At 37.1% G+C, this 230686-nt stretch carries 222 protein-coding genes, 2 tRNA genes, 4 pseudogenes and 1 other annotated feature (2 of these 229 only partly in view); of the genes and pseudogenes, 63 read left to right on the top strand and 165 right to left on the bottom strand.

Features of this window, described 5'->3' with window-relative positions; genetic code table 11:
• The 4 genes from F7731_RS06970 to F7731_RS06955 form a co-directional block, all read right to left on the bottom strand.
• Positions 1–1308, bottom strand: the 5' portion of a protein-coding gene (locus F7731_RS06970; protein WP_151534040.1) for a dihydrolipoamide acetyltransferase family protein. Its footprint begins 3 nt before the window's first position; 1308 of the gene's 1311 nt are visible here — the first part of the coding sequence; its start codon is at positions 1306–1308; the stop codon falls past the left edge of the window.
• Between the two features lie 116 nt (positions 1309–1424).
• Positions 1425–2402 (bottom strand): alpha-ketoacid dehydrogenase subunit beta, encoded by a 978-nt coding sequence (locus F7731_RS06965; protein WP_151534039.1) that lies wholly within the window; start codon positions 2400–2402, stop codon positions 1425–1427.
• A gap of 3 nt (positions 2403–2405) precedes the next feature.
• A complete protein-coding gene (gene pdhA / locus F7731_RS06960; protein WP_151534038.1) occupies positions 2406–3527 on the bottom strand; it encodes a pyruvate dehydrogenase (acetyl-transferring) E1 component subunit alpha in 1122 nt (373 codons plus the stop codon).
• 421 nt (positions 3528–3948) lie between these two features.
• Positions 3949–4611 carry a YkyA family protein gene (locus F7731_RS06955; RefSeq protein WP_151534422.1) on the bottom strand — a complete coding sequence of 221 codons (663 nt, stop codon included), beginning with the start codon at positions 4609–4611 and terminating at the stop codon, positions 3949–3951.
• A gap of 231 nt (positions 4612–4842) precedes the next feature.
• Between F7731_RS06955 and F7731_RS06950 the strand changes: the two genes are divergently transcribed.
• The gene (locus F7731_RS06950) at positions 4843–4971 is read left to right on the top strand and encodes a YjcZ family sporulation protein (RefSeq protein ID WP_151534037.1); all 129 of its coding nucleotides are present in this window, start codon (positions 4843–4845) and stop codon (positions 4969–4971) included.
• 140 nt (positions 4972–5111) lie between these two features.
• Positions 5112–5666, top strand: a complete 555-nt coding sequence (def, locus tag F7731_RS06945; RefSeq protein WP_151534036.1) for a peptide deformylase — start codon at positions 5112–5114, stop codon at positions 5664–5666.
• A gap of 44 nt (positions 5667–5710) precedes the next feature.
• On the opposite strand, the gene F7731_RS06940 is transcribed toward def, so the two are convergent.
• The gene (locus F7731_RS06940; protein WP_151534035.1) at positions 5711–6481 is read right to left on the bottom strand and encodes a Cof-type HAD-IIB family hydrolase; all 771 of its coding nucleotides are present in this window, start codon (positions 6479–6481) and stop codon (positions 5711–5713) included.
• A gap of 395 nt (positions 6482–6876) precedes the next feature.
• Here F7731_RS06940 and F7731_RS06935 point away from each other — a divergent pair, with 395 nt between their 5' ends.
• Positions 6877–7089, top strand: a complete 213-nt coding sequence (locus F7731_RS06935) for a DNA-dependent RNA polymerase subunit epsilon (RefSeq protein WP_151534034.1) — start codon at positions 6877–6879, stop codon at positions 7087–7089.
• Between the two features lie 3 nt (positions 7090–7092).
• On the top strand, positions 7093–8760 hold the full coding sequence (rnjA, locus tag F7731_RS06930; RefSeq protein ID WP_151534033.1) for a ribonuclease J1: 1668 nt from the start codon (positions 7093–7095) through the stop codon (positions 8758–8760).
• A gap of 135 nt (positions 8761–8895) precedes the next feature.
• Here the strand turns inward: rnjA and F7731_RS06925 are convergent, their stop codons facing one another.
• From F7731_RS06925 to F7731_RS06895, 8 genes are all read right to left on the bottom strand, one after another.
• A complete protein-coding gene (locus F7731_RS06925; RefSeq protein WP_151534032.1) occupies positions 8896–9555 on the bottom strand; it encodes a potassium channel family protein in 660 nt (219 codons plus the stop codon).
• Between the two features lie 148 nt (positions 9556–9703).
• The gene (locus F7731_RS06920; RefSeq protein WP_151534031.1) at positions 9704–11524 is read right to left on the bottom strand and encodes an ABC transporter ATP-binding protein; all 1821 of its coding nucleotides are present in this window, start codon (positions 11522–11524) and stop codon (positions 9704–9706) included.
• 12 nt (positions 11525–11536) lie between these two features.
• Positions 11537–13291, bottom strand: coding sequence for an ABC transporter ATP-binding protein (locus tag F7731_RS06915; protein WP_151534030.1), 1755 nt, complete (start codon positions 13289–13291; stop codon positions 11537–11539).
• A 181-nt stretch (positions 13292–13472) separates the two neighbouring features.
• Positions 13473–14384, bottom strand: a complete 912-nt coding sequence (ccpC, locus tag F7731_RS06910; RefSeq protein WP_151534029.1) for a transcriptional regulator CcpC — start codon at positions 14382–14384, stop codon at positions 13473–13475.
• Positions 14385–14466: 82 nt separating this feature from the next.
• Entirely contained in the window at positions 14467–15990 is a 1524-nt protein-coding gene (locus F7731_RS06905) for an MDR family MFS transporter (protein ID WP_281352233.1), read from the bottom strand.
• A 79-nt stretch (positions 15991–16069) separates the two neighbouring features.
• Positions 16070–16516: a cyclic-di-AMP-binding protein CbpB gene (gene cbpB, locus F7731_RS06900; protein WP_151534028.1), complete on the bottom strand. Its 447-nt coding sequence runs from the start codon at positions 16514–16516 to the stop codon at positions 16070–16072.
• Positions 16517–16620: 104 nt separating this feature from the next.
• Entirely contained in the window at positions 16621–16764 is a 144-nt protein-coding gene (locus F7731_RS26385; protein WP_170289649.1) for a hypothetical protein, read from the bottom strand.
• Positions 16765–16849: 85 nt separating this feature from the next.
• A complete protein-coding gene (locus F7731_RS06895; RefSeq protein WP_151534027.1) occupies positions 16850–17086 on the bottom strand; it encodes a YkuJ family protein in 237 nt (78 codons plus the stop codon).
• Between the two features lie 313 nt (positions 17087–17399).
• On the opposite strand from F7731_RS06895, the gene F7731_RS06890 reads away from it, so the two are divergent.
• On the top strand, positions 17400–17639 hold the full coding sequence (locus F7731_RS06890) for a glutaredoxin family protein (protein WP_151534026.1): 240 nt from the start codon (positions 17400–17402) through the stop codon (positions 17637–17639).
• Here the strand turns inward: F7731_RS06890 and F7731_RS06885 are convergent.
• The 8 genes and pseudogenes from F7731_RS06885 to aspA form a co-directional block, all read right to left on the bottom strand.
• On the bottom strand, positions 17622–18290 hold the full coding sequence (locus F7731_RS06885; RefSeq protein ID WP_151534025.1) for a DUF3993 domain-containing protein: 669 nt from the start codon (positions 18288–18290) through the stop codon (positions 17622–17624). The two genes, F7731_RS06890 and F7731_RS06885, sit on opposite strands and share 18 nt — an antisense overlap.
• Positions 18291–18507: 217 nt before the next feature.
• The gene (locus F7731_RS06880) at positions 18508–19065 is read right to left on the bottom strand and encodes a hypothetical protein (protein WP_151534024.1); all 558 of its coding nucleotides are present in this window, start codon (positions 19063–19065) and stop codon (positions 18508–18510) included.
• A 65-nt stretch (positions 19066–19130) separates the two neighbouring features.
• Positions 19131–19376: pseudogene (locus tag F7731_RS06875) on the bottom strand (SCO family protein); the annotation flags it as partial.
• A 75-nt stretch (positions 19377–19451) separates the two neighbouring features.
• Positions 19452–21148, bottom strand: a pseudogene (locus tag F7731_RS06870) (cbb3-type cytochrome c oxidase subunit I).
• Positions 21149–21162: 14 nt separating this feature from the next.
• Positions 21163–21624 (bottom strand): cytochrome c oxidase subunit II, encoded by a 462-nt coding sequence (locus tag F7731_RS06865; RefSeq protein ID WP_212031155.1) that lies wholly within the window; start codon positions 21622–21624, stop codon positions 21163–21165.
• 11 nt (positions 21625–21635) lie between these two features.
• On the bottom strand, positions 21636–21773 hold the full coding sequence (locus tag F7731_RS26380; RefSeq protein WP_170289648.1) for a hypothetical protein: 138 nt from the start codon (positions 21771–21773) through the stop codon (positions 21636–21638).
• Between the two features lie 176 nt (positions 21774–21949).
• Positions 21950–23167: an EAL domain-containing protein gene (locus F7731_RS06860; RefSeq protein WP_151534021.1), complete on the bottom strand. Its 1218-nt coding sequence runs from the start codon at positions 23165–23167 to the stop codon at positions 21950–21952.
• Between the two features lie 105 nt (positions 23168–23272).
• On the bottom strand, positions 23273–24688 hold the full coding sequence (gene aspA / locus F7731_RS06855) for an aspartate ammonia-lyase (protein WP_151534020.1): 1416 nt from the start codon (positions 24686–24688) through the stop codon (positions 23273–23275).
• Positions 24689–24933: 245 nt separating this feature from the next.
• Between aspA and F7731_RS06850 the strand changes: the two genes are divergently transcribed.
• Entirely contained in the window at positions 24934–25800 is an 867-nt protein-coding gene (locus F7731_RS06850) for a metallophosphoesterase (protein ID WP_151534420.1), read from the top strand.
• A 59-nt stretch (positions 25801–25859) separates the two neighbouring features.
• Here the strand turns inward: F7731_RS06850 and F7731_RS06845 are convergent, their stop codons facing one another.
• Entirely contained in the window at positions 25860–27962 is a 2103-nt protein-coding gene (locus tag F7731_RS06845) for an EAL domain-containing protein (RefSeq protein ID WP_246197150.1), read from the bottom strand.
• 399 nt (positions 27963–28361) lie between these two features.
• Here F7731_RS06845 and F7731_RS06840 point away from each other — a divergent pair, with 399 nt between their 5' ends.
• Positions 28362–28832 (top strand): YkyB family protein, encoded by a 471-nt coding sequence (locus F7731_RS06840; RefSeq protein WP_151534019.1) that lies wholly within the window; start codon positions 28362–28364, stop codon positions 28830–28832.
• A 229-nt stretch (positions 28833–29061) separates the two neighbouring features.
• Here F7731_RS06840 and F7731_RS06835 read toward each other — a convergent pair whose 3' ends face one another.
• The 11 genes from F7731_RS06835 to F7731_RS06790 all read right to left on the bottom strand — a co-directional run bounded on the left by F7731_RS06835 (position 29062) and on the right by F7731_RS06790 (position 37590).
• Positions 29062–29967, bottom strand: a complete 906-nt coding sequence (locus tag F7731_RS06835; RefSeq protein ID WP_151534018.1) for a chemotaxis protein — start codon at positions 29965–29967, stop codon at positions 29062–29064.
• Between the two features lie 166 nt (positions 29968–30133).
• Positions 30134–30658, bottom strand: coding sequence for an RDD family protein (locus F7731_RS06830; RefSeq protein ID WP_151534017.1), 525 nt, complete (start codon positions 30656–30658; stop codon positions 30134–30136).
• A gap of 183 nt (positions 30659–30841) precedes the next feature.
• Complete coding sequence (locus F7731_RS26375) at positions 30842–31015, bottom strand: hypothetical protein (protein WP_170289647.1); 174 nt, start codon at positions 31013–31015, stop codon at positions 30842–30844.
• A gap of 62 nt (positions 31016–31077) precedes the next feature.
• Entirely contained in the window at positions 31078–31956 is an 879-nt protein-coding gene (locus tag F7731_RS06825; protein WP_151534016.1) for an NAD(P)-dependent oxidoreductase, read from the bottom strand.
• A 422-nt stretch (positions 31957–32378) separates the two neighbouring features.
• Positions 32379–32837, bottom strand: a complete 459-nt coding sequence (locus F7731_RS06820) for a hypothetical protein (RefSeq protein WP_151534015.1) — start codon at positions 32835–32837, stop codon at positions 32379–32381.
• 132 nt (positions 32838–32969) lie between these two features.
• Complete coding sequence (locus F7731_RS06815; RefSeq protein ID WP_151534014.1) at positions 32970–33236, bottom strand: phosphocarrier protein HPr; 267 nt, start codon at positions 33234–33236, stop codon at positions 32970–32972.
• Between the two features lie 62 nt (positions 33237–33298).
• Positions 33299–34534 carry a hypothetical protein gene (locus tag F7731_RS06810; RefSeq protein ID WP_151534013.1) on the bottom strand — a complete coding sequence of 412 codons (1236 nt, stop codon included), beginning with the start codon at positions 34532–34534 and terminating at the stop codon, positions 33299–33301.
• Positions 34531–35727, bottom strand: coding sequence for a DUF58 domain-containing protein (locus tag F7731_RS06805; protein ID WP_151534012.1), 1197 nt, complete (start codon positions 35725–35727; stop codon positions 34531–34533). The genes F7731_RS06810 and F7731_RS06805 overlap by 4 nt, the downstream gene beginning before the upstream one ends.
• Before the next feature lie 3 nt (positions 35728–35730).
• Complete coding sequence (locus F7731_RS06800) at positions 35731–36666, bottom strand: AAA family ATPase (protein WP_151534011.1); 936 nt, start codon at positions 36664–36666, stop codon at positions 35731–35733.
• A 210-nt stretch (positions 36667–36876) separates the two neighbouring features.
• A complete protein-coding gene (locus F7731_RS06795) occupies positions 36877–37251 on the bottom strand; it encodes a cbb3-type cytochrome c oxidase subunit I (protein WP_151534010.1) in 375 nt (124 codons plus the stop codon).
• Positions 37252–37395: 144 nt separating this feature from the next.
• Positions 37396–37590 (bottom strand): hypothetical protein, encoded by a 195-nt coding sequence (locus tag F7731_RS06790; RefSeq protein WP_151534009.1) that lies wholly within the window; start codon positions 37588–37590, stop codon positions 37396–37398.
• A gap of 221 nt (positions 37591–37811) precedes the next feature.
• Between F7731_RS06790 and F7731_RS06785 the strand changes: the two genes are divergently transcribed.
• Together F7731_RS06785 and F7731_RS06780 are read left to right on the top strand one after the other, a co-directional pair.
• On the top strand, positions 37812–37994 hold the full coding sequence (locus tag F7731_RS06785; protein ID WP_151534008.1) for a hypothetical protein: 183 nt from the start codon (positions 37812–37814) through the stop codon (positions 37992–37994).
• On the top strand, positions 37991–38179 hold the full coding sequence (locus F7731_RS06780) for a YkvS family protein (protein ID WP_151534007.1): 189 nt from the start codon (positions 37991–37993) through the stop codon (positions 38177–38179). Before F7731_RS06785 ends, F7731_RS06780 begins: the two co-directional genes overlap by 4 nt.
• Positions 38180–38256: 77 nt before the next feature.
• Here the strand turns inward: F7731_RS06780 and F7731_RS26810 are convergent, their stop codons facing one another.
• Positions 38257–38367 (bottom strand): DUF6254 family protein, encoded by a 111-nt coding sequence (locus tag F7731_RS26810; RefSeq protein WP_246197149.1) that lies wholly within the window; start codon positions 38365–38367, stop codon positions 38257–38259.
• A 364-nt stretch (positions 38368–38731) separates the two neighbouring features.
• Between F7731_RS26810 and F7731_RS06775 the strand changes: the two genes are divergently transcribed.
• Both F7731_RS06775 and F7731_RS06770 read left to right on the top strand, forming a co-directional pair.
• On the top strand, positions 38732–39343 hold the full coding sequence (locus F7731_RS06775; protein WP_151534006.1) for a CPBP family intramembrane glutamic endopeptidase: 612 nt from the start codon (positions 38732–38734) through the stop codon (positions 39341–39343).
• A 386-nt stretch (positions 39344–39729) separates the two neighbouring features.
• Entirely contained in the window at positions 39730–40422 is a 693-nt protein-coding gene (locus tag F7731_RS06770; protein ID WP_151534005.1) for a hypothetical protein, read from the top strand.
• Between the two features lie 166 nt (positions 40423–40588).
• Here the strand turns inward: F7731_RS06770 and F7731_RS06765 are convergent, their stop codons facing one another.
• Positions 40589–41632 carry a YkvI family membrane protein gene (locus tag F7731_RS06765; RefSeq protein WP_151534004.1) on the bottom strand — a complete coding sequence of 348 codons (1044 nt, stop codon included), beginning with the start codon at positions 41630–41632 and terminating at the stop codon, positions 40589–40591.
• Positions 41633–41835: 203 nt separating this feature from the next.
• On the opposite strand from F7731_RS06765, the gene F7731_RS06760 reads away from it, so the two are divergent.
• A complete protein-coding gene (locus tag F7731_RS06760) occupies positions 41836–43989 on the top strand; it encodes an ATP-dependent Clp protease ATP-binding subunit (protein ID WP_151534003.1) in 2154 nt (717 codons plus the stop codon).
• 278 nt (positions 43990–44267) lie between these two features.
• Here F7731_RS06760 and F7731_RS06755 read toward each other — a convergent pair whose 3' ends face one another.
• Together F7731_RS06755 and F7731_RS06750 are read right to left on the bottom strand one after the other, a co-directional pair.
• Positions 44268–45962, bottom strand: coding sequence for a M3 family oligoendopeptidase (locus F7731_RS06755; protein ID WP_151534002.1), 1695 nt, complete (start codon positions 45960–45962; stop codon positions 44268–44270).
• 100 nt (positions 45963–46062) lie between these two features.
• On the bottom strand, positions 46063–46500 hold the full coding sequence (locus F7731_RS06750) for a MarR family winged helix-turn-helix transcriptional regulator (protein WP_151534001.1): 438 nt from the start codon (positions 46498–46500) through the stop codon (positions 46063–46065).
• A 167-nt stretch (positions 46501–46667) separates the two neighbouring features.
• Here F7731_RS06750 and F7731_RS06745 point away from each other — a divergent pair, with 167 nt between their 5' ends.
• From F7731_RS06745 to F7731_RS06735, 3 genes are all read left to right on the top strand, one after another.
• Complete coding sequence (locus F7731_RS06745; protein ID WP_151534000.1) at positions 46668–48170, top strand: ATP-binding protein; 1503 nt, start codon at positions 46668–46670, stop codon at positions 48168–48170.
• A gap of 129 nt (positions 48171–48299) precedes the next feature.
• Positions 48300–49532: an MFS transporter gene (locus F7731_RS06740; protein WP_151533999.1), complete on the top strand. Its 1233-nt coding sequence runs from the start codon at positions 48300–48302 to the stop codon at positions 49530–49532.
• Between the two features lie 149 nt (positions 49533–49681).
• Positions 49682–50026 (top strand): hypothetical protein, encoded by a 345-nt coding sequence (locus F7731_RS06735; protein ID WP_151533998.1) that lies wholly within the window; start codon positions 49682–49684, stop codon positions 50024–50026.
• A 158-nt stretch (positions 50027–50184) separates the two neighbouring features.
• Here the strand turns inward: F7731_RS06735 and F7731_RS06730 are convergent, their stop codons facing one another.
• The 12 genes from F7731_RS06730 to F7731_RS06675 form a co-directional block, all read right to left on the bottom strand.
• On the bottom strand, positions 50185–50886 hold the full coding sequence (locus tag F7731_RS06730; RefSeq protein WP_151533997.1) for an ABC transporter ATP-binding protein: 702 nt from the start codon (positions 50884–50886) through the stop codon (positions 50185–50187).
• A gap of 10 nt (positions 50887–50896) precedes the next feature.
• A complete protein-coding gene (locus F7731_RS06725) occupies positions 50897–51673 on the bottom strand; it encodes an ABC transporter ATP-binding protein (protein ID WP_151533996.1) in 777 nt (258 codons plus the stop codon).
• Positions 51674–51677: 4 nt separating this feature from the next.
• Entirely contained in the window at positions 51678–52979 is a 1302-nt protein-coding gene (locus F7731_RS06720; RefSeq protein ID WP_151533995.1) for a branched-chain amino acid ABC transporter permease, read from the bottom strand.
• A 9-nt stretch (positions 52980–52988) separates the two neighbouring features.
• Positions 52989–53975: a branched-chain amino acid ABC transporter permease gene (locus F7731_RS06715; protein ID WP_151533994.1), complete on the bottom strand. Its 987-nt coding sequence runs from the start codon at positions 53973–53975 to the stop codon at positions 52989–52991.
• 85 nt (positions 53976–54060) lie between these two features.
• The gene (locus tag F7731_RS06710) at positions 54061–55257 is read right to left on the bottom strand and encodes a branched-chain amino acid ABC transporter substrate-binding protein (protein WP_151533993.1); all 1197 of its coding nucleotides are present in this window, start codon (positions 55255–55257) and stop codon (positions 54061–54063) included.
• A 214-nt stretch (positions 55258–55471) separates the two neighbouring features.
• Positions 55472–55756 (bottom strand): ferredoxin family protein, encoded by a 285-nt coding sequence (locus F7731_RS06705; protein WP_151533992.1) that lies wholly within the window; start codon positions 55754–55756, stop codon positions 55472–55474.
• Positions 55757–57052 (bottom strand): FAD-dependent oxidoreductase, encoded by a 1296-nt coding sequence (locus F7731_RS06700; RefSeq protein WP_151533991.1) that lies wholly within the window; start codon positions 57050–57052, stop codon positions 55757–55759. It lies immediately after the preceding gene.
• Positions 57045–58073, bottom strand: a complete 1029-nt coding sequence (locus F7731_RS06695; protein ID WP_151533990.1) for an electron transfer flavoprotein subunit alpha/FixB family protein — start codon at positions 58071–58073, stop codon at positions 57045–57047. Before F7731_RS06695 ends, F7731_RS06700 begins: the two co-directional genes overlap by 8 nt.
• A 36-nt stretch (positions 58074–58109) precedes the next feature.
• Positions 58110–58931 carry an electron transfer flavoprotein subunit beta/FixA family protein gene (locus F7731_RS06690; protein WP_151533989.1) on the bottom strand — a complete coding sequence of 274 codons (822 nt, stop codon included), beginning with the start codon at positions 58929–58931 and terminating at the stop codon, positions 58110–58112.
• Between the two features lie 194 nt (positions 58932–59125).
• Positions 59126–59383 carry an aspartyl-phosphate phosphatase Spo0E family protein gene (locus F7731_RS06685; protein WP_151533988.1) on the bottom strand — a complete coding sequence of 86 codons (258 nt, stop codon included), beginning with the start codon at positions 59381–59383 and terminating at the stop codon, positions 59126–59128.
• Between the two features lie 157 nt (positions 59384–59540).
• Positions 59541–61001, bottom strand: coding sequence for a PAS domain-containing sensor histidine kinase (locus F7731_RS06680; protein ID WP_246197148.1), 1461 nt, complete (start codon positions 60999–61001; stop codon positions 59541–59543).
• A 159-nt stretch (positions 61002–61160) separates the two neighbouring features.
• Entirely contained in the window at positions 61161–62966 is a 1806-nt protein-coding gene (locus tag F7731_RS06675; protein WP_151533986.1) for a methyl-accepting chemotaxis protein, read from the bottom strand.
• Between the two features lie 256 nt (positions 62967–63222).
• On the opposite strand from F7731_RS06675, the gene F7731_RS06670 reads away from it, so the two are divergent.
• Together F7731_RS06670 and F7731_RS06665 are read left to right on the top strand one after the other, a co-directional pair.
• Positions 63223–64263 (top strand): acyltransferase family protein, encoded by a 1041-nt coding sequence (locus tag F7731_RS06670; protein ID WP_151533985.1) that lies wholly within the window; start codon positions 63223–63225, stop codon positions 64261–64263.
• An 86-nt stretch (positions 64264–64349) separates the two neighbouring features.
• Positions 64350–64423, top strand: a tRNA-Arg gene (locus F7731_RS06665).
• A 31-nt stretch (positions 64424–64454) separates the two neighbouring features.
• Here the strand turns inward: F7731_RS06665 and F7731_RS06660 are convergent.
• The gene (locus tag F7731_RS06660) at positions 64455–65171 is read right to left on the bottom strand and encodes a (Fe-S)-binding protein (protein WP_151533984.1); all 717 of its coding nucleotides are present in this window, start codon (positions 65169–65171) and stop codon (positions 64455–64457) included.
• Positions 65172–65332: 161 nt separating this feature from the next.
• On the opposite strand from F7731_RS06660, the gene F7731_RS06655 reads away from it, so the two are divergent.
• Complete coding sequence (locus F7731_RS06655) at positions 65333–67084, top strand: B12-binding domain-containing radical SAM protein (RefSeq protein WP_151533983.1); 1752 nt, start codon at positions 65333–65335, stop codon at positions 67082–67084.
• 205 nt (positions 67085–67289) lie between these two features.
• Here F7731_RS06655 and F7731_RS26370 read toward each other — a convergent pair whose 3' ends face one another.
• Positions 67290–67451 carry a hypothetical protein gene (locus F7731_RS26370; RefSeq protein ID WP_170289646.1) on the bottom strand — a complete coding sequence of 54 codons (162 nt, stop codon included), beginning with the start codon at positions 67449–67451 and terminating at the stop codon, positions 67290–67292.
• Positions 67451–67612, bottom strand: a complete 162-nt coding sequence (locus F7731_RS26365) for a hypothetical protein (RefSeq protein ID WP_170289645.1) — start codon at positions 67610–67612, stop codon at positions 67451–67453. The genes F7731_RS26370 and F7731_RS26365 overlap by 1 nt, the downstream gene beginning before the upstream one ends.
• A 418-nt stretch (positions 67613–68030) precedes the next feature.
• Between F7731_RS26365 and F7731_RS06650 the strand changes: the two genes are divergently transcribed.
• Positions 68031–68381, top strand: a complete 351-nt coding sequence (locus tag F7731_RS06650) for a DUF3905 domain-containing protein (protein WP_151533982.1) — start codon at positions 68031–68033, stop codon at positions 68379–68381.
• A gap of 135 nt (positions 68382–68516) precedes the next feature.
• On the opposite strand, the gene F7731_RS06645 is transcribed toward F7731_RS06650, so the two are convergent.
• The gene (locus F7731_RS06645) at positions 68517–69881 is read right to left on the bottom strand and encodes a TrkH family potassium uptake protein (RefSeq protein ID WP_151533981.1); all 1365 of its coding nucleotides are present in this window, start codon (positions 69879–69881) and stop codon (positions 68517–68519) included.
• A gap of 219 nt (positions 69882–70100) precedes the next feature.
• Between F7731_RS06645 and F7731_RS06640 the strand changes: the two genes are divergently transcribed.
• Entirely contained in the window at positions 70101–70298 is a 198-nt protein-coding gene (locus F7731_RS06640; protein ID WP_151533980.1) for an alpha/beta-type small acid-soluble spore protein, read from the top strand.
• A 61-nt stretch (positions 70299–70359) separates the two neighbouring features.
• Here F7731_RS06640 and F7731_RS06635 read toward each other — a convergent pair whose 3' ends face one another.
• From F7731_RS06635 to F7731_RS06610, 6 genes are all read right to left on the bottom strand, one after another.
• The gene (locus tag F7731_RS06635) at positions 70360–71667 is read right to left on the bottom strand and encodes an anti-sigma factor domain-containing protein (RefSeq protein ID WP_151533979.1); all 1308 of its coding nucleotides are present in this window, start codon (positions 71665–71667) and stop codon (positions 70360–70362) included.
• Positions 71664–72419, bottom strand: coding sequence for an RNA polymerase sigma factor SigI (gene sigI / locus F7731_RS06630; RefSeq protein ID WP_246197162.1), 756 nt, complete (start codon positions 72417–72419; stop codon positions 71664–71666). The genes F7731_RS06635 and sigI overlap by 4 nt, the downstream gene beginning before the upstream one ends.
• A 137-nt stretch (positions 72420–72556) precedes the next feature.
• Complete coding sequence (locus F7731_RS06625; protein ID WP_151533977.1) at positions 72557–73774, bottom strand: DUF5667 domain-containing protein; 1218 nt, start codon at positions 73772–73774, stop codon at positions 72557–72559.
• Positions 73775–73940: 166 nt separating this feature from the next.
• Entirely contained in the window at positions 73941–74414 is a 474-nt protein-coding gene (locus tag F7731_RS06620) for a hypothetical protein (RefSeq protein WP_151534418.1), read from the bottom strand.
• Positions 74415–74557: 143 nt separating this feature from the next.
• Positions 74558–75955, bottom strand: coding sequence for a Na+/H+ antiporter NhaC (gene nhaC / locus F7731_RS06615; RefSeq protein WP_151533976.1), 1398 nt, complete (start codon positions 75953–75955; stop codon positions 74558–74560).
• A 313-nt stretch (positions 75956–76268) separates the two neighbouring features.
• On the bottom strand, positions 76269–77849 hold the full coding sequence (locus tag F7731_RS06610) for a peptide chain release factor 3 (RefSeq protein WP_151533975.1): 1581 nt from the start codon (positions 77847–77849) through the stop codon (positions 76269–76271).
• A 178-nt stretch (positions 77850–78027) separates the two neighbouring features.
• On the opposite strand from F7731_RS06610, the gene F7731_RS06605 reads away from it, so the two are divergent.
• A complete protein-coding gene (locus tag F7731_RS06605; protein ID WP_151533974.1) occupies positions 78028–78903 on the top strand; it encodes a metal-dependent hydrolase in 876 nt (291 codons plus the stop codon).
• A 43-nt stretch (positions 78904–78946) separates the two neighbouring features.
• Here F7731_RS06605 and F7731_RS06600 read toward each other — a convergent pair whose 3' ends face one another.
• Together F7731_RS06600 and F7731_RS06595 are read right to left on the bottom strand one after the other, a co-directional pair.
• Positions 78947–79123, bottom strand: a complete 177-nt coding sequence (locus F7731_RS06600) for a twin-arginine translocase TatA/TatE family subunit (RefSeq protein ID WP_151533973.1) — start codon at positions 79121–79123, stop codon at positions 78947–78949.
• Positions 79124–79221: 98 nt separating this feature from the next.
• Positions 79222–79827, bottom strand: coding sequence for a cell wall hydrolase (locus F7731_RS06595; RefSeq protein WP_425481983.1), 606 nt, complete (start codon positions 79825–79827; stop codon positions 79222–79224).
• Between the two features lie 784 nt (positions 79828–80611).
• Here F7731_RS06595 and F7731_RS06590 point away from each other — a divergent pair.
• Positions 80612–84970, top strand: coding sequence for a S8 family serine peptidase (locus F7731_RS06590; protein ID WP_425481990.1), 4359 nt, complete (start codon positions 80612–80614; stop codon positions 84968–84970).
• 108 nt (positions 84971–85078) lie between these two features.
• Here the strand turns inward: F7731_RS06590 and F7731_RS26805 are convergent.
• The 4 genes and pseudogenes from F7731_RS26805 to F7731_RS06570 form a co-directional block, all read right to left on the bottom strand.
• Positions 85079–85171, bottom strand: a pseudogene (locus tag F7731_RS26805) (YjcZ family sporulation protein); the annotation flags it as partial.
• Positions 85172–85279: 108 nt separating this feature from the next.
• Complete coding sequence (locus tag F7731_RS06580; RefSeq protein ID WP_151533969.1) at positions 85280–85393, bottom strand: YjcZ family sporulation protein; 114 nt, start codon at positions 85391–85393, stop codon at positions 85280–85282.
• Positions 85394–85591: 198 nt separating this feature from the next.
• Entirely contained in the window at positions 85592–87124 is a 1533-nt protein-coding gene (gene floT / locus F7731_RS06575) for a flotillin lipid rafts scaffold protein FloT (protein WP_151533968.1), read from the bottom strand.
• A gap of 15 nt (positions 87125–87139) precedes the next feature.
• Complete coding sequence (locus F7731_RS06570; RefSeq protein ID WP_151533967.1) at positions 87140–87664, bottom strand: NfeD family membrane protein; 525 nt, start codon at positions 87662–87664, stop codon at positions 87140–87142.
• 219 nt (positions 87665–87883) lie between these two features.
• Here F7731_RS06570 and F7731_RS06565 point away from each other — a divergent pair, with 219 nt between their 5' ends.
• Positions 87884–88189 carry a hypothetical protein gene (locus tag F7731_RS06565; RefSeq protein WP_151533966.1) on the top strand — a complete coding sequence of 102 codons (306 nt, stop codon included), beginning with the start codon at positions 87884–87886 and terminating at the stop codon, positions 88187–88189.
• A gap of 265 nt (positions 88190–88454) precedes the next feature.
• Here F7731_RS06565 and F7731_RS06560 read toward each other — a convergent pair whose 3' ends face one another.
• Together F7731_RS06560 and F7731_RS06555 are read right to left on the bottom strand one after the other, a co-directional pair.
• Positions 88455–88646: an alpha/beta-type small acid-soluble spore protein gene (locus F7731_RS06560; protein ID WP_151533965.1), complete on the bottom strand. Its 192-nt coding sequence runs from the start codon at positions 88644–88646 to the stop codon at positions 88455–88457.
• Positions 88647–88851: 205 nt separating this feature from the next.
• Complete coding sequence (locus F7731_RS06555; protein ID WP_151534417.1) at positions 88852–89088, bottom strand: helix-turn-helix domain-containing protein; 237 nt, start codon at positions 89086–89088, stop codon at positions 88852–88854.
• 126 nt (positions 89089–89214) lie between these two features.
• On the opposite strand from F7731_RS06555, the gene F7731_RS06550 reads away from it, so the two are divergent.
• The 5 genes from F7731_RS06550 to F7731_RS06530 all read left to right on the top strand — a co-directional run bounded on the left by F7731_RS06550 (position 89215) and on the right by F7731_RS06530 (position 94356).
• On the top strand, positions 89215–89949 hold the full coding sequence (locus tag F7731_RS06550; RefSeq protein WP_151533964.1) for a protein-glutamine gamma-glutamyltransferase: 735 nt from the start codon (positions 89215–89217) through the stop codon (positions 89947–89949).
• Positions 89950–90193: 244 nt separating this feature from the next.
• Positions 90194–91765, top strand: a complete 1572-nt coding sequence (locus F7731_RS06545; protein ID WP_151533963.1) for a spore germination protein — start codon at positions 90194–90196, stop codon at positions 91763–91765.
• 27 nt (positions 91766–91792) lie between these two features.
• The gene (locus F7731_RS06540; protein ID WP_151533962.1) at positions 91793–92998 is read left to right on the top strand and encodes a Ger(x)C family spore germination protein; all 1206 of its coding nucleotides are present in this window, start codon (positions 91793–91795) and stop codon (positions 92996–92998) included.
• A gap of 4 nt (positions 92999–93002) precedes the next feature.
• Positions 93003–93224: a hypothetical protein gene (locus tag F7731_RS06535; RefSeq protein WP_151533961.1), complete on the top strand. Its 222-nt coding sequence runs from the start codon at positions 93003–93005 to the stop codon at positions 93222–93224.
• Between the two features lie 34 nt (positions 93225–93258).
• The gene (locus tag F7731_RS06530) at positions 93259–94356 is read left to right on the top strand and encodes a GerAB/ArcD/ProY family transporter (protein ID WP_246197147.1); all 1098 of its coding nucleotides are present in this window, start codon (positions 93259–93261) and stop codon (positions 94354–94356) included.
• A gap of 106 nt (positions 94357–94462) precedes the next feature.
• Here F7731_RS06530 and F7731_RS06525 read toward each other — a convergent pair whose 3' ends face one another.
• A complete protein-coding gene (locus tag F7731_RS06525; protein ID WP_151533960.1) occupies positions 94463–95602 on the bottom strand; it encodes an amidohydrolase in 1140 nt (379 codons plus the stop codon).
• Between the two features lie 201 nt (positions 95603–95803).
• Here F7731_RS06525 and pepT point away from each other — a divergent pair, with 201 nt between their 5' ends.
• Positions 95804–97045, top strand: a complete 1242-nt coding sequence (pepT, locus tag F7731_RS06520) for a peptidase T (RefSeq protein ID WP_151533959.1) — start codon at positions 95804–95806, stop codon at positions 97043–97045.
• Between the two features lie 139 nt (positions 97046–97184).
• On the opposite strand, the gene F7731_RS06515 is transcribed toward pepT, so the two are convergent.
• Together F7731_RS06515 and F7731_RS06510 are read right to left on the bottom strand one after the other, a co-directional pair.
• Positions 97185–98366 (bottom strand): NAD(P)/FAD-dependent oxidoreductase, encoded by a 1182-nt coding sequence (locus tag F7731_RS06515; protein ID WP_151533958.1) that lies wholly within the window; start codon positions 98364–98366, stop codon positions 97185–97187.
• Between the two features lie 36 nt (positions 98367–98402).
• On the bottom strand, positions 98403–98837 hold the full coding sequence (locus F7731_RS06510; RefSeq protein ID WP_151533957.1) for a helical membrane plugin domain-containing protein: 435 nt from the start codon (positions 98835–98837) through the stop codon (positions 98403–98405).
• Between the two features lie 418 nt (positions 98838–99255).
• Here F7731_RS06510 and F7731_RS06505 point away from each other — a divergent pair, with 418 nt between their 5' ends.
• The gene (locus F7731_RS06505) at positions 99256–100080 is read left to right on the top strand and encodes an aldo/keto reductase (protein WP_151533956.1); all 825 of its coding nucleotides are present in this window, start codon (positions 99256–99258) and stop codon (positions 100078–100080) included.
• A gap of 44 nt (positions 100081–100124) precedes the next feature.
• Here F7731_RS06505 and arcC read toward each other — a convergent pair whose 3' ends face one another.
• From arcC to F7731_RS06465, 8 genes are all read right to left on the bottom strand, one after another.
• Positions 100125–101060 (bottom strand): carbamate kinase, encoded by a 936-nt coding sequence (arcC, locus tag F7731_RS06500; protein ID WP_151533955.1) that lies wholly within the window; start codon positions 101058–101060, stop codon positions 100125–100127.
• 203 nt (positions 101061–101263) lie between these two features.
• On the bottom strand, positions 101264–102538 hold the full coding sequence (locus F7731_RS06495; RefSeq protein WP_151533954.1) for a YlbE family protein: 1275 nt from the start codon (positions 102536–102538) through the stop codon (positions 101264–101266).
• Positions 102539–102607: 69 nt separating this feature from the next.
• Complete coding sequence (gene fdrA, locus F7731_RS06490) at positions 102608–104353, bottom strand: acyl-CoA synthetase FdrA (RefSeq protein WP_151533953.1); 1746 nt, start codon at positions 104351–104353, stop codon at positions 102608–102610.
• Positions 104354–104476: 123 nt separating this feature from the next.
• Positions 104477–105526, bottom strand: coding sequence for an ureidoglycolate dehydrogenase (gene allD, locus F7731_RS06485; RefSeq protein ID WP_151533952.1), 1050 nt, complete (start codon positions 105524–105526; stop codon positions 104477–104479).
• A gap of 41 nt (positions 105527–105567) precedes the next feature.
• Positions 105568–106620, bottom strand: a complete 1053-nt coding sequence (allD, locus tag F7731_RS06480; RefSeq protein WP_151533951.1) for an ureidoglycolate dehydrogenase — start codon at positions 106618–106620, stop codon at positions 105568–105570.
• A 23-nt stretch (positions 106621–106643) separates the two neighbouring features.
• A complete protein-coding gene (gene allE, locus F7731_RS06475) occupies positions 106644–107408 on the bottom strand; it encodes a (S)-ureidoglycine aminohydrolase (protein WP_151533950.1) in 765 nt (254 codons plus the stop codon).
• A 72-nt stretch (positions 107409–107480) separates the two neighbouring features.
• Positions 107481–108716: an allantoate deiminase gene (allC, locus tag F7731_RS06470; protein ID WP_151534415.1), complete on the bottom strand. Its 1236-nt coding sequence runs from the start codon at positions 108714–108716 to the stop codon at positions 107481–107483.
• A gap of 390 nt (positions 108717–109106) precedes the next feature.
• The gene (locus F7731_RS06465; protein ID WP_151533949.1) at positions 109107–110780 is read right to left on the bottom strand and encodes a PucR family transcriptional regulator; all 1674 of its coding nucleotides are present in this window, start codon (positions 110778–110780) and stop codon (positions 109107–109109) included.
• Between the two features lie 288 nt (positions 110781–111068).
• Between F7731_RS06465 and F7731_RS06460 the strand changes: the two genes are divergently transcribed.
• Positions 111069–111941 carry an alpha/beta hydrolase gene (locus tag F7731_RS06460; protein WP_151533948.1) on the top strand — a complete coding sequence of 291 codons (873 nt, stop codon included), beginning with the start codon at positions 111069–111071 and terminating at the stop codon, positions 111939–111941.
• A 38-nt stretch (positions 111942–111979) separates the two neighbouring features.
• Here the strand turns inward: F7731_RS06460 and F7731_RS06455 are convergent, their stop codons facing one another.
• Entirely contained in the window at positions 111980–113359 is a 1380-nt protein-coding gene (locus tag F7731_RS06455) for a uracil/xanthine transporter (protein WP_246197146.1), read from the bottom strand.
• A gap of 27 nt (positions 113360–113386) precedes the next feature.
• Positions 113387–114331 carry an oxamate carbamoyltransferase subunit AllH family protein gene (locus F7731_RS06450; protein WP_151533947.1) on the bottom strand — a complete coding sequence of 315 codons (945 nt, stop codon included), beginning with the start codon at positions 114329–114331 and terminating at the stop codon, positions 113387–113389.
• Positions 114332–114530: 199 nt separating this feature from the next.
• On the opposite strand from F7731_RS06450, the gene F7731_RS06445 reads away from it, so the two are divergent.
• Entirely contained in the window at positions 114531–116174 is a 1644-nt protein-coding gene (locus tag F7731_RS06445; protein ID WP_170289644.1) for a PucR family transcriptional regulator, read from the top strand.
• Positions 116175–116219: 45 nt separating this feature from the next.
• Here F7731_RS06445 and F7731_RS06440 read toward each other — a convergent pair whose 3' ends face one another.
• The 10 genes from F7731_RS06440 to F7731_RS06395 all read right to left on the bottom strand — a co-directional run bounded on the left by F7731_RS06440 (position 116220) and on the right by F7731_RS06395 (position 126918).
• Positions 116220–117566 (bottom strand): allantoinase, encoded by a 1347-nt coding sequence (locus F7731_RS06440; RefSeq protein WP_151533945.1) that lies wholly within the window; start codon positions 117564–117566, stop codon positions 116220–116222.
• 91 nt (positions 117567–117657) lie between these two features.
• Entirely contained in the window at positions 117658–119013 is a 1356-nt protein-coding gene (gene allB / locus F7731_RS06435; protein ID WP_151533944.1) for an allantoinase AllB, read from the bottom strand.
• Positions 119014–119057: 44 nt separating this feature from the next.
• Positions 119058–120524, bottom strand: a complete 1467-nt coding sequence (allW, locus tag F7731_RS06430) for an allantoin permease (RefSeq protein WP_151533943.1) — start codon at positions 120522–120524, stop codon at positions 119058–119060.
• A 435-nt stretch (positions 120525–120959) separates the two neighbouring features.
• On the bottom strand, positions 120960–122357 hold the full coding sequence (locus F7731_RS06425) for an NCS1 family transporter (RefSeq protein WP_151533942.1): 1398 nt from the start codon (positions 122355–122357) through the stop codon (positions 120960–120962).
• A gap of 448 nt (positions 122358–122805) precedes the next feature.
• A complete protein-coding gene (locus tag F7731_RS06420; protein ID WP_151533941.1) occupies positions 122806–123186 on the bottom strand; it encodes a RidA family protein in 381 nt (126 codons plus the stop codon).
• A gap of 503 nt (positions 123187–123689) precedes the next feature.
• Positions 123690–123761, bottom strand: a tRNA-Val gene (locus tag F7731_RS06415).
• A gap of 197 nt (positions 123762–123958) precedes the next feature.
• Positions 123959–124609, bottom strand: coding sequence for an amino acid ABC transporter permease (locus F7731_RS06410; protein WP_151533940.1), 651 nt, complete (start codon positions 124607–124609; stop codon positions 123959–123961).
• A gap of 11 nt (positions 124610–124620) precedes the next feature.
• Positions 124621–125274 (bottom strand): amino acid ABC transporter permease, encoded by a 654-nt coding sequence (locus F7731_RS06405; RefSeq protein WP_151533939.1) that lies wholly within the window; start codon positions 125272–125274, stop codon positions 124621–124623.
• Positions 125275–125345: 71 nt separating this feature from the next.
• Positions 125346–126170 carry a transporter substrate-binding domain-containing protein gene (locus F7731_RS06400; protein WP_151533938.1) on the bottom strand — a complete coding sequence of 275 codons (825 nt, stop codon included), beginning with the start codon at positions 126168–126170 and terminating at the stop codon, positions 125346–125348.
• Positions 126171–126189: 19 nt separating this feature from the next.
• Positions 126190–126918, bottom strand: a complete 729-nt coding sequence (locus F7731_RS06395) for an amino acid ABC transporter ATP-binding protein (RefSeq protein ID WP_151533937.1) — start codon at positions 126916–126918, stop codon at positions 126190–126192.
• A 272-nt stretch (positions 126919–127190) separates the two neighbouring features.
• On the opposite strand from F7731_RS06395, the gene F7731_RS06390 reads away from it, so the two are divergent.
• The 3 genes from F7731_RS06390 (at position 127191) to F7731_RS06380 (ending at position 129014) form a co-directional block, all read left to right on the top strand.
• Complete coding sequence (locus F7731_RS06390) at positions 127191–127916, top strand: alpha/beta hydrolase (protein WP_246197145.1); 726 nt, start codon at positions 127191–127193, stop codon at positions 127914–127916.
• 153 nt (positions 127917–128069) lie between these two features.
• Complete coding sequence (locus F7731_RS06385) at positions 128070–128582, top strand: YjcG family protein (RefSeq protein ID WP_151533935.1); 513 nt, start codon at positions 128070–128072, stop codon at positions 128580–128582.
• Positions 128583–128591: 9 nt separating this feature from the next.
• A complete protein-coding gene (locus F7731_RS06380) occupies positions 128592–129014 on the top strand; it encodes a GNAT family N-acetyltransferase (RefSeq protein ID WP_151533934.1) in 423 nt (140 codons plus the stop codon).
• 46 nt (positions 129015–129060) lie between these two features.
• Here the strand turns inward: F7731_RS06380 and F7731_RS06375 are convergent, their stop codons facing one another.
• Positions 129061–129330 carry a hypothetical protein gene (locus F7731_RS06375; RefSeq protein WP_151533933.1) on the bottom strand — a complete coding sequence of 90 codons (270 nt, stop codon included), beginning with the start codon at positions 129328–129330 and terminating at the stop codon, positions 129061–129063.
• Positions 129331–129522: 192 nt separating this feature from the next.
• On the opposite strand from F7731_RS06375, the gene F7731_RS06370 reads away from it, so the two are divergent.
• Positions 129523–131820, top strand: coding sequence for a UvrD-helicase domain-containing protein (locus F7731_RS06370; RefSeq protein WP_151533932.1), 2298 nt, complete (start codon positions 129523–129525; stop codon positions 131818–131820).
• A 48-nt stretch (positions 131821–131868) separates the two neighbouring features.
• On the opposite strand, the gene spoVIF is transcribed toward F7731_RS06370, so the two are convergent.
• The 7 genes from spoVIF to F7731_RS06335 form a co-directional block, all read right to left on the bottom strand.
• On the bottom strand, positions 131869–132126 hold the full coding sequence (gene spoVIF / locus F7731_RS06365; protein ID WP_151533931.1) for a sporulation-specific transcription regulator SpoVIF: 258 nt from the start codon (positions 132124–132126) through the stop codon (positions 131869–131871).
• A 114-nt stretch (positions 132127–132240) separates the two neighbouring features.
• On the bottom strand, positions 132241–132369 hold the full coding sequence (locus tag F7731_RS06360; protein ID WP_151533930.1) for a YjcZ family sporulation protein: 129 nt from the start codon (positions 132367–132369) through the stop codon (positions 132241–132243).
• Between the two features lie 104 nt (positions 132370–132473).
• Positions 132474–132830 carry a stage V sporulation protein AE gene (gene spoVAE / locus F7731_RS06355; protein WP_151533929.1) on the bottom strand — a complete coding sequence of 119 codons (357 nt, stop codon included), beginning with the start codon at positions 132828–132830 and terminating at the stop codon, positions 132474–132476.
• A gap of 19 nt (positions 132831–132849) precedes the next feature.
• Positions 132850–133869 (bottom strand): stage V sporulation protein AD, encoded by a 1020-nt coding sequence (spoVAD, locus tag F7731_RS06350; RefSeq protein WP_151533928.1) that lies wholly within the window; start codon positions 133867–133869, stop codon positions 132850–132852.
• Positions 133869–134351 (bottom strand): stage V sporulation protein AC, encoded by a 483-nt coding sequence (gene spoVAC, locus F7731_RS06345; RefSeq protein ID WP_151533927.1) that lies wholly within the window; start codon positions 134349–134351, stop codon positions 133869–133871. Before spoVAC ends, spoVAD begins: the two co-directional genes overlap by 1 nt.
• 13 nt (positions 134352–134364) lie before the next feature.
• Positions 134365–134841: a sporulation protein gene (locus tag F7731_RS06340; protein ID WP_151533926.1), complete on the bottom strand. Its 477-nt coding sequence runs from the start codon at positions 134839–134841 to the stop codon at positions 134365–134367.
• Between the two features lie 437 nt (positions 134842–135278).
• Entirely contained in the window at positions 135279–135632 is a 354-nt protein-coding gene (locus F7731_RS06335) for a DUF1360 domain-containing protein (RefSeq protein WP_151533925.1), read from the bottom strand.
• Positions 135633–135766: 134 nt separating this feature from the next.
• Here F7731_RS06335 and F7731_RS06330 point away from each other — a divergent pair, with 134 nt between their 5' ends.
• Positions 135767–136354, top strand: a complete 588-nt coding sequence (locus F7731_RS06330) for a CotY/CotZ family spore coat protein (RefSeq protein ID WP_151533924.1) — start codon at positions 135767–135769, stop codon at positions 136352–136354.
• 63 nt (positions 136355–136417) lie between these two features.
• On the opposite strand, the gene F7731_RS06325 is transcribed toward F7731_RS06330, so the two are convergent.
• The 3 genes from F7731_RS06325 to mgtE all read right to left on the bottom strand — a co-directional run bounded on the left by F7731_RS06325 (position 136418) and on the right by mgtE (position 140546).
• Positions 136418–137005: a CotO family spore coat protein gene (locus tag F7731_RS06325; protein WP_151533923.1), complete on the bottom strand. Its 588-nt coding sequence runs from the start codon at positions 137003–137005 to the stop codon at positions 136418–136420.
• Positions 137006–137232: 227 nt separating this feature from the next.
• Entirely contained in the window at positions 137233–139095 is a 1863-nt protein-coding gene (locus F7731_RS06320; RefSeq protein ID WP_151533922.1) for a monovalent cation:proton antiporter family protein, read from the bottom strand.
• A gap of 80 nt (positions 139096–139175) precedes the next feature.
• On the bottom strand, positions 139176–140546 hold the full coding sequence (mgtE, locus tag F7731_RS06315) for a magnesium transporter (RefSeq protein WP_151533921.1): 1371 nt from the start codon (positions 140544–140546) through the stop codon (positions 139176–139178).
• 232 nt (positions 140547–140778) lie between these two features.
• On the opposite strand from mgtE, the gene prpE reads away from it, so the two are divergent.
• Entirely contained in the window at positions 140779–141513 is a 735-nt protein-coding gene (prpE, locus tag F7731_RS06310) for a bis(5'-nucleosyl)-tetraphosphatase PrpE (protein ID WP_151533920.1), read from the top strand.
• 19 nt (positions 141514–141532) lie between these two features.
• Here the strand turns inward: prpE and F7731_RS06305 are convergent, their stop codons facing one another.
• The 4 genes from F7731_RS06305 to F7731_RS06290 all read right to left on the bottom strand — a co-directional run bounded on the left by F7731_RS06305 (position 141533) and on the right by F7731_RS06290 (position 144721).
• Complete coding sequence (locus F7731_RS06305; protein ID WP_151533919.1) at positions 141533–142429, bottom strand: RluA family pseudouridine synthase; 897 nt, start codon at positions 142427–142429, stop codon at positions 141533–141535.
• A gap of 197 nt (positions 142430–142626) precedes the next feature.
• Entirely contained in the window at positions 142627–143421 is a 795-nt protein-coding gene (locus F7731_RS06300) for an NAD kinase (RefSeq protein ID WP_151533918.1), read from the bottom strand.
• A gap of 209 nt (positions 143422–143630) precedes the next feature.
• Positions 143631–144251, bottom strand: coding sequence for a GTP diphosphokinase (gene yjbM / locus F7731_RS06295; RefSeq protein WP_151533917.1), 621 nt, complete (start codon positions 144249–144251; stop codon positions 143631–143633).
• Between the two features lie 98 nt (positions 144252–144349).
• On the bottom strand, positions 144350–144721 hold the full coding sequence (locus F7731_RS06290; RefSeq protein ID WP_151533916.1) for a UPF0738 family protein: 372 nt from the start codon (positions 144719–144721) through the stop codon (positions 144350–144352).
• 361 nt (positions 144722–145082) lie between these two features.
• On the opposite strand from F7731_RS06290, the gene F7731_RS06285 reads away from it, so the two are divergent.
• The 4 genes from F7731_RS06285 (at position 145083) to F7731_RS06270 (ending at position 147837) form a co-directional block, all read left to right on the top strand.
• Complete coding sequence (locus F7731_RS06285) at positions 145083–145685, top strand: CYTH domain-containing protein (protein WP_151534413.1); 603 nt, start codon at positions 145083–145085, stop codon at positions 145683–145685.
• A gap of 15 nt (positions 145686–145700) precedes the next feature.
• Entirely contained in the window at positions 145701–146339 is a 639-nt protein-coding gene (locus F7731_RS06280) for a lytic transglycosylase domain-containing protein (protein ID WP_151533915.1), read from the top strand.
• A 209-nt stretch (positions 146340–146548) separates the two neighbouring features.
• Complete coding sequence (locus F7731_RS06275; protein WP_151533914.1) at positions 146549–146956, top strand: globin domain-containing protein; 408 nt, start codon at positions 146549–146551, stop codon at positions 146954–146956.
• A complete protein-coding gene (locus tag F7731_RS06270) occupies positions 146953–147837 on the top strand; it encodes a ClpXP adapter SpxH family protein (protein ID WP_246197144.1) in 885 nt (294 codons plus the stop codon). Before F7731_RS06275 ends, F7731_RS06270 begins: the two co-directional genes overlap by 4 nt.
• 643 nt (positions 147838–148480) lie before the next feature.
• Here F7731_RS06270 and pepF read toward each other — a convergent pair.
• The 5 genes from pepF to spxA form a co-directional block, all read right to left on the bottom strand.
• Positions 148481–150298, bottom strand: a complete 1818-nt coding sequence (gene pepF, locus F7731_RS06265) for an oligoendopeptidase F (RefSeq protein ID WP_151533913.1) — start codon at positions 150296–150298, stop codon at positions 148481–148483.
• Positions 150299–150464: 166 nt separating this feature from the next.
• Positions 150465–151655 carry a competence protein CoiA gene (locus F7731_RS06260; RefSeq protein ID WP_170289643.1) on the bottom strand — a complete coding sequence of 397 codons (1191 nt, stop codon included), beginning with the start codon at positions 151653–151655 and terminating at the stop codon, positions 150465–150467.
• Between the two features lie 122 nt (positions 151656–151777).
• Positions 151778–153295: a cardiolipin synthase gene (cls, locus tag F7731_RS06255; protein WP_151533911.1), complete on the bottom strand. Its 1518-nt coding sequence runs from the start codon at positions 153293–153295 to the stop codon at positions 151778–151780.
• 61 nt (positions 153296–153356) lie between these two features.
• A complete protein-coding gene (gene mecA / locus F7731_RS06250; protein ID WP_151533910.1) occupies positions 153357–154019 on the bottom strand; it encodes an adaptor protein MecA in 663 nt (220 codons plus the stop codon).
• 341 nt (positions 154020–154360) lie between these two features.
• The gene (gene spxA, locus F7731_RS06245) at positions 154361–154756 is read right to left on the bottom strand and encodes a transcriptional regulator SpxA (RefSeq protein ID WP_151533909.1); all 396 of its coding nucleotides are present in this window, start codon (positions 154754–154756) and stop codon (positions 154361–154363) included.
• Between the two features lie 402 nt (positions 154757–155158).
• Between spxA and F7731_RS06240 the strand changes: the two genes are divergently transcribed.
• Complete coding sequence (locus tag F7731_RS06240; RefSeq protein WP_151533908.1) at positions 155159–155344, top strand: hypothetical protein; 186 nt, start codon at positions 155159–155161, stop codon at positions 155342–155344.
• 53 nt (positions 155345–155397) lie between these two features.
• Here the strand turns inward: F7731_RS06240 and F7731_RS06235 are convergent, their stop codons facing one another.
• The 5 genes from F7731_RS06235 to F7731_RS06215 form a co-directional block, all read right to left on the bottom strand.
• Positions 155398–156333, bottom strand: a complete 936-nt coding sequence (locus tag F7731_RS06235; protein ID WP_151533907.1) for an ABC transporter ATP-binding protein — start codon at positions 156331–156333, stop codon at positions 155398–155400.
• 2 nt (positions 156334–156335) lie between these two features.
• Positions 156336–157403, bottom strand: a complete 1068-nt coding sequence (locus tag F7731_RS06230) for an ABC transporter ATP-binding protein (protein ID WP_151533906.1) — start codon at positions 157401–157403, stop codon at positions 156336–156338.
• A gap of 37 nt (positions 157404–157440) precedes the next feature.
• Positions 157441–158358, bottom strand: coding sequence for an ABC transporter permease (locus F7731_RS06225; RefSeq protein ID WP_151533905.1), 918 nt, complete (start codon positions 158356–158358; stop codon positions 157441–157443).
• Positions 158359–159294, bottom strand: a complete 936-nt coding sequence (locus F7731_RS06220) for an ABC transporter permease (protein WP_151533904.1) — start codon at positions 159292–159294, stop codon at positions 158359–158361.
• 93 nt (positions 159295–159387) lie between these two features.
• Complete coding sequence (locus F7731_RS06215) at positions 159388–161034, bottom strand: peptide ABC transporter substrate-binding protein (protein WP_151533903.1); 1647 nt, start codon at positions 161032–161034, stop codon at positions 159388–159390.
• 605 nt (positions 161035–161639) lie between these two features.
• Positions 161640–161844 (top strand) — a binding site (T-box leader).
• 81 nt (positions 161845–161925) lie between these two features.
• On the opposite strand from F7731_RS06215, the gene trpS reads away from it, so the two are divergent.
• On the top strand, positions 161926–162915 hold the full coding sequence (gene trpS / locus F7731_RS06210; RefSeq protein WP_151533902.1) for a tryptophan--tRNA ligase: 990 nt from the start codon (positions 161926–161928) through the stop codon (positions 162913–162915).
• Between the two features lie 54 nt (positions 162916–162969).
• On the opposite strand, the gene F7731_RS06205 is transcribed toward trpS, so the two are convergent.
• The 9 genes from F7731_RS06205 to F7731_RS06165 form a co-directional block, all read right to left on the bottom strand.
• Positions 162970–163716 (bottom strand): YjbA family protein, encoded by a 747-nt coding sequence (locus F7731_RS06205; protein ID WP_151533901.1) that lies wholly within the window; start codon positions 163714–163716, stop codon positions 162970–162972.
• 147 nt (positions 163717–163863) lie between these two features.
• Positions 163864–164769 (bottom strand): oligopeptide ABC transporter permease, encoded by a 906-nt coding sequence (gene opp4C, locus F7731_RS06200; RefSeq protein ID WP_425481989.1) that lies wholly within the window; start codon positions 164767–164769, stop codon positions 163864–163866.
• 21 nt (positions 164770–164790) lie between these two features.
• Positions 164791–165741 (bottom strand): ABC transporter permease, encoded by a 951-nt coding sequence (locus F7731_RS06195; RefSeq protein ID WP_151533899.1) that lies wholly within the window; start codon positions 165739–165741, stop codon positions 164791–164793.
• Between the two features lie 142 nt (positions 165742–165883).
• A complete protein-coding gene (locus F7731_RS06190; RefSeq protein ID WP_151533898.1) occupies positions 165884–167554 on the bottom strand; it encodes a peptide-binding protein in 1671 nt (556 codons plus the stop codon).
• Between the two features lie 144 nt (positions 167555–167698).
• Positions 167699–168721 (bottom strand): ABC transporter ATP-binding protein, encoded by a 1023-nt coding sequence (locus F7731_RS06185; protein WP_151533897.1) that lies wholly within the window; start codon positions 168719–168721, stop codon positions 167699–167701.
• Positions 168718–169701, bottom strand: a complete 984-nt coding sequence (locus tag F7731_RS06180) for an ABC transporter ATP-binding protein (RefSeq protein WP_151533896.1) — start codon at positions 169699–169701, stop codon at positions 168718–168720. Before F7731_RS06180 ends, F7731_RS06185 begins: the two co-directional genes overlap by 4 nt.
• Before the next feature lie 283 nt (positions 169702–169984).
• Positions 169985–170779 (bottom strand): DUF2268 domain-containing putative Zn-dependent protease, encoded by a 795-nt coding sequence (locus tag F7731_RS06175; protein ID WP_246197143.1) that lies wholly within the window; start codon positions 170777–170779, stop codon positions 169985–169987.
• A gap of 127 nt (positions 170780–170906) precedes the next feature.
• Positions 170907–172145, bottom strand: coding sequence for a beta-ketoacyl-ACP synthase II (gene fabF / locus F7731_RS06170; protein WP_151533895.1), 1239 nt, complete (start codon positions 172143–172145; stop codon positions 170907–170909).
• A 348-nt stretch (positions 172146–172493) separates the two neighbouring features.
• Positions 172494–173426: a beta-ketoacyl-ACP synthase III gene (locus F7731_RS06165; protein ID WP_151533894.1), complete on the bottom strand. Its 933-nt coding sequence runs from the start codon at positions 173424–173426 to the stop codon at positions 172494–172496.
• Positions 173427–173628: 202 nt separating this feature from the next.
• On the opposite strand from F7731_RS06165, the gene F7731_RS06160 reads away from it, so the two are divergent.
• Positions 173629–174048, top strand: coding sequence for a hypothetical protein (locus tag F7731_RS06160; RefSeq protein ID WP_151533893.1), 420 nt, complete (start codon positions 173629–173631; stop codon positions 174046–174048).
• 31 nt (positions 174049–174079) lie between these two features.
• Here F7731_RS06160 and F7731_RS06155 read toward each other — a convergent pair whose 3' ends face one another.
• The 7 genes from F7731_RS06155 to F7731_RS06125 form a co-directional block, all read right to left on the bottom strand.
• A complete protein-coding gene (locus F7731_RS06155) occupies positions 174080–174274 on the bottom strand; it encodes a ComZ family protein (RefSeq protein ID WP_151533892.1) in 195 nt (64 codons plus the stop codon).
• 19 nt (positions 174275–174293) lie between these two features.
• Entirely contained in the window at positions 174294–175187 is an 894-nt protein-coding gene (locus F7731_RS06150; RefSeq protein ID WP_170289662.1) for a BMP family ABC transporter substrate-binding protein, read from the bottom strand.
• Between the two features lie 215 nt (positions 175188–175402).
• On the bottom strand, positions 175403–176230 hold the full coding sequence (locus tag F7731_RS06145) for a hypothetical protein (RefSeq protein ID WP_151533890.1): 828 nt from the start codon (positions 176228–176230) through the stop codon (positions 175403–175405).
• 52 nt (positions 176231–176282) lie between these two features.
• Positions 176283–177491 (bottom strand): DUF3880 domain-containing protein, encoded by a 1209-nt coding sequence (locus tag F7731_RS06140; RefSeq protein WP_151533889.1) that lies wholly within the window; start codon positions 177489–177491, stop codon positions 176283–176285.
• A gap of 20 nt (positions 177492–177511) precedes the next feature.
• A complete protein-coding gene (locus F7731_RS06135) occupies positions 177512–178699 on the bottom strand; it encodes a DUF3880 domain-containing protein (RefSeq protein WP_151533888.1) in 1188 nt (395 codons plus the stop codon).
• Between the two features lie 10 nt (positions 178700–178709).
• Positions 178710–179510 carry a polysaccharide deacetylase family protein gene (locus tag F7731_RS06130; protein WP_246197142.1) on the bottom strand — a complete coding sequence of 267 codons (801 nt, stop codon included), beginning with the start codon at positions 179508–179510 and terminating at the stop codon, positions 178710–178712.
• A 37-nt stretch (positions 179511–179547) separates the two neighbouring features.
• Entirely contained in the window at positions 179548–180477 is a 930-nt protein-coding gene (locus F7731_RS06125; RefSeq protein WP_246197141.1) for a polysaccharide deacetylase family protein, read from the bottom strand.
• Positions 180478–180665: 188 nt separating this feature from the next.
• Between F7731_RS06125 and F7731_RS06120 the strand changes: the two genes are divergently transcribed.
• Positions 180666–181262 (top strand): polysaccharide deacetylase family protein, encoded by a 597-nt coding sequence (locus F7731_RS06120; RefSeq protein ID WP_170289642.1) that lies wholly within the window; start codon positions 180666–180668, stop codon positions 181260–181262.
• A gap of 135 nt (positions 181263–181397) precedes the next feature.
• On the opposite strand, the gene F7731_RS06115 is transcribed toward F7731_RS06120, so the two are convergent.
• Complete coding sequence (locus tag F7731_RS06115; RefSeq protein WP_151533885.1) at positions 181398–182138, bottom strand: lipase family protein; 741 nt, start codon at positions 182136–182138, stop codon at positions 181398–181400.
• A gap of 205 nt (positions 182139–182343) precedes the next feature.
• Here F7731_RS06115 and F7731_RS06110 point away from each other — a divergent pair, with 205 nt between their 5' ends.
• A complete protein-coding gene (locus tag F7731_RS06110; RefSeq protein WP_151533884.1) occupies positions 182344–182535 on the top strand; it encodes a YjzD family protein in 192 nt (63 codons plus the stop codon).
• A 49-nt stretch (positions 182536–182584) separates the two neighbouring features.
• Here the strand turns inward: F7731_RS06110 and clpB are convergent, their stop codons facing one another.
• The 9 genes from clpB to F7731_RS06065 form a co-directional block, all read right to left on the bottom strand.
• Positions 182585–185182 carry an ATP-dependent chaperone ClpB gene (gene clpB, locus F7731_RS06105; RefSeq protein WP_151533883.1) on the bottom strand — a complete coding sequence of 866 codons (2598 nt, stop codon included), beginning with the start codon at positions 185180–185182 and terminating at the stop codon, positions 182585–182587.
• Between the two features lie 102 nt (positions 185183–185284).
• A complete protein-coding gene (locus F7731_RS06100) occupies positions 185285–185464 on the bottom strand; it encodes a YjzC family protein (RefSeq protein ID WP_151533882.1) in 180 nt (59 codons plus the stop codon).
• Positions 185465–185653: 189 nt separating this feature from the next.
• On the bottom strand, positions 185654–186607 hold the full coding sequence (argF, locus tag F7731_RS06095) for an ornithine carbamoyltransferase (protein ID WP_151534409.1): 954 nt from the start codon (positions 186605–186607) through the stop codon (positions 185654–185656).
• Positions 186608–186746: 139 nt separating this feature from the next.
• The gene (argD, locus tag F7731_RS06090) at positions 186747–187904 is read right to left on the bottom strand and encodes an acetylornithine transaminase (RefSeq protein WP_151533881.1); all 1158 of its coding nucleotides are present in this window, start codon (positions 187902–187904) and stop codon (positions 186747–186749) included.
• Entirely contained in the window at positions 187901–188674 is a 774-nt protein-coding gene (gene argB / locus F7731_RS06085) for an acetylglutamate kinase (RefSeq protein ID WP_151533880.1), read from the bottom strand. The genes argD and argB overlap by 4 nt, the downstream gene beginning before the upstream one ends.
• Before the next feature lie 13 nt (positions 188675–188687).
• Entirely contained in the window at positions 188688–189920 is a 1233-nt protein-coding gene (argJ, locus tag F7731_RS06080; protein ID WP_151533879.1) for a bifunctional ornithine acetyltransferase/N-acetylglutamate synthase, read from the bottom strand.
• Between the two features lie 13 nt (positions 189921–189933).
• Complete coding sequence (argC, locus tag F7731_RS06075; RefSeq protein WP_151533878.1) at positions 189934–190965, bottom strand: N-acetyl-gamma-glutamyl-phosphate reductase; 1032 nt, start codon at positions 190963–190965, stop codon at positions 189934–189936.
• A 282-nt stretch (positions 190966–191247) separates the two neighbouring features.
• The gene (gene mobB, locus F7731_RS06070; RefSeq protein ID WP_151533877.1) at positions 191248–191778 is read right to left on the bottom strand and encodes a molybdopterin-guanine dinucleotide biosynthesis protein B; all 531 of its coding nucleotides are present in this window, start codon (positions 191776–191778) and stop codon (positions 191248–191250) included.
• Positions 191772–193037 carry a molybdopterin molybdotransferase MoeA gene (locus F7731_RS06065; RefSeq protein ID WP_151533876.1) on the bottom strand — a complete coding sequence of 422 codons (1266 nt, stop codon included), beginning with the start codon at positions 193035–193037 and terminating at the stop codon, positions 191772–191774. Before F7731_RS06065 ends, mobB begins: the two co-directional genes overlap by 7 nt.
• Before the next feature lie 285 nt (positions 193038–193322).
• Here F7731_RS06065 and ric point away from each other — a divergent pair, with 285 nt between their 5' ends.
• Positions 193323–194018: an iron-sulfur cluster repair di-iron protein gene (ric, locus tag F7731_RS06060; protein WP_151533875.1), complete on the top strand. Its 696-nt coding sequence runs from the start codon at positions 193323–193325 to the stop codon at positions 194016–194018.
• A 114-nt stretch (positions 194019–194132) separates the two neighbouring features.
• Here ric and moaA read toward each other — a convergent pair whose 3' ends face one another.
• The 5 genes and pseudogenes from moaA to F7731_RS06035 all read right to left on the bottom strand — a co-directional run bounded on the left by moaA (position 194133) and on the right by F7731_RS06035 (position 198240).
• A complete protein-coding gene (gene moaA / locus F7731_RS06055; protein ID WP_151533874.1) occupies positions 194133–195149 on the bottom strand; it encodes a GTP 3',8-cyclase MoaA in 1017 nt (338 codons plus the stop codon).
• Positions 195150–195319: 170 nt separating this feature from the next.
• A pseudogene (locus F7731_RS06050) lies at positions 195320–196445 on the bottom strand (TIGR04053 family radical SAM/SPASM domain-containing protein).
• Between the two features lie 265 nt (positions 196446–196710).
• Positions 196711–197049 (bottom strand): DsrE family protein, encoded by a 339-nt coding sequence (locus tag F7731_RS06045; protein ID WP_151533873.1) that lies wholly within the window; start codon positions 197047–197049, stop codon positions 196711–196713.
• 12 nt (positions 197050–197061) lie between these two features.
• Positions 197062–197370, bottom strand: a complete 309-nt coding sequence (locus F7731_RS06040; RefSeq protein ID WP_151533872.1) for a metal-sulfur cluster assembly factor — start codon at positions 197368–197370, stop codon at positions 197062–197064.
• A 102-nt stretch (positions 197371–197472) separates the two neighbouring features.
• Complete coding sequence (locus F7731_RS06035) at positions 197473–198240, bottom strand: alpha/beta fold hydrolase (protein ID WP_151533871.1); 768 nt, start codon at positions 198238–198240, stop codon at positions 197473–197475.
• A 436-nt stretch (positions 198241–198676) separates the two neighbouring features.
• On the opposite strand from F7731_RS06035, the gene F7731_RS06030 reads away from it, so the two are divergent.
• The 3 genes from F7731_RS06030 to F7731_RS06025 all read left to right on the top strand — a co-directional run bounded on the left by F7731_RS06030 (position 198677) and on the right by F7731_RS06025 (position 199940).
• Positions 198677–199492 carry a Cof-type HAD-IIB family hydrolase gene (locus F7731_RS06030; RefSeq protein ID WP_151533870.1) on the top strand — a complete coding sequence of 272 codons (816 nt, stop codon included), beginning with the start codon at positions 198677–198679 and terminating at the stop codon, positions 199490–199492.
• A 108-nt stretch (positions 199493–199600) separates the two neighbouring features.
• On the top strand, positions 199601–199753 hold the full coding sequence (locus F7731_RS26360; RefSeq protein WP_170289641.1) for a hypothetical protein: 153 nt from the start codon (positions 199601–199603) through the stop codon (positions 199751–199753).
• A gap of 1 nt (position 199754) precedes the next feature.
• A complete protein-coding gene (locus F7731_RS06025) occupies positions 199755–199940 on the top strand; it encodes a DUF3813 domain-containing protein (RefSeq protein ID WP_151533869.1) in 186 nt (61 codons plus the stop codon).
• Between the two features lie 339 nt (positions 199941–200279).
• On the opposite strand, the gene F7731_RS06020 is transcribed toward F7731_RS06025, so the two are convergent.
• On the bottom strand, positions 200280–200693 hold the full coding sequence (locus F7731_RS06020; protein WP_151533868.1) for a Gmad2 immunoglobulin-like domain-containing protein: 414 nt from the start codon (positions 200691–200693) through the stop codon (positions 200280–200282).
• A 20-nt stretch (positions 200694–200713) separates the two neighbouring features.
• Positions 200714–201544 carry a YitT family protein gene (locus tag F7731_RS06015; protein ID WP_151533867.1) on the bottom strand — a complete coding sequence of 277 codons (831 nt, stop codon included), beginning with the start codon at positions 201542–201544 and terminating at the stop codon, positions 200714–200716.
• Between the two features lie 116 nt (positions 201545–201660).
• Here F7731_RS06015 and F7731_RS06010 point away from each other — a divergent pair, with 116 nt between their 5' ends.
• Both F7731_RS06010 and F7731_RS06005 read left to right on the top strand, forming a co-directional pair.
• A complete protein-coding gene (locus F7731_RS06010) occupies positions 201661–202521 on the top strand; it encodes a DegV family protein (RefSeq protein WP_151533866.1) in 861 nt (286 codons plus the stop codon).
• Positions 202522–202650: 129 nt separating this feature from the next.
• Positions 202651–202782 carry a DUF3941 domain-containing protein gene (locus F7731_RS06005; protein ID WP_009794054.1) on the top strand — a complete coding sequence of 44 codons (132 nt, stop codon included), beginning with the start codon at positions 202651–202653 and terminating at the stop codon, positions 202780–202782.
• Positions 202783–203010: 228 nt separating this feature from the next.
• Here the strand turns inward: F7731_RS06005 and F7731_RS06000 are convergent, their stop codons facing one another.
• A complete protein-coding gene (locus tag F7731_RS06000) occupies positions 203011–203877 on the bottom strand; it encodes a CvfB family protein (protein ID WP_151533865.1) in 867 nt (288 codons plus the stop codon).
• A 180-nt stretch (positions 203878–204057) separates the two neighbouring features.
• Here F7731_RS06000 and F7731_RS05995 point away from each other — a divergent pair, with 180 nt between their 5' ends.
• Positions 204058–204549: a YajQ family cyclic di-GMP-binding protein gene (locus tag F7731_RS05995; RefSeq protein ID WP_151533864.1), complete on the top strand. Its 492-nt coding sequence runs from the start codon at positions 204058–204060 to the stop codon at positions 204547–204549.
• Positions 204550–204679: 130 nt separating this feature from the next.
• Here the strand turns inward: F7731_RS05995 and F7731_RS05990 are convergent, their stop codons facing one another.
• Positions 204680–206086: an alpha-amylase family glycosyl hydrolase gene (locus F7731_RS05990; RefSeq protein WP_151533863.1), complete on the bottom strand. Its 1407-nt coding sequence runs from the start codon at positions 206084–206086 to the stop codon at positions 204680–204682.
• 264 nt (positions 206087–206350) lie between these two features.
• Here F7731_RS05990 and F7731_RS05985 point away from each other — a divergent pair, with 264 nt between their 5' ends.
• Entirely contained in the window at positions 206351–206914 is a 564-nt protein-coding gene (locus F7731_RS05985) for a DUF2777 domain-containing protein (protein ID WP_151533862.1), read from the top strand.
• Positions 206915–206959: 45 nt separating this feature from the next.
• Here F7731_RS05985 and F7731_RS05980 read toward each other — a convergent pair whose 3' ends face one another.
• From F7731_RS05980 to F7731_RS05965, 4 genes are all read right to left on the bottom strand, one after another.
• The gene (locus F7731_RS05980; protein ID WP_246197140.1) at positions 206960–208612 is read right to left on the bottom strand and encodes a putative bifunctional diguanylate cyclase/phosphodiesterase; all 1653 of its coding nucleotides are present in this window, start codon (positions 208610–208612) and stop codon (positions 206960–206962) included.
• A 138-nt stretch (positions 208613–208750) separates the two neighbouring features.
• Positions 208751–209107, bottom strand: coding sequence for a YisL family protein (locus F7731_RS05975; protein ID WP_151533860.1), 357 nt, complete (start codon positions 209105–209107; stop codon positions 208751–208753).
• A gap of 83 nt (positions 209108–209190) precedes the next feature.
• Complete coding sequence (locus tag F7731_RS05970) at positions 209191–210090, bottom strand: fumarylacetoacetate hydrolase family protein (RefSeq protein ID WP_151533859.1); 900 nt, start codon at positions 210088–210090, stop codon at positions 209191–209193.
• 91 nt (positions 210091–210181) lie between these two features.
• A complete protein-coding gene (locus F7731_RS05965; RefSeq protein ID WP_151533858.1) occupies positions 210182–211366 on the bottom strand; it encodes a DUF418 domain-containing protein in 1185 nt (394 codons plus the stop codon).
• A 187-nt stretch (positions 211367–211553) separates the two neighbouring features.
• On the opposite strand from F7731_RS05965, the gene F7731_RS05960 reads away from it, so the two are divergent.
• The 6 genes from F7731_RS05960 to F7731_RS05935 are packed head-to-tail and all read left to right on the top strand — an operon-like array spanning position 211554 to position 213516.
• Positions 211554–211775, top strand: a complete 222-nt coding sequence (locus F7731_RS05960) for a spore germination protein (protein WP_151533857.1) — start codon at positions 211554–211556, stop codon at positions 211773–211775.
• 15 nt (positions 211776–211790) lie between these two features.
• Positions 211791–212021, top strand: coding sequence for a spore germination protein GerPB (locus F7731_RS05955; RefSeq protein ID WP_151533856.1), 231 nt, complete (start codon positions 211791–211793; stop codon positions 212019–212021).
• A gap of 44 nt (positions 212022–212065) precedes the next feature.
• Positions 212066–212695 (top strand): spore germination protein GerPC, encoded by a 630-nt coding sequence (gerPC, locus tag F7731_RS05950; protein WP_151533855.1) that lies wholly within the window; start codon positions 212066–212068, stop codon positions 212693–212695.
• Positions 212692–212868, top strand: a complete 177-nt coding sequence (locus F7731_RS05945) for a spore gernimation protein GerPD (protein ID WP_151533854.1) — start codon at positions 212692–212694, stop codon at positions 212866–212868. The genes gerPC and F7731_RS05945 overlap by 4 nt, the downstream gene beginning before the upstream one ends.
• Positions 212869–212874: 6 nt before the next feature.
• Positions 212875–213285, top strand: coding sequence for a spore germination protein GerPE (locus F7731_RS05940; RefSeq protein WP_151533853.1), 411 nt, complete (start codon positions 212875–212877; stop codon positions 213283–213285).
• A gap of 12 nt (positions 213286–213297) precedes the next feature.
• Positions 213298–213516, top strand: coding sequence for a spore germination protein (locus F7731_RS05935; protein WP_151533852.1), 219 nt, complete (start codon positions 213298–213300; stop codon positions 213514–213516).
• A 167-nt stretch (positions 213517–213683) separates the two neighbouring features.
• Here F7731_RS05935 and addA read toward each other — a convergent pair whose 3' ends face one another.
• The 6 genes from addA to F7731_RS05905 form a co-directional block, all read right to left on the bottom strand.
• Positions 213684–217436, bottom strand: coding sequence for a helicase-exonuclease AddAB subunit AddA (addA, locus tag F7731_RS05930; protein WP_151533851.1), 3753 nt, complete (start codon positions 217434–217436; stop codon positions 213684–213686).
• Entirely contained in the window at positions 217433–220927 is a 3495-nt protein-coding gene (gene addB, locus F7731_RS05925) for a helicase-exonuclease AddAB subunit AddB (protein ID WP_151533850.1), read from the bottom strand. Before addB ends, addA begins: the two co-directional genes overlap by 4 nt.
• A 192-nt stretch (positions 220928–221119) precedes the next feature.
• Positions 221120–221674 (bottom strand): signal peptidase I, encoded by a 555-nt coding sequence (gene lepB / locus F7731_RS05920; protein ID WP_151533849.1) that lies wholly within the window; start codon positions 221672–221674, stop codon positions 221120–221122.
• Positions 221675–221692: 18 nt separating this feature from the next.
• Positions 221693–222313, bottom strand: coding sequence for a TVP38/TMEM64 family protein (locus F7731_RS05915; RefSeq protein ID WP_151533848.1), 621 nt, complete (start codon positions 222311–222313; stop codon positions 221693–221695).
• A 219-nt stretch (positions 222314–222532) separates the two neighbouring features.
• On the bottom strand, positions 222533–223468 hold the full coding sequence (locus F7731_RS05910) for an LCP family protein (RefSeq protein WP_151533847.1): 936 nt from the start codon (positions 223466–223468) through the stop codon (positions 222533–222535).
• 341 nt (positions 223469–223809) lie between these two features.
• Entirely contained in the window at positions 223810–225801 is a 1992-nt protein-coding gene (locus F7731_RS05905) for a S9 family peptidase (protein WP_151533846.1), read from the bottom strand.
• Between the two features lie 343 nt (positions 225802–226144).
• On the opposite strand from F7731_RS05905, the gene F7731_RS05900 reads away from it, so the two are divergent.
• Positions 226145–226540 (top strand): YhjD family protein, encoded by a 396-nt coding sequence (locus tag F7731_RS05900; protein ID WP_151533845.1) that lies wholly within the window; start codon positions 226145–226147, stop codon positions 226538–226540.
• Between the two features lie 31 nt (positions 226541–226571).
• On the opposite strand, the gene F7731_RS05895 is transcribed toward F7731_RS05900, so the two are convergent.
• Positions 226572–227138 (bottom strand): competence protein ComK, encoded by a 567-nt coding sequence (locus F7731_RS05895; protein ID WP_151533844.1) that lies wholly within the window; start codon positions 227136–227138, stop codon positions 226572–226574.
• A 227-nt stretch (positions 227139–227365) separates the two neighbouring features.
• On the opposite strand from F7731_RS05895, the gene F7731_RS05890 reads away from it, so the two are divergent.
• Entirely contained in the window at positions 227366–227602 is a 237-nt protein-coding gene (locus F7731_RS05890) for an IDEAL domain-containing protein (protein ID WP_151533843.1), read from the top strand.
• Between the two features lie 310 nt (positions 227603–227912).
• Here F7731_RS05890 and F7731_RS05885 read toward each other — a convergent pair whose 3' ends face one another.
• The 4 genes from F7731_RS05885 to F7731_RS05870 form a co-directional block, all read right to left on the bottom strand.
• Positions 227913–229193, bottom strand: coding sequence for a M48 family metallopeptidase (locus tag F7731_RS05885; protein WP_151533842.1), 1281 nt, complete (start codon positions 229191–229193; stop codon positions 227913–227915).
• A gap of 158 nt (positions 229194–229351) precedes the next feature.
• Positions 229352–229657: an AzlD domain-containing protein gene (locus F7731_RS05880; RefSeq protein WP_151533841.1), complete on the bottom strand. Its 306-nt coding sequence runs from the start codon at positions 229655–229657 to the stop codon at positions 229352–229354.
• Positions 229650–230378 (bottom strand): AzlC family ABC transporter permease, encoded by a 729-nt coding sequence (locus F7731_RS05875; protein ID WP_151533840.1) that lies wholly within the window; start codon positions 230376–230378, stop codon positions 229650–229652. Before F7731_RS05875 ends, F7731_RS05880 begins: the two co-directional genes overlap by 8 nt.
• A 188-nt stretch (positions 230379–230566) precedes the next feature.
• A protein-coding gene (locus F7731_RS05870; protein WP_151533839.1) for an ABC transporter ATP-binding protein crosses the window boundary here: on the bottom strand, positions 230567–230686 show its end. 675 nt of this gene lie beyond the right edge of the window; the window shows 120 of its 795 coding nt (coding positions 676–795); its start codon lies off the right edge, out of view; its stop codon occupies positions 230567–230569.

Raw genomic sequence — 230686 nt, 5'->3', positions numbered from 1 at the left:
TGCCTCCATTAACAATAGTTCTGGATCGTTTAATAAACGTTTAATATGATTTAGCGCATTTTGGGCTGTTGCTCCATCGATAATACGATGGTCAAAGCTTAATGATAAAGTTAATACTGGGGCTGCAACAATTTCGCCATCTTTAACAATTGGCTTTTCTGAAATACGGCCTATGCCTAAAATCGCAACTTCTGGGTGATTGATAACAGGAGTAAACCATTGTCCGCCTGCTGATCCGATATTAGTAATTGTGCAGGAAGCACCTTTCATTTCCTCTGAAGTTAACTTACCGTCACGTGCTTTCGTCGCTAGATCACTAATTTCATCAGAAATGGCGAAGATAGATTTACGATCAGCATCTTTTACAACAGGTACTAAAAGGCCCTTTTCGGTATCGGCTGCAATTCCGATATTGTAATAATGCTTTTGAATGATTTCTGAAGTAGAATCATCAATCGACGTATTAAACACCGGATATTCACGTAAAGCACTCGTTAATGCTTTCACCACATATGGAAGGAATGTTAGTTTAATTCCTTTATTCGCAGCTACTTCTTTAAACTTCTTACGATGAGCCACAAGCTTCGTCACTTCAATTTCATCCATTAAAGTAACATGAGGGGCTGTATGCTTCGAATTCACCATTGCTTTTGCAATTGCTTTGCGAATGCCGCTCATTTTTTCACGTGTTTCAGGATATTGTCCTTCTAGGACAACCTTTTTAACTTCCACAGATGCAACTTGTTCTTGTACTGCCACTTCTTGCTCTTGTACCAATGGCTGTTCTTGTGCCACAGGTTGCTGAGCCTGAACTCCGCCAGTTAAGAAAGCATCAATATCAGCTTTTAAGACACGCCCATTATTTCCGCTTCCAGCTACTTGGCGAATGTCAACACCTTTTTCACGAGCATATTTACGAACGGAAGGCATTGCTATAATACGGCGATCCGGTTTAACTTCTGCTTGATTATCGGCTTGATTCACAGCAGCTTCAGCCTGTTTATCAGCAGCTTGTTCTGCAGGCTTGTCTTCCTCATGTTCGTCACCTTTGAATTTTAAATCCTCATAGCCGGGTGCATCAAATGTAATCAGGACTTGCCCTACAGTTGCCACGGTTCCTTCTCCTACTAAAATCTCTTCGACTGTTCCCGCAACAGGTGAAGGAATTTCTACAACTGCTTTATCATTCTGTACTTCGCATAATACATCATCTTCTTGTACTTTATCGCCTGTTTTAACGAACCACTTCACGATTTCCCCTTCGTGGATCCCTTCACCAATGTCAGGCAATTTAAATTGAAATGACATTTAGAATCATCCTCCATTCTAATTGTGAGAGATTAGAAGTTGGAATGGAAGAAATCGGCGATAGGCCGATTTCTAATTCAAACTCACCTTTCACATGTAAAAGTATTTATTCGGTCTTAGAAAGTTAAAACTTTTTTACCCGTTTCAATAATATCCTTAAAGTTTGGCAGCCAAACTGCTTCTGCTTGTGGAAATGCATAAACAGTATCTGGAGCTGCAACACGTAGTACAGGAGCCTCAAGACTTAGAATAGCACGGTCATTAATTTCTGCTACAACATTAGCAGCAATACCAGCTTGTTTTTGAGCCTCTTGAACAACAATCGCACGTCCTGTCTTTTCTACAGAGGCGATAATTGTTTCAATATCAAGTGGTGACACAGTACGTAAATCAATTACTTCTGCAGAATAACCTTCCTTTTCGAGCTCTTCGGCAGCCTTCAATGCTTCATGGACCATTGCACCATAACTAATGATTGACAAGTCATTACCTTCACGTTTCACTTCTGCTTTTCCTAATGGAATTGTGTACTCTTCCTCAGGCACTTCTTGACGGAACGAACGGTATAATTTCATATGCTCAAGGAAAATAACAGGGTCATTATCACGAATAGCTGAAATTAACAGTCCTTTAGCATCATACGGTGTTGATGGAATAACAACCTTTACTCCAGGCTGTTGAGCCATTAAGCCTTCTAAACTATCCGCATGCATTTCCGGTGTTTGTACGCCGCCGCCAAAAGGTGAACGGATTGTTACAGGGGCATTATATCTTCCGCCAGAACGATAACGCATACGTGCCAGCTGACCGGAAATTGAATCAATTACTTCATAGACGAATCCAAAAAACTGAATTTCAGGTACTGGACGGAAGCCTTGTAAGCTAAGACCAACCGCAAGACCGCCGATTCCAGATTCTGCTAAAGGCGTATCAAATACGCGTTCTTCGCCGAATTCTTTTTGAAGGCCTTCAGTTGCACGGAATACCCCGCCGTTTACGCCCACATCTTCTCCGAACACTAATACATTCGGATCATTTTGCAACTCTGTGCGTAAAGCATCAGTAATTGCCTGAATCATAGTCATTTGCGCCATGGCTTACTTCGACTCCTTTTCTTTATATATTTCATATTGTTCTTTTAAGTTATAAGGCATTCCCGCTTCTTCATGCATAATTGAAATGAGATCTGTTACTTTTTGTTTTGGTGTATCATCTGCTTGTTTAATAGCTACCTTAATATCTTCTTTTGCTTTTTCAATGATTTCATTTTCCTTTTCCTCATTCCAGATTCCCTTATCTTCTAGGAACTTACGGAAGCGGACAAGCGGATCTTTCTTTTCCCACTCATTATCAAGGTCAGATGTACGGTAGCGTGTTGGATCGTCCCCTGCCATTGTGTGAGGACCGTAACGGTATGTTAGAGTCTCAATTAAAGTAGGTCCTTCTCCGTTGATCGCACGCTCACGAGCTTCGCGAACAGCAACATAAACAGCCAATGGATCCATACCATCTACTTGAATACCAGGGATCCCTGCTGCTACTGCCTTTTGAGCAAGCGTCTTAGCCGCTGTTTGCGCAGAAACTGGTGTCGAGATTGCAAATCTATTATTTTGAATAATGAAAATAGCTGGAGCTTTATAAGCACCCGCAAAGTTGATTCCCTCATAGAAATCACCTTGAGATGTTCCGCCGTCACCTGTATAAGTAATGGCAACTGCTTTCGTTCCGCGTTTTTTCATTCCAAGCGCAACCCCTGCTACTTGAATGTATTGAGCACCGATAATAATTTGGGGAGCGATTACATTTACACCCTCTGGAATGTTTCCTCCCGCATAATGTCCTCTTGACCATAAGAAGGCTTGAGATAACGGCAGGCCATGCCAAATCATTTGCGGAACATCACGGTATCCAGGCAAAATGAAGTCTTCTTTCTCTAAAGCAAATTGGGAAGCTAATTGGGAAGCTTCTTGACCAGCTGTAGGTGCATAAAATCCAAGTCTTCCTTGTCTATTTAATGAAATAGAGCGTTGATCAAGAATACGTGTATACACCATGCGGCGCATTAATTCTTGAAGTTGCTCATCACTTAAATCCGGCATCGCAGATTCATTAACGATTTTACCTTCCTCATTCAGAATTTGAAACGTTTGAAATTGTTCTTCAACTTGTTCAAGCTTATTCTTGACATCTAATTGTGCCAATCTTGTTTTAGAAGCCATGCGAATCACCCTTTCCGTTCTTTTAAAAAGACGTCATCATTAATATTCATACATTATTTAGGTTGCCCAAAACAAAGTAATAATAGAAAACATTGTTAAGATTGTTAACCCATAATCTATCTTATTCTGTATCAGTAAAATTTGCAACATAATTGATACACACTTTTGATTATGATTTAAGTTTAAAACATGAGTTTCCTTGTGTCAATGAACTTTCAACTTGTTTTTACAGCGTTTTCACGTTTTTTATATTCTTTTTTATTTTAATCTGTATTATATTCTTATAAAATCCTGTTCTATAAAAAGCGTGAAAATCACAAGTGTGTTATAACACATATCAGATAATTTAAAAATATTATACTAAAAACATTTTTCGCAAAAAAACTTTAGGGTAGCATTCCTTGAATGCTACCCTAGTCATTTATTCCTTCCATTTTACATTTAAACCTGATTCTTTATAGAAGGATAATTTTGTATCATTATATTCCTTCGTTTTTTCATTAAATCTTTCATTTGCTTCTATTATTTTTCCATATACTTCATTGATTTTTGTAATTTGCTCATCTATGTCCATTAAATTGATGTCTTTGTTTTTAAACATGGAATATAGTTGTTTATCCAGTTCAAGTGCTTTCGAGTAATGTTGAAATAAATCATCATAAATCGCATATCTTTCTATCATAATATCAAATAGTTTTTGCGATTTTTCTTTCTGTTCTGGCTCATCAATTTCGTCAATTATTTCCGTTAATGCTCGAAATTCTTTTTCTGAAGCTTTGATGCTTTCATGTTCCTTCAATATATGTTTTTTTCTATCGTCAACAATTACAGTTGCTTCGTCGGAAAGCTTTGAAACTTCAGGGAACTCTTTCATTCCAAGTGAAATAATTTGATCATAAATCTTCTTTTCCTTTTTTTCTAACTCGATAAGCGGTTCTTGCTGTTCTTCAAATGCTTGTTCCGATTCTACAACCTTTTCCAATACTTCATACACTTTTTCTATAGGATTTTGTTCGTTTAAACATCCGGATAAAATAAAAACGACAATCATACAAACTAGCAATAGACTGCTTTTATTAGACATCGACACGCGAGAGACCTCCTTAATTAGAACAATTTAACTATAGCTTTTGCCAAGTCTTTTTACAATACGCTAGAAGCTTGTCTATTAAGTAATCTATTCTTTTTATTTTTCATTTATGTCTTTAGGCAGCGGCCTACACAAATAAAAACCTTCCTACATAGGCTGTATTAATCGTCCGATAAGAAAAATATTATAGGTGACGAAAATCTTACTTTAGGGAGGTTATCCTTCATGTTCGGATATGGCGGATACGGTTTTGGAGGCTGTGGCTGTGGCGTAGGCTTTGGCTTTGGGGGCTTCGCGCTAATCGTTGTATTGTTCATTCTTCTCATCATTATAGGATGTTCTTGCTTTATTTAACACTTTTCGAGAAGGTGCAAAATGCACCTTCTCTTTTATTTAACATTTCATCTCTACTTTGATAGACTATAGAAAAGAAGAAGCGCCTTGTACCGTTCTCGAATGAGAATATTGCAATACTTGCCACAGGAGTGAAACACATGTTAACAATGAAGGACATTATACGAGATGGACACCCAACTTTAAGATTGGTTGCAGAAGAGGTGTCTCTTCCACCATCTGAAGAAGATAAAGAAGTATTAAAAAGCCTATTAGAATTTGTGAAAAACAGCCAAAATCCGGATATTGCTAACAAATACGGGCTCCGCGCGGGCATCGGTTTAGCTGCCCCACAAATTAATATTTCAAAAAGAATGATTGCAGTCTATTTTAAGGACGAAAAAGGCGTTCTTCACAATTACGCTTTATTTAATCCAAAAATAAAAAGCCACTCTGTTGAACGAACTTATTTAACATCAGGGGAAGGCTGCCTATCAGTTGATGAACCAATTTTAGGTTACGTCCCAAGATACGCTAGGATAACTGTAGAAGGTGTATCTTTAGAAGGTGAGAAAGTTAAGTTAAGACTAAAAGGGATGCTAGCCATTGTCTTCCAGCACGAAATTGACCATTTAAATGGCATTATGTTCTATGACCATATAAATAAAGATAACCCTTTTGAAATCACGGACAATGCGATGCCGATTGAAAAATAATAATTTACATAAAAAGACTGAACAACCGTGTTCAGTCTTTTTCATTAAATTAAAGCTAAACTTTTTAAACCATTCCATATTCCGTTGCTTTCTACCGAAGTCGTTGTGTTATCAGCAGCTAACTTCACTTCATCCAAGGCATTGCCCATAGCAATTCCGGTTCCAACGGTTTTGAGCATTTCAATATCGTTCAATCCGTCACCAAAAGCATACACATCTTTCATTTCAAAGCCAAGACGGTCAATCATCATTTTGATCCCCTCAGCTTTAGAGCCTCCAGCAGGCAATACATCTGTTGAAAATTGGTGCCAGCGTATAAATCGGAAATTAGGAAAATTCCTTTCATATTCCTTATCTTCATGTTCCTCCGCAAATACGAGAGCTTGATATATTTCTTGTTCTTTATAAAAATGAATATCTTTATCCGGGTATGGGAATTTTAAGCTTCCAATACTTTCTTCAATAAATTTATTTTCGAGAGCGGAGGACTTCATCTCTTTTTCATTTAAAAAAACTAAGGCATGTTCCTTCTTGTTTGCATATTCTACTAAACGGTCAATTTCTGCTGCGGGTAAACTATTTTTATAAATGACTTCATTTTCAAAAACAACATATTGCCCATTAAAGCTAATAAAAGAGTCAATATCAAGCTCTTGACGTAATTTATCGAACATAAAAGGAGCACGACCGGTGGCAATGGCCACAAATACCCCGTTTTCTTTTAATTGTTGTAATGCTTTTTTTGTCGTTTGCGGCAGTTGTTTATCACTATCCAATAAGGTTCCATCTATATCAAAAAACACAATTTTTCCCAATTAATCGTACATTCCTTTCTAAAATTAATCCAAAATTACCCATGATATATAAATTAATTTTGTCATATAATAAAAATAAAAACAACAAATCGTTATTATCCACCATTGACTACTTTACTTTGGACAAGGATTGTTTAAAATAGTAAGTAAGGAGTTGATCCACAATGTTAAAGAAGCTTAAAAAAAAGCTCTTAAAACAGTGGAGAGATATGCTTCGCAAAAAAACTATTGCTTAAAATTACCTTTTGAGCCCTTCATTTTAACGAAGGGCTCCTTCCTTATTAAAACAAGGAATCCTACATACAGTAAAATTGTACAAAATAAGAAAAAACATGAAAATCATGTTAATTTTATATATAATAGAAAAAGTTATTCGGAAGAAGGAGAGATTTTTTATGATTTTTAAAGTTTTTTATCAAGCATCAAATAAGGAAGTACCTGTGCGTGAAAAAACACAAACGATTTATGTTGAAGGAGAATCTGAAAGAGATATACGGCTGAAATTAGCGGACAAACCATATAATATCGAGTATATCACGGGAGTAAGAGGAGCATTTTTAGAATTCGAAAAACAACATGAAGACTTTAATGTATTGGAGATAGGATAAATTATGAAATTTGTTAAAAATGACCAGACAGCCGTTTTCGCTCTAGGTGGACTTGGCGAAATCGGAAAAAATACGTATGCGGTTCAATTTCAGGATGAAATTATTTTAATTGATGCGGGTATCAAATTCCCTGAAGACGAGCTGCTCGGAATTGATTATGTTATTCCTGACTATTCTTACTTAGTAAGAAATGAGGACAAAATCAAAGGGCTATTCATAACGCACGGACACGAAGACCATATCGGCGGAATTCCTTATCTTTTAAGAGAAGTAAATATCCCAATTTACGGTGGAAAACTGGCGCTTGGATTACTGCGAAATAAATTAGAAGAGCATGGTCTGCTAAGACAAACGAAAATGCACGAAATTAAAGAAGACGATATTATTAAATTCAGAAAAACATCTGTGACATTTTTTCGGACAACCCATAGTATTCCTGATTCATACGGGATTGTCGTTAAAACTCCGCCAGGCCAAATCGTTCATACAGGAGACTTTAAATTTGACTTTACTCCTGTTGGCGAACCGGCTAACTTAACGAAAATGGCAGAAATCGGGAAAGAAGGAGTTCTTTGCTTATTATCAGATAGCACAAATAGCGAAATTCCCGAGTTTACAATGTCAGAACGTCGTGTTGGCGAGAGTATCAATGACATTTTTCGTAAAGTAGAAGGCCGTGTTATTTTTGCGACTTTTGCATCTAATATTCATCGATTACAACAAGTAACTGAAGCAGCCGTTTTGAACGGCAGAAAGATTGCTGTCTTTGGACGCAGTATGGAAGCAGCCATTAATATCGGACAAGATCTTGGCTATATTCAGGCTCCAAAGGATACTTTTATCGATGCACAGCAAATTAATCGCCTGCCAGCTAACCAAGTAACAATTCTTTGTACTGGAAGTCAAGGTGAGCCGATGGCAGCCCTTTCTCGAATTGCTAATGGAACACATCGTCAAATTCAAATTAACCCAGGTGATACAGTCGTTTTCTCATCATCACCAATTCCAGGTAATACAATTAGTGTGAGCAGAACGATTGATATGCTTGCTCGTGCGGGTGCGGATGTCATTTATGGTAAATTAAGCGATATTCATACTTCAGGTCATGGTGGACAGCAAGAACAAAAGCTAATGCTTAGACTCATGAAGCCAAAATTCTTCATGCCAATTCACGGAGAATATAGAATGCAAAAAATGCATGCTAAGCTTGCTGTTGATTGTGGAGTCCATGAGGAAAACTGCTTTATTATGGATAATGGTGAGGTATTAGCATTAAGTGAAGATTCTGCCCAAGTCGCAGGCAAAATCCCTTCTGGCTCTGTATATATTGATGGTAATGGCATCGGAGATATTGGCAATATCGTCTTAAGGGATCGCCGAATTCTTTCTGAGGAAGGTTTAGTCGTCGTTGTCGTTAGCATTAATATGAAGGATTTCAAAATCGCTGCAGGACCTGACTTAATTTCGCGCGGCTTTGTTTATATGAGAGAATCCGGAGATTTAATTAATGATGCCCAAGCTCTTATTACGAAACATTTGAGCAAAGTTATGGAGCGAAAGACGACCCAATGGTCAGAAATCAAAAATGAAATAACAGATACTTTGGCGCCATTCCTTTACGAAAAAACAAAACGCCGACCAATGATATTACCAATTATCATGGAAGTTTAAGAAGAAAAAGCTGTAATTCATCCGAATTACAGCTTTTTTTGCTTCCTCTTTTCTATTATTGTCTAGCTTCAGCGCTTACCCCCGACGTACAGGACGTACTAGTGTCGACAATGCGACAGGACGTCGCGTTTCTACTTAGCTCATTACCTTCTTCTCAAATCGGTTAATATCGACATCTGCCCCAATAACGATTAAAATATCGTTCAGCTGAATGACTTCACCCGCGATCGGGGAAACAATAATATCATTCTTTCTTTTAATCGCAACAATATTAATTCCATATTTAGCTCGAATATCAAGATCAATTAAAGTGTGGCCGCTTAATTTATCATTAGCAACAATTTCCACAATACTGTGTTCATCAGAAAGCTCAAGATAATCAAGCACGTTATTAGAAACGATATTATGAGCAATTCGTCTCCCCATATCCCGCTCAGGATGAACGACATGGTCTGCACCAATTTTTCTTAATACCTTTTCGTGATAATCATTTTGTGCTTTTACAGTTATTTTCTTTACACCAAATTCTTTTAATATGATTGTTGTTAAAATACTCGCCTGTATATTATCTCCAATTGCAACGATTACATGATCAAAATTTCGAAGACCTAGACTTTTTATGACTGACTCATCCGTTGTATCCCCTACTACTGCATGTGATGCAATCATTGAAAATTGGTTTACACGATCCTCATCGACATCAATTGCCATGACTTCCATACCTTCTTCAGCAAGCGCTCGACAGATGCTTCCACCGAATCGTCCTAGTCCAATCACAGCAAATTCCTTTTTCACAAATCATTCCTCCAGGCTTTTTACAATAATTACTTTAGCTTTTATTGTAACACAACGTTTGATTTAATCTTCATATTGTATTATCGCAGCCTGTTAGTGGTCAAGACAATAATGTAGAAAATTTGAATAAGCCTCAAAAAGAGGCTTATTATCCAACATTCAGCGTATTAAACTGGGCTTTAACTAAATGATAGTATTCCCCTTGCCGTTCCATTAACTCATCATGATTTCCTTGCTCAATAATTTCTCCATGATCAAGTACATAAATATGATCAGCTTCACGAATGGTCGAGAGGCGATGGGCAATGATAATCGCAGTTCGCCCTTTCAAAAGGGATTTGAGGGCTTTTTGGATTTTAACCTCTGTCTCTGTGTCAATGCTCGCTGTCGCTTCATCTAAAATGAGAATTCTAGGATTCGCGAGCAAAGCTCTAGCAAAGGAAATCAATTGCCTTTCACCTACAGATAAAATATTCCCCCGCTCCTCTACCTCCGTTTCATAGGCATTTGCTAAATTCATAATAAATGTATGCGCTCCGACTGCTTTTGCCGCCGCCGCAACTTCTTCATCACTCGCGTTTGGCCGTCCGAATCGGATATTATCACGTATGGTCCCCGAAAAAATAAATGTTTCTTGAAGCACTATACTAATTTGTTGTCTAAGACTTGCTAATAAAACTTCTCTTAAATCATATTGATCAATTTTTACCTTTCCTCCAGTCGGGTCATAGAAGCGGCTAATAAGATTAGCAATCGTCGTTTTTCCAGATCCCGTATGACCAACTAAAGCAATTGTTTGCCCAGCCTTAATTTCTAAATTAATATTTTGCAGTGCGGGACGTCTTTGATCATATGAAAATTCCACATTTTTGAATTCAATATGTCCTTGAATTTCTTCTAAACGAAAAGCATTTTCCTTTTCACCGACATTTGGACGCTCATCCAAAAATTCAAAAATTCGCTCGGATGATGCCATCCCCATTAATAATTGATTGTAAACCATTCCAAGCCGTGATATTGGTTCCCAAAACATCCCAAGATAAAAAGCAAAGGATACAAAATATCCAATCGATATCGTGTCACTTTGGATTAAATGGGCTCCATACCAGATTAAAACGGCGGTTCCTAACGCATTAGTCAGCTCGACAAGCGGTCTGAACATGGCATTTTTTTGCGAGGCTGATCGCCAGCTCTCATAGTTTTCTGTATTAACTCCATCAAAAAAAGCCATATTTTCTTTTTCCTGTGTAAAGGATTGAGTGATCCTAATTCCTTGTATACTCTCATTCAAGTGTGAATTAAGTTTAGACTGCTTCAACCGAACTACTTGCCACGATCTCCTAATATTTCTTCTCAAGGATGTTGAAATGAAGAACATAATCGGCAAAATGATCATGATCGCTAATGTCAGTTCTGGGCTTAATGAAAATAAGATGACACAAATACCGATGAGCAAAACGATATCCATTAATAAATTGATAACACCGTTTGTAAATAATTCCTGAAGGGAGTTAATATCGTTCATAATCCTTACTAAAATTGAGCCTGCCGAGCGCTGATCAAAAAAGCGATGAGAAAGAGTCTGGACATGAGTAAATAAATGCTTTCTTAAATCATAAATAACGCTTTGACCCAATATATTCATCCATTTTATTCGAAAGAAGTTGGCCGCATAGGAGATTAGGTACAAACCTGCAATAACAGCTACTAACACGAATAGTAAATTGCTATCTTTTTCCACCAATGCTCTATCAAGTGTATATACCCCGATAAGAATCGGAATGAGTAATCTAATTCCTGTATTAATCAATACCATTAATATTGCTAAAGGCAGAAGGTTTTTACGATAAGGCTTCATATAACTGAAAAGCCGCAACATTTGCTTCCAGTTAAATGGTTTTTCAATTACTTCATCGGCTGTATATTGAAATCTTGATAAAACCTTTTCATTCACATTTTCTTTTTTCAATTCACCCTCCTCCTATCCCCTTTGCAGTCCAGTAATTTTCTCTAAATCTTTATATTGAATATCATAAATGCGCTGATATGGGCCTCTTTGTTGAGTAAGGATGTGGTGTGCTCCTCTTTCAACTATTTGCCCATTTTCAAGTACAAGAATTTCATCTGCATGCTTTAATGAGGATATTCGATGAGCAATGATAAATGTAGTCCTGCCTCTCATGACTTCTTTTAAAGCCAATTGAATTTGGAACTCTGTTTCCATATCAACAGCGCTAGTAGCATCATCTAAAATTAATATGCTCGGGTTAATACAAATGGCCCTTGCAATGGCGATCCGCTGTTTCTGACCGCCAGAAAGCCCCATCCCTCTCTCTCCAAGCATCGTGTCATACCCATCAGGGAGCTCCATGATAAAGTCATGAGCCTGAGCTCTTTTAGCAGCTTCCACAATTTCTTCCATCGTTGCATTTGGTGTCCCATAAGAAATATTTGCCTTAATGGATGATGAGAATAAAAATGATTCCTGTAAGACAAAGCCAATATTATTCCTAAGAGAATGTAATGAATATTCATTGACATTGATCCCATCAATGAGCACTTCTCCTTCAGCTGGCTCATAAAATCTTGTCATTAATTGAGTTAAGCTTGTTTTTCCTGAGCCCGTTGAGCCAATTACACCGATCACTTTCCCTGGATAGGCATGGAAATTAATATTATGTAATGCAGCTTTATCCTCTTCCGTATACCGTAGTGTGACATGGCGAAATTCAACCTCTCCCCGCAATCTTACTGCTTCAATAGCATCCACGTTATTCTCTATTTCATTGTCGGCATCTAGAATTTCTAATAATCTTTCCCCAGAAGCTTTTGATTGTGAAAATAAATTAACGATAAATCCGAGGTTCATAATTGGCCACATAATATACCAGACTAAGCTATAAAATGCTACAAGTTCACCCAATTTTAATTGATCACTTATGACTAAGTAACCACCATAAGATAATAGTAAAACGACACTTAAATTCCCCATAAACTCCATTAACGGAAAATACTTAGCCCATATATCAGCTGTAAAAATATATTTTTCTTTATAATCATTATTTGAATCATTAAATTTATTAATCTCAAAACCTTCTCTTGATAAGGACTTAACTGTATTAATTCCGCTAATATTTTCTTGTACCTTTGTATTTAATTTTCCAAAGGATTTTCTTATATCTCTAAAGGCAGGATGAACGGCTTTATCGAATTTTAAAGTGATGAAGGCTAAGAACGGCAAAGTCACTAAAGTGACAACTGTCAAAGGAATGGAGTAGTGAAACATGACTGAAAAACTAATGATAATAAGAAGAAAAAAACGGATTAATTCCGAAAATCCAAATGATAGAAAAAAGCGGAACCCTTCCACATCAGCAGTTAACCGCGACATTAAGTCCCCTGTTTTTGCATTATCATAATTTCGGAATGATAAGTATTGCAGTTTCTCATACAAGGCATTTCTTAATTTATATACTGAAGAGATACCGAACAAATCTCCTGTATACTGATGAATATAAGTTGCAACACCTTTAATTAGCATGAGGCCAATAAATCCCAATGCTAAATAAGGAATAAAATGATTTTTTCCTCCCATCACGACGTCGTCAATTGTAATTTGCAAGATGATTGGATAGACTACCGTTATAGCGGTTACGATTAACAAAAAACCAATAGACAAAAAAAAATAGTTTTTAGAAGGCCAGTAGTAGCTCTTTAGCTTTTTAAAAGTATCCAAAAGTTTTTGCCCCCTTTCACGATTTTCAAAACCTTTCCAACAGACCGTATTACTAAATATAACGGGTTTCGAAATAAATTTCCACCTATTTTTTAAAATTTTCACAGCATTCAGAAATTTTAAATCCAACGACGATTTATTTTCAAATTTAAATGGCCAAGCATTGCTTGGCCACATCATGTTATTCTGTCAGATCACTACTGTGATCTTCATGTCCCTTTTCTTCTATAAATTCCTTTATTAGTTCAACGAAAGCCTGAACTTGTTTTAGCTGGAAAGCAGATTCATAACCGAGTAACCAAGTATCCCGTTTTAAAGGAAGACCATCTTCGTCTAATAATGGAACTTTAAAAATATTTTTTTCTGCGCCATTTAATGTCATTGCAGGCAAAATCGCGTAACCAATCCCGTTGAAAGTCATTTGTTTACAGGTTTCAATTTGATCGACAACTATAGTTCTCTTCGGTGCAGTTTTAAAGGTTCTTAGCCACCAATCTTGGATTTCCTGAAAATAATTGGAGTCGCTTTTAAATTGAATAAAGGGTCTGTCTGTATTCAGTATTTGTTCTGGAGAAGTAATTTCAGTATCAACTAAATATAAAGGATCTTTGAAAAGATGAATTTTTATTCCCTTCCAATCGGGTGTTCCGCGAATAATGCCGATATGTACTTGATCTTCATATAATGATCTTAATATTTCACTGCTCCAGCCCGTTAAAAGCGATATTTTCGCTTGAGGATAACGGGTGACATATTTCTTTAATACTTGCGGAAGCCAATTTTGACCAACGATTGAGGCAACAGCGATTTTTAATGTTCCGTGAACCTCAGAGTTCAAGGCATGGATAGATTCTCTTACTTTTTCTTCTTTTTCAATGACTTCATTAATAAATTTAATGACCAGCTCTCCTGCAGGAGTCAATGATAGTCCCTTTTGGGAACGAACGAATAACTTTTCTCCCCATTCTTTTTCAATTGTTTGCAAACGTTGAGACAGAGCGGGCTGAGACACAAATAGTCTTTCTGCTGCCTTCCTCATATTCATTTCCTGGGCAAGGACCGAAAGAAAATGAAACTCAGATAATGACGACATACTTTCACTCCTTCTTTCTTCTTACTATAACTTAAAAATCCCAACATTTCATTTTGGATTGCTTAAGTATAAAAAAACCCTGCTATATAGCAGAGTTTTGGTCTTTCTTCGGCAATAAAAGAACTAAAATAAAGCTAACAATCGCAAAAATAAGAACGGTGTAATAAACAGACTGTAATGAGAAGGTTAGGCCATCTTGAAGCAATACCTTCAGTCCACCAGCGAGTTTATTTCTTTCATCTTCGTTTAAAAGAATATTTGTGGAATCAATACTTAAATCTTTTGAATCACTGTGACCATTTTCACGAAAATAATGCATCATTCTATTATTTAATATCCCGCCAAGCAAAGCAGCACCGATTGTATTACCTAAGTTTCGCATAAACATATTTGATGCAGTCGCTATGCCTCTTTGCTGCCATTCAACTGTACTTTGGATTGAAACAATAAAGGATGTTAATGTTAATCCCATTCCTGCCCCGACGAGGAAAGAGCCACTAGCAGCCCAAAGAGGACCGCCTTCAGGGGTTAGTGTCGCAAACATAATGCTTCCTACAATGAGAAAAACGCCGCCAAGGATGGAAGTTGTTCTAAATCCAACCTTTAATAATAAACGGCCTGCTGACCATGCAGCTAAAGGCCAACCGATTGACATAGTTGTAAGCGTAAAACCAGCTACAATTGGAGATCGCTCCATTACTCCTTGAACGAATGCTGGCAGAAAGCTTGAAATCCCAATAAGCATGACACCTGTCGTTAAGGAAGCTATATTGGCAATAAGGATAGAACGTACTTTCCAAATATTAAAAGGCATCAACGGCTCGGGAGCTCTTTTTTCTTGAAAAACAAAGAATACAAAGGCTATGAAGCTAATAACAAATAAACTTATAGCAATTGGAGATGTCCAGGCCCATCTTGTGCCACCTTCAACTAGCACAAGCATTAATATAGAGATTGAAACTGTGAGAAGAATTGTACCTAAATAGTCAATCTGCGGCTTTTTCTTTTCAATATCTTCATGCAAAAACTTCACTATTCCAAAAATCGCCAAAATGCCTAATGGAATATTGACCCAGAATACATAATGCCAGCTTGCATATTCAACTAAAAGCCCGCCAATAGCTGGCCCCATAACAGCTGAGATTCCCCATACACTTGATAAATACCCTTGTATTTTTGCTCTTTCTTCAATCGTATATATGTCTCCAACAATGGTAGTAGCAATTGGCAATACTGCACCAGCACCTAGACCTTGTATTAATCGAAAAATAATCAGCATTGTCATTGAACTGGCAAACCCACATAATATTGAGCCAATTAAAAAGATAATAATTCCGATGATGATGATTGGCTTTCTTCCAAATAAATCAGACAGCTTGCCATAAATAAGTACAGTAACGGCGTTCATTAGTAAATACGAGGAAAATACCCAGCTATATAAAGAGAATCCACCTAATTCACCAACAATGACAGGCATAGCCGTTGATACAATTGTTGCTTCAATAGCTCCCATAAACATGGCAAGCATGACAGAAGCAAGGACAAATGGTCTTTTTGTCTGTCTCTTCTCCTTATGAATGTATGATTTTTCTAAAACATGTCCCAAGCTTTTTCCTCCTAATTTTTTATAAACCTTTTAATACTAAAATAAAAAAATCAAGCTCCCGAGCTAGGGAGCATAAATGTTAATTTTTATTAGCCTTGCGTATTAACTTGTTTAACTCAATTAATATTGTTCTGCGTGTGAAAATACCCTCGAAATATCCGTCTTCATTCTCGACACATAAAAATGGGTTGTCGATTAGAAAGGCTATTGAATCCTGAATAGATGAATTAATGTTTAATCTCGGAATTTTCCGATTCATCGCTTCTTCTACTCGCTTTTTTTCTAATTGTTCAAATTCAATTCTTTCAAGCCCTAGAATTGAGTCCATTATTAAAGGGGTGCTTATTAAGCCTTGTAGTTTATAATACGGATCAAGTACAGGAATAGCCGTATAGCCGCTTTTTGTTAACACTAACAATGCATGCTCTAAATTATTGCCCACTTGAACATGAGCCACCCGTTCTGAAGGTATCATAAAACTTCGGATATTTCTTTCTAGAAATTCCCCGCTGTAAAGACTTATCATCGCCGAAACTCCTCAAAATTTTATTATCTATCTCTTTTAGTTTAACATAATTTTCACTTAGACGCTTCTTTTAAGTTTATTTTTACCGCCGTTACTTACTAAATTTACCCTTTGCTTGTCTCAATATCCTTTATTTCATAATGACATTGCGGGCATGTATAAATAACATTTTGATTCGATTGAGCAGTTAGGACATTAAGTATTTCTGCCTCAGCTAAACAATTAGGACATTTAACAGTCGGAAGCATTAAATTCACCTCATATTTTATCGTTTGCGATAAATAGTTAAATCATGTAAAAAAAAAAGGAACCAAAATGGCTCCATCATGAAAATTATTGAATTAAATCGAAGATCTCAATCGTAATCATATCAATATTATCAAATTGATATCTTTTTGGTTTTTCTTTATCATTGTACACTTCTAACTCGAACATTTCACTTTTTGGCTGATAAGTTACTTGACATTTCCTTTCACCGTTCACTTCGAAAAACCTTTGCATCGGTTCTCCACCATTTGATTGTTCTTGTAAGTTTTTTAGACGTGTTAATATTCCTTGAAGCTGTGACATGCTCCCTCTCCTTTCACAAAACCATAAATATTACATTTAGGTTTCTCTTTTGGCATGTTTCTATCCTAATTGATTAAATTCGGAAAATTCAGGTTCCGATCCGATTCATACCAATATTAACAGCATAAATTAATGTGAGCCAAATATACAAGAAAAAAATATTTATTTTCGCGTTTTTTTAAAGCTTGGATATTTGTTTGAAAAGGGTGAAAATTAAGGAGATATTCTTTATTTTGCCCTTTCCCAAATTGATCATTGAATTTCTACCAGCTTTAATCGTATGATAAGAGAGAATGAAAGAGAGGGTGCATTTATGAACAATATCACAATATATTCTCAGCCAGATTGTCCGCCTTGTGAAATTGCTAAAAAGTTCTTAACCGAATTCGGTTTTTCCTTTCAAATAAAAGATGTTAAAAAAGATGCAATCGCAAGAAATGAAATGATTAATAAATATCAATCCTTTTCGACGCCAACCATTGTTATCGGTGAAGAGGTAATTACTGGCTTTGATTTAGGCCGCTTAAAGGAAGTTTTAAAAATTACCGAATAAAACTTTATTGACAGGCAATTTTTTCTGAGGAACATAACTGCCATATTTAAAAAAGAATTCTACTGGATTCATACATAAACTAATCCACAGAGAAGATTGCTTGATTTTATTTTGATATTCTTTAGAGGATAGCAGTGATCCTGTTACCTCTTTTTCTTCTTGTATAAGCAATTCTTCAGGAACATCAAATAAAAAGTCGGCGACTTTCCACTTCTCTCCACTTTTCACAAGCTTGATACCTTCATAGTGGCTTTCATATGATACTGGACCATCATTACTTTCAGGAAAAAATTCATAGAGAAAAATCTCATCTCCCTGCCTAACGATCTTCGTTTCATCTGTATATGTAAAAAATGGAATGTAATACTGTGGAAAATCAGTTCCATAAGTAATAAAAAGGCCGTCTTCTGAGAAGAGATTTTCCTCTGAAAAAACATTTATTGTTTCTTTGGTAAAAAACGGAATAAGCATTTCGTTCACTTCATCCAATGATCTGCTTTTTTCGCTAAGAGAAACTTGAGCCTGAAAAGCAGCTTGTACAAATGCAAATAACTCTTCATTGGAAATATTTGCATCAGCTTTCGTTAATGTTGGTTGAATAGCAGCTAGAGCAATAACAACGGGTAGTATTAATTTTAATAACTTGTCCATATGATCTCCCCTTTGCTTAATAATTCCTATTTTACCAACAATTAATCTAGGATAATGACATTTTCGTTCGTAAAATTACTGCAGATTTTGACTAAAATTTCTTATATTCGCAAAAACCTTCCTCATTAGACAAAAAACTACCCAAAATCCAATGTTGTAAAACTTGCAATTGGATCTTGAGTATTTTTTACATTGTAGATGGGGCCCAGGGACACCATTATTCATATTCAGATGGATCAATAAAAAAGTTATATAATAAATAGATGACGATGCACGCTGCCGTAGTAAGAAATCCCCAGCCAAGTGTTATTTGCTCAATGAGTAAATAATTATTGCAAAGTTGTAAAGGAGCATTAATGTATAACCACCCCATCGCAATAAAGCTGAGTGTGGAAATGACAAAAACAGTATTTTTCCCAAGCGACCCGAGTTTTTTCCAACTGTCACGCAGTGAAATTCCAGCTAGAAATGGCAAGCTGATAAATTTAAATATTTCAATTGCTTCATTGGATAACGCTTCATCCATTGCCCGAGGTAGCATCCAATAACCAATAATGATAGAAAATAAGAAAATCCCTGGTACACCATTGTTATTCCATTTGCTGAAAAACTGTGGAAACCTATCTTGAAAATATCGCGCCATTAAGAATCCAGCAATGACAAGCATCGGCATTTGCATATGCATATGAATAATCATAACTGATTCCATCAAGTTAGCGACAGGAGGGACAATTAAGAAAATAAATAACAATAGCCCGTAAAAGGATTTATTCATTTCTTTACCCTCTTTTCATTTTCAAGGATGTTTGTTACAAAGCTTGCAGTTTCGTAAATCTTTAATTAATCAAAAACCTGGGCGAGTTTGCCGTTCCTATCCACTAAATAAAACGCCGAGTTATGTGTGAAATTGCCAGTTCCATCAGGTATGACAATGACCCCGAATTTTTCGAGCAATGAAATTAGCTCGGCTGGATCCGGAATTCTTGCCATTCTCCAAGTTTCTCCGTCACTATGAAAGGAATCTTTATATCTATTTAATACGGTTGGATCATCCCTTTCCGGGTCGAAGCTAATGCTTAAAAAAATGAAGGTAAAGTAACGCCTTCTTTCATAGAGCGGCTTATGCTTATCGGGGCTGAATGAGCCGTTTCCGCTTTTCGTTTACCAAGTTTTGAATGGCGGTGATCCCGGTGGTGCGTTGACGATAAATTCGGTTAATGGAATGACGTAAGCCATAGAAACGAAGATTAGCATGGCTACAATAATAATGCTCCAACGCTCTGTCCAAAATGGAGTATTTGATGCATTTTCTTCTTCTTCCGCAATTGGGAATGCTGTTTCACCTTTAGGTGCAAAGAACATCATATTAAATACTGCATACACTTGAAGGATAACCCCAATAATTAAGAATGTTCCCCCAACAGCTAATAACATTAAATATGGATCCCAGCCAAGCGCTGTTACATGATCTCCATAAGTGGAGTAAGAAGTCAACGAGGTGATCCGAGTAAGCCTACATAGTGCATAGCACCAGACATAAAGACCATACCAATAGTCCAAATGATCGTTTGAATGATACCTAATTTATTCATTTGCGGTGTTAATACACGTTTTGAAATATATGGAACTAACCAATAACTAATACCAAAGAAAGTCATTACTACTGACATCCCTAAGGTTAAGTGGAAATGTCCGACAACCCACATTGTGTTATGAACAACTTGGTTTAACTGGTTCGTGCTTTGAACGATTCCGCCAGCTCCTGCTGGTGCGAAGGCAGCCATTGCAATAAAAGGGGCTAGGAAGCGAACATCGCCCCATGGTAATTTTTTAAACCAGCCTGTTAAACCTTTTCCGCCAAGTTTTCTTCCAGTACGTTCAAATACTGCAAACATGGCGTATACCGTCATTAATGATGGGAATCCGATCGCTAAGCTCATAAATACGTGCATAAACTTAACTGATTCTGAAATACCTGGGTCAATAATTTGATGGTGGAATCCACCTGTAATGTTCATAATAACTAAGCCAATGATGACGATACGTGTTAATAGATCACTGAAGCGTCTGCCGCCAATAATTTTAGGTACAATTACATACCAAGCAGAAACGGCTGTTAAATACCATATGTTAACTAGTGTATGACCAAAAGCCCAGAACAGTGTACGAGCAACCATAACGTTAATTGTCTCAACCCAACCAAATGCCCAAGGAATGATCATAACGATTACTTCAATCGCTACTGGAACACTGCCAAAGAATAATAGGACAAAAACACCCGTTGCAAAGTAAGATAAAATTGGTATATTTTTTCCTTTATTATTTTTTCGCCAATTTGCTACTTGAATAAAGGCTCCAAAGGCAAGAATCCATACCCCAACGACAATTAAGGCAAGACCGACATAAAACCAAGGATTAGCTCTCATCGGAGGATAAAATGTAAACATGACAGATGCTTCATTCATTAAGATCGGAATAACTGCAATGACAAAGCCGACAATCTTTGTCCAAAAACCGATCCATGCCATCATCCTCACTTTAGGTAGAAGACCGCCTAATGTATGAGAAAGTCCCGCGTAAAAATACCCAATTGAAAAGAAAGCTGTTAGTACAAGCACTAATATGACACCATGTGCTGTTAAGACTTGATAATAGTTAAACCATGTTGGCAGCTCTAAAAGGCCTGCACGATTTAACCCTTGAAGTAAACCTAAAATACCTCCAACTAATAATGCTATAAATGCAACTGCAATATATGATTTGGAAATGCGAGCATCCTCTAGGCTTATGCCTAAAACTTTATTTGCTTTTTCCTGAATTGCTTTTACTTTACCTGTTTGTGGGATTACTATTTCCACTGTACTTCCCTCCTTTATTTAACCGTAATGGTCGTACTCATTAATTGGTGACCAGCGCCGCAATATTCATTACATAAAACTAAATAGCTGCCAGGTTTATCAAACTTTTGTGTGATTTTTTGTACATAACCCGGCATAACCATTGCATTGATATTTGTCCCTGCCACTTCAAATCCATGAACGACATCTTTCGAAGTTAATGTGAAATGAACTGTCGAACCGGCTGGGATTTCAATATTACTAGGTGTAAAACTAAATAATTGTAAGGTCATAACAACTTCATATTCATTTTCGCTAATTTGCTTAATACCTGGTTCATTGAATGGTGCCGTTTCATCTACTTTTTGTGGATCAATCGTTTCTTTATGACTCGGAGGTGCCATCCCTAAAGCAAATCCTTGATAACCAGTAATGAGCATGAATATCATTATCATTCCAAAGCTTAATGTAAGCCAAATCTTTTCTTCGCGATGCATGATTTTCCCTCCTATACTCTCACCATATATAAACCGAATAGTACAAAGTAAGTAACAAGAATAACTGCTCCAACAATCGTTACTGATAAAACTGTCCCAAATTGTGTTTCTTTTTCCTTTAATTTATTTTCTTGTTTGGCTGCTCCCATCTGTACACAACCTCCTTTTGTTCTTTATAGTTTCATAATAATTGGGAAAGGTTCTCATTGAAGTGAAGTGAATCACACATCTAAAATCTGCAATAAATTTTCCATATCTAGGGTCTTTTCTGACATAATTTAGACAAAAAAAAGGCCTCAAGCATTGAGACCTTAATAAAGACAAGCTATAGTAATCCGTCGTGTTCGTAGAGGAAATTATACGAAAGATCAATAAAAATATAGTCAATTGAATTAAGAGGATAAGAGATGGTCCGGATCGATTCTCCCGTTTCCACATCACTATATAAATCAGAGATGATTCCCTTCTTTTCCTTTTTCATTTTCATAATATTTTCTAAAAAGTATGGGCGCCAGCTCCAGTTTTTCTGTAAATATTCCGGCTGGATTCTCCACCCATTTTCGTCTTTAAAAATATTAGCTGATTTTTGAAATCCATTTTCGTCACAAATATAAAGCCGAAAAGCAACATCATTTAAATGGAGAGAAAGCTCTTTAATCAGTTCTTCATATGGTAGCATTTTGCGATTTTTTGTTTGTAGAAAAAGAGTAAGCCGATCATTAAATTCTTCAGTCACACGATATAATGCTTCCAGCTTTCTCTTCTCATAATTCATAAATTGATGGCATTTATCCCTTAAATTTTCTTTCAAAATATCCCGATTCACAAACTCTTCGGCAGGCTTTTGCAAGTAAAACCCTTGGTAATATCTCCCGCCATTTCTCCATGCGAACTGCAGCTGATAAACCATTTCAATATTTTTAAAAAGCAAGGTTGCACCAATTTTTCGTGCTAATAAGGAAATAGAGAACAAAATATCATGCAAGACATGAGCGGAATTCGTTGAACGAAGCTCGTTTAAGTCCACCTTCAATATATTAGGTGCTATTTGGCCAATCCGATCTAAATGGCTGCGTTCGTTTCCCTTATTATCAATGGCAATTTTGATCCCGTATGTACGAATATAGTTTAATAGGTGATCAAGCTGTTCTACCTCACCTCTATACACTCGCTCGGTTGACTCTAAGACAATCCGCCTTAGTTCGATTCCCTTTTCTTGATATTCAAAAAGAATAGATAAAAACGATTCGGCATTTTCATACATTAATAAGTCTGCATCTTTATTAATAAATAGTAATACGTCGTCCTCAAGAGAAAGGGCTTTTTCTAATGCCTTTTTCAATACAGCATGATCGATCTCAAGCCTATACTCTTCAGGAATATTTTCATCAAGAAATAATGGACCGAGACTAATAATCCCGTCTCCACTAAGATATCTGCCTAATATTTCATAGCCTATTACTCGATGCTCATCAGCACTAAAAATTGGTTGGAAAAATGGGAAGACATTATCCAAATCCGTTAAGATTTCCAGGGCATCCATTTCCATACCCCCAAACATAAATAATATTTATAACCGAACTCAGGGAAAACAAAATACCGATATTGATACCGGTATTTTGTCCTAAGTTCATTATATTACAATTTCTTATTTATCAAGTAAATATGCTCCAGATATACCAGGCTTCGTCATTTCATAAGGATCTAAAATCAGATCGAGCTCAGCTTCACTCAGTACATCGTATTGCAAGCATAATTCACGAATGGACTTACCATTCACAATGGATTCTCTCGCAATCTCAGAAGCAACATTATAGCCAATATGCGGATTGACAGCTGTTAATAAACCGACACTTTTTTCGACATAATCTTTTAGCCTATCAACATTAGCTGTAATTCCAGAAATACAGAATTCAGTAAATACGCGGAATCCATTATTCATAATGGAGATTGATTGTAATAAATTAAACAATAAAACAGGCTCCATGACATTTAATTCAAATTGGCCAGCTTCTGATGCGAGTGAAATCGTGTGATCATTACCAATAACTTGAAAAGCAATTTGATTAATGACTTCCGGCATAACTGGGTTTACTTTTCCAGGCATAATCGATGAGCCTGGTTGGCGTGCCGGCAAGTTAATTTCGTATAAACCTGCTCTTGGGCCTGAAGCCATTAACCGAAGATCATTAGCGATTTTCGACATATTGATCATACAAATTTTTAATGCTGAAGAAATTTCAGTATAAGCATCTGTGTTTTGGGTTGCGTCAACAAGATTATTGGCTGGAACAACAGGAATGCCAGATACTTCAGCTAAATACTGAACTACCTTTTCAATATAAAGAGGATCAGCATTCAGACCCGTACCGACAGCAGTTGCCCCCATATTTACTTCTAATAAATTTTCTTTCGATCTTTCAATTCTTTTAATATCTCTTTCAATGACATTCGTATAAGCTCTAAATTCTTGTCCTAGACGAATAGGAACCGCATCTTGCATATGTGTCCTTCCCATTTTAATAACTGAATCAAATTCAATCGCCTTCTTATTAAAGGCTTCTTTCATCTCATTCATCATTACTATTAACGATTCCAAAGCTCTATATACAGCAATATGGATAGCTGTCGGAAATGCGTCATTTGTTGATTGGGCCATATTCACATCAATATTAGGATTTAAATGAAAGTATTCACCTTTTTCTTTTCCTAAAAGCTCTAATCCTCTATTGGCGATCACTTCGTTTGCATTCATATTAATCGATGTTCCTGCTCCGCCTTGGATTGGGTCAACAATGAAATGATCATGCCATTTTCCGGAAATAACTTCATCAGCTGCTTGGCAAATGACTTCTGCTTTCCCTTTATATAGACGCCCAATATTTGAGTTAGCCATCGCTGCTGCTTTTTTTACAATTGCGATAGCAATAATTAAATCTTTATTCAATTTATAACCTGTTATTGGAAAGTTCTCAACAGCTCTTAATGTTTGAATTCCGTAATAAGCCTCTGTTGGAACATGTTTTTCCCCTAAAAAATCTTTTTCAACACGATATGTACTCACATTAACCTCTCCTAAGCACTATATTAATTGATGATTGGGAAGACCTTGCTTCCCTCACGTTTAGTATACTACTTTTTAATAAATTTTTCCGAAAATCATAAAAAAAAGAATTATGTGGATAGCTCTTTTCATTCATACCAGTTTTTCTCCCTTCTTTTTAAGTTAAGAGTTTGATAGTATTAGAAGGTATCTATATTAGTACGAGCATGTTTGATGAAAAAGACTTAGATTGGTTGGTAATAATCATGCCGAAAAAAGTAACGAGGAGATCCTTCTTGAAAAGAGTAGTTGGCTCGCTATTTTCAATCGCAGGGCTTAGTGCTGGAGGATATTATTATGCAGGGCACATTGAACCAAGGTTATTAGATATTAATAGATTTTCCATAAGTAATCATGCGATTCCGAAAGGTTTCAATCAATTTAAAATAGTCCAGTTTAGTGATACCCATCTTGGATTTCAGTATGAAAAACAGCAATTATCTGCTCTTGTCAATAAAATAAACAGTCTTAATCCTGATCTAATTTTTTTTACAGGTGATTTAATGGACACTCCTAATCAATACCCAGATGGTGACCAGATTATCCCGATTCTAAAAAAGCTTCATGCTCCATTCGGCAAGTTTGCCATATACGGCAACCACGACCATGGCGGATATGGATCGGATATTTATAAATCTATTATTGAGCATGCAGACTTTACGTTGCTCCAAAATAGTAATCAACAGATGAAATTAATGGATGGCAGCAGTATTTATATTATCGGCATTGATGATGCAATGCTTGGGAAACCAGACTTAAAGTTGGCTCTCCACGGGATTCCAGAAGATTCTTTTAAGATCCTATTATCCCATGCACCTGATTTAGCAGATGAAGCGTCAAATTATCCTATCCAGCTTCAGCTTAGCGGCCATAGTCATGGCGGCCAAATAAAGATTCCATTCTTTGGCGCCCTTGTTAAACCCCCTTTTGCAGAGAAATATCATGAAGGCTTTTATGAGATTGGCCAGCTACCCTTAACACTATATGTGAATCGGGGAATAGGCACGACTCGTTTGCCATTCCGATTTTTATCGAAACCCGAACTAACTGTATTTACATTAGTAGCAGAATAAAGCTTGACGAAAAAAAGGAAAAGCAGCTGCTTTTCCTTTTTTTCGTCAAGTTATTCATTTTATTTAATATAAAACTCCTCAAGGAAGTTTTTTTCAATCTCGGCTGGTGGCAGCGGTTTTGAATATAAATACCCTTGCGCTTTATGACACTTAGCATTTAATAAGAAATGGGCTTGTTCCTCATTTTCAACCCCTTCAGCGATCACTTCCACGCCAAGGCTCCTCCCTAGATGGATAATTGTTGTCGTGATTGCTGCATCTTTATCATAAGTTAGAACATCCTTAACGAAGGACTGGTCTATTTTTAGAACGTCAATCGGAAATTGCTTTAAATAATTTAATGAAGAATATCCGGTGCCAAAATCATCAACAGAAATGGATACTCCGAGGTCCTTTAATCTGGACAAAATGGGCGCTGTATCCGTCGTATCCTGCATAGCACCTTCAGTAATTTCAATTTCTAATAATTTTGGATTAATTCGATATTTTTCGATTGATTTTTGAATAATTTTCAGTAAGTTGTACTGCTGAAATTGTTTAGGAGAAATATTAATCGCAATTCTTAAATCTTGCTTATATTTCTCAGACCATTCATGTATTTGCTTACAGGCAGTATCAACTACCCAGTTTCCAATCGGAATAATTAAGCCAGTATCCTCAGCTAATGGAATGAATTCTCCAGGAGAAATCGGTCCTAAAACTTGATTATTCCAACGAAGAAGGGCTTCAAAACTATTCACTCTTTTCGTCAGTAAATCTACTTGTGGCTGATAATGGAGGGAAAGCTCATCCCTTTCAATCGCCTTCCGCAGCAACGTTTCCATCTCAACAACATTTTTAAGGATGGAATTCATTTCTGAGCGGTAAAATTGAAAATGGGCCTTCCCCTTTTCTTTCACCCTAAATAATGCCTCATCAGCATTTTTAATAAGTGTTTCCGCATTATTCCCATCATTTGGATACATACTGATTCCAATACTTGGGGTAATATAGTATTCCTGTGAGCTTAAATAGAAGGATTTAGAGAATTTCAATAAAATCCCTTGCGCAAACCGGCTAACCTTTTGTCTGTCCGTCTCTGGCAGAAGGATAATAAATTCATCGCCGCCTTGCCGGTAAACTTTACAATGTTTAAATTCAGAAAGTCTATTGGCAACCTGCTTTAAAATTTCATCGCCTAAGATATGCCCCAATGTATCATTTAAATATTTGAATCGGTCTAAATCGATCGATAATAGAGCAAATTTCTTTCTTTCTTTTTTTGCTTCTATTATATGATTATCTAAATCACCTAATAGAGCCCTTCTATTATATAAGCCTGTCAATTGATCATGAAACGCCATGAATTTAATCGTTTCCGCATTTTTTGCCTGTTCGGAAATATCACGGATTATCACGTAAATGCCAACAATTTCTGTATTTACGACAACTGGTGCAGTCTTAATATGAACTGTTAAATAATGTCCTTTTCGGTGAACAAACCGGCAATCTAATGTTTCAATAGGAAATCCTTTTGTCGTTTTAAGAATGAGAGATTTTAAAGCAGCAACATCCTGCTCTGGAATTAAATCAAAAATAGAGCGATTTTTTTGCTGTTTTTCGGATAAACCTGTTAATTTACTGCAAGCAGGATTAACTTCTAGAATCATACCTTTTAAATTTATTGTGAGAATTCCGTCTAAATTATGGTCAACAATTGATCGATATCTTTGCTCACTTTCAATTAAGCGTTGCTTTTCTATTATCGCTTCAGTCATATCCCGAGTTACAGATACTACATAGCGCACCTCATTATTTTCGTCAAATACTGGAGTCAAAAATGATTCACCCATCATTTTTTCTCCATTAGGAAGGATGACCTCATCTGAAAACACAATTGTCTTTTTTACTTTGAGTATTTTTTCATATTCCTGCTGTAATAAATATGCAATATTAAACGGAAGAACTTCCTCTAATGTTTTTCCTTTGTAATTAGACGGTAAGTTTGCATGCTCTAGTCCTGGTTTATTGGCGAAAAGATAGCTAAACTTGGTTCCCGCTTCAACCTTCATTATATAAACCATATCATTAATATGTTGAAAAATAATATCTAGGATGATACCTTCAACCTTCTTTGTCGGACTATTCATTTGTGTAGTTAAAATTTCCTGTAACTTTTCCATTAAATCATCCTTATACTTTTTCCCATTCTCAAATAAAGTTTGCCAAATAAAAACTGTGAGACTATATATAATTAAAAAAATTATGAAGGAGATTGTTTACAAAATTCACCTATTATTTTTTCATTATAATACAAAACATCCCAAAAGGCATAGCTTGTTTGTCCGATTTAGGAGATACTTGTCGTTTTGCAAAACAAAATGAACTTGCGCATGGGTCTGTTACTTTCATTGCATCAGTTAATTAAAGAAAGATACGTAACGACACAAGGATAATTTTGATGGGAAGGAAAAAGAAGCATTCTTTGAGCGTCTGCTTTTTTCAACTAATTTATTTTCATTTTTTTGCAAAAAGGGGTATAATAGTAATATACCCCTAAATATTTGAAAGGAGTCATACTATTGAATTCTGAAAAGAGCGACAATCCTCATTATTTACATCCAACGGTTGAAAACCTCTCACAAGCAATCTTCACCGTTAATCGCCATGCAAAAACGGCACCAAATCCAAAATTTTTATACAAACTTAAGCAAGCTGCATTGCAAAAGCTAATTAAAGAAGGAAAAGCAAAGAAGGTAGGTCTTCACTTCTCAAGCAATCCTAAATTTAGTCAACAACAGTCAGATGTTCTAGTTGTATGTGGAGATTATTCATTTCATTTGCCTCCATCTAAAGAAGACTTTGCTAAGTTACCGCATTTAGGTAAATTGAATGAACATATTCGCAATCCGAGATCCTCTCTCTCCTTAAACCAGGCGAAAAAACTTTTAATCTCCTTCACGGGATTAAAAGAGATCGATAAATTCTCAACTCATCAAAAACGCCAATACGAAAAACCAGTTTTCAAAAAACTAGGAGAAAGTTATTTTTAGAATACAAATGCGGAAGCGCCTTGTTCACCCCCGACAAGCACAAGCCAATCCTCTCGGAAAGGTGAGCTCTACCTTTCAGGCTTGGCTTGTGACCTCGAGGGGGTAGGCGCTGGAGCTGAACGAAGATAAATTAAATACAAAGTTACACACTTCATAGGAAATTATATTTCCCTATAGAATTAAATAAGCTAGGAATCCATTTAAATAACGGATGCCTAGCTTTTTTATATTATAAAGCGATTTTGTCGATTAGGAGGACAAGCTCAGCAATTTCCGGTTTGCTTACTTGTGCATCTGCTCCAACCATTTGACCTTTATGGCGGAGATCATCAGTGATTAATGAAGAGAAGATGACAACTGGAACTTTAGACAATGCACTGTTACTCTTAATTCTCTTCGTCAAATGATGTCCATCCATTTGCGGCATTTCTATATCGGTTATAATAAGCTGAACCTCTTCCTCAACTTTCTTACCTGATTGAACAATATCTTCTAAGTAGTTTAATGCATCACGCCCATTTTCAAAGAACTCGATAAATTGAAACCCTGCTTCCTTTAACGTATCATGCAAAAGCTGGCGTAATAATGGTGAGTCCTCGGCAACAATAAGTCGTTTATTCGATCGCTCCCGTTTTCCAAGCTTTTGAACTTGCTGAACATTGATGCCTGTCTCAGGATTGATTTCAACAACAATTTTTTCAAAATCTAATAATAATATCATTTCGCCGTTCAGCTTAATAACACCAATAATTTGACTATCGGGCCCTTGATACATTTCTGACGGCTTTTCAATTTGATCCCAAGAAATTCGATGAATTTGTGTTACGCTATGTACATGGAAAACAATTTTTTGTTTATTAAATTCAGCAACGATAAATTTATCTGATTTTGGATTTTCCGATGGCGGAAAACCTAATGCTGTTGCCACATTAACAACTGGAAGTACCTCTCCTCGTAATTCAATGATGCCTTCCACATTTTTATGAGCATGCGGTACTTGAATTACAGAAACTGGATTAATAATTTCCTTTACTTTTATCACATTAATGCCAAATTTATTTTTTCCGATACCAAATTCAACAATTTCCAATTCATTTGTTCCACTTTCCAATAATATTCCTTTTTTATGCGCCACGAAAACTTCGCCCTTCCTATCTATGAAATGATCAATTATACCTACTACTATAACATGAATAGGACTTTATTCTTGAAATATTTTATAAGATTTAGTGAATAAAAGTTTCACAAAGCAAACCTAAAAAAAGCTGCACTAATGAAAAGTGCAACTTTTAATAATTATTTTATTTCTTGACAACGACAGTCCCTGCAATTAAATCGTGGAGTGATTGCTTTTTTTCTGTAAAAGCTGCAATGATATAACCAATTAACAAAATTCCCGATAAAAAGGACATCGCTAAATATCTTCCAAGTGCACGCCAAAAGGAAATTCGGTTGCCTTTTAAGTCTGTTACTTTTAATCCTAATAGCTTTTTACCTATTGTTGCCTGCCATTTCGATGAATGCAGTCCCGCAAAGTAAGCAACAGCTACGATGATACTAATTAACCCTGTTATTCCAACTGCTCCTAAATAGGAACCTAGAAACATAAGTGCCTGTTCATCCGAAATTTCAGCGGAATATGGGTCTGCCATCATCATTTCAAATGCACCTGTTGAACCGAAAAAGATCATAAAAATAATGGTAGATATAATTAATAATGGCACCCCAATGATAATTGAATCGATAAGGTAAGCCGCAAAGCGAATCCAGAACCCACCATATTCCTTCTGTTCATCATAATGCTGTTTTTCTAAGATTGTTTCCAAATAATTACCTCCAAAGTATGTTTGATAAAATTCTGTAAGAAAATATCAATAAATTATTACCTTTTCTATATTAAACACAATTAATATTATATTCAATAACTTGAAATATTTAACACTACTTAAATACTATTTTAGGTATTTTCACAAAAAATATAAAAAGTGAGCCAACAAGGGCTCACCTTTCTAGTCAAATTTACCATTATTTTTCGGAGCTTTTTCTTTTTTTGCTTTATCTTTGTGAATCTTGTTTGTGACAGCACTTCCCATTTCATGGGCAAATTCTGTATTTAATACAGCGGAATCGAAACCTTTTTTATTTTTTTGTTGTGGATCATTTTTTTTCGTTCTTTTTGCCATTGAAGAACCCCCTTTTAATAATAATCAACATTATTATTCATTTAGGATGATCCATTTATTCATTATCGTTCCCAATATTTATAGAGTGCCTGTGTACCGCTATCTTCTTCCCCGGCTTCAGCCAGCTGCGCATACATTTTCTTTGCTAATGCAAGACCTGGTGTCTCCATCCCCATTGCTTCTGCCTCTTGGAAAGCAATGTTCATATCTTTAATAAAATGTTTTATATAAAATCCCGGTTCAAAATTTCCATTAATCATTCTTGGTGCTAAATTTGATAATGACCAACTTCCAGCAGCTCCGGATGAAATACTCTTTAGAACTGTATCTGGATTAAGTCCAGCCTTTTCAGCATAGACAATCGCTTCGCAAACACCGATCATGTTTGATGCGATTGCAATTTGGTTACACATTTTAGTGTGCTGTCCTGAACCCGCTTCCCCTTGATACACAATATTAGTCCCGAGCAAACGGAAAATTGACTCCATTTCGTCAAAGGTTTCTTTATCTCCTCCGACCATAATAGACAGCTTTGCTTCCTTGGCCCCGATGTCCCCACCGGAAACTGGCGCATCAAGGGCAAAAATGCCTTTCTTTTTCGCCTCTTCATGAATTCTTTTTGCCAGTGTCGGAGTGGACGTTGTCATATCAATTACGTAAGTACCGGCATTCCCATTAGAAATAATCCCATTTTTCCCTATATATACTTCTTCCACATCTGAAGGGTAACCGACCATTGTAATGATGACATTACATTTTTCAGCCACTTCTTTCGGCGAGTTTGTCCATTCTGCTCCATTAGTAATTAAATCTTCCGCTTTTGACTTTGTCCTTGAATAAACAACTACAGGATAACCTGCATGAAGCAAATGCCCTGCCATGCTTTTCCCCATAACACCAGTACCAATAAAGCCAATAACAGTATTATTTCTTATTGCCATAACCAATCCCCTCTCTTAAACTATGTAAAAATATTGTATATACTTATTCTACTCTAATTATTCAAATAAAAGAATTCCTTTGGCTAGTTATGGTGAATAAGATTGATGAAATCGTTAGTTTGTTGTTGATTGAAGCGGAAGGTACGAGATCCTCAAAATGCATACCCATTTTTTCGTGTGGTGGTAATTCACGGACGACTATTCAATGTCCTGCGGGAAAAGCGAGTCAATGGGAGTCCCCGCAGGCGCGAAAGCGACGAGTAGGCTCCCGGGACCCCCTGCGCTCGCTAAGTGCATGGAGCTGAAATCAACAGGAGCGCTACACAATACATATAGAAAAGACTAGACAGTTTTGCCTAGCCATCGCCAATTTCTATGTACTTATTTTATTATCACCATTTTGATTATTATTATTTTTGATTTTAAAGCTGTGAAGAAAAATTAGTTAAAAAAGCTTTCGCTATGACTTCTTTATCATTAAAAACTTCTATTGAAACTGCTTCCTCATTAATAATCATCTCTTCAAGTTCAAAAACATGCAAATCTTTTAATAACGGGATGGGATTCATAAAAATAAAAAGGTCCTTCTCGTTATTCGCTTCTATGTACTCCCCTGAATAATTAAAATCAGCCCCATAAATAATTTCATCTGTGCCTAAAGCTGATGCTAGTTTAACATTATGTATCGATACCTTGACTTTATACAGCTCTCCTCCGTTTAAAATTTTGTCATTAATTTTAAACCGAAACTGCAGTTCATTGTTTTTCGTCAATAAAGCTTCTGCATGGCTGTTAATGATCGCTTTACTTGATCCTGCATGCAAACAGCCCGTTAGCATTAATGAGAGTACGATTAGCAGTAAAAAAAAGTGACGTTTCATCGTGATTTCCTCCTTTTTCCTACCATAACCCTAACCACTTGTTATTAAACCTCAAAAATAGAAAACCGGCTAACATTATTTAGCCGGTTAATGATTCATATTGAATTAATTAGCTTTTAAAGTCTCCTATTCTCAGTGAGCTAGCCCTTCCATTTTCAAAGTTTCTGCTAAACTTTGAATGGCTGCTGATTCATCCTCACCTTTTGCCAAAATGGAGATATCGGCATTTTGGCCAATACCTAGTGACATGACACCCATAATTGACTTTAAGTTTACTTTTTTTCCTTTAAACTCTAAATGAATATCAGATTTAAATTTACTTGCTTCCTGGACCAAAATCGTGGCTGATCGAGCATGAATGCCTGTATTCGCAGTTACTTTAAATTGCTTTTCTACCAACTGTGCGCCTCCCATTAATGTGACTATACTTTTTATTTTGGCCCTTCCGGAAAAATTCAAACTTAGTTATTTTTATGTCTTATTAATTCTCTTTCCTTTTCCCGTAATTCCTGCTTTTTTAATTGCAGCTTTTCTTTTACTAACTTCAGCTCATTATCCGTATATGGAATCAATCCATATCTGAGCTTTTCATAAATGGTATTAATTTCATTATAATCAGAAATTTCAATTCGCTTAAACCAATCAGATAATGTTTCAAATGGAAAACGGCCTAATTTACGTTTCTTAGCAAATTTTTCAAAAGTGTAAATTTCCTTTCGAATTGAATCAGCTGAAGGTTTCATTGTATCTTTTTGAAAAAATAGTCCATCTCTACTGAGAGAAAATGACTCAGTAGAAAATGCCGAGTTTCTTTCAATAGAATCCTCAGCCCGTTTCATTTTATAGCGCTTATAAATATAGATAAAAATGAAGATAGAACTAACTACCAATACGATCGCGCCTATGATTGCGGGATCGATAGCTGCTTGCCTTCCCAACCCTTCTAGAACATCAGGATCCGCAGTTTCTTCTTGAAGTACTTGATCGTTATTTAAAAATGCTACTTTCTCAGACCAATCTTGATTTTCCGCCCAATTAAAAAATGGTGAAGAAATAAAAGCAATGATCGCTACAATAACACTTAGGAATGAGAAGAATAATTTTTCATACAATTTCATCCCTAAAGCTAAGATAAACCCTATCACGCTTATTCCACTAACAATCGCTAATAATGGCAGGAAAAATTGCTTTTTATGTCTGATTTTCACATTCATATCTAGCCATCTGTGGAAAAATCCGCCGATAATGATAAAGCCCACTTGCAAAATCATAATCGCGCCAATTAATTTCATATTTTTCTCTGAAGTTAATCCTGAGAAATATATGAGAAAAATACCTGTTAAAATCGTAAATAAAATCCATTTCCCCTCATTTTGTTTATCCTGTTCATTAAAATGGGAAAGGGTCCTCCAGAAAATCAATAAAGCAATAAGTAAATTGGCAAAGGGATCGAACCCAAGCCATTTCCCTAAAAAATAAAGGATAGGTAAAATGAAAATGAGAAATAAAAGTTTTGCCTTTTCTCTAAATTTAAGGAGCAGCAGCGAAAATGAAATACTGCCAAACATCACAAAAGCAAAATAGGAAAATAGCGGGACTTCCTTTTTTTCAATAGAGTAGAGGAACAAAAGACCATATGCCCCAAATATAATTTCGATTAAAAGCAAATACATGATGTTACAAAATTGCCTTATCATTTTTCTACCACATCCTTAGCGAATGTCATAGGTAAAAGAGACGCTTTCTCTTCTTCTGCAAAATGGATTTCAAAAAGGCTCGTCCCTTTTTGTTTGATGGAATGGAGCAAGCTGTCGGAAGCGTCTGATCTAATACCCCCATGAATGAAAAAAGGCTGATTCATCAAATGCCTGTTATAAAAAGACAGCATTTTTTCATAAGGGTAAGTAAAGGAATTCGGGTCTATTAGGGCTAATACTTCAAGAACTTTTTGCAACTGCTCCTTCCCTCCCCCAGCCGGAATATAATAAAAAGGAACGGTTCCAGCAATGCGAATATTAATACATAAAGAAAAAGGAATATGATGCTTTGTTAAATAATAAGCTAGTTCTGCTGCACTACTAATTAATTGTTCCGCTTGACTTGCAAGAGAATGCCCGTTGGCGACATTTAAAGATATATTCCACCCCGTTTCAGAAACATGGTCAAACAGTTTCGTTTGAAGAGTTTGTGCTCTCGCACTGGCTTTCCAATTAATGCGATTAAAGCTGTCAGAATATACATAATCCCTCGTTCCTGCAGGAGAAAAAAAATCTTCATTTAAGGAATGGTTCACATTTGATTCTCCCAATCGTTCAGAAAGAAACAAGCTCTTATTCATTACTGTGATTGCCACTGGGTAGACAAGAGCCTCCTGCAGAAATAGATACTTATATTCAAGCACCGTTTCACCTAAACCGAAGAAGTGCGGAATGGACATTTCAATGGAACGAATTTTTGCTGTTCCCCTTTTTATTGTTTTAAAAGGTATTTTTACAATGAGTTTCTGCTGATAACTTACTGAAAATGGGAGGTTTACTTCATACTTTGCCAGGCGTTGTTCACCATAGCCATCTAAAGGGGCTACTTGATCATCAAAAAAGACTTTTAGAGTGCCCTTCATTATCGGTAATCCTTTATTTTCAAAAGTTAAAACCCATTCCCCATTTTCATTTGGAAAAAATTTATTTCTTATTTTTTTATTTTCAATAGATAGCTTTTTTCCAACATGCTTTAAATAAAATGAATTGAGGAAAATAAAAAGTAATAGAAACACTGCTGTAAAAAATATAAGGAAAGACTTAAAATAAAAACTGGCAAAAAATAAAAATAATGCAAGTACCCCCGTTATTCCTAAAGACGTGTCTTCAATAGAATATTTTTTCCATTCCATTGATTAAACCTCTGCTTCGACTGGTACAGGTATGGATTCAATCACGTCTTGTAAAACATTTTCAGCTGTTTTCGTAAGGGATGCTTCAGCAGTTAAAAATATTCTATGGCCTATTACGTAAGGAATCATTTCTTTAATATCATTTGGAACAACAAATGATCGCCTATTTTGAAAGGCTTTTCCTTGTGCAGCTCTCATTAATGCAAGTGTTCCTCTCGGGCTTACCCCAAGGTCGATTGCAGGATGCTCCCTTGTTTTTCTAATAATTTGAATTAAATACATTTCCATTTCATCCGTGAACATGACAGCCTTCACTGAATTTCGCAAATTCTCAATGACAGATGTAGACAATTTTGCTTCAATTTCACTGCCTTCCTTCAGCCCTCTTGCAGTTCGCATCATCTCTTTTTCTTCCTGAAGGTTTGGATAATCCATAGATAGTTTCATGAAAAAGCGGTCCATTTGGGCTATTGGCAAAGGAAATGTTCCTTGCTGAGAATCTACTGGGTTCTGTGTAGCGATCACCATAAATGGATCGGGAACAGGAATCGTATGACCATCAATTGTCACTTGCCGTTCCTCCATGACCTCAAGCAGGCTTGATTGTGTGCGAGGGGTTGCCCGATTAATTTCATCAGCCAAAACGATGTTTGCAATAATTGGACCCGGTCTAGACTCGAACTCTTGTTTTTTCGGATTGAAAAACTGGATCCCTGTCACATCACTTGGCAGTACATCTGGAGTAAATTGAATACGTGAGAATGAACCATTAATTGATTTGGCAAATGTTTTGGCAAGCATCGTCTTTCCTGTTCCAGGAACACTTTCCATTAATATATGACCATTAAATAATAATGCGATGGTGAGAAGCTCTACTTCTTTATCCTTTCCTATCATTACTTTGCTAATTTCTGATTGAAGCAGCTCTAATTCTTTCATACGTCCTCCTGTTATACGAAGTTTAATAGATTTACCATTATCATTAATATATAGCAATTTCTACTATTTTTAAAATGATAATAGAAAAATTGGCAGACTAATCATTTAATTAGATAGCAACATTGTTAGTAACGCAGAAAAAGATCGGCTCCACAGCCTAATTTGGCGGGAGTCGACCCTTTTAAGTTGCAAATTGAGCTAATTCAGACGTTAGTTGGTGCTTTTTAAATTTTTCCATATATTGCAAACGAAGAGCAGTACCCCTAAACATGTGAGTGTAGCACCTGTAGCTGTAAAAGGAACAAGTGCATCATTTTGGGTAGTTATCATAATTGCTAATGAAATCATCATGATAGGCAAGCCAAGATTATGCAGCCAAAAATGCCATTTTCCTAGTTTCGATGCCGCGAGATTCGGAAAGAGATGATAGAGTATTCCAGCCAATGTTAGAGCTGTCCATCCAAGTAAATTGATATGAACATGTACAGGTGTAAACACATATGAATGAGAAATAGACATATAATATCCAATTAATACACCAATGGCAAAATAAAGGGCTGAAATTTTAATTAGCTTAATTCCCATCTTCCTCACCCCCATTCTTGCAATATCATAGTAATGATAAAGAATATGAGCATAAACCCGACTTTAGACTGTAGGACTAAGTGTTTATAAAAATAAAAAAAGACGCTTGTAAAAATACTCAAGCATCATTATTACACAGCTAGTTTAACTTCTAGCTGTTTCTAAATATTGATAAAGAACGGAACCACCCCGCTTTGCAATGCCGCGAAAATGCTTAAAGTCCTCTCTTTTGACGATAACATTACGCACATTTAAAAATTCGTCTTTTGTTACAATGTATTCGCTTAATTCGCCGCTTTTTAATTTTTCCAGCATTTCTTGGATATGTTCATCTTGCATTATTCAACATCCTTATCAAATTTTTCTATCCTAATCATATATGAACAAAGACCAACTTGCCATTCCATAAAATGAAACCACAAACATTGGAAGGGGAGGTATAAACAGGAAATTCATCGAAATTATAACATATTACTTTACGAAAAATAAAAAGTAGTGCAAACTGTTATTAATCTTTTAACTTTATTCAGCAGAAGTCCCCAACTTCTATAAGTGGTGGGATGAATGCAAAAATTGTACCCAATTTAGCGGGGGTTAAACCTCTCCTGAATAAAGTTAAAGCCTCCGGCGGATGCCACGATTTTTTAAAGGAAATCTTTCAAGCAAGCTCGAAAAAAAACGGGCACAAATACGCCAAGGCGCATTTGATTTCAAATCTTGCAAAAAAGGGGCGAGGCTTTTGAAAAAAGCAGAAGTGGGAAATATTGTTGAATTCCGTGACGGATTGCAAGGAATCGTCGAAAAGGTAAATGAAAACTCAGTGATCGTAGACTTATCCTATATGGGCAACTATCGGGACCTTGATTTAGAACAAAGAACCGTAGTGAATCATAAAAACTATAAAATTGTAAAAGAATCTGTTTTGTAAAATTGATTACTAACTAGAATAAAGATTAATAAATAAAAAGCAGCTTTCACTGCTTTTTATTTATTTCATACAGATTATTACTCCTTGTCCTGAGCTAGCTCTTTTAAGGATTTTACTTTCCCATGCGGATTTTGATCCTGCTTTCGAACTGCCCAAGCCCGCTCTTTTTCTCTTTTGGCTTTCGTCATTCCTTTCACCCCTTTCGTACTGTCTGTCTAGCTCCATCGCCTACCCCCGAAGTACAGAACGTACTAGTGTCGACAATGCGATAGGACAAGGAAGTCTTAGACAGCGTAATCATCGCACGACCCAAAGTGTAGCATTTGGGAAGACGTCGTGTTTTTGTCGACCTCGAGGTCACAAGCCACTCTTCCCAAAAATTCGTGAAGATTGACTTGTGCTTGACGGGGGTAAACGAGCACTTCCGCTTTCATTTTTAGGATAATCAATTTTGCCTATTTTATTTTCAAATTTGGAAATGAAATCTTTTCATTCCATTTAGACACTGCTTTTTGCTAAAATAGAATTGTTTGCAGAAAGGAGTTTGTAAGTTTGAAGAAATTATTAACTGATTTTCGCCTGATCTTTGGGCTAGTTTTTGCTCATATTTTAATGAATTTTACTTTTCAGGATAAAGCTGTTTTTTGGTACATCTTCTCAGCTTCTCTTTTATTTCTAATTAGCTATTCTATTTTAAATGAAGAGCTAAATGATGAAGCTTCCTTTGGTTCATACCTTTTATATGGAGTGGGCTCTGGGCTAGTCCTTTATGCCATTTTTTGGACTGGTTATCATTTAATCGATTTATTAAATCTACCATGGATGAAACACATTACGAAGCTATATGGACGTTATTCGCCATCCATGTTGTGGCATTACATCGTTCTAATGTTAATCATTATTCCAGGTGAAGAAATTTTTTGGCGAGGGTTCGTACAAAAAAGAATATTAAAGTATACGAATATGCCAACAGGTATTATTGTTTCCGCGATACTATATGCATCAGTCCATTTATACTCGCCCCATTGGATTCTTGCCTTTGCCGCATTAATCGATGGTCTTTTTTGGGGATGGCTTTATACGTGGAAAAGAAGCATGCCATTATTAATTGTTTCCCATTTAATTTTTGATTTATTATTATTTATCATTCTGCCTTTTAAGTAGATTTTGTTAAAGCACAATGCTGAGTTTTACACTCGTTGATTAGAACGGAAGGCATGTGACTCCTCCAAAATGCATACGCATTTTGTCATGTGGTGTTAATCCAAGGATGTTTATTCATTGTCCTGGAAAAGCGTGTCCAAGGGAGACCCCCCAAGAGCGTTAGCGACGAGGAGGCTCCTCGACTGCCTGCGATCGCTAAGTGCCTGGAGTGAAAATCAACAACTTTAACACAGATTTAATATAAAATGGGCTTATTCTCTTATTTTCCGTTAAATAATTGTACGTTTAATTGAGAAATGGTATTGTAGGAATAACTTGTAACTACAAGTAGAAATTTACGTCTAATTCAATGAACATTCAAAAGCTCACTACAGGGGGAAAGCAGGATGAAATTTTCATCAAAATGGGTAGTCCTATTCGGATTGCTTGGACTTATTTTATCGGGCTGCGGCACAAGCGACAATGTCCAGAGCAATGGAGATGGATCGAACCAAACACAAAATGAAGATAATAAGCAGGATCAAGATAAACAAACTTCCGATGAAACTGGTGAAGTTAAGGATGACGAACAAGTTAAGGATGACGAACAAGAGCAGGAAAAAGATGGAGTTGTCCGTATCCCTGAACAAAACCTGCAGTATCATGTAAATGGAGAATCAAAAGAAGAAACGGCTTTTCTTAAAACTAGCGACAATCAGCCTTTTTCACTGTATGTCCTTCCAGAATTTGAGTTAACTGCTGAAGAACCAAATAAGGATATTCTATATTTAACTGATAACGATCATATCTTTATGAGAATTGAACTGCTTACAGCAGATGCAGATTGGGCTATGGTAGAGGAAAATACAAAGGCACAGCTACAAGCGGTAGATAATGAAATTCAAGAAATCGATGTCCCAACTGATGACTTTTTTAAAGACTCCGTTGCAATGGAAGCAACGAATGGAGATGACGTTGTAACGACCTATTTAATTAAAAATCCAGATCAGCCACTTAAATTATCAATCTTTACAAAAAAGGATTTCGATTATAAGGATGCTTTCCTACAAATGGGCAAATCCATATTAAAAACAGAATAAATCAGAAAAGCGCAAGCGCCTTGTTCACCCCAGACAAGCACAAGCCAATCCTTTCGGAAAGGTGTTCTTTACCTTTCTGGGAGGATTGGCTTGTGACCTCGAGGGGGTAGGCGCTGGCGCTAGACAGTTTACAAAAGACCCGAATAATCGGGTCTTTTTTCGTTATTCAATTTACCCCTTTAAATGGCTTCATCCACAATAATACGATAAAAATTACACTTATATAACCAAAGAGCGGATATAAATAAGCTAATAATGTTCCATAGTTAATTAAACTAATAAAGAAACAAATAATAAAAATAAAACAAACGGTTATCGTAGTTGGTATGGGAATGTACTTTCTTACTTGACGTTCAATCCCATATACATTCCCGATGACAGAAGTAAAAATTTCTCCATAAATGATGAAAACATATATCCAAAATAAAGAGGAAGCTGAAGTTTTCATAATGACAGCCATTGGAATGGCATATGTTTCAAGCTGTGGAAGCATAACTAAAGTAAGATGGCTTGATATGAGAATAAGCGTTAATGCTACACCGCCTAGTATTCCGCCCCACTTGATTGTCTGATCATGTTTTATTTCTGACGCTATAGGAACTAAAACAGCCTGTGCCAAGCTTAAATTCAGTGCCGCATATGAGAAAGGCGCTGCTACTGATTTCCATCCATCTTCTGCAAAAGGGATATATAATATTTGCTCCGTAAAATTTGGAAGCTTCATGGAAATAAACAAAAGCAGGAAGCTAAAAGCAATCATCATCGGAACGACAAATGTATTTACAGCAAATAACCCTTTCGTCCCTAAAATCATAACTACAATCGAAAGTGCAATAGTCACGAAGATTCCAGTATATTTTGATAGACCGATCTGTTCTTCAAAAACAGCTCCCGCTCCGGAAAGCATCACAGCACAAACCCCTAATAACATAACAAGCATAATTATATTAATTAAAGATCCTATAAACCTGCCAAATAAATATTCATTTAATTCTTGATAAGATGTCGCCTGTATGCGCGCAGCAATTCGCATTAATTTTGAGCCAAGAAAAATAAATATATATCCACTCATTAATATCGATAGTAATCCGATAAAACCGAAACGGGAAAAAAATTCAACAATTTCTTTTCCTGTTGCAAAGCCTGCTCCGACAACAGTCCCTACATAAACGGCTGCAATTTGAAAAGCCGCACTCCAGTTTGTCTTCACGAGATCTCCTCCTTCCCTTCAATATATGAAGGAAAGGACAAACAAAGACGAGCATTATCATTTAATAAACGAATCTTATTTACCAAAAATTCACTAGAAAAAAATATAGCAGAAAACTTGAAAGTCAAAAAAGGTCAAAGTATAATAAAGTTATAAAGGTCAAATATAGTCAAAGTCAAATTGATTAATAGGAGGTATTCCATATGCTTTGTCAAAAATGTCATGAAAAAGAAGCAATTATTCAATTTAAAGTAAGTGTCAACGGAAATGAAAGAATCCTTATCTTGTGCCAAAGCTGCTATCAAGAAGAAAAAGCAAAAATCGGGTCCTCCTTTGGACCATCTTTTAGCAGCATTTCTGGTTTTCATCAGCTTCCATTTGATGAGCTAATTAAAAATGCGAACGCATCAAAAAATCCTTTTACGAAACAACCTATTCCTAATAAGGACAATAAAAATAATGGCCGTGGCGGATTTATTGATCAATTCGGCCGAAACTTAACCCAATTTACGAAAGCGGGACTTATTGATCCTGTCATTGGCAGAGATGAAGAAGTAAATCGCGTAATTGAAATATTAAATAGAAGAAATAAAAATAATCCTGTATTAATCGGTGAGCCTGGTGTTGGAAAAACAGCGATTGCAGAAGGCTTAGCTACGCTTATTTCTGAAGGCAAAGTTCCCAAAAAACTCCTGAATAAGGAAGTTTACTTGCTAGATGTCGCTTCACTTGTAGCAAATACAGGAATTAGAGGTCAATTTGAAGAGAGAATGAAACAAATTATTACTGAATTACAAGAAAGAAAAAATATCATTCTTTTTATTGATGAAATTCATTTACTCGTTGGTGCCGGTTCAGCAGAAGGTTCTATGGATGCTGGGAATATTCTGAAGCCTGCGCTTGCAAGAGGTGAATTGCAATTAGTCGGTGCAACTACTATAAAAGAATACCGCAAGATTGAAAAAGATCCGGCTCTAGAACGCCGCTTCCAGCCTGTTCATGTACAGGAGCCATCTGCTGATGAAGCACTTGAAATTCTTAAAGGCCTTAAAGCTAAATATGAAGATTATCATGAAGTAACTTTCACTGAGGAAGCATTGCAAGCATGTGTGAAATTATCAAGCCGTTATATTCAAGATCGCTTCCTCCCAGATAAGGCCATCGATTTAATGGACGAAGCTGGATCAAAAATTAATTTACAGTCTGATTACACAACATCCGAAGAAATTAAACAACGCTTAGAAGCAATCAATAAACAAAAGGATAAAGCATTACAAAGCGAAAATTATGAAGAAGCTGCCAAACTGCGAGACGAAGAATTAAAATTAGAAAATGCATTAAATACTAATAATCATTCTAGCCGGCCATTAATAGAAACCCATCACATTCAAGAAATTATTGAAAAGAAAACGGGTATCCCAGTGGGCAAATTAATGGAAGATGAACAGAAAAAAATGAAGCTGCTTGAAGCGAATTTATCTAAAAAAGTCATTGGTCAAGATGAAGCCGTACAAAAAGTCGCAAAAGCAATTCGCCGAAGCCGCGCTGGGCTAAAAGCAAAAAATCGTCCAATTGGTTCCTTCCTTTTTGTTGGTCCAACAGGGGTCGGAAAGACAGAATTAACGAAGACGCTTGCTGAAGAATTATTCGGGTCTGAGGAGTCTATGATCAGACTGGACATGAGCGAATATATGGAGAAGCATAGTGTGTCAAAAATTATTGGTTCTCCACCAGGATATATTGGTCATGAAGAGGCTGGTCAATTAACAGAAAAAGTCCGTCGCAATCCTTACAGCATTATTTTGCTCGATGAAATTGAAAAGGCACATCCTGATGTTCAGCATATGTTCCTGCAAATTCTTGAAGATGGACGTTTAACAGACAGCCAAGGCCGAACAGTCAGCTTTAAAGATTCTGTTATTATCATGACAAGTAATGCGGGTGTTGGACATAAGGAAATCCACGTTGGGTTTGGCACAAATGAGGCTATGAAAGAAGTGAGTATTTTAGATACAATTGGTCATTTCTTTAAACCAGAATTCCTCAACCGCTTTGATAATATTATTGAGTTTAAATCACTTAAAAAAGAGCATTTATTAAACATCGTTGACATTATGCTGAACGATTTAATGAATACTTTAAGCGAACAAAATATCAAATTGACTGTTTCGGATGAAGTAAAAGGAAAGTTAGCCGAGCTTGGCTACAATCCTGCATTTGGAGCTCGTCCGTTAAGAAGAGTTATTCAAGATCAGCTTGAAGATCGCCTAGCAGACTTTATTATCGATCAACTTGGTGAGCAGAACTTACAAGCCCTTCTAGATAATAATGAAATCATGATAAAAACTGCTAAATAATATTATTTAAAAGGGTCGGACGAAACCGACCCTTTTGTTTACGTTCAGCCCCACTAGGAAAGCTTCGGCAGCATAATCATCGCACGAGTGAAAGCGTTAGCTTTTAGGAGGAGCGCCTACCCCCGACGTACAGGATGTACTAGTGTCGACAATGCGACAGGACGTCGCGTTTATGTCGACCTCGAGGTCACAAGCCAATCCTGAAAGGTAGAGCTCACCTTTCCGAGAGGCTCGTCTTGTGCTTGTCGGGGGTGATCAAGGCGCTTCCACATTTGTATTTATAAGCTTTTATCGTCTACTGAATTTAACCAGCTTTCAATCTCTCCTACGACAGACTCGACACATCCATCTTCAAATGGAGAAATTAACTTTGCTTCTTTAACTAAACCTGTAAATGCTTGGCTGCCGCCTAAGCTGCATAGATGTACATAATCCTTCCAGGCTGCTTCATGACCTTCTCTAGAACGCTTCCAAAATTGGAATGCACAAATTTGTGCCAACGTATAATCAATATAATAGAATGGAGAATTATAAATATGAGCTTGACGCTGCCAGAAGCCACCATTTTCTAAGTATTCATTGCCATCATAGTTCTTATGTGGCATATATTTCTTCTCAATTTCTCTCCAAGCCTGCTTTCTCTCTTTAGGTGTTGCTGTATAGTTTTCATACACCCAATGCTGGAATTCGTCAACAGAAACGCCATATGGGAGAAACAGGAGCGCATCGCTGAGATGAGCAAATTTGTATTTATCCGTATCTTCTTCAAAGAATTTATCCATCCACGGCCATGTAAAGAATTCCATACTCATTGAATGAATTTCACATGCTTCATACGTCGGCCAGTAATATTCAGGGATTTCATATTTTCGGCTTGAATATACTTGGAAAGCATGCCCTGCTTCATGTGTGAGCACATCAATATCTCCTGAAGTACCATTGAAATTAGAAAAAATAAATGGCGACTTATAGTTTTCAATATACGTACAATAACCGCCGCCAGCTTTCCCCTTTTTCGCCACTAAATCCATTAAGTTCTTCTCTCTCATATAAGAGAAAAATTCTCCCGTTTCTTTTGACAGCTCATTATACATTGTCTGTCCATTTTCAATAATCCATTCTGGACTTCCTTTTGGCGTCGCATTGCCTGTTTTAAAATTAAAGCCTTCATCATAATACTTCAGTTGATCAACGCCGATTCTTTCTCTTTGGCGCTCTTTTAATTTCGTTGCGATTGGGACGATAAATTCCTTCACTTGATCACGGAATTTAGCGACCATGTCGGCATTGTAGTCTGTTCTTTGCATACGCAAATAAGCAAGCTCAACAAAGTTTTTATAGCCGAGCTTATGAGCAATCTCTGTTCGCACCTTTACTAACTCATCATAGATGCGGTCAAGCTCATCCTCATTTTCCGCTAAAAAGCCAAAACGAGCCTCGCTAGCTTGTTTGCGCACATCTCGATTTATTGACTGTGTAAATGGTTCCATTTGTGCTAAAGTTCGCTCTTCGCCTTCAAAATGAATCTTGGCAGAGGCAATCAATTTCGTATATTCAGATGAAAGTTTGTTTTCCTTTTGCAGTTGAGGAACAATTTCCGGAGAAAATACTTTTAATTGTGCCTCAGCCAATGCAAAAAGCTGCTTTCCCCATTTCTCTTCTAATTCTTGGCGAAAATCGGATTTAATGAGTGATTCATAATACTTTGTCACAAACCCTTCTACTTCTGGCTGAATCTCATCCATATAATCTTGCTCTGCTTTATAAAACTCATCATTTGTATCAACAGAATGGCGAATATAGCAAAGGTTAAACATTGTACCAATATCATTTCGAATATCGTTAATTTCCTTCATTGCTGAATTTTGCTCATCAGCTGACTTGGCTTCATTAAATTTGTTTAACGCATCTTCAAACTTTTTACTTATTTCATCTAAATTTGGACGTGTGTATGTATAATTTTCAAAACTCATATAATTGCCCCCTTGATTTGAATACAACCCTTATTCTAATTCGCCAAATGTTTATTAATTCCTTTTAAACCAAAATAAAAACGATCCGATTGGACCGTTTTTATTTGCCAATTGATAAGCCGAGCTTTTTTAATAAATGAATAGCGATATCTTTTTCTTCTGGGGAAAGTTCAGACATTAACGAATCGATATGCTTCTCATGACTTGGAAAAATATCTTCAATAAATGCTTTTCCCTTTTCTGTAATTTGTCCATATGTGACTCGTCTGTCTTTCGGACATGCCGCTCTTCGTAAATATCCTTTTTGCTCAAGTTTATCAACTACATATGTTATACTTCCACTAGCTAGTAGAATCTTCCCGCCAATTTGCTGTAATGGCTGATCACCCTTATGATATAGCAGCTCCATTACTGCGAATTCAGTCGGATTTAGCCCATACGTCTGAATTAGTTTATTTACATCTTCATTTATGGCACGAAACGCTCTTGAAAGTACAATAAATAATTTCAATGATTGTTTTGTTTGTTCAGAACTCACTTTATTCAATCCTTTATAATTATCTTGAAATCTAAATAAATTATAAAAGAACAATTGTACTATGTCAATTTGTGATTTACTTGCTCATTTTTATTAAAGATAAACGAATTTCTATTTAAATGGTATACTAATTAATGTTCAATTATTACATATTGGAGTCCTAATTAATGAAGAATCATATCAAAAATTACATACTGTATATGGTTGTTGTTATTTGTCCAATTCTCATTGGCGTCCTCTACCATTTAAATGATGCTATTAATCGTGATTATCAAGATCGCAAGGAAGAAGCCATTTGGACAGGGTCTGTTCACCAAAGAAGCTTTGATCAATTCATTGCGGAGACAGTTACATCCCTTGATACACTCTCTTTAATTATCGAATCCGCAATAGATTCACCACAAAGCTTCGAGTTGCTGTTGAAAAACATGCAAAGCAAAGAACCGCGGTACGGTGGAATATATTTACTCAATGCTGCTGGAACTATTATTACAGGTTCTAACCTATTATTGAAAGATGCAAACTTATCGAATCAAGACTATGTGAATGACATTATGCGAACAAAGGATATTATTATCTCTGACAATTATGAAATATTAAAGAATGGCCAAAAAGTAATTGGCATTGGAAAACCGGTTTTGAATGAAAATGGGGAATTACAATATATTATTGTCGCCCATTTAAGAATGGATTATATGCAAAATATTATGAGGCTTTTAACGCCTGACACAAAACTATCTGTTATTAATTCAGTTGATACACCAATAATGGATATTAATATGAATAAATCACCTGAATTTTCAAACAAAAATTTTATGACTCTGCCGATTGACCGGCTTCCATGGAGTATAAAAGTAGAAATTCCGCCAAAAGATTACAGAGCCATTTTCCAAAGTGTCTCAAAAGCTTTGCTTCTTTATATTTTCATATTTCATATTTTGTTTCTCTTTATTAAGTATGTCATGCTTAAAAGGCAGACAGCAAGAGAGAAAAAGGAAAATGAATTGCAAAAACTAGAGCTGGTTGGTACTTTAGCAGCAAGTACCGCCCATGAAATCAGAAATCCGTTAACTGGAATTAAAGGCCTTATCCAGCTTTTAAGTGAAAAATATACAAAAACCGAGGACAAATATTACTTTTCAGTCATTAATGATGAAATAAACCGTATTAATGAAATTGTGAGCGAATTTCTAATACTTGGCAAACCGACAGCACAGAAAACGGAGATTATTGATATTGGAGTTATTTTAAAGGAGCTTGAGCCGCTGATTTTATCAGAGGCAAATTTAAATAATGTTAACTATAAATTAACTCTCCCGAAAATCCCTATTTTAGTTGACTGTACGAAGGACCAAATAAAGCAGGTGCTTTTAAACATATCAAAGAATGCATTAGAATCTATGCAAAATGGCGGAGATTTGATCATCAATCTATTCAATGATCAAAATAAGTGTCATATTCAAATAACGGACACTGGAACAGGAATTTCGGAAGAAAATCTCGAGAAAATTTTCCAGCCTTTCTATACATCTAAAGATTCTGGTACTGGACTTGGATTGGTTGTATGCAGACGAATCCTTCATTCATTTGGTGGGGAAATAAAAATTTCGAGTAAAGTAAATAGCGGAACAACGGTAGATATTTTTTTACCATCTCAAACTAATTCATAAGTTTTTTTAAAAAGATGGAGCAGACGATAACGGCTGCTCAATTTTTATATAATGTATTTCGGAAACCTTAATAATGATGTATTATATTTAATTAGGAATATTTAAATTTTTTCAAAAGGAGTCCTTAGCATGAGTAATGTGGCGGCAACAGCCAAAAGTTTGCAAAATAGTACTGGAACATCTTATAAAATACTAATCATCATAGGCCTCTGTCATTTATTAAATGATTCCCTTCAGGCCATAATTCCGGCTATGTTTCCAATTTTGAAAAAGTCAATGGGGCTAACCTACACACAGCTTGGCATCATTGGCTTCACTTTAAATATGGTCTCCTCTGTTTTACAGCCTGCTGTTGGTATGGCAACAGATAAGAAGCCAATGCCTTATGCTTTGCCTTTTGGACTGACATCGAGCATGCTTGGCGTATTCGGACTAGCTTTTGCGCAAAGTTTCGAGTTGATCGTTATTTCTGTTATTTTTATTGGACTTGGCTCAGCTGTTTTTCATCCGGAAGGCTCAAGGGTTGCTTACATGGCAGCAGGCACGAGACGCGGTCTCGCTCAATCCATTTATCAAGTAGGAGGCAATAGTGGGCAGGCAATGGCGCCTCTTATTACCGCACTCGTTCTTGTCCCTCTAGGCCAACGTGGGGCTGCATGGTTTACCATAGTTGCTGCCCTTGCTGTTGGGCTGCTCACTTATATTGCCTTTTGGTATGCAGCAAAACTACGAATGAACAAAAGCTTAATTAAGAAAAAAAGCAAAATATCCAATGTGAATCAAAAAGGTTTATCAAAATCGGTCAAGATAGCACTCTTACTTGTTCTGTTTTTAATTTTTGCCCGTTCCTGGTATGTTTCTGGTATGACAAATTATTATACCTTATATACAATTGAAAATTATTCTTTTAGCATCAGTCAAGCACAAGTTTTCTTGTTCGTCTTTTTAGTTTCTGGGGCAGTTGGGACTTTCTTCGGTGGTCCACTGGCTGATCGATTCGGCAAAAAGACCGTTATCTTTTTATCAATGATTATCTCTGCTCCATTAACGATATTAGTTCCATTCGCTCCTCCAGCTGCAGCAATATGCTTGCTTGCTTTATCCGGCTTTATTCTTATGTCAAGCTTCTCGGTTACAGTCGTATACGCGCAGGAGCTAGTACCTGGTAAAATTGGTACGATGGCAGGGTTAACAGTCGGTCTCGCCTTTGGAATGGGAGCTGTTGGATCGATGGCAATTGGTTACTTAGCCGATTTAATCGGAATTACACACACAATGATTCTCACCGGATTTTTACCATTGCTCGGAATTATTACATTGCTTCTTCCATCTGATCAAAAAATTAATGAATGGAACGCTTAAATTGGAGGACATAAAGTCCTCCTATTTTTTATGAACAAATATTTGAATTTTTGAGTAAATTTTCTGATTAAGCGCAATTTTGCTTTTTCATTCCATATAATGAGTATAAGATCGAATGTAGAAAACTTATAAGAGTGGAGTGAAGAAGTGTGTATGGATCGAATTATAAAGATTTTTTCCAGAAAGCATTAATCCCGATTGGGCAAAATGATTTAAATTGCTTAAAGAATATGGAGATTTGCGATTTTTGCAAGCACTCCCATTGGCTTATTGCGTTAGAAGGAAATTTAAAAAGTCCAGACGTGGAGTATTATATTTGGAAAGTGACTATTTATCCATCTGATTCCAACGGCAGCTTTTCATGGAACACCCCCTACTATTCCTCTCCAATATATGACTCAATTCATAAGGCCTATGATCAAGCAAAAACTCTAGAAAAATGCAGTAAAAACGACAAGCTGCATTCCATACAAATACAAGAAAGCGCAGGTTAATTTCTCCGAACCCCATTCATCTAGCAATTCCCTTTTTACTTATATTTGTGAAAATACATACATATTCTGTTCCTTAATTATCCGCCAAAAATGATTTTAATAATAGAATATGTTAGCCATTTTCATGGCTAACATAGGAGAAGTACTTCTGAGGTCATTTATGCTAAGTATGCTTCACGGACTTCTTCATTATTAAGCAATTCATTGCCTTTTCCTTGCAGTTTAATTTCTCCTGTTTGAATAACATAACCTCGATGGGCAATTTGCAGAGCCTGAAAGGCATTTTGTTCTACAAGTAAGATAGTTATACCTTCTTGATTTAACTCTTTTATGATTTCAAAAATTTGCTCTACAATGATTGGAGCAAGACCCATAGAAGGCTCATCTAACATTAATAAATTCGGTTCCATCATGAGAGCTCGTCCGATCGCAAGCATTTGCTGTTCTCCGCCACTCATCGTACCGCCCTTTTGTTCCAAACGATCTTTCAACTTAGGAAAGTATCGGAAAACCTTTTCCATTCTTTGATCAATTACACTTTTATTTTTTACAGAGAAAGCTCCCATTAATAGGTTTTCCTTGACCGATAGCTTCGGAAAAATTCTCCTGCCTTCTGGAACATGAGCAATCCCTAAAAGTGTCGTTTCATGTGCTGGCTTATTTGAAACTTCTGTTTCATTGTAAACAATGGATCCATTCTGAATTTTTACAAGTCCACTTACAGATTTTAATGTTGTGGATTTTCCAGCTCCATTGCTGCCTATAAGGGTGACAATTTCTCCTTTATCTACTAAAACATCAATCCCCTTTAGGGCCTGTATCCCACCATAATAAGTTTCAACATTTCTTAATTGCAGCATCGACTTCCCCCTATCCTGCCTGCACGGCCCCAGTCCCTAAGTATGCTTCAATCACCTTTGGATTGTTTCGAATGTCTTCTGGCCTCCCTTCTGCAATTTTTTCTCCATGATCTAATACAACGAGATGTTCTGAGATTTCCATGACTAATTTCATATCATGTTCTATTAGAATAATCGTTAAATTAAACTCTTCTCTCATTCTAGTAATAAGCTGAGTCAGATTGTTTGTTTCCTTTGGATTCATACCTGCTGCAGGCTCATCTAATAATAAGACCTTTGGATCTGCAGCAAGAGCCCTTGCGATTTCTAATCTTCTTTGCGCACCATAGCTAAGATTACATGCTTTCTCATTTAAAAGAGGAGCAAGTCCAACATAGTCCAATAATTGATACGCTTTTATTTCAGATGCTCTTTCTTCTTTGCGAATGGCCGGGAGATTAAATAAAATCCCCATAAGACCTGCTTTTAAATGTGTATGCATGCCTACAAGAACATTTTCGAGAACTGACATTTCATTAAACAACCGGATATTTTGAAAGGTTCGTGATATCCCTTTTCTTGATACCTCATGAGGCTTTAATCCATTTATCTTTTGATTTTGAAGCAAAATACTGCCAGATGTTGGCTGATATACACCTGTTATCATATTGAAAAATGTTGTTTTTCCTGCCCCGTTCGGTCCTATTACTGCTGTAATTGAGTTTTTTTCAACTGTCATCGATACATCTTGATTGGCTGTGAGTCCGCCAAACTTCTTTGTTAAATTTTGTACCTCTAAAATAGACATGCACCTACACCTCCTTAACATTAAGCTTCTCATTTTGTGATTGTTCAGTTGCAATACCTAAAACTGTTTGACCGCTTCCTTCTTGTAAAACCTTCTCATCATAGATACGATTTTTCGCTGGCAAAAGTCCCTGTGGTCTATATAAAGCAAACAAGATTAATAGCAGACCGAATATTAATCTTTGCATTTTAGCCGGTGAAAGTGCGTCTGGGATTGAAATAGCCCCGGACATACTTAGCTGATTTAACCAATTTGTTATTTCAGTTAATACTTGAAGATTCAGAATCGTCATCACAGCTGCACCTAGAATAACACCTGGGACACTGCCCATCCCGCCTAAGAGCACCATAACTAGAATTGTGATGGATTCAAGGAGAGTGAAGCTTGTAGGATCGACAAAGGCTTGTTTTGCAGCAAAGACAACACCCATCATCCCTGAGAAGGATGCACCGATGGCAAAGGCCATTAGTTTTGTTCGAACTAAAGGAACACCCATCGCTTGGGCAGCAATTTCATTTTCTCTAACCGCTTTCCATGAACGGCCTATTTTTGAATGCTCGAAACGTCGGACAGTAAAAATTGTAAATAGCAGGATGACGAGTACAATGTAATAAAATTGACTTGGAAAAAGAAAATCTATTCCAAACAAACGAGGCGGAGTGACTGAAGGAATTCCCATTGCACCATTTGTTATATTAATTGGGCGGTCAAGGTTATTAAAAATAATTCTAATAATCTCACCAAACCCTAATGTAACGATTGCTAAATAATCCCCTTTTACTCGAAGGACCGGAATTCCAAGTAATATTCCAAACAATGCAGCAACTAAACAGCCAAAAATAATAAATATCCAAAAGCTTTCTCCCGAAAGAGGGAACGTACCAAAAGGCATAAAATTCGAAGCTTGTGCTGTAGCAAAAATCCCATATGTGTATGCTCCAACAGCAAAGAAGGCGACAAATCCCAAATCAAGAAGACCAGCCATTCCAACGACAATATTTAATCCAAGAGCCATCGCAATATAGATTCCAACGAGTGTAGCAACTTCCATATAGGATTGATACGCATCTCCTTGACTTGCTGTAAATGGAAGTAAAAACGCAAGAACAATTCCCGCAATCAACCACTTCGTAAGATTTTTGAAGTTTGTAAAATATAGCAATAACAATGAAGATAATAATAGCAGGAATGCAGTAACTGACCTTTGTGCCATAAATAAACTTAGAGATGAAACACAGATGTAAATTAAAAGAAAGATCCCATGTGCCATTTTGTTTTGTTTATATTTATTCCATAGAGTTTTCATTCTTCTCACCTACACTTTCTCAAGCTGAGGTTTGCCAAGTAGACCCTCCGGTTTAAAAAGCAACACGATAATCAAGATGGCAAAGGCAAAGACATCTTTGTATTCGGCACCGAATATCCCACCTGTTAATAATGTTAAATTGGCAGATGCAAACATTTCCATTACTCCAAGGAGTAGCCCTCCCAGCATGGCACCGCGAATATTTCCTATGCCCCCTAATACTGCCGCTGTAAATGCTTTTAATCCAAGAATAAACCCAATATAAGGATCGATCGTTCCGTATTGGACGGCAAATAGTACTCCTGTTGCTCCGCCAAGAGCAGATCCAATAAAAAAGGTAATTGAAATAACCTTATTCACATTGATTGACATTAAGGAAGCTGTTTCCCGATCTTGAGCTACAGCCCTCATTGCCATTCCCCATTTTGTTCGATTAACAAAGAAGTCAAGCCCAATCATCATAATAACCGCCGTTACAAGCACAATGACAAATGATGTTTTAATAGATGCGTCGTTAAAAATAGAGCTAATGGAGGAAGCTTTAATTGAAAGTTGATTTGTAAAAAGACTCGGTCCTGTTACGATAAAATTCCCTTTTTTTAATTCAGCGATGAATCTCACAATATCTTGTAATAAAAATGAAATACCGATCGCTGTAATAAGGGGGATTAATCTAGGTGCTTTTCGTAACGGTCGATACGCTACTCGTTCAATCCCCATCCCTATTAAGCCAGTTAGGATAGCCGTTAATAAAAGTACCGTAATCAACATAACAATTGCCGGCACTGCTGAAACCCACCCTATTCCCGTCAAAACGATGAGAATCGCTGTACCGATAAAAGCACCTGTCATAAAGATCTCACCGTGTGCAAAGTTGATTAACTCTAATATCCCATAAACCATCGTATACCCTAAAGCAATAACAGCATATACAGCTCCTAAAGTCAGGCCGTCAATTAAAACTTGAGGGATTGTTTGTATCATTTCATTCAGCATACGTTACCTCCTTGTCCCAAATGTATAGACAAAAAGGGTATTCTCACCATATAATGGGATATACCCTTTTCATCCAATTCATTCTTTATTGCCCAACTTCGCCCACAAATTCAGCCGGATAGGCAGCTTCTTTGAAACTAAAAATAAACACTTTAGCAAACTCATTGTCGCCTTTATCGTCAAAGCTAACTTTTGTCATCACACCTTGGTAGTCTTGCGTTCCACGAACGGCATCTCTTACTTGCTCACGAGTTGGCAATTTATTATCATTTGCTTTAATCGCATCTTCAATTCCTTTTAAAACAAGACCCATCGTATCATAGCCATAAATTGAGTAGGATTCCGTATTTTTGTTAAATGCGGCTTTATATTTTTCGATAAACTTTTTACCTTCTTCTGATTTAGTAGAATCTCCCGCTAAAGAAGTAATGTACGTGTTTTTAACGGCATCTCCAGCAATCTCAACTAATGTAGAAGCATCAAGTGCATCTCCACCCATAAATGGGATATCAATGCCTTTTTCGCGGGCCTGTTTAATTAACAATCCTGCTTCGGAATAGATTCCCCCAAAAAACACCAAATCAGGCTTCTTGGAAAGAATTTGGTTAAGAACACCATTAAAATCTTTTTCTCCGACCGTAATCCCTTCAAAACCCAGGATTTCAGCTCCTTTTTCTTCCGCTGCCTTTTTGAAAGCCTCTGCTAAACCAGAGCCATATGCTGTTTTATCTTGAACAACAAAGATTTTCTTAGCATTTAATTTGTTAATTGCATATTCAGCACCGGCTGGACCTTGAAAGTCATCACGAGCAACGATACGGTTTACAGTTTTTAATCTTCTATCAGTAACATCTGTTGCAGAATTGGCTGGAGAAACCATTGGGATAGCGTATTTTTCATATACTTCCGAAGAAGGAATTGCGACTCCTGAGTTAAAGTGACCAACCACAGCAAGAATCGCTTTATCCGAACCTATTAATTGTGCATTTGCCACCCCTTTTTTTGGATCTGCTTGATCATCATATGGGACAAGCTGCAACTCAAAGCCTAATTCCTTAAACTTAGCCTTTTGTTCGTCTAATCCAAGCTGTGCACCTAATTTAATGGCTTCTCCTATCGTTGCACTTCCACCCGAGAGCGGAGTCTGTGTAGCAATTTTTATGACGGTCGAATCGTTTTTCTCACCTAAACTTCCAGATTCTGATTTTGGACCACAGCCAGCTAAAATACCTGCTATTAATCCTCCTGTTAACAATAGTGCTAAAGACCTCTTAATTTTCATGTTGTCCCCCCTAATTTTTATTAAAAATATAAATCTTTTAATATATATATTTAAGAGATTTAAAAGTAGGACAATTAATAAAAATATTTTTTGAGGATTCAGATCCAAATACACATCAATATACCTACTAAATATTTTAAAAGTCAAAAAAAATCACCCGTACTATTAAACGGATGATTATTAGTTATTATAATTTGTTTCTACTAATTTGGAATTAAGCGAGCCTAAATACAATTCCATGGCCGCCTTTCGGATATTCCCATTTAATATTTTGGTAGGGACAGCCGATCCGGCAGCTTCCACATTCATGGCAGCCTTCATAGCCAACCTGCATTCTTAATCCTTCCCATTTATAAACTTCAGCTGGACAAAAAATCGTACATATTTTATCAGGGCATTTTGTTATACAAATATCATGGTCCATAACGGTTAAATGTGACTTCGTGTCCGCCTTAAAACGAATTAAATATTGTTTTTCTTCAATATTCTTCGTTGACATTTATTTCACCGCCTTCCATGCGCGATACATATCTTTGAAGACCTTAATCGTACCCCTTTCACTAGTGAAGCTCTTCATAATTTGTTTTTGTTTTTCCTTTTTAGAAGTGCCATCGACCGTAAAAAATTTGCTTGCTGCCTTATTCATTAACGGCACATATTCCTTGAAATATTGTGGATAGTGTTCAAAAACATGTGTAGCATCTTTATATTTTTCCAAGTCCTTCATAATAAAGCTTTCGTACAGAGCTTCCCTGTAATGATTTAAGCTCGCTTCACTGAAATCATTGCGCTTTTTCGCTTGAAGTATAGCTTCAGCAGCAATTTGCCCCGACTTCATCGCCATATTGGAGCCTTCCCGATGAATGGCGTTAACGAGCTGTGCAGCATCCCCTACGACGAGTACTCCATTTCCGGCTACCTTTGGAACAGAATGATATCCTCCTTCAGGAATAAGATGGGCTAAATATTCAGCAGATTCTCCTCCTTCCATTAATGGTCTAACCACTGGATGAGTCTTTAAATAGTCTAATAGATCATAAGGACGCAGCTTGGCGTTAATCATACTGGAAAGCGTTGTTCCGACCCCAATATTGATGCTTTCTTTATTCGTATAAATAAATGCTGTTCCTAAATTCCCCTTAGTAGAGTCCCCAAATATTTCAATGGTACAACCTTGGTTATCTTCTAAATTAAAGCGATCATTAATTTTTTCCTTTGGTAGATTCACGACTTCCATGACAGTAAGTGCGACTTCATCTGGCCTAAACTCCTTATGGAAGCCAAGCTGCTTCCCAAGAAGAGAGTTCACCCCATCGGCTAGTACAACCACATCCGCATATACATCCCCATCTGGACGATCGGTTCTCACTCCGACTACTTTTCCATTTTCAACAATACATTCAAGTACGACCGTTTCATTAATGAGGAGAACTCCTTGTTCAACCCCTTTTTTAGCAAACCATTGGTCAAAATGGGCCCTCAAAACGGTGAAGTTATTGTAAGGCTCTACTCCCCATTCAAGCCCCTTATAGCCGAATGTAACTGTCGATTCTTTATCCATCATCCAAAATCGCTGTTCAATTACCGGTCTTTCTAATGGAGCTTCCTTCCAAAACTCAGGAATAATCTCCTCCATCTGTTTACGGTATAACACACCGCCCATTACGTTTTTGCTGCCTGGATATTCTCCTCTCTCAATCTGTAAAACCTTTAAACCATTTTTCGCACAAGTATAGGCACATGATGTTCCTGCTGGTCCTGCACCTACTACAATGACGTCAAATTTTTCAGACATAACTGACTTCACCGCCCTTCTCTTTGCGCAGCTCTTTAAACTGTTCAATTAGTTTTGGCACAATTTCTAAAGCATCGCCAACGATCCCGTAAGTAGCAACATCAAAAATTGGCGCATTAGGATCCTTATTGATAGCAATAATAAATTCCGAATTCTTCATACCAACGATATGCTGAATGGCTCCAGAAATGCCAATAGCAAAATAGATTTTTGGAGTAATTGTTTCTCCCGTTTGACCAACCTGCTGTTCATGGGGAAGCCAGCCAGCTTCAACGACATCCCTTGTGCCGCCGACTGTTGCATCTATCGTTTCCGCTAACTCATGTATAAGCTGAAATCCTTTCAAGTCGCCCATCCCTTTGCCCCCAGCAACAACAACATGGGCATCAGCTAAACGGACCTTTTTTGTGACGTCTTTCACAATTTTAAGCACCTTCGTTCTCATGTCTTCCTCTTTTAATGAAATTTCCTCTTCAATAATTTTTCCTTGCCTTTTCGTATCTCTATCAAGTGCTTTCATTACCTTTGGTCGAACGGTTGCCATTTGCGGCCGATGCTTTTTACATAGAATTGTAGCCATAATATTGCCGCCAAATGCTGGGCGGCTTGCCTCAAGTAATCTTTTTTCCAAATCTACATCAAGCATCGTTGTATCTGCCGTTAATCCGGTACTTAAATCTGTTGCAACCGCACTTGCTACATCTTTTCCATTGGAAGTTGCTCCATATAGGAAAATTTCCGGCTTATATTTTTCCGCTAGAAAAATCACGCCCTTCATATATGATTCTGTCCGATAATCAGCCAATACAGGATGATCAATGACATATACTTGATCAGCCCCGTAGAAAATAACCTCTTCACTCAATCCTTTAACGTCATAACCTAATAATATCCCTGATAATGGCACATCCAGTTTGTCAGCAAGCTTCCGTCCCGCTCCTAACAGCTCTAAAGAAACTTCTTCAATTTTCCCTTCATTAACCTCTATATACACCCATACACCACGATAGGCTTCAAACATTAGGACATCTCCTTTATTAAAAAAAATGAATATATTTTATACGCTATCGAATAGCAAACCCTTTTTATCCTCCAATAAAGCAAGCAGCTGTGCGACTTGTTCATCCGCATTGCCTTCAAGCTTCTTCCCGCCTTCTGGCTTTGGTGGTGTGAACATCTTACCGACTATCGTCGGGGACCCTTTAAGCCCTAATTGGGTTCGATCGACATTTTCTAAATCATTGACCGTCCAAATGATAGGCTCATACCGCGCTGCTTTAATCATATTAGGCATTGGCGGGTATTCGATATCATTAATTTCTTTTGTTACTGTTAATAAACTCGGGATTTGTGTTTCTATTAATTGGTATCCACCCGCAATTTTCCGTTTTAAAATCATTGTTTTTTCTGAAGTATTAAAACTTGTCACTTCAATGACATTCGTAATTGGAGGAATGTCTAGTCTTCTTGCGATACCAGGGCCAACCTGTCCAGTATCCCCGTCAATCGCATGCAGCCCACAAATGATTAGATCAATAGACTGTTCTTTCTCTATTCGCTCCAATGCCTTCGATAAGGCATAGCTCGTCGCGAGTGTATCTGCCCCTGCAAAGGCACGATCAGATATTAAATAGCCTTGATCTGCCCCAATTTCAATACTTTTCTTAATGACTGCCGTTGCCTGTGGAGGCCCCATTGACAAGACAGAAATCGTTCCCCCACCTAGTTCTCTTCTTATTCTCACAGCTTCTTGGACTGCATGTGCATCATATGGATTTAAAATCGCCGGAGCACTTCTACGGTCGAGTGTGTTTGTTTTTGGATTGATTTTAATGATTTTTGTATCTGGTACTTGCTTGACACAGACAACAATGTGCATGATTGAACTCCCTCCTTTTCCTGAAAACGCTTCCCTTTATTCTTTCTAAAAAAGCTATATATTAACGTTATATGACTTCCGGCACAAGCATAGTACTAACAATTGAAGAAAATAAATCCGGCAAATGAGGTTGGATTATACAAAAATAAGCAAAAAAAAAACCTATAGCGGGAATTAACGCCATAGGAATTATGTTAAGTCATTATTTCGTATTTCCGGTCATTATATTCATCCGGAAAAACGAGAAACATTTTCTTAAAGGGATAATGAGTTTCTTGATTTTGCTTGTCCTTAAAATGTATATTTAATTGATATTCATAAATTAATTGGTCCAATTCTTGACTGCAGCGAATGGTGGTTTCACTCGTGTAGCCATATTTATTAGCAGAATTTATCATATTCTCCCTTTTTTCTTGAATTTGGAGCAATAATTTTTTACAGATATGTCCCAACCTTTTTCCCCCATCCTATCTATTCATACAATTCTCTTCATTTCTGCTAGATAGTGTCCTCTAGCATTATTACAAGAATTACTAAAAAAGTAAATAGTTTCGCAAAATTAGACAGCATTCACCATCAAAGTTTTCTCGACATTTTCTATACTAATTATTACTTTAATGGGAGGAATATATTAAAAATCGTACCAACTCCTAATTCACTTTCAACTTCAATTCTTCCTTTATGTTCTTCAATAATCTTAAAGGTGACCATTAAACCGAGCCCTGTCCCTCTTTCTTTTGTCGTATAAAAAGGCTGCCCAAGTTTTTCAACTTTATCCTTCGGGATTCCTGTACCTTCATCTTTAATGGATATTTGAATATAGTCATCTTTTGTAGATTTGATGGAAATATCGATAAAACCACCATTTGGCATAACTTCAATTGCATTTTTTAATAGATTAATAAAAACCTTTTTCATTTGATTTGGTTCACAATAAATAGGAGGTAAGTCTTTCTCATATGCTGTTTGAAACTGAATATTATGTAAGGCAGCTTGAGCATGTAAAAATTCAACTGTTTCCCACATAATTTTCGTAATATCTTTTTCAATAAATTTGACTGCTTTCGGTTTTGCTAAAATTAAAAACTCATTAATGATCGAGTCAATTCTCTGTAATTCAGATGTAATAATATTAAAGTACATAGAATGATCATCTTTCACAGAGTCTTCTAAAAGTTGAATAAAGCCTTTTAAAGCTGTCATTGGATTACGAATTTCATGAGCAATTCCGGCAGCGAGCTCACCAATTACATGCAACGTATCGGATTTCCTCAGCTGAGCTTCAATCTCTAGTTTTTCTGTAATATCTTTAAATGTTACTAAGTTCAATTCAGAAAAAACATTGTATTTAGCCGCAAACTCAATATGCTTTTTTTCTCCAGATTTACCGGTAATAATAACTGTGCCTTTTGTTTGGCCGCTATTTTTGAGATGATTATAATACCCGATGATCTCTTCATTTGTTAGCTGAAATTTTAACAATAAGTTTTTAAATGAATGACCAATTAAATCATCTTTTGAGACAAAAAGCATCTTCTCTGCAGCATGATTAATATCAACAATGTTAAAATCATTGTTCCAAATAATCATCCCTTCGAAGGCACCTTCAAAAACCCTTCTAAATTTCAATTCACTTTTTCTAAGCTCTCTTTCCATTTTGCGAGTATCACTGACATTTCGAAAAATCGTCATATGGAAGCCTTCGACCGTATGTAATTTACTCGTAAATTCTAATGCTTTTTTTTGTCCATTAGGCATCAGAAACACAAGTTCATCCCGAATAGAGCCATTTTGAAGCATATTATTGTAGATTTGATAAAACTTTTCTTTATTCGAATAAATAAAATCTTGAATTCTCTTTGTAACGAGCACTTCTTCATCACATTCAAAAATTCGGCAGGCGGCCTTATTTGCTTTTATAATTTGCCCCTTGCCCTTCCAAAAAATTATTCCTTCTAGTGCTTCTTCAAATAAACTACGATATATGTTTGCAAAATTGTTTCCTTCATTCTCTTTCTCATTTTGATGATCTATATGAATATCTGCTTGTATATTCTTGTCTATATTCACTTCCTCTTTCCCTCCCGCTGGGATTTAAACATACATACATAGTTCTACAAAACTGGGAGAAAACCCTTCCTTTAATCTGGAACAAGGTGACAGTTCTTTGATATTTTGTTAGAACTGAAAAAGGGGATTCCAAGTAATATTGGGATCCCCTTTAGGTATTTACAGTTTAAATTTAGTAATCATTGCATTTAATTGATCAGCGAGTTCTGACAAGTGTTGGGCATTATCCGAAATTTCCTCCATCGAATGATTTGTCTGGGTAATGACCGCACTTGTTTGTTCAATTCCAGCCGCGGATTGTTCTGAAACAGCAGCAATATTTTCAATGGACTGATTCATAATTGTTGTAGCTTCTGATACTTTATCAAGATTCATAGATATTTCATTCACATTGTTTGACATTAAGTTGACAGCTTGATAAATTCTTCGGAACGTTTCCCCAGTTAATTGAATTTGCCCTGTTCCTTTTTCAACTTGAGAATAGCCTTCCTGTAATGATGTAACGACATGACTAGATTCAAATTGGATCCCTTTCACAATATTAGTAATATCAGATACAGATGATGAAACTTGCTCAGCAAGCTTTCGCACTTCGTCAGCAACAACGGCAAATCCTCTGCCATGCTCCCCCGCACGTGCCGCTTCAATAGCGGCATTTAATGCAAGCAAATTCGTTTGATTGGCGATATCATGAATAACTTGAACTAGCTTAGAAATTTGCTTCGTTTGCTCGTCTAATCCATTCACTCGTTCTACTGATGTTTTCATAATATCGTTAATCGTCGCCATTTGCGCTTTAGATTCTTCCATTAAGGCGTCACCTGTTTTTGTTAAAGAGAGGACTTCCTCTGATGCCTTATATATCATTGATCCACTTTCTGCCGCTTTTTCGACATCAACTACATAATCATTCATCATTTTTGCTAATGATGTTGCCGATTTAGCTTGTTCCTCCGCTCCTCCGGATAACTCCTGTATAGTTGAGGCTCCTTGCTGGCTGGCGGCTTTTACTTCATTGGCGGCAAGGTTTAATTCTCCGCTCTTTTCTGTTACATAACTTGAAACAGCTAAAATCTCCTGGATCATTGACTGAAGCTTTTCCTTCATTGAGTTTGCTGCTTTTCCTAATTCCGCTATTTCATCTTTTCCATCATAATCAACTGCATCAATATTCAGATTTCCGCTAGCAACCTCATTGGAAAGGTGGACGATTTGACCAAACTGTCTCGAAATAATATTACCAATAATGAGAATACTTACGATACCAAGAGCTGCAGAAACAACAATAGAAACTCCAAGAATGATTAATGTTAAGATTAATGCAGACCTTGCCGAGCCAACTGCTTTTGTCTGTTCCGTTTTCAGCATAGTACTTAATGCTTCCAATTTATCCACCGTTTCCGAAATAATATTATCAGCTTTTAGTTTACCAAGACGATATTCTCTCACATGTTGAAGCTTTACTTCTGGTTTAATTGTGAAGTGGAACATATTCGTTATTTCTTTATCATTTTCGATAATTTCAGTAAATATTTTCTTTGATTCTTCCGTCGTTAAGGTCGGATTAATTTCTTTCTTCAATTTATTAAACTCTTCTGATAAACCATCAAACGTTGTTAAATGCTTAGGATTAGAATCAATAATATAATTACCAATGGCTGTGCCTTTTTGATGAAAAATGGCTACAACGTCATGAAACAAAATCGCCTTTTCGCCTGTATCCTTGACCGTCTCCATTTTGCTGTTAGCAATAGACAGAAAACCGAATGTGATTAAGGTAGAGATGGTAAATAGTCCAATCGTAATAAACAAAGCGACTCCATATTTTTGACCAAGCTTTAACTTTTTCCATAAAGGAATTTTTGCTAATAAGGAAATTGCTTTATTTAACTTTTTATCAATATTTCTTTTGACCTTTTTGTTTTTCCCCTTTTTCTTTATACGGGTCATAAACACACCTTTCATCCTATATAATCCTCCTTTGTCTAATGAGTTGCAATCATTTAATGAGCCAATAGTTATGTATTCATATAAACCATTATTACTAGTTCATTATTTTATTATAGTATAAACAAAAAGGCTTTCAAGGGTAAATATTCATATTGAGGGGAAATGAGGCAATCATCCCTGTCATTTCCACGTATTTTTTAGGTTTTATTTATGATAGGGTGGGTATATATAGTAAGAATCTTTTTAGGGGGTCTAAAAAGAGGAGGCCTATATGAAGAAGCGCGAGTATTACTTTGACAATGCAAAATTTATTTTAATTTCCTTAGTAGTTTTTGGTCACTTTCTGCAATCTTTTATTGCAGATAGCAAAACCATTTATACGATATATAAAGTCATTTATACCTTTCATATGCCCGCGTTTATTTTAGCGTCAGGGTATTTCGCAAAAGGCTTTAATAAAAACGGATATGTAGCTAAAATTACGAGAAAATTAATCCTGCCTTATCTCATTTTCCAAGTAATTTATTCAGTATTTTATTACTTTCTTAATAAAGAATCGTCCTTTCAGGTTGATCCTCTTCAGCCTCATTGGTCATTGTGGTTTTTAATCAGCTTGTTTTCATGGAATTTAATGCTTAGGCTTTTTACAAAATATAAACCTATTTTCTCGATTTCTGCTGCTTTTACAATTGGGATATTAGTGGGCTATTTTGATTGGATCACAAATTATTTAAGCTTATCAAGAACTTTTGTGTTCTTTCCACTTTTTTTAATCGGATATTATATAAAGAGAGAGCATTTTTATTATCTTAATTCAGCGAAGATAAGAATTATCGCCATCAACATTTTCGCAATTGTTTTTATCGGTTTTTATATGTTTCCGGATATTAATCATGAATGGTTACTTGGATCAAAGCCATATACGGTAATGGGCGCAGCTGCGATTGAGGCAGTGCTGACACGATTAGGGTTTTATTTTTTAAGCTTAGTAATGGTATTTAGCTTTTTCACTCTTGTTCCAAAAGGCCAATATTTCTTTACGACGTTAGGGAAAAATACACTCTATGTTTATTTGCTTCACGGATTCTTTGTCCGCATATTCAGGGTTAGCAGTGTCCAAGATTATTTTAGTGAGCCGGAGAACTATTTGTTGCTTGCGGGAATATCTATCCTTCTTACCCTTTTATTGTCCAGCAAAATAGCGATTCCATTTGCCCAGCCGTTGATCGAATTAAAAACAACGAAGCTGAAAAATCTGCGAATCAGAGCGATAGCCACTATGCGATATTATAGAAACAAGCTCCTAAATTAACCTAAACGGACGCCAGTTTGCGTCCGTTTTTTCTTTAAGTTAATTAATTGACTGCATTGGATAGGAAAGTTTATAATTATTTTCAGGTCCCAGTAGCTCAGCTGGATAGAGCGACAGCCTCCTAAGCTGTAGGTCGTGAGTTCGAATCTCGCCTGGGACGTCTTAGATTTTCTTCCCCATTTTTCTCCCTTTTAAAGGCTATTTAATACTTCAGCAATATGCATCACTTTAATTGGTTTACCTTTTCGGTTAATACGGCCGCCAATATTCATTAAACACCCGCCGTCTGCACCGATTATATATTCAGCCTCTGTTTCTTCAATATGCTGAACCTTCTCATCCACCATTTGCTCCGATATTTGCGCCATTTTCACAGAAAATGTCCCTCCAAAGCCACAGCAATTATGTTTATTTGGCAACTCAGTATAATCAAGCCCCTTTACATGACTTAATAGTTTAAGAGGCGCATCCTTTACACCTAGCAATCTCGTCATATGGCAGGAAGTATGGTAAGTAGCCTTCCCTTGCAGTTTTGCTCCTACATCCTCGACTTTTAACACATCAACAATAAATTGTGTTAATTCATATGTTTTTTCAGCCAGTGCCTCTGCTTTAGGGCCCCAGACTGGATCTCCTTTAAAGATGGCCGGATATTCATGAAACATATAAGCACATGATCCAGATGGTGAGACAACATACTCAGACCCTTCGAATGCCTCAATCATCCTTTTCATCGCTTCCTTCGATTCCTTAACATAACCGCTGTTATACGCGGGCTGACCGCAGCAAACTTGATTTTTCGGAAAATCAATCTCACAGCCGAGCCGTTCAAGAACTTCTACTGTTGCCTTCCCCACATTACTTTGGAACATATCTACTAAACATGTAGCAAATAGACTTACCTTCATAACAAACTGCTCCTTGTCTGAATATTATTTCTTCTCATTTTACTCTTAATTTTATTCTATTTCTACCATTTAATATATGGAAGGGTTTCGCTTCTATCTATTTTGTCAACAATAAGTTATAATAATATGTTGTTGTTTCATTAATTAAAGGAGTTACCTATATGAAAATTATTTGTTCCACTTTGAATGCGAAATATATTCATACTAATATAGCGATCCGTTATTTAAAGGCATTTGCAGCTCCAGAGTTTTCGATTGAAATTGCCGAGTATACGATTAAAGATCCAGTCATGAATATTGTGACTGATTTAATTCGAAAAAATCCTGATGTTATCGGCTTTAGCTGTTATATATGGAATATCGAAGAAACCATTAAAGTCATTAATATGATTAAAAAAATCAACTCAAAAATTCATATCGTCGTCGGTGGACCAGAGGTTTCTTACGATGTTTTAGACTGGATGAAGGAAGTTAAAGACTTTGATTATATTGTCATTGGCGAAGGGGAAGAAACCTTTAAGCAATTGCTATCTGGTTTGCAAGGAGAAACAAAAATTGAAGAAGTTCCTGGAATTGCTTTTCGTAAAGACGGAGAGATCAAAATTAATCCGCAGCGCAATAAGCTTGACCTTCGGGAGCTGCCTACCCCCTTCCGTTTTGAAGAGGATATAGCTCACCTCTCTAAGCGTGTAACGTATATCGAGACAAGCCGTGGCTGTCCGTTTAGTTGCCAATTCTGTCTTTCATCTATTGAAGTTGGCGTGCGCTACTTTGATCGTGAAAAAATTAAGGATGATATTCGTTACTTAATGAAAAACGGAGCGAAAACGATCAAATTTGTTGACCGCACATTCAATATTAGTCGAAGCTATGCGATGGAAATGTTTCAATTTCTGATAGATGAGCATCTGCCAGGGACTGTTTTCCAGTTTGAAATAACGGCAGATATTATGAGACCAGAGGTTATCGAATTTTTAAATCAAAAAGCTCCAGCAGGCTTATTTCGCTTTGAAATCGGTGTTCAATCAACAAACGATTTCACGAATGAGCTAGTCATGAGAAAGCAAAATTTTGAAAAGCTTACACGTACAGTCACAATGGTTAAAGATGGCGGAAAAATTGATCAGCATCTCGATTTAATCGCTGGATTACCTGAGGAAGATTATCATTCTTTCCGCAATACCTTTAATGATGTTTTTGCAATGAGGCCAGAAGAGCTGCAGCTTGGCTTTCTTAAACTATTAAGAGGGACAGGACTTCGGATCCGAGCTGAGCAGCATAAATATGTTTATATGGACCATTCCCCATACGAAATGCTTAGCAATAATGTTCTTTCCTTTGACGACATTATTCGCATCAAGCAAGTGGAGGATGTCCTAGAGAAATATTGGAATGACCATCGCATGGATTTTACCGTTGAATATTTAGTGTCAGAAGTATTTACTTCTCCTTTCGATTTCTTCCAAGAGTTCGGAAGCTATTGGGAAGAGAGAGGCTGGTCTAGAATTGGGCATCAGTTAGAGGATTTATTTAAACGCCTTTACGAATTTCTTCAAAGTAAAAAGATCTCAGACTTGGATATCGTTGAAGGCTTAATGAAATATGATTATTTATCAAAACAAAAGTATAAGCCTAGAAAACCATGGTGGGATAATTCATCCAGCATTGAAAAAGCAGATCGATCTAAATTTTATCAAGAAATTATCCAAGCCCCAACCCGTTTAGGTCAAGATTTTGTTCAACTCGGACTAAATGAAAAGGATATTTATAAGCATACTTTAGTTGATAAATTCACATTTGACCTAAATAAATATTTAACGTTAGGTGAAATCGAGAAAAAAGCTACAACCTCCTTAACTTATTTTGATGCCAAAAACGAAAAAGCCCTTATTTTTACTGCAGCTGAAAATTAAGTTTTAATAGAAAAGCGGAAGCGCCTTGATCACCCCCGACAAGCACAAGCCAATCCTCCCGGAAAGGTGCTATTTACCTTTCTGGGAGGATTGGCTTGTGACCTCGAGGTCGACAAAAGCGCGACGTCCCTGTCGCATCGTCGACACTAGTACTTCCTGTACGTCGGGGGTAGGCGCTGGAGCTAGACAAAAGGAAAGCCCCCAATTATCGGGAGCTTTCCTCTTTGCATTTATGGTTCTTTTCTTTATATTTTTCCTTATTCATAAAGGGAATTTCAAATAACTTGCTGGCATTTATATCGCCAAACTCCATACCGAATTCAGCATTAGTTTGTTTTTTATGATCTGCTTCCTTATTTTTTGGCACTATGATCTTCCCTTTCTCCCATGCTTTGAATTCCGATTTGCCCCTTTCATCGGATTTTCGCCATAACTAAACTCTGCAGAGAACTCCGCTTCTTCTAAGTTTTTCTTTGGGGTTTTCGTATGTTTTAATGCGGCATCAAATTGTGCTTTCCGTTTCGCCATTTTCATCCTCCTAAGGAATAGTACGTTTTTATCGCAGATTAACGGGCTGTAAGACACCAACTTTAAGAAGTTGAAAAAAATGCCCAGCAGGAGATTAACAGCCCATATAGGCCCGACGACGGACAGGATGTCCTAGTCAGGCGAAAGCCACAGGACAAGTATACTTCGGCAACACATCGCACGACCAAAAGCATAGCTTTTGGGAGGACGTGGCGCTCTTGAACGTGGTAAGTTCAACTAACATTCAGTGGGAGAGGAAGCCCCCCACTGAATGAAGTTTCACTTTATTGTTTTCCTTCTGCTTATTTTCATTCATGCTTAATATTCCCTTAAATTTCAAAGGTAAATAGCTAATAATACATCTAATAAAACAAAACATAAAAGCAATTCATCATTAATTAAAAAAGGAGTGAAATGGATGAAGAAAAATAAAGAATTGACCGGGAAGAAAATTAGTATAGACGAAACTCTGCCTCATCAAATCGAAGCGCCTAGCTTCAAAGGCACAGGGATCAAAATGGAAGCACCTTTTGAAAATTCGCATGGGGTCATTATCGGAGATAGCTTCTACGCATCTGAAAACTCCCCACTGGAAAATTGGAGTGATGAAACAGATCCTTCCATTATGGCTGGTGATCAATGGGTCCATCCCACTAACGATATTGGGTGGAATACAGCAGAAAACAAGGATTTGCTTGAAAAGAAAAAGAAGCCTCAATCTGTTCCCTTTATGCACCCTACACATGATGTAAGCAGGGGTACCGATTAACAAGAAAAGCGCAAGCGCCTTGATTAGAAGCTCCTCCTAAAAGCTAGCGCTTTTACTCGTGCGATGATTATGCTGCCGAAGCGTTCCTTATGAAGCCAGACAAACAAAAAATCCGGGATATCCCGGATTCTTTGTTTAACCTATAATTACACGTTCCTTTGGATAATGATAATTCGCTTTCTTACTTTTCCCACCAATTAAAAATAAGAAAGAGGTTAGTCCAATTCGGCCAATAAACATTAATATCATTAGAACACATTTTCCGAAGACGCTAAGATCTGAAGTTATCCCCATAGATAGGCCAACTGTACCAAAGGCAGAACACACTTCTAAAAAAATCTCAATAAGCTTATGCTGACTATCTGATATACTTAATGCGACAATCGAAACAAAACACATGACAACAGCTAAGAGGGTAATAGCTAATGATTTCATAATATCATCTGGATGCAGCTCTCGATTAAATATTTTGATATCACGATTTCCTTTTGCAAAATGATATAGAAATAACATATTTAATGCAAATGTCGTCGTCCTTATTCCTCCACCAACAGAATTAGGTGATCCACCAATAAACATAAGAAGACTCATAAGCAAAAGCGTTGGTGTCGTAAATTCATTAATATCCAATGTTGTAACCCCTGCGCTTCTCGTCGTTGCTGCTTGGAAAAAAGCATAGAAAAAGCTTTTATGCCAGGTCATGTCTTTAAAATAATGTTGAAATTCAAATAAATAAATAAGAATGGTTCCAATAATGAGTAAAATCCCATAAGTGAATGTTGTTAACCTTGCAAATAAAGAAAAGCGAAACGGATGTTCAAGCTCTTCTTTTTTCCTAAATAAATAAGCCTTTACTTCTATTAATACAGGGAATCCAATAGCCCCAAGGATGATTTGAATAATTGTTATGAGCTGGACAAAATAATCGCCAGCAAAAGGAACAAGAGACTCCCCTGTAATATCCATTCCAGCGTTTGTTGTCGCACTTACTGATGCAAATAAACCGTGAAGAAACGCTTCCTTCCAAGTCGGATAATATTGCAAAAAATGAAATCCAAAAATGAGTGCCCCTATTAGCTCAATGAAGAGAATAATTTTGATTATTTCTCTAATTAATATAACGAGTCCAGATAAAGAGAATTGATTATTGTCAGCCATGATAAGCCGTCGTTCACGCAATCCGATTTTTCGGCCTAGAAGCATCCAAAAAAATGTGCTTATTGCCATAATACCAATTCCGCCAAATTGCAATACGAGCATGATGACAAAATAGCCAAAGACACTATAAGTTTCCGAGACATTAAATACACTTAAACCAGTATCACTTACTACACTAACAGCTGTGAAGACCGTATCAATAAAAGCGATTTCGACCCCAGGCTTCCGGACAGCTGGAATACTAAATAATAAAATTGAAATAGTAATTGCCAATAAATAATATCCTGATATAACCTGTGCGGGTGATAGCCTTTCCAGCCGATTTCGTACATTTTTCCACATTTATTAGAAATCCCTTCATTTTTTTTCATATCCTCTATCATAAAGAATATGCCCTAATAATGAAAGTAATTTTCGCCCTTTATACAATAATTTAATTGTAGTTGCTTAATTCATACTTAAAGTAAAAATATTTCCACTTATGAATTAACCATTTTAAAACATACTACCATTACAGAGCAAATGATCCTCTGTTATAAATCGGATAGGAGTTGAGAAGATTTGCCTAACAGCAGTAATAAATTATTAGTCCCAGGAATTGAGCAATACTTAGACCAAGTTAAATATGAAATTGCCCAAGAATTCGGAGTCCATTTAGGTTCAGATACAGTATCTCGTGCAAATGGATCCGTTGGCGGGGAAATTACAAAAAGATTAGTAAAACAAGCACAAGCACAAATGGCTGGTAAAGAGTCTTAAATACATTTACAAAAAAGTCCGGTTTACATACACCGGACTTTTGTTGATGGTTATAAATATTTCAATCCTCATTATCCCACTTGTTGTCTTTTTCTCTTCCTTTATGATCATTCTGCTTATCTTGATTATTCTGATTATCTTGTGTATCTTTCCAATGTTTATTTTCGTTTTGATCATTCATTTCAGTCTCAGGTTGATTATTTCTCTCCTGTCCATTTTGAGAAGGGGATTTTTTTTCATACCCATTTTCGTAATCGGAAGATTTATTCCCATTTTGTTGCTGTTTAAATTGCGAATTTCCATTGCCATTTCCATTGCCATTCTGGAAGCCATTGTTATTGCCGGATTGTTCTTTTTTCTTTTCTTGTCCCGGAGGGATTGTTTTTATTTCCTGTTTCTTAACTGCCTTATTTATCTCGTTTTTTTGATTGACTTGTTGTTCTTTTTTCACTTGGCCAGGTGGAATGACGGAGCGATTTTTATCCTGATTTCCATGATTACCATTGCTTTGACTGTTTCCAGTGTTGTTTTGATGATTGGCATTAGTTGGCTTTTTATTGCTATTGCCATTGCCATTGCTATTGCTATTGCTATTGCTATTGCTATTGCTATTGCTATTGCTATTGCTATTGCTATTGCCACTGCCATTGCTATTGCCATTTTTCTGCTTCCCATTTTTTTCGTTTCTGGAATCTTTTTTTATTTGATTGGCTTTATAGTCTCCTATGGAAACGCCTTTTTCTTTCGCAGCCTTCCTCTCTTCAGGGGATGCGGCCATTACTTTTACTGCTATATTCTTTTTTTGAATCTCTTCCTTAATTCCAATTATCTTTTTTTCCCATTTGGCTTCTAGCTCTTTTTTCTCATTTTGAACATTTGTCGTCGCAATAACTAATTCTTGTTGCTCGCTAATCAATCCTTGCTTTTTTACCTCTTCCATAATCTGGTTAGTAATTTCTTGAATGTTTTTCTTTTTCCAATTATGAATTTGATTCACTATTTGTTCCCCATCTTTATTGTTAGGCAGAATTTCAATCACTTGGAACTTGTCATTGACACCTAATTCAATACTCGGTTCCATTTCGATTGACATATATGCATAGACTTCATTACCTTTATTCATTGGAAATATTGTAAAAGAAATTAACATGATCATTATTGCCGTAGCAATAGCTGCCTTTCCTTTTAAGTTTGATAAAAAGGATAATAATGACGGCTTTTTTATCTCTTCATGATTAAGAGGAAAAAAATCTATTTCTTGACCAAGCTGATAGGGTCTGTCAAGCTTTTGAGCTTTTAGAAATTCACCTTCTGGAGTTAATAGTGTTAAAAAACGTTCGTTAATTTCCATAATAATGCCTGTTTTCACGTTTCCAACACCCCTTTTATATAATCCCTTAAATAAACATAATCACCAATTAAGATGAGCGACATGGCAATAATGTATTTTCTATTTCTCTCTATTGTTTTCCTACTAATTGAAACAGAATTCTCAATTTGTTTGATTGGCAGTCTTTTCTTTTCAAGTAATATTTGTTTTAATTCCTCATTATCTGCTATTAGTTTCGCAACATTCATGGCATTTTTTCTCGCATCAGCATGTTTAGGTGATTGCTGAACTAAATCTGAAAAGGAAAGGTCATATTGTCCAAGAACTTCGTTAAATTGAAGGATTTCTTCCCTTCTTAATTCTTCATCAGTCTTCCTTTTAAAATCATCAATTGAGAGTTCATTTTCAATCGAAGCATTGTTCTGATCTTCATCATTATCAGTGGAGCTATAATCAATTTTAAAATTTTGATGCTTAGCCTGAGTCCGAATATAATCAATAACCCTTCTCTTAATAATTACTTCAGAGAAGCTAATTAATGAACTTCCTTTCTCGGGAGAATATTTTTGTATCGCTTCATTAAAAGCAATCAACCCAATACTAAATTCATCATCTGACTCATGTATGTATCTTTTGCAGACAGATGACACTGTTTTTGCTATAAATGGTTTATAAGAACGGATAAGTTCATTTTGCAGTTTTGTATCACCTTGCTGGATTAAATGAACTGTTTCTTCCATTGTCCTTTTTCGTTTTTTTACCATGAACAACATGCTTAGCAATAGCCTCACCTCTTTATCCAAAACACATTATATCATACGTTGGTGAGGAACGTTTTTTAGGGGGGATAGCTATTTGATAAGGAAAAGAGAACCTTTCACTAAAGTCCTCTTTTCAATGTTGTTCTTGAAAGTAAAAGATTCTTTGCTTAGTTTTTCCCGTTTCCTTTATCTTCTATATCCTCATGACCCTTGTTTTTTTGTTTTGGTTCTTGATGTATTCTAGCCTCTTTTATTTCCTTTTTCTGTTGTTTAACTTCTTCACGGGCTTGCTTCGCCTCTTGTTTTGCAATTTCACGTATTTGTTTTATTTCTGTTTTCGCTTCCTCACGTATTTGCTTTACATGTTGCTTCGCTAACTCATGAGCTTTTTTAGCTTCAGCATGCTGCTCAGCCGCCTTGGCTTTATTCTCTTGCTTTTGTTTTTTCGCCTGTTCTTTAACTGTATTCACAGGAACAGTAGCGTTTTCATCCTTAGCTACTTTATTCTCTACGGTTTCGGTAGTTGAGTTAACTGCGGATTCGTCTTTGATCAATTGAACTTCTGCTGTTGTTTTTTCAACAATCGTCTTTAATGACTTTTCTTCCTTTGTATACTTTTTATCAAGTTTTTCAATCTTTTTAGCTAATTTTGCATAGCTTTTTTCAATGTTCTTTTGCAGTGCTGCTTTAGCAACTGGATTTTTCACTTTTTCCATAGCTGCTTTTAAAGCAATAATGTTTTGTGAAATAAGTTGTTGTAATTCATCATCAGAATTTTCAACTGTAACCTTTTCTTTCACATTTACTTTGTCTTTCGAAGGCTCTTCTTCAGTTACAGCTTTCTGTTCTGAATTTTGCTCATCTTTTTCACTGTCTTCTTTAGTAGGTTCCTCGTTAGTTGTATCGTTTTTATTGTCATTCGCTTCTTTTTCAGCTTTTGTTAAATTTTCAATAGCCTTTTCAATAACTTTCAATGCTTCCTCTTCTTTGCTATCTACTAAAAGGGCCTCTGCTTCAGCTAGACGTTCGGAGGCAAATTCTGCTAGTAATTTTGCTTCCTTTTCCTGATCTAATGTTAGGGCTAATTTAACTTTTTCTAAAGTAATTTTTGCAAAGTAGAAAAAGCTGCCTGGTAAAAGGGAAGGTTTTTTTACATCTTCCACATCTTTTTGTTCATTAGTCGTTATATCTAAATCTATATTTTCTGCTTGTACAGTATTTTCTTGTGTTAAATTTTCAAGGTTGACCCTTGCGAATTTTTTGGTGTCAGTTGTATCTTCGGCTGCTAAAGCATGAATTGTAGAAAATGTAAATGTTCCTGCTAATACTAATGCTAAAGTGGCCTTTCCCACTTTGTTTAGTTCCTTGTTAGAAAGAAATTTCATCCGTATTCACCTCGTAGTATTTTAAATAGCGGCCGCTGTATTTCACTACAACTGTACGGATAGGGATAGGCGATTTTTGGGGGTTTAATAATAAAAAGTTTTAAAAAACGAAAAAAGCCTTAACAATTTCCTTTGTTAAAGCCAATAAACTAAGTATGTATCATTTTTAAATGGTCCGTTGTTTTAAGATGGACAAAATAAGCCACCTTAATAAAAATCCAACGAACAAGCCTGGAATTAAGAAAAGCATCGGGAAAAAAACAGGTCCAATTAATATTCCAAATATCGTTACTTTCGTTGAATACATTAAACCGACCGTTATAAAATAGGCGCTAAAGACGAAAGGAAGAAAGGACAACTCTTCTTTTTCATCCATAGCAGTTCGATAAGAATCCCACATTGCAAACATATATAAACATGGATAGAACATCAACCACTGAAAATTCGTAATTTCAATCGCCTGATTGATTTCTCCCATAAAGCTATATATGATAGCTAAATTAAAATTACTATATACATTAATCACAATTTCAAGCAGGACAAATAAAGTTCCCTTAAATAATTGTCCAGATAATAACTGACTAAACCCGGGCAGAGCGATACTCCATAATATCGCTTCCAGTTTAGTTAGAGATTTCATTCCCATCACCAACCACATATCGATATTATATTTTGCTCTTAATTGAAGATAAATATTTTCATTTCCTAAATAATTTCCAATTAATTTCCTGCAACTTTTGACACGAGCTGAACATACAAAGACAAAAAAGTGAAAAGGCGGTATTACGCAACCGCTTTTTCACTTTTTTTAGTAATTTTTAGGCCTGTCAATCCATATAAAACAGTAATAATTGGTGATAGTAAGCAAAAGAAAGTAAAAGGCAAATATTGAATCGTTTCAACACCTAAAACACTTGTTAAAAAGACTCCACAAATACTCCAAGGGACAAGCGGGTTAATTACGGTTCCAGCGTCCTCTAATACTCGAGAAAGATTTTTCGGATGGAGTCCAGCTTTTTCATATGCCTCCTGAAATGCATTCCCGGTTAATAAGATGGATAAGTATTGTTCACCAAGCAGAAAATTAATACCGATTGCCGTTCCTGCTGTTGAGGATATTAATACCGGAATATTGTTAATAAAATTCTTTATCCCTTCTAATAATGCAGGCAATATTCCTAACTTAACGAGAAGACCTCCCATGGAAAGAGCTAACAAGACTAACGAAATGGAAAACATCATGCTTTCCATCCCTCCTCTTGTAAGGAGAGAATCAACATCTTGTACTCCAGTGTTTGATTGAAAGCCAGAATATAGAAGATTCATCATCATAGTAATGTCAAAATCTTTTTGTACGAAGAAGCTTATTAATAAAGCCGAGATGACACTCGCAGAAAGCGTCATAATGGCCGACACTTTTTTCACCGCTAAATAAGCTAAAATAATTAATGGCAGTAAAGAATACCAATGGACATATCCTTGATCCATTAACGTATTTTTTAAAAGCACGATTTTAGCAAAATTAGGGGAAGCTTCTGAAGGAGATAATAGTGCAAACAAGACGCTTGACAAGACAAAGGCTGGAACAGTCGTCCAAGCCATATTCTTAATATGGTCAAATAAGTCCACCTTGACAATCATAGACGCTAAGCTAGTCGTATCTGAAAGTGGAGACATTTTATCTCCGAAGAATGCTCCAGAAATAACAGCACCTGCTGTAATTGCATCTGACAAACCGAGTGCATTGGATACACTCATAAAGGCAACACCAATCGTTGCAGCCGTCGTTAACGAGCTTCCCACACTTATTCCAATAATGGAAGAAACAATAAAAGCAATCGCATAGAAAAACTTGCCATCAACTGTTTCTAGCGCAGCATAGATAAAAGTTGGAATCGTACCACTTGCCATCCAACTGCTTATTAGCATACCGATAAAGAAAAAGATGAAGACAGCTCCAAGCCCAGATTTCGCTCCAGTTGTTAAACCTTCTTCTAATTCCTTCAAATTCACTTTTTTTATTAGTCCATATAATAATAGACAAATAATGGCTAAAACAATCGGAATATGAGGTACAACACCAGCAAAGATGATGGCACTGCTTATTCCGCCGAGAATAATAACCGTAATGATCAATGCCTCAACAGGCTTGAGCGTTATTTTCGGTTGTATTTCATTCATGATGTGACACTCCTTAGATATTTGAGGCATTCAAATAGATTTATTCGCACTATTTCGCTTAAACGCTTTTTAGCACTAAAGTAATATTATGATTTTAATATAATATTATTCTCACACTGTGTCAACTAGAAAAGCGGAGGCGCCTTGTTCAGCCCCGACAAGCATAAGACAAGCCAGCTAGAAGGTTTGTTCTTTAACCTTCTTGATGGATTGGCTTATGACCTCGAGGGGCTAGGCGCTGGAGCTAGACAAAATAAATTAAAAACGGTTCCCATAAGAGAACCGTTTTTAAAATTACTTATTTATGCTCTTATTAATGTTCTGAATCCATTGGATTATATAATTTCACATCTGGATTTTTTTCTTGGAACCAACGTAGGGCAAAATCATTTTCAAATAAAAATACTTTCTTTTCATAACGATCATGTACAAGCATGCTCCGTGAACTTGAAAGGTTCTCATTCACGTCATCGCCTTCAACCCAGCGGACAATTTTCGAACCAATTCTTTCCATAATGACTTCCGTATTGTATTCATTTTTCATTCTATGTTCAAACACTTCAAATTGAAGCTGCCCAACCGCTCCTAATAATAAATCTTCGGTTCTAACGGTTTTATACAGCTGAATTGCCCCTTCTTGCACAAGCTGTTGAATGCCTTTATGGAAATGCTTTTGCTTCATGACATTTTTGGCATAAACTTTAACGAAAAGTTCTGGTGTAAATTGCGGCAGGCGGTCAAATTGGAAATTGTCCTTACCGGACGTTAACGTATCGCCAATTTGATATGTTCCTGTATCATAAATTCCAATAATATCACCACTTACAGCTTCATCGACCGTGCTTCTGTCATCTGCCATAAATTGCGTTGACTGTGCAAGCTTGATTTGCTTCCCAAGCCGTGGAAGATTGACTGACATGCCTCTTTCAAAACGTCCCGAACAAATCCTTAAAAAAGCAATACGATCACGGTGAGCAGGATTCATATTCGCTTGAATTTTGAAAATGAAGCCTGAAAAGCTTTCGGATAAAGGATCAATTTCACCTGAAGTTGAATTGCGGGCTTGTGGAGGCGGTGCAAACTGCAAATAAGATTCTAAAAAGGTTTGCACGCCAAAATTCGTTAAAGCACTGCCAAAGAAAACGGGAGTAAGTTCCCCTTCCTTTATTTTTTCGACAGAAAATTCATTCCCAGCCTCATTTAACAGCATAATCTCCTCAAGAGTTTGCTCATAAAGCCCTGATGCCTTTAAACTGTGATCCCCTTCGATTTCCCCGTCTTCATTTAATGAGATAAAGCGTTCTTTCTCATCGACACGAAATTGCTCGATCCGATTGTTAAAGCGATCGTAAATGCCGAGGAATTCTTTCCCCATGCCAATCGGCCAATTCATCGGATATGATTCAATGCCCATTACTTCCTCGAGCTCGGCAAGAAGCTCTAAGGGTGATCTTCCTTGACGGTCTAATTTATTAATAAAAGTAAAAATAGGGATGCCTCTCATTCGGCATACTTTAAAAAGCTTTAACGTTTGTTCTTCAATCCCTTTAGCGGAATCGATAATCATAACCGCACTGTCTACAGCTGTTAATGTCCGATACGTATCTTCACTGAAATCTTGGTGCCCTGGTGTGTCCAAAATATTAACACGAGATCCGTTATAGTCAAACTGCATAACACTAGATGTAACAGAAATCCCCCGCTGTTTCTCAATTTCCATCCAGTCACTCGTTGCATATTTGCCGGTTTTCTTTCCCTTTACCGTCCCAGCATCTCTAATGGCGCCTCCAAATAGAAGGAGCTTTTCTGTTAATGTCGTTTTACCTGCATCTGGGTGAGAAATAATTGCAAAAGTTCTGCGTGATAAAACTTCTTCTTTTAAATGATTGCCCATGTTAATTCCTCGCTGACTCTCAAATTTAATCATACCTTTAATTTTATCATTTTAAAAAAACAGATTGCAAGACTGTAAATATTGTCTGAACGATCTTTTTTATTAACTGAAAATAGCTTTAATGGTAGAATGTCTCTATAATGAAAGGACAATTCACAATTGTGCTGGAGGTGACCATTTGGATTCGATTACTCATACCTTATTCGGCCTTGCATTATACGGAACTGTCGATAAAACAAATTTGGATAAAAAATACAAAAAGGCCTATCTTGTAACAGCAGTTGGAGCAAGCCTTATTCCTGATATTGATGTGATCTCTAAGCTTTGGGACACAGCTGGCCATTACCAAATGTGGCATCGGGGCATTACCCACTCCATCTTTTTAACACCTTTTTGGGCACTGTTATTTTATCTCATTTGTATATGGCTTTTTAATGTAAAAGATTATAAACTATTTCTACTTGGCTGGCTGGCGGTTTTTATCCATGATACAAGTGATCTTTTCAATGCTTGGGGAACTGGCTATTTTGAACCTTTTTCCTTGAAGAGGATTACATTCGGAACAATTCCTATCGTCGATTTAGTGTTTTGGGCTATTCTAGGCATAGCTTTCATTTTATCGAAGAAAAAGAAAGCAAAAGCGCCTTATTATTATAAAATGGCATGGGTCTTCATTGCTCTTCATCTCATCATTCAAACATCACAAGGGTATTTTATTTACAAGCAATATGAGAATGATTATGATCAAATCGCTCTGTCTGCTGCCTTTATTCCGTGGACTTTCTCTGTTATTACAAAAAAAAATGATGAAGTAATGATTTTTCAAGATACTGTATTCACAGGCCCAAAAGTCCAATATGTTCTACAGTCCGCCGGGGATACTAATTTAGACCAATTATTTAAGGAACGTCCCGAGGCAAAAACACTTTATGAATGGGCCCCATTTGTCGTTCTCGTCAATAACGAGGATCGCCTCGGCTTATATGACCCGCGGTTTTATCGAAATGGGCAATCTTTTTTATTTGAATATATTGAGAAAAGTGAGATTAAATAAAAAGATGAGGACAAATGATCCTCATCTTTTTATTTAAATTACACTATTTTTTTGTGTTATTATCTTCTGAATCATCCATAATGCCTTTTGTTGATTTTTTAAATTCCCTTAATGACTCACCTAATGACCTTCCAATTTCCGGAAGCTTTTTCGGTCCAAAAATGATAAGGGCAAGAACAAGTATTAAGATTAAGCCAGGAAAACCAATATTTGATAACATGACTTCCACCCCTTCTCTATTGAGATAGAGAATTTCACCCTCTATAAATACTGGGTGTTTATAAAAAGCTTAAATTAAATGCGCCCATAATGCAAATATTATTTTGCAAAACGGTGATTACCAATCACAGTTGTAACTGTTCTGCTTCTTAACCATTTACTATTAGTTTTATCGGGATTAAAGAAATAAACTGAGTCATTATCTTGGCCCTCAAGTGCTAAAGCTTCCATTACAGCTTTTTTCGAATCATGATCAGCTGCATCATTTATTGAGCCATTATCAACAGGCTGGAACTGTCTTTTTTGGTAGATCACATCTTTAATATTATCTGGGAATCGATGATCTTCCACTCGATTTAAGACAACTAATGCGACCGCTACCTTACCTTTATAAGGCTCACCTTTTGCTTCGGCATGTACGAGCCGTGCGAGCAATTCCTTTTCAGCCTTAGAGATCGTCTTTGGTAAAATAAGCTTTTGACCTGAATGAGGTTTATTTGACTTTATATGATTAATATTTCTTAACTCAAGCTCTGATACTCCCTTTTTCAAACCAATATCAAAAAGGGTATCTCCTTTTTGAACAGTATATATCTCAACCTGATCTAATGTTTCAGCATAAACACGTTTATTCTTTGATTGAGTAAATTGGAATGAGAGCATCATGAGTCCTGCTAGCATTGCTACTGCAAATTTCTTCATCATATCTCCTCCATCTTTCTAAAAACCATTGTTTAATTTGAATAATCTATTGTGCACAATCAACATATACTACCGTAACATGGATTGTTTATATTCACCACACCTTAATATTTTCCATGGAATGTATGGGATAAGCAGGAAAATTAAGTTTATTGAAACATATATCTTTCCTCCCGCATTATTACTATTAAAAAGGAAAAAAGAATGATTTCATAATTACTAGTACTTTATGGCAGTTGTTTTTTCAAAGCCTTAAATAATGAAAAAAATATCATTTATCACACATGATTAATTCACTATTTTTAGTCAATTTTTCTTCTAGTAAATCACCAGCGTGATAATAGTCTCAACATCTAAAAAACCCTTCCTTTTTCACTATAGGACCATTCGGTTAATCCGACCGCACCTTCTTTCTTCTTATTTTTTCCAAATTCATCTTTAAAATGTCTTTTTTCTATGTAAATCATCTTACTTCTAGTCCAATAGACCGAGGATTTATTGGTACCTTCTATCTTGTTAAGTTAACTTCCTCTAATCCCTTCCTCTCATTTTTATCTAACGCCCTGTTCCTCCCTGATTATTCGACATCATTTTTTATTTTCATTAGCTAAAGTTTCTTTAACAAGGGGTTTTCCTTTTGGCCCATTTTTGGAGGTGATTATTTTCATTTAGAATCAGCTAGCGCATTTATTTACCACTACAAGGAGGGAATATTTTGAAGAAAAAAAGAATTACCCGATTCCGTTGGCTGAGTATTATTTGCATTGCTTTTTTGATCTTTCCACTTATGTACCCGAAAATGGGGCAGGCGGAAACAAATGGTTCTCCGCATACTTCATTAAAGAAAACATCTCCAGAGGCTACAAAAAGTAAAATTAGCAGCAAATTACAAGAACAATTTGCCAATCAAGAACAAGTCACGTTTTTAATTAAGTTCAAGGAACAAGCTGACACTGCATTAGCAGCAAAAAATGCAGAGAAAAATGCTTTAAGTAAAGATTCTCCTGCTAAAGTAAAATACATGAAACGATCTGCCGTCCTTTCCTCCTTACGATCTACTGCTGTTGAAACGCAAGGTCCTGTTATAGAATTTCTCAAAAAGCAGGAAAATGCAGGAAATGCAACAGATGTTGAATCCTTCTATATCGTCAATGCCATAGCTGCTACTGCTACAAAGGAAGTCATGGAACAAATCGCAGCATTCCCTGAAGTAGATAAAATTCTCCCTAATGAAATTAGACAGCTTCATATTCCAGAAAAAGTTGCCGAACCCCCTTCCCCTCAGTTAGAAACAGAACCTAAAGCAGAAACGAATTCAATAGAATGGAATATTGAGAGAGTGGGCGCACCAGCTGTATGGGAAATGGGAATTGATGGGTCCGGTACAGTAGTTGCATCCATTGATACCGGTGTGCAATGGGATCATCCTGCACTAAAGGAACAATATCGCGGCTATAATCCAGCCAGTTCTAATACTCCAACACATGAATTTAACTGGTTTGATGCAACAGCTGGACGATCCGCACCATATGATGATATTGGCCATGGTACTCACGTAACTGGCACAATGGTCGGTTCTGAACCTAACGGAGCCAACAAAATAGGAGTAGCGCCTGGTGCCAAATGGATTGCTGTTAAAGCATTTACGGCGGCTGGCGGTTCAGATAGAAATCTCATTGCTGCAGGGGAGTGGATATTAGCACCGAAGGACGCTTCGGGAAATCCACATCCTGATAAAGCTCCTGACGTTGTAAATAACTCGTGGGGCGGCGGTCCAGGTCTTGATGAGTGGTATCGCCCAATGGTGCAAGCCTGGCGTGCAGCCGAGATTTTCCCAGAATTCTCTGCAGGAAATACAACATTAGGGAATCCAGGGGGACCAAGATCCATCGCTAATCCTGCGAACTATCCCGAATCCTTTGCTACAGGAGCAACTGACATTAACAATGGATTAGGCAGCTTCTCCCTTCAAGGACCATCACCATATGGAGAAATTAAGCCTAACATTTCTGCACCAGGTGTAAATATTCGTTCTTCCGTTCCAGGAAGCGGCTATGAAGGCGGTTGGAATGGAACGTCTATGGCGGGACCGCATGTTTCTGCAGTTGCGGCCATGCTTCGTCAAGTCAATTCAAGCCTATCTGTCGAGGATATTGAGGAAATACTAATTCAATCTGCTACCCCATTAACGAATGGAGCGTATCCAGATTCACCAAATAACGGCTTTGGGCATGGTCTTGTCAATGCTTATGATGCCGTATCATCAGTCATTTCCGGCCTAGGAAAAATAAAAGGGCAAGTGGCTAAGGAAGGCAACGATAGTGAAGCACCTGAAGTGACACACCAAGCTCCGCAAGAAACATACGCCGGAATGGATCTTTCCTTAGAATTAAGAGCAACCGATAATGTTAGTGTATTAAACGTTGAACTTGAATTTTTAAAATCGGACGGTAGCTGGGCTTCTATTCAAGGGGAAAGAATAGCTGGAAACTATAAAGATGGAGTTTACAAGGTAAAGATACCTGGAGACGAGATTTCTGTACCATCCATCACATATAAATGGAAGGTCAATGACTTTGGAGGAAATGAAGTGATAACAGATAACTTCGTAGTTACTGTTAAGCCTGGCATTACCATAGGCTATTCACAGGATTTTGAATCCGAGCCGATTGGCTGGACATCATTCGGTGTAAAGAATAGCTGGCAATGGGGAGTGCCGACCTCCGGACCTGGCAAAGCTGCATCAGGAGAAAAGGTTTACGCTACCAATCTTGCAGGAAATTACGATAATAGTGCCAATATGACATTAGTAATGCCGCCAATTGATCTCCCAGAAGGAAATGCATACTTACAGTTCAAGCAATGGTATAACCTTGAAAGGAACTGGGATTTTGGCCATGTTTTAGTCTCAACTGACATGGTGAACTGGACACAAAAGCTTCGCATCACTGATATTACTTCTGCCTGGATTGATGGTGAAGTAGATTTAAGCGAATTTTCCGGCCAAAGAATCTATATAGGCTTCAATGTAACAACGGATGCTTCTGTCCAAAGACCTGGCTGGTACATTGATGATGTAAGGCTATCAAACACAGCACTTCAGTCTGCTATTAAAAATCAGAATGGCATTACAAATCCATCTGAAGCTACAGATGACTCCACTCCCGCTCTAAAGGAAGAAAAGGTCGATCCAAATAAAATTATACCTGTTAAAGATAAAGTGGAAAAAGATAAGGGCACACAAACAAAGCCTGTCCCTGCTCTCCTTCCTTTAACCGCTGAAGTAAGTATTTTAGAATCAGGCCGATCCGTTTTTACAAAACCATCTGATGGCACATATGAATTTACACATGCTTCTGGAGACTTCACTGTGCAAGCAGAGGCTTACGGATATCGTTCACAGGCACAGAGTGTTCATATTCCGGTAGACCGTGAAGTGACAGCTAATTTTGTATTAGAGCCAATCCCGCAAGGTACAGTTTCTGGTACTGTAACAAATATGGCAACTGGTAAGCCTGTAGCAAACGCTACACTTCTTTTAGTAGAGGATGCTGCCGTTCAGCCTGTAGAAACAAATGCAAACGGTCAATATTCAATTACAGCTTATGAAGGAAAGTACACTTTAAAGGTGATGGCACCTTCATACTATAGCCAAGATATTGCTATCAGCATTAGTGATACTCCTTTAGAAAAAAATATACAGTTAAAGCCTTTCATCGGTTTCCCAGGCGAAATTGGGTATGATGATGGCACAGCGGAAAATGCCCGCGTATTCTACGATGCCGGCAATGGATGGGCTGTAAAAATGTCCCTTGCTGCTGGCCATAAAAATGCAATGGTAACAGGCGGATTATTCCGATTCTGGGATACAGAATGGCCAGTCCCAGGCGGTACTGCTTTCAAAGTTGAAGTATACGATGCAAGCGGAAAAGACGGAGCTCCGGGTAAAAAATTAGCAGGACCATTTGATGCCACTGCCCTAAGAAATGGTGAATGGACACATGTTGACTTAAGTGAGCATGGCATTATGGTAAACGGCGATTTCTACATGGTGTACATTCAAACTGCTCCGAATCCAAATGCTCCTGGCTTAGCTACAGATGAAAATGGACCAAATGCGAACCGAAGCTGGCAGCTAGTTGGAGGAGCTTGGACACCTTCACCTAAAGATGAAGGGAACTATATGATCCGTTCCACTGTTAATTATGAGGTCACTGCGCCTGTGATAACGACACCAGCAGAAGGTACATTTACAAATGAAGGAACAGTAACGGTAGAAGGTACAACAGCCCCATCTACTACGGTCACTATTTTCAATAATGGTGAAGAAGTTGCAACCGCTGAAGCAACCGACACTGGAAAATTCTCTGCCAACGTTGCATTGACAGAAGGAGAAAATATATTGACTGCCAAGGTAACAACAGCTCTAGGATCCACTGATGCTTCGAGCCCTGTAAAAATCATCTTCGATAAAACGAACCCAGAACTATCTATTATAGCTCCTGTGGATAAATCAAAAACAAACAAAGAAACCGTAACAGTTGAAGGAACAGTTGCGGATGAAAATCTTGACTCTGTCAAGGTTAATGGACAAAATGCAAATATTACTGGTGGCAAATACTCACTTCGTATTCTTCTGAATGAAGGTGAAAACCTAATCACAGTTATCGCACAAGATAAGGCTGGAAATATTACTGAGAAGTCAATTACCGTTAATGCAAAATATACAGCACCAGTAATCGAAAATCTTCTTCCAACAGAGGATAAGGAATTGAAGAAGGGCGAATCCGTAAAAATTGAATTTGACAGCGAACCTGGCCTAAAAGCAACTTTTGCAATTAGAATGCCATTAACAAACACTGGCGGGCAGCTTGCTGATGCTAATTCACTTCCAATGATGGAAACTTCACCAGGACATTATGTCGGTTATTATACAGCCACTTCTAATGTAAAAGCACCTGGCGCTGAAATAGAAGTGCAAGTAACTGATGGCTATGGCAATGAGTCTCGTAAAATTGCTGCTGGCAAGCTATATATTAATGAAAAAAAGAAAAAAGATAAAGATAACAATGGAAAAGGCAACAAAGGAAAAAATAATCTTGAAGAAGAAGCTAGTGAGGTAGAAAGCGAAAGTGTAGAAAATTAAGTAACAAAAGACGGGCCCTGTTTTTAAAATGGGCCTGTTTTTAAAAAGTGCTATTATTCCTAAAGCTCAGCAAAAAGCAAGAGAGGTATGCTCTCTTGCCTTCACTAACTAGCAGCAACCTCCAAAACCAAAACATGATGCACCGACAATAATTAACAAGATAAATAGGACTACGATTAATGCGAAGCTACCGCCAAAACCACATCCGCCGAAGCCGCCAAAACCGCAACCGCCGAAGCCACCGCCGAAGCCACCGCCAAATCCACCAAACATGCTATCTCCTCCTTTACGATTTCGGTAGTTTAACTATTAAATAAAGCCAAATCCACCGCCGCAAGAACAACCAATAATAATTAATAAGATGAACAATACGACAAGTAGAGCAAAACCTCCACCGCATCCAAATCCAACGCCATCTCCCATAATCGAATACCTCCTTTATTTGATTCCATATATCCTATTCAAATACTTAAGTTTGTGCGATAGACAAATACACAATTTTTGGGTAGTTTCACTAGTACAGGCCTAACACAGAAAAAGCTCCAACGCCTCAAGGTACTGGAGCTAAACAAAAAGAAAGATGCTAATCAATAAGATCAGCATCTTGTTTACGAGTCTGTATTATTCTTTTTCAGCTTCTTGATTATCTTTGTTTGTTGTTAATTCATGTGTAAGTTCATTTATGCTTTGACGTATATTTCCTTTACCAGAGAAGTTCTCCAAAAGCTCCTTTACATCAATTCCAGAAGAAGCTTTTAAACTTTCCTGCATTGTAGACATCAAGTTTGTTGCATAGCCGGTGATTTTATTAGCACCGCCATTTTTTCCGTCACTTCCTGTGTCAACAACAGTTATTTTATCAATATTAGAAAGCGGACTTGCCACTTGCTTCGCATATTCAGGAAGCATTTCTAAAACCATATCCATAATAGCTGCTTGCCCATATTGCTCAAATGCTTCCGCGATTTTTCGCTTCGCTTCTGCTTCAGCAAGACCTTTTAAGCGAATGATTTCAGCTTCAGCCTCCCCTTGTGCTCTTTGAGATTCCGCTTTAGCCAATCCGTCCACTCGTACACGCTCAGCATCAGCACGTGCTTGAGACTCGATCAAATATTTACTCGCATCAGCTTCAGCCATTTGCCTTTTCTTATTTGCTTCGGCAGCCTGCTCGACTGCATAGCGGTCCGCATCCGCTTTCTTCTTTACTTCAGAGTCATATTGGCGTTCTCTTCTAAGAATTTCTTTTTCTTCTAATTCAATTTGTTTCTGGCGCTCAATAATTTTAATTTGCATTTCTTGTTCAGTAACTTCTTGTTTTGCACGGGCTGTTTCAAGATCATAAGCTTGGTCTGCACGTGCTTTTGCAATATCCTGCTCTCTGCGGTAATCTGCCATTTTCATTTGATTTTCTTTTTCCGCTTCAGCAATTTCTGTTGCTCTTTCAAGCTCTGCCCTTTGTGCGTCTTTATCAGCTTCAGCGCGCTTTATGCGTGTTTCTTTCTCTGCCTCTGCAGTTGCGATATCAGCATCACGCTTCACTTGGGCAATTCTTGGTTTTCCTAATGAATCTAAATAGCCGTTTTTATCGCGAACATCCTTTATCGTAAATGATACGATAATTAGCCCCATTTTTGCCAAATCTTGTGAAGCAACTCTTTGTACCTCTTGAGAAAACTTATCACGATTTTTATAAATCTCTTCCACAGTCATTGAGCCAAGAATGGATCTTAAGTGACCTTCCAGTACTTCTTTTGCTTCATTTTCGCGATCTTCCTTCGATTTTCCAAGAAATTGCTCTGCAGCTGTCGCTATTTCCCCGATAGAACCCCCGATTTTAATAATCGCAGTCCCATCTGCCATGACAGGAACACCCTGTTCTGTATATACTTCAGGTGTAGAAACTTCTAGCTTACTAGATAATAAACTTAATGGTTGGGCTTGCTGGAATACCGGAAGAACAAATGTACCTCCACCGCGAATAATTTTAATTTTATTGCCTGATTCATCAACATGAACATTTTTACTTCCTAAATAGCTTCCCGTCACAATCAACGCCTCATCAGGTCCGGCTGTGCGGTATTTCGTGATAAATACGCCTAATAATGCAATTAATAAAAAAGCAACAATTCCGATAATAATCCAAGTGGTGAGCATAAACTCTCCTCCTATCTAATATTGATTATGTGGCACCACATATAGAACCCCGTCTTTTACATCAACTACAAGCACCTTCGTTCCCTCTGCAATTGCTTTATTATCAAAGCTTGCAGCGGGCTTTGAAATTCTGCCGCTAATACTCTCAATTAATACCTCACCAAATCCATCCTCGGGTATTGTAATAAGGATATTTCCTAATCTCCCTTTCAATGAATCTTCCGTATAGACAAGAGATTCTTCAGAATTAGCTAAAGGTATAAGAACAAAGACATTGAGCAATGCGTCTAAAATAAGCGAGACTATTGCGGCAATAACAATAATGAGGATACTATTCATTTCAGTTAAAGTTTCAAGTAAATAGCCTATCGCAGACAAAAAAGTAAGAAAGGCAAGTACAAGAACAGGATTAAGAAAACTAGTAGCTTCAGAGATTCCTTCGATAATATCTCCGAAAAATAAGTACAAAATAATTAAACTGCCAGAAATGATAAGTGTGTACAGATAAACGGTTTGAATTGGAATGCCGAATAGCTCCATCAGATTTTTATCCCTCCTTTAAATTTTCTTTACCTGCTATAGCTTAACTACGAATTAACATACATAAATGTTTCAATTTTTATATTTTTTTTACAAAAATTTTAATGAATTTTTCCTATCTTTGATTAGTTGTCATCTTTTTCAGTCATCACATGCTTTCTTCACGCATACGATACTCAAAGATTCGTGTTTTTTATGCAAGGAGGGCATTCAAAAGCAATGTCAAGGTCTGAGAGATATTCGGCTAAAGTAAAAAGGGCAATTAGCTACCGTTTTATTATGCTCTTTTTCCTATGTATAGCTTTACTTACCGTATTATACTTTTATTCCCAAAGCTTAATTAAAATAGAGGCACCCAAAAAAGATCTCGGCGAAAAAGTCATTATTCATTTGCCGACTGGAAATCAGATTTTCACTTATGAAAACTTAATTGTGAATGAAGATGGCAAGCTTTTCTATAAAGGAGAGCGAAATACATTAGAGTTAACGGGTGGAGTAGTCATTTATAAAGATTGGAAGGAATAAAAAAGCTCTGCACACTGAAATGTAGAGCTTTGCCTTTTATTAATACCAATAGCCATTTGAATAATAATATGGATAATGAGGGTACCGTAGCCGTTCATTTCCTCCGCATTTATCTTATATATATTTTCGTACCCAATAAATAGTATGTAAAATCCTACATGTATTCTTGGATATTAGCCTAAAGAAGAAAAGTTTCACTAATGAATCTAACGAAAAAACTTGTCCAAAATAAAGAGACCCTCAAAGGAGGGTCCCTTATTAGCAGTTATCCCTGCTGGTTTTTCAATTGTTCCTGTCCCATAGCGACGAGACGTTTCGTCATTTCGCCACCGACGGAACCGTTTGCTCGCGCGGTCGTATCTGCACCAAGTTGAACTCCAAACTCATTGGCGATCTCATTTTTCATTTGATCCAATACATTTTCAGCACCGGGAACCACAAGTTTGTTTCTTGCCATGATACATCACTCCCACCACGATTTTTTTGTGAGCAAGTATTCTTGCTCTATTTTAATGTAACCGAAGCTTGAGCGCTCGATTCACTTTAAAGAAAAGTCGATGTGGTGATATTTGGGTTAATTAGAGCAATTTATGTAGACTATTACGGGGTTTGTCATATAGTCAAACTTTTCAGTTCGTGCTACATAAAACATGAAGGCTATTTTACATAAACGGTGGTACTCCCTTGCTAATTTCTGATACGAGTGAGGCGATGGACTGTATTTGTTGATCATCTAAATCAAAAGCCGTTTTTATTTTTTCTTCTAAATTCGCCGTTACTCTTCGCTTACCGACTTCCACAAGGGCAATTAATGAAAAACTGCAGCTGACAATTTTTGCGAAATCACGTTGATTCATCTCATAGCTTTTACGAATAAATTTAATAATTTCTTTATCCATTCTCATTACTCATACCCCCATTCTAACAAACATATTATTTAAATAAATTAGCATTGATATGTTCTATTTGTAAAGAAATTTATTATGAACATTTCATTACTTATTTATGAAGGAGGTTTTACGCACTTGATTATTATTGCTAATTACGAAATGAAGCCAGATCCCAGCAGATTTCATGGCATTCAAAGAGACATATTTATCGCATTAGAAAGCAGTCCTGAAATATTTGAATATGACTCACTCCAGGAATTGCTATTTGATATAGATTTAAGGGAGCATATTATATTAGCAGCAGAGGATCTAAGTAAAAGCAAGGCAAAATTCACCCCATTTTCTACTTCTAAATTTAATCCAGAAATTTGGACGAAAACTAAATATGGGTATTTACTTCATCCTGATATATTTGCTTCAGATGGCATTAAGGATATTTTTAACAACAGCCAAGAATATGCATTTGAATGTTCTACAGCAATTGTTATTATTTTTTATAAAGCTGTGCTTGATTTAATTCCATTAAGTTTTTTTAATACTTTATTTCAAAGATTGTTACTTTGGGATTGGAACCATGATCAAGATTTAAGTATTGTGACGAAGAAAGGCCATGATTTTATACCTGGAGATGTTGTTTACTTTTATAATCCTGATTATAACCATCCAGTATGGATGGGGGAAAATGCCGTTTATCTTGGAAATGGCCAATACTTTGGGCATGGAATTGGCATTAAAACAGAAGAAGGGATGATTGAAGACCTTAATACATTAAGGAGAAAAAACGCAACAAGATCTGCCCATTTAATTTCCCAACATAGCAGATTAAGTACTAAATATTTGTCTCAATTTGCCAAACAGATTTATCAATAAGGCGCCATTGACATTTTAATTATTGTCTGGCGCCTTTACGCTTTCTTACTTTCCCAAGGTTCAAATGAAACCCAGATAAGATTCGGCCATATGTACATTCTTCCTTACATATTTAATAAAGATGCATGATTTGGGGATCATTTTAAAAATGAATAATAACCATTTAGACCTCCCCTGCATAAAAAAGCCAAAATAAAGAAACATAGATAAGGATAGCACTTTTGGAATAGCGGGGTGATCCCTCTTGATTCGCAGCATTGAAAAATTATTAGGAAAGACGAAAACAAAGAAAAATCAAACGGTAGCTAATAATGAAGGGACCGTGCATAAGGATTCCCATCTCAAAAATTTCAGTGATAATGAAATTATTCTCCGCACAATTTATGAAAACTGTTCAGATGTCGTTTTTCGGTCCTTTTTACTTTTTGGAAAGAAAAAAGCTTTGATTATTTTTATTGAGGGACTATCTGATAATGATGGAATTGAAAAATATATTCTTTCCCCTCTTATGCAGGAAACAGATCATTCATCTCAAGTGTTCCACGAATTACTTGAACAAAAAATTCCTGTTTCTAAAGTGAAAAGAATCCATTTATTGAAGGATTGCATTGAATCGATCTCATCTGGTAATCCACTTCTTTTGTATGAAGGAGAAAATGATGGCTTTTCCTTAGGGTTGGCTAAATGGGAAAAGCGAAGTATAGAGGAACCGACGGCAGAATCAGGAATAAGAGGACCGCGTGAAGGCTTTACAGAATCTTTGCAGGTAAGTATTTCACAGTTACGACGAATTATTAAGAGCCCTGCTCTTAAAATGCAAACGATGAAAATTGGAACTTATACGAACACGACTGTTGCACTTGCTTATATTGAGGGTTTAGCGGACAAAACTCTAATAGAAGAAATGACAAACCGGTTACAACGAATAGAGATAGATGGAATTTTGGAAAGTGAGTATATCGAGGAAATGATTGAGGATCAATCTTATTCTCCATTTCCACAAGTTTTGTCAACAGAACGTCCAGACGTTGTATGTGCGAATTTATTAGAAGGTCGTGCGGCTATTTTGGTTGAAGGAACGCCCTTCTGTCTAGTAGCCCCAATTACTTTTTTTTCCTTACTGCAATCGCAAGAGGATTATTATCAAAGATTCTTTATAAGCAGTTTAATAAGGTGGTTACGCTATCTCTTTTTGGTCATGTCCCTTCTACTTCCATCATTGTATGTAGCTGTTACAACATACCACCAAGAAATGGTGCCCGCCGCTTTACTGCTAAGTATTGCTGCCGCTAGGGAAAGTGTTCCATTTCCTGCCCTAGTAGAAGTACTGTTAATGGAAAGTACGTTTGAAGCACTTCGTGAGGCAGGGATTCGATTGCCGAAGCAAGTTGGGGCTGCTGTCAGTATTGTTGGGGCATTAGTAATCGGCCAAGCGGCTGTACAAGCGGGATTAGTTTCCGCTCCAATGGTCATTGTGGTAGCCATTACGGGGATTGCTTCCTTTATGGTCCCTCGTTATATTGCTGGTATGGCCATTCGAATCATTCGTTTTCCAATCATATTTTTAGCAGGTTCTTTAGGTTTGCTTGGTATTGTAATGGGAATCCTTGCTATAGCTATTCATCTTTGCAGCCTACGTTCCTTTGGTGTGCCCTATTTATCTACACTTGCACCACTGAAAGGTCATCAATTAAAGGATGTACTTTGGAAATCCCCATTATGGATGATGAATAGACGTCCCCGTTTAACCGGAGAAACGAATCTGTATAGACAAGCTCCTAACCAAAAACCAGGTCCGCAAAGGGAAGGTGAATAGAAAAATTAATGAAAGAAGTTGATCGAAATGTTTAAAAAAGGAGTTCTTTTTATCAAGCTCCTACTTTCTATCATATTTTTCACCTCCCTGCTTTTTCTATTAAGCGGTTGCTGGGATCGCGTGGAGGTTAATGACTTAGCGATCGTTACTGCAGCAGCCATCGATAATAAGGAAAAGAATATTGAAATTTCACTCCAAATATTTATTCCTAAATCTATTAGCAGCGGCGGTCAAGGAGGAGGCGGGGGCGGGGGCGCAAGTGGAAATCCTGTAACTATGGTTGTATCTCAAAGTGGAATTAATTTGGCAGATGCATTATCGAAGCTCCAAGCCGATTTACCTCGAAAAATCTTTTGGGGACAATGCAAAGTATTCATATTTGGCGAAAAAAGGGCAAAAGAAGGCATTCTAGATGAGTTAGATTTCCTTCTTCGCCAACCAGAGCCACGAGAAAGATCTTACGTATTTGTTAGTAAAGGAAAAGCAAAAGAAATTCTTGAATTACAGCCAAATCTTGAACGAGATTCAGCAGATACAATTAAGGAAATAGTTGAATTTGATTCTGGAATAAAAGTTACATTAAAAGACCTGGACGAAATGCTTAATGGCGATGCCCAAACGGCCATCCTGCCTTACTTAAAAATAGCGACAGAAAAAATTAAAAAGAAGTCCTATCCATATCCTAAAATTACCGGGTCAGCTATCTTTAAAAAAGATAAAATGATTGGGGACATTTCCGTAAAAGAGACTAGAGGTATCCTCTGGTTAAGGAATGAAATCAAAAATTACACAGTCACTATTGAGGGGAAAAATAGAAAAGGAATTCTCTCAATATATCCAGTAACCGCGAAAGTAGATTTAACCCCATATATACGAGGGGAAAATTGGATAATGAAAATAAAAATTGAAACTGAGGGTACAGTTATACAAAACAATACAAATTTTAATCTTGCAAACCCAAATGATTTAAAATTAGTGGAAAAAGCGTTAACAGATGAGATAAAAAAACGAATTGAATTAGTGCTTCCGAAAATTCAGAATGAGCTAGAAGCTGATGTCGTTGGCTTTGCCAAGAAGTTCCATAGAAAGTATCCAAAACAGTGGAATAAAGTAAGCCAGCATTGGGATGAGGTATTCCCAAACATAAAATTAAACTATGATTTTAAAGGACATATTCGCAGAGAAGGATATATTACAAAACCAACTAAATTAACTGTTGAAGAGGGAGATTAATCTTATGAAATGGGGAACCTTTTTTGCTACAGCGATTATCATAATGGTCATCATTTATTTGCAATGGCCACAATTGAAAAAAAAGCCGAAAAGGGATATTAGCGCCTTCATTGGACTTCTTCTTATAGGATTATTTCTATCAATGTTTGATCTTTTATATATTGGTGGACCTGCTAAGTGGATTGAGCATGTATTAAAGCCAATAGCCGTTTTTATGGAAAAGTAATATTATTGTGAAGTGAAAGGAGAAAGTTATCAGTATGATGAAAAATATCAAAATATCTTCCTTGCAAATGGCCATGCTAATGTATCCAACTATTATGGCTACTGCCATCCTTTCAATTCCAAGCACTACTGCAAACTATGCTAGACAAGATATGTGGTTATCTCCTATTTTAGCATCAATCATTGGATTTATTACGATGTTCGTTATTTATAAACTTCACAAGCTTTTTCCTGACAAAACAATCATTCAAATGAATGAACTAATTATTGGAAAATTCCTTGGAAAAGTACTTAGTTTCATTTTTTTACTTTATTTTATCCTAACAACGGGTCAAATTATTAGGGATTACGGCGAATTCATTGTTAGCTCTTTTTTATTTAAAACTCCTCTTGTTGTTATTATTTCATCAATGGTGCTGCTTAGTGCTTTTACTGTTCATGCAGGTCTAGAAGTAATAAGCAGAGTTTGTCAATTGATTTTTCCTATATTTGTCATTCCTTTTATCTTGTTAATTGTCTTGCTAAGCCCAGAATTTGAACTAGGAAATATCTTACCTATCTTAGAGCGGGGAATGATATCGCCTATAAAAGGAGCTATCCCAACAAGCGGATGGTTTGGTGAAATCATCATAATCATTTTCCTACTGCCATACCTAACTGATAAGGAGAAGGCCTATAAATACGGAATGATGACTGTTTTTTGGGTGATGATTACATTAGTTATTTTGAATTTAACCGTTCTTTTTGTATTAGGTACGACAACATCCACAAAGGTATACCCTTTAATGAATGTAAGCAGATATATCAGCTATGCTGATTTCTTTGAGAACTTAGACGCCATCACCATGGCTGTTTGGATTTTGGGAGCTTTTATCAAAATCACTGTATTTTATTACGCAGTGGTTTTAAGTACCACACAGTTGTTAAATCTTTCGGATTATCGGTCAATAGTTTGGCCAATAGGAATTTTATTAGTTGAATTTAGTTTTTGGTCCATTCCAAACATGATGGCATTATCACATGAAAGTAGCGTTTACTTTCCCTTTTATGCATTTATTATTCAAACGCTTATACCGATGCTTCTATTATTAATTGCATTTATAAGAAAAAAGTCGAAACCTGTTAAGGGTTAAATCCCTCATTTCGCCCAAATTCTATTTAATCAATTTTAATTCTTTTTCCACATAGTAAAAAGACCTCCTTTTTTATTATTTTTGGAGGTCTTCATTAAAATCCTTTTTACCACTTCTTCTTATCAGCTTCTAGCAAAAGACTAGTTAGAATTTTTGTCCCATATATTAGCGCATCCTGATTAAAAGTCATTTTCGGATGATGAAGTCCCGGCTTAAGGTCACAGCCTAATGCAATCATTGTTGCTGAAAGATCTGCTTTCTTTAAAGTATAAAAGTGAAAATCTTCGGCTCCAGGTGAAGGACATTCTGGCACAAAGTTTTCTTCACCAAGAATGGCGGAAATAGCGCTCTTCCCAAGCTCCATCGCTTTCTCGTTACGAACGGCTGCAGGTGAATATTCTCCAAGACTATATTCGATGTTTGTTTCAGTAAGTTCAGCCAATTTCTTAATCGTGTGTTCCGCTTTCTTTATTAGCTGATCCATCGTTTCATTTGTCTCAGCTCTTAAGTCAAAAGTAAATTGAACTTTTTCGGGAATTAAATTGGATGCTTCTCCACCACGAAGCTCGGTAATTTTTATCGAATATTTATGATTATCCTTTAAGCGGATTTGCCGAATGGCCTGAATTAAAAATGCAGCTGCTTCTAGCGGGTTATTCCCCTCTTCGGGTCTTGCCGCATGGGCAGGGGTCCCTTGAATAAACCCTTGGATGCTTGCTGTAGATCCATGAAGAATGACAGGTGCGGCCTTTTGAAAAGGAATTTCTAAAGCTGGGCGCACATGAATGCCGCTAAGAAACTTTGCATTTTCCAGTGCACCGGCTTCAATCATCTTCAATGCCCCTTCTGCTTTTTCTTCTGCAGGTTGAAAAATAAATCGTACAGTATGACGAAAGGACTTTCCTGATTGTGCTAAAGCAAGAGCCGTATAAAGGGCCATCGTGCTATGACCGTCATGGCCACAAGAATGATTTGCGCAAATTTCCCCATCCACTTCTTGTATTAAAGCATCCATATCTGCACGAAGAGCGATTACATCTGTTGATTCTCCTTGTATATCTACAATCAAACCGTAATGTTCCGAAAATGTTTTTACATGGAATCCTGCATTTGTTAATTTCTCACGAATATAAGCCGACGTTTTCCTCTCCTCCCAGCTTGGCTCGGCAAGCTGATGAAGCTCCTGATACGTTCGAAGAATCTCTTCTCGCTTTTCATCAATATAGGAAATTGGATTTTGATTCATTATGTATATCCCCTTCGCTGAAAAAGTTACGATATTGTACAATTATACACTAAGATACATGGATTTTGTTTATTTGTCATTATTTTCAAACTGGACACAAACTAGTATATAATGTAGGAATGAAGAGGTTTTTAAGCATAGAAGTAAGATTTATTCATTTATGATAAAATAGTAATAGTACCATATAAAGGAGCTGTAGAGATGAAAAAAGAAATTATTGAAAGATTTACTACATACGTAAAAATTGACACACAATCGAATGAAGCAAATGAAACATGTCCTTCAACTCAAGGGCAGCTAACTTTGGCGAATTTACTCGTTGATGAGTTAAAAGCGATTGGCATGGAAGAAGTATCAATCGATGAAAATGGATATGTGATGGCAACATTGCCTGCTAATACAAATAAAAACGTTCCGACAATCGGATTTTTAGCTCATTTAGATACAGCTACTGATTTTACTGGAGCGAATGTAAAACCGCAAATTCATGAGAACTATGATGGAAATGAAATTAGCTTGAATAAAGATTTACATATTGTTCTTTCCCCAAGTGACTTCCCGAGCTTGAGCCTATATAAAGGGCACACTCTAATTACTACTGATGGGACCACATTGCTTGGAGCGGATAATAAAGCTGGTATTGCTGAAATTATGACGGCGATGGCATACTTAATTAATCATCCGGAAATTAAGCATGGAAAAATTAGAGTGGCCTTTACTCCTGATGAAGAAATTGGCAGAGGCCCACATAAATTTGATGTCGCAGCCTTCAATGCAAAATATGCTTATACAATGGACGGCGGACCACTTGGCGAGCTTGAATATGAGAGCTTCAATGCTGCGGCTGCAAAAATCACGGTAAAGGGGAATAATATTCATCCCGGGACCGCGAAAGGCAAAATGGTGAATTCAGCCAAAATTGCAATGGAATTAAACGCAAAGCTGCCTGCCGACGAAGCACCTGAATTGACAGAAGGTTATGAAGGCTTCTATCATCTTCTCTCTGTAAATGGTGATGTTGAAGAAACAAAGCTAAGCTATATTATTCGTGATTTCGATAAAGAAAAATTCAATGCTAGAAAAAACAATTTACAAGAAATCGTAAATGAGCTGCAGAATAAATATGGCAGCAAAAATATCATTCTTGAAATGAATGATCAATATTACAATATGAAGGAAAAAATTGAACCTGTTAAGGAAATTGTCGACATTGCCCACAAAGCAATGGAAATGTTAGATATTAGCCCAATTATTAAGCCAATTCGCGGCGGCACAGACGGCTCACAGCTTTCCTATATGGGACTGCCAACCCCAAATATATTCACTGGTGGCGAAAACTATCACGGTAAGTATGAATATATTTCTGTTGATAATATGGAAAAAGCAGTGAGTGTCATTGTTAATATTGTAAAGCTGTTTGAAGAACAGGGAGAAGGTTTATAATTAAAATAAAAGACAGCAGGCGAGATAAATTCTGCCTGCTGTCTTTTTCTATTGTCTAGCTTCAGCGCCTATCCCCGACGTACAAGACGTCTCGGCTTTTAGTCGATGTTTTTCCATCGAGGCGCTTCCGCATTTTTTTTTAGTATGCCAAAGTATATAACGCTTTAATATGTGTATAATAGCGAACATTACTTGCTTCCTTCATAAGAGATGCAGGAAGTCCTTTTAGTGATGTTTCGTTAGCACCAATTGTCGCTACAGCATCTTTGCGGCCAAGACTAGCTAGTGTACCAGAGTTAACTGGGGCAAACTTTTCAAAATCTTTATCTTGGAAGTATGCAAATAAGTTGTAGCCTACTAGCTCACCCATTTGCCATGCATTTTGAGCGGTTGGCGCATATGGACGGCCACCTTCTTCAGGGAATGCCACTGCACTGTCACCGGCAACAAACACGTCAGGGTGAGATGATGATTGAAGGAATTCATTAACAGTTGCACGGCCGCGATCACAAGCAAGTCCAGATTGTTCAACAATTGGAAGAGCTTGAACACCGCCAGTCCAAACAAATGTATTGGCTGTAATTTGTGTACCATCTTTCAGGTCGATTACATTGCCGTTAACATTTGTCACAGGAAGACCTGTTAAGAATTCAACTCCGCGACCTTCTAAGCTAGTAGTTGCACGCTCGATTAAATGGTCTGGCAATACTGGAAGAATCTTTGGACCCGCTTCAACAAGCTTGATTTTTAAATCTTTCGGATTTACGCCATAGCTTTTTGCGATTTTTGGCATATTATCAACGATTTCCCCAACTAGCTCAACACCAGTTAAGCCACCGCCGCCGATAACAATCGTCGCATCTGCTTCGTTCTTCGTTTTGCTGTATTCTTTAATTCTGTCAACGATATGATTGAAAATTTTATTCGCATCATCCACAGACTTTAACACCATGCTGTTTTCTTCCAAGCCAGGAATTCCGAAGTAGCCTGTTTTACTTCCAAGAGAAACAACAAGAGCGTCATATGTTAATGTTGAACCATCATCAAGCGCAACTGTCTTTTGATCAACAGAGAATGATTCAACTTTAGCAATTTTTACATTAATATCTTTGCCTTTGAATAGCTTTTCTAAAGGCATAGAAATAGCCTTCTCAGAGATTGTTCCCCCTGCAAGACGGTGTAGCTCTGTAATAATTTGATGTGTTGGGTATTGATTAACTACAGTTACATATGCTTCATCACTATTTAAATATTTACGAACAGTTAAAGCTGATAGTACTCCGCCATAACCTGCCCCTATGATCACGATATGTTTTGACATGTTTTATCCCGTCCTTAACTAGTTGTATTAAAAGAATTATTGTTGGCTATTCTTCTCTGAAGTGATTTGAAGATAAGCGTTAACGAAACGGAAAAGCTTCTGTGCTTGAGGGTCTTTCAGCATCTTTAATACTCCGAATAACCCAATAACTTCATGGCTTTCATCCGCACGATCTTTTGCTTCGATAGCCGTAGCAGCGATTTGCTTAACAGTGTCCTTAATTGGATTAGCAATTTCAGTAATTGCGCTTACTGTATCATTCTTTAATACTTCATCAGTTGCCACAGATTGAGCAAAGTCATATGACTTGTTTAAAATCGTCACGAGCTCAGTTAATTTTGGCAGCTGTTCTACTAATGTTGTTAAGGAATCTTGTACCTCAGGCTTTAAAAGCTGATCAAGAATATCGAGTTTATCTTGATACGACACAAGTTCTTGTTCAGGTTTTGGTTGAGTAAGCGTTGCAGTCATGTCCTCTTCCCCTTTATGTAAATATTTTACTATAAACCGAAGGAAAATTCTGTCTTGTGTGATATTTCACAAAAGTAAGTATAGAAAACAAACCTAATAATATTAGTACCAGAGTTTTACTAAATATACATCCGGTTTTTCCCTCAGTCACCATCAAAACTACTATACGACTTATTTTGAATAATATCAATTACAATTTTCATATATTCATTGCCTCAAAGTTGTCAATAGGTGTAATTTTAAAAAGTCAAAGGCTGTGTTGCCCCTCAGAAGGAAAAATAGCCTAAACTAGCATTAACTTTGACCTTCATAGTGAAAATATTGGAAAATAATTATTATTTAATTTACAATAAGGATAAGATCTTTTGATTTATATAATGTTTATTAACATAGTACATACAGATGGGAGATGTGAAAGATGAATTTTGTAACGTTAAATAACGGCTTAAAAATGCCTCAGCTTGGTTATGGTGTGTGGCAGGTGGAAGACGAACAGGCAGCTGAATCAGTCGCAAAAGCTTTAGAAGTAGGCTACAGATCAATTGATACAGCTATGATTTATAAGAATGAAAATGGTGTCGGAAAAGCAATTAAAGAGTCAGGGATTCCTCGAGAAGAGCTCTTTATTACGACAAAGGTTTGGAATAGCGATCAAGGCTTTGACAACACATTACGCGCTTACGATGAAAGCTTAGAAAGACTAGGGCTTGATTATGTTGACCTATACTTAATTCATTGGCCAACACCTGAATTCGATCAATATGTAGAAACTTATAAAGCACTGGAACAGCTTTATAAAGACGGCCGGGTAAAGGCGATTGGCGTGTGTAATTTTGAGCTAGAACATCTTGATCGCATCTTAAAAGAATGTGAAATTAAGCCAGTATTAAATCAAATTGAATGTCATCCATTCCTTGCGCAAAACGAGTTAAAAGAATTTTGTGCGAAACATGAGATTTTTGTAGAAGCATGGAGCCCGCTTCATCAAGGCGGAGAAGTGCTGCAAAATGAAACGATTAAAAATATCGCAGCGAAGCATGGGAAAACAGCTGCTCAAACCGTTTTACGCTGGCACTTGCAAAAGGATACAATTGTTATTCCTAAATCGGTTACTCCATCCCGCATTGAAGAGAATTTCAATGTATTTGATTTCGAGCTGTCTACTAATGAAATGGATGAAATTAATAACCTAAATCGCGATGAGCGTAAAGGTCCAAAGCCAAGTGAATTTCATATGAGATAATTTTAAAAAGGAAAAAGACGGCGAGCGCCGTCTTTTTTTATTTATTATAGAGTTACACGTGTACCAGTTTTGCCTTCAAGAGCATCTTGAAGTTTATCCATAGACGTGATGATAACGTTTTTGCCGCCTTTTTGTAAAAACAGAATAGCAGCTTCGATTTTTGGTCCCATGCTTCCTTTAGGGAAATGACCTTCATCCATGTAACGTAAAGCTTCTTCAACTGTCATTTCAAATAGGTTTTGTTGTTGTGGAGTTCCGAAATGGATCGCAACTTGCTCAACACCAGTTAAGATAAATAGGTAGTCAGCATTGATTTCTGCAGCTAATAATGCACTTGCGAAATCTTTATCGATTACAGCGTCAGTGCCTATTAACATACCGTTTTCTTCAATAACAGGGATACCGCCGCCGCCAGCTGTAATAACAGTAATTTCTTTATCAAGTAACGCTTGAATTGCATCTTTCTCAACGATTGTTACTGGTTTTGGAGAAGCAACAACACGTCTGTATCCTCTACCACTGTCCTCTATGTAAGAGATTTTTTCAGTTTCAAGAATTTTGTCTAATTCTTCTTTTGTATAGAATGGTCCAACTGGTTTCGTTAGGTTATCAAATGCTGGATCATCTTTAGAAACTACCGCTTGAGTAACAATAGTAGCAACTGATCTATTGATATTGCGTTCAACCATCTTATTTCTAAATGCTTGCTGGATTAAATATCCTAAGTTCCCTTGTGTTTCTGCATCTAAAACGTCAAGTGGATAAGCAGGCACTACTGATTCAGCCATTTGGTTTTTGATTAATGAGTTACCAACTTGTGGTCCGTTACCATGAGTAATAACTACTGTGTTACCTTGTTCGATTAAAGCAAGAACAGGCTCACAGCTTTCATTAATATTTTGTTGTTGTTCTTCAAGTGTACCTTTTTGACCTTCTTTAATAATTGCGTTTCCACCGATAGCTAAAACAATCTTACTCATTAACAACACTCCTTTTAATATAACTTCCTAACCGATTATGTACTTTTTCGGTTTTTTTATGCAAGCATTTTTTTCAAAAAAATATCATTTTTTGAAAGGTTGATTTCCGCTGCAGGCACTCGCTTCAATCAACAATAAAGTGAGCCTTTCAAAAAAGGAGGAGAGGAACTAGCAAAAAACTATCCCTCTCCAAGAAGATTTCATTATTCTGCTTCGATTAATCCAAGCTTCACTGCATAAGCTTCGATTGCTTTTTCAAAGCATGCTAATGGAGCACGAACAGTACCTGCACCGATTTGGCCCACACCAGCTTCTTTATGAGCAATACCAGTGTTGATTACAGGCTCGATTCCAGTTTCAACTACTTTTCTAGCATCGATTCCAAGGCAAGAACCTTTGAAATCCCAAGTAGGAATTGAGAAGTTAGGGTTGTGATCGATACAAATTTCAATCATATCATTACTTGTGCTAATTGCATCGTCCATACCGCCAGCACCTACGAAACGTGTAACACCAGGAGCAGCGATCATGGCAAAACCGCCTACACCGAATGTTTCAGTGATTGCACTGTCACCCATGTCAGGGCAAGCCATATCTTGGTCATATCCTGTAAAGAATAGACCTTGTGGTGTATTAACTGGTGCAGTGAACCATTGATCACCCATACCAGCAATACGAATTCCGAACTCATGTCCGTTACGGCACATTGCAGTTACAACTGTACCATGTTGGATTTCTCTTGCAGTATCCATAACTGCTTTTGTTGATGCCATAGCAATATTTAAGAAATACTGATCTGTATCAGCTAAGAATTGAATAACATCTTGCTTGTCTTTTTCAGATACATCTGTTTGTAAAATATAAGGAACGATATCCTTAAGGAAAATAAGGGAACCAGCAATATTACGTTGGTGGAACTCATCTCCCATTGTAATCGCTTTTGCCATCATAACGTTTACGTTTAAGCCCTCACCTTTAACTTTAAGTGCTTTAGAAAGGGTTGGACCAAGAATATCTCTGAACCATCCTAGACGGTTAATTACTTCTTGAGAATATGCACCGAAACGTAGAACTGCTCCAATTCCTTCATTCATTGTACAAAATGCGCGATTTCCGCCGTCACGATTTTCTACAACAAGAACAGGCATGCTTCCAGATGTGATTCCACCCATTGGACCAACTGCATTCACATGGTGACATGGAATGAATTCAATTTCTCCATTTTTAAGCATTTCAAATGCTTCTTCAGGAGTAGAAGCCCATCCTTCAAATAATGTAGCACCTACGCAAGAACCTTGCATTGGGCTTGTCATGTTTTCCCATTTAATTGGTGGTCCAGCATGAAGTAATACTTTCCCATTTAATTCTTTAATAACTGATCTAGCTTCAACAACATCCTCTAAAAATGGTGCGCCTGATACAACTTTATCGATAACCGCTCTATTTGCTTCATCAATTGTTTTAAATTGTCCGTACATTATGCTTTCCTCCTGAAAATTCATTGGTAGTGTAATTCGGTGATCTTAAATTTGAATAAATTCTTTCGATTAGCGAAGTACACTTAAGATTTTACGCATTCTTGGGTTGCCGCCAGCAACTGGACGCCAGTCATACTGAACAACTCTTCCGCCGTTTGCAGTAATCGCTTCTGTGAATTTCTTTAATCCAACGTTAACTACGTTTGGTTTTTCAGTTAATAATTTTTCAATTGCTTCTGAAACAGTAATTTCTGCTTTTGCCACTTCTTTAGCTGGAACTACTTCTTTTTGTACTTCTTCAATCTGGATATCAAGCATTGCTAACGCAGTAAGAATTGCTTGGTTATTGCTATCGCCTAAGATAACGCCAGCTTCTTTAAGTTTTGCTTTTTGATCGTCCATGTTTTGTGGATCTTGATCAGTACCACAAACAGTTGCAACAAAGTAAATGTTTCTGCCATTTGCTTGTGCTTCTTTTTGAATTTTTTCGATTCCAGGGATAAGAGCACTTGCCATATCTTCATGAGAACCATATCCAAGAACAACATCAAATAGGATGATAGCTGTTGACTCATCTTGTGCAGCTCTTTGGAAGAACTGGATTCTTGTATCAGGATCAATCATTGGATGCGGTTTACCTTGCGTATAAATATCATCACCAAGGTCGATGATTTCAAAACCGTTTGCATTTAGAAGGTAACCTTCTTCATGATGATCAGCTTTACCAAGGTTAAGACCTCTGCTAATAAGAGTAGCTGCTTCATAACCAAGGGTACCGCCTGAATATAAACCTTTGATTGTTTTTTGTTCTGGTTTTAGTTCTACAGCAGGAACTTCTGCATTTAGTTTGTTGTAATTTGGCTTGATTGGGTTGCCTTTAACAAGATCTACAGCGATAGCAGCTGTTTCTTCAAGAGTGTTTGCATAGTAAATATTACCTTCATGATTATGTGGCTCTTCACCAAGGAAAATCGCAACAACTGGTTTTCCAACGCTTTGAAGTAATTGAACAACTTCGTCACGAACTTCTTTAGCTGGTGGTTTTGAAATTAATGTGATTACTTCTGTTTGGCTATTTTGCGCTAATGCCTTAATACCATCTAACATTGTAATCGCACCAATTTTTTCAGATAGGTCACGGCCGCCAGTACCGATTGCATGGCTAATTCCAGCGCCTAAACGGTCAATTTCAGTTGTAACTTCTTGAATACCTGTTCCAGAAGCACCGATTACACCAATTTTCCCAGTTTTCATAACGTTTGCGAATGCAAGAGGAACACCAGAAACAACTGCTGTACCACAGTCAGGACCCATTACAAGAAGACCTTTTTCATGAGCTTTTTCTTTAATTCGACGCTCATCTTCAGTTGTTACGTTGTCACTGAAAATTAGAACGTGCATATCTCTATCAAGTGCTTTTTCTGCTTCTTCAGCTGCATATTGACCTGGTGTAGAAATGATTGCAAGATTCGCACCTGGTAATGCATTTGTCGCTTTATCCCAAGAACGAACAGTTTCAAAAGCTTCTTTAGCGTTGCTGATTGCTTGGTTGCTTAAATAGTTATCTACTTCATCAAGAACTTCTTGAATTTTTTCTTCTGAATCAGTGTCAACAACGATACACATATCATTTGATGCAGCACCTTCAAGTTCTTCAGTGAAAAGACCAGCAGTTTTGAAAATATCTTTGTTAGCAGGCGTACCCATCATAACTTGGACTTTGTTTACGCCTTCCATTGTTGAAATTTTATTTGTAAGAAGCATTAGGTTAACTGAATCCTGGTATGAATTCTGTTTAACGATTGTATAAAGCATGTTTCAAGCACCTCTTTTTATTTTTTTCTTACTTTTTATAAAGTAATTGTATTAAAACAATTTACGCCCATGGAAGAAGGGTGGCAACTTAAACAGTGACCACCCATCTTACTCTTTCATCTGTTATTTTGCAAAAGGGCTTTTATTGTCATACGCATTGTTGTGAACAACATCTGAAATTAAATACTCATAAATATGGTCAACAATTTCAATGCCGTTTTCTTCGTATTTCTTCTCTCTTTCAGCACTGCGCTGTCCGGGATAAGAAACTTGATCAAAACCAGGAGCTGGCTTGATGTTATTAAGGTCTTTCATTGTTGTTGCAATATCTTCTTGGAAGCCTTTGATTCCTGTAAAGAACTCAGGGTTAATGACAATATGCAGCTGACCAAGATTACGGTATTCAGTGAGATCATGGTACATAGAAGATACTTTGTTTCCAAATGGAAGGCCAAGAAGAATACCTGATAAAACATCAACCATCATCATAAGGCCGTATCCTTTTGGACCTGCAATAGGAACTAACGCATTAACTTTAAATGGATCAGTTGTTCGTTCCCCATTGCTATCAACAGCCCATGTATCAGGAATGGATTCATTTTTCGATCTTGCATGAAGAATTTTTCCCCAAGCCTGAACAGTTGTCGCCATATCAAAAGTAATGTGTTCTCCGTCCTTGCCTGGTGCTGCAAAAGCGATCGGGTTCGTACCGTAATAAGGCTCAGAACCGCCAAAAGGAACAACCATCGGATCGGATTGACAAACTGAAATCCCAACTAAATTCTCATTTGCAGCCTGTTGTACGAAATAAGAAAGCGCACCGCTATGGCCGATTCTTCTTACGCCAACTACTGCTACACCATTTTCCTTAGCCATTTTAATGGCCTCATCCATGGCAAGCTTTGCTGCAACATGGCCAACTCCATTATCCCCGTCAAAAATTGCTGTACATGGACCTGTTTTTTCAAACTTGAACTCGGGATTACTATTTAGACCGCCTTTAGCAATTCTTTCGGCATAATATTCCACTCTCATTGCCCCATGAGAGTGAACACCTCTTGCATCCGCATGAACAAGTACATCCGCTACTCCGCTTGCATGATCTTCTGTTAATCCAGCTTTATGAAGCTTCGTAGCAATTAATTCGTGCAATTGCTCTTTTGATAATCTCATTCCCTCTCACCCCTTTGGATTCGTCCCTATATCTTTTAAAATCACTTTGCAAATGGATCTTTGTGATCATATTGATTGTTATGGATCACATCAGAGCGTAAATACTCTAAAATGTCATCAACAATTTCAATGCCGTTTTCCTTATATTCAGCAATAACGACATCATTATTTTGTCCAGGGTATAAAACCTTTGAGAAGCCTGGAGCAGGTTTAATTTGATTTAAGTCATCCATTGTTTGCGAAATATCTTTCTTGAAATTGCCTAGACTACCGAAAAACTCCGGATTAATGACAATATGAAGCTGACCTAATTTGCGGTATTCTGTTAAATCTTCGTACATTGAAGAAACTTTATTTCCAAACGGAAGGCCGAGTAAAATACCTGATAAAACGTCAACCATCATCATGAGGCCGTAACCTTTAGGTCCAGAAATCGGTAATAATGCGTTCACATTAAACGGATCAGTTGTCGGCTCTCCATTTTTGTCTACTGCCCATGTATCTGGAATCGATTCATTTTTTGATCTTGCATGAAGGATTTTCCCCCAAGCTTGAACAGTTGTAGCCATATCTAATGTAATGAATTTGCCATCTTCCGCACTTGGTGCAGCAAACGCAATTGGATTCGTGCCATAATAAGGCTCTGCTCCGCCGAAAGGAACAACCATCGGGTCGGACTGACAAACTGTAAGCCCAATCAGATTTGCATCTGCAGCTTGATGTGTAAAGTAAGAAATTGCACCACTATGGGACATATCTCTTACACCAACAATAGCAATGCCGCTTTCTTTAGCCATTTTGATGGCTTCATCCATTGCTAATTTAGCAGCTGTATGACCATTCCCGCCATCTGCATGGAAAACCCCTGAGCAAGGACCTGTTTTCTCGAATCTAAAGTCAGGATTTGTATTAATTCCGCCTTTAGCAATTCTTTCAGCATAATACTCTACACGCATTGCACCGTGAGAATGAATTCCTCTTTCGTCTGCAAATACGAGTACGTCTGCTGCTGTTTCGGCATGGTCTTCTTTTAGACCAGCATTATGCAGCTTTGTTTTGATAAGACCTTTTAAATCCTCTTGACTAATTCTCATCGTGACACCTCTTTAGTTGCTAATTATAATTCTGGATCCCGATTACAGTCTTTAGAGTAAACATAAGTTAATGGTTCTCTTCCAACAGCATAAGCTGCTTGATGAACATAAGGACCCATGAAAATGTAATCGCCTTTTTTAACTGGAATCCACTCATTATCAAGGTTATACATACCTTCACCAGAAAGTAAGTATGCACCATGCTGCTGATAATGTGTTTCAATAAATGGATGGCTAGCCGCAGGGTCGAAAGATAAAATGTGGAAGTTCATATCAAAATCAATATCCATTGGTAATAAATCTTTAATATGAACATTGTGCATATCATCGTAGTCTCTGTATTCAATATCGTTTGAATGACCAGAAACAACCCATGGCTTACGGCCTTCTAGTGGCTTGTGTTTTTGTTTATAAAGGAATAGACGAGAATCGCCAGCTTCCATGTTTTCTAAGTACATAGTAACGCCTGGTGGGCAGTATAAATAGCCGCTTTCCTCTAGAACAAATTCTTGGTCGTCAGCTTTTGCTTTTACTTTTCCACCTAAAACGTATACGAAGCATTCAACATCTGCTTGTCCGCAGTAGCCTTGGCTATTCTTTCCGCCTTCATGCATTGTAACGATGTAATCAACAAAGGTTGCACCTAATTGTGGAGATCCTAAAATCGACATTGTGCAATTTTCAAATCCAGGAATAACATTATTTACAAGACCTTCAGGTGCGATTAAAGCATATAAACCATGTTTGATAATGGATCTACTTGAAAGTAAATCTTTTGGATAACCCATCGATACATTCTCCTCTTCGTCTCTTTTTTATTATAAAAGGTAAAAAACCTGTTTATACTTTGCTGATATAAATTATTCTTTATACCCTAATTCATAAAGGGCACCAATCAGCGCTTTCACACCTTCAGCCAAGTCTGCTGGTTCAGTAAACTCAGCTGGATTATGGCTAATTCCTTTTAAGCTAGGAACGAAAAGCATAGCTGTTGGTACAGCTGGAGCAAAAATTTGTGAATCATGGCCTGCCCCACTGTGCATTAGTTTGAAAGTCAAACCATTCTCTTTGCATTGTTTTTCAATTAATTCAACAACCTTCTGGTCCATAGGAACAGGATCAGCATCCATCCAAAGATCGATGTTTGTTTCAACACCATGCTCTTTAGAAATTGCTTCCATTCGTGCAGTCATTTTTTCAGTGAAAGAAACAATTGCCTCTTTTTCAGTATGACGTACATCAATTGTGAAGATTGCTTTACCAGGAACTACGTTAACAATACTAGGCTGAGCTTCGATTTTACCCACTGTTGTTACAAGTGGATCTCCCTCTTCTTTACACATAGAAATGATTTCATAAACCATTTGGCTTGCAGCATACATCGCATCTTTGCGATAGCCCATTGGTGTTGTACCCGCATGATTAGCTTCGCCTGTAATTTCTACTGTATAGCGTCTTTGTCCAACGATGTTATTAACAACACCTACTGGAATCTTTTCAGTTTCTAGAACGCTACCTTGTTCAACATGAACTTCTACGAAAGCCTTTAAATCTTCACGCATCCCTTTGGATTCATCTCTAAAACCAAAGCCTACATTTTTCATCGCTTCGACGAATGGAATTCCTTCGAAGTCTTTAATATTTTCAACTTCTTCACGTTTCGCTAGCCCAACAATATTTTTAGAGCCCCAGAACGCGTAAGGAAAACGACTTCCTTCTTCTTCAGCCATTGATACGACTTCAATATTGCGAAGTGGCTCACCGTAAGTTTCTTTTAAATACTTAATGGCTAAAATTCCAGCAATAATGCCATATGCACCATCATATTTACCGCCATTTTTTACCGTATCAACATGTGAACCAGTCAGAACCGTTTCATTCGTATTTTTCCCTTTAAGGGTTCCAAACAAATTGCCAATTTCATCAAATTTAGCTTCAAGGCCGATTTCTTCCATCCACCCTTTTAAAGCGTTTTGGCCTTCAACCCAAGCTTTTGAATAAAGGAGACGTGATACTCCCCCTTCAGGGTCTTCACCATAGCTTCCTAACCAGTCCAGTCTAGAAGCAGCTTCTTCTGGCAGTTTGTCAAAGTTCATTGACTTCTCTTTTGTTCCTTCAGCCATTTTGTTCATCCTTTCTGTCTAATTCTTGGAACTTGGATGATGCTCCTTAATTTATGTGGAGCGTTAATATAACTTACATGAAGTAAGCAGTTTGCATTTTTTGTACATTCTATAATGACTTATAGTATTCTTTGTTATGTAACATCTTCCTATGCAACTGCTTACATTTAATATTTATTAGTTCTTGATAAAAGGTGCTTATTCTTATAAGACCCATCACTAATACTATTAGATTACATACGTTTAGTCTTTAGCTTAAGTGGATAAAGTTTAGTTTTTTTTTTATCCCTTAAAGATAAAACCTGGAGAAAGAAGACAAATTTGTTCTTAAAAGGAAAAGACCGCCATTTATTGGCGGTCTTTTTAGTCAGCTTGATATTCTCTTTGCAATAAATTAATAATTTTTAAACCAACTTGAACAGATAGCATTTCCTCAGCTTCATCAAAGTTCATTCCCGTTATTTCTTTAATTCTATCTAAGCGATAGACTACTGTTTTATTGTGTATATACAATTCCTTTGCTGTTTTGGCAGCATTTTGCTGGCAGTCTAGGAAGGTTTGCAATGTTTTTAGTAAATCGGTTTGGTTAGCTTGTTTGTAATCCAGCAATTTCTTTAGAGATAGTGGGATAAATTGAATCAATTCTGCCGGGTCTTTAAAATGGCATAGAAGTCTAAAAATACCTAACTCCGAATAAGCTGTTATCGATTCGTTTCCATTAATTGTTTCCCCTAATTCCAATGCGTCACTAGCTTCTTTATAGCTTTTTTGAATATCAATAACCGTTTTCGCTATATTGCCTATTCCAACCTGAACAACAATGTCCTTATTGTGCTTTTTAATAAATTCCTTTATTTCCATTGAGGTTTCTTTAATTCTCGTCACCCAAGCAAAATCATTATTTTTATCATTATCATCTACTTTCCAAAGGACGATTACTAAGTTGCTTTTATTTGTAATGATTCCATTTGGAAGATAATGATGGACAGCTTCATAAACTAAAGAATGATTGCGATCAGAAATTCCCCGTTTATTTTCTTTTATCTTTACCTTTTCTTCCGTATTTATTTTGAATACGACAGCAACAAAAGAGCCTTCAAAATCCCACCCAATTAAATTCGCCTTTTCGTACATAGACTGCAAAGATTGTATTTTCCCACTGATCAGTTCGTCTACTAAATCATTTTTAAATTTCTTTTCTACTTCAGCAACTGCAAATTGTTTGACTAATTCAAGTGAGAGAGAGGTAGCTGCATTTTCTACTGCGATTAAATCGAGTTCTTCTAATGATTTATTCATCTCTCCAATGAGCAAGTATGTTTTAACATGGTTAAGCGTTTCAACCGGAACAACAATTTGATGGCTCTTTATGTTTTCTAATTCTGGATACTTGACGATTTGACGATAGTGAGGAAACTTAATTCCCGCATTTTGTTCAAAAAAATGAACCTTTTCGACAATTTCAAAAGTTGCTAGGTACGGTTCGGTTGAAAAAATGCAATGAAAATTTCGATCAAAAAGTGCAACCGGATTGCCAATTAATTTCTCGAGCGTAAGAATGATTTCTTCTGGTCCTTTATCAGCAAGGGATAAGTCTGTAAAGCGGTCATGGATTTCTTGATAATACTGCAGCTTTTTCACTTGCTTATCAAACAGCTTGTCCATAACAGGATACATTACATCAACGAATGGAATTTCCTTTGGAAGCTGGATTATCGGTAATCCAACCTTCTCTGCCGCCCGAATGAACGAGCTAGAAATTTCTACGTCCAACTTTTTTATAACGAGTGCACTTACTTCTTTTTCCGCTAATCTGCCCAAAAATTCAGCTTGTTCTTTTTCATTAAAAAAACGAATCGAATATAAACTGCTTAGAATAACTTCCCCGCCCTTAATCCATTGCACAATATCGGGGGCTTCCATGATAGTAATACCTTTAATATTATTTTTTAAGAATCGGTGTCCACCAAGAACGACTGCATCTTTGAGAGATGGTATATTTAATAGATCATTTACTTTAAATTCCTTTAATTCCATCAGTATTAGTCCTTTACATTTTATTCATCAGAGAATAATCTTTTAAAATCCTATAATTGTATTATACAATAAAGTGAAACTTCATTCAGTGGTGCTTTATCCCACTGAATGTTAGTTAAACTTATCACGCTCAAGAGCGCCACGTCCTGTGTCTTTCGCCTGACTAGGACATCCTGTCCGTCGTCGGGCCTTTACGGGCTGTTGAATCTCCCGCAAAGCGAGAGTCTCACAGCCCTAATCTACGGTAAAAACGTCGTTTTAAATTTTTTAGAAAGAGTGAGTTACAACATGAATAAAACTACTGTGATTTATAAAGTCGGAAATAATTTTGAGCTTAAAGGTGACTTGTATCCATCAGAACGAAAGACAGCTCCAATTATTATATATATACATGGCGGCGGATTATTTTGGGGTTCCCGCGAGGATATGAAAGCTGAACAGATTGAATTTTTTCACGAAGCTGGTTTTAATATATTCTCGATTGATTATCGATTGGCGCCTGAAACAAAACTGCATGAAATAAAATCTGATATTATCGATGCCCTTTCATGGGTTGAAAATGAAGGAACTGCACAATTTGATTATGATGCAAACAAGATTGCTGTGATGGGGGGATCTGCTGGAGGATTCCTTTCCTTATTGACTGGACTTTTCGAAAATAAACCAAAGGCCATCGTTTCCTTTTACGGATATGGGGATATCACCGGAAATTGGGCGATCCAACCTAGCCCACATTACCAAACAATGACGAATGTACCGAAGGAATTGGTGAAATCGCTTGTATCAGATCAAGTCATTTCTGTAGGTCCAATTGAGAAGCGGTATGCAATTTACATGTATGCAAGACAGAATGGCGAGTGGATTAACGAAATTAGCGGCCTCCATCATATTTTAGATAAAAAGAAGCTTTCCCAATTCTGTCCGCTTCATCAAGCCAATGCTGACTTCCCTCCTACACTTCTTTTGCATGGAACGAATGATGAAGATGTCCCTTATGAACAGTCAGTATTAATGGCTGAGAAATTAAAAGAAATTGGTGTGGATAATAAATTAATTACGATTCCAGATGGGAAACATGTTTTTGACGAAGAGTGGAATAGTCCAATCGTTAAGCAAGCCTTTACTGACGTACTAGATTTTTTAAAATCCCATTTAATTTAAACAAAAGGGCTTGAGAGGAAATTCTCAAGCCCTTTTGTTTATTTTGTTTCAATTGAGTATGATTTAATCTTTACTTTATCTTCCTTTTTTTCTTCTTTGCTTTCTGCTGTGGTACCGTAACGATCCCAGTCAAATAAATTTTCTAATATTAACGCTAAAATAATCCCTACAAGTAATCCGCTGCTTAAGAACGGACGAATAACACTCGGGATGCTAACAAAATAAGAAGCAGGCAATGTCATAATAATAATTCCAACAAATAATGGCACTGCTGAGCGATACGCATTCAATGTGTTAAATTCAACTTGCTTAAAGAAATTCAATGAGGAGATAAGCAATAGTGAATACGATACAAATAATGCAGCACTTCCAATACTTAATGGCAGCTTAGAAAAGAAATGACCAATTGGCGGAATGAGACCCATTACTAAAAACATAAACCCGCCAAGAATAAATGGCATTCTTTTATAAATCCCTGTTTGGTTAAGGAACCCAATGGAAGATACGTATGGCGAATATGGTACAAGCCCAAACAAGCCAGCGATTAATGTAAAAATCCCTGTAATTGTAAACGAAGCTCTATACTCAGATTTCGTTGTGACAATATTATACATACTTTCTGTCCCTTTTAGAGACCCGAATGTATTGGATGCATTCAACAAACCAGCTAATACAGTTGTAACGATAATTCCCATATCCCATGCCGGCTTACCTAGTGGAAATAGCTCAATGCGGAAGGATGATGCTTGCTCAACAGATTCTGGTGTATTGAAAACAAGTGCGTAAACAGCCCATCCAACAATGATTCCGATTAATAAACCATATCTTCGTAAGCTTGGCGGTGCCTTTACACTTATAATAATAATGAGAATAACGGTAATAATTGATAATAATGAGACGCCTAAATCAATCTGCGCACCTTGCGTTTGTGTACCGAATGGAATTCCAAGCATCCCCTTCAAAAAGATCCCAATCAATTGGCAGCCGAACAAAAACATAAACACACCCATAGCTGCCGGTTTAAATAGTTTAGCTAAATGTGGACCCGCTCCAGTAATACCAATAAGTAATGTCAAAATCGAGGTAATTAAAACTCCAACAGTTAAACTTCCTCCTAGAACGTCAAGAGGCATTCCTTGTGCAGCGGCAGTCGTACTAAGAGTTAAAATGACTCCCCACCATAGGCCAGATTGCCCTTCCATGATCGCCCTTTTATGGCCAAGGAAGGCTTGCACGATACAAGCAAGACCAGTCACTATGAATGATAATTGCAATAGATTAACAATTTTGCTTGGTGAAAGATCAAAAGCTGCTCCGATTGTAATCGGTATAACCACTATGTTCGTAAAAATAAAAAAGAGCCATTGTAAGCCCGAAATCCAGTTACTTGATTTTAATAACTCCTTAATAATAATCACCTTCTCTAAAATTAATAAAAAAATACCTTAATTGACTGCAGCTTTAATACCTAATAAAATACCGGCCAACGTATCTGCTCCAGAAGTATGACCTATTTGTTTCATTTCTTCAAGGGCATGTGATATTTTCGGCCCTTCCGATTGATCAATTACATCACACATCTGAATAAGATGTGAATGAAATTTCCTCTCAACCGCGTAAATGAGATATTCGAAGGCAACATGTGTTGTCCTCTTCCTGCCATATTCTAATAAATATTGTTTCAGCTGTTCAAGAAAGACTTTGTTTGTTCCCTCAAAAGAAGAAAGAACGGCACAAATTCCAGTAATAATATCATCGCCACTTGGTGTAAGGCCAAGGCCCCTTCCAATCCAATAATCAAAAACTGTTTTAGCGTTTATTGATTCATGACCACTTGCCAGTTTTCGCAATGTATCTAATTGTTGGATCATAACATTATCCTTATTAGCATTTGCAAAATCGGAATTTATTAAATAATGAATTATAGTCGCTTGATCTTCCTTTGTTTCTGCCAGGCCTATTCGCCAATCATTTTGCAGAAGTCTATTCGCAACGACTTGGACATTATTTTTTAAGTTATGCAAATTGTACATTTTGGATTTGATGGCATGATTCATCGATACTGCCTGCGTTAAGGTAAGAGAAATTTCATCTGTGAAAACAAGTCTATTTGATGACTCATCCCAAAAAACAGTTTGGTTGGCTGTAATTTGTCGAGTAAGCAGCTGGGCATGTTTCTCATTTAATGCAATTCCAAATGGCGCCATACCATTTTCCACTCCGCCAATATGAACAAGGTGGTTTCCGAAGCTTAAGTTGAAGCTATTGTTGAAAATACTGTGGACACAACCTTTAGGGTTCTTAGAAATGATTTGATAAATTTCATCACTTAAAGCATGTGCAACCCACAGCTGATTATCATAGTTATTCATTCCTGTTGAATAAATCAACCAATTCACCTCAAAACTATAATATATGCTTTAAAATGACAAAAGCTTTCTTATTAAAATACCATATTCCTTTAACTATATTAGTGTAAGTGATAAATAAGCGAACTGTCATTGTTCATAATAACCAAAAAATGTTTTGCTTTTTGTTAATCTTTAACGTAAAATTACTTATGCAAAGCTTAAAATGAGGGATAAAAATATGAAAACAATGAATGATTTATTTATTTTAGAAGGAATGAAAGAAAGTGTCGTCCTTGCCGGTCATCGAGGACTGACCCGAAATGTTCAATTTGTTAATATATCAGATACACCCGACATTATCCAATTTTTGGACAGGAATCACTTACTCCTGACTACTGGCTATGCCTTCAATGACAATATTCAACTAATGTGTGAATTGATTAAACAGATGCACGAATTAAATTGTTCGGGCATGGTTATAAAAATCAACCGCTTTTTAAAGGAATTACCGACAGAAGTAAAGCTGTTAGCTGATGATTTAGCTTTTCCTATTATCGACCTTCCTACTAAGCATACATTAGGTGAAGTCTCCCGCCATATTTTGAATTACTTAAATGACCATGAAGCCGAGCAGCTTTATTATGCCCTGCATGTTCAAAAAGAGTTTTCAGATATGATGATTAAAGGGTATAGTTTAAATGCACTTATCGAACAATTAGGTCATTTTTTAACACGCCCTACTCTTTTATTAAATCATAGGGGAGAAAAAATTGCCCACAGTCATGATTTTCGCATGGATTCAATGAAAATTGTGGAAGAAGAAATTATACGAAAAATAAAAGAAGATTTAGTCGCTGCCCGTGAAGGAAGCACTTTTAAAATACCATCGAGAGAACACCAATCTATATCCACCTTTCCAGTGCAAACAAAGAGACAGCACCCAAGTATGTTAGTGATTTTTGATTCTTTAACTTTGCCGTATCCTTCCTCACAGATGGCCATTGAACAGGCAGGCAACGTCATTTCTTTTACGATTATTAAAGAACAGGCTATCGAAGAAAATTCAAGATTATTAAAAAATAATTTCTTTGATGATTTAATCGAAAAAAGAATTCATTCTGATGAAGAAATATTAAGCCGGGCAAATTATTATGGCTTGCAAGAGAACATGAATAATATTTGTATTGTTTGTACGGTTGATCCAAAAGGACAAAATTATGAAGCTTTGCAACTTTACGAAAGAAAAGTCGGAGAGTTATTCAATAACATTTATGACACACTAGAGGATGAAATCATTCACGGCAATATGGACGGAATTTTATTTACAAAAGAAAAGTATTTTGTCATAATTTTGCAATTCCCAAATTTTAATGAAGACGATTTGAATGAGGTTACTGAATTTATCAATGTTTGTCAGCAAAATTTACAATTAGATTATTCTATTTCATTCGGTGTAAGTAATGCTGTTCATTCTCTCAGGGATATTCCTACCGCATTCTACGAGGCTGTAGAAGCCATTATGAGCGGATATGAAATGAACAAACTAGGTTTCATTAACTTTTATAAAACAAAAGAGCTTGAAGAACTGCTAAACGTAATCCCGAAAAAAGACTTAAAGGCTCTTTACGAAAATACGTTAAAGTCCCTTGCTTATCCGAAGACGAAGGAAGATCAAGAATTAATAAAAACGATCCAAGTTTTCCTTGATTCCCAATGTGAAATTTCCGAAACTTCGAGAAGATTATTTGTCCATAGAAACACAGTTAAATACCGAATTGAGAAAGCAGAAGATTTACTTAACTGCTCCTTCCGTGACCCTGCCGATTCACTGCGTATAAGAGTTGCGTTGATCATTGAACAGCTTTTGAATGAAAAGGAATAAAGATAAAAAAACCAAAACCCAATTGGGTTTTGGTTTTTTATTTACTTACGCATTCACTTTTCCTTCTGCAATAATCTTCCCATTTTCAAATACAATTTCACCATTAACAATAGTAGTTGTAACTTTTCCTTCGAAAGTCATACCAACATATGGTGAATGTTGATGACGATAGAATAGATCTTCATTCTTTAGTTCAAAGCTTTCATTCAAATTAACTATAGCTAAATCCGCATCATAGCCTGCTGCAATCATTCCCTTATTTGTAAGACCGAATAATTTAGCAGGGTTAGTCGCTGTTAATTCAACAATTTTCTCTAAAGGAAGATTACGTTTGAAATGTCCTTCAGTCAACATAATATTTAATGTTGATTGCGCACCAGAGATACCGCCCCAGCCTTCGAAATAGTTATCTGTAATTGTTTTCATAGATGCTGGTGCTGGCGAGTGGTCAGATGCGATGACATTAATTTCACCGTTCGCAACAGCCGCCCATAGATCTTCTACCTCATCTTCGTCTCTTAATGGAGGGCAGCATTTAGCCAATCCGCCTTTTTCTTCTAAATCTTTAACAGTTAATGCAAGATAGTGTGGGCAAGTTTCGACTGTAATATCGACGCCTCTTTGTTTTGCTTCTGTAATAACTTCTACTACTTTTCTGCTGCTCGCATGAACAACATGAAGCTTACAGCCAGTCGCTTCAGCATAAGAGATAATTCTTCTAACTGCTTCAATTTCAGAAATAATCGGTCTTGATTCTACAAAGTCTCTCGCAGAAGTTTTGCCTTGACTTTGCTTTTCTTTTGCAAGCTGATCACAAATTACTGTGCTTTCAGCATGAACAGCAAGTAAAGATCCGAAAGAAGCAATCTCTTTCATGCCTTTAAAAATCGTTTCATCGTCAACATGATTGAAATCTGCAATTCCACTTGGAGACATAAATGCCTTAAAGCCAATAACGCCGTTTTCGTGAAGCTCTTTAAGGTCAGCAATATTTTCAGGTACGAGACCGCCCCAGAAATAAGGATTAACGATTGATTTTTCTTCAGCACAAGCCTTTTTTAAATCTAAATTTGCTTTATTAATCGTTGGAGGCGTGCTGTTTAATGGCATATCGAAGAAAGATGTTGCGCCACCAGCAGCTAGACCTCTGCTTCCCGTTTCAAGACCTTCCCATTCTGTTCTTCCAGGCTCATTAAAATGAACATGTGTATCAATTAATCCAGGCAGAATATGTAGTCCTTCTGCATTGATTTCTTTCTCTGCAGCTACATCAATTGATTTACCAACAGATACTTCTTGAATTTTGCCATCCTTGATTGCAATATCACCTTGCACGATTGAATCGGCTGTTACAATAGTTCCGTTTTTAATAATTACATCGTAATTTGCCATATTTCTCTCCCCCAGATAATTTTTTAAACCCTTTGCCATTGTCGATCGCCGACAACAGCAAAGGGTTTTTATTCAAGGAACTTATTAGAAATTATTTAGCTGAAATCAGCTTTCCGATAGGGCTTCCAACAATTCCTTTTTCTAAATCGAAAACAACATTTCCGCGAACAATTGTTTTTGTTACACGGCAATCGATTTTTCTACCTTCATATGCACTATGTTTGTTTTTGTAGTAAAGATCTTCTCTCTTCACAACATATGATTGGTTAGGATCCACTAAAATAATGTCAGCATCTTTTGAAACGGCAATTTCACCTTTATAGGTAATATTAAAACGTTCCGCAGGGTTTGTTGCAATTAAATCAACAAACTTATGAACTGGTAAACCACGCTGTTTTACTGCTAAATCAAACATTAAATCGACATTATTCTGCGCGCCGCTAATTCCGCCCCATGCTTCCCAAAGATTTCCTTGCTTTAAGTCCTCAGTACAAGGCGAATGGTCAGATGTTAGCCAGTCGATATTACCGTTAAGCAGCTCGTCCCATAATTTTGCTTGATCTTCAGCTTTTCTAATTGGAGGCTGACATTTTGCTCTAGGACCAATTTCATCAACTTGTTCGGCAGTAAAGGCAAAATAGTGAGGGCATGATTCAACCGTTACATCTACACCTTCTGCACGTGCTTTCAAGATCGTCTGTATTGCCTCTGAAGTACTAATATGAACAAGATGCAATTTACAACCAGTCTCTTTAGCAAACAGAATCGCACGTTGAACAGCTTCTACTTCTGTAAAAACAGGGCGTGATTCAGCATATTCCACTCCTGAGTTTTTGCCTTCTCTCGCAAATTCTTTAGACAGTCCAGATGTAACCGATGGATTTTCCGCATGAATGCATAGCAGCTGATCTAATTCAGCTAATTTTTGCATGCCTTTATATAATGTGTAATCATCCACGTTTGTGAAATCCCCTGGCACATCGCTAGTGATATCAGATAAGAAACATTTAAATGCTAGGACACCCGCATCTGATAATTCTTTTAGCTTGTCTAGATTTTCTGGTACAAGACCACCGTAAAAAGCATAGTCAACATAGTTTTGATGAATAGCTGCTTCCAATTTAAGATCTAAAGCTTCTTTATTAATTGTTGCCGGAAGAGCATTAAGCGGCATTTCAACATAACTTGTTGTACCTCCAGCCGCTAATGATTTAGAGCCTGTTTCAAAGCCTTCCCATTCTGTACGACCAGGTTCACTTATATGAACATGTGTATCAATCATCCCCGGCATAACATATTGACCAGTTGCATCAATTACTTCCTTTGCATCACCTGTTATTTGCTCAGCAATGCAAGAAATCTTTTCATCTTTTATGCCAATATCAACTTTGTAAACCCCATCACGTAAAACAACATTACCGTTTTTAATTACTAAATCAAATGTCATACGAAAATCCCCTTTCAGTTAACGAGAGATGTCTTCTTTTTTAATTAACTATTTTCTTCATTTAGTTTTGGTGTCTTTTCAAACAAAGATCCTTTTAAATGCGGCCATTCAAGCAATGTGTAAAGAATAAATGCCGTAATGATACCAACAAACCAAGAAATATCATAAAGCGGTTTGAAGAATGGAACAAAATTACCAATCAGACAAAGAACACCTGCAACAATCGTTGTGATTATGGCATTTAAATTAAAACCATTTCTATAATTGTATTTTCCCTTTTTCTCGTATAACTCGTTTAAATCGAATTCTGTTTTTGTTACAACAAAATACTGAGCTAACATGATGCCTGTTACCGGAGCTAATATTCCGCCAACAATATTTAAGAAAGTGAAAATACTTGTTGCATTTTCCATCAACTTCCACGGCATAACGAGAATTCCAATGATTGCCGCAATGATAGCACCTAATCTGAAGGTAACTTTCTTTGGAAACAATGATGCTAATTGATAGCCAGCAGGAACAATATTTCCTGTTACGTTTACTGATAAAGTCGTTAAAGATAATGTAAGGACGGAAATAGCAACAGCAAATGTTCCATTAAAGCGAGCTACAACATCTAGTACGTTCCAAATTGGCGTTCCAAATGCGATTTCAGATCCTACAATAATCGCAATACTCGCTACTGCAAATAATAAATACGCTATAACGAGCCCAATTGTTTGTCCTATAGCTTGGGCCTTTGTAGACTTTGCCATTCTTGTGAAATCTGAAACGTTTACAATTGGAGCCGCCCAAGCAGCAACTACAGCTGTTACAGCAGCAAAGAACAATAAGATTTTATTACCTGCAACTCCATGGCCGGTATGAGCTAAAATTGGCCCGATTCCGCCTGCTAAGTTAATAGCCCAAATGGCCATACCGCCAAAAACGATGTATACAAGCGGTGAGAGAATATTTGAGAATTTCCCTAAAAAGCCCATTCCTCCAAAAATTAATGCAACATTAAATAACCAAAACAGTAAAAATGAAATTAAAGCGGATAGTGATAATCCAAGGAAGTTCCAGTCTCCGCCTAAAGTTAAATACGCTGGCCAAAGCTTGCCAATTAAGATTGATAACGCTTGGCTACCTGCGTAAGTCTGAAAACCGAACCACATAATGGCCGCAATAACTCCCCTTAATACTCCTGGAATCATTGCCCCTTTTGTTCCAAAGGATAGGCGAAGAAGCATCGCAAATGGCAAACCATATTTTGATCCCGCATGACCGTTAAGAACGAGCATTGCAGCAATAATCACGGAAGCAACTATAATGGCAGCAAAAACTTGACCAACAGACAATCCTAAAGCAAATAGACCGCCGATCGCAATATAGTTTGGAATGTTATGAACGGATCCCATCCAAACAGTAAAAAAGTTCCCGATGCCCCATTTTCTTTCCTGTTCTTTTGTTGGCAACACGTCTTCACTATAACCAGCAGCTTTATGCTGATCTCTATTAAATTGACCCAAAAGGATTTCCCCCTTCTATAATTAAAAAATAACCATTGAGACCTTTTTGTTTAAGTTCAAACGCCAATTGAACTTAATTTTTACTTTATTGTTCCCTATAAAAAAATTGTAATGAGGATCTTTGGTCCAATGTTTTAAAACAATATTTATAATCCCCGATTATTCTTTATAGCGATATCTGATCTGCCATGATTATTATACATTTTAACTAATAGAAGGTCCTTATGTTCATTAAACAAAATAACTATCACTTTTCATAAATCATGCATAAACATATATAAATTTATATTAATTTTGAACAACCATTTATGCACTTTGACCAAACGCAAAACAGGTTTGTAAAGCTGTTGCGACGAAATATAATGAATATTAAAAAAGATTGTACTACAGGAAACATCCTGTAATACAATCTTTTTCTCTCGTTTGAGAAGATAATTACTTTTCGAAAATAGTTCCTTTTTTGAAGCTTGAATCTTTAAATGCATATTTCGAGAGCAGATAGTAAGAGATACCAGCCACTACTACACCAATGATCCATGCAAGATCTACTAATAGGAATGCAGCACCTGCTCCGATAAACATTGCGATTAATCCCGCTGGATTAAAGCCTGCAAATGATCCATTCTCATCATATAAGTCCGCAACATCTACCTTTTGCTTCCTTAATATATAGTATTCGACTAAAAGAATCGCAATTACCGGTCCTAAGAATGCGGAATAGATAAGAATAAACATGTTAAGACCTTTAGCAGATGACTCTTGAATAAGCACCCACGGAAACGCACCTAGTGCAAGCAATCCTGTAATAGTTACAGAAGCTTTATACTTTAATTTCGTTAGTAATGTAATGACATATGCTGGCGGAATAATATTAGCAACCATATTTGTTGCAATAACACCAACTACAATAAATGCAGATACACCTAATGAGATATACGGATTATCGATAATCATCGGCAATGCTTTTGCAGGATTCGTAACACCAGTTACAGACGCAAGCATTGCTCCAATTACAATGACAAATCCATAAGCCAAAGTTATTGGAATAAAGTATAATGATCCCCGTTTCGCATTACTCATACCTGTTTTAAGCTCTCTAGAATAGTCTGCCGCACTTACAAAGATACCTGCATAATTACCAAGGAATACCATGATAAGTCCAAAGAACGGTAGACCCCATGAACCTTTTGACTGTACCCAGTTTTGTGCAATTTCCGCGCTATGGGATGATAGTAGAATCCCAAATACATAAATAAGTGCTAGCATGAAAATAATAGATGCTACTGTTTCTACCCATTTAATAGCATGGAAGCCAAATAGCGATAGTACAATTTGAACTAATTGAAGCACTACAAAACAAACTACAACATTATCAAAGGTTCCACCTGTAACAATCTTCGCAATTTCATTTAAGGCAGTTCCACCGATCCAGCTTTGAATCCCGTACCAAACAATTGCTGGAATCCCCCTTAATAGCGATGATATAATTGTACCTTTTATCCCAAAGGACATTCTAAGCTGTACAACATATGGAATTCCTTCTTTGTAGCCAAGACGATCATTTAGTGCAAAAACAGTTGAAATAATACCAATCGCAATAATAGCTGCTAAAATTGTCTGAAAGATATTTAACGTTGCCACTCCTGCTACAATTACACTAGCCCCAAGCGTCATATTACCTAGATTGACGCCGTCCCCAATCCACATAAAAATGTAATCTTTCGCTCTTACCGTTCTCCCCTTGGCGGTAGTCGGCATTAATGATTCATCGATCCCTGTTGTCTCTTGGATTTGTGTCGCAGTTGCATCAAGTGTTTCTATATTTGCAGACATAATCATACCCCTTTCGTATGCCGTTTTTACTAAGATTATTAACAAGTCCATTAACCCGAAGTGTACCTTACTGGTATCGTTTTCTCATCCCCTAATCGAAAACGTTTTCGGCGTTAATATGCTTTTATTATACAAAGCTTTTTAAACAAGGTCTTTATATCTATTAAACAAAAAAAACGAGTACAAGCTATATACGATGCATAAACAATTGTAAAATAACATTCCTTTTGAACAATCTTTTATACACTTTAAACAAATTGAATTAAATAGCATGTTATTTACTAATCAAAATCCAATAAGGAGAAGGATTGACGGTTTTGTTTATATTGATTGGTTTATGCGAATAACACAATTAATATACTCATTTTGTGCTATTAGGCTAATAAACAAGGTGGAAAACAGAGGAAAATAAAAAGGAGCGCCCCGATGGAACACTCCTTTTTATTTATTATGGTCTTTTGGCAATCATTTCAATTTCTACTTCAGCGCCAAGCGGAAGAGCTAAAACAGCTATACAAGTCCGAGCAGGAAATGGGCTAGAGAACTGTGTCGCGTATACTTCGTTCATAGCTGCAAAATTATTCATATTTGTTAGATACACATTTACTTTCACAACATCATCAGAAGTGAGGCCAGATGCCTCTAATACTTCATATAAGTTTTTGAAGCATTGCTTTGTTTGTTCGGCAATATCACCAGTCAAATCTTGCGCTGAAACGGAGTTCATTGCTGTTTGTCCTGAAAAATAAATAAATTCTCCCGCATCAATTGCATGTGAATATGGGCCTGATGCCGTTGCACTCTTTGCCTCGTAAGCTTTTCTTGTCATGATGATTCTCCTTTACTTCTATTATTAATATCCAATATTACTAAACCGACCAATTTACTTCAAGGAATATACATTTAGAGTCGTGCATGTATTCTTTATTCAATTTGATAATATGGCTCATTTTGCAATTATTTATTGTTGTATTAAGGCTTCGAAATTCGCCCGTTGATTTCCGCTGCGGGCACTTGCTTTCCGCAGGGAGGGACGGGAGCCTCCTCGGCGTTACCGCCTGTGGGGTCTCCCGCTTCCCTCTATTCCCGCAGGACATTGAATTAACATCCTTGAATGGACACCGCACGACAAAATGCGTATGCATTTTGGAGGAGTCAAGTGCCCTCCGCTCCAATCAACTCAGTAGTTAAATTAACTAATAAAGCAACAAACTTTTCAAAAACAACTTAACAGAGTTACTTTATTTGCGATGAAAAAGACCACTTCCGAAGAAGTGGTCTTTTATACGGAAACCCTTTGTTCCGAAGGGTTTCTACGGGTTTGGCACCCAATGATCTGAGAGGGATTTGAACCCCCGACCCCTACCCTGTCAAGGTAGTGTTCTCCCGCTGAACTATCAGATCGAATATTGAAGTATATATCTTATTATATTAATCTTGGACGAAATGTCAATCATTTTTTGATTCTTTTTTTCTTATACAGCCATTTTGCAAGAAAACAACTAATATAATCGACTTCTTATTAAGCTTTATTTATAGACAAATAGAAAACCGATTCTCTTATTTAATAAGAAAATCGGTACGGAGATAATTCAAAGATGTCATACTTGCCTACTTTCAAGTCTGCGAGCAATTAAAGACAGACCATAGTTAACAATAAAATACATACATGCTACCATAATAAAGATCGGAATAATATAGTTAACATTTTGAGCGTATATGATCTGCGCATTACGCATTAAATCTGGCAAGGCTATAACGACACATAATGAGGTGTCTTTCAATAATGAAATAAACTGACTAACGATCGGAGGCACCATTCTACGTAGAGCTTGCGGCATAATGATCCTTGTTAATGCTTGTGTATAAGTTAACCCCGACGACCTCGCCGCTTCCATTTGTCCCTTATCAATTGAATTCAAGCCACCTCTAACAATTTCAGATAGCATCGCTGATGTGAAAATCGTCAATGCCGTTATGGCTGCTACTGGTTTATCTAGCTTAATCCCTACTTCCGGAAGAGCGAAATAGGTAAAGAAAATGATTAATAAAAGTGGCGTATTCCTAGTGGCTTCTACAATGACTGCCACGATCTTAGAAATGACCGGGATTTTCGCATACCTTAATGTTCCTAATATGATTCCAATGATAAAGCTTAATACAATAGATATAAATGCAATATACAGTGTCATCATAAAGCCATCTGCGAGGAATTTTAAATGATCGACTTTGAGAGCTCCTGCAAAATCCATGGTTTCCCTCCTTAACGACTTCTAGCCAAACGTTTTTCAAGATAACCAACGCCAAGACTTAATGGGATGGTTAAAATGAGATAAAAAATGGCTACAAAAATATACACATCAAATACAATGAATGTGCGGGCTGAAACAAGATCACCGAAGTACATTAAATCTAAACCAGCGATCATTCCCAAAATCGAAGAGTTTTTCACTAGATTAATAAACTGGTTTCCAATCGGAGGTATAACAATTTTTATTGCTTGGGGCAAAATAATCGTGGTCATTGCTTGTATATAAGTAAGACCAGATGACCTTGCTGCCTCCATCTGTCCTTTTGGTACAGACTGTATTCCCGCTCGAACCGCCTCTGCAATAAAAGCGGCCGTATATATGGAAAGAGCAATTGTTCCTGCAACAAATCCAGTTAGAGTTAGACCAACTGCTGGAAGACCGACATAGAAGAAGAATGCGATAATAAGCAGTGGAATATTTCTTATAAATTCAACGAACGCAGTCCCAATCCAATTGAGTGGTTTAATTGGCGCAATTCTCATCACTGCTACAATAACCCCTAGAATAAAGCTTCCAATAAGCCCATAAATACTTGCGAATATTGTATTCTTGAAACCTTCTAAATACTGATCAAAGTTGTTTATAAGTATAGAAAAATCAATCAAGTTGATCTCCCCTCCTTTGTTAAAAGGTAGTCAGGATGAGCAGTATATGCCCATCCTGACATCATTTCTTATTAATGCTTTTTGATCCATTTGTTATGAATTTCTTCATATTTTCCGTTTTCTTTCATCTTCTTTAAAGCTTCATTAAGAGCATCAACTAATTCTGAACTACCTTTTTTAACAGCAATTCCGTATGGCTCCTCTGTAAATGTTCCGCCAACTAATTCAAAGTTTGAATCTTGGTCAGCCATTCCATAAAGAATAGAGTCATCCGTTGTTAGAGCATCTCCCTGCCCGGCTTTCAATGCAGTAAATGCTTCAGCGTAATTTTCATATTCTAAAACGGTTGTATCTGGAGCTGCTTCGCGAATATTGTTCGATGAAGTTGATCCTTTAACTGCAAGAACCTTCGTGCCTTTACCTAAGTCTTCAATTCCTTTGATAGCGCTTCCCTTTTTAACTAACAATGATTGTCCGGCATCAAAGTAGACGTCTGTAAAATCTACTTCTTTTTTACGGTCTTCTGTAATTGTCATTGTTGCAACAATCGCATCAATTTCGCCATTGTTTAACATTTGGATACGGGTTTTGGAAGTAACCTCTTTAAATTCAGCCTTATTCTCGTCGCCAAGAATTTCTTTCGCCAATTCTTTCGAAATATCAATATCAAAGCCTTCTACTTCCCCAGTACTTGGGTTCTTAAGTCCAAACAATCTCGTATCATGTTTAACTCCGAAAACAATTTTATCATTTTCTTTAATTTGCTCAAGAGCATTTTTAGCCCCTGAACCAGTCGTTTCTTTTCCTGTTTCATTGTCCTTGCTTCCGCATGCGGCAAGAAGCATCGATGTAGCTAGAAGAATACTTGCAAACTTTCTTTTTTTACCTTTAAACATAAAAATCCCCCTTTATTTTTTAATGATTTAATATACGGCTAAGGAAAACACGAGCTCTTTCTTCCTTTGGATTCGCATAAAACTCAGCCGGTACTCCCTGCTCAACAATTTGTCCTTGATCCATGAAGATAATTCGGTCCGCTACTTCTTTCGCAAAGCCCATTTCATGAGTAACGACAACCATGGTCATCCCTTCTTTTGCTAGCGTTTTCATAACATCGAGCACTTCGCCAACCATTTCGGGGTCTAGTGCAGATGTAGGCTCGTCAAAAAGCATGATTTCTGGTTTCATAGCGAGTCCCCTTGCAATGGCAACCCTTTGTTGCTGCCCTCCCGATAATTGGGATGGATAGGAATTTGCCTTGTCAGGTATTCCTACTTTCTCAAGGTAATACTTTGCAATATTCTCCGCTTCCTCTTTGGATTGTTTTAATACCATGGTTGGAGCGGTCGTAATGTTCTGAAGAACTGTTTTATGCGGATATAAATGGAAGTGTTGGAAGACCATTCCGATATTCCGCCTTAGTTCATTCAAATTCGTCTTCTTATCATTGACCTTCACGCCATTAACATGTAATTCTCCTTTGCTGATTGTTTCCAGACGGTTTATACAGCGAAGCATCGTACTTTTCCCTGAACCGGAGGGGCCGATAACAACGACCACTTCCCCTTTATTAATTTCTAGATTAATATTTTTAAGTACATGAAAGTCTCCGTAATATTTGTCTACAGAATCAAACCGTATCATACCATTCCTCCGTTATGACCTTTGTAATATGTATGTAACATATTAGCAAGTTATTAAAATTCACACAATTCCCCATTCGTTGAAAAGACATCCAATTCTAAATATAAGACTATATTACATATATTCAGATGATTAGTAAACAATTTCTAGTAAATTATCAAAATTTTTGTCGAATTATTAGCTAATACTACTTTCTTATTTTTTTTGGTTTTTAACTATATGTGGTATTATATTTTGATAAGCCTATCAATGATTAAATGGAGGGTTCACCAGTGGAAAGACCTAGAGGAACAATCAAAGATATTACATTTTCTAGTAAAGAGCTAGGCGAAGACATGCAGCTTTTAATATATTTACCACCATCTTTTTCTCCACTTTATAAGTATTCACTGCTTATTGCACAGGATGGCCGGGATTATTTTCAGCTGGGCCGCATCGGACGTTCGGCAGATGAGTTATTAGAAAAGCAAGAAATCGAAAATATCATTATTGTAGGAATTCCATATAAAAATGTTGAAGATCGCAGAAAGAAATATTATCCAAATGGAGATCAGTATCAGGCGTATATCCGTTTTCTTGCTCATGAGCTTGTGCCTTTTTTAGATGCTGAATTCCCAACTTACCAAATGGGGATGGGACGGGCTTTAATTGGCGATTCCCTTGGAGCAACAGTTTCTTTAATGGCAGCGATGAAGTACCCTCATACATTTGGCAAAGTTATTCTTCAATCTCCTATGGTGAATGAAGAGGTTCTTAAGACTGTTGAGAATGCAACTGGTCCCCATCTTCTTGAAATTTATCATGTAATCGGCAAAGAAGAGACTGTCGTTGAAACGACTACAAAAGAGGAAATGGATTTCTTAACACCAAATAGAAAATTATCAAAGTTATTTTCAGATAATAAATTCCCTTATTTTTATGATGAATTTGAAGGAAATCATACGTGGAAATACTGGCAGCCGGATGTTAAACGTGCACTGAAAATGATGTTTTCGTAAATTGATTGTTAAAGAAATGTGACTTTTTCCGTAATTTCATTTCTTATATACTTTATCGTTAGAAAATTTGTTATAATCATATAAATATTTTGTTTTTACCATTTTTTTTTATTTAATGGTCAACATTATAATTTTGATTATGGGGGTAATATGATGAAATTAGGTATTGTTATTTTTCCGTCCAAAAAAGTCCAGGATTTTGCTAACTCTTACCGAAAACGGTATGACCCAAATTATTCCTTAATTCCTCCACATATTACATTAAAGCCTGCATTCACTGTACCAGATGAAGGCATGGAACAGCTGACGATAAAATTAAATGAGATTTCAAATAGTAACAAACCATTTCAAATTCAATCAACTAAATTCAGTTCATTCAAGCCTGTTAACAATGTAATTTATTTAAAGATTGATTCCTGCGATGAACTAAGTGAGCTGCAAAAAAAATTAAATGAGACAATTGATATTGATAACCCTGAATATGCATTCGTTCCTCATATTTCCGTTGGACAAAAGCTTTCCGACGATGAGCACTCAGATGTATACGGAACATTAAGAATGAACCAGTTTAATCTTGAAGACACAGTTGATCGTTTCCATCTATTATATCAGCTGGAAAATGGATCATGGACTGTGTATGAAACATTTCGCCTCGGAAGGGAATAGAGATCAATTATGGAAGTTAAAGTAGTAAAAAACGAACAAGAATTACAAGACGCATTTTCCGTTCGAAAAACAGTATTTATCGAAGAACAGAAGGTTTCAGAAGAAGAAGAAATGGATCAATTCGATGATACAGCTGTTCATTTCGTTCAATATGACGGAAATCAACCAATTGGTGCCGGCAGATTCCGCACGATTGATCGTGTTGGAAAAGTTGAGAGAATTTGCGTAATAAAGGAAAAGCGCAAAACAGGCGCCGGGAAAGCCATCATGCAAAAAATTGAAGAATATGCTAAAAAACATGAAATTCCTGTATTAAAGCTCAATGCCCAAACACATGCCATCCCATTCTATAGCGGATTAGGCTATGAAATTATTTCCGAAGAATTTTTAGATGCAGGTATCCCTCATCGCACAATGCAAAAACTAATGTAAAAAACTTCTGTCTCTTTGACAGAAGTTTTTTTATTTTGACCAAAGTCTATGCATAGCTGCTGTAATTCTGACCAATACCTGTGATCTCTCCGTATACTCTGTCTATATGACTCATTGGCATTAGCTGAACTTTTGGGGCTGACTTTTTGTTGGAGTGAGGAGGAATTGTCTGCAAAATGTGCTCATTCTCGGGAGGATTAATAGTTGAATTAATTCGTTTTATTGGTACAAATCGATAGGGATCATATTTATTAAGCCTTTCCCTTTCTGCATAATGGCGATATTGATATTGGTTAACCGGTGCAATATATCCCACATAAATCCTCCTTTTTCTGTTTTTATCGCAGATTAACGGGCTGTAAGACTTCCACTGAATGAAGTTTCACTAATAGAATTACGTGAACATGTTGCCGTTTATGACCCATTTTTAGAAATATGTTACGTAAGGTTTTTATTTTTGATATGATAGAATTTGCTCTAATTAAAGGCAAAGTTGAGGATTACAAAGATGAAAACAGCGAAGTTAAATAATCAAATCATTAACATTGAAAAAATAAATAGAGAAACCTATCAATCCCTTTACGAAAATGGCAAAAAGGGAATTTTATATTGTTCTGATTGCGGCGAAAAAGTCCGTTTCTACATTGGCATTGAAAAGGAACCACATTTCTATCATATAAATATGCAAAATAAAACTTGTCTGGATCCTATTGATATCAAAGGTGAAAAATCTGAAGATGTAACACTTTACAAGGAACAAAATGGTTTTCGAATTCCAGTTTCCCGAACGATAACTGCCCTTAAAGAACCCGAAGCGCCTTTTAAAAAGGCCCAAGCTGTAAAGGTTACCAATCCATTTACCCCACCTATTCATATTCAAACGAACGCCCAAGCAAACTACTTACATGATTTAGCACAAGCTGGGATCTTGCTCGATAGTTATCAGACTCAAACTGTTACACATGTGGAAGGCTCACTTTTAGTTCTTGCGGGAGCAGGCAGCGGAAAAACTCGAGTTTTAACAGCAAGAACCGCCTATATGATTTGTGAGCACGGAATTGACCCTAAATCGATTATGCTCGTAACTTTTACAGCAAAGGCTGCAGCGGAAATGAAAAAGCGATTGTCTGCTTATCCAAAAATGGAACAAAGGAAAATCCAGCAAATAGTTTCGGGCACTTTCCATAGTCTGTTTTATCGTATACTCGTCTTCCATTCACCTGAGAAATGGGCGGCAAATAAACTATTGAGCAAAAGCTGGCAGCGGGATCAGCTCATCAAACAGGCTGGACGAGAGTTGAACTTAGATGAAAAGGAATTTGCCTATGACCTTGCCCTCCAGCAAATTGGATTTTGGAAAAATTCGATGTTATCTCCGGAAATGGTAAGGCCGGAATCTGCTTGGGAGGAGCAAGTGGCTCTTTTATACAATCATTATGAACAAGCAAAGGAAAAAGATGAATTATTTGATTTTGATGATATGCTTCTAGGCTGCTATGAGTTATTTAAAAATGAGCCTGCCATTCTTTCCAGGTATCAAAATCGCTTTCAATATTTTTTAATTGATGAGTTTCAAGATATTAATAAAGTTCAGTATGAATTAATTAAGATGATGTCTGCGCAGACAGAGAATGTATGTGCAGTCGGGGATGATGATCAGTCTATATATGCATTTCGAGGGAGCAACCCACAATACCTTCTTGATTTCAAAATTGATTTTCCGCAAGGAGACATCGTGACATTAAGCAATAACTATCGATCATCTCATGAAATTGTATCGACTGCCAATACAGTCATTTCTCAAAATAAAAAGCGTCATCTTAAAAAAATGGAGGCACAGTTTACCGGAGAGAAGCCTCCCGTGCTTTTTTATCCATATGATGAAGAAGAGGAAGCAACAGCCATTGTTACTGATATTCATGAGAAAATTACAACAGGCTTCGAACCGATGGATTTCGCCATTTTATTCAGAACGAATACAGGAAGTCGTGCTGTTTTCGAACGTTTAGCTAATTCTAGCCTCCCTTTCCGAATCGAACAGGATGCCGAATCCTTTTATGATCGCTTTATTATTAAGAGCATGCTTTCGTTTTTACAATTATCACTAAATGAAGATGATCAAAATGCCATTAAAAATATCCTTCCTGCACTGTTCGTCAAGCAAACGGTTATACAAGATTTGAAGGCAGAAAGCATTTTAAAGGACTGCTCATTACTTGAATGTTTAAAATATATAAAAACAGGATTTGCCTTTCAAGAAAGCAAATTAAAAAAAGTTATATCGGTTACCCGTTCATTAGCTGGAAAGTCCCCTGTCTTTGCGATTGAAATGATTGAAAAGGAACTTGGTTTTCAAGACTTTATCAAAAAGCGCGGCGGCGATGGCAATAAAATGGAGAAAGGTTCCGATGACCTGAAAGACTTAAAGGTTGCCGCTAAAAACTTTGCAACTATTGAGGAGCTTTTAAACCATGCCGACCATATGAGGGCAATGAATAAGGAAATGAAGGAATGGAGTAAAAATAATTCGAATGCAATTACATTAAGTACGATACACCGTGCGAAAGGGCTAGAATATAAAGTAGTTTATATTATCGGCGCCGTTGATGGCAGTTTGCCTCACGATTATGCATTAGATGCGTATCGTAATGGTGATTTTTCATCATTAGAAGAAGAACGAAGGCTTTTGTATGTAGCGATTACAAGATCGATGGATTTTTTATACATCTCTGTTCCTGGGAATAGGCGTGGAAGACAAGCCTATCCTTCAAGATTCCTCTCTTCTATTGCTAAACAAACATTTTGAATAACGAATGAAGGACCTGGTTATATACCGGGTCCCCCTTATTCCTTTTTATTTCTTATTATTGATCATTTCTGAAATGGTGCTGAAATCAAGTTGTTTCCCGTCATTAATGATTGATTTTACAATTTGGTCTTCCATTTCTTTTGGCACTGGTCTATTAGCTATTTGTGAAACTCTTCTAATAACGCCTCTTACAGTTTTTTCATCTTTGAAGTTTGCATTTTGCAATGAATTGGCTAAATCAAACACATCTTTCATATTCACGCCTGTTTTCTGTTCAATATTTTTAAAGAAATTATTATCCATTTAAAGATCACGCCCCTTCATAAGCTACTGTATATAGTATGAGAGTGGGCATAAAATGTGAAAGAAAAAACAGGCAAATATTACTCCATAACATTCACCTGTTATTTCAGATAATTAGCAACTAATACAACTCATTCCAACAATGATTAATAAGATAAACAATACAACGATTAAAACGAAAGGCGATCCGAATCCTCCACCGAATCCTCCGCCGAATCCACAGCCACCGAAACCAAAGCACATACCTACTCACCTCACTTTGTTTATTCTTTTATACAATATGTAAGAAAATAACATGATGTGTAGGCAAGCCCCTAGCTTCGTCCCATTTTTATATTTTTTTGTTATTAGCCTTTAGGTCTAAAGATTAGTGCACCGATAAATCCGAATATGATAGCAGCGGAAATACCTGAACTTGTTACTTCAAACATACCGGTCAAAACTCCAATAATACCATGCTTTTCCGCTTCATTTAATGCTCCATGAACAAGGGAGTTTCCAAAGCTTGTAATTGGTATAGTTACACCTGCTCCAGCAAAATCAATTAACGGTTCATAAAGACCAAATCCATCTAAAACAGAACCCACTACAACAAGGAGGCTTAACGTATGTCCGGGTGTTAATTTAGCAACATCAAATAACAATTGGCCAATGACACAAATAAATCCCCCTACGACAAATGCCCAAAAAAACATTGGCAGCATTTACCTATTCCTCCCCTCATTAGTCATTCATCTCAATTGAAACAGCATGAGCAATACATGGAATGCTTTCATTTTGCTGGAAGGTCAATGGAGATAAAAGTGCACCCGTTGCAACAACAAGAATTCGTCTATAAACACCTAGTTTCATTTGATTAAGCAAATGCCCGTACAAGACTGTCGCTGAACACCCTGCTCCGCTTCCACCAGATCTTACTGGCTGATCCTCTTTATAAATCATCAGTCCGCAATCTTGAAATTTATCCTTCTCAATCTTTAAACCCGCGTTTGTCAAAAGCTCATAAGTTGTACTTTGTCCAATCTGCCCCAAATCTCCTGTTACAATTAAGTCATAGTAGGATGGATCTAATTGTAAATCTTTAAAATGGGCTTTTATCGTTTCTGCTGCAGCAGGAGCCATCGCACCTCCCATATTAAATGGATCTGTGATTCCCATATCAACAACTTTTCCGATTGTCGCCGAAGTCGTATATGGAAGATTTTCGTGGGTCCCTTCATTTACTTTGACTAGAGCCATTCCCGCTCCTGTAATTGTCCATTGAGCTGTTGGCGGCTTTTGCCCACCATATTCAGTCGGATATCTAAACTGCCGTTCCGCAGCAGCATTATGGCTCGCTGCCCCTGTCAAAATATATTTAGCTCCATGGTTATTAATAATGAATGAGGCAAGGGCCAGTCCTTCCATCGAAGTGGAGCAAGCTCCAAAAATTCCAAAGTAAGGAATCTGATTTGTTCTTGCACTAAAGCTTGTCGGAGTTATTTGATTAATTAAGTCACCTGCAATATAGAAATGAACATCAGACTCTTGAAGATTGATTTTTTTTAAAGCAAATTCACAAGCCTCCTCAATTAATACTCGATGGGCCTTTTCGTATGAATCCTGCCCCATCCATAAATCATCATGAAGAATATCAAAATCATTGGCGAGCTTCCCATTGGCTTCAAACGGTCCACCAGAAACGCCAGTTGCTGCTATAATAGGGCGATTCTGAAATACCCAAGATTGCTTTCCTTTCAGCATCACAAAACACCCCATTGAATTAATATCGTTTTAATTAATGCAACAACGAATGCTGAAAATACCCCGAATAAAATGACTGAGCCTGCGAGCTTAAACATATTTCCTCCTACACCGAGAACAAAGCCTTCTGTTTTATGTTCAATCGCCGCAGAAATAACGGCATTTCCGAATCCTGTTACAGGGACTGCGGTACCCGCCCCGCCGTATTGAGCGATATGATCATAAATTCCAAAACCAGTTAAAAGCATAGACAAGAACACCATTGTCGCAACAGTAGGATTCCCGGCTGTTTTTTCAGTAAAATTAAAAAAGTATATGTAGAAATAGGAAATTGCCTGGCCAATTGCACAAATGACCCCCCCTACCCAAAAAGCTCTTAGGCAGTTTATTAAAATGGGGCGTTTTAGCTCATGCTTTTGCTGGAGGGTTTGGTATTTTACTTGCTCTGGTGTGAGTTTTTGCATTTGTTGTTTCTTCCCCATAATTTTCTCCTTTCTATGTCATTTCTTGTTTTAGCTTGATAATATCCTTCAATTCCTTATTGGCCTTTTCATTTGAAAAATCAGGGTCTTTCATTTTTTCATTCAGCTTGACTGCTTCAAGAAAAATTTTATAATCGCTTGAAACTGTAAATTTTTCATCAGGATATTTTTTTTCTAATTTGTCATTTAATTTTTTTTCAATTTTTTTCATTTGAAATCGGTATCGGTGTTTCACTTTATAGGCCACTAATATATCTTTCTTTCCTTTGACAATTGCAACATCATATAATTCTTTCATGTCAGTCACATCTTTTTTAATTCTTTCCATTAAATCAAGATTCGCTCTTGTATTTTTTTCTAAAAGCGCTGGACTTGGATTGGTTGTTTGAATTAAAGCAAGCTCACTCTCTTTTGGCCCGTCCTTTCCCATTCCGCATCCGGTCAGTCCAGCTCCTAAGATGATCATTAAAATAAAAAGTGTTGTCCTCATAAACTTCCCTTCCTCAATCGATCTTCAAATTTACTTGCTTTATCATCCATACATGTCTTTCATATTGTCCTCGAAAAAAAGTAAAATTATGAATGAACGTTAAAATACTTAATTAGCCAAATTATGGAATCTGATTTCAAAAGAAAACAGCCGGTTCTCCCGACTGTTATTCCTTGGTTTTCTTCGTTTTATTTCCACATCCACAATCTTTTTTCTTCTTAGGAGTTTGAGTCGTTTGAACCTTTGTAGGATATGAATATTTTTTGTACATATCGGAATCACTCCTTTTTCATTATATGTTCTTTCGCACTAGAGCTTGCATTAATGCAAAAGAAAGAACTTCAAAATAAACCTCTTCATATAATGTATGATGGATTGCTGAGCTTGTGTAATCAGAAGCCTACAGGAAGAATTTGATATTCTAAAAAAATTATTGTTTATTCGTTTATAAACTTCTGTACAACCGTTTCAATGATTGCTGCAATGCCAGCCACGGCTAAAATCACGATGATAGGAATTACTTTGGGAAAGTAAATAAAAACAATATATAGAAATAAAGTTGACCAAATTCCTGTACACCAATAACAGCTAAGCAGATCTCCTAAAAATCCGCGAATGCCCCCTTTTTTGGGGATTAAATAAATTTCACTTTCGCCGTCATTATTTTTTTCTTCAATTTCATCAAAAAATGGACTCCGCAAAAATTCCGTAATTTTATCGTAGACCACTAACCTTGTTAGTCGAAAGCTTGCCAAGGCTAGTATCATTAGCTCACTTAATGTTATTTCCATTAAAAGCATCACCTTTCATAAAAAAAATGCCTATTTTTTAATAAAACAAGGCGTTTGTCCGTAACCCATAGGGCACTTCGGCAATATGTTATTAGTGTAGTATCACAAGAATTAAACTAAGGAGGAAACTAAACATGAGTTGTGGAAAAAATGACGACTTCAAAGGGCATATGAACTGTGTATGCCAAGTAGTCCGTGCGATAAAAGATATCCAAGACCATCAATCCGACCCGGATTGCGGATGTCCTTCCAACTGCTTTTTAGAGCCGCTTGGAGCCATCTCGCCTTCTAGCAGAAGACAAAGCCGCCCGGATACACGCGTAATCGTTCTAAGCTCAGATGACGGCACGCCATTCCATGCATTTTTTAAAGGAACTATGCAAATGCAAGGTCAAGGTCAAGGAGACAACAAAAAAAACAACGGTTGCGTATCAATCTTCTTCCGTGTTGAAGATGTTTTTGACAACTGCTGCGCAGTTCTTCGAGTCCTAGAACCGGTAAAAATAAAAGGTGGGGATAATAAAGGGCAGCAAGGGAACCAAGTGAACCAAATGATGCAAAATGCTCAAACAGTAAACATGGTGAAAGATGGAACCATGGACTTATCAGCAGTTTGCGAAGTAGACTTTTTCCGCAGAACTAATGATTGCGTTACAGTTGACCTAAAATGCTTCTGTGCTGTACAGTGTATCGCTGACGTAGATTTAGATGTCTGTGAATAAAAATAAATGTAAAAAAAGCCAGTCATTCTTATCGGCTGGCTATTTTTATGGAAATTTTAGTTTTTAATTATTTTTTCTTAGCCCGATCATTCTTACTTCTATGATTGATGGTATTTTGAGTGTATTTGTTTTTCCATCAAATGACTTTATTTTAATCGCATCCTCCGTTTTTTCAACTAATATTCCTCTGAAGGCTCCTCCCTCTGTTTCAAATACACATGGCACTGGCGGAAGCTGCTTCGGAAACTCAACTAAATAATTTAGCTTTTCAAGCGTATCCATTTCTTTAAAGCTCTTTAGACGTTTGAAGCTTGGGCTAGGCATTCTTTTAAAATGTGAAACAAAAGGAGATTCATCTTCCACTACTTTTTCAGCTTCGTAATTTTCAATTATCTCTGTCGCCTTATCGCTGTCTATTATTTCTTCAATAACTTGATTTTCTGGGATATCATTCAGTTTTATTTCCTCCAGCTTTTCTTCTTTTGTTTCTTTTTTTATTTCTTTTTCTTTCGTCATTTGAGCTTCAGGTTCGGCCTTGCTTTGCTTTTTTGCCACTTTCGTGGAGAAAAACTCCTGCATATTAGCTTGCTGAACTTTTCCACTGGGTTGTGAAATATGAAAAAAAGGGTCTTTTAGTTTCTTTTTTTGCATGTTCTATACCTCCAAATACATAAGGGTTCAATTTATATGTATGCATTGGAAGTATATACGTTTCCCAAAATGACTAAAAAAGCTTTATTAAGCATAACTTTTGAATTCCGTAACAGGCACTCGCATTCCGCTCCAATCAACAAAGTGCACAAAAAATACCTGCTTCTAATTGCGAAGCAGGTATTGAATAAATTTATTAATTGTAGTTAACGATAGTCAACATGAATTTAACACCATTCACAAAACTCTAATTCGCGCTTTAGTTCATCGACATATTCCTTCGTTCCAGTAACAATGAGACGATCATTCTTTTGCAGCTCGGTTTCTCCGTGGGGAACAATAGAATCATGCCCCCTGAATATTCGTACAAAGATGACATCCCCTGTAAAAGGAAACCTTCTCAAAGTCATGCCAGTGAATTGATCATTTAGGAGCTTAATTTCATACAGAGCATTATCTTGATTTGTCAAAATATTCATCACACTTGGGGTCTCGATTAATGCTCTTAACAATGTCTTTTGCGACAATAGCAGAGAGAAAACTTCGATATTATGTTCCTTAATACTTTCCTGTAAATCAGGGCTTTCAAGCCGGCAAATAACGCGTTCTGCTCCTTGCTCCTTAACAGCAATTGCCAATGTCGCATTCAGCTCTTCATCCCCTGTGGAAATGACGACAATATCAGCTTTATGAATATTCTGATCTATCAAAGTTTCAATCGAATAATGTTCCAACTCCACTATATCAAACAATGAGTCTGCAATATTTTTATCTGCTTTTTCTTGTTTTTTATGATAAAGAGTCGTCTTGTATAGATGCGAATTTAGCTCACGATAAACTGGAAGGGTTAGCTGATTAGCTCCGATAAATGCAACATTAATTGACCTTTCCGCAACAGCTTCTCTTGGGAATAATTTTTTAAATACAACTGGTGTGAATACACTCGTAATGACAGCAACAAGGATTAATGTTCCGGTCATTTCAGCAGTAATGACACCAATTCTTTCTCCAATCGTCGCGGAGGCAATAACTAAAGAAAGGGTCGATGTTAATAAAAATCCCGAAGCAAAGACTGTTTTCACATCGTACCATCGCTTTAACAAGTATACAGGAAGCAGCTTGGAAATAAGTAAAGCAATAAGCAATAACGGGATTAACATTAACATTTTTTTGTCGCTAAGTAACGTCCATATATTTAAATCAACACCGACCATGACAAAAAAGATCGGAATTAAAAATCCATATCCAAAAGAATCTAGCTTATGAATCATTTCTTGATTCGGTGCAAGCAATGAAACGAGCACACCCGCTAGAAACGCACCTAAAATATTTTCTGCCCCCACTGATTCAGATACGGCTACAAGAACGATAATTAGTGTGAAGACAGCTCTCGTTCCTATTTGGACGGTGCCGGTCGACATCGCCTCAACAAATTTACGATTTTTGAATCTCCTGCCGACGAAATATAAGATGACTCCAGCCGCAAAAAGGATGAGTAGTAGCCATAAGTTACCTTCCCCGCCATCATATAAAGAAACAAAGACAGCTAATAATATCATGGTAACTAAATCAGCAATAACAGCAATGAGCAAAATGATTTGCCCAATGGTTGTTTTCATTAAATGGGCTTCTTTTAATGTCGGAACAACAACGCCGAGAGAGATCGTAGAAATGATTAATGTCATTAAGAACGCATTATCTATAAATCCCGCCAGTACAAATAAATAAGAAAGTCCTAATGAAACTAGGAAAATTCCAGCAAATACGACTGACGAAACGCCAAAGGAATTAGGCTCCAATTTCCCGCTCGGCAGCTTTTCTCGCTTTTTCTTACCTGAGAAAGCTGTAAAATCAATTTCCAGTCCACTAAGAAACATGAGAAATATAAAGCCTAAAGTGGAGAGCGTCTCAAGCCACATGTCCGGATGCACAAGATCAAAACCACTTTTTCCTATAATTAGCCCCATCAATATTTCGGCAACAACGACTGGAATAAAGTTTAGCTTTAAACGATGCAATAAAATTGGCGTTAAAAAGGCGATCATAATAACAATGACAAGAGAAGTTACCGAAAAGCCGTGTTCTTCCATCTAATTCCCCCTTCACTTATATTATTGTCCACCCCAAAAACATAAACCACCCTAACTGTCCACGATGGGTGTCTGACACCCTAGAAGAAGCTGAGGAACATGTTGGCGATGCTGAAGTAAATTAGGATACTGATTATATCATTGATCGTTGTAATAAATGGACCGGAAGCGACTGCTGGGTCAATTTTGAATTTGTGCATTGCTAATGGAATGAAAGCTCCAGCGATCGTTGCCACAATTAAAGTGCAGAAGATTGATATTCCGACTAATATGCCTAAAAATAAATTGCCCTTCCAAATAAAAATGGTTATCGTGACAAGGATTCCACAGATCGTACCGGTAATTAACCCTGTGCCCGCTTCTCTTAATATTAATTTGAGCTTACTTTCTTTTTCTAAATCGCCCGTCGCAATTCCGCGAACAACGACAGCAAGTGCTTGAGTTCCCGTATTCCCGGCCATACCTGCGATGAGTGTAATAAACGCTCCTAATATGGCAGCCTTTTCTAATGTCTCTTCGAATCGTGCAGCAAGGCTTGCAGTTCCCATCCCGAGATATAGGAGAATAATCAGCCAAGGAAGCCGCTTTTTGGCCGCATATAAAGGACTGCGGTCAATCGTATCCATATCGGACACCGCAGCAAGCTTTGAATAATCATCAGATGCCTCTTCTTCCATAACATCCATCACGTCATCGACAGTAATAATCCCGAGAAGATGATTTTGAAAATCAACGACAGGAAGCGCAAGGAAATTATAATCTTTAATTTTGCGGGCGACTTCTTCTTGATCATCCCCGACAGATACTGACACAATACGGTCATTTGTAATTTCAGAGATCATCGTATCATCATCATTAACAATTAAATCTCTAAGCGAAATAACACCAGCTAATCTTTTATCATCGTCTAAAACGTAAATATAATAAATCGTTTCAGCCTTGGGCGCTTCTTTTTTTAATATATACATCGCCGACCTGACCGTTTGATTCGCAGAAATAGAAACAAAATCCGTCGTCATAATACTTCCGGCTGTATACTCTTCATAATGAAGAAGATCTTTAATTTCTTGAGCCGCTTCTTCATCCATAATCGTCAAATAGCTGACAACCTGGTCTTTTTCAAGCTCGTTTAAGACATCAACGGCATCATCGACATACATTTTTGAAATCATTTCGGCTGCGTAATTCGGATTCATTTCCGCAAGCACATCTTGATAGCCTTCATCCATTTCTAGGTTTTCAAACAATGTCGCCATTTCTTCAGGAGATAGATAATAGTAAATCCTCTCCCGCGTTTCCTCATCCAATTCTTTAAAAAATGAAGCTTGATCATACGGATGCAGCTTTAAAAATTCTTCGCGAAACATTTGGATATCTTCATTTTGTAAAGAATGGATAAGCAATTCCTGATTCATGTGATGCGTAGCCTTTTCATTAAGTGCCTCTTCCATTATCATTACCTCCTCTCCGGAACAAAAACTTCTTAAATATAATACTTCCTCATACTAGCAAATCTTTACTTTTTTGTCGCTTCATTTTAGCGATTCTAAACTTTTTTCCTAAATTTATATTTTACCCACCTTTACCCCATACATCTCTTTATTAACTATTCAAATTAAGGATAAGATAAAGACATCTACAAATGATATGATGAAAACAGGATAATAATAAAAGGAGCAAATGATGAAGATTGATATTATTGGTGATATTCATGGATGTTTTGATGAATTTAAGGCGCTGACGATGCAGCTTGGCTATGAATGGAAAAATGAAATTCCGGTCCACAGCGGAATTAGAAAATTAGCCTTTGTCGGAGATTTAACAGATAGAGGACCACAGTCATTAAAAGTGATTGAAACCGTGTATAAGCTCGTGAAAGAGAATTCAGCCTTTTATGTGCCTGGCAATCATTGTAACAAACTTTACCGTTTCTTCCTTGGGAATAAAGTTCAGCTTACACATGGCCTTGAAACGACCGCTGCTGAGTATGAATCATTAAACAATGAACAAAAGCAGGATATTCGCGAGAAGTTTATCCATTTATATGAAAACGCACCACTTTATGCCGAGCTTGATGGGGGTAAGCTAGTGATTGCCCATGCTGGGATTCGTGAGGATTATATTGGAAAACATTCGAATAAAGTAAAAACCTTCGTCCTTTACGGGGATATTACTGGAGAAAAAAATCCTGACGGTTCACCTGTAAGAAGAGATTGGGCCAAGCAATATCATGGAAAAGCCGTGATTGTATATGGACATACTCCCGTTAAGGAAGTAAGAATTGTTAACAATACATACAATATCGATACAGGGGCTGTCTTCGGAAATAAATTAACTGCATTGAGGTATCCAAGTATGGAAATTATCTCTGTTTCTTCAAGTATGCCACTTGTAGAGGAAAAGTTCCGCAAAATTTAAAGAGGGTGACCGTAAAAAGTCACCCTTCAACTTGTAATAAGCTATGCATATCAACTGGCAACTCTTGTTTAAAAGTTAATTCCTTTTCCGAAATTGGATGAATGAAAGAGAGTCTGCCACAATGTAAAGCTTGTCTTGTTATTAAGTTCCGGCTTCCACCATATAGATCATCCCCTAATAATGGATGGCCTAAATATGACATATGTACACGAATTTGATGAGTTCTTCCTGTTTCAAGTTTTAAGGTTACATGGGTAAATGCTTGAAACTTGCGAATGACTTCAAAATACGTACACGCATATTGCCCTTCTGGACACACTTCTCTTTCAATTATGCTATCCTTTTTACGGGCAATCGGCTCCTTGATAACACCTTCATTCTCCGCTAATAAACCTTGAGCGAATGCTTCATATTCTCTTTGAATGCCACCATTTTTCTGCTGTTTACTAAATAAATGATGAATATGCCGATGTTTGGCGACAAGTACGATTCCAGATGTATCCCTGTCAAGCCTTGTAACAATATGGATTGTAGCTTGAAGGCCAATTTGTTCATAATAACCGATTAAGGCATTGGCAAGGCTTCCATAGGGATGCTCACGGGAAGGGATTGTACTCATCCCTGCTTCCTTATTTACGACAATAATAAAGTCATCTTCATATAAAATATGGAGCGGAAGGATCTCGCCTTTGATTCCTTCACTCGGTAATTCTTTAGGGAACGCAACATGAAGGAAATCATTTTTTTGAAGGAGGTAACGGACAGTTTCCTCCTTGCCATTTACGGTTATATAACCGCCTTTAAATTTGATATCGGTTAATGATGTTTTCGAAATCTCTTTCTCAAAGAGAAATTCTTTAATGCTTTTATTCTCATCCTGTGTGGATATTTGCCATTGCAGTTCAAATCTTGACATCATGGGCCCCACCTTGTCTAGCTCCGAGCGCCATCGGCTCTTTGGTCTAAGCCAATCCCTCAAGAAGGTTATAGTATAACCTTCTCGCCGGCTCGTCTTATGCTTGAGGACCGTAGGATGCGGGTCATGCAGACTTGCCACAGGACGTGGCGGTTTTAGTCTGCGTTCCTCTAAAGCGGGCGCTCTCCGCTTTTCTATTAGTCCGCCACAAAGGAATCATGAACCCTTTTCCAAAACGGAAATGGACGGAAACGGGCGAAGCGGATTTTTTCATCTGCTACACGGTATTGAATGGACTTTACGTCCTTATGAAGTAAATTTAAATGATCAATAGTTATTTGAAAATCCTGACCATTTACCGGTTTTAACATGCATGTATGGTGAGCAGGAAGGACTAGAGGCGAGCCTACTGTCCGAAACACTTTATTATTGATTGACGCCATTTCAGCTATTTGAATAGCAGATAAGGATGGATGAAGAATTGCACCGCCTAGAGCTTTATTATAGGCCGTGCTTCCAGAAGGAGTTGAAACACATAATCCATCCCCGCGAAATCTTTCAAAATGCTGGCCGCGAATTTCTACATCCATAACGAGCGTTCCATCAACCGCCTTAACGGTCGATTCATTTAATGCTAAATATCTTGTTTCTCTTCCCCCATGCTGATAGCGAATAATGACCTCTAACAACGGATATTCGCTAACTTGGAAAGGGGTTTTAGCAATGGCGATGACGAGCTTTTCAATTTCTTCTGGCACCCAGTCAGCATAAAATCCTAAGTGCCCGGTATGAATCCCTACAAAAGCCGTCTTATCTAACCGTCTTGTATAGCGATGAAAGGCATATAATAAAGTACCATCCCCGCCTATTGAGACGACAATATCGGGCTGCTCTTCATCATAAGTAAGATCGAAATCTATTAAATACGTTCTCATTTTATGCATAAGCGCATTTGATTTATTATCGCCCTTCGAGGTAATGGCAAATTTCATCGTCATTATTCTCCTTTACGGATGTTTTCTTATAACTATAAAATAAAGTTTCGTCGATAGACCTGCGAGCTTGGTTTAGGTTCCGTTCAGCGTAAAAATTGCTCCTGCGCCAAAGCGCATTCGAGGATGATTTGTACAGATCGTCGCAAGGCATATGAAGAATCTTTCAATGAAGCTTACCCTTGATATGTTTCAAGGCAGTTGCCTAGCTATTGCTCTTTATTTCTTGTAAAAAAGGCCTGTGCTTCTTGAATTTCATCGCGGATAAGCGACATTTCCTCATCAAGCATAAATGCCGCTTCAGCTGCTCTTTGCAGTCTCATCTGAATATCTTTCGGAAATTGGCCTTTATATTTATAGTTTAATGAATGTTCAATTGTAGCCCAGAAATTCATTGCTAAAGTACGAATTTGGATTTCTGCTAAAATCTTCTTTTCCCCATTAATCGTTTGAACTGGGTAGCCAATGACAACATGGTAAGAACGATAACCGCTCACTTTCTTATGAGAAATATAATCTCTCTCTTCAACAATTTCAAAGTCATTGCGATTTCTTAACAGCTCAACGACTTTCTTTATATCCTCCACAAACTGGCACATCATACGCATACCAGCAATATCCTGCATCTCAGTCTCAAGTTTATCTAGTGAAATATTTTTATGATTGGCCTTATCTAATATACTCGCAATGGGCTTTACTCTTCCCGTAACAAATTCAATTGGTGAATGAGTTCCTTCTTGTTCAAATTGCTTCCGCATTCCCTTTAGCTTAATCTTTAATTCTTCCACGGCCTGCTTATATGGAGCTAAAAATTGATCCCAATTCTTCACGTCACATAACACCTCATCCGATATTATTCGTCTAATTAATTTCTGTTCCTAAAAGGAATTAGGTTAGATTATGTATTGGCGGATGATTATTCTAGCGGTTAAAAAGTGCTTTCTACTTTTGCAACCATTTCCTCTCCATAATTACTATTTTCCTTAATATTCTCAATGAGATAACGCAGTTCTTCCATAAATCCCGGAAGCTGAATGCGCTCTATACGATCTGTTAAATAAACGGCTGAACCTAAATCTAATGCCTGTTTAAACTGTGACCAAATGGAATGAGGGATAGTTAAATATGAATACTCATCATTAATTTCTGCTATGTAAATAAATGAAAGATGATCAGAGTCAACTAACATTTGCCCCATTGGCTTCAAGTCAATAATCGAGAAACCATCTTCAACTGTTAAAACTACTTCCTTCTCAATTTCTTTAAAAAGTACATCAATAATTGAAATTTTCTTTTTCATTATCAAAACCTCCAAACTTATCTTATTTTATCGCAGATTCAAAGGCAATAAAACCCTTACATGATATTTAAAAGAATCTTATTGTTGATATTGCTTTTTTGTTATTGATTGGAGCGGAAGGCACGAGATCCTCAAAATGCATACGCATTTTTTCGTGCGGTGTTAATTCACGGATGCTTATTCAATGTCCAGCGGGAAAAGCGAATCAAAGGGAGACCCCCGCAGGCGCGAATGCGACGAGGAGGCTTCCGGACCGCCCGCGATCGCTAAGTACCTGTAGCGGGAATCAACAGAAACGTATTAAAAAAATTGCAGCAAAGGAAAGAGAAGGAGATAATAAGAGAGGTAAACTTTGAAGGGAATGAAGAGCTTGACACAAAATATAGAAATAGAATTAAAAAATATTCTTACAAAACAAGAATTTAATCAAGTGAAAAACTATTTTCAATTTCATGATTCAGACTTTTTTAAACAAGAAAATCATTATTTTGATACAAATGATTTCGCTTTAAAAAAAGCAGGCAGTGCACTGAGGATTAGACAAAAAAACAATGCTTATGAACTCACGCTTAAACAGCCATACAAAGACGGTCTGTTGGAAACAAATGAAACAATTGATGAAAATACGGCTGAAAACATGTTTAAAACTGGTGTGATCGCGGTTGATTCAATCAGAACTTTAGTAGAGGAAATGAATATTGATCCTCAACTTATGCAATATTTTGGCTCTTTAACAACCTTTAGAGCAGAAACTACATATAAGGATGGACTTATCGTCTTAGATCATAGCCATTATTTAAATAAAGAGGATTTTGAGTTAGAATATGAAGTAAGTAATAGGCAAAAAGGTCAGGAGATATTTACTAGCCTTCTTTCCAAATTAAATATTCCTATACGTAATACCGAAAATAAAATAAAGCGTTTTTATAATGAAAAATATAAGCAGAAAGCTCACGAATCTTAAAGGAGAAATACATCGATGAATGTTGACCAATTAAAAATATTACTAGATTTGCAGGCGCTAAAAAACTTCAACAGCTCACAGGCTCCTAGTGATGACAGCGGATTATTTCAGGACGTGTTGAACCAATTTTTAGTGGAAAATAAGCTGAATGATACTACCGAGAGTGCTCTACAGCACCAATTTGAAGAAGAATTAATTAATGGAAATCATCCAGTTGCAGGACTGAATGGCCCAGCATTACCACCCTTCAAACTGACTAAGCTTTCAGGCCAAGGGAATCAAAGTTTTGATGAAATTATCGCAAAAGCTTCTGAGCTTTATGAAATTCCAGCTAAGCTCTTGAAATCAGTCATTAAGCAGGAATCTAATTTTAATCCAAATGCCATTAGCCGGGCTGGAGCTTCAGGTTTAATGCAGCTGATGCCTGAAACAGCCAGATCATTAGGTGTTCGCAACATTTTTGATCCTGAAGAGAATATATTAGGCGGGGCTAAATATTTACGCCAAATGCTTAATAAATATCATGAAAATATTGACTTAGCATTGGCTGCCTATAATGCTGGTCCTGGGAATGTAGACAAGCATAAAGGAATCCCGCCTTTTAAAGAAACGATGAACTATGTTCAAAAGATAAAAAGCGCACTCCTATCATAATGATTATAAATAACTACTTTCGTCTATTGTTCAGCAATAGACTATTTTTTTGCAAAAAAATATCTCCCGTAAGCTATTTGTTTGAGTTAAAATTCACACATTGATAGAATGAAAATAGAATCAGTTCTAAAAGCTTAATTTTTATTTTGGAAAACATAAGTAAAATGAACAATTTATATATATAACTCAAAAAAGGGAGATTTATCATAATGGTCGAGAAAATGAATACACCATACGACGTGATTGGAGAAAAAAAACTCCACCTGCTTGTTGATGCCTTTTATCGTCGCGTAGGGAAACATCCAGATCTCGTCCCTATATTTCCAAGTGATTTAACTGAGACGGCTAGAAAACAAAAACAATTTTTGACACAATATTTAGGAGGTCCTCAACTTTATACATCAGAGCATGGTCATCCGATGCTAAGGGCACGGCATTTACCTTTTGAAATAACGCAAACACGCGCAAAGCATTGGCTAGCATGCATGGAAGAAGCAATGGATGAAGTGGGGCTTGAAGGGAAAATTAAAGAAGACTTTTATGCAAGACTCTATTTAACTGCTCAGCATATGGTGAATACACCAGAAAATGAAATGATGAAAGGTGAGAACTTGTGAGCAATCAAGAATCATTCGAGTTAAAACCGCCATCACCTCATTGTCATGGCAGTGTAAAAAAGCCGCTTGAATTGTACATGTTCATTGATCCTCTTTGTCCTGAGTGCTGGGCGCTAGAGCCCATTTTAAAAAAGCTAATGATTGAATATGGCCGTTATTTTTCCATAAAGCATGTGTTGAGCGGGAGATTGGCTACATTAAATATTGGCAGAAAACAAAGCTTTGAAAGCATGGCAGACCTTTGGGAGAAAACAGCTAGCCGATCTGGAATGTCGTGTGACGGAAACCTTTGGTTCGAAAACCCGATTTCTTCCCCGCATCTTGCATCAGTTGCCATCAAAGCGGCTGAATTGCAAGGAAGAAGAGCAGGAATTCGCTTTTTACGGAAATTACAAGAAGTGCTATTCCTTGAAAAACAAAATGTTTCAAGCTTTGATGTGCTTAAAGAGTGTGCAGAAAGTGTTGATTTAGATGTAGTTGAATTTATTTCTGATATTCATTCAGATAGTGCGGCCAAAGCCTTGCAGTGTGATTTAAAAATCACTGCAGAAATGGATGTTCATGAAATACCTACACTCGTCTTTTTTAATGAAAATATTGAAGAAGAAGGGATAAAAGTAACAGGTTACTATCCATATGAGGTTTATGTACAAATTTTAGAGGAAATGCTTGTGGAAAAACCGGAGCCCTCCAATCCTCCTCCATTAGAATTATTTTTACAATATTTTAAATTTGTCGCTTCTAAAGAAATTGCTGTCGTGTACAATATGACGATCAATGAAGTAGAACGGGAAATGAAAAAGCTGCAGTTAAAGCAAGTTGTGGAACAAATTCCTGCTAAGTATGGAATGTTCTGGAGATTCATTTCGCAAGATGAATAATATCCATTTATTCAAAAAAGATAATGAAAAAGACCATGCAAACGGTAGCATGGTCTTTTTCTCTATTATATAACAAAAAGGGGATGGGAGAAATCTTTCACGGTCAAACAAGGGGTATGTGTTTGTGTGATCAACTTCTTGTCTATACTATAACACGAAATAAACAAGGAAACAAGAAGTTTGTGCGCGTCTTCACAATATTGTCAAATCCTTATCATAATTTGTAGTTGGAAGAATATATTGGTACAAAGTAATTAGTAACGGGCCCTTTGGGAGGATGAACTAGTGAAAAAGCTACCTTTAATTCTAATGCTTGCATTGATTCTTTTCTCTTTCAGTTTAAATTTCCTAGCCCTTATGAGTCTGTTCCCAATCTATATAAGCTCGCCGCTTTTATTTCTTTCCCTCCTCATGTTCATCGTGTCAATAAATGATCGCAAGAAGTTTAAAGGATTTTGAAAGGAGAATGGGCTTTTGCCACATTCTCCTTTTTTGTTGTCTAGGAAATTATTAATTTGTATGCAGTGAATAACTTTGAGAATAATTTTGTTTACGTCCAGCTCCACATGGAACGCTTCGGCAGCATAATCATCACAGGAACAATCCGCTCTTTGGTTGTTCAAGGCGCTTCCACTTTTGTCTTTTAGCCTAATAATTTTTCCATTTCATTCAACATTTCTTCAAATACTTTACATGCATCCTCAACTGGCTTTGAGCTTGTCATGTCAACCCCAGCTTTTTTCAGAACTTCAATTGGATAATCGGAGCTTCCAGACTTTAAGAATTCAATATACCGATCAACAGCTGGCTGCCCCTCTTCTAAAATTTGTTTGCTTAATGCCGTTGCTGCACTAAATCCTGTTGCATACTGATATACATAATAATTGTAATAAAAGTGAGGAATTCGTGACCATTCTAAGCCAATTTCTTCATCAAGAATAAGATTCTCCTCACCGAAATACTTTTTATTTAATTCATAATAATCATTTGTTAATACTTGCGCAGTAAGTGCTTCATTGTTTTGCACCTTTTGATAAATAGAATGCTCGAATTCAGCAAACATCGTCTGACGGAAAACAGTGCCTCTAAATCCCTCTAAATAATGATTTAATAAAAAGATGCGCTTTTTGTCATCGTCCACTGTTTTAAGTAAATAATCACTCAACAATGCTTCATTACATGTTGAAGCAACCTCGGCAACGAAAATCGAATAGTTTCCATACGGATATGGTTGATTTTTTCTTGTATAGTAGCTGTGAACAGAATGACCGAATTCATGGGCAAGTGTAAATAAATTATTTACATTATCTTGCCAGTTCATGAGTATATACGGATTTGTTCCGTAAGCACCTGATGAGTAGGCCCCGCTTCTCTTTCCTTTGTTCTCATATACGTCCACCCAGCGATTGTCAAAGCCTTCTTTTAATACATTTAAGTAATCCTCACCTAGTGGTGCCAACCCTTTCAAAATAAGCTCCCTTGCCTCGTCATACTTTATTTCCATTTTGATGTCCTTGACAAGCGGCGTGTATAAATCATACATATGAAGCTCATCTAAACGAAGAACCTTTTTTCTCAGCTTTATATAGCGCTGTAATAAATGCAGATGATCATTGACTGTTTCCACTAAATTATCATAAACAGATTCAGGAATATTATTTGCAGCTAAAGCCGCGTGGCGTGCAGATTGATAATTTCTTATTTTTGCATTGAAATTATTCGTTTTCACGTTTCCGCTTAATGTGCTAGCAAATGTATTACGGAATTTGCCATACGTGTCATAGACAGCTTTAAATGCATCATGTCTTACCCTTTGATCATCACTTTCAAGGAATCGGCTATAGCGGCCATGTGTCACTTCTACTTCTTCACCATTTTCATCTTTAATGGTCGGGAATTCCAAGTCTGCATTATTAAGCATTCCGAACGTATTGCTTGAAGCAGCAAATACTTCAGACGCTTGCGCAAGCAAAGCCTCTTGCTCTGCTGTTAATACATGTGGCCGCTGCAAATTAATTTCATCTAATGACTGCCTGTAAAGTTGCAGTTCTTTCTTCACATCTAAGAACGCATTGATTTTTTCTTCATCAACGGCAAGAATTTCAGGAACAATATACGCTAGCCCGCTAGCTGCCTGTGAATATAGGTTCTTAATTCTATCATCCATTCCTTGATAATGAGAGTTTGTCGTGTCTTGATCATAACGCATATGCGCATATGTATAGAGCTTACCAAGACGTTCTAACAGCTGATCTTGATATTGCAATGCCACATATAAGAGGTCTGCACTTTCCCCTAATTTCCCTTTATATTTTTCCGCACCGGGAATTAATCCCTTCACATCATTAAATTCTTTATCCCATGCTTCATCATTTTGAAAAATATCCTCTAATCTCCATGTATCCTCTACAGAAATCTCACTTCTGCTTGGGAGTTTTTTAACGGCTGTTTCGTTTGCCATTTCTCTTCCTCCAATCCAACTATTTCGAGCTTCGGAAAAAAATCATACTATATATTATTTCGATTATTAACCTAAAAATCCTTCTAAGCTCAATGTATTATTATTTTTATATTTTTATCATACCCATTCACAAAAAAAGATAACTTATTAAAAAAATTCAAAAGTCCTACTTTAACCCATCATTAATAATTTTAAAATTTTTACGATAAAAATTAGTTTCCCATTCTAGCTGACGCTCAACATTATTTTGCGTCCTGATTGGATTGATTCGTTTTATATGAGTTTGGCTAACTGCCTGAAATATATTAAGCTTCACAAGTAATTTCATATATGCCTTAACAGCTAATAAGGCATTGCCCCTTCTAGCTAATGGGAGATTTCTTAGCTTTATCTCATTTCTTCCCACTCTTCTTTTGAATGCATAAATAATTTTGTCAATTGGAATCGGCTGGCTCCTATTTAATAAATCTATCAATAAATAGCTTTGCCATTCAAGAGCAGGGGTTTCAATGAAATGGGCATGTGCAACCGGCAATCCGATTTCCGGTGGCAGCATAGATGGGATAATGGAATGGGAATAAAGCTCTTGAAGGAATTTATTTTGAGTGGATTGGTAATAAGGAATGGTAATATTCTTTGCCCTTCTTATTTCTTTCAGCCAATCATTTAATTGGTTCGGCCGATTAGGAGTGGGACGGATAAGATCTGTAATAGATGCTTTTGTTAGACTCTTTATGGAAAAATGCGCTAAAGAATTTTTGACGGAAACGGGTAATATTCGTTGAACGATAATGAGGGTATTCATAATGGGACAATAAGAGGGAATAGACATTCCTGAATGACTGTTTGCTAAAAACAAAAAATCAAATTTTGAAAGAGCGACGCGATTATTGGTAGGACGCTTTATATTTTTACCTGCCATAATCCATATAGGTGTAATATTCGCATTAAAATAGTTTTCTGTTCTTTTTATAAAGAGTTCTTCAGGAATGCTAGAGCATTGATACTCAATGGCGTAACGTGCTCCTTCAAAGTTGAAGCCGATATCAGGCCTTTGGGCTATTTTTTTATCAAAGGACTCTAAAGACGACTCTACCCCTTGCTCCTGCAGCCACTCAAATAAAGCTATTTTACCTTTTAAATGATATTCAGACTCTCTTTCATAGCTTTCTGAACAAGCTGAACCTTTTTGATGGGCGAAGTGAGGCATCTTCTTCGTGCCAACCTTGAGGATGACTCGTTCATCACATTCAGGACAAAAGAAACTTTCTGTACGTCTCATTGCCCTTAAGTAATCAAGATTGCGAATCCCTGTTACATTCAACAAATTGCCTTGCTTTGTTTTTGAAACAAGCAAAAAATCAACTCCTTTCCCTATATTTACGTACTATTCGACATGCGGTCCCATAATCCTTTTTCTTGAATCATTATATGTCTACAAAAAAAGAAGCTGTAAAGAGCTACCGCTCTTTACAGCTTCTAAAGAAATGGAGATAATAGTCTTGAAGTTGACTCAGTGATTCGGTAAAAAATATGTCTTTTACGGAATTTTTCTATATCAATTTGACTTGAGTTTTGGAGATCATTTACATATTCGTGAACGAGCTTCTGCGTACTTCTTGTTCGAAATAAGAAAGCATTTACTTCGAAATTTAAATGAAAGCTTCTCATATCCATATTTGCTGTTCCAATTGACGCTAGCTCTTCATCGACAATGACAATTTTACTATGCATAAATCCTTTTTCATATTCAAAAATTTTGACACCCGCTTCTAATAAATCAGGGAAATAAGACCGAGAAGCATAATAAACGATCTTTTTATCTGGTTTTTTGGGAATTAGGAGTCTGACATCAATTCCACTAAGAGCAGCAATTTTTAAAGCAGAAAAAATATCTTCGTCAGGAATAAAATAAGGAGAGGCAATCCAAACTGATTTTTCCGCAGAAGTAATCATCGAAAAGAAAATATTCTTAATAGCACTCCATTCACTATCAGGTCCCCCAGCAATTAACTGAACGCCTCCATGAATATTTTCTTCTAAATCTGGTGATAAGTACTCGGCAGAGGTAATACTTTTATTTGTCATATAAAACCAATCTTGCAGAAAGATTAATTGCAGACTTCTTACCGCCTCCCCTTTGATCATTAAATGCGTATCCCGCCAAAATCCGAAGCTTTCGACACGCCCTAAATACTCATCCCCAATATTTAAACCGCCTACAAAACCGGTGCATCCATCGATGACGATTATTTTACGATGATTGCGAAAGTTGATTTTACTGTTAAGAAATGGAAGACTCACTGGTCCAAAAGGGGCCACTTTTACGCCAGCATGTGTAAGGGCTGTAATATATTTTTTAGATAACTTCCAAGAACCGACAGCATCATATAAGAATCGGACTTTAACCCCTTCTTTCGCTTTTTCGATAAGGATGTCCTTTATCTCTTGTCCAATTTCATCATGACGAACAATATAATATTCAAGGTGAATGTGGTGGGTAGCCGACTTTAAAGCATTTAAAATTTCCTTAAACGTCTCTTCCCCATCTGTTAAAACTCTTGTTTGTGTTGCAAAGGAAATAGGACTATTGCCTAAATTCTGTGCTAAATAAAACAGCTTTTTTTGATGGTCTCCTAACCGTTTCATTTTCTCTTTATTTAATGGAGCAATCTCGCCTTCTACTCTTAAAAATGCTTGCTTATCGTGAATGAGTTTTCTTCTAAACATCTTCTCTTTGCGATAATTGCGCCCGAATAAAAGATAAAAAATAAATCCAACAAGAGGAAAGCTTCCTAAGACGACAATCCAAGTCAATGTTTGAGCTGGATGCCGATTCTCTAGAAATATGACAAACGCAATAAAAATGACCGATAGCGACATTAAAATGCTTATATAACCTAGATAACCGCCTGTTTGCATAATAAAGCGATCATATAAATAAATTCCACTAACCATGATCATCAAAAACAAAATTATTCGAACTGTGTTTTTCATACTCTCACCTGCCACTAGCAATCCACAAAAAAATCCGATTTCAGCACTGAAATCGGATTTATTATTTAAAATAAGCTCTCAATTGTTCAAATACGTTCTCAGCGATGATTAATTTTCCATATTCCTCAACACGATGAATCGTAACTTGAGTTTCGATGCCATACTCCAATAAAATAGATAATAAATTATCTATATCTTCTTCAGAAAAATCCTCTTCCGGAAATTCCACGAATAAATAATATCTTCCCTCAAAAGAAAATAATTTTGATGGAATATTGTCTAAATTTGTCCGTTTAGAGAGAGAGATAATATCTTCAAAATCTTTAAAAGTCAAAAGGAAATCAAGGTTTTCCTCATACTCTAATTCATCATCCGCATTTGGATGAAAATGCTTATCTAAAAGCTCTTCAATTCTTTCATCAACAGGAAGATCATTAAATTTCTCTTCTGGAACAGGCAGCTCAAATTTTTGACCATCCTTTGATAACTGAGCCTTTGTAACCAAAATTTCCAACCCTTTATCTAATGCTTGAACTTGAATCCATAATGGTCCCTCAACAGTAAACTCCTCTTCTTCGTGAACTTCCTCCATCATTTCCCAAAAGAGTTCTTCACTGCGTTCGCGATTATACCAAATTTCATCGCGTTCGAAGCCTCTTTCTTCTATATCAAGATATGAAATATAGAATTTTACCGTGTTATCATTGATTCTTTCGATTTCCATTTTGCAACTCTCCCTTCTGGAGTTGGTTGAGCATCCTTTTATAGGATACACTTGAATGAGAATAAACTCCCCCATTTATTCAATATATTACCTATTATTATTTATTATAGAAGGTATAGATATTGCACCTTGTACTTTTATTTTATGACAAAAAGACAATAAAGGGAATGAAAATGTCACAACTTTTAAAAAACCATTAAATGCCCATATCTTATGTGCAATGACATTTTAAAGTGAAGTTGTTCTAACATTTTAGCAAAGTTTTTACCCTTACACAAACTTAAAAACTTATCCCCAAAATATTAAAAGACCCTCTTCAATCGAAAGAAGGTCCTTTTCCTTTAATTTACTAAGCGCTGTGCTTCACGAAGCTGAAATGTGCGAACCTTTCTAGGAAGGAAGCGTCTAATTTCATCTTCATTATATCCAACTTGTAATCTCTTTTCGTCGATAATAATTGGTCGTCTAAGTAAACCTGGATTTCTTTTGATTAGCTCAAATAAATCTTGAAGCGGCATTGTTTCTAAATTCACATCCAGCTTCTGAAATATTTTTGAGCGAGTTGAAATAATTTCATCTGTCCCGTCTTCTGTCATTCGAAGAATTTCTTTAATTTCATCGATTGATAATGGTTCAGAAAAAATGTTTCTTTCTTTATATGCAATATCATGCTCATCTAGCCATAATTTTGCTTTTCTACAAGAAGTACAACTTGGTGAAGTGTATAATGTGACCATTTTACATATTCACTCCTTAAATTTAGACATATAATAAACGATTTTGTTTTTTTATTTGTTTAATATGAACATATGGCTAATCTCTAAATTAAAATTACTTTAATTAAGTAATTATATCAATTATACACCAAGAATATCTGTTTGGGTATATCTTTTTAAAATTAGATGTAGTATTTATTAAACAAATAGCTTTTACCTGTCCTATATATAAGACGTATGGGTGAACAAAAAGTTTCATTTTTTTTATAATTTTTAGCTGTTTTCGCATAAATTATTTATGTGAAAGTTTTTTGAATTATTGTGATTTTCCCCTTTTAATAAAGAATAACTTCAACTACAATATTAGTAAGGTGATCCTCCAGTACCAGAAATATTGGAGAGTAAGAGAAATGGGGGTTTATAATGAAAGAATACATATTTGATTTAACTGTTGTAGCCCTTCTTATTATTGGACTAACTGCCACACTTGGTGTTTTTACGAATGGGCTTGGTGAAAGGCTGTTTGGTGGGAGAAAGAAAAACGAATTTGTTGATCAATGTGCAAAATTCCAGACAGGCTGGAATGCTGTTGGCGGAAAAAAGAAATAAATGATATTTTTCAGAGTTAGTAAAAAACGATCTCATTCAAGAGATCGTTTTTTTTAATGATTGAATTGGGATTTATATTGTTTCTCTTCTTTTTCAGAGCAGTAGACGAAATGTCCTGGCGTAATCTCGCGCATTTCAAGCTTTTCATCATCATTATAATTATGAACCTTAGGATCATACGGGATCCGCTTACGTGTACGTTCTGTATCAGGGTCAGGAAGCGGAATTGCTGATAGTAATGAACGTGTGTATGGGTGCATTGGATTATTATAGAGATCTTCAGCAGTCGCAAGCTCAACTAGCTTTCCAAAATACATAACCCCAATACGGTCACTAATATATTTAACCATTGATAAGTCATGCGCAATGAAAAGATAGGTTAACCCCTTTTCACGCTGCAATTTTTTCATTAAGTTGACAACTTGTGCTTGAATGGACACATCTAGAGCAGATATCGGCTCATCCGCAATAATGAAGTCAGGCTCAACTGCTAGCGCACGCGCAATACCGATACGCTGTCTTTGTCCGCCTGAGAATTCATGTGGGTAACGGTTCGCATGCTCTTTATTTAAACCTACTGTTTCAAGTAAATCATATACTCTTTGCATCCGGTTAGCTCTATTTTTCGCTAATCCATGAATATCAATGCCTTCTGCAATGATATCGGCAACGGTCATCCGAGGGTTTAAAGATGCATATGGATCTTGGAAAATCATTTGCATTTTGCGATTAAACTTCTTCAATTCTTTTGCAGACTTTTTGCCATGAACATCTTCCCCATTGAAAAGAACTTGTCCATCTGTAGCATCATACAAACGAATAATTGTACGGCCAGTTGTAGATTTTCCACATCCCGATTCACCAACAAGGCCAAGAGTTTCCCCTTTGAAAATATCAAAGGATATCCCATCAACCGCTTTAACCATGTTCGGTCTGCCAACATTGAAATGCTGCTTCAAATTTTTAATTTCCAATAATTTTTCAGCCATAATTATTTACCCTCCTTCACTAAGACTGGTTGTTTAAATGTGGAGGATAATTTGCGCATCCGTTTTTTTACTGCATCAGGCGGTTCTACCTTTGGTGCATCCGGATGAAGAAGCCATGTTTTTGCAAAATGCGTTTCAGATATTTGGTACATTGGCGGTTCCTCTTCAAAGTCAATCGCAAGTGCATATTTATTTCTTGCTGCAAAAGCATCTCCTTTTGGAGGATTTGTTAAATCTGGCGGTGTGCCAGGGATAGCAGCAAGTTCAGCTTTATCATCGTTATCTAAGCTTGGCATGGATGCAAGAAGTCCCCATGTATAAGGATGACGTGGGTCATAGAAAATTTCATCGACTGTGCCCATTTCCACAATTTGTCCTGCGTACATAACAGCTACACGATCAGCTACGTTAGCAACCACTCCTAGATCATGCGTAATAAAGATAATCGATGTATCCATTTTGCTTTGCAGATCTTTCATTAAATCAAGAATTTGTGCCTGAATTGTTACATCCAAAGCTGTTGTTGGTTCATCAGCAATTAAGAGCTTCGGATTTGCCGCAAGCGCAATGGCAATCATTGCACGCTGTCTCATACCACCCGAAAATTCATGTGGATACTGGTCAACACGTTTCTCAGGCATTGGAATTCCAACTAGACTTAAAAGCTCCACTGCTCTTGCTTTAGCAGCTTGCCTAGACATATTTTGATGCTTGATTAAACCCTCCATAATCTGAAAGCCAATCTTCATCGTCGGATTCAAAGAAGTCATTGGATCCTGGAAAATCATACTAATTTCTTTTCCGCGAATTTTCTCCATTTCCTTATCCGTTTTTGGCACAAGGTCATCACCATTGAAAATAATTTGTCCACCAGTAATTTTACCAGGAGGCATTGGAATTAATTTCATAATTGTTTGGGATGTAACACTTTTACCTGAACCCGATTCCCCAACGATCGCCAGAGTCTCTCCTTTATGAAGGTCAAAGTTGACCCCCCGTACAGCTTTTACTTGTCCACCATATGTTTGAAACGAGACTTCTAAATCTTTCACTTCAAGTATTTTTTCCATATTCTCAACTCCTTTGTCTTGCTTTGCCTACGTTTAATTATTTGCGGAGTCTTGGATCAAGCGCATCACGTAATCCGTCCCCAATTACATTAAAGGCAAAAATCGTTAAACAAATAAATGTAGCCGGGAAGAATAAACGCCATGGATAATAGCGTAAAGCTGGCAATCCGTCACTAGCCATTGTTCCCCAGCTTGCAAGAGGCGGAGTTAATCCAAGGCCTAAATAACTTAAAAATGCTTCAGTGAAAATGGCAGCTGGAATGGTTAACGTCATTGTAACAAGAATTGGGCCCATTGCGTTTGGAATTAAATGCCGGCCCATAATTCTTGATGTGTTCGCACCAAGTGTTTTTGCAGCGAGGACATATTCTTGACTTTTTAGCATTAGTACTTGTCCACGGACAATCCGAGACATATTGATCCATCCCGTAATCGTCATTGCCAGGATCATCGTCCAAAGGCTTTGACCTAATACTACCATTAATAAAATAACTAATAATAAATATGGAACACCATATAGAATATCAGCAAAACGCATCATAAATTCATCTGTGCGTCCGCCTTTATAACCAGCGACTCCACCCCAAATGACACCAATGAATAAGTCAATAAGTGCAGCAGCTACCCCAATAAAGATAGAAATTCTTGCACCATACCAAGTTCGAGCAAACATATCGCGTCCAAGGTCATCTGTACCGAACCAATGTTCAGAAGATGGGGGTTGGTTTTTATTCGCTAAATCATTTGTCCGATAATCAAATTCAGTCATATGCGGTCCAAAAGCCGCCATCACAATTAATAAGAATAATAGGACTAACCCAAACATAGCCAGCTTGTTTTTTCGGAATCGAATGGAAACATCCTTCCAAAACGAAAGACTTGGCTTTGAAATTTTTTCTGCATTTTCTAATTGGGATCCAACGAGTTGAAATTTATCCTTTGATATCTGCATCATTTACTCTCCTTTCTTCCCGCCAGCAAGTTTAATGCGTGGGTCGATGATTCCGTATGCAATGTCAACAAGGAGAATAGAAACGAGTAACAGTATACTATAGAAAACTGTTACACCCATAATAACGGTATAATCACGGTTTCCAATACTTGTTACAAAGTGTGATCCGAGCCCAGGGATTCCGAAGATTTTTTCGATGACAAAACTTCCGGTTAAGATCCCAGCTGTTAATGGCCCCATATACGTAACAACCGGTAAAAGCGCATTACGGATTGCGTGCCTTACTGTTATGACCCCTTGGCTTAAACCTTTTGCTTTTGCGGTTTTAATATAATCATTGCTCAAGACTTCAAGCATACTTGATCGAGTCAGACGAGCAATAAATGCCATAGGAGTTAACCCTAATGCTAATGCTGGTAATACAGTGTGCATAAAAGATTCCCACCTCGCTACAGGGAATATGCCTAGTTTAATCGCAAAAACATATTGCAGAACGGATGCCATAATAAAAGATGGTACAGAAATACCCATTACGGCAATGATCATAGCGGTATAATCCTGCCATTTATTATGTTTTAATGCAGCAATAATCCCTAATAGCACTCCGATTGCAACAGCAAATAGGATTGCTTCCATACCAAGCAAGAAAGAAACCGGGAAGCCATCATTGATTAAATCGTTGACTGTTTGGCTTTTATATTTAAATGATGGGCCGAAATCCCACTTTGCAATTCTTAGTAAATATTCCCCGTATTGTTCATACCAAGGCTTATCCAAACCATAGTGAGCATTCAAATTAGCTTCGATTTCGGGAGGCAGCCTTTTCTCAGATGTAAATGGGTTTCCGGGTGCAATGCGCATGAAGAAAAACGTAGCTGTAATAATCATCCATAAAGAAATGAGCATATACAGTAAGCGCTTTCCAATATATTTCGCCATTGTCAAACACCTCCAATTTAATACATGTCTTAATCAGAAAACTAAGGTATATAGGGAGTACACCCCATATACCTTTAGTTGATTTAGCTATACTTATTCAAAGTGTGCCCACTTAAATTGTACATCACCTGTACCAGATACATGAACATCTTTTAAGTTTTCAGCCTTAACCCAGTTATAAGTGTAGAAATAAATAGGTGCAACAGGCATGTCATCCATAAAGATTGCTTCTGCATCTTTTAGCATTTGCTGACGCTTATCAGCATCGCCTTCTGTTGCTGATTTAGCAAGTAAATCTTGGAATTCCTTGCTTTCCCAGCCAGTATCGTTGTTACCGCCATCTGCATTACGGTACATTTCTAAGAAGTTGATTGCATCGTTAAAGTCGCCTAACCAGCCCATACGAGCAACTTGGTAATCCATTCCGTGAACTTTATCAAGGTAAACTGCCCACTCTTGGTTATCAAGAGTTACTTCAACACCTAGGTTTTTTACCCACATATCTTGGATTGCTTGAGCAATCTTTTGGTGGCCTTCAGATGTGTTGTATGAAAGTGTAATAGCCGGTAGTTCAGATGGATCTTTAAGACCCATTTCTTCTAAACCTTTTTGTAAATATTCTTTTGCTTTTTCAACATCATTATCAGGGAAATATCCTTTTTCATTCTCAGGGAACATAGTCGGTGGCACAATTGCCATCGCTGGCATCTGTTCAGCTTGAAGAATGTTGTCAATGATTTCTTGACGGTTAATTGCATGTGCGAATGCTTTACGGATATTTACGTTATCAAAAGGTGCAACAGTTGTGTTGAATTTGTAGTTATAAATACCTGCAATTGCTTGCGTAGTTAAGCGTCCCTCTTTTTTAAGAGCTGGGATAGCATCAGTTGGAAGTGCTCCAGTTGGAGATCCAGCCCAATCAAGTTCCCCATTATCGAACATTGAAAGTTCAGTGTTTGGATCATTGATCATGATCATTTCGATTTTGTCTAATTTTACTGTGTTAGCATCCCAGTATTTTTCGTTCTTTGTTAGGACAATTTTATCACTGTGAGCCCATTCAGATAATACGAAAGGACCATTAGTTGTAAAGTTTTCTCCAGCATCGTGAGCCCAGTTCTTGTTAGCTTCAGCTACTTTGCTGTTAATTGGTAGGAAAGTATAGAAAGCTGTAAGCTCCGTGAAGTATGGAGTTGGGTTAGCAAGAGTAACTTCAAGAGTTTTATCATCTAATGCTTTAACCCCTACATCATCAGCAGATCCTTTACCAGTATGGTATTCTTCTCCGCCTTTAAGGTAGTACATTTGCTCTGCATATTCAGATTGGTTGTTTGGATCTAAAACCCATTTCCATGCATATTCAAAATCCTGTGCAATTACAGGGTCACCATTTGTCCACTCAGCATCACGAAGTGTGAAAGTGTAAACTGTTTGGTCATCTGATACTTCAATTTTTTCCGCTGCAGCTTCTACAGGCTCACCGTTTTGGTCAATACGTGTTAACCCTTCAAAGATTTGGCGAAGTACGTTTCCAGAAGTGCTATCAGTAGCTAATCCTGGGTGTAATGATGGTGGTTCAGTATTAATGTTTACTCGTAATTCTTGCGGTACATTAGACTTTTCTGTGTCTTTTTCTCCGCCTTTTTCACCGCTGTCAGCATTATCTTTTCCGCCACAAGCAGCAAGGAACATGCTAAGCACTAACAGCATACTAAAAAAGATTGATAATCTTTTTTTCACGGTATTAACCCCCTATATTTTTCTGCAAACGTTTTCTTTACATCGGTCCCAAAATGGACAAGTGTACATATAGGGTATATTACTTAAAAAGTCTGATAATTTAAACTATATGGTTAGGTGACTCAGTTTAAGCAAAGAAAAAAAGTAAGTTTTTACTCTTTTAAAGAATGGTTGTCCCTAAATTCCGACAATTTAACAGAGAATAGGGTAAGAGCAATCTTTAATTATAGCTCAAACTTACTTTTTTAGTATAGTAAAAACCCCGTCAGATATTCTGTAAATATCCTGTTACACTTGTAAAAATTTCGTAAAGAATTCGTTTGATAGATTTATTATAAATTTAGAAAAAAAGAATTGCAAGTATGTTTTATAAGGTTTCTAACATTCTACTAATTCAAGATTCGACAAATACTTGTAAAATATGAGTTTTTAGACGAATAAAAATTTTTTTTGTTTTGGATTACTTAATATTTTTTTTATATGATTTTATATAAATTATATTCTAAAAAATAATTTTCAGAATATAATGATTTTATTTCGAGTATGAAAGGAACATCTTGATTTTCCAACTCATTTAATATATTATAAAATGAAATATAATAATGCAATTGGCTAAGAAAAAGAGTAGTACATTTACTGATGGATTTTAGAGAGCCTGTGGCTGGTGTGAACAGGTATTCATGTAAATCGAATGGACTTTTGAGCCCTATGCGTGTCCTCACGTTACAGAGGCTTCTATGCGATTTTGCATGGTGCAAAGTGACTCAATTTGAGTAATTAGGGTGGCAACGCGGACCATTCGTCCCTATTAATTAGGGATGAATGGTCTTTTTTTTGTCCACTATTAATAGGACTGATTCTTTTTTTGGCTATTTGAAGGAGGAAAACTTAATGAAAACTATTTTTTCGGGAATTCAGCCAAGCGGCACCATTACCCTAGGGAATTATATCGGTGCCCTGAAGCAATTTGTTGAACTGCAAAATGAATACAATTGTTATTTTTGTATTGTTGATCAGCATGCAATTACTGTTCCACAAGACAGACTCGAATTGAGAAAAAATATCCGCGGCTTAGCTGCCCTTTATTTAGCAGTAGGGATTGATCCAGAAAAAGCAACTCTCTTCATTCAATCTGAAGTCCCTGCACATGCACAGGCTGGCTGGATGATGCAATGTATTTCTTATATTGGCGAACTGGAAAGAATGACGCAATTTAAAGATAAATCAGCAGGTAAAGAAGCAGTATCGGCTGCATTGTTAACATATCCGCCATTAATGGTTGCTGATATCCTTCTATATAATACAGACCTTGTACCTGTCGGTGAAGACCAGAAGCAGCATTTAGAGCTAACTCGTGACTTAGCAGAAAGATTTAATAAGAAATACAGTGAAATCTTTACCATCCCTGAAGTTCGTATCCCGAAAGTAGGCGCTCGGATTATGTCTCTTCAAGAGCCTACTAAAAAGATGAGTAAATCAGACCCAAATAAGAAAGCATCGATAACTCTTCTTGATGATATTAAGCAAATTGAAAAGAAAATTAAAAGTGCAGTTACAGACTCTGAAGGCATTGTAAAGTTTGATAAGGAAAATAAACCAGGTGTTTCGAATCTCCTTTCTATCTATTCGATTTTTTCAGGTAAAGAAATTCATGAAATTGAAAAGATGTATGAAGGAAAGGGTTATGGAGACTTTAAAGCAGATTTAGCTGAAGTTGTTATCAATGAAATCAAGCCGATTCAGGATAAGTATCATGCCCTTATGGAATCTAAGGAACTCGATGAAATTCTTGATCGAGGCGCTGAAAAAGCAGCTCTAGTGGCAAATAAAATGCTGAAGAAAATGGAAAGTGCGATGGGACTTGGGAGAAAAAGAAGATAAGCAGAAATTGAAAAAATCTATCACAAATGTGATAGATTTTTTATTATTTTTCCTTTAATTCACTTTTGGACCATGCTCCATTTCCCAAAGCTTCTCAAAAAATGGCTGTCCCTTAATTATGTTTTCACAGAATTGTTCATGCTTGCTTGTCCATTCATACTTGCTTTGCTCGAAGAGTTGGAGCCAAGCTTCTTCAAAATCCATTTGCTGAATAACTGAATAGCTTTCAGGACTCCATTCCGTATACCAGTAACGGACTTCAGCTACATTTTTAGATGAATATAACTGATCAAGTGCCATGAACATTAATTGCTTTAATTGTCTTTCTTTTCTTGTCAAACCAGCCATTAAATCTGGTGATGGTGATAAAATATGAAAGTTTTTTAAAGCACTTTGATCATTGAATGCATAATGGACTTCCTCATGATTCGAGAGCATTTCGTAGGCTAATTGCTCTTGCCTTGGAATGAGTCTGCTTTTTCGAACAGGAATATTATAGCCAATTGTATCGACAGCTAATATCCCTGATCCGTCTGAAACTACAAAACAATAGTCTAATTGAATGCGTTCATGGTTTTTCCTTAAATACGCTTTTTGATAAATGTCGTCTAATAGTTGTTGTGGAAGTTCTGATAAATCATTTTCAATGTAATTAAATAGGATGGGATCAATTTTGATTAATGGTACTTGGTCAAGAAGTTCGACGCCATCATCCTTGCGCCATTCATGAAAATGGCACACATTGTATCCATTTTCTTCTCCTTCAAACCAGTTCACCCAAACATCATGAAGATATAACATCTTTTACCCCCCGCTTCATCAAGCTATTTGTCAATCAGTATGGGCAGAGGGAAGTAAAATTATTCCTAAATTAGAAAGTGCAAGGGAAATATTTCAATAATAAAAAAAAGTCCCTCCTATTAATAATTAGGCGGAGACTTTTTATCATTAATCTTGTGATTTTGGATCTAATGCATCTCTTAATCCATCACCGATAAAGTTAAAGCAAATAACTGTTAAAAGAATTAGCAGCCCTGGAAAGAAAGGATACCATGGTGCTGTTAACATGACTGTATAGTTCTGAGCATCTTCAAGCATATTTCCCCAACTTGGTGTCGGAGGCTGAATGCCTAAACCTAAATAACTTAAAGCTGCTTCTGTCAAAATCACATTTCCAATTAATAATGTAGCAGAAACGATGATTGGCCCCATTGCATTTGGCAATATATGACTAAAAATAATCTTATATGATTTAGTTCCAATCGTTTTCGATGCTAGGACAAACTCCCTTGTTCGTAATGTTAGGAACTCTCCCCTGACAATACGAGCTGTAGTTGTCCAACTAATTAACGCAATAACTAAAATTAATTTTCCGGTACCTGGCTTAAAAATAGAAACAACCGTAATTAATAAAAAGATACTTGGAATCGAAATGACGATATCAACAAATCTCATTAAAATGGCATCAATGATGCCGCCAAAATACCCTGCAAGTGCTCCTATGGTCACACCAATAATGAGAGCCCCTGCAACAGAACCGAACCCTACTAGTAAAGAAATTCGTCCACCATATAAAAGACGAGTAAAAATATCTCTTCCATAACGGTCAGTCCCTAGCCAATATTCACTGCTTGGGGGTTTTAGCTTGTCCAATAAATTCATATCCTCAAATTTATACGGTGCAATTACCGGAGCTAATATGGATGCCAAAATAATGATAATCAACATAATGGCACCAATGACAGCTAGCTTATTCCTCATGAATTTCCTGAAAAATATTTTCGTTAACGTATCAGGCTTGCTTTTTAAATGGGGGTTTAATTGAATATCTTCTTGAGTAACTTCTACATTAATCTGTGACAAAAAAACCCCTCCTTAATATTCAATACGCGGGTCAAAAATCGCGTATAAAATATCTGCTAGTAAATTCCCTATTACAACAAATACAGCAGAAATTACTGTAAGAGCCATAATCACCGGATAGTCGCGCTGAAAAGCGGAATCAATAAACAATTGCCCAAGACCAGGCCATGCAAACACTTTTTCTGTGATGGCTGCCCCGCCTATGAAGGATGGCAACATTAAGCCGAAAAGTGTGATAATTGGGATCATCCCATTTCTTACTCCATGCTTGATTACTACCTTCTTTTCTTTAAATCCTTTTGACATCGCAGTGCGAATATAATCCTGCTTCAAAACGTCCAGCATCGAAGATCGAGTATAACGTGTTAATGAAGCCAAATCTGCCGTGGCCAAAACTAAACCCGGAAGAATTAAATGATGAATACGATCCCATAAACTAAAATCAGCATTTAATGTAGCCACCCCACCGGTTGGGAACCAGCCAAGTTTAACTGAGAAGAACATAATTAATATGAGTCCCAACCAAAAGTTCGGTGTGGCTATTCCTAAAAACGAGCCGACAGTAAATGTGTAATCCAGCGGCGAATAGGGTCGCATCGCTGAATAAATTCCAATTGGAATAGCAATAAGCACAGCAATCACAAACGATACAACCATCAATAGTAATGTATTTGGAAGCCTATTAAGTATAAGTTCACTAACTGGCATTCCGCGTTTAATTAATGAATTGCCAAAGTCCCCTTTTGCCATATTCCCAAGCCATTTAATATATTGAACATGAATAGGATCATTTAATCCATATTTTTCTTCAAATTTAACCTTATCCGACGGCTTCATTTTCGGGTCCATTAGCATTGCTACAGGTCCACCGGGTGCTGCTTTGACAATTGCGAAGGATAGGATGGTAATTCCAAGTAACAAGGGAATAGCCATAAATGTTCGTCTAAAAATGTATGAAACCATCGTCTATTCTCCCTTTCTAAAATAGTTTCTGCTTATTGAAATACATGGCTATTTGGATTAACCTGTAGAGTTTTCAGTTTTTAGTAAAATAATAAAAGCAAGGGAAGGGAAAAGAGCCCGATCCCTTACTTTTTACATTTTTCTATTCTTGTTTTAACCACCATTTGTGGATGTTGTACATTTGGTTTTTCGGATGGAATTCATAGCCTTCTAGATTAGCAGGAAGAGCACGGAATTCTTTCGGATAGTATAAGAATGTATAGGCTTGATCTTCAGCAAGACCCGCTTGAATCTTTCCAATCATTTCTTTACGTTTATCTTTGTCAAGTTCTTGCAGCTGCTCATCCATTAGAACATCAAGTTCAGGATTGGAGTAGCCAGTAAAGTTTAGACCTTGTTCAATTTCTTTCGTATGGAAAATGCCGCTTGGATCTGGATCAATACCTAAGCTCCAGCCTAATACGATTGCTTCAAAATTCCATACCCCTGGATCGATATCAGCAATTAAAGAACTAAATTCAACGATTTGTGGTTTTATTTCAATTCCAACTTCTTTAAGCTGTTGTTGAAGAATTACGACGATATCTTCACGAACTTTGTTTCCTTGGTTCGTTTTTACTTCAACTGAGAATTTCTTTCCATCCTTTTCTAGGATGCCATCTGCGCCGGGCTTCCAGCCAGCTTCTTCTAACATTTGTTTTGCTTTTTCAACATCATATCCAAACTTCGGAACATCTGGGTTATAAGCCCAGCTTAATGGACTTTCTGGCACATGTGCTACCTCTCCAAGTCCTGCCATTACGTTTTCAACGATTGCTTCACGATCAATTGCATGTGTAATTGCTTGGCGGACTTTCTTGTCCTTGAACTTATCGTCGCGTTGGTTGAAAGCAAGATAAGTGTAAGAAAGTGCTAAACCTGACTCTAAACGAAGACCTGAAGCATCAGCAAATGATTCAACTGTTGGAACATCCGGTTGTGCAATCCCAGCATAATAGTCGATATCACCAGCTTGAAGCTGTGCAAGAATGGCGTTGGCATCGGGAACGAGCTTATAAGTGACAGAATCTAAGTATGGACGGCCATCAAAGTAATCATCATTAGCAACAACTTTTACATATTCGCCATCTTTCCACTCTGCAAATTTAAATGGACCAGAACCAATTGGGTTTTTCGTGTTAAACTCGTGCTCACCTAATTCAGCAATTGGAACATCTTTCAGAATATGCTCGGGAAGAATTCCAAAGCCAAGGCTTACTACTGGGAATTGGGCATCCACTTGCTTTAAAGTAAACTTAACAGTGTATTGGTCAATTTTTTCGATTTTTTCAATGTTTTCAAAATATGATTTACGAACGCCATCGTAGTCCGGGCTTAGTGGAATGCTGTATGTAAATACAACATCATCCGCATCTAATAGCTCTCCATCATGGAATTTTGCATTCTCGACAATTTTAATTGTAAATTCTTTACCGTCTTCGGAAGCTTCATATGTCTCTGCTAAATTTCCTTCTTTTACAGTATTAAGTTCAATATTTGAACCCATTAAGCTACTAAAAATCATATCTTCAATATCAGAACTTGAAGCATCATTTGAATATAACGGGTTGAACAATGTTGGTGCTCCAGTTGAACCAACAACTAAATCTCCACCTTGTACAGGGCCTTCATTTTTTGGTTCTTCTTTTGCAGGCGTTTCCCCTTTCGGCGTTTCCTCTTGCGGTTGACTTGATGGCTTTCCACCAGAGCAAGCCGCTAAAAACATTGATAATACTAGCATGAAGCTTACTAGTAACCAAGCTGGCTTTTTCATTCAACTTCCCCCTTACGTTTATTTTATTATTCAAATCCTTTTATACAGAGAACGTTTGTTAATGTACCGCCTCCCTTCAAAAATTTATTACTAAATGCCTGTTTTTATGAAAAGGATCTTTCCGAAGCATTTAATAACAAGAAATTAATATAAATGGCATGCTACAAAATGGTCGTGCTTAATTTCTTTATATTCTGGAACCACTTGGCTGCAAATGTCCGTAGCTGCCGGGCATCTAGTATGGAAGACACAGCCTCTTGGTGGATTGGCCGGACTTGGCAAATCTCCTTTTAGAATGATTCTTTCCCTTGCCTGTACACCTTTTCTCTTCGGTACAGGAACGGCGGACATTAGTGCCTGAGTATATGGATGAAGAGGATCCTCATACAAATCCTTCTTACCGGCGAATTCCATGATTTTTCCTAAATACATGACACCTACTCGATCACTAATATGGCGAACAACGCTTAGGTCATGGGAAATAAACACATAGGTTAATCCTAACTCTGCTTGTAAATCTTCCATTAAATTAATTATTTGGGCTTGTATGGATACGTCTAGTGCAGATACAGGCTCATCAGCAATAATTAAGTCAGGATTCAAAGCTAGTGCACGGGCTATACCAATCCTTTGTCTTTGTCCACCAGAAAATTCATGTGGATACCGATTAATAAATAGCGGATTAAATCCAACTTTATCTAAAAGATCTTGAATTTTTTCCGACCTTTCTTTTAAACCGTATAGATTATGAGTGATCATCGGCTCACTTAGAATGGATTTTAAAGTTTTTCTTGGATTTAACGACGCATATGGATCTTGAAAGACCATTTGAATATCTTTCCTGATTGTTCGGCGGAGTTCTCCTTCGCTCATCTTCGAAATATTCCGACCTTTAAAAATGATATCTCCACCTGTCGGTTCATACAGACGTATGAGTGTACGTCCTGCTGTTGATTTTCCACAGCCCGATTCTCCAACAATTCCAATCGTTTCTCCCTTTTTTACATTAAAGGTGAGTCCATCGACCGCTTTAACAGAACCGACAGTCTTTTGTAAAAAACCTGCTTTAATGGGGAAATGCTTTTTTAAATCTTTAACATCTAATATGTAATCCGATTCATTCTTATACGATCGGCTGTCCTTTACTTTGGTTAATATTGAACTCATAGAGTTGCCCCCTTCTCACTGTGTAAAAAACAGCGTACTGATCGCGAACCCTTAATTTGTGTTAACGACGGTGCTTCCTTATGGCAGCGATCAAACGCATGTGGACAACGTGGTGCAAATCGGCAGCCTTCTGGGAAGTGCTCTGGAGGAGGAACTGTTCCTTCAATTGAATAAAGTCGATCGAGGTCCCCATCGAGTGAAGGAATAGAACCCATTAACCCAATTGTATAAGGGTGCATTGGCTCATCAAATAGATCATCCACTCTAGCTTCTTCAACCACTTGACCACAATACATTACAACAACCCGATCTGCAACTTCAGAAACGACTCCGAGATCATGAGTAATAATTAAGATGGATGTTTCAGATTTCTGGCTTAAATCCTTCATTAAATCTAGGATCTGGGCTTGAATTGTAACGTCTAACGCAGTTGTCGGCTCATCAGCGATCAAAAGCTTTGGATTACAGCTCATTGCAATAGCAATCATGACACGCTGTCTCATCCCACCCGATAACCGGTGAGGATACTCATCAATAAGAGCTTGTGCTCTTGAGAAGCCAACTAATTCAAGCATTTCGATTGCCCGATTTCTTGCAACGCTCTTTGACATTTTTTGATGATACATCAAAACCTCAATTATCTGTTCACCAATTGTTAATACAGGATTTAGCGATGTCATTGGCTCTTGAAAAATCATTGATATGTCATTCCCGCGAATTTTACACATTTCATTTTCTGATAGCTTTACTAAGTCTTTTCCATCAAATAATATTTCGCCGTCCACTATTTCTCCTGGCGGGCTTGGAATTAGGCGCATAATCGAAAGAGATGTAATACTCTTACCCGATCCTGATTCCCCAACAAGTGCTACCGTCTCACCTTTATGTATTTTTAAATCAACACCATCAACGGCAGGAATATTTATTTTCTTTCTCTTAAAATGAGTTTTTAAGTTTTTTAATTCCAATAATGCTGTCATATTACCCTCCGTCATATCGTCATTCAAAAGTTATTAATATATAAAAATACCTTTTTAAAATTTTTAAAAATATTAGAAATAACGAAATTTTCTGGCCATTTAATTGTATATTATTACAGAAAGATTACGAATTCAATATTTTTTTAAAATATTCTACTTTTTGTCGTAATCACCTTAAATTAAAAAGCAATTTTTTCTACTTTTTAACTGTACTTCACCAGTAAATTAAATAAGCTGGATTAAAATTTAATCCAGCAAAACAAAAAGCATTCTGCAATCTTTTTTAAGCAAAATCACTTGAGATAAACCGTTCTGACGGCAGATCAAATGAATCCTTCAGCGAATAATCTTTTTCATCTCTGTATATGGAAACGATTACAAAACCAGCAGCATATCCAACCATTTTTGGAAACCTTCCATTGCCATATAAGATTTCATCATGCAACTTATCCAACTTTTTAGTACTTCCTTTCTGTTTTAAGAACTTTTCCCAAAAGAAGAGAATTTCTTTCTTAGAATAATATTCACACCAATCGGCTAAATACTTTTTTCCGCAGCAATCAGCAACCGTATGCTCAGCTAACCCTTCCAATATCATTGAATCTAATAAAGTTGCTTCCGAAAGTTGTTTATTTTGCCGATGAATTCGACATGTATGATGATATTCATGAACGAAAAGAGCTTCGAGCTCCTTTTCATCTTCAAATGGTGAAATAAAAAGAAATAATTTATCTTTAAAGGCTACCCCCGATTTCTTAAAGTTCCTTCTTTGGAAAATAGAATTCACCGCTGCAATAGGAAAAATATAAATAGGAATATCAGGACCCTTCCAGGCTTTTTTGTACTTTTGAAAGATTCGTTCTGTCTTTTCCCAATAATTTTTGGTTTTAATCTGTTTGAAATTTTCAAAGCTTTTCCTATTCGGTTTGTACATGCCGAATTGCGCCAAGTATTTATTTATGTTTGCAGGTTTGGCCTGTGAAAAAGCTTTCGAAAGCATTGCACCAATTTTCTCTTGATTATCGAAATCCTTCTCAAGCCATTTATCTGTTCTGACTACCCCATTTTTCTTCGCCACCTTTTAGGCTTCATGCCTTAATACGCACTATTTTCTTCTAGTTTATGTATTAATTTATGTAACGTTCTTATAGCACGATCAATACAAAAAAGGTCAAATCCTAAGATTTGACCTTCTAATTAAATAATTATTCATATTTCTTAAACGCAATCGTTGCATTATGTCCGCCGAAGCCTAAAGAATTGCTGATGGCAACTTTGATTTCTTTCTTCCTTGATCCATTTGTTACGTAATCAAGATCACATTCTGGATCTGGTGTTTCATAGTTAATTGTTGGCGGTAATACGCCTTCCTTTAATGCTAAGACTGTGAAAATCGCTTCAATTCCGCCTGCTGCTCCAAGAAGATGTCCAGTCATTGATTTTGTTGAGCTAACCGCTAATTGATATGCATGCTCGCCAAATACAGTTTTAATCGCAAATGTTTCAAATTTGTCATTATAATCTGTACTTGTACCATGGGCGTTAATATAGTCGATTTCCTCTGGCTTGAAGCCTGCATCATCAATCGCCATTTTCATAGCGCGAGCCCCACCTTCACCTTCAGGAGCTGGAGCAGTAATATGGTATGCATCACCTGTTGCACCATAGCCGACAATTTCAGCGTAAATCTTCGCACCACGGGCAAGGGCATGCTCTAGTTCTTCAAGAACGACGATACCCGCTCCTTCACCGATGACAAATCCATCACGATTTTTATCAAATGGACGGCTTGCTGTTTTTGGATCGGGATTTGTCGATAAAGCTGTATTCGCGCAAAATCCTGCTACGGACATTCTCGTAATCGGCGCTTCTGCTCCACCAGTTACCATTGCATCCGCATCTCCGCGCTGAATGACTTTAAAAGCATCACCGATCGAGTTTGTGCCGGTTGCACATGCTGTAACAGTACATGAGTTAAAGCCTTTAGCCCCTAAAGTGATTGACACCTGTCCTGTTGCCATATCAGGAATCATCATTGGGACGAAGAATGGGCTAACTCTTCTGTATCCACGATTTAAAAATGTTTCAAACTGATTTTCGAATGTCTCCATGCCACCGATGCCAGAGCCAATCCATACACCAACGCGATGAGCATTTTCTTCATTAATCGTTAAGTTAGAATCCTTCACAGCCATTAATGATGCCGCAACCGCATAATGAGTGAAGCGGTCCATTTTCCTGGCATCCTTTTTCTCCATAAAGCTCTCGACATTAAATTCTTTGACTTCTGCAGCAACCTTTACAGGGTATTCGTCTGCATTCACTCTCGTTAAAGGTCCAACACCTGATACACCATCAAGAATATTTTTCCAAGTTGTTTCAACGTCGTTTCCTAGTGGAGTTACAGCTCCAATTCCAGTAACAACAACTCTTCTCTTATTCATTCAATTATATCTCCTTTACTCTAATAGTTATAGAGGTTGTTCAAAAAGTCCGGGAAAAATAGCCGGCGAATTTCTGCTAATCTAGTTCCAGTGCCTAGCCCCTCGAGGTCATAAGCCATCTTACTGCGTGGCTAAAGATCAAGCCACTACGTAAGTCGACTTATGCTTGTCGGGGCTGACCAAGGCACTTCCACCTTTTGAAGTCAGCTTGCTTCTCCGGTCCTCACGTATTAAAACCATACGTTCCGGTGCTCGAAGGCTGCACTTCCTTGAACTTCTCGGCTCTTTTTGTCCTCCTTTTTGAACTCTTATTAACAAGATCGTTTTTCAATAAAAATTAGAGAATTTTTATCTTCCCCAGCGCATGGCAATCGCACCCCATGTTAATCCGCCACCGAAGCCTACCATGACAATTAAATCATCGTCTTTAATTTTTCCCGCCTCTAATTCCTCGACAAGAGAAATAGGAATGGACGCTGCAGAAGTATTCCCATATTTATGGACTGTTTTAGACATTTTTTCTTCAGGCAAGTCAAGGCGCTGTCTTGAAGCCTCCATAATGCGGATATTCGCCTGGTGAGGAATGAGAAAATCAACATCCTCTTTAGAAAGGCCTGCTTTGTCCAAAACATTTATACAGCTTTCCCCCATTTGGCGGACAGCAAACTTAAATACTTCGCGGCCATTCATAATGATATATTCATCCTGGTATAAATGCTTACCACCTGTTCCATCTGCCCCAAGCTCAAAGGATAAAATCCCTCTGCCTTCTGAAACTGGGCCGATGACAGCTGCTCCTGCACCATCTCCAAACAAAACAGCCGTATTTCGGTCTTCCCAATCCGTAACTTTTGAAAGTTTTTCAACACCTACGATTAAGACATGTTTATATGCGCCAGCCTCTACAAACTGCTTTGCTGTAATAATACCATACATAAATCCAGCACATGCAGCACTTAAGTCCATCGCTGCAGCTTTAACAGCTCCTAGTCTTTCTTGAAGCATGCACGCAACAGATGGAAATGGATTATCAGGTGTCACGGTTGCGACAATAATCATATCTAAATCTTCTGCGGAGATTTTAGCATCTGCCAATGCCTTCTTAGCTGCTTCATACGCTAAGTCAGATGTATTAGTGTCATCATCCGCAATTCTTCTTTCTTCAATACCAGTTCGTGTACGAATCCATTCATCAGATGTATCAACCATTTTTTCAAGGTCTGCATTTGTAAGAATTTTCTCTGGCAAGCATCTGCCAATTCCAATTATTCCTGCATTCATGGATTTCACTCCTTATTTTCTATACTAACGCCTAATTATTATCAATTATTATGACTTGGTACTAATTCTAACAAAAAAAGAGTCCATTTAGCAAGAATTTATCCTTTACAATAAATAAGTTTTTATCCGCAATTGTCCAAACATAGGTAAATGATTGACATAAATTATATGAAAGAACTTATTATGAAAAGGGATGGGATCGATGGATAGAGAGTTTGAAAGTGAAAAAAAGTATATTCAGTCAGATCGGCTTACACAATTTATGTTCGGTCGATCCGAACAGCCATCGACTATTAACTTGAAAGATGACGGAAATATTGAAATTAGTGACGGGACGAAAATAGTTGAAGACAAGACCGAAGAAGTTGATTATGAAAATTTAAATGAACGATATCATCGTAATCGTTTTGATGACTTGATGTTTGGAGAACGCCCTCACCACTCTTCTAGAGGAAGGACGAGTGATATTCCCCTTGCTGATCATCTTAATCATATTATCAATAACATAGATTTTATGGAGCTTATGGACAATATCGATACACTTGTTAGTTCTGCCAAACAATTAAAGCCTCTATATAGTAAAGTTACGCCCTTTTTTACACAATTTTTGAACAAAAAATAAGAACCGGTCCAGTGAAGTAGACCGGTTTCCTTTATTCCTTTTCTGCTAATGCATCAGCTTTGCCCATTTCATATGCTTCATTCATTACTTTTGTAAAAAGGCTCATAAATGGCTGCATCATTTCTAATGACAGCTCTACTCCTGCTTCGTCTAATTGCTGCTTTGCTTCTGGAATATATTTCATAGCAATTTGCATGAATTCCATTGTTTTGTTTGTTGAATACATTTCTATCTAAACTCCTCTTTTATTCTTTCTCGTTTGGCAGTTTACCTGTTTTTTTATACTTTTCAATATCATGATTGATTTCCACAATAAATTCTGGATCTACATCAGAACTGAATTTTCCAAGGGAAATAACATCATCTTGAAAATCAAATGACAGATTTCCAGAGCTTAGCTCCCCTTTATCAAACCGATCTGCCACCACTTCATATAAATAGTCTACACGCTGAATCGTGCTTGTTAAAACAGCTGATTCTCCTAAATCCGATTGATCGGAAACATACCCAATGGCGTAATGACCTGCTTCTTTTACTCTTTCAATTACTGGCACGTTAAAGCCATCCCCCGCCGGATAAACAACATCAATTCCTTTTTTCATTAATTTATCCAATAATTCTATCGCTTTTTTGCCATCATCCCAATTTCCGACATATTCAATCATGACATCTACGTCTTGATTTTCATAATTAGCACCTTCGTAAAAACCTTCTATTTCAGGCTGCCATTCGTAAGCCGCGATGATGCCAATTTTATTAGGCTTTGTCATATGGCCAGCAATCATTCCGCCAAAAAAACCCATGGCATAGCCTTCAAAGTTTAAACTCGTTGTATTTGAGTTCTCAGCATCTCCATTAAAGCTTACGAAATGAATATGAGGGTAGTTAGGTGAAATGTGATTAAAATATTCAGCATACTCATTGCCATGACCAAAAATAATATTTACTCCTTTTTGGTCAAACTCTTTAACCGCTCGTTCAACAACTAATTCCGTGTTCATGCCCTCTTTATAGAATACTTCAATATTATGAAGGGATTGAATCTTTAGCATTCCTTTATAGCCCTTTGTTCCCCAAACTTGGTCATTTATTGTATCGGGAACTAAAAGACCGGCTTTCTTTAATTTTCCCGAGGACATCGCTTGTCCACAAGAGGTCAATAAAAGAAGGCTTAAAAGAAGAATCCCAAATCGTACAAATCTGCTATGCACTCCCTTTGTTCCGCCTCTCTGTAAAGCCACTAATATTTGGAATTTCCTGTTGACTTCCTTTTACATAATCTATGAATGATACCCTAATATTTTTATTCTACCCTTACAAGCTAAGTTTTGAAAAGACCTTGTTGCATATTCTGCTAACTTCTTCCTTCATTTAAAAACATAAGCTGCCTTTTTTGATTTTCAATGCCCTCTGAAAAAGAAGTCTGGCTTTTCACAGTTTCTATACGAATATCACCGTGTTCAAATTGCTCTTTATTTGAATAGCTATCCATCACATCAGTTGAAATAGCTAGGAATTCAGCGCATTTTTGCCAATGCCCTTGAATGTCGCTTTGTAAAATACATTTTTCAGTAGATTTTGTTTCAACCAAATGCAAGATCGGTTCCACGATATCAGATACATATAAAATGTCGTGAACCCACTCACTTTCATCATAAGAAATTTCACGTTCGGGATTGAAAGAATGTAATAAATATTGTTGGAATATAAAGGAGTTTGGCTGCCAAGGACCGTAAATCGCTGGGAGAAAGAAGGAGTGACTAATTAATTTATTTTCTATAATCCGATTAAAATACTTATTCTTTTTATACAACCATTGGATAGGTAAAAGAGCAATAATTTGGCTATTTGTATCGGTAATGTTTTTTTCATTTTGGGTAAGAAATCTTTCGATAATATTGTCTTCGTTATACAAATCCCTTTGCTGATTGACAGATAATCCGTAATAATCGATGAAAAATAATGTTGGGACATTAACTTCTCCTTGAGAAAGCCAATTAGATAATTGATCTTCAAAATAATTTCCGTTCCTGCCGATTTCCATTCGCTTTTCTATGAGATAGGCATCTTCCCCGTCATAATTAGATCGAATCCCTACAACTTCAAACCCTTGCTCGAGCAGAGACTTAGAAAAATGAAAACCTAAAAATTCGAATGCACCGATAATGACCGCCCTGTCCATTTTACAGCCTCCCTAACCATTCTCGTTGTATCCTATGCTCATACAAAGATATTTATTTCATTTTATCTTGTACTTTCTTTTTTATCTTTAAAATTTGATTTTCATAAATTGAATTATTGGGGAGTGAGTTTAACTCTTTAAGTTTATCAATTGAAACTTCAAAAGAATGGGAGATTTTCCATAGTGTATCGCCAGCTTTCACTTTATACATAAAATATTGCTGATCAACCGTGTCTTGAAAATAGATAAATGAAGGATTTTCACTGGAAGCTACCGCTTCTGGATTAATTACTTTTTCCTCGACTATAATATCAATCATATTCTTGACACGTACTTTATAAGAATTAGTTTGTACAGTTTTCTGCCCCTGTTTTTTGATCAGGCTTCGTTCATCGGCATGTTCGAGATAATACTTTACTTTTTCAATCGTATCTTCAGGTGATAATGATACAACAAGATCAGTTCCAGGTTTGAATCTATTGGTGACACCTGGTGTATTGGATGTTAATAGAAATCCGCCAGCACCAAGAATCTCATATGTGCGTTGCGTAACTAAATCTGGATAATTTTGCAGGCCAATTATGATGTCAGCAGAACTATATAATTTATTCGTCTCTGTGTAAGAAAGATGCCCATGGATCCAATCGTTTGGGATGTCAAAACCTAAATATGAGCCCATTTGATCCCAATGGTTTCCCCAAAAATCGATTCTGAATTGATTTTCTAATAGTGGTTTTATTAAAAGATTTATAGCTTCATGACGAAAATGGTCTGGATATTTCTTTAATATATCAGGATAAGCATTGGCAACCACGGCAAGTTGGGTACTGTACTTCGCATATTTATGGGTAGGGAAATGCACACTCTCTTCAAAGCCAAAATCTAAAATAGCTGATGGAATACCTCGCTGTTTATATTCCTTTACAGTATCCTTACAAATGCTAAACACGAAATCTGGCTGCATTTTTTTGATTAATGGCAAAGACCAATTATTAGTGTAGGCAGGATCCTCTACGGCCCAATAGATTAATGGAATATTCCTAGTTTTTATCTGTTTCTTTATTAAAATTTGTTTTTCTGATGTATGTTCCTGTCCCCAACCAATGGTAATTGCAAGATCCGGCTGAAATTCTTCCAGTATTTTTGGCAGATTTTCCTCAGAAATAGAGCCGGATATCATAATATCATGCCCATTTAAATGAAAGCCCTTTGGCAGTGTATGAGGCCAAAGATTACCGCTTTCAATGAAAAGAACTCGCATAAGTCTTCCTCCTTTCCATTCTACTTCTCTCTTATGATTAAGTAATCTTTGACGTCAATCATATCTGTTGTCAGCTTATTTAGTTTCTTAATATACTCTATATTAACCCCATATTTTTGCGAAATTGTCCAAAGGTTTTCTTTTGGATTAATCATATGAATTTCATATTTTTCATTTAATATGTCCAGATAATAACTCCAGTTTCCTTTCCCAGCGGCAGCCTTCTCTTTAGATATGAGCCCCTCATTCGTAAGTGTTTCTAAAATATATTTGGCACGCTCTACATAAGAATATTTCTTTACGGCTTCGATGCCAGCCTTTTTAATTTCAAGCCGCTCCTCTGGATGGTTTACATAATGTTTAACAAATTTTATAGTTTCTTCTGGGGAGGATGTTACAATAAGGTCCTGACCAGGTGTGAATAGACTGCGAATTTTTGCCGTATTATTTGTTAGCAGAAACCCTCCTGAACCTAAAATTTCATAAGTTCTTTGTGTCACTTGTGAGTCCAGATTTTGTACCCCAAGAAGAATATCAGCAGAACTGTATACTTTATTTGCCTCTGTATATGGTAAAAATCCATGGTCCCAATGTTTTGGTATTTCCTTGCCAATAATAGGGCCCATTAAGTTCCAATAACGTCCCCAAAAATCAATTCGAAGATTTTCCATAATAAAAGGGCTCAAAAGATTTTTTAATGCTTCAAATCTGTAATATTGAGGGTTTTTTTTATGAAGCATTGGGTAGCCATTGGCCACTATTGCTAGGCTAACATCATATTTAACAATTAGTTCAGTTGGATAATGCACTTTTGAGTGATAACCAAAGTCTAAATGTGCAGCTTTATAACCTTTTTCTTGATAAAAATTGACACGAGGAGGACAAATGGTAAAGATAAAATCGGGTTGAATCGTTTCAATAAGAGGGAGCGAGAAAATGTGAGTATATCCGGGGTCTTCCGTTGCCCAATAAATATGAGGAATACCTAGATGAGCTACATGCTTTTTGATTATTAATCTCCTACCATCGGAATGTTCTCTAGTGTGTCCCATAGTAAAAATTAAGTCAGGTTTAAAGCTTGTAATCATCTCCTCTAAAGTCCCATCCATAAGTGGACCGGACACCATCACTTCATGCCCAGCGTCTACAAATCCGTTAGGCAACCCATATATCCACATAGGATCACTTTCTAAAAATAAAATTCGCAAAATAAAACACCTACTTACATATGAAATTTCTTAACATCTTACTTACTTTAACAATTTGAAACCCTTTGTTTAAAAGCTTTGGAATGACAGTGTCGATAGCTTCTGCCGTTAAATTTCCATTTAAATGAGCAAGGACGATATCATTTCTTGTTGCTTTTGTCATGATTCGCTCGACCATTTGACCGACATCCGTTTCCTTCCAATCAATCGTATCAATACTCCAATAGACGGTATATGGAAAATTAACTTTTCCTACTGTTTCTAAGACAGAGCAATCCCAAGCCCCAAATGGCGGACGAAATATCGGTATTCCTTTTGTCCCAAGAACCTTTTCGAAACACTCTTCCGTTTTTTGTAATTCTTCTACCATTTGTTCTGGAGGAATTTTCGTAAAGTCTGGGTGGCTGTATGAATGGTTTGCAATTTCGTGTCCATCCTCGATAATACGCCGCGAAAGCTCCGGAAATTTTTCGACCCACTTTCCTGTTAAAAACATCGTCGTTCGGATATTGTGCTTTTTTAGAACGTTTAAAATTTTTTCCGTATGTTCAGCATTCGCACCTGCATCAAAAGTTAGGGAAATGTCTTTTTTATTTGTAAAACCTTTCGAAATTAATACCGAGGGCATGGATAGTGCCATTGTCGAAACTGTTCTTTTTATTTTTAAAAGCTGACCGGCATATAGATAATTTGATTTTAATTGATTGTCTTCTTTAAGCTGCTTAATGGGAATTGTAAACTTTTTTGAAATTTGGCTAAAAGTATCACCATGACAGATGGTGTAATAGTCGTATTTTCTCTTTCTATTCAAAAAATTACACACGCACTGTGTCACTCCTTATTTCTTCTTATACGAATTGATCCATTGTGACAAATTCATATCCTTTTTCTAATAAATTTTCAATAATGACGGGAAGTGCCTTAACTGTTCCATCTAAAACGCCGGAAGCCGCTCCAAAGCAATGCTGTAGAATAATCGCACCTGGTGATTCTTCCATGTTTACTTTTAAAACGATCTCTTCCGAAGATTTTCCTGACCAATCAACAGTATCAATCGACCACATAATCACTTTGTATCCTAGCTTGTCAATTATTTGAAGATCACTTTTTGCATAATAGCCGTATGGAGGACGAAATAGCCTTGTCCTAATTCCTGTATGTGAAAAAATCACTTCATCTGTTTGTTGGAGCTCATTCTTCAATTGTGTTGTTGTCAGTTCGAACAAGTTGGGATGACTCCAAGTATGGTTCCCTACAGCATGTCCTTCCTGTTGGATCCTCTTTACTACATTAGGAAACATTTTAACTTGATCACCGATAATAAAAAAAGTAGCCGAAATATTTTTCTCTTTTAGAATATCTAATATTTTTGGCGTGTAGTAGCCATCTGGACCATCATCAAATGTTAAAGCAACTATTTTGTTTTCGGTTTCTCCTTTATAAAGGACGGGAAGGCAACTTGTAGGGGGAGTATTAATATTGATTAAATGTTCAGACCTTTCGACAATCATGCCTAATTTTTTGGCTACTCTTAGGAAAGGTACATAAATATTTCCGTTCATATAACTAGCTTCTTTGCTGTCTTTATTGATAGATAGAGAAAAAGATTTCTCTCCTATTTGAAAAATAATCGACTCATTTTCTTCATTCAAATCAACATAAGCACCGAAACGTTTAAATAATAAGGCTGGAACCATCAAGGTGGCTTTCCTATTGTAGCACTTGGCTACTATAGGGAGACCATCAACGTAAATCTCGATTCTCTCTAATTCCTTCATAGAATCGTCCCCATTCAATAATACAGGCTTTATTTCACATTCTAATCTACAATATGTTTTACACTTTAATTTGTATAGATTATGTGACTAAAAAATCAAGTGGAATGTAAAGTCGGGCGACTAGTACAAGCAAATTCAGATCACGAAGCATATTTTATTTAAAATAAATGAAGAGAGGACAAGATTATATGGAAAACATACCTATCCATCAAGGTAATTCGAATTCGGCAAAAATCGCATTTATGGTCAATGTTGCGTGGGGAAATGAATATTTAGAGGATTTGTTAATGATTTTAAAAGAATATCAAATCCACCTTACTTTTTTTCTTGAGGGCAGATGGGTCGAAAACTATTCTCAATATGCTTTAATGATTAAGCTTGCTGGACATGAGATTGGAAATCATGCCTACTCACACCCAAACATGATAACGCTCTCAATTGAAGATATTAAAAATGAAATTACAAATACTAATGATGTAATTGAAAAACATCTAAAAATAAAACCAGCCTTCTTCACTCCTCCCTTTGGATATTTTGATCAAAGAGTATTAGAAACGGCCATGAAGGAAAACATGAAAACCATTCTTTGGACGTTAGATACATTAGATTGGAAAATTGAAGACCATCATGAGGTTATTAACAGAATTGTCCCTAGGTTAAAAAATGGTTCAATTATTCTTATGCATCCAACAAAATCTTCACTTGCAGCACTTCCGTTTATTTTGAATCACGCTGCTGAAAGCCGATTAAAAGTGTGTACAATTAGCGAATTACTTTCCAGCTAAATTATGTAAGAAAGGTATTCTCCAGTAGGAAAATACCTGAATAATATTGGTATGAAGGAAATGGCAAATAATATAACTAATTCGAGACAGTTAAATGGTCTGAACAATAAAGTAATACATTTTATAGGTGTTGTTTTATAATATCTTTTCATTTTTTTTCATAAAATCAACAATTTGCAATTCCATTCCTTGCCTTTTTTCAGGTAATAAATAACAAATTGATGTTTGGGTCTCTTCTTCCAACCATTTTACAGTTCGATTTTTTAATTGTTTTGCCCGGTTATACGATCTCCTATCTGTCATAATATATATAATTTTCATTGGGATCTTCAGTGAATCTTTAAAGTATTCCTTCCTTTTCCTTACCTCATGTTCAACCTGCATAATATCGATATTATAAGCCTCTGCAAGCTCTTTTAATAAATTATTATAGAAAAATTTATGTTCCTTTTCCATTTCTAAATGGTCTTTAAGAGAAAAGATAGGATTAATAAAAATACATGTGCGAATCAGCTCCGTTCCCATTTCCTCGATCAGATTTAATGCGGCTAAAGCGCCCATTCCCTCAGCAATAATATGGATTTTCCCATTTATTATTTCAGTACGGATGATATGTTCATATAAACTTCTTGCCATTCTAACAGCTCGGGCACTGCCCCAATTTTTTCCGTACAGATTTGAATAAAAAATCGTATAGCCTTCATCTTTTAGCTTTGTTAATAATATGGCTTTTCCTTCATTTTGCGTCCAAAAGCTCTTTTGTTCGTTCACAAAATGTCTGTCGTCACCAATAATTAAAATACCGAAACCACTTGGCTTATGCGGATAATGGATCATATTCCATTCGGTATCCAATTGAAAGTTCCGGCTTTCCATCTAGAAAACTCCTTTGCTTTATATTCATATTAATGTATGAAGCTTCACATGAAATGAAAGGGGATTAGCCTATTTTTTTCTCGAACTATTGTTATGATATATAAGAGGAAAAAAGCCTATTAACAATATTTCGTCTAGATTCGTTTATTAATTATTGTGCTTATGGTAATATGAGAAGGGATTTTAATATATAGAGGTGAAATAGATGAGATTCTTTTGGACGTTATTCTGGACTTTTCTTCTTGTTCAAATGTTAACCTATGTTGTAAGCTCTATGATTGGTATTGCTTTTGATTTTAAAACAGGATCCATTCTTGGTGTTGCCGCTACGATTGTCATTTTTATTGTAACAACAATTTTACCTGAAGGACCAGTAGAAAAAGAACGATTGAATTAATATGTAAGATTGACCGATAAGTGGAATTCATTTATCGGTCAATCTTTTTTTATTTGATGTTTAATTGTATTTCATTGTTTTCGATTGAAATATTCACTTCGCTAAAATCTTTAATTTCCCCAGCGATGATTTTGCGTGCCAACACGGTTTCTATCTTTCTTTGGATGAACCGCTTTAACGGTCTTGCTCCATAGACAGGATCAAACCCGTTTTCAGCTAAATAGACTCGCGCTTCCTCGGAAATAGTTAAATGAATATGCTGATCAGATACTCTTTCTTGTAGCTGTTTAATCAGTTTTGAAACAATCTCCTTTATTTCTTTTAAAGCGAGAGGCTTAAAAAGAATAATTTCATCAACCCTATTTAAAAACTCCGGACGGAAATGACCTCTTAAATGGCTCATCACCTTATTTCTAGTTCCTTCATTTATATTCTCTTCTTCGCTAACACGTTCAAGCAAGTATTGAGAGCCTATATTAGATGTCATAATGATGACTGTATTTTTAAAATCAACGGCTTTTCCTTGGGAGTCCGTTATCCTTCCGTCATCAAGCATCTGCAAGAGAATATTAAACACTTCGGGATGGGCTTTTTCTATTTCATCCAGTAGGATCACGGAGTAAGGCTGTCTTCGGACCGCTTCTGTCAATTGTCCCCCTTCCTCATAGCCTACATAGCCAGGAGGAGCACCGATTAATCGAGAAACAGCATGCTTCTCCATATATTCTGACATATCAATGCGAATGATATGTTCCTCACTATCAAACAAACTGGCAGCTAATGCTTTTGCCAGCTCCGTTTTTCCGACACCTGTTGGACCAAGAAAGATAAAGGAGCCGATTGGACGATTAGGGTCTTTAATGCCGGCTCGAGCACGAAGTACGGCATCAGATACAAGCTCAACTGCTTCATTCTGTCCAATAACCCTTTCATGAAGAATCCCTTCAAGTCGCAAAAGCTTTTCACGTTCTCCTTCAACGAGCTTAGCAACAGGAATACCCGTCCATCTGGCAACGATATCAGCTATTTCTTCTTCTGTTACCTCTTCTCTTAATAAACGATCCCCTTCTGTCTTGCTTACTTCCTCTTCAAGCTGCTTTAATTCTTTTTCTAGGGCTGGAATTCGACCATGGCGGAGCTCTGCCGCTTTATTTAAGTCATATTCATTTTCCGCCTTCTCTAGCTCGCGGCGCATTTTTTCTAGCTGCTCTCTTTTTTCTTGTACCTTTTGGATGCTCTGCTTTTCATTTTGCCATTTAGCCTTCATTTCATCAGCTTTTTCCTTATGTTCAGCCAATTCCTTTTGTAAAAGAATCAATCTTGCCTTACTTGCTTCATCATTTTCCTTTCGTAATGCTGCTTCCTCAATTTCAAGCTGCATTACTCTTCTTGTCACTTCATCCAGTTCTGATGGCATGGAATCAATTTCTGTCCGGATCATCGCACATGCCTCATCAACTAAATCTATGGCTTTGTCGGGCAGAAAGCGATCAGTAATATACCTGTCTGATAAAGTTACCGCTGCGACTAGAGCTCTGTCATGAATATTGACTCCATGATGAATCTCATATCTTTCTTTCAATCCTCTAAGAATAGAAATGGAATCCTCTACATTAGGCTCTTGAACAAGGACTTGTTGGAAGCGTCTTTCTAATGCTGGATCTTTTTCAATATATTTGCGGTGCTCATCAAGGGTTGTTGCACCAATACAATGTAATTCTCCTCTAGCAAGCATTGGTTTTAGCATATTTCCTGCATCCATCGCGCCATCCGTTTTTCCAGCTCCGACGATCGTATGAATCTCATCGATGAAAAGGAGAATTTTGCCCTCACTCTTTTTTACTTCATTTAAGACAGCCTTCAGCCGTTCCTCAAACTCTCCTCTGAATTTTGCTCCTGCAATTAGGGCACTCATATCAAGAGAGAAAATGGTTTTATCCTTTAAGCCTTCAGGTACATCCTTTCGGACAATCCTTTGTGCCAACCCTTCAACAATTGCTGTTTTTCCTACTCCGGGCTCACCTATTAACACTGGGTTATTTTTAGTTTTTCGTGAGAGAATGCGAATGACATTTCTAATTTCACTATCTCTTCCGATAACAGGATCCATTTTACCTGCCTTTACCTCTGCAACTAAATCTCTCCCGTATTTTTTTAATGCTTCATAAGTTGCTTCTGGATTTTGCGATGTCACTCTTTGATTCCCCCTTATTTCTTTAATGGCCTGTTCGAGCCTTTGTCGATCGATTCCTTCCTTTTTCAAAGCCTCCGCCGTCTCAGATCGTGACGAAGTAATTGCTAATAGCACATGTTCGACTGAAAGATATTCATCATTAAATGTTTGCATAATTTCATCCGCTTCAGCAAGAGTGCGCTGAAGATTGGGTGTAATATATAGTTTCCCCTGTTCAGCACCAGTTCCCGAAATTTGGGGCTTTTTCTTTAAAACTTGCTTTAGATGATTCTTAAATGCATCAATCGGTACTTGAAGCTTTTTTAAAATCGACGAAATTAAGCTATTTTCTTGTTCTAGAAGGGAGAGTAACAAATGAGCATCATCTACTTCTTGATGCTGAGCTTTTATCGCCATATTTTGCGCTTGGATTAATCCATCTTGCATCCGTTCCGTCATTTTATTAAGATCCAAAATGACCCCTCCTTTTTTTGACCTTCTTTGACCTTTTACAATATTATAGCATATGTAAAGCCATCCACAATTGGATGGCCTAGTGAAATTCTGACTTTTATCTTACGGTTTTCGCTGATAAGTCCACACGCGATTATGGTTAGAGTTCTCTGGAAATTTATCTCCCGCTCTAAGTTTAAGCACTTGTGGATTATTTACAGTACTCCCTGTCTCCCCAATTTCAATATACACCCCATTATTCGGTGCCTTTTGCCCTGCTCTAAATTGGCGATTTTGCCCCATTACTCATAGCCCTCCTTCATTATTGAATCAGTATTATTATTTCCTGCGGAAAAAATCATCATGAAGGAATCTTTTTCCACGCCAAATAAAAAAGTGGAATCGCCTTGAAAGGAGGTGCTAAAGCTAGACAATAAAAAAGACCATCCCATGTGAGAAGGCCTTTTAAGCAGAAATCTAAACTGTGCAAATTTATAAAATTTCGGAAAGTAATGCTTTTTGAACATGAAGGCGGTTTCCTGCTTGTTGGAAAACAGCGGAATTTGGCCCATCGATAACTTCTCCTGTTACCTCTTCTCCTCTATGAGCTGGCAAACAATGTAGGAATGTAAAATCATTCTTTGCGTTTTCAACTAATTTCCCATTTACTTGGAAATCAAAAAAATCATGAAGTCTTTTTTCATTTTCCGTCTCTTGACCCATACTCGTCCAGACATCTGTATAAATCGCGTCAGCACCTTGAACTGCCTCAAACGGATTATTTGTTATCACCACTTTAGAACCGCTCATAGCTGCAAATTCTTTTGCCATTTTCACTACTTCAGCATTTGGCTCATATCCAACTGGCGCAGCAATGGTAAAATCAACACCTAGCTTGGATGCACCAATCATTAGTGAATGTGCAACATTATTCCCATCCCCAACGTAAGTAAGTTTTAATCCAGCTAATTCTCCTTTCGTTTCTTGTAAAGTCAAAAGATCAGCTAACGCTTGGCAAGGATGGAACAAATCTGTTAGTCCATTAATAACTGGGATAGTCGCATGATGGGCTAGCTCTTCTATTGTTTCGTGTGAAAAAGTTCGAATCATTATGGCATCTACATAGTGTGATAAAACTTTCGCAGTATCAGCGATCGATTCTCCTCTTCCTAATTGCAAATCTTGACTATTTAAATACAATGCTTGCCCACCAAGCTGGATCATACCCGCTTCAAAGGAAACTCTTGTACGTGTTGATGATTTTTCAAAGATCATTCCTAATATTTTCCCCTGAAGGGGGTTTATATGTTCGCCAAGTAAAGCAGCATTTTTCAATTTTTTTGCTTTTAATAGTAATCCGTTAATAACCTCTGGGGAAAAATCAGCTAAAGTGAGAAAATCATTTCCTTTAATATTAAGCTTACTATCGACAGTTTGAATTGAGATAGCCAATTCAATCACTCCTTTTCAATATTTATCCATAATTCGACAAAGTATATTTCTCAAGCAATAGTTTTTCATTCTACATCTGCATAATTATTAAATATAATTAATTTTTATGCATGCGTTTCAAAAAATAATCAGTCTATACGACTGCTTTTGAAAATTTTCCAATGACTGTTTGTAATATATTTATGGCTTTGTTCAATTCAGCTTTTGTCACAGTTAAAGGCGGCAATAGCCTTAATACATTAGTCCCTGCTGGTAATGCTAGCAAGTCATTTTCTCTAAGTTCCTTTAATAGCATCGGCAAGTCGATAGATGTTTCAATTCCAACCATAAGACCTAGATTCCTTATTTCTTTTACCTCGGTAAAAACTTGTAAAGAAGTTGTTAATTTTTCCAGAAAATATTGACTAATGCTTTCAACCTCTTGACAAAATTCCTCATGAAAAATTGTTTCCATTGTTGCTATTGCTGCAGCAATAGAAAGTGGATTTCCCCCAAATGTAGATCCATGGCTCCCAGGACCAAACACTCGCTCTAATTCTTTCTTTCCAATGACAGCCCCAATCGGTAAGCCATTCCCTAAGCCCTTTGCAGAGGTAACGATGTCTGGAGACAGATGAAAATGCTGAAAAGCAAATGGCTTGCCCGTCCGTCCAATCCCCGTTTGAATTTCATCTATTATAAAAAGAGCCTCATATTCTTTGCATAATTGTTGAACACCGTGTAAAAATTCATCCGTACCAACATGAATCCCGCCCTCACCTTGAACAATCTCTAGCATTACAGCTGCAGTATCCTCATCAATAGACTGTTTTAAGGCTTGTAAATCATTAAAGGGCAAGTAAATAAAAGTTTCCAGCATGGGTCCAAATCCTGTTTTAATCTTATCTTGGCCAGTTGCTGACATCGTGGCAAACGTACGCCCATGAAATGAATTCGTAAACGTAATTATTTTTTTTCGCCCAGTTGCTTTTCTTGCAAGCTTGATAGCCGCTTCATTTGCTTCCGCACCGCTATTTGCAAAAAACACCAAATCCATACGTGCACCTTTTGCTAATAACTCTGCAGCTTTTTCTTGCTCGCCTTGTATAAATAAATTCGATACATGCCAGAAACGATCAAGCTGGTTAGCGATCGCTTTTTGCACAACTGTCGGCCGATGACCTAGATTACACACACCAATTCCCGATGTAAAGTCCAAATATTTTTTGCCGTCTTTTCCAAAGATGTAACTTCCCTCAGCCATATCGGGCTCAACTTCCCAACGGGCATATGTTGGAAATAAGTAACTCATTTTAATATCCTCTCTTTTGCAGTGATTTCTGTACCAATCCATTCTTTTCCTTTTAAAAAGCTTTTTAAGCCAGAAACGATCATGACACTTTGAAGTCCTTTTTCAATCGTTGCTACAGCGGATTTCACTTTTGGTATCATACCGCCCGTTATTTTGCCGTCTTCAATATATTTCTCAATTTCCATTGCATCTGTTTGTGGTAATAACTTCCCATCAATCATAATACCGTCTACATCTGTAACAAAGATACAATGGTCAGCATTCAGCGCGTTGGCAACAGCTGCTGCTGCAAAGTCAGCATTAATATTCAGTTTGGTGCCATCCTTTGTGATCGCAATCGGTGTAATGGCAGGAATATTATGCTCCTGTAAAAGCATATTGATTACTGCTACATTCACATCTGCTATTTCACCAACAAAGCCTAGTTTCTCCTGATCAAGAAATTCTCCTTGCAAAACCTCACCGTCACTACCATTTAAGCCAATGGCCTTTAAGCCATTTTTATGCATTAAAGCAACTAATTTTCTATTTGTTTGCCCCGATAAAACCATTTCTACAATTTCCATCGCTTGGGCAGTCGTCTTGCGAAGCCCTTGTTCAAATTCATGAGGGACATGAAATAAATCAAGCATTTTATTAATATCAGGTCCGCCACCATGAACGAATACGAATTGATAGCCTTGTTTTTCTAATTCCTTTACACTAGCAAAAAAGGAAGGAGTCAGTTTATCCATCACACTGCCGCCGCATTTAATAACAATTGTTTTCATATGCTCTTTCCCCTTACGAACGATAGCTCGCATTAATTTTTACGTAATCATAGCTTAAGTCACAGCCCCATGCTTTCCCTGTTCCGTTTCCTTGATGAAGATCAACGTAAATTTGAATGTTAGGATTGCGTAAATATTCGCTCGCATCTTCTTCTGAAAAAGGTTGTGGCTCACTATTCTTAAGCATCACGATTGGTCCGATAGCAATATCAACGGTATATGGATTCACATGGGCGTCCGCTTGGCCAATGGCACCGATAATTCTTCCCCAGTTTGCATCCTCGCCATAAACGGCTGTTTTTACTAAATTTGAACCTACAATTTGCTTTGCAATCTTTCTGGCATCAAGATCACATTCTGCTCCCTGTACATTCACTTCAATTAATTTCGTTGCACCTTCCCCATCTTTGGCAATTTGCCTTGCAAGACTTTCACAAGTTTTCGAAAGCAATTCGACAAACACTTCCCAATCTAGATGATTTGGTGTAAGTTGCTTATTGCCACTCAATCCATTTGCCAAACATAAGACCATATCATTGGTTGATGTATCTCCATCAACAGTAATTTGATTAAAGCTGGTATCTGTCACTTGCCCTAATGCCGCTTGGAGATGAGTGCTGTCAATGTTTGCATCAGTAGTAATAAATCCTAGCATTGTCGCCATATTTGGATTGATCATTCCAGAGCCTTTAGCCGCTCCGCCCATCGAGACTGTTACTCCATCTATAATTGCCGAGTAGCAGCAATGCTTCATGACGATATCTGTTGTTAATATGGCTGTTTGAAATGCGTCAGAATGAAGTGGATCACATTCTGGGTGCAGCTTCTGGATTCCTTGTTCAATCTTTTCCATTGGCAAGAACTCTCCAATCACCCCAGTTGAAGCAACAGCAACTAGATGTTCCGCTAATCCGAATTTCTCAGCTGTCCATTTTCGCATTTGAAATGCGTCGTTTAATCCTTTTTCTCCAGTACATGCGTTTGCACAGGCACTGTTTACAATCATTGCTTGAATTTTTTGCTCCATTGCTATGCTATCTTTCGTTACTTTTAATGGTGCAGCTTGGAAATGACTTGTCGTATAAACTGCTGCACAATTCGCAGGAAGATCACTAATAATAATTCCTAAATCTTTTTTCGAATATCTTAAACCAGCATGTACCCCGTCAGCTTTAAACCCCTTTGGAGAAATGACACTTCCCCCTGCGATTTCCTTGATCGAAATTGTTTGTGACGTAACTTGCATTTTTTCTTCCTCCTTATGGATAGAGCGGAATAAAATCCAGTCCTGTTGTTTCATTCAATCCGCACATAATATTCGCATTTTGAATGGCCTGCCCAGCAGCACCTTTCATTAAGTTATCAATACAAGAGATGATCGTTAGCCGCCCTGTTCTTGTATCAGCATGAAGACCAATATCGCAATAATTAGAACCGGCTACTTCTTTAACAGATGGATAATTATTTTCCGGACGAATTCGGATGAATGAATTGTCTTTATAAGTTTCTTTATATAAATCTAGTAATTGGCTAGTTTGATAAGCTTCTTTTAACTGTACATAGCTTGTTGTCATAATCCCTCTTGAGATTGGCAATAAATGTGTAGTAAACGTAATTGGATGGATTTCCTCATTCCATCGTAAAAGCTGTTTTTCAATTTCAGGTATATGCTGATGTTCATTCACTTTATACGCTCTGAAGTTTTCATTCGCTTCCGAGAAGCTCGTCGTTCGATTTAAAGATCTTCCTGCTCCTGAAACACCTGACTTCGCATCAATAATAATACTATTCGGATCAATTAAGTTTTCTTGCACAACTGGCGCTAAGCTTAATAAAGCAGCTGTCGGATAACAGCCGGGATTGGCAATTAGATTAGCTGATTTGATTTCTTCCTTATGCCATTCGGATAATCCATAAACAGCCTTCTCACTAATAGCTGGATGAACAGGCTCATTTTTATACCATTGCTGATACGTCTCAGCAGGTAAGCGCAAATCACCAGACAAATCGATGACCTTAATATTTTCACTCGCAAATTCAGAGGCCAATTTTCCGGAAATTCCGGACGGAGTAGCGAGAAATACAATATCTGATTGTTTAGCTATTTTAGCGGGATCAATGCTTTGCAAATGATCATCGATAATTTCATAGAGATGAGGATATTCCATCCAAATAGGGAGATCCTCTTTCGTTGAGTGGATAGATTGTATATTAAATTCAGGATGTCTATGTAGAATGCGAAGTAATTCCGCTCCTCCGTAGCCAGTAGTCCCAATAATTGAAACGTTCATAGCTTCTCCTTTCACTTTTCAAATTGTATATTTAAACATTTTTATTTATATTTATGAGTTTTAATTTCTCTTATTATAGAAAGTTAAGAAAATAAAAGCAACAGTTTTAGTAAAAGTTTTTTATTTTTATTTTTTTCCCCAACAAAAAAACGCTTACTCAGCGTTTTTTGTTGGTATCTAAATAAATTGAATAGACATTACGATAATGCTTCAATCTAATAATTTAAGTGCAATATATCACAATAAAACAAAAAGAACCGCCAAATTTTGACGGTTGTAAGATTAATTTTTGTATACCTTTTTGACTAAATAATCCATGATCCATTCTTCCCCTTCAATATCCTGAATAGCAAAAAAGGGAACCGACGGATAGCTACTTTCTAATTCTTTTACTTCTTTATTCCAATATAATACTGCTTGAATATTGGTTAGAGTTAATAGTTTTTCGTCTTCAAGTTCTTTTAAAATAATTACTTTAGGATAATAAGCCTTCTTATGTCCTTCTATTATAATTAAGTCAAGATCAAAGTGGCTTAGGATTGAAATTTGCTCATCAACTGTCCACTCTGTTTGTTCAGCATGAAGTATCAGTCTTCCATCCCCTTCGACAATTGAAGCGAATGCTCCTGAGGAAATATGCTGACTAGAATCCTTCATTTCATTTAACTCTGGCTTTCCCCCATGCCCATGATGCTTAATTGTAGCAGCTCTGAACTTTTGTTCAGAAAGACGAGTTATGATTTTATTGACAAATGTTGTTTTTCCGCTGTTTTGATACCCAGCTACTTGAAACACGAATGGAGCACTTACCATGGCCACTCGCTTCCAGTAAAGTCTTCAAGCAGCAATACATCTACTTCACTGCCAGTTAGAAAGCTTCTTGTCCCGCCTGGCAAAATCATAAAAGCATTTGCTCCTGCAAGACTCATGACAATATTCGATTTATCTACGCCGCTCGGTGAGATCATTAGCTTCCCATCTTGCACTGTTAATGTACTTCTAACAAAGCGGGTAAAAGGATTAGCCTTTAAAAAGTCGACTGTCAGAATCGCTCTTTCTTTTCGGAGATGCAGCTTTTCGGCAAAAAGCATTTTTCTAATAATTGGTCTTGTAAATAGCTCAAATCCGACATAACATGCTGATGGATTTCCAGATAACCCAAATAAAAGCTTCCCGTTTGCTTGGGCAACGGTAGTTACACTTCCTGGTCTCATTGCCACTTTATTAAATAGTACCTCCGCGTTCATTTTGTCATAAATAGCGGGAAGATAATCATAATCGCCCACCGAAACTCCGCCTGTTGTGATAAGCATATCGACTTGATCCAATGCCGATTTAACCGCTTCATAGCAAGTTTCAAATTCATCGGGGAGTTTACCGAAATACTTTACATCCGCCCCTGCCCGTTCTATTTGGGCAGCAATCATATATGAATTACTATTTCTTATTTTACCCGGCTCTAATGGGTCATCTACATCTAATAGCTCAGTACCTGTCGCATAGAGACCAATGAGCGGTTTTTTAGCTACTGGCACCTTTGCATAGCCAAAGGTCGCAAGGATTGCTTGTATTCCGGGATTAATCTTCATTCCTTTTTTAATGAGAATATCCCCTTCTTTGGCATCCTCTCCCCGAAAGGAAATATTATCACCTGAGTTAAATGGGCGTTTAATAGACATATAGGTTTTTCCGTTTTTCTCATATCCTTTCGTTAACTCAAGCATAATAACTGCATCACATTGTGCAGGCATTTGTGCACCTGTCATAATTCTCACTGCCTGGAATGCTCCTACCTTCTCCTTTGAAACCATTCCTGCTCCAATATGGTCAACCACTTCAAATTCAACCGAATTTTCCTGTGATGCTTCTTTCGTATCAACAGCTCTGACAGCAAATCCATCATATGGTGACCGATCAAAGTGAGGTACATCGTTCGTTGCCGTTATATGCTCTGCAAGATATCTCCCAAAGCTTTCATTTATTGAGACATATTCGGTCTGGCCATTTTTTTGATACTTCATGACCCGTTGGACAGCCTCCGCAACGGGAATGGGATTTCTTCTCTCTACCATCATTATCAGCTCCTCTAGGGACTACTCTATCTTTATATTATAGATGTATCGAAACTGATTCAACATTATAAAGCTCACACTATTTTGCAAGGGTGAAAAATATTAACCGTTAAATGAGGGATAACGGATAGTTTAGCTTAGATTTCTCTTCAAAGTGCCCCCTATGAAGCCTCTATATAGAAATTTTTAAAAATAGCAGTAAGTGTGATAAAGGTCACCTATTAAAAAAGAAATATCCTTTATGCTTAATACGAAATGAAGTTTAACTATAAGGAGGATTTCGAAATGAGTATGCCTTTTTCTGAAACAACATTAGTCAAAGATATTGTGAATGAACAGCCGAAAACAAGTGATGTATTTAAACGTTACCGTTTAGATTTTTGCTGTGGGGGACATACACCATTAATTACTGCAGCTACCGAGCTATCTGTTAATATAAAACAATTAATGGCGGAATTAAATGAGGTTTATTTAAATGAAGAAAATCAAAAAGACAATATGGAAGTCTGGACTGATAGTTCTTCTGAAGAAATCATCAATCATATAAAACTTCATTATCATCGCCCGTTATTAGAAGAGTTAGCACAGCTCAGCCCATATGTGACTAAGGTGGCAAAAGTTCACGGTGATCATCATCCTGAGTTATTAAAGGTATATGAGCTCTTTTATGAGTTTAAGAAAAAAATGATTGAACATTCAGCTAAGGAAGAAGAAATAGTATTTCCGATGCTAGAAAAATTAGAAAACCCTACTACGGAAAACCGCAATGAGATGATTAGCTATATTCAAGAGCTTGAGAAGGAGCATGATCATGTTGGGGAACTTTTACGGTCTCTTCGTGAAGTAACCTCTGATTATGAGCTCCCACTTGACGCTTGCGGAACGTATACTCTTGTTTACAAACGCCTTGAAATGCTCGAAGAACAAACTTTTATGCATGTTCATTTAGAAAACAATATATTATTCGCGAGATATTTTTAAGAATGATAATAAAATATTAAAATGAACAGGAGGAAATCGGCTTAAAGGCCGATTTTCTTTTACTGCCAATTCCATAGAAAAACCCCTGACTAGTTCGATCTAGACAAGGGCCTTTTATCCTCCAATATAAGACATTTCTATTTTTTTCCGATATCTTGCCGTTTCCTCTGTCCGTTCATCGGAATAACGATCCTTTCTTCCGCTCCAAATATCGATAATGCGTTGTCTTATTTCCTCTTCTGAAGCACCATTTCTCATAAGTTCTTTCATATCATGGCCATTGCCATTAAAAAGACAGGTGAAGATTTGCCCATTTGCCGATAATCTCGCACGTGTACAGCTTGAGCAAAAGGATTCTGAAACTGACGGGATAAAGCCAACATCGGTTTGCGTTCCTTTATAGCGATAACGCTTTGCAACCTCACCGAAATAATCTGGATCGACAGGCTCTAATAAATAATGTTCTTTCAGAATTTCATAAATCTCTTTCTTCGTAATGACATCATCCATTTTCCAACCGTTTGTACTGCCAACATCCATATATTCAATAAACCGAAGCTGCAATCCTTGTTCTTTGCAAAACTTTGCCATTGGAACAATTTCCGATTCATTTAATCCTTTTTTCACTACCATATTAATTTTCACAAAAAGCTCTGCTTGTTGGGCTGCTTTAATCCCATTTAGAACAGTTTGAACTTTAACATTTCGACCATTTATTTTGCCAAACAGCTCATCATTTAACGAATCTAAACTAATATTGACCCGTAATAGCCCTGCTTCTTTCAACTCGCCTGCAAGCTTTGGCAACAAAACACCGTTAGTCGTTAAAGCGATGTCGTTTAAACCTTCTATTGCAGAAAGATTTTTAACAAGAATAGGCAAATCTTTGCGAAGTAACGGCTCGCCTCCTGTTAAACGAATTTTCTCGACTCCTAGGTCAACGAATATTCTTGCAAGCAATTCGATTTCCTCATATGTTAATAGCTCACTTTTTGGAAGAAAAGCAAAATCTGGACCAAAAATATCAGCGGGCATACAATAGGTGCAGCGAAAATTACAGCGATCAATAACAGATATCCGTAAATCTCTTAACGGCCGATTCAATTGATCTTTAATCATTGTTTTTCCCATCCGATCAACTCCTAACCGAGATTGATTCCTTTCACATATTGTAGCACACTTCTTAATAGGATTGTTTTTCTATCTTTAGGACTTAACGATGTTACTTAATAGTATATGTTATATACATCTATACTAGTATATTTATTCCTATGAGCCACCCTTCTAAATAGGAATTCCAATTATGAAGTTGTTTTCTTCCGTAATGCTTTCGGAATATAAACGCAAAACGGTTCGCTTTCCATATAATCACCTGTCATAGCATAGGCGCGAGATCGTGAAGCGCCGCAAACATTTCTAAATTCACATACTCCACATTTTCCCTTATATTTATCTGGATTTCTCAAATTTTTGAAAATCGGTGATTCCCGGTAAATTTCTGCTAGAGGTTGCTCTCTGACATTCCCAGCTTTGACAGGAAGAAGTCCGCTCGGATAGACATCACCAATGTGGGAGATGAATACAAAGCCATTTCCGTTCATTAACTCCTTTTGGCGCCCGTCCTAGCCCATCAATTGAGCCTGTTAGCCCTTGCTGTGTTAAAGCATCTAAATATTGTATATCGCCGTTTCGCGTTTTTTCCTCTCTCATTTTTTGTTGAATAACGACTCGGCGATAATGTTGGGCAGCCGTTGTTTTAATGTCAAAGAAAACTTTTTTGCTTAAATCATAAAGCCATTTAAATACCTTTTCATGTTCAACCGGTGAAATCATATCGCTTGTTTGTCCTCTTCCGGTAGGAACTAGGAAAAAAACACTCCATAAAACACATTTTAATTCTTCAACGACCTTAGCCATTTCATCTAAATATTCAATATTATACCGTGAAATAACAGTGTTTATTTGAACTGGAATTTCTAATTCATGCAAATACTTAATTCTTTCTATCGTTAAATCAAAGGAGCCTGCCGTGCCACGAAAATAATCATGAATTTCTGCAGTTGGGCCATCTAGACTGAAAGCCCAGCGAGATAATCCCACTTCCTTTGCCTTTTCAATCGCGGCTTTTGTCACATTTGGCGTCGCACTAGGTGTCATTGATACACGGATGCCCTTCTCAATGGCATATTTGGCAATATCAAAAACATCCCCTCTCATGAGCGGATCGCCGCCTGTAAACACGAGCATCGGATTATTCATTTCGTATATTTGGTCAATTAATGCTTTTCCTTCTTCAAATGATAGTTCACGCGGATCTCTTCTATATTGAGCTTCAGCCCGGCAATGCAAGCATTTTAATTGACATGCTCTCGTTAACTCCCAAATGACGATAAAAGGATCCTTTTGAAAATCGCGGCTAAAGGGCATGATTGAACCTTCCTCTCTCATTCACTTTTCCATTTCATTTAAATACTTCGAAACCTAAAAATGATTATGCAATCGTATTATAAGTGAAATATTGAAAGGACTTAGTGAGAGTTATCTCACATAAAGTGAATCTTCAGCCTTTATGGGCTGTTGGATCTCCCAATTCAGAATTTTTGTTTTCTTTACTTCTTATAGTGGGAGTCTTACAGCCCGTTAATCCGCGATAAGTTCAAAATAAAACAGCAAGAGCTTTAAGCCCTTGCCGTTATGAAATCGTAATCACTTCATATTTTGATGCTAACTCAATAAAGGTTGGCATACCGCTAATTTTGCCTGCTGCTAATTTGTTTTCCACTTCGTAATAATCTACACATGTTTTACAAGCGATGACTTCTACACCTTTATCTTCAAGTTCCTTTAGATGAACAGACACAAAAGAATCATCCGTTAAAGTAAAAACCCCGCTGTTCATACAAAAAATCGCTGCAGGCAAGTCCTCTCTCTGCTTTAATAAAGTGAAAAAAGTTTCAAGGACACCTTCCCCAAGCTCCTTATCCCCCTTGCCAAGCTGATCTGAAGTCACTAATATAACTTTATTCTTCATCACAGCTCACCATTAACGAATACCTAAAGCAATTTTTGCGTAACGTGACATTTTATCCTTTGACCAAGGCGGATTCCAAACAATATTAACTTCTGTATCCTTTACTTCTGGAATATCTGCAAGGGCACTTTTGACGTTTTCAACGATTGTCCCTGCAAGCGGACAGCCCATTGATGTTAACGTCATGTCTACTGTTGCCTTCCCATCCTCATCCATTTTCACATCATAAACTAAGCCAAGATTTACAATATCTACACCTAATTCTGGGTCAACAACAAGCTCCAGTGCACCCATGATACTATCTTTTAATTCTTGATCCATGTAAAATCAACACTCCTTCACTAATTCTCTACTTGCTATCTTACCAAAGATTACCCGGAATATGAATGATAGGCATCACATAAGAATAAATAATTTTCTAATTTACAAAAAGGATTCAAACCATTTCACTGTTTGTATGACACCGTCTGTACTAACCTTATGGCCGGCATTTTCATCGCTAATAAATTTTAGCCTTTCTGAATGCTCGTGGTATAAAGGCTTGATCGTTTCATAAAACTGATAGTCAGGGGCATAAGGGACAACGGGATCCTTCTTTCCGTGCCAAAATAGCATGGGCCTATTCCTTAGTTTTTCTGGATGGACACTTAAATCAAACTCTCTTAATTTAGTTAATAATTGGGACTTTTCGCTCTCAGATAGAGGAATAGACACTCCCCTTAATCTCAAGTTTTTTATTTGATTTATTGCAAACTGTTCATAATAAGGCATACCCATTAAGCTTACAGCTACTTTAATCCATGAATATTGTGTGAGAGCACCAAATGTAATGATTCCGCCCATTGAAGTCCCGACAACACCTATGCGGGCGGGATCAATTAAATTCTTCGCTTCAAAAAAGCGCTTTAATATATCTAGCTCTTTAATCGTTTGAATGATAATTTCCCAAAAATGAAGATCTAATTGCTTTTCAGTCAAGGAAGCAGCCCTCTCTCCATGATAGAGAGCATCAGGAAGAATGACACGGAATCCTTTTTCAGCCAGTAAATAGGCATAGTGTAAATTAAATTCCTTTCTGCTTGTAAATCCATGTAGAAAAATAATAAATGGCAGTTTTTTCACCCGTAAATTTTGCTTTACTACATGCAGAATAGGGATTTTATTTATTTTAGCATGTTCGACGGTTATCAAATGAATGCCTCCTCGTATAAGAGAATCAGTATATTATGATATGATTGGGATACGGCTTTGTTTTTTACAAATTTCATGTATATTTGTTAACATAGTGTATATAGTAAAAAAATTTCGGTGTAAAAAAGGAAGCACGAACCATTTTAGTGTACCATGCGGACTTTTATTTTCCCAAAGTTTTGTCTAGTTCCACAAGGAATGCTTCCATCAGCATCATCGCACGAGTAAAAGCGTTAGCTTTTATGAGGGGCGCATAGGGGCTCGCCGACTAAATGCACCACTTCCTATGGTAACATCGGAGGTCATAAGTCAGTCTGTCAAAAAGGTTAAAGAACAACCTTCTCGCCAGCCTGCTTTATGCTTGTCGCCCCTAATTAAGGCGCTTCTACATTTCGGCTACTCTAAATATAGAAAATACTGTAAAGAAGGTGTAATTATGGCCAAACAACATTTGATAGCATTAGATCTCGATGGAACTTTACTAAGAGATGATAAAACAATCTCCCTAAAAACGAAAAAAGTGATACAAAAAGCCCGTGAAGAGGGGCATATTGTCATGATTGCAACCGGAAGACCTTTTCGATCAAGCGAAATTTATTATAGAGAAATGAATCTTGATACTCCAATCGTCAATTTCAACGGGGCATTTGTTCACCATCCACAGAATAAAAATTGGGGAGTATACCATACCCCACTTGAAGTAAAAATTGCAAAAGAGATTGTCGACACTTGTAGTTCTTTCCATTTCCATAATATCATTGCAGAAGTCATTGATGACGTATACTTTCATTACCAGGATAAAAAACTACTGGAAATTTTCGGCTTCGGCGAGCCACAAGTAACGACGGGTGATTTGCGCAATTTTCTTCATGCCTCTCCGACAAGCTTGTTAATTCATACCGACCAGGAGCATGTGCAATCGATCCGTGATCATTTATCGAATCTCCATGCTGAAGTGATTGACCACCGCAGCTGGGCTGCACCGTTTCATGTAATTGAAATTGTCAAAGCTGGGCTCAATAAAGCTGTTGGGCTAAAAAAAGCGGCTGACTATTTTCAAATTCCGCCTGAAAGAATTATCGCATTCGGTGATGAAGATAATGATTTGGAAATGCTTGAATACGCGGGTTACGGCATTGCTATGGGCAACGGGATTGACCTTGTCAAAAATGTTGCCAAAGATGTGACACTAACGAATGAAGAAGATGGAGTGGCTACTTATTTAAATGAATTATTGAATTTAAAACTGTGAAGCCTGCTTAAAGCCCAAAATCTTCCCCTTTTTAAAATGTTTCTTTGGAGCATACTAACAAACGAGGCAGCAGTTCAGCTGTTTCATGAATAATTGGAGGGGATTCGAATGGGTAGACGTAATAAATCGAAACGCTTTGTTCAGCAAGGAGTAGATTCCGTTACTAAGCATGCAGAACGTATCCCTTATCATTTAACATATGCTGAGGCCGAAGCAGAGAAGATGGCGAATGTCAAAAATTCATCCATTGGAGGAGCATAAAATGGGGAATAGACTATTTCAAGAGGCGAGACAATTTGTAAATTCGGCTAAAAGTGCATTCCCTTCTGAGCAGGCAAGCGCGGTTGCGGTAGCCCAAAACGCATTAAGCTCCGCCTATGCCAATTCAACAAGAGCGGAACAGGCCCAGCTTGCTGAAATGCAGGCAGAGCTTGATCAATTAACTTAACTGCAATTAAGAAAAGCGCAAGCGCCTTCGGAACAATTAAAAAACAAATTGTTCCTGCGATGATTTTTCGAAGAAGCTTTCCTTGGTGTTCACCCCCGACAAGCACAAGACGAGCCTCTCGGAAAGGTGAGCTTTACCTTTCTGGGAGGATTGGCTTGTGACCTCGAGGTCGACAAAAGCGCGACGTTCTCCCAAAAGCTTCTCTTTTGGTCGTGCGATAATTACGCTGTCGAAGCTTTCCTTGTCCTGTCGCATTCTCGACACTAGTACTTCCTGTACATCAGGGGGAGGCGCTGGAGCTAGACATTTCTTATTAAAAAATCCAACAAGCTGGCCGTGTCAGCTTTGTTGGATTGTTTCTAACTTAACGGGAAGACCATTTATTATTTGTCCCTCTTTATTTCGCTCAAATAAATATAAAATTACAGCCCCATTTTCCGGCAGATCCCTTTCCGGAATATTAACCTCTAATCTAAATGTTGACCAAGATGGAAATACTGCCTTTGTGTGAACTTGTTTTTCGGAAACGAGTTCATTATGTCCATCTTCCACTACATAATAAAAATGCCCATTTTTTGTTCGTGATTCTCCAGTTACGACATACTTCCCATTTTCACCATTTACTTGCATAACTCGAAATGTTTCATTTATTAAGGTAGCCTCTTCCCCACTATTTAAATAATGAAGGATCTCTCCAGTCATTGAGGAAAAGGAAGAAAACATAAATAAGCATGAAAATATTAATGGCAGCATTTTATCACTCCAATGGTCATTTAATCCTTACGGAAAAATCCTAATACACCAACTGTTTCCACAATATTAGTAAAAGCATTTGAATCTACGCTTTTAATTATTCTCTCCAGATCAAATAATTCATAACGAGTGATAACAATCATCAGCATTTCTTTATCTTCGTTTGTAAAAGACCCTTTTGCAGGTAATATCGTAATCCCTCTTACTAGATTTTCGTGAATCGCTTTTTTCATTTCATGCGATTTTTTCGTGATAATCATGACGGTTAATTTCACATGACTTGTATGAATCGTATCAATTAACTTTGAAGTGGCGTACAGTGCAACGATTGTATAAAGTGCCTTTTCCCAGCCGAATAGTGCACCCGCCGTAATAATTATGATAGCATTTAACGCAAAAAAATATGTGCCTACCGGTTTATCACTCATTCGCGACAAAACCATCGCGATAATATCCAATCCTCCAGTTGAAGCTCCCCATTTCAAGGTAATCCCAACACCAACAGCAACAAGGACTCCCCCAAATACAGCGTTTAATAATATATCATCTGAATATTTTGTTATTGGAATAACCTCTAAAAAGAAAGACATTAACAATACACTAATAATGCTATAGAGGGTGAATGACTTCCCGATTTTTTTCCATCCAAGAATCGCAACAGGAATATTAAGTATAAAGAGAAAAACACCTGTTGATATCTTTCCACCTAGAATACTCGATAAAAGTTGAGCAGCTCCTGCAAATCCGCTTGCATAAACATTTGCCGGGATTAAGAAAAAGTTCATGGCGATTGCCATGAGAAGAGCGCCAATTAAAACAACGATAAATTTTTTAAATTTTAACCAATACATAGATGATCTCCTATCTAACTTATTAATTATTACCCAAAAATGGTATTTATATTGTCTTTTCACATTCATTTATATAAACTAAAAATATATATAGTTTGGAAAGTGGGTGAATATGTATGTCAGTAAAAATTTTAACCGACAGTGCATGTGATTTACCTTTAAGTTTTTATAAAGAAAATAATATAACGTTAATTCCGTTAAAAGTCCACTTAGATGATACTGAATATGAAGATTTAGTTACGATAAATCCTGCAACAGTTTATCAAGCAATTCGCGAAGGAAAAGTTCCAAAAACATCGCAAGCTTCTCCTGTAGCTTTTGAAGAAGTCTTTACGCAAATGGCTAAAAACAATGAGGACGGTATTTATATTGCCTTCTCATCAGAATTATCTGGTACATACCAAACGGCCGTTATGATGCTTGAACAAGTAAAAGAAACATATCCTGACTTTAACTTAACGATTGTTGACACGAAATGTGCATCCCTTGGTTTCGGATTAATTGTGCAGGAAGCTGCAAAGCTTGCGAAAGAAAATGCGTCCAAAGAGGCGATTTTAGAAGATATAAATTTCCGTTGCCAACATATGGAGCATTTATTTACTGTTCACGATTTAGATTACTTAGCTAAAGGTGGTCGTGTTTCGAAAGCATCTGCTTTTTTAGGCGGATTGTTAAACATCAAACCTCTATTAAATGTTGAAAATGGGAAGCTTGTCCCTATTGAAAAGCATCGCGGAAAAAAGAAGCTTCTTCGCCGAATCATTGAAATAATGCAAGAAAGAGGCGCAAACTTTGAAAACCAGATCATTGGGATTAGCCATGCGGATGATGAAGAAACCGCTCTGGAAATGAAAGATTTAATTAAGAAAGAATTTCATGTTAAAGATGTTTATATTTCCTCAATTGGAGCTACTATTGGCTCCCACACTGGTTCAGGCACGATTGCTATCTTTTTCTTAAATAAATTAATATCATAAGCAATCGGCGAATAGCCGATTGTTTTCATTCTGAACATCCATCTCTAAAACGCATACTCCTATTCATTTTTACAGACAATAAAGTCGCAAGTCTAATTGCTGCAAAATATGGAAAGGAGTAATTTTATTATGCCCCACACATCTGATAATGATAAAAAAGCGCAGGATAATAATGCACTAAGACATGAAAAGAATATGATGCGCGAGAAAAATCGCAAAGCAGGCAAGCATCAATATTCTAAGAAAACAGATCATCTCTAACGAAAAGCGGAAGCGCCTTCGGAACAATCAAAAGACGATTGTTTCCGCGAGGATTATTCACAAAGGCTTTCATTTGTGCTTTCCCCCAACATTGTCGACACTAGTACATCCTGTACAGCTGGGGAAGGCGCTCCTCCTAAAAGCTAACGCTTTTACTCGTGCGATAATTATGCTGCCGAAGTGTTCCTTGTGGAGCTAGACAAAATAAATGAGCAAGCAGTCGCTTGCTCATTTTTCTTCCTTCAAATATGTCCAGCCTTCTTCTTGATTAACTTTCCCTTCTTTCATCAATCGGCCGAGTGCCCGTTTGAAAGAAGCTTTGCTTAGCTGGAAGCGGTCTTGAATATCATCTGGGGCGCTTTTATCGCTATAAGGCATTGCACCATTGCGAGATATTAAATAAGAGAGGATTTTTTCCGAATCTTGATCAAGCGCTTCTTGCTTTCTCGGTATTAATGAAACATTAATCGTTCCATCCTCTTTCACATCAATAATTCTTCCTTCAACTTTTTCGCCTAAACGTGGTTCTATTTCCCGCTGAGATTCATGGATAAACCCTTTAAATCCTTCCGCCGTATAAATCCAGCTCCCGACCTTAGCCGTTCTGTATATATGGCCGTGAATATTTTTATTAAAATCCTGCCTTGTCGCTTTCACCGACATTTGTTCAATGATCGGGTCGGTGGCCACTTTAACATATATGCGATTATTCCGGTTAACCCGCAATGTAATATACAGCAAATCGCCTTCCTTTGGCCAAACAGACTGATGAACTGGAAGATCTTCTTTCCCTAGCAGCATGTCCTTTTTAATGCCAATATTTAAGAAAGCGCCAATCCCCTGCTTTACATCACTAACAGTTGCCCAACCGTAAGATTCTGTTGTGATCTCTGGGAGCATCGTCGTTGCTGCGATTCTTCCTTTAGAATCGGTGTATAGAAAAACTTCAATTTCTTGACCTTCTTCAAGCACCTTATCTGTTTCATTTTTATGCAATAAAACATCCTCTTGGCCATCCGATAAAAAGTAGCCAAATTCCGCTAATCTCTCAACGGTAAGCTGTACAGTCCTGCCGATATGATTATTTATAGACATTTATTAAGCCTCCATATTCAATTTAATATTTTCTCATCTATTCGAAAGTGAACTTATATCTCCTAAAGTTGTTTGGACTGCTATATTTTACTATAATTATGAGTAAAGTAAAACTTCTTTTCAAAAAGGTGTCTTTCCAATAGCACTTTTTGAAATGAAATGAACCTGAAGGAGGAAATTATGTCAAAAGAAAGTTCATTTGATATTGTATCCAAAGTTGACTTCTCTGAAGTAACGAATGCCATTAATATTGCAATGAAGGAAATTCAAACACGCTATGACTTTAAAGGAAGCAAAAGCAATGCCTCACTTGATAAAGAAGAGCTTGTGCTCATTTCTGACGATGAGTATAAGCTTGGTCAGCTTAAAGATGTTTTAATTAGTAAGATGATTAGAAGGGGCATTCCAATTAAAAACCTTGATTACGGAAAAATTGAAGGTGCCTCAGGCGGTACAGTGCGCCAAAGAGCGAAAATTGCTCAAGGAATCGATAAAGAGGATGCAAAAAAAATCAATACGCTCATTAAAAACAGCGGACTGAAAGTAAAAAGCCAAGTACAGGATGACCAAATTCGCGTAACAGCCAAAAGCCGTGATGATCTGCAAAAGGTGATTTCTGCAGTTAAAGAAGCTGACTTATCTGTAGAAGTTCAGTTTGTAAATTATAGATAATATCAAAAGCGGAAGCGCCTTCGGAACAATAACGCTTTTACTCGTGCGATGATTATGCTGCCGAAGCGTTCCTTGTGGAGCTGGACGAATCAAAAGCCAAAGGAAGCTATAACTTCCTTTGGCTTTATCTTTACGGTTGCGGTCTATTTCTCTTTGATCTTCTCCAAAGTGCAATAACGAAGCCAATAAAAGCGCTCCAAACAATAACCGTAGCCGCAACGTAAGGAATATTGATCCCTGATTTCGGTGCTAATACATAAATTTCTGCTTCTTCTCTATCAATAAAAAGCTGATATTGCTGATCATTACTCTTAACTAGGTCATTTGTTAAGAGGCCGCGAAGCTCTTTATTATCTGCCAGTTCACTCGCACTTATCGTAATACTTTGTGATTCTGAACTATTATTGATAACAATAACAGTTGTTTCACCCTCATAAGTCCGTTTATAAGCAATGACGCCATTTTCCTCTGCCAGCACCTTTACATCTCCCCTAGTGAGACTAGGCAAGCTATTCCGTAATTCACCGAGCTTCGTCATATAGTCAATAAGATCCTTATCCGTTCTGAAATCCATCATCCTATGACTGTCTGGTCCCAAACCACCATCTAACGCTATTTCACTTCCATAATAAACTATCGGAATCCCTGGAGTCGTGTATAAATATGTGAATGCAAGCTTCCATCTCGGGCCCGGATGCTGATTTTTTGTAATGACATCACGAGTGAATCGCTCTATTTTATCATCATCCATTAATGTTCCCATTAAATATGGATCTTTATATGTAGACAGTAATTCCTCTTTACGAGTTATAAGCTCATTTAAACTCTGATCCACTTGAGCATATGCGGGTCTTAAAGATTCCATTAGCGGGAAATCGATGAACCCGTCAATTCCTGTATCCTCATATTCAGTAATAAAATGTGGATCATTTGACCTGACCTCTCCAAGAATATAAAAGTCGTTCTTTACCGACTTCACTTCTTGAACAAAATCAGTTAAAAAGTCTTTTGAAGCGCTATTGACTTCAGCAAGAAAGTATCCGTCAACTTTCGTTTCACTAATCCACCATTTAGCGGCATCGATTAAATGATCATTCACCTCATGATTGTACTGATTAATCGGGAAACTCAAAATGACTTTCATATTTCTATTATGAGCTTCAGCAACAAGTGTTTTATACTCATCAATTGTACCAAAATGCTCCTCTGTATTATAAAAATCCTTCACCCAATATCCGTGATAGCCCTTTTCCTCATTATCAAAAATAGGTGTCAGCCAAATAGCCGTAAAGCCCATATCACTAATATAATCAAGCTTATCGACAATCCCTTTAAAGTCACCGCCATGAAAGCTTTGCGGATCTTTCACATTTACATGAAAATCATTTTTAAAATCACCATTATAAAAACGATCCACCATTAAATAATAAATGGATTCATCCTGCCATTTTCGATCTTCTTTTTCAACTGCTCCTACTGGATGAGCGTAAAAAAGAAGCAACGGAATTAAGATAAAAGCCCATACTCTATTTACCATTTCCGCTCCTCCCCCTCCTATACATATACAACCTCTTTAGATTAGCCCTTTATCCCTTGTTCCGTCAAATTTTTAATAAAAAAAACACCTAGATTTAGATACTAAATTAGGTATTCATCCATATCAGAATACTTCTTATGAGAATATCCTTTTTATAGGAGGTACTTTTTTGCCATAAGGACATTCGGTTTTCTTTGATTAAGGTTATAAAAATCAAGAAAAATGTCTAAAAAGATTGTTAAGGGAATCAGATGGAGGTTTATTATGGATAGACAGCAGCGAACGAAACTAATAGAATATCAAACCCGGTCATACACAGAAGGAATCATTGAATACATTAATGATCAATGGGTATTTTTTGATAAAGAAACGGACGAAGCATCATTACTGGAAGATTTCCTCCAACAGGAAGTAGAGCTATTTCGATTTAAACGCTGGAAAAAAGGGATTTTGTTTGAATCAGGTAAGGTCGGATTAGACAATGAAGTCTTTCTTCTGAAAGATCAAGACTCTGTTCGCATACGTAAGCATCTTGTGTTTTCTTTAGAGAAATTGCTTGAGGAAATGAATGATGATGCCTTTTTCCAATTTATTACGACATTAAATTCCTTGGAGTTTTCCATTTTCGATTGTATTTATTGTTATAATCAACTCTCTTTTCTCGACCGAAATGAAAGAAAAAGCGGTGTGAATTTCATCGTTTTTGATAATCAGGAACATATTTGCAATGTCCAGCACCATTTTAGCTACTTCGAAAAAATGAACGACCGTTTTGAATTTACATTAAACAGTGGGAAAAGAATGGTCATTGAAAAGATTTCTTCATAAAAAGTAGGGTGACTCACGTTTTGAGTCACCCTTACTCGTTTTAATTCAATCTTGTTTACGGACTAATTCCCTTAATCCTTTTTCAAAATCAGCAATCATTAATGGTTTGTGAATATAGAAACCTTGAGCATAGTGGCAATTCAATTCCTTTAGCAAATCAATTTGTTCTTTTGTTTCGACGCCTTCAGCTACTACCTTTACTTCAAGCCCGTGTCCCATCGTAATAATCGCTTTGACAATCGCAATATCATAAGTATCAACGCGCAGATTATTAATAAAGGAGCGGTCAATTTTTAACGTATTAATTGGTAATTCCTTTAAATAGCTTAATGAAGAGTAGCCTGTTCCAAAATCATCAATTGATACTTTAACACCTATCTTTTGGAGCTCCTTCATAATTGAAATACTGTATTCAATGTTCGTTAGCATTGTACTCTCAGTTAGCTCTAACGTTAAATACTGAGGCTTCAGCTGGGACTCGCTTAAAGCCTGTTTGACATCATCCAGAAAGCTAGGCTGCTGAAACTGATAAGCTGATACGTTCACTGATACAGAAAGATGACTATTCTCGATTGATTGCCATTTTTTGTTTTGCATACAAGCTGTTCGCAGTACCCATCTGCCGATCTCGAGAATTAACCCCGTTTCTTCGGCCAAAGGAATAAAGTCTGCTGGCGAAACAAGACCTAGCTTTGGATGGTTCCAGCGGATGAGCGCCTCACTGCCAAAAACCTTCCCTGTCCCTAAATCGATTAATGGCTGATACATTAAGAAAAATTCATTTTTCTGCAATGCCTTTCTTAAATAGCTTTCTAATTCAAGCCTGCTTATTGCTTCCTCATTCATTTCAGTAGAGAAAAAGGTTATTTGGTTTCCGCCTTTTTGTTTGGAGCGATTCGTTGCAATATCAGCGTTTTTCAAAAGCTCATGCTCGTCCATCCCGTCTTCAGGGTAAAAGCAGACTCCAATACTAGCAGTTACGAAGTACTCTTGATGCTTATGATATACTTGCTTCGAAATTTCCATTAATATCGACTTCGATACTTTCATAACTGCTTCTATTTGAACTTCCCTTGACATAATGACAGTAAATTTATCTCCGCTAAATCTTCCGAGATACGAACCGCTTGGCAATACTTTTTCAATTCTATAGGCAATCTCTTTTAATATGAAATCGCCCGCATAATGTCCTAAACTGTCATTAATGAGCTTAAAACGATCCATATCTATAGAAAGGACAGCAAGCACCCGTTTTTTCTTTTTGGCTAGCTGAAGCATTTCTCCAAGCTGTTCAGTGAATCTCATTCGATTCGGCAGGCCAGTATCATGGTCGAAATTCGATAATTCAGTGATTTTTTCTAAAAGAGATTTATAGCTTTGCTCTTGGACACTTTCAAAAGAATCACGTTGAAGTAATATAGAGCTTAATTCTTTTTTTTCTAAAATTGTAAAGGAAATAACAGGCACATTTTCACTTAGTTTCTCTGTGAAAATTTCACTCGATGTCGTACAGCTAATAACAGTGGCTAATGATGCCTTTTCTTTTACAATGTACTGTAGGTTATGTATAAAAGTCTTATCTGTATTTCCAGTAAATATTTGTACAAGCAAGTTCGGGTATTCGCTTAGTTTATGTTTGTCTATAAAATGATTTAATTGATCGTTATCATCATAAAAACACATGTATGTTTTAGCCATGGGGTCCCCCACTAATTCCGCGACGTATTTATAAGATAAAAATACCATAAAATCTGGAATGTTGATATGTCTAAAAACAGAAAAAACTGCCTATTCAGCAGTTTTTTAAGGAATATATAGTTTTTTGGCGAATTTTGTCTATGTCATAAACGTTAATGGAAGTCTAACAAATCCTAAATAGAGAACGAGAATAAGAGTTACAACAAATAATAACCAAAACGTTGTTGTTTTCTTTCCCTTTACTGACCGGACAATAATCATTTCCATGAAACCGATAACGGCAACTCCAAGTAAAGATTTTAAGATATAAAGCATGCTAATGCTATTTAGCGAGCTTAAAATCCAAATGCCCGTCCCGATAATTAATAAATAGAATAGCCTTAAGATCATTTGCACTACTTTTAATCCTCTTGCTTTTCCGCTTTTATGTAATCCTAAAGCAATGAAGAATAATACAAGTGCTAAAACCCATGTTGTAATATGTGCATGAATCATCAATGCAGCCTCCTTAACTAAAATCGATTACATCATATCATACTTAGCATATATTTCCTAAATATAAGAATTACCCCAAAAGTTTAAATTTCAATTTGATTAGATAATGTTCCAATATTCTCAATCGTTACTTCGACTCGATCTCCCGATTGTAAAAACCGTGGCGGCTTGAACCCTTTACCTACTCCAGCTGGTGTTCCCGTTGCAATAATGTCACCTGGTTCTAGTGTCATTCCTTGAGAAAGGGTAGTGATGATATCCTCAACAGAGAAAATAATATTTTCAGTGTTGGAATTTTGTCTTACTTCCCCATTAACCGTTGTTTGAATATGGAGCTTATTTGGATTTCCTACTGTTGATTTGTGGACAATCCATGGGCCCATTGGGCATGTTGTATCAAGACTTTTCCCAATAAAGAATTGCTTATGACGAGTTTGCAGATCCCTAGCCGTTATATCGTTAACTATTGTATAACCAAAAATATAATTAAGTGCCTCTTCTTTCTTAATTCCTTTTCCTGTTCTACCAATAATAATTGCTAATTCACCTTCATAGTCTAGCTGAGCTGTTACTTCTCGATGATTAAGAACTGTATCCTTATGTCCAATCACTGTTGTTGGAGCTTTCGTAAACACCATGACATGCTCTGGAATATCATCCTTGCTTCCCATTTCAATCGCATGTTCAGCATAGTTTTTACCGACGCAGAAAATATTTTTGCTTGGTTTCGGAATGGGAGCCATTAGCTTCACTGCTTCAACTGGAATAAATAAATCTTCGTGGGCAGCGGCATAATCTAATAGATTATGCACCTTCTGGATTAACGAATCTCCTAATGCAATACAATCAATTAGGTTTTCAGGAAACTCTCTGCTTCCTGACTTCTTTACTGATGCATGATTAAGCGGCAAAACTTTTGTTTCTGCTTCATTAATAACTCCTACAAAAACTTCTCCGGCATATTCAGCTGTAACAAATTTCACATTAGCACCTCATTTTTTCGTAATTATCTGCCATTTCAAATTATACATTGAATTGCAAGATTTATCAGCTAATTACATCACTTCTCTTAGCTTAGCTTCGTTTCATCTTCGGTAAGCGGAAATAAGTAAAGCTTCTCCAGAGCCACTCCACCGGACCGTAATAATAATGGCGTAACCAATAGCGGCTAATAATTACTTGAAATATGTAGATGACGATAACCATGATCGTTCCGGTAAGGACTGAAACCTTTCCATACAAACCTAAACCATAATGATAGAATATGAGAGTTGAAATGGTTGATTGGAATAAGTAATTGCTCATTGACAGTCTGCCAACATAGGACAATGGGTAAAGGAGTTTTTTCACCTTTTGCTTATGCGCTAAAAGTGCAATGGACATGGCAAAGCCAATAGCTAATAATGGTCCCCCAAAAATGTCTTGTATATAATCTGTCGCAGGATTTCCGCCAAATATATATGGGGTCAATTTAAAAAACATTCCCGTTAATAAAGAGATGATTAGTAAATTCCGCAGTAGCTTCGTATGCTTTTCTACGTTCTCAAGCCACTTAAGCTTAGCTGCCCCCCCACCTATTAAAAACAATGGAAAAATTGACACAATCATAATTGGTAAAGTCTCTAAATTATTAGCAAAAGACCATTCTCTGAATCTTTGAACCATTATTTCTGAAAAACTCCCATTCTGGTATGCTTGTAGTGCCGCCTCTGCAATCTTCGGATCAATCAAAGCTAAATCCCCTTCTGGGCTAAAAAGGACGGCAATAATTAATAAAAATATTAAAAGAATGTTTGGAATCGCATATAAGAGAAAACCCGTAAGAATTAAATTTTTCCCATTCATCCTAATAAAAAGCAGAAATAAAAATCCCATTAATGCGTATGTAATTAATATGTCCCCATGCCAAATGAGGAAGGCATGAACGATCCCAATTACGAGCAGGAGCGTTAATCTTCTCACCGCCATCTTGCCAAAATGCTGCCCCTTCAAAATCGCTTTTTCTCTAAAAATAACTAAGCTATAACCGAATAGTAGTGAAAAGAGTGTATAAAAGCTCGCCTGCACAAAGATATCAATAAACCGATATACTGTATGATTAACCGGTCCCTTCCACCATTCATAAGGATCAATAAATGGAAACGGTGAATGAAAAGATAGCATATTAACAAGAAAAATTCCTAAGATGGCGAAGCCCCTTATCATATCTAATGAGAGAATCCTTTCCCGTTCCGAAACCGGACTTAAATGTTGATTCATAAACGTCTCCTTTTCTAAATTTTGTAAATAATATATATAATAATAGAAGAATAGTAGGCAAACTGTCCAGTTTTTACATTAAAAACATCATAAAAATCATTTTTTCAATGAGCGGTAAGTTTTTCTAGGCACAATCTGTATTTAGGCACATAGGATATTAAGAGAAATAAGTGTAGAGGGTGTCATTATGCCAGCTATCGTTGGAGTTGCACAGGTCGTTTCAATTGGAAGCAGTGGAGTATTTCATATTGGAGATGTTTATAAGATTATGCCGGTATCAAGTGCAAAAACCTTTTCAGGGGCTGGTTCCTTTAATACAGGTGATGGCCTTAGTATTTATAATCAGCAGAGCAGTACGAACGTAAATGATTCAGATGGAATAGATCAAGCTATATTATTAAATGCTTAATTGTAGGGTGAAATGATGAACTTTTATATTAATCAATCCATTAATATTAATTTCATAAAAATTGGCGGGATCACAAATTCCTCTGTCCTGCAGATTGGCAGTGCCGGAATTATTAAACCTGCTGCGCATTTGTATAATACAGGCGGATTTACTGGGCCCGCACCTCAAGCGCTCCATCCCGGTATTGGTGCAGAAGGAGAATATATTGAAGCCCCAGCGGTTCCATTAGGCGGAGGTGGAAGATAACTTAAAGACCATTCTCAAGTTTCGAAATAAGTGGGGTGGTATGTATGAATCAGGAATTATACTCTTACCTTCAAAAAATGCACCTCTTTATAGAAGCCCAAGAGAAGAGAATTTCTTACCTTGAAAAAAAGGTAAAGGAATTAGAGAAGCTTACAGGAGAATTGAAAACACGACCACCTATACGAGTTGACAGGATTGAATATAAATTTGACCAATTAAAGGTTGAAACTTTAGATGGAACTTTGAATATCGGTCTGAATCCATCTGAACTTCAGGAGATTGAGGATTTTGCGATAAATAATAAAGGTATCAACACTCCTAATCAGCCTAAGGTTCATTTTCAAAGGACGATGGAACTTGAAGAGGAAATGTATAAATATTTGGAAACTGATTTACAAGGTGTAATTGAGGAGACAGCTCAAGCATTAAATACTACAGTCGATGAATCATATACAACTTTTATTAAAGAAGATATTAAAAAGCAGCTGCCAATTCGCATCGAATACTATCTTAAGCAGCAAGCGGCGGCACCAAAAAGGGAACAGAGTCCCGAAAATGAAGAATCTGATTTAAATCAGCCCATAGTTGAGCAATTAAAAAAAGAAATAAGAAACGGTGTTCAAACGTTTCTTAAAAATCTCCCAGAAAATATGAAGGGAATGAAGAATGAATGAACTATGAAGTATATAACCGTGATATTTGTGTTGGCAATATACGGGTTATTGGGGTTTCTAGCTCATCACTATTAATGGTCGGCGACACCCAAACCATCCAGCTCGCCTCCGTTTTTGATACACCTGCTGAATCCTTAATCATCGGCCCTTTTGTTCCATTAACACGAGAGTGATGTCACATGCTTAGCAGAACATCAATTGTAGATCAATTTCATGTAGATACGCTTATCATTGGATCTGTTATCGAAATTGGTGATTCAACCTTTATCCAAGGTTTTTCGCGGGCTTTAGCCGTCCACCGAGAAGTAGATACGTTTTTTGGAAATGAAGGGAACTTCGCTTCCTATCGAGCATATACAAAACCAATTCCATTTCCTCTCATTGATGAGGCTATTACTATGCAGACAGTTAATCTTTCTCCCGCTATCAAAGTGAACAGCATTAATATTAATGGGGTTTCTGCGTCAAGTGTCGTTCATATTGGCAGCAGTCAGCATATCGCTATGGAGGCAAGGATCAAGCATATTAGACAGCTCCAGTCTAGAAACTTCCCTGAAGGACAAAGTGAGGAAACACAAATTTACGAATAAAGGAAGATTGATATGCCAGCTATTATCGGTCCGGTACAAATTATTAATGTTGGAGGAGGTATCGTCCAGTTCGGGGATGCACTTTTTATTTCACCTAAATCAGCTACAAAAACATTTGCAGGGCAAGGGGCATTAAGTATTGGGGGATTTGTAATTACGAATAATGGTTTAAGTGCAACCAATGTTCTCGATACGAACCTCATTGATCAGCCTATCGCCGGAAATAATTAAAAATCGGCAAGGGACCTCTAGGGCCTCTTGCCGATTTTTAATTGTCTAGCTCCAGCGCCTACCCCCTCGAGGTCACAAGCCAATCCTCCCAGAAAGGTAAAGTACACCTTTCAGAGAGGCTCGACTTGTGCTTGTCGGGGGTGAGCAAGGCGCTTGCGCTTTTCTAATTACATTTTAATTGTATTCGCTCCGTCAAAGAAAAATAAATACCGCTCATTCACTTTTCTTTTTAAAATTTGTTCTAATGCTTTCGTGTACATGTCAATTTGCACCCGATAACGGTCTTCTAATATTTCTTTCGCTTCAGCAAAACCGCCTTTAAAACGTCCATTAATTTGATCGGTTTTGTAGTCAACTAAGATTAAGCCATGTTCATCTTCAAATAGACAATCAACGATTCCTTGGATGAATACAGCTTCCTCTTCCCCGTTCCAATCAGAATAAACAACGCTCGCCGGAAACGAAAAACTAAAAGGAATTTCCCGTTTGATTTCTTCTGCTTTTACCATTCTTTTGCCTAGATCAGAATGGAAAAATTGCTCAATTAAGATTGGATCAATAGCTTGACGCTGATCTTCTGTTAAGAGCTCTTTTAAAACCATCTCATCCATTTTTGCTTCGATCGACTTTACCGTTGTCTCATTTCTAAAGTCAATATGCTGCATCACCATATGCATAGCTGTACCGCGTTCAGCAGGAGACAATGACTTTTCCTGCATAAATTGAGGTCGGATAAATATTGGCTTTTGAAACTTTTGTAAAAACTCCACTCCGCTATCTTCAAGTGAAACGATCTCCATTTGCCTTTTTATTTCTGAAACAGATTGCTTTGAGCGATGTTGGGATGCTTTAGTATATGAATATTTCCATGATAACTGTTCTTCTACAATACTTTTTAACTGCGATTGCACTGGCACTGCTTCACCGTTGTACACCATTTGCAAATAAAGATCTTTTTCTATTTCCATTTCATCAAGGAACTTTGCTACTTCTTCACTTTTTAGCATTTGCACTTTCCAGCATGACGGGTGATCTGTAATCTCACTAGAAATAAGCGGGCTTAAATTAGTTCCGTCTGTTCTTAATTGTTCACAATCCTTATGCCTTACAAGTGCAGGGCCAATCCAATCAAGAAAGCTGAGACTTGAGGCCCGATCATATTCATTAAGGAGGAAGTTTAAGTTTTCAGTAGCTTGCTGCCATTGATCGACCTTCTTCTCTGCACTTTTTACTGATGCAACTAAATAGAGATATTCTTTTGCCCTTGTTAAGGCTACATAAAGTACTCGCATTTCTTCCGCCAGCATCTCCATTTTCTTCTTCCTTTTAAAAGCAATTTGCGGAAGGGATGGATATGAAATGCGCTTCTCTGCATTGACATATTTTGCGGCAAAGCCGAATTCCTTATCAAGCATATACGATTTCTTCAAATCCATCGTATTGAAATTACGGTCAAGCCCAGCTATGAATACAAACGGAAATTCAAGCCCCTTACTGCTATGGATCGTCATTATACGAACAACATCCTCTTTCTCCCCTAAGGCACGGGCTGCACCGAGATCATCTCCTCGGTCCCGCATGCGTTCAATGAAGCGTAAAAAGCGGAATAAACCTCTGAATGATGTGGATTCATATTGCCGGCAACGATCATAAAGAGCTCGCAAGTTCGCTTGCCTTTGTTTCCCCCCTGGCATGCCTCCTACGAAATCATAGAGTCCGGTTTCGCGATATAAATGCCAAATAAGCTCAGATAGAGCGCCTTGCCTCGCCATTAATCGCCAATTTTTCAATTGCTTAAAAAATGGCTGGACCCTTTCGAATAGCTCTTCTTGCTTAAGTCGCTTGTCTGTACAAAACGAAGTCAATGCCTCGTAAAATGTGGCCCTTTTATGATGTATCCGAATTTGTGATAGCTCTTCTTCCGTTAATCCAACAATCGGTGATCTTAGCACAGCTGCCAGTGGAATATCCTGGTACGGATTATCAATTATTTTTAATAATGACATCATAATCGCTACTTCAGTCGCTTCAAAATAGCCGTTGGAAAGATTCGCATAAACCGGAATTCCTTGCTGCTTAAATTCTTCCATAATTTGCGGAGCCCATGTCATTGAACGGAGAAGAATGACGATGTCACGGTATTCTGCCGGCCGGCCCGATTTTGTTTTAGGATTATATACTTCCTTCCGCTCCGTAATAATTTCTTTAATTTTTGCAGCCATAAATCTTGCCTCAAGCTGGGATTGGGCAAGGTCAGCAGAATCAAAGCCCTCCTGCTCCGTATCTTGCGGTTCATCTTCTGCCCCTTCTAGATCAATAATTGATAATTCTATCGGATAGACATTTTCCTCTGGATATGGGGCCCCTGGTACTAATTCTGCCGCTTCATCATAGACAATTTCACCAACTGAAACGCCCATGATTTGTTTAAAAAGATAGTTCGTTCCGTGAAGCACTTCTTTTCGGCTTCTGAAGTTTCTCGCCAGGTCAATTCTTAAACCGGTCTCTTCCCCGTCCTTTGTAAACCGATTATATTTGCCTAAAAATAAATTAGGTTCAGCCAGCCGGAAACGGTAAATAGACTGCTTGACATCTCCTACCATGAAAAGGTTTCCTGTTTGTTCAGAGTCTATTGTTACTAATTGCAAAATCGCTTCTTGGACCATGTTGACATCTTGGTACTCATCGACGAATATTTCTTTAAATTGATTTCTGCATCCGATTGCTGCGTCTGATGGCTTAAGCTTTCCTTCGTTATCTGATTCTGAAAGGATGTCTAAACAAAAATGCTCAAGATCGGCAAAGTCGACTAGCCCTTTTTCCGTCTTTATTTGATGGAAACGGCTTGAAAACTCCTTCACGATATAAACTAATGTTTCTATATGCTGCTTCATTTCTGCCATATCGCGAATAAAGCTTTCAGGCTTGCGGGAAAAAAGCTCCTCCCCAAGATCTTGAATAATCTTCTTTGCCCGATCTCTCAGCTTCTTAGCCCGTTCTATTAATTCACTGTCATATTCATCGCCTTTGCAATTTTTTGCCCGGCCAAATGACCATGATTGCATCGCTTCATATAAAGTGACCCAAGAATCATTTTTCGCATTGATAAGTGTCTCCACTACATGGAGATCAGCAATGAAATTTTCTGCTCTTGGGGCCGGACCTCCAGGCAGCTTTGTCAGCTCTAGCCCCTGATCGAGTAATTGTTTTGCTCCATTCAGTTGAAGATCAATATCCTCTGACAACGCCTTTATAAAAGGGAGCTGCTCAATTTTCGTTTCTTCATTGACATTATACATCTCAATTATAGAATCGAGATATTGATTAGGAGACGGATTGGAGCGGGCAAAATCATATAGATCCCTTATAATTGTTTGTAGAGCAGAATCGCTCCTGTCATTTGTAAATGTATCAACAAGTGCAAAGAATGCATCATTTCCTTCTTTTCCATACTCCTCTTCAAAAAGCTCTTCCAGCACTTCATCCCTCAAAAGCTGCGCTTCTGTTTCATCAGCAATTCGGAAGCTCGGATCAATATCAATTAAGTAATAATACTTTCTGATTAAATCCAAACAGAAAGAGTGCAATGTAGAGATTGATGCTTTATTTAATAAACTAAGCTGCTTTCGTAAATGCGCGGATCTCGGATTCGCATTAATGGCCTTATCAAGTGCCTCTCCTATTCTGTGTCTCATTTCCGCTGCAGAGGCGTTTGTAAATGTAACGACAAGCAGCTCGTCTACATGAAGCGGGTTATCATCAGAAATAATTTTTTTTATAATTCTTTCTACAAGAACAGCGGTTTTACCTGATCCTGCCGCAGCTGCAACAAGAATATCCTGTCCCTTTGCCATAATGGCCTTCCATTGGTCATCTGTCCAAGTAACGTCCGCAGGCTTAGCTGGAATCATTGATTTCATCCTTCTTCAGCCTCCTTCCGAATTAAATTCAATACTTCCTCTTTCCCTTGTGGAACGAGCATACGATACTCGTTTGCGCCTAATGATTCATCAAATTGGCATACAGGCTTAAAGGAACAAAATGTACAAGGAGTTTTTTCCTTCATCTTATAAGGGGAAATATCAACTTTCCCTGCTGTAATTTGATTGCCTGTTTTTGTATAGATTTTGCGGACATAGTTCCGTAAATCATCGAACTCTTGCTTGCTCGCGATTTTTGAACGTTTGGAAAGTGTGCCGTCTTTTTTAAATCCTGCAGAAATAATCGGAGAGTCACCTGTTTCAAGTGTCTGATCCATTAATCTAACGACATTTTCCTCCCCTAGAATCAGTCCATTCATTTTAAACTTCTTATATAGTTCCTGTTCAATGCCCTCTAATGTCAACATTTTTGATGTGCTAAGCATCGGATTATGCACATGAAAATATAAAACCCCTGCTGGATTTGCTTCTGATCCAATCAACGTATGTGAATGTGAAACAATAATATCTAAATACGTAAGCATTTGCAGTGCAAGCCCGTAATAAACCTCATTTATATTCAAATCCTTTGAACTGGATTTATAGTCTATCACTCTTAAAAAGACGCCATTTTCATCCTCTGCTTTATCTACCCGGTCAATTCTGCCGACAAGCTCCATCTTTGTGCCATTTTTAAGCGGGAATGTGAGCGGCGGCAACTCTGCTTTTGGCCCGAAGCCTAGTTCCAAACCAATAGGTGAAAAGCCGCTTGCTTTCGCATGTTCACTCAATATAAAAGATGCACGGCTAATGATTTGTTCTAACTTTCTTTTTATATAAAAATGACGGTTTGAGCTTAGCAAAATTTCATTTTGCAATTTCGGTGCGAGCATTTCTACTGCTTCATGGGCAAGAATTTCACATTGCTGTCTAGTTAAATCCGTCCACGCAAGCTTTTTGTTCATGACTGTTTCAGCAATATATTTTAATGCAGCATGAAATAAATCTCCTATGTCAGGGGCTTCAAGGCGGAATATTTGCCGTTCTCTAAGCTTAAGTCCGTGCTGAGCAAAATGCGAAAATGGACAGCCATGGAATAGTTCCATTCGCGAAACACTCGCCTGAATCATATCACCATATAAATCTTTGCTTGTTTCTTCTCTTAATTGCTTTGTTTGGTTTTCGTAATTTAGACTAGATAGAACTTTAAGAGCTTGTCCCTTCCACCCTTCTTGATTGAGATAATAATTATAAATATCCCACCAGAAATCATAGATTGGATAATTTCTTTTCTTAAGCTGCAATTGAGAAGTTAGATAGGCTAGTGTTGTATTTACATGGGCAGCATACTCCAGCTGTTCTTTTTCCGGCAGCTCAGCAGGGTCAGATAAATAGGCGTGCTGAATACAATTAGGCAATAAATCTCCTATTCTATTGATATAGGACGATGGCATTAATGCTTTTCCTTCCTCATTAGCTAATGGATAGCTAATAAATAGCCACTCAGATGGGGTCATAAATGCTTTATAAGCGAGAAATTCTTCATCGAGAAGTCGAGTTCTGCTTGATGGAGCAATTTTTAATCCCTTCACTAAGAGCTGTTCGCGATCATCATCCGCTAGCAAGCTATCATCAGAAAATTTAGCGGGAAACACACCGTCATTCATTCCAATAACGAAGATAGCTTTAATATCTGATAGACGGGATAATTCGATATCGGCGGCTACAACCTGATCCAAAGAAGGCGGTACAAGAGTAAATCTTAAAGATTCCATACCCGCCTCAAGAATAGAAGCAAATTGCTTCAAGCTGATTTTCTCAGAGGAGTCTCCAAGCATTTCGACATATTGATCCAGCAAATCCATAATTGCAGTCCATGCCTGTGCATGCTCTCGGGATTTTACGAGGTTCCCATTCTCATCCTCTTTTAGCTTCCATTGCTCTAATTTAGCTGGAATATCTAATTCTTCTAGATATAAATAGAGTGCCTCACAATATTGCCGACCCGTGCTTGCTTTCTTTAAGCGTCTTGAGAGTCTTAAAATTGGGCCAGTAATCATTTCCCTTAAGTCATTTAACTCCTGCTCCATTTCCTTTTCTGCATCTGTTTGAGCAGAGGATGCAAACTCCAATCCACTTATTCTCCTATATATCCATCTTTTATTATTCGTCCATCTGTCCCCTTGGATACCATATGCTAGACAGTAGTTTTCAAGTCTGTCCATTTTTTCTCGTAAATGATCGGCATTCAATTTTGCCGGGAATAATAATTCAGTTTTTACTGCTCGGAATACAGGCTCATAGCGCCAGTTTCCGTTAATCACTTCAAGGGTTGAACGGATCAATTCAACAAGCGGATGATTTAACATCGTTCTTTTTTGATCAATATAATACGGAATTTGATAATCTTGAAAAACTGTGCCAATCAAATCGAAATAATCTTGTCCATTTCTTGAGAGGATAGCGATATCTCGATAGCGCAGGCCTTCCGTCCGCACGAGCTGATTAATTTTTCTAGCTATTCCTTCAATCTCCGCCCTGCGATTGGCGGCTTGACCAATATGGACAACAGTCTCTCCTTCATAGCCTTTTGTGGGACGTGAGTCAAACCATTCTTCAAGATGCGTTAAAGATGGCTCTTCCCATTTTTTTTGTTTTTTTAATATTATCTCTTCAATTGGCAAGCCATTTTGTGCAGCTATTTCATAAATAGTCTGGCATGTTTCACCCGACATTCTAAATAAGTGGAGATCATCAGGCGGATGATGCTTGAAAGGCTGATCAAGAGTGAATGTGATTGTCACCCTTTTACAATGCTTCATTAGCTGCTCGACAATCATATATTCCTGCGGTGTAAAGCTATAAAAGCCATCTATATAAATTTCAGCTTGTTTTAAATAACTTGATTCAGCAGCTTTTTCCGTTAGTAGACGGAAATAGTCTTCTGAATCTACATATTTACCTTGAAGCGAATCATCAAAATTTCGGTAAATCAATTCAAGGTCGTGAAGTTTATCTTGGAGGGCGTTATTTGTTTTTTCTCCTTTTGACAATTGGTCTTGCTTCTCTGTGAGCTCTTCTGGCTGAATACAATATCTTTTAAACTCTGTCAGCATTTGCTCCAATTGCTGGATAAATCCATTTTTATCAGCGGCACGATGAAACAGCTTAAGCTCGTCCTTTTTTTCATCCATAATTTTTCGAATAAGCATGCTGATCCCGACACTGCTTAAATGGTAGCGATTCATCCCGCCCGTTTCCTGTAAAACTCTCCAAGCAAGGCGAGTGAAGGAATAAACTTGACTGCGAATCATTCCGCCAAGTTCAGGTGTATTGATCAATTTATATTCCGACAGAAATGTCATTTGCTCTGGAACTAAGTAAATGATCGGATCTCCACCGGGATTTTTCCGAAGCTCATCGCGAATTTCATTTAGACAAAACTCTGTTTTACCGCTCCCAGAACGGCCAATTAATACACGAATGGACATATGCACCCTCTCTTTCCGTTCTTTATTCTAGTTAATATTTTATCATAGATAAGAGCATTTGTTTGCATTTACCTTTGTTAAAATAATGGGAAAATGAAAAGCGGAGAGCGCCGATGGCGCTCGGAGCTAGACATAGAAAAGGACTCGAAAAAATCGAGTCCTAATCATAAATATATTATGTTTTAAAGAAGACTAGAAAGAAACATCCATCTCATCAAGAGGCCAGTACCTTAAGTTGACCTTTCCGACCACTTGATCGATAGGAACGAAGCCATAGTGGCGGCTGTCCCAGCTTTTCGCTCGGTTATCACCGAGTACAAAAAGCTTCCCTTCAGGAACGATTTCCATTCCAGTAACCTCTTTCAAGGTAAATTCTCCTGTCAGCATGCTGCCTATTGCTTCTTTCCGATATTTGTCTAAGTATGGCTCATCTACTTTTTCACCATTGACGTAAAGCTCGTCATTGCGATATTCAATCTTATCTCCGGGCAAGCCAATGATCCTCTTTACGAAATCTTCTTCCTTACTATGATGGAAGACGATCACATCGAAACGGTGTAATTCTCCGATATGTGTTCCAATCTTGTTGACAATTAATTTATTGCCGTTTTCAAGAGTCGGCTCCATCGATTCGCCTTCGACAATATAATTTGAAAAGAAAAATGTTCGGATAAAGGCAAAGATAATTATGCCAATGGCAAAAGCCTTCATCCACTCGATTCCTTCTTTTTTGATTTCTTCCTTCAACCTTTTCTCTCCTTCCTCTTACTCTTGAATATTCCTTTCTTTAGCCGTCCTCAAGTTCATTTTTATTTCTATTCTTTTCCCAACATACCAAAGGATAAAAATAATTATTGCTACAATCGCAGTTCGAATCGGCTGCGTGATAAGTGATTGAATATCGTATCCGATAAAGCTCATTGTAAAGATCATGACGAGCTTCCCAGTAAAAACAGCAAGCATGTATTGATATATACTTATTTTTGAAAGACCTGCAACGATATTAACTATGGCTGAAGGTGTAAATGGAAAACATAAAAGAATGAACAGCGGACCGAAACCATGTCTTTCCACCCATGTCATTAGTTTTTGTACTTGTGAATGTTTTTTAAGAACGCGCAGAATCCTTCGTTGACCATACTTTCGCACGATTAAAAAAACTAGTAGAGCTCCCACTGTTGCACCGATCCATGAAAATAGAAAGCCAAGCCATAATCCAAAGGCATTTGCATTGGCCATCACAAATAAAAAGAGGGGCAAAAATGGCAAAAAAGCTTCAATCATCGGAAGCAAAATTCCTGGTAACGGGCCGAACGAACGATATTTTTCTATTAAATCCATTATGTGTTCCATTGTAAACCAATCTTTAAACCATTCGAAATCCATTATAAACTCCTTGAAGCGAAAAGTGGAAGCGCCTTCTGAATAATCAAAGGACATTGTTCCTGCGATGATTATTCGCAGAAACTTTCCTTGTCCTGTCGCATTGTCAACACTAGTACGTCCAGTAGGCGCTGGATCTAGACAATTCTTAAGCTGAGAAGTACTTGTCTTATTTATACCTCTTTCTTTTTCATTGTACACCTATTTTTAGGTAAAAGAATATTATTTTTCTAAAAATTCTTGAATGGCTTGTTTGTTTTTTTCAAGGTTTATCGCTAGCACGGCGCCGGCACCATTTATTCGTTGATTCTCATAGGAGCCATCTATTGGTACACGTAAAGTGTCAATATCACTCATGCTTTTAGAAATAAAGTCTTTACCAATATAAAGGATGTCCGCTGTATCCATATTTGTATTAACGAATGGCGTCATCACACCGACTAATTTAGGCAGCTTGGCGAGCGTTTGAAAGCTCTTAAACTGGGATGCCACTTCTTTTAGTGTCTTTTGCTGGCGCTCAACCCTGCCGAAATCGCCAATAGCATCATGGCGAAAGCGTACATAACCGAGAAGATGCTGTCCATCTAGTCTTTGTAATCCAGGTTGTAATGAAACTCCGATATTGGTAGACATTGCTTTTTCTACATCTATTTCTACGCCTTGTGGAAATGCTTCATCAATTAAATGAACAAAACCATTAAAATCAACGATTGCATAATATTTAAGGTCAATATCAAAATTCTCCTTAATCGTTTGTCTTAATAATTCCGGACCGCCAAAAGCTAATGCGGCATTGATCTTATTCTTTCCATGCCCTGGGATATTAACATACGAATCCCTCATAATTGAAATCACTTTATACGATCCTTTATCAGGACGATATTGAGCAATCATAATTGTGTCTGCTCTTGATCTTTCATTCCCACGGGCATCACTGCCTAGAAGAAGAATATTCGTACCGCCATACTGATCCTTGTCGCCATGAAATTCAAACTTCTCTGCTTTTATTGTCGCCTTCTCTTTCGATAGTGCAACCCCTTGCTTATATTGAAAATAAGAATAACCTATTAATCCACCCAAAATAAGAATGAGAATAAGGAAAAATGTTTTCCATTTCCCCTTTCGTTGTTTTTTTTGCTGATATCTTTCTGATCTCATATGTCTAATCCTTTCTTATCAAATTCGCCTAGGCGTATTTGCGCCCAAATTTTTATCGAGCTCGCTCGATAAATTCCTTTAAAAAATTTGAGGCATCCGCCGGAGGCGTAACTTTATTCAGCATGGGTTTGAACCCAACTGAATTGGATACCTATTTGCATACAACTAACCACCTATTCGGTGGAAGACTTTTGCTGAAAAAAGTTAATAGCATTCGACCTTCAAACATATAAGACTGATTATATCGTAAAAAAGTTTCTTTTTTTCGCTGGTAAATGTTGCATTTCTTTTAAAAACGAAAAGCCGTAAACCTGTTAAAGGCTTACGGCTTTTCGTTTAGTTTATATTAAATACTCTTTAAACCACTCGATAATATAATTGAGACGTTTCATTCTTAAATTAGGTTTTCCGCTCCGTGATAATTCGTGGTTAGCTTCCGGGAAACGAATAAACTTCGTTGCCTTCCCGCGATGCTTCAGGGCAATAAATAATTGTTCCGCTTGTTCAATTGGGCAGCGGTAGTCCTTCTCACTGTGAAGGATTAAAAGCGGTGTTTCCATTTGATCAACATAGGCTAGCGGCGAATGTTTCCATAATGTTGTAATATCATTTAAGTCACTCTGGATTTGCCAATCGGTGAAATAATAACCGATATCACTCACTCCGTAAAAACTAATCCAGTTCGAAATGGAGCGCTGAGTTACAGCTGCTTTGAAACGATTCGTATGTCCAATAATCCAGTTGGTCATGAAGCCTCCGTAGCTTCCGCCCGTTACCCCTAAGCGATCTTTTTCGATAAAGTCATAATTAGCTAGTGCATAATCTACAGCATCCATAATATCTTCATAATCTTTTCCGCCATAATCGCCTCTTACGGCGTCCACGAAAGCTTGTCCATAGCCATGGCTCCCGCGAGGATTTATGTAAAGAATGGCATATCCTTCAGCGGCTAAGCATTGGAATTCATGAAAATACGTATTGGCATACATGGCGTGTGGACCGCCATGAATTTCAAGAATGAGCGGGTATTTTTCTCCTTCTTTGAAGTTCACAGGCTTCATGATCCAGCCATGCAAATCCCAATCATCTGAAGATTGAAATTGAATGGTCTCTGGTTCGGCAAGTGTAACTTCATTTAAAACTTCCTCATTCACATTCGTCAGCTGCTCCAATTCACCCGTTGTTACACTTAATAAGTATAATTCACCCGGGTTCGTCGGCTTGCTGATGGCAACAACCGCACGATCTATTTTTCCGCCAGTTGAAAGTCCATATATGTGCTGGCGATCTAAGTGAGCCGGATAAAGTTCGCCATCTAGTGAGCCATAATAAACAACCGTATTGCCATGATCTGTCGCTAAGAAATAGAAGCGATGATTGTCCTCTCCCCATAAGATCCCTGGCGATACTGCTCCTTGCTGAAAATCACCAATCGCATAATCGCCTACTAATAAATCTGAATCGGCAGTTAGACATGTAAGATTTTTCACTTCAACATTGTAAAGCCAAATCTTTGAAAGAGTGGCATTTTTGAATTCTTGTTCATGGCCGAACATCCCAAGATTTTTTCCGTCTGGGGACCATGTAACATGGCCAAAGGAGCCAATACCATTTGTAATATTTTCATAATCCTTTGTTTCAGTATCAATTAAAAAAACATCACTAATGAAAGATATATCCTTATCCTCACTTAAATCTGCAGTTACAGCAATTTTATTTCCATTTGGTGACCAGCTTTGCAGCTGAAAATCATGCTTACCTGAGGTTAGCAGTTCCACTTCACCACTTTCAACTTGAACGATCCCGATTTGATTATATTTTCCGTCCCAAAACCCTGAAGCATCTGATTTGTATTTCATTTTTTCAACTTCAAGCGGAACAAGAAGTTTATCTTCTTTTTTCTCTTGCTTTTCAGTTTGGGTTAATGTTTCATCATGTTTAAGGGCCACATTAAAAGCGATCTTGCGGCCGTCTGGCGACCAAACGGGATTCGTTGCACCATTTGGGCATTTTGTTAGTTGGCGGGCCTCGCCACCATTTGTATCCATTACATAGATTTGCCCTTTTCCCTCTCTATCGGATACAAACGCTAATTTTGTTCCATCTGATGACCAGCGTGGGGAATAATTTCTGTTTTCGCCAAAGGTCCACTGAACAGGCTGATTTTTTTCTTGTACATTTATGTAAAATAAATTAGAGCAATATTTATTTTCCTTCTCGAGCATTTTCGTTTCAACGAAAATACAATCCTTCCCATTCGCTGCGAGATGGGGATCGGACACAGATTTCAGCTTAAACAGATCTTCTGGTTTAATAGTTCTTTTTTCTTTCACGATAAATTCCTCCTCTAAAAGCACAAGCGCCTTGGTCACCCTCAGGTTTAGCACAAGATGATCCTCCCAGAAAGGTTGCCTTTTACCTTTCGGGGGCGCTGAAGCTAGACATCTTTTGGCTCCTAACTTATTTCGACACTTGAAATAAAATTCCTTTATTTTTATAGTTTAGATTTATAAATGTCACTCGAAAGATTAACGATATGGACACAATAAGTGTATTCTCATGATTCGACATTATCGGCTCTTGCATTAAATCTAAATTAGCTATAATATAGAAATAGAACAGGTGTTCTAGAAATAGATATTCGACTAAATTAAATTTAAAAAGAATGGTGATATTATGACAAGAATTCCTGAGGAGGACCGCAATATTATCGAGCAGGCTATATATCTTCCAATGGTTTTAACTGTTTTAAATCGAGATCTTACCGTCTTTAACAACAGCCCTTTTAAGCTGAAACAGCCTTATTTAAATTTGATTGAAGAGACAATGAAGGTTATTCAAAAGGAATTAAAAGAAGTGAAACAATATATGTATCAAAATAAGTTGAAGGTTGAACAGTTAAAGCGGGATGAAGCTTTTACGATGTTCATGTTTCTCTATAAAGGCTATGAAGAGCATCACAATTATTTCAATCCCCGCATTCGCAATAAAGTTCAAGAGTTATTAGATTTTTATTTATATAGAAGGCATCTGCAGGATCGACATAAAGACAAGAAAGAGGGCTTATCATAACTGACAATCCCCCTCGGGCTTAATATGCTATTCATCTTCCTCTTGTTCGATATGTGCCTGGACGCTCAGAAGCATTGAGATTTTTCTTTCCGCTTATGAGATACCAGTCGCCGAGTCCAGTATTCTCAATTCTTCTGCTTAGCGTCGTTTTTAATAAGGCTGTTCGTAATACTTGGTTATGGAATGAGTTATAAGAAACCGGGATAGATAAAAGCTTCTTATTCTTAAATATTACTTGGGTATGGGTATCAGAACGCCGATGTAAATGAATATGTTCTTGAGATATCCAAATGCATTTTGAGTTACTCGGAGATGTCGTTGGAAAAAAATAAATGGAGTTTGCGGAGTCTACAGTTATTGGTGCTTTGTGGGTAATTCCAATTAAGTGCTTCGTTGCTTCTTTTCTGCCCTCATAACTGCTTCCATATAAAAAACAGCTTTTCTTAATGATATCAAAAGGCTTAAATGGAGAAATAAACTCTTCCTCAAGCTCCCAAATTTTCGAATAAATCTTCGATCCATATGTAAATGGCAAAATAATCATCGTATTAGGGTTAATTTCATATTCTTCAATTATAGGCGGCATTTTATTAGTCATTTTTTCATCTCCTAAACTATTCTACCTCTACTATACCAAATATTATTAGAAAAATTCACTTTCTTCAAAAAGTTCCTAATTTGTACACAATTTTTACCGGAGATTAGCGGGCTTTAAGACTCCTATCTAAAATTTTATACCAACAAAATTTCCTAAAAATTTTAAAAATTGAGTTGAATAAAGAGGAGGAGCTCCATATAATAGTAAAAAGCGTTGAGGTGATTTTCATGAATGAAAAATCATACACAGAGCTAATGAAAAAAAACGCCATGAAAAGGAAAAAGCTAAAAGAGTCCTATGTTTTGGATCTTTACATCGACATGCTTCTCTCTGAAGTGCTGCTGACATCGGAAAAAAAGAAGCTAATGGACGAAATCGACCACTCCCTTGAAGAAGGAAATAAACCGGCATTTATTCATTTATCTAAACAATATATTGAATTAACGAAGCGTTTCGGAACATAATTTTTTCACGATCTCCTAGCGTGGCTAGGAGATTTATTTTTTTGCAAATAGAAAAGCGGAAGCGCCTTGATCACCGCCGACAAGCACAAGGCAATCGGCTCAGAAAGGTGTATTTTACCTTTCTGAGCCGATTGCCTTGTGACCTCGAGGTCGATAAAAACACGACGTCCTCCCAAAAGCTATACTTTTGGTCGTGCGATGTGTCGCTGTCTAAGTCTTCTTTGTCCTGTCGTATTGTCGACACTAGTAAACCCTGTACGTCGGGGGTAGGCGCTGGAGCTAGACAAAAAAACACGAGTAGAAGGTAGCGCTACTCGTGTTTTTTTAAATGATTTTTAAGTCCATATTCCTCCAGAGAAGAGATACGCTCAAGCATGGTTGGGTGGCCATATCGGAAAATTTTCACTAATAACGGAGGATTAACTTGGCTTTTCCCAGCACGAGTAAGCTCCTGAAATGTTTTAATTGCAGCATCCGTATCTTTTGTCAGTTTAATCGCATAATGATCTGCGCGCGCCTCTTCGTAGCGGGAAACAAAATTCGAAAGCGGGCTTGAAATAAACATGAGCATCGAAATAATCATTAATAATAGCGGCAAAGAGCGGATATCATTGACTGCAGGAACTTTTAGCTCTTTCCCCCATCGGCTAATAATGATCTCCATCATCCTGCCTGTTATATATAGACCGACCAAGGATAAAAGCAAATATCCAGCTATTCCAAAATAAATATGCTTTTCAACATAATGCCCCATCTCATGTGCCATGATAAATAAAATTTCCTGCTCATCTAGCCTGTTCAAAGTAGTATCCCACAGAACGATTCTCGAATTTGAACCGATTCCGTTTACATAAGCATTGAGGGCATTCGTTTTTTCAGACATATTAACTTCATAAACATGCTCAGCAGGAATATGAGCTTTATCAGCTAATGCTAATATTTTTGCTTCGAGCTCTTTATTTTTCAATGGATAAAAATCATTATAAAGCGGATCGATGACAACTGGCTGTAAAAACATCATAAATAAAGTGAATGGGATGGAAAGCAACCAGGCATAAAGCCACCATCTTTTCCGGCTTTTATTAATGATCCAATAAAGAACAGTGACAATAATTAATAGCGTGCCATAATTAACCCAGAAATCAATCAATTCATCCTTCATCCAGCCACCAAACGTTTGCGTTGAAATATTATAGCTCTTCGATAAAGAATAACTTATATAACTTAGTGGCAATGTCGCAATAAAAGCAAAGAAAGAAAGCCAAATTAAATAAATTGCTCTTTGAACAAACTTATATTTCGCTGACTGCTCGGCCCATTTTTTAAATGCATTAGACAAACCGAGCAATAGAATAAAAAGATAGAACAGCCATTCAAATGGTGTCGACAAGAAAAATAATAAATTTCTTACTTTCGAGTACTCCTCACTAAGCATGAGTTCCCTTCCATTCAAAAATGTAGCAGGGTCTGCCCGCGTTCCTTCGTATTCAAAGCTTAAGCTTGTGTCTGCGAAATAAAATAAATACCAATAAAATAATAGTCCATAAAGACAATAAAGTATGACACCGTAAAAGCCTATTTTTCTTGCCATCTTACTCCCCCCTTTTCGTACAACCCTTCAATGTAAGTTTAGTATGAAAATCAATATTTAGAACAATTTCTTCATACAAGCATTCCTCAATTCTTTGATTAGGATGTACAAAATTCACAAGAAAAAACCGGTTCCGCGCTGAACCGGTCCAATAATGATTACATCATGAAAGAATAGATTGATAAAACAGCAATGGAGCTTAAGACGACAATAATAACATTAACCCCTAAGTACGCTACAAAAAAGGCGGCAGCTGCGCCAAGTATTCCAAACCATAGATCATCATTGATAAAGAAAACCCCTGGAAAAACGAGTGCTCCTAAAGTAGCAGACGGAACATTTCTTAAAACATTTTGCAAAAATGCCGGCAAGTTCTTCCCTTTTAGGAGAACAAAAGGAAGCATTCTTGGAATATATGTAACGACTCCCATCCCAATAATCATCCAAACGATGTGACTACTCATCGTCTTTCCTCCTCTGCTTATTCTTCATCCCTTCAATAAGCTCAACGATAACGGATGATAATAGTGTAGCTGCAACAATTGCCCAGCCAGTTGAAAGAGTTTCCGTTAAGGTGAATATCGTATTAAAGCAGGCAGCTAGAGCAGCCAAAAATACAACCTTCACGCTTTTCTTCATGGATGGCACTAATAATCCAATAAACATGGCATAAAGGGCAATGGTCATGCTTTCCTGTAGTGTTTGCGGCAGACTCGCTCCTAATAAATAGCCAAAACCAGTGGCGATCCCCCAGCTAAAATAGCCGATTAAATTGAGACCGTACATATAGCCCGTAGTGACCTTGCCTTCGTTCATGGCTGCTACAGAAAAGGATTCATCCGTAATCCCAAATGAGTAAACTGCTTTATGAACAAGATCGTCATCTTCACATCTTTCATTTAAAGCAGATGACATAAGGAAATGTCTAATATTCACAATAAATGTTGTTAAAATAATTTCAAAGATCCCTGTCCCAAGGGAGAGTAAGCTTAGCGAAATATACTGGGAAGCACCTGCAAATACAACAAAGCTCATTAATACTGTCTCACTAAATGACAAACCTGTCGTTTTAGCGAGCAGCCCAAAAGTTAACGCTACTGGTATATATCCAATGGATATGCTTATCCCTGATTGTAATCCCTTCCTGAATTCTGACTGGGATTTGTTCATAGCCAGTTCAGCCATGACTGCACCACCTTTTAAAGACAAAATTTTCGATATATTGCTATATTATTAGGTTATTATTATATATTTGTACAAGATAATACACAATAGTCTTCGCCTGTTTAATAAATAGATCCAATTTCCGGATGTCGCCGACATAATTTCAAAAGGCATATCACATGGATATGCCTGCTTTCTCGAAAGTTAATTTAAATGAGTACTGCCCGATCACTGCTCATTTTCTCTCCACGAATTCGCTGGAATTCTTCTAATAACTTTTCGACGGTTAAGTTTTTCTTCTCCTCTTCAGTCGTTTCGAAAATTATTTG

It is taken from the genome of Cytobacillus depressus (assembly GCF_008923245.1).
Classification (GTDB): Bacteria; Bacillota; Bacilli; order Bacillales; family Cytobacillaceae; genus Cytobacillus; species Cytobacillus depressus.
The sequence above is the reverse complement of the archived record's forward strand: the minus strand, read 5'-3'. Positions and strand labels throughout refer to the sequence as shown.

Bases quoted from the DNA above. Each gene is read 5' to 3' on its own strand.
- F7731_RS06755 (WP_151534002.1), bottom strand. From the start codon at position 45,962: ATGAGTTTTGAAAATTATACATACACACGTCCAAATTTAGATGAAATA.
- F7731_RS05915 (WP_151533848.1), bottom strand. From the start codon at position 222,313: ATGGATTTCGAATGGTTTAAAGATTGGTTTACAATGGAACACATAATG.
- F7731_RS06465 (WP_151533949.1), bottom strand. From the start codon at position 110,780: ATGGAATTAAAGGAATTTAAAGTAAATGATCTATTAAATATACCATCT.
- F7731_RS05990 (WP_151533863.1), bottom strand. From the start codon at position 206,086: ATGGTAAATAGAGTATGGGCTTTTATCTTAATTCCGTTGCTTCTTTTT.
- F7731_RS06570 (WP_151533967.1), bottom strand. From the start codon at position 87,664: ATGGAGCTATTCGGCATTCCAATTCAAACCGTTTATCTGTACACACTT.
- spoVAC (WP_151533927.1), bottom strand. From the start codon at position 134,351: ATGGGGAAGAAACAACAAATGCAAAAACTCACACCAGAGCAAGTAAAA.
- F7731_RS06395 (WP_151533937.1), bottom strand. From the start codon at position 126,918: ATGATACGGTTTGATTCTGTAGACAAATATTACGGAGACTTTCATGTA.
- prpE (WP_151533920.1), top strand. From the start codon at position 140,779: ATGAAGATTGATATTATTGGTGATATTCATGGATGTTTTGATGAATTT.
- F7731_RS26360 (WP_170289641.1), top strand. From the start codon at position 199,601: ATGGGTAGACGTAATAAATCGAAACGCTTTGTTCAGCAAGGAGTAGAT.
- F7731_RS06795 (WP_151534010.1), bottom strand. From the start codon at position 37,251: ATGGGAATTAAGCTAATTAAAATTTCAGCCCTTTATTTTGCCATTGGT.
- F7731_RS06235 (WP_151533907.1), bottom strand. From the start codon at position 156,333: ATGGCTGAAAAATTATTGGAAATTAAAAATTTGAAGCAGCATTTCAAT.
- F7731_RS26365 (WP_170289645.1), bottom strand. From the start codon at position 67,612: ATGGCGAAACGGAAAGCACAATTTGATGCCGCATTAAAACATACGAAA.
- F7731_RS06370 (WP_151533932.1), top strand. From the start codon at position 129,523: ATGAAAACAGCGAAGTTAAATAATCAAATCATTAACATTGAAAAAATA.
- cbpB (WP_151534028.1), bottom strand. From the start codon at position 16,516: ATGATAAGTCTTTACAGCGGGGAATTTCTAGAAAGAAATATCCGAAGT.
- F7731_RS05980 (WP_246197140.1), bottom strand. From the start codon at position 208,612: ATGGCTAAAACATACATGTGTTTTTATGATGATAACGATCAATTAAAT.
- F7731_RS06620 (WP_151534418.1), bottom strand. From the start codon at position 74,414: ATGAAATCTCTAACTAAACTGGAAGCGATATTATGGAGTATCGCTCTG.
- mgtE (WP_151533921.1), bottom strand. From the start codon at position 140,546: ATGGAAGAGGCACTTAATGAAAAGGCTACGCATCACATGAATCAGGAA.
- F7731_RS06965 (WP_151534039.1), bottom strand. From the start codon at position 2,402: ATGGCGCAAATGACTATGATTCAGGCAATTACTGATGCTTTACGCACA.
- F7731_RS06150 (WP_170289662.1), bottom strand. From the start codon at position 175,187: ATGTCCTCGGGAAAATTAAAGAAAGCCGGTCTTTTAGTTCCCGATACA.
- F7731_RS06495 (WP_151533954.1), bottom strand. From the start codon at position 102,538: ATGTACGGACAATTTAAAACAATTGATGAAGCAAATAGAGCGGTTATC.
- F7731_RS06770 (WP_151534005.1), top strand. From the start codon at position 39,730: ATGAAATTTTCATCAAAATGGGTAGTCCTATTCGGATTGCTTGGACTT.
- F7731_RS05945 (WP_151533854.1), top strand. From the start codon at position 212,692: ATGAACTATGAAGTATATAACCGTGATATTTGTGTTGGCAATATACGG.
- F7731_RS05885 (WP_151533842.1), bottom strand. From the start codon at position 229,193: ATGGCAAGAAAAATAGGCTTTTACGGTGTCATACTTTATTGTCTTTAT.
- F7731_RS06025 (WP_151533869.1), top strand. From the start codon at position 199,755: ATGGGGAATAGACTATTTCAAGAGGCGAGACAATTTGTAAATTCGGCT.
- F7731_RS06440 (WP_151533945.1), bottom strand. From the start codon at position 117,566: ATGGCAAATTACGATGTAATTATTAAAAACGGAACTATTGTAACAGCC.
- argB (WP_151533880.1), bottom strand. From the start codon at position 188,674: ATGAAAACAATTGTTATTAAATGCGGCGGCAGTGTGATGGATAAACTG.
- F7731_RS06125 (WP_246197141.1), bottom strand. From the start codon at position 180,477: ATGAAGGAATTAGAGAGAATCGAGATTTACGTTGATGGTCTCCCTATA.
- pepF (WP_151533913.1), bottom strand. From the start codon at position 150,298: ATGGCAAACGAAACAGCCGTTAAAAAACTCCCAAGCAGAAGTGAGATT.
- F7731_RS06700 (WP_151533991.1), bottom strand. From the start codon at position 57,052: ATGTCTGAAAAATTTGACGTCATTGTAGTAGGTGCAGGACCAGCAGGA.
- arcC (WP_151533955.1), bottom strand. From the start codon at position 101,060: ATGAGTAAGATTGTTTTAGCTATCGGTGGAAACGCAATTATTAAAGAA.
- F7731_RS06420 (WP_151533941.1), bottom strand. From the start codon at position 123,186: ATGACAAGAAAAGCTTACGAGGCAAAGAGTGCAACGGCATCAGGCCCA.
- F7731_RS06845 (WP_246197150.1), bottom strand. From the start codon at position 27,962: ATGGAAAAGTTACAGGAAATTTTAACTACACAAATGAATAGTCCGACA.
- F7731_RS06675 (WP_151533986.1), bottom strand. From the start codon at position 62,966: ATGAAAGGTGTGTTTATGACCCGTATAAAGAAAAAGGGGAAAAACAAA.
- F7731_RS06540 (WP_151533962.1), top strand. From the start codon at position 91,793: ATGTTTAAAAAAGGAGTTCTTTTTATCAAGCTCCTACTTTCTATCATA.
- F7731_RS05890 (WP_151533843.1), top strand. From the start codon at position 227,366: ATGAATGAAAAATCATACACAGAGCTAATGAAAAAAAACGCCATGAAA.
- F7731_RS06360 (WP_151533930.1), bottom strand. From the start codon at position 132,369: ATGTGCTTTGGTTTCGGTGGCTGTGGATTCGGCGGAGGATTCGGTGGA.
- F7731_RS05910 (WP_151533847.1), bottom strand. From the start codon at position 223,468: ATGAGATCAGAAAGATATCAGCAAAAAAAACAACGAAAGGGGAAATGG.
- F7731_RS06785 (WP_151534008.1), top strand. From the start codon at position 37,812: ATGAATGCAAAAATTGTACCCAATTTAGCGGGGGTTAAACCTCTCCTG.
- F7731_RS06805 (WP_151534012.1), bottom strand. From the start codon at position 35,727: ATGGAATGGAAAAAATATTCTATTGAAGACACGTCTTTAGGAATAACG.
- F7731_RS06655 (WP_151533983.1), top strand. From the start codon at position 65,333: ATGAAAATTATTTGTTCCACTTTGAATGCGAAATATATTCATACTAAT.
- F7731_RS06330 (WP_151533924.1), top strand. From the start codon at position 135,767: ATGAGTTGTGGAAAAAATGACGACTTCAAAGGGCATATGAACTGTGTA.
- F7731_RS06185 (WP_151533897.1), bottom strand. From the start codon at position 168,721: ATGAGTTCAATATTAACCAAAGTAAAGGACAGCCGATCGTATAAGAAT.
- F7731_RS06590 (WP_425481990.1), top strand. From the start codon at position 80,612: ATGTACCCGAAAATGGGGCAGGCGGAAACAAATGGTTCTCCGCATACT.
- F7731_RS05985 (WP_151533862.1), top strand. From the start codon at position 206,351: ATGGATAGACAGCAGCGAACGAAACTAATAGAATATCAAACCCGGTCA.
- F7731_RS06810 (WP_151534013.1), bottom strand. From the start codon at position 34,534: ATGATAAGGCAATTTTGTAACATCATGTATTTGCTTTTAATCGAAATT.
- F7731_RS06890 (WP_151534026.1), top strand. From the start codon at position 17,400: ATGAACAATATCACAATATATTCTCAGCCAGATTGTCCGCCTTGTGAA.
- rnjA (WP_151534033.1), top strand. From the start codon at position 7,093: ATGAAATTTGTTAAAAATGACCAGACAGCCGTTTTCGCTCTAGGTGGA.
- F7731_RS06610 (WP_151533975.1), bottom strand. From the start codon at position 77,849: ATGGGCAATCATTTAAAAGAAGAAGTTTTATCACGCAGAACTTTTGCA.
- allB (WP_151533944.1), bottom strand. From the start codon at position 119,013: ATGACATTTGATTTAGTAATTAAAAACGGTAATGTTGTTTTACGTGAT.
- F7731_RS06180 (WP_151533896.1), bottom strand. From the start codon at position 169,701: ATGACAGCATTATTGGAATTAAAAAACTTAAAAACTCATTTTAAGAGA.
- F7731_RS06030 (WP_151533870.1), top strand. From the start codon at position 198,677: ATGGCCAAACAACATTTGATAGCATTAGATCTCGATGGAACTTTACTA.
- F7731_RS06860 (WP_151534021.1), bottom strand. From the start codon at position 23,167: ATGGATGCCCTGGAAATCTTAACGGATTTGGATAATGTCTTCCCATTT.
- F7731_RS06555 (WP_151534417.1), bottom strand. From the start codon at position 89,088: ATGGATAAAGAAATTATTAAATTTATTCGTAAAAGCTATGAGATGAAT.
- ccpC (WP_151534029.1), bottom strand. From the start codon at position 14,384: ATGTCGTCATTATCTGAGTTTCATTTTCTTTCGGTCCTTGCCCAGGAA.
- F7731_RS06525 (WP_151533960.1), bottom strand. From the start codon at position 95,602: ATGAATCAAAATCCAATTTCCTATATTGATGAAAAGCGAGAAGAGATT.
- addA (WP_151533851.1), bottom strand. From the start codon at position 217,436: ATGAAATCAATGATTCCAGCTAAGCCTGCGGACGTTACTTGGACAGAT.
- F7731_RS06445 (WP_170289644.1), top strand. From the start codon at position 114,531: ATGAAAACAATGAATGATTTATTTATTTTAGAAGGAATGAAAGAAAGT.
- F7731_RS06040 (WP_151533872.1), bottom strand. From the start codon at position 197,370: ATGGATCAAGAATTAAAAGATAGTATCATGGGTGCACTGGAGCTTGTT.
- F7731_RS05955 (WP_151533856.1), top strand. From the start codon at position 211,791: ATGAACTTTTATATTAATCAATCCATTAATATTAATTTCATAAAAATT.
- F7731_RS06705 (WP_151533992.1), bottom strand. From the start codon at position 55,756: ATGTCAACGAAGAATATTGAAGAAAAACAATATTTAATTCGTTTTAAG.
- allD (WP_151533952.1), bottom strand. From the start codon at position 105,526: ATGAGATTATCAAAAGAGCAATTGCACGAATTAATTGCTACGAAGCTT.
- F7731_RS06220 (WP_151533904.1), bottom strand. From the start codon at position 159,294: ATGGCGAAATATATTGGAAAGCGCTTACTGTATATGCTCATTTCTTTA.
- pdhA (WP_151534038.1), bottom strand. From the start codon at position 3,527: ATGGCTTCTAAAACAAGATTGGCACAATTAGATGTCAAGAATAAGCTT.
- F7731_RS06710 (WP_151533993.1), bottom strand. From the start codon at position 55,257: ATGAAAATTAAGAGGTCTTTAGCACTATTGTTAACAGGAGGATTAATA.
- F7731_RS06045 (WP_151533873.1), bottom strand. From the start codon at position 197,049: ATGAAGAATAAAGTTATATTAGTGACTTCAGATCAGCTTGGCAAGGGG.
- F7731_RS06660 (WP_151533984.1), bottom strand. From the start codon at position 65,171: ATGAAGGTAAGTCTATTTGCTACATGTTTAGTAGATATGTTCCAAAGT.
- spoVIF (WP_151533931.1), bottom strand. From the start codon at position 132,126: ATGGATAATAATTTCTTTAAAAATATTGAACAGAAAACAGGCGTGAAT.
- F7731_RS06300 (WP_151533918.1), bottom strand. From the start codon at position 143,421: ATGAAATTTGCCATTACCTCGAAGGGCGATAATAAATCAAATGCGCTT.
- F7731_RS05900 (WP_151533845.1), top strand. From the start codon at position 226,145: ATGACAAGAATTCCTGAGGAGGACCGCAATATTATCGAGCAGGCTATA.
- F7731_RS06100 (WP_151533882.1), bottom strand. From the start codon at position 185,464: ATGGGGCAAAATCGCCAATTTAGAGCAGGGCAAAAGGCACCGAATAAT.
- F7731_RS06850 (WP_151534420.1), top strand. From the start codon at position 24,934: ATGCCGAAAAAAGTAACGAGGAGATCCTTCTTGAAAAGAGTAGTTGGC.
- F7731_RS06275 (WP_151533914.1), top strand. From the start codon at position 146,549: ATGGTCGAGAAAATGAATACACCATACGACGTGATTGGAGAAAAAAAA.
- F7731_RS06020 (WP_151533868.1), bottom strand. From the start codon at position 200,693: ATGCTGCCATTAATATTTTCATGCTTATTTATGTTTTCTTCCTTTTCC.
- F7731_RS26385 (WP_170289649.1), bottom strand. From the start codon at position 16,764: ATGCTTCCGACTGTTAAATGTCCTAATTGTTTAGCTGAGGCAGAAATA.
- trpS (WP_151533902.1), top strand. From the start codon at position 161,926: ATGAAAACTATTTTTTCGGGAATTCAGCCAAGCGGCACCATTACCCTA.
- F7731_RS06240 (WP_151533908.1), top strand. From the start codon at position 155,159: ATGAAAGAATACATATTTGATTTAACTGTTGTAGCCCTTCTTATTATT.
- F7731_RS06385 (WP_151533935.1), top strand. From the start codon at position 128,070: ATGAAATTAGGTATTGTTATTTTTCCGTCCAAAAAAGTCCAGGATTTT.
- F7731_RS06145 (WP_151533890.1), bottom strand. From the start codon at position 176,230: ATGGACAGGGCGGTCATTATCGGTGCATTCGAATTTTTAGGTTTTCAT.
- F7731_RS06790 (WP_151534009.1), bottom strand. From the start codon at position 37,590: ATGCAAGATGAACATATCCAAGAAATGCTGGAAAAATTAAAAAGCGGC.
- F7731_RS06820 (WP_151534015.1), bottom strand. From the start codon at position 32,837: ATGAAACGTCACTTTTTTTTACTGCTAATCGTACTCTCATTAATGCTA.
- F7731_RS06110 (WP_151533884.1), top strand. From the start codon at position 182,344: ATGAGATTCTTTTGGACGTTATTCTGGACTTTTCTTCTTGTTCAAATG.
- F7731_RS06115 (WP_151533885.1), bottom strand. From the start codon at position 182,138: ATGGAAAGCCGGAACTTTCAATTGGATACCGAATGGAATATGATCCAT.
- spxA (WP_151533909.1), bottom strand. From the start codon at position 154,756: ATGGTCACATTATACACTTCACCAAGTTGTACTTCTTGTAGAAAAGCA.
- ric (WP_151533875.1), top strand. From the start codon at position 193,323: ATGAGTATGCCTTTTTCTGAAACAACATTAGTCAAAGATATTGTGAAT.
- F7731_RS05875 (WP_151533840.1), bottom strand. From the start codon at position 230,378: ATGGCTGAACTGGCTATGAACAAATCCCAGTCAGAATTCAGGAAGGGA.
- mecA (WP_151533910.1), bottom strand. From the start codon at position 154,019: ATGGAAATCGAAAGAATCAATGATAACACGGTAAAATTCTATATTTCA.
- floT (WP_151533968.1), bottom strand. From the start codon at position 87,124: ATGCTCACCACTTGGATTATTATCGGAATTGTTGCTTTTTTATTAATT.
- F7731_RS06505 (WP_151533956.1), top strand. From the start codon at position 99,256: ATGAATTTTGTAACGTTAAATAACGGCTTAAAAATGCCTCAGCTTGGT.
- F7731_RS06730 (WP_151533997.1), bottom strand. From the start codon at position 50,886: ATGCTGCAATTAAGAAATGTTGAAACTTATTATGGTGGGATACAGGCC.
- F7731_RS06410 (WP_151533940.1), bottom strand. From the start codon at position 124,609: ATGGATTTTGCAGGAGCTCTCAAAGTCGATCATTTAAAATTCCTCGCA.
- F7731_RS06885 (WP_151534025.1), bottom strand. From the start codon at position 18,290: ATGGACAAGTTATTAAAATTAATACTACCCGTTGTTATTGCTCTAGCT.
- F7731_RS06460 (WP_151533948.1), top strand. From the start codon at position 111,069: ATGAATAAAACTACTGTGATTTATAAAGTCGGAAATAATTTTGAGCTT.
- F7731_RS06600 (WP_151533973.1), bottom strand. From the start codon at position 79,123: ATGTTATCAAATATTGGTTTTCCTGGCTTAATCTTAATACTTGTTCTT.
- F7731_RS06015 (WP_151533867.1), bottom strand. From the start codon at position 201,544: ATGTATTGGTTAAAATTTAAAAAATTTATCGTTGTTTTAATTGGCGCT.
- addB (WP_151533850.1), bottom strand. From the start codon at position 220,927: ATGTCCATTCGTGTATTAATTGGCCGTTCTGGGAGCGGTAAAACAGAG.
- F7731_RS05880 (WP_151533841.1), bottom strand. From the start codon at position 229,657: ATGAGTAGTCACATCGTTTGGATGATTATTGGGATGGGAGTCGTTACA.
- argJ (WP_151533879.1), bottom strand. From the start codon at position 189,920: ATGCAAGTTACGTCACAAACAATTTCGATCAAGGAAATCGCAGGGGGA.
- F7731_RS06595 (WP_425481983.1), bottom strand. From the start codon at position 79,827: ATGATGAAGAAATTTGCAGTAGCAATGCTAGCAGGACTCATGATGCTC.
- F7731_RS06005 (WP_009794054.1), top strand. From the start codon at position 202,651: ATGCCCCACACATCTGATAATGATAAAAAAGCGCAGGATAATAATGCA.
- def (WP_151534036.1), top strand. From the start codon at position 5,112: ATGTTAACAATGAAGGACATTATACGAGATGGACACCCAACTTTAAGA.
- F7731_RS06140 (WP_151533889.1), bottom strand. From the start codon at position 177,491: ATGCGAGTTCTTTTCATTGAAAGCGGTAATCTTTGGCCTCATACACTG.
- F7731_RS06720 (WP_151533995.1), bottom strand. From the start codon at position 52,979: ATGAAAACTCTATGGAATAAATATAAACAAAACAAAATGGCACATGGG.
- nhaC (WP_151533976.1), bottom strand. From the start codon at position 75,955: ATGAATGAAATACAACCGAAAATAACGCTCAAGCCTGTTGAGGCATTG.
- F7731_RS06230 (WP_151533906.1), bottom strand. From the start codon at position 157,403: ATGGAAAAAATACTTGAAGTGAAAGATTTAGAAGTCTCGTTTCAAACA.
- F7731_RS06190 (WP_151533898.1), bottom strand. From the start codon at position 167,554: ATGAAAAAGCCAGCTTGGTTACTAGTAAGCTTCATGCTAGTATTATCA.
- F7731_RS06670 (WP_151533985.1), top strand. From the start codon at position 63,223: ATGAAGAAGCGCGAGTATTACTTTGACAATGCAAAATTTATTTTAATT.
- cls (WP_151533911.1), bottom strand. From the start codon at position 153,295: ATGAAAAACACAGTTCGAATAATTTTGTTTTTGATGATCATGGTTAGT.
- F7731_RS06800 (WP_151534011.1), bottom strand. From the start codon at position 36,666: ATGAAAGAATTAGAGCTGCTTCAATCAGAAATTAGCAAAGTAATGATA.
- F7731_RS05960 (WP_151533857.1), top strand. From the start codon at position 211,554: ATGCCAGCTATCGTTGGAGTTGCACAGGTCGTTTCAATTGGAAGCAGT.
- F7731_RS26810 (WP_246197149.1), bottom strand. From the start codon at position 38,367: ATGACGAAAGCCAAAAGAGAAAAAGAGCGGGCTTGGGCAGTTCGAAAG.
- F7731_RS06880 (WP_151534024.1), bottom strand. From the start codon at position 19,065: ATGAATAAATCCTTTTACGGGCTATTGTTATTTATTTTCTTAATTGTC.
- F7731_RS06955 (WP_151534422.1), bottom strand. From the start codon at position 4,611: ATGTCTAATAAAAGCAGTCTATTGCTAGTTTGTATGATTGTCGTTTTT.
- F7731_RS05895 (WP_151533844.1), bottom strand. From the start codon at position 227,138: ATGACTAATAAAATGCCGCCTATAATTGAAGAATATGAAATTAACCCT.
- F7731_RS06645 (WP_151533981.1), bottom strand. From the start codon at position 69,881: ATGTGGAAAAATGTACGAAATCGGCTGGAAAGGCTATCACCCGCACAG.
- F7731_RS06285 (WP_151534413.1), top strand. From the start codon at position 145,083: ATGAAGAGCTTGACACAAAATATAGAAATAGAATTAAAAAATATTCTT.
- F7731_RS05995 (WP_151533864.1), top strand. From the start codon at position 204,058: ATGTCAAAAGAAAGTTCATTTGATATTGTATCCAAAGTTGACTTCTCT.
- F7731_RS06865 (WP_212031155.1), bottom strand. From the start codon at position 21,624: ATGCATCGCGAAGAAAAGATTTGGCTTACATTAAGCTTTGGAATGATA.
- F7731_RS06305 (WP_151533919.1), bottom strand. From the start codon at position 142,429: ATGTCAAGATTTGAACTGCAATGGCAAATATCCACACAGGATGAGAAT.
- allE (WP_151533950.1), bottom strand. From the start codon at position 107,408: ATGGGTTATCCAAAAGATTTACTTTCAAGTAGATCCATTATCAAACAT.
- F7731_RS06160 (WP_151533893.1), top strand. From the start codon at position 173,629: ATGGATAGAGAGTTTGAAAGTGAAAAAAAGTATATTCAGTCAGATCGG.
- spoVAD (WP_151533928.1), bottom strand. From the start codon at position 133,869: ATGCTGAAAGGAAAGCAATCTTGGGTATTTCAGAATCGCCCTATTATA.
- F7731_RS06205 (WP_151533901.1), bottom strand. From the start codon at position 163,716: ATGTTATATCTTCATGATGTTTGGGTGAACTGGTTTGAAGGAGAAGAA.
- F7731_RS06580 (WP_151533969.1), bottom strand. From the start codon at position 85,393: ATGGGAGATGGCGTTGGATTTGGATGCGGTGGAGGTTTTGCTCTACTT.
- F7731_RS06165 (WP_151533894.1), bottom strand. From the start codon at position 173,426: ATGAATGCAGGAATAATTGGAATTGGCAGATGCTTGCCAGAGAAAATT.
- F7731_RS06510 (WP_151533957.1), bottom strand. From the start codon at position 98,837: ATGACTGCAACGCTTACTCAACCAAAACCTGAACAAGAACTTGTGTCG.
- F7731_RS26380 (WP_170289648.1), bottom strand. From the start codon at position 21,773: ATGGGAGCAGCCAAACAAGAAAATAAATTAAAGGAAAAAGAAACACAA.
- F7731_RS06195 (WP_151533899.1), bottom strand. From the start codon at position 165,741: ATGGTTTCATACATTTTTAGACGAACATTTATGGCTATTCCCTTGTTA.
- F7731_RS06565 (WP_151533966.1), top strand. From the start codon at position 87,884: ATGTCAAGGTCTGAGAGATATTCGGCTAAAGTAAAAAGGGCAATTAGC.
- F7731_RS06010 (WP_151533866.1), top strand. From the start codon at position 201,661: ATGTCAGTAAAAATTTTAACCGACAGTGCATGTGATTTACCTTTAAGT.
- F7731_RS06625 (WP_151533977.1), bottom strand. From the start codon at position 73,774: ATGAAATTTCTTTCTAACAAGGAACTAAACAAAGTGGGAAAGGCCACT.
- allC (WP_151534415.1), bottom strand. From the start codon at position 108,716: ATGAACTTTGACAAACTGCCAGAAGAAGCTGCTTCTAGACTGGACTGG.
- fdrA (WP_151533953.1), bottom strand. From the start codon at position 104,353: ATGCTTTATACAATCGTTAAACAGAATTCATACCAGGATTCAGTTAAC.
- F7731_RS06425 (WP_151533942.1), bottom strand. From the start codon at position 122,357: ATGTCTGCAAATATAGAAACACTTGATGCAACTGCGACACAAATCCAA.
- F7731_RS06935 (WP_151534034.1), top strand. From the start codon at position 6,877: ATGATTTTTAAAGTTTTTTATCAAGCATCAAATAAGGAAGTACCTGTG.
- F7731_RS06825 (WP_151534016.1), bottom strand. From the start codon at position 31,956: ATGGCAATAAGAAATAATACTGTTATTGGCTTTATTGGTACTGGTGTT.
- F7731_RS06740 (WP_151533999.1), top strand. From the start codon at position 48,300: ATGAGTAATGTGGCGGCAACAGCCAAAAGTTTGCAAAATAGTACTGGA.
- F7731_RS06000 (WP_151533865.1), bottom strand. From the start codon at position 203,877: ATGTCTATAAATAATCATATCGGCAGGACTGTACAGCTTACCGTTGAG.
- F7731_RS26375 (WP_170289647.1), bottom strand. From the start codon at position 31,015: ATGGCAAAAAGAACGAAAAAAAATGATCCACAACAAAAAAATAAAAAA.
- F7731_RS05965 (WP_151533858.1), bottom strand. From the start codon at position 211,366: ATGAATCAACATTTAAGTCCGGTTTCGGAACGGGAAAGGATTCTCTCA.
- F7731_RS06225 (WP_151533905.1), bottom strand. From the start codon at position 158,358: ATGATGCAGATATCAAAGGATAAATTTCAACTCGTTGGATCCCAATTA.
- F7731_RS06895 (WP_151534027.1), bottom strand. From the start codon at position 17,086: ATGTCACAGCTTCAAGGAATATTAACACGTCTAAAAAACTTACAAGAA.
- gerPC (WP_151533855.1), top strand. From the start codon at position 212,066: ATGAATCAGGAATTATACTCTTACCTTCAAAAAATGCACCTCTTTATA.
- F7731_RS06560 (WP_151533965.1), bottom strand. From the start codon at position 88,646: ATGGCAAGAAACAAACTTGTGGTTCCCGGTGCTGAAAATGTATTGGAT.
- F7731_RS06065 (WP_151533876.1), bottom strand. From the start codon at position 193,037: ATGGTAGAGAGAAGAAATCCCATTCCCGTTGCGGAGGCTGTCCAACGG.
- F7731_RS05935 (WP_151533852.1), top strand. From the start codon at position 213,298: ATGCCAGCTATTATCGGTCCGGTACAAATTATTAATGTTGGAGGAGGT.
- F7731_RS06695 (WP_151533990.1), bottom strand. From the start codon at position 58,073: ATGTTTGAAGCCTATCGTGGTGTATGGGTGTATATAGAGGTTAATGAA.
- F7731_RS06340 (WP_151533926.1), bottom strand. From the start codon at position 134,841: ATGAGGACAACACTTTTTATTTTAATGATCATCTTAGGAGCTGGACTG.
- F7731_RS06715 (WP_151533994.1), bottom strand. From the start codon at position 53,975: ATGCTGAATGAAATGATACAAACAATCCCTCAAGTTTTAATTGACGGC.
- F7731_RS06690 (WP_151533989.1), bottom strand. From the start codon at position 58,931: ATGCACATTGTTGTCTGTGTCAAGCAAGTACCAGATACAAAAATCATT.
- F7731_RS06515 (WP_151533958.1), bottom strand. From the start codon at position 98,366: ATGTCAAAACATATCGTGATCATAGGGGCAGGTTATGGCGGAGTACTA.
- F7731_RS05975 (WP_151533860.1), bottom strand. From the start codon at position 209,107: ATGATTCATGCACATATTACAACATGGGTTTTAGCACTTGTATTATTC.
- F7731_RS06745 (WP_151534000.1), top strand. From the start codon at position 46,668: ATGAAGAATCATATCAAAAATTACATACTGTATATGGTTGTTGTTATT.
- F7731_RS06335 (WP_151533925.1), bottom strand. From the start codon at position 135,632: ATGGAAATAACATTAAGTGAGCTAATGATACTAGCCTTGGCAAGCTTT.
- F7731_RS06280 (WP_151533915.1), top strand. From the start codon at position 145,701: ATGAATGTTGACCAATTAAAAATATTACTAGATTTGCAGGCGCTAAAA.
- F7731_RS06950 (WP_151534037.1), top strand. From the start codon at position 4,843: ATGTTCGGATATGGCGGATACGGTTTTGGAGGCTGTGGCTGTGGCGTA.
- spoVAE (WP_151533929.1), bottom strand. From the start codon at position 132,830: ATGCTGCCAATGTTTTTTTGGGCATTTGTCGTAGGGGGATTTATTTGT.
- fabF (WP_151533895.1), bottom strand. From the start codon at position 172,145: ATGAATAAGAGAAGAGTTGTTGTTACTGGAATTGGAGCTGTAACTCCA.
- F7731_RS06155 (WP_151533892.1), bottom strand. From the start codon at position 174,274: ATGTATTCAACAAACAAAACAATGGAATTCATGCAAATTGCTATGAAA.
- allD (WP_151533951.1), bottom strand. From the start codon at position 106,620: ATGAGAATTAGTCAAGAGGATTTAAAAGGTCTTATCAAAACAAAGCTG.
- F7731_RS06535 (WP_151533961.1), top strand. From the start codon at position 93,003: ATGAAATGGGGAACCTTTTTTGCTACAGCGATTATCATAATGGTCATC.
- F7731_RS06290 (WP_151533916.1), bottom strand. From the start codon at position 144,721: ATGAAAAAGAAAATTTCAATTATTGATGTACTTTTTAAAGAAATTGAG.
- argD (WP_151533881.1), bottom strand. From the start codon at position 187,904: ATGAGTTACTTATTTCCAACATATGCCCGTTGGGAAGTTGAGCCCGAT.
- moaA (WP_151533874.1), bottom strand. From the start codon at position 195,149: ATGGGAAAAACAATGATTAAAGATCAATTGAATCGGCCGTTAAGAGAT.
- F7731_RS06725 (WP_151533996.1), bottom strand. From the start codon at position 51,673: ATGTCTATTTTAGAGGTACAAAATTTAACAAAGAAGTTTGGCGGACTC.
- mobB (WP_151533877.1), bottom strand. From the start codon at position 191,778: ATGGTAAGTGCTCCATTCGTGTTTCAAGTAGCTGGGTATCAAAACAGC.
- F7731_RS06380 (WP_151533934.1), top strand. From the start codon at position 128,592: ATGGAAGTTAAAGTAGTAAAAAACGAACAAGAATTACAAGACGCATTT.
- F7731_RS06120 (WP_170289642.1), top strand. From the start codon at position 180,666: ATGGAAAACATACCTATCCATCAAGGTAATTCGAATTCGGCAAAAATC.
- pepT (WP_151533959.1), top strand. From the start codon at position 95,804: ATGAAAAAAGAAATTATTGAAAGATTTACTACATACGTAAAAATTGAC.
- F7731_RS06400 (WP_151533938.1), bottom strand. From the start codon at position 126,170: ATGTTTAAAGGTAAAAAAAGAAAGTTTGCAAGTATTCTTCTAGCTACA.
- F7731_RS06760 (WP_151534003.1), top strand. From the start codon at position 41,836: ATGCTTTGTCAAAAATGTCATGAAAAAGAAGCAATTATTCAATTTAAA.
- F7731_RS05940 (WP_151533853.1), top strand. From the start codon at position 212,875: ATGCTTAGCAGAACATCAATTGTAGATCAATTTCATGTAGATACGCTT.
- F7731_RS06320 (WP_151533922.1), bottom strand. From the start codon at position 139,095: ATGGAAGAACACGGCTTTTCGGTAACTTCTCTTGTCATTGTTATTATG.
- F7731_RS06325 (WP_151533923.1), bottom strand. From the start codon at position 137,005: ATGCAAAAAAAGAAACTAAAAGACCCTTTTTTTCATATTTCACAACCC.
- F7731_RS06530 (WP_246197147.1), top strand. From the start codon at position 93,259: ATGATGAAAAATATCAAAATATCTTCCTTGCAAATGGCCATGCTAATG.
- argC (WP_151533878.1), bottom strand. From the start codon at position 190,965: ATGAACGTTTCAATTATTGGGACTACTGGCTACGGAGGAGCGGAATTA.
- F7731_RS06650 (WP_151533982.1), top strand. From the start codon at position 68,031: ATGAAGAAAAATAAAGAATTGACCGGGAAGAAAATTAGTATAGACGAA.